Source organism: Streptomyces sp. WY228 (genome assembly GCF_019287315.1).
GTDB classification, from domain to species: domain Bacteria; phylum Actinomycetota; class Actinomycetes; order Streptomycetales; family Streptomycetaceae; genus Streptomyces; species Streptomyces caviscabies.
The window spans coordinates 7866669-8091193 of record NZ_CP079114.1 but is presented as its reverse complement, the minus strand read 5'-3'; the positions used below and the strand labels follow the sequence as shown (position 1 = coordinate 8091193).

The window sequence follows — 224525 nt, the reverse complement described above, 5'->3', positions numbered from 1 at the left end:
GGCAGGGTCGCGCCTCCCGCCATGAGCGCTTCCAGAACGCTCTGATGGGCCATGACATCGCGTCGCTTGGCGCGAAGCCCGTCCGGCGCGTCGCTGACCACGGCGGCCAGCCGGTCGGTGCGCAGGGTGCGCAGGGCCGAGGGCGGATCGCCCACGCCGTGCAGGCCGTGCAGGCCGTGCAGGGGCAGCGGGTGGTCGGCGCCCGTAATGGCGTAGATGTAGGTGGGCACCGCTACTCCTCGCGTCGCTGGGTCTGACGGCTGGACGTCGACTTACGGGCCGGACGCTTACGGGGCTCCTCCTCGGGCTCCTCGCGCTTGCCCTGCAACGACTCGCTGAACGCCTCGACGGCGCCGGTGAGCGCGCCCTTGGACTTGCCCTTGGCGCCGTTCTCCGTCATGTCTCCGACCAGATCGGTGAGCTGACTCGGCGCCTTGCGGCCGGACTCCAGATCGAGCCGGTTGCAGGCCTCGGCGAATCGCAGATAGGTGTCGACACTGGCGACGACCACCCGGACATCGATTTTCAGAATTTCGATACCGACCAGGGAGACGCGGACGAACGCGTCGATGACGAGCCCGCGGTCGAGTATGAGTTCAAGAACGTCGTAGAGATTTCCCGAGCCGTTCCCACCGGACGTCGCATTGCTCTGCTGGACGAGTGTCATGGGGAACTCCTTTCGGTGATCTTCGAATACGTCTTACGAGTTACGTCGGACCCGTTACGTCCGACGACGAAACTCAGCGACGGTCGATCTGGCCCCTGGCATAGCGGCGCAGTCGCTCGTAGGACAACAGCGTTCCCTGTGGGTCGAGTTGAACCCGGTAGGAGGCCATCACGCTCATGGTGTCCGGCACTCTCTCCAGCTCGACCACTTCCACGTCCGCCGACCACCCACCATCGGTGGCCTTCACAGCGGAAACAGATCCCGGCTCACACTGGAGCAATTCCGTGAGCTGCGCGGAAGCCTTCCGCATGGCGGTAGGAACGTCGACGCGCTTTCCGTCGTGCTCTTCGTCGGTCTTCTTCTCGGTGCTCATCCATCACCTGTCGCCGGGGATAACCGCTTGCTGATCGGTCTCCGTCGTCCATGGCTGACATTCGCCTGCCCCTGCAATCCGGACGTATGCGCGAACGGAGCAGTCGATGGTGGCGATGCGCACGCCGGGGTACGCGAAGCGGACACGTCCGCCACGAACACGAAGGAGTCAGCCATGGAAATCTCCGGACTCGTCAGCGCTCTGGTCATCGGGGCGGCGGTCGGCCTGCTGGGGCGCCTCGTCCTGCCCGGCCGGCAGCACATCGGCGTCCTGTGGACGCTCGTCGTCGGCATGGCGGCAGCGCTTCTGGGCTCGCTGCTGGCATCCGTACTGGGAATGGGCGACACGGGGGGCGTCGACTGGTTCGAGTGGCTCATCCAGATCGTCCTGGCCGGGCTGGGTGTGGCCGCGCTGGACCGCGCCCTGGCCGGCACCGAACGGCGACCGCGGAGGCACACCTGACGGCCACCGCCACGTCGCGCGTTCAGTCGGTCCGCAGGTCGCCGGTGGGGCCCGTCCCACCCATGGTCCGACGGTCCTCGTCGGTCCATGAACGGGTGTCGCGAGGTTCGACGTAAGGCTCCTCGAACGGGGGGTGACCGCCCAGGATGGCGCGCTCGCGGGCCATCTCCGCATCGAACTCCAGCCCCAGCAGGATCGCCAGATTGGTGATCCACAGCCAGACCAGGAAGACGATGACGCCGGCCAGTGCCCCGTACGTCTTGTTGTACGAGCCGAAGTTGGCGACGTAGAACGCGAACCCGGCGGAAGCGGCCATCCAGATCAGCAGCGCCAGAACACTGCCCAGGGAGCCGAAGGCGAAGCCTCGCCCCTTCGCGTTCGGGGCCGCCCAGTACAGGACCGCAAGCAGCACGGCCACGCAGACGACGAGGGCGGGCCACTTCGCGATCGACCAGATCAGGAGCGCCGTGTCGCCGATGCCCAGCAGGGCGCCGAGCTCACGGGCGATCCCCCCGGTCAGCACCACCATCAGAGCGCAGGCGCAGGCCAGGATCATGAGCACCAGGGTGAGCCCGACGCGTACCGGCAGCACCTTCCACAGCGGACGGCCCTCCGGCAGGTCGTAGACCGAGTTCGCCGCACGCATGAAGGCCGCCACATAGCCCGAGGCGACCCACAGCGCCCCCAGCAGGCCGACGATCGCCAGTACCGAACCGGTGCCGCCGCTGCCCTCCAGCTGAGTGATGGCGCTGGTGATCACGTCCTTGGCGGCTCCCGGCGCCAGCTTCTCGACGTTGTCCAGCGCCTTCCGCGTGGTTGACTCCCCCGCGATCCCGAGGAGCGAGACCAGCACCAGAAGGGCCGGGAAGAGCGACAGGATTCCGTAGTACGTGAGCCCCGCGGCCCGGTCGCTCAGCTCGTCCCGCTGAAATTCCTTCGCCGTCCGCTTGAGGACCGCCCACCACGACGCGCGGCCCAGTTCGGTCGGCGCGTCCGGCGCGTCGCGCGCCACCTGCGCCTCGGGCCCGTTCGGCCCACTCCTGTCTCCTTCCTCCGTCCGCTCCGTTCCACCGCGGCTCCCCTGAACCGGCCCGTGCGGGGAGCCCTGCTCACTGCGCTGTTCGTCGGCCATGGGAGGCGGCTACCCCCGACAGCGTCGATATGCAGACCCGACCGGCCTTCTCAAGCAAGCGCCGCGGCACAGGTCGCGACCCCGGCCCGCCCAAGATGCGGCGCGCCCGAATCTGACGAGACTGGGCGCTATGGCAGACCAACGTTCGGCGCGGGCCACGAGCCCGACCAGGGCCCGGAAGAAGACCGCGCCCAAGAAGGGGCCCGAGCACGCCGCTCGCACCGCCTGCCAGAGCCTGGAGGGGCTGATCGGCCATCGCGCCGAAGGCGTCTCCGCGGTCCGGCGTTCGGACGACGACGGCTGGTGCGTGGTCGTGGACGTTCTCGAGGTGCCCCGGATCCCGGACACGACGAGCCTGCTCGCCTCCTACGAGGTGCAGCTGGACAAGGCCGGAGAGCTCCGGGAGTACCGCCGGGTCCGTCGCTACCGGCGCGGTGCCGCAGACGAGTGATCCGAGACCGTCCGAACAGCTGGAAGGACCCACCCCCATGGCAGCCACCACCACGACCTACGCCGACGAGATCGCTCCGTGCCCGCCCCGCGCCGGCACCTTGTACGACGTGCTGGAGCTCATTCTCGACCGGGGCATGGTGATCGACGTGTTCGTCCGGGTCTCCCTGGTCGGCATCGAGATCATCAAGATCGACGCCCGCATAGTCGTGGCCAGCGTGGACACCTACCTCCGCTTCGCCGAGGCGTGCAATCGCCTCGACCTCGAACGGGACTCCGGCAGCACGACCGTCCCCGAGCTGCTCAGCGGCGGTGCGGCGAAGTCCGTCGGCAAGCGCAAGGTGCGCAAGGCCGCGGAGTCGGTGGGTGATTCCCTGCGCAAGGCGGTGGGACACGACGACGATTCCGACGACGCGGACGAAGAGGACGAGCGCCCGAAGAAGCGTCGCGCCCCGGCCCGCAGCGGCAGCGGCAGCAGCTCAAGCCGGCGCCGCCGAGCGGAGGCCTGAGCCATGGACGGCGACGGACTGTACGTCTACGCGGTGGTCGGCGACGGAACCGCGCTCCCTGAAGGGGCGGGCGGCGTGGGCGATCCCCCCGCCGCCCTGCGCGTCATCGGTACGGGAAGGATCGCCGCGGTCGTCAGTGACGCCCCCGCCCGGCTGCGCGCACGGCGACGGGATCTGCTGGCGCACCAGGACCTGCTGATGGATCTGGCGGACGGCGGCCCCGTCCTGCCGATGCGTTTCGGCATGGTGGCACCGGATGAGGACACTCTCCTCGCCCAGCTGGCCCTGGCGGAGACGAGTCACCTCGCCACCCTGAAGAACCTCGACGGGCACGTCGAGGTGAACGTCAAGGCCCTGCCCGCGCAGGACTCCCTCGCCGAGGTGGTGGCAGAGGACCCCGCCGTACGGCGTCTGCGTGAAGCGGCGCGCAGACGACCCGGTTACGAGGCCAGCGTACGGCTGGGCGAGGCGGTGGCCTCCGCCCTGGCGCGGCGTGCGGCCGAAGCGGGCAAGTCGGTGCTGCGCGAGCTCGCTCCGCTGGCTCACGCGGTCGCCGCAGGGCCCGACGTGCACGGGTGCGCGCTGAACACGTCCTTCCTCGTCCCGCGCGGCCACAGCGAACGGTTCCGTACGACGGCCGAACGGCTCGCCGACGCACTCCGGAGCCATGTCGACCTCCGCATCGCGGGTCCGCTGCCCTGCTACAGCTTCGTCGGTGACGCGGGCGCCCCGCGTCGGCCGGCAGCGATGACCGAAGGCTGACGATGGGACTGGTCTCCGGACTCCTGCTCCTGCCGCTCGCTCCGGCGCGCGGCGTGGTGTGGATCGCGGAGAAGCTCCAGGAGACCGCCGAGCGCGAGTTGTACGACCCCGGCGTGATCCGTGCGCAGCTCGCCGAACTCAACCGCGATCTCGACGACGAACTCATCGATCTCAAAGAGTTCGAAGCGGAGGAGGAGAAGCTGCTCGACCGGCTCCACGCCGCTCAGAAGCGCTGCAACGTCGACAACAGAAGGTGACAGACATGGATGACCAGGCCAAGGTGGCGCTGGCAGCCGCCGTAGTGGGCGGGTACGTGCTGGGCCGGACGAAGAAGGGCCGGCTCGCGCTGAGCGTCGCGACCTATCTGGCGGGACGGCGATTCGGGCTCGAACCCCGTCAGCTTGCGGCCGAGGGGATGCGCCGGCTCGGAGAGGTACCCCAGTTCGCGGAGTTGCAGGAACAGCTGAGGGGCGAGGTCCTGGACGCCGGGCGCCAGGCCGTGACCGCTGCCGCCAACCGGGGCATGACCTCGCTGGCGGACGCCATCGGTGACCGCACGCTGCGCCTCGGTCAGGCCCCTGAGGAGGACGAGGCCGACGAGGACGAGTTCGACGAGGAGTACGAGGAGGAAGAGGGCGAGCCGGAGGACGAGGAGGAAGAAGAGTACGAGGACGAGGAGGAAGAACCCGAGGAGGAAGAGGAACAGGACGAGGACGAGGAAGCCCCGGAGGAGGAAGCCCCGGCTCCGCGAGCACGCCGCAAGAAGGCGCCTGCCGCCCCGGCGAAGAAGGCCCCGTCCCGGAAGTCCGCCCCGGCGAAGAAGGCCCCGTCCCGGAAGTCCGCCCCGGCGAAGAAGTCGACGGCCAAGAAGTCCGCCCCTGCCAAGAAGTCGAGCCCGGCGAAGAAGACGGCAGCGAAATCGACCGCCAAGAAGTCGACCGCGAAGAAGTCGACGGCGAAGAAGGGGTCCTCCAAGTCGGCCTCGTCGAAGCGGACAACATCCAAGCGCTCCGGTAGCGGGAGGTAGACGTCATGGTGAAGTCGGACAGGACCGAGCCGGAAGAGGCGCAGGAGTCGGGTGTCGACCGTCTGAAGGACGAGCTGTCGAAGTACGCGAGCGCCCAGGTGCAGAAGATCGCCGAGAAGGCCGGCGGCAAACTCACCGACCTCACCGGCCAGTTGAGCGATGTCGCGGAGAACGGCGGCTCACTGCCCGCGATCGGCTCCCGTGTGCTCCAGGGCGACTCCCCACTGAAGGCCTTCGTGTCGGAGAAGGCCAAGGGAGCGAAGGACACGGTCGTGGACAAGGCCAAGGAAGCCCTCGGCGGTGGGGGCAAGCGCAAGCGCAAGTCCAGCGGCAGCAAGGTCATGAACATCATCGAGGTCCTCGATGTGGGCGTGCCTCTGCGGACGGCCTACGACGCCTGGACGCAGTACGAGGAGTTCAGCAGCTTCGCGAAGGGCGTCCGCGATGTCTCGAAGAGCGACGAGACGGAGAGCGACTGGAAGGTGAAGGTCGGCCCCTCGTCCCGCAGCTTCAAGGCCACGGTTCTGGAGCAGGTGCCGGACGACAGGATCGTGTGGTCGTCGGAGGGCGCCAAGGGAACAACCAGCGGAGCGGTCAGCTTCCACGAGCTCGGGCCCACACTGACCCGGATCATCCTGGTCGTGGAGTACTACCCTTCCGGGTTCTTCGAGAAGACGGGCAACCTGTGGCGCGCCCAAGGGCGCCGTATGCGGCTCGACTTCAAGCACTTCCAACGCTACGTCACCCTCACCGAGGAGGAGCCGGAAGGCTGGCGCGGCGAGATCCGCGACGGTGAGGTCGTCGTCTCCCACGAGGAGGCCGTCGAACAGGAAGAGGCGGAGGAGCAGGAGCGGGAGGACGACGAGCCGGAGGACGAGGAGGACGAAGAGTACGAGGACGGCGCGGACGACGAGGACGAAGGAGAGCCGGAGGACGAATACGAGGAGGACGAGGACGAAGAGGAGCCGGAAGAGGACGACGAGGACGAGGACGAGCCGCCCGCTCCGAGGCGTCGCAGGCGTCGCGCGAAGGAGTCGCGGTGACCGACCTCGACTTCCGGCAGGGCGATCAGCCGATCCCCGGCCCTCAGACCAACAACCTCGCCGACATCCTCGAACGCGTCCTGGACAAGGGCATCGTCATCGCCGGCGACATCAAGATCGACCTTCTCGACATCGAGTTGCTCACCATCCGTCTCCGCCTGTTCGTCGCCTCGGTCGACACCGCGAAGAAGGCGGGCATCGACTGGTGGGAGACCGATCCCGCGCTGAGTTCCAAGGCATCGCGCAACGCCTTGGAGGACGAGAACCGTGAGCTGAGGGAGCGTCTCCGGGCGCTCGAACCGTCCGCCGGCACCGGCCGGGAGAAGGAGAGCGAGCAGCGATGACAGAGCCCTCGGACTCACGGGTGGCGTCCTCGTCCGCGGACGCGGCGGTCACGTATGTGTTCGCCGTATGCCGCAGCACACGTGCCACGAGCACGTTGGACGTCACGGGCGTGGCCGGCCTGCCGGGCGGTGAAGCGGTCCGGCTGCTTCCGTCGGGTCTGCTGACCGCGGTGGTGCAGACCGTCCCCGCCACCGACTTCACGGACGAGGTCTGGCAGCGCCGGCTGTCCGACCGGGAGGAAATCGAGCGGTACGCCCGGGCCCACCACGCGGTGGTGTCGGCCGTGGCCACGCACGGGCCCGTCGTCCCTCTGCCTCTCGCCACGCTGTACCACGACGACGACCGGGCCAGGAGCCGCCTGGCCGACGAGGCGGACCGCTTCCACACCGCGCTGAAACGCGTCGCGCACCACGCCGAATGGGGGGTGAAGGTGTACCGGCCCCTGGCACCCGAGCCGGACCCGGCGGCCGACGCACCGGACCCGGAGGCGACGGGTGGCCGCGCCCCCGGCGCGGGTCTCGCCTATCTGAACCGGAAACGGGGCGCCCAGGCGCGGCGGGAGAAGCTCCGGGAACAGGCGCTGGACGTCGCCGACTCCGTGGACGCCGAACTGCGCGGGCTCGCCGCGGCATCGCGCCGGTTGCGTACGCACGGTGCGGCGCTGTCGGGCGATCAGCGGGTGCACGTGCTCAATGCCACGTACCTCGTCGCCGACGAACGGGCGCACGAAGTCGGCCGGCTGGTGGCGGCGTTGGGCGAACGTACGGGCGCGCAGATCGAGCTGTCGGGCCCCTGGGTGCCGTATTCCTTCGTCGGAGAGGTGTGACCGTGGCGCACGACGTGGTGCCCTGGGACAGCCCGGAACCCTTGAGCGGTCCTCTCGGGGTGCCGCTCGTCGATCTGCTGGACCGTGTACTGGCGACCGGTGTGGTGGTGAGCGGCGACGTGGTCATCGCGATCGCCGACGTACCTCTCGTACGGCTGTCGCTGCACGCGCTGTTGTCGTCGGTCAACGAGCGGGTGCCCTCGCCGTGGAGCGACGGGGGACCGCTGTGACGGGCCCGCGTGTCGATCTGGACTCCGAGCAGATGGGGCGGGACCTGGTGGCCCTGGTCCTGACGGTGGTGGAACTGCTGCGGCAGCTGATGGAGAGACAGGCCGTCCGCCGGGTGGAACAGGGCGATCTGAGCGAGGAGCAGGTAGAGGAGATCGGTACCACGCTGATGCTGCTCGACCAGCGGATGAAGGAACTCTGCGAGCAGCACGGTGTACGGCCGGAGGACCTGAATCTCGACCTCGGCCCGCTGGGGACCCTGCTGCCCCGCGACTGAGATCCCTCGTCGCGTCTCCGGCCCCACTCGAATGGCGTATGCGGTCCAGCAGGCGCAGAGTGAGTGAGGGGGCCGCGCGGGCCGGGAGGGGGACAGGCTCGTGGCAATGACTCTCTGTGAGGCAGACATGGCCGACACCGAAAACCTGGGCACAGGCACCACGACCGACCGGCGCTCGGAAGGATCCCGTGACCGCGGCAGAACGACCATCGCCGACAACGTCGTCGCCTCCATCGCCGGCATCGCGATACGGGAGACCGACGGCGTCCATTCGATAGGCCGAGGAGCGTCGAAGGCCCTGGGGGCCGTCACCGGGCGTATGTCCGGCTCGTCCGGCTCCTCCGCCGCGGGTCGCGCCGTCAAGGTGGAAGTGGGCGAGAAGCAGGCCGCGATCGACGTCGACGTCAAGGTGGAGTACGGCACGACGATCCACGAACTCGCGGACCGGATCCGGACCAACGTCACCGACGCCGTGGAGTCGATGACGGGCCTGGAGGTAGTCGAGATCAACATCGTCGTCTTCGACATCCACGTCCCCGGCGACGATGACGACGACGATTCCGACGATCAGGGCGGGTCCCGCTCGGGCGGAGGCTCTCCTCGCGTCCGGTGAGGGGCGTTCACGGTTGACCGAAGGCAGGAGAGAATATGCCCGACAGTCCGGGAGGGCGCCGGATCCGCCGTGTTCCCACCCGCCCTCTGCACGGGCGGACCGCCGTCGTCACCGGCGCCGCTCGCGGCATCGGTGAAGCGCTCGCCCACAGCCTCTCCCATGCCGGGATGCGGGTCGCCCTGCTGGGCCGGGAGAAGGCGGCCCTGCAGAGGGAGGCCGATTCCCTGCCCGGTCCGAGCATCTGTGTCGAGTGCGACATCACCGACCGCACGGCGCTCGCGGAGGCCGCACGCCGCGTGGCGGCCGAACTCGGGCCCGCCGACGTAGTCGTGGCCAACGCCGGCATCGCGGTGAGCGGCCCGTTCGACCGTACCTCCGGCGAACTCTGGCAACGCGTCATCGACGTCAACCTCATCGGCTCCGCCAACACGGCCCGCGCCTTCCTGCCCCAGCTCACCGCCACTCGCGGGTACTTCCTCCAGATCGCCTCGACCGCCGCGTTCGGCGCGGCCCCCATGATGAGCGCCTACTGCGCCTCCAAGGCCGGAGCGGAGTCGTTCGCCCTCGCCCTGCGCGGCGAAGCCGAACCGAACGGGGTCCAGGTCGGTATCGCCTATCTGCACTGGACCGGCACCGACATGCTCACCGGCATCGACGACCACCCCGTCCTGGCAGCCCTGCGCCGCAACCAGCCCCGCCCCGCCCGCCGGGTCCACTCCCCCGCCCAGGTCGCCCGTTGGCTCACCCGGGGCATCACCCACCGCACGCCGAACATCTACGCCCCGCCCTGGCTCCGCTGGTGCCAGCCTCTGCGCCCCCTGTTCCCCGCGCTGATCGCACGGGCCACCCGCCGCGAACTACGAAACCTTCCCCGCGAGGACACGTCTTCGCCCGCCGAGGTCCTGGGCGGCGGAGGCCGTGCCGACTGGGACGCCTCCCGGGCGTCGCGCCCCGCTGCCCGGCCCGACCGGTAGACCGGACCGCCACGTTCCGGCGGACGGGCGGAGGGCGGGGGGCACGTTCCGGTGGAGCGGCGGAGGGCACGACGATCACGCCCCTTCACCTCGTACGCGGGTGGTTCCGCCGGTCCGGCCCCGGTGGGCCAGCAGTCGTTGGACGGCGGAGAGCGCGGCCGTGGTGGCGCGCGTGGAGCGGATGGCGGCGCGGGCGGCGTTGGCACCCGGAGCGCCGTGCACCCCGCCGCCGGGATGTGCGGACGCGGACGCCAGGTACAGCCCCTTCACGGGCGTTTCGGGGCGGCCCGTCCCCGGCACGGGCCGGAACACCAGCTGCTGGTGCATCGCGGCCGTACCTCCGTTGATGGCGCCGTTGTGCAGATTGGCGTCCGCGGCCTGCAGGAACGCCGGGGCGAGAATCCGCCGGGCCCGGATCCGGCTGCGGAACCCGGGGGCGTACCGCTCGACCCGCGCCTCCATCCGGTCGGCCATCCGCTGTTGTTCCCCGGCGCCCCACCGGCCGGTCAGCCCGTCCGGGCCCGCGTCCGCCTTCACCGTGTGGGGCACGTGGGTGTAGGCCCAGGCCGACTGGGTGTCCAGCGGGGACCGGGTGGGATCGGCCGTGGTCATCTGCCCCATCAGCAGGAACGGGCGGTCCGGGGCCAGGCCGCGGGCGATCTGGGACGCGCACCGGGTCAGCTCGTCGACGCCTTCCGCGAGGTGGACGGTGCCCGCCGAGGCGGCGGCCGCACTGCTCCACGGGACAGGACCGTTGAGCGCCCAGTCCACCTTGAAGGTGGCGAAGTCCCACTGGAACCGGCGCATGTCGTCCAGGAGCCGGCCCGGCAGGTGCTCGGCGGCGACCAGCGATCCGTAGAGGCTCGGGGCGGAGACGTCGGCCAGTACGGCCCTGCGGACGGGTACCGCCTCCCCTGACTCCGTACGGACACCCACGGCGCGGCCCCCGCGGACGACGACCTCGGTCACCCGCTGCCCGCACCGCACGTTTCCCCCACGGCTCCGCAACCGCCCGACCAGTGCCGCGGTGAGGGCACCGGCGCCACCGACGGGAGCGGGGAAGCCGTGGAACTGCCCCAGCATGGACATCAGCCAGCCGAAGCCGCCGCTGCCCGCCGCCTCGGGGGCCAGATCGGCGTGCAGGGCGTTCCCGGCCAGCAGCAGCCGCCCGCCCTCCCCGGCGAACTCCTCCTCGCCCAGCCTGCGGACGGGGAGCACCAGGCTGCGGGCCAGCCGCAGCCCGCCCGCCGCCCGGAGCCGGGCCGCCAGCACCGTGCCGGCCCGGACGGGAGGGAAGGGCGAGAAGAGGGCGCTGACGATGCCGTCGCCCACCCGGTCCCAGATGTCGCAGAGGCCGAGCCAGCCGTCCCCGTCGCCGGGTGCGAACCGGTCGAGGCCCGCGGCGGTCGCCGAGCGGTCGCGGTCCAGGACGGCGCACCGGCCGTCGAGCAGGGGATGCGCGAGCACCTGGGGTGCGTGACTCCAGCGGAGCCCCTGCCGGTGCAGTTCCAGCCGGGCCAGCACCGGGGAGGCAGCGGCCAGCGGGTAGAACGAGCTGAACAGATCGTTGACGTATTCGGGGTGGACCCCACGGTCGCTGCGGACCGCGCCGCCCGGCTCGTCCTGCGCCTCCAGCACCTCCACCGACCAGCCCGCGTCGGCGAGCAGATTGGCGGCGACCAGGCCGTTCGGTCCGCTGCCGATCACCACTGCGTCGACCATGGGAGTGTCACCCTCCGCTATTCCGTCGCCGGTCGCCCGGTGCGCCTCTGCGCGCCCCCACTCGTCGGATCTGGATCAGCGAGTCCAACAGGACGTTGTGGAGCGTGCCGCCCACGCCTCGCAGCGGGTGTTCGTCGACGGTCACGAGGGTCTTGTCGCCCCAGGGCCGGGTGTCCAGGGCGATGCGTGCCGACCCCAGCGGGCCGGCCTCGGCCTCCAGCTCCAGCGTCCGGGGCCTCTCGATGCGCCGCACCACCGTGCGGCCGGTGAACTCCTTGGGCCCGAGCCGCACGCTGTAGGTGATCGAGGAGCCCAGCTCGGGCCAGTCGCCCTGCTCGCGGCGGGACTCGGAGGTCCCGACCACCCAGGTGCCGTACAGACGTTCGTCCTCCAGGATCTTCCATACGGCGGGCGGAGCGCGGTCGATGAGATGGTGCCGGGCGGCCATGTTCTTCCTCGCTTCGTCGGTTTGTCGCTTCGTCGCTCGTGCGTTGCGGCGCCGGACGCCTTCAGGCCCGCGGACGGCTCGGTTCGAGCTGTCGGACACGTCCGTCGAGTTCGCGTCGGTAGAAGTCGATGAATCCGTCGGGGTCGGGGCCCGCGTTCTGCATGACCAGCCGGTCGAAGCCGGCGTCGACATACCGCTGGGCCACCTCGACGTACCGTCCGGGGTCGGCTCCGCAGGCGAACTTCTCCAGGATGTCCTCCTCGCGGACCGTGGCGGTCGCGGCGTCGAAATTGACCGGGTTGGGCAGCTCGCTCATCACCTTCCAGCCGGTCAACGCCCAGCGCGAGGTCTCAAGCGCTGCGCGTGCGGCGGTGTGCGCGTCGGGGGCCCAGGCCATCGGGACCTCCCCGTAGCACGGGCCGGTGCCGCCGGCGTCGCGGTAGTGCCGGACGATGCTCGGCTTGTCCTCCGTGGCGAACAGGCCGTCGCTCAGTTCGGCGGCGATCCGGGTCGATTCCGGGCCGCTGGCGGCCACTGCGATCAGCGGCAGCTCGTCGGGGAGGTCGAAGACCCGGGCGTCCTGGAGCCGCAGGTACGTGCCCTCGTAGGACTGGTAGCCCCCGCTCCACAGCAGCCGGATGATCTCCAGCGCTTCTCTGAGCAGGTCGTGCCGGGGCTTGACGGCGTCGGGGAAGCCCGGGCCGACGACGTGTTCGTTGAGCCGCTCCCCCGAGCCGACGCCGAGGACGAAGCGGCCTTCGGAGAGCAGGGCGAGGGTCGCGGCCGCCTGGGCGATGACGGCGGGGTGGTAACGCACGGTGGGGCATGTCACCCCGGTCGCCAGACCGATGCGCGAGGTCCGGGCCGCGATGGTTCCCAGCACCGTCCAGGCGAACGGCGAGTGCCCCTGGTTGTCGAGCCAGGGGTGATAGTGGTCGCTGATCTCCACGAAATCGAATCCCGCCTCCTCGGCGAGCACGGCCTGCCTGACGAGCTCCGCCGGGCCGAACGCCTCCGCCGCCAGCTTGTATCCCACCTGCATGTGATCCTCGTTTCGTGTGCGTCACGGTCACTTTGTCCGCTGTTGCATCCTTCGCATCGTTTCGTACGCACAGGGGTACCCCTCGACGCAGGCACGTAACGCCCCTCCGCCCCGCCATGGCGAAGGCGGCCGCTCTCGCACGGAGCGGGCGGACCGGCGGTGACTCCTTCGAACCGCCTCAAAAGCGCCCCCCGGGCCGGTATACGCTCACGCTGCATGATCGACGAATTCGCGAAGGACCCTGCACAGGAGACTGCGGCGGGACCGTGAGGCGCTGCTCTGAAAGCTCGACGGGGTGTCCGAGTACGACGCCCGGCGGCCGTTGACGGCGACGGGGACCCACCTCCTGGGCCTGGTCAAGCATGTGGCCACCGTCGAGGCCAGGTACTTCGGCGAGGTCTTCGGCCGCCCGTCCCGGAGCCGCTGTCCCGTTGGCAGGACTACGACGGCAGTGACCTGTGGGCGGCGGAGGACGAGACCCGCGACCGGATAACCGGGTTCTACCGGCGCACGTGGGAACACGCGGACGCGACGATCGACGCGCTCCCCCACGACGCCCCGGCCATGTGGCGTGGTGGCCCGAGCCCCACTCCGACACGAATCTGTTCGCCGTCATGGTCCACATCCTCGGCGAGACCGTCCGGCACACCGGGCACGCCGACATCCTGCGCGAGGGGCTCGACGGCCGGACCGGGCTGCGCCCCGAACACGAGGGGCCGATCGACGAGGAGGCCCGCGCGGCGTACCGCGCGAAGATCGAGCAGGCCGCCAGGTCGGCCACGTCCACTCCCCCGGTGAACTCCGGGAGCCGGCAAGACACCGCCTGGGATCTGCGGCACGGCAACACGACTCGTGCAGATCAACATGAAGGCCCAGGACGACGCCGCACTCGGCCGGTTCTGGGCGGAGGCGCTGGGTTGGGGTGTCGACAGCGAGGGCCCCGGGGCGACCAACCTCGAACCCGTGGGCTTCACCTACCCCGACCCCGCGGCCGTCTGCATCGACCTCATCGCCCGCCCGGAACGCAAAACGGTCAAGAACCGCGTACATCTCGACCTGGCCACCACCTCGACAGCCCATCAGGAGGAGCTGGTCGCACGCCTGAACAGCCTCGGCGCGACGCCCGTCGACGTGGGGCAGGGCGACGTCCCCTGGACGGTGATGGCCGACCCGGAGGGCAACGAGTTCTGCGTCCTGGAGCCACGCCCAGGCTACCGGGCCGATCGCCGCGGTGGTGGTCGACTGCACCGATCCACGGGAGATGGCCCGGTTCTGGGGCGAGGCGATGGACTGGACGCCGCACGAGGTCACCGACGACTGCGCGACCATGCGCTCCGCCAAAGAGGCCGGCCCCTACCTGGAGTTCATCCGCACTCCCGACACCACGAGCGTGTGGAACCGCGTCCACCTCGACGTCCGCCCCTACCCCGGTGACGACCCGGCCGCGGAGGCGGCCCGGCTGCGCTCCCTGGGCGCCACCGGCCCCGGTATCGACCAGTCCGCGATCCACTGGACCATCCTGGCCGACCCCGAAGGCAACGAGTTCTGCCTCCTCACGCCTGCCTGACCTCAAGCAACGGGCGCCGGGCGAGCAGCCGAGCACGTGGATCAGCGCGATCGGGACGACGTTCAGCACCATCGGATCTTGCGGGATGCCTGTTCGGGGTAGGGCAGAGTCTTCGACGGTGTCCAGGACGCGGGTGAGGTGCCCGCCGGGCCGGTGGGCGGGCCAGCCCGCGTCGCCGGTGGTGATGAAGCGGACCCATGCCTCCCGGAGTTCGCGGGAGAGCGCGACGGCCTCGGGAGGAGGCTTCTCGCCGATGAGCTGGGTGCCGGCCGGGCTGTCAGTGTGCCGAATGCCAGGGGCACGTCGAGGCTGTGGCAGGCGCCCAGGATGCCACCGAGGGCCGGGGCGACCCAGGACAGTTCGAACAGGTACGAGGTGCCGCCCGCTGCGGCGTTCGCCTCGGCCAGCTTCTGCGACGGCATGCGGAAGAGGGCGTCGGAGTACACCGTCTCCACCAGCTCCTCCGGGCCCGCCGGCGGGAACGCGGCACGGTAGGCCCGCGCGCCGCCCGGTTGCGGGGCGTGCAGTTCCGGGGCTGCGTGGGCGTCCTCCTCGGTGAAGGGTGCCGTACCGTCCGCTCACGACGCTGACGTACCGGAATTCGTCCCGGGTGGGGCCGACCAGCAGTTCGGTCCCGTTCGCACGCGCGTCGGCCAGCGCGGGCCAGGGCGTTTCCGGGAGGACTTCGCCGTCGACGACGGGGCACAGCGCGGTGCCGGTGTCCGTGAGGCGTCCCCAGCTCTCCCGGTGTGCGTGGCGGCCGGCGTTGAAGGAGGTGAGCTCGGCGGCCAGGCGCCACGGGTCGATGCCGCGCAGGGCCTCGGCGGTGGGGGCCGCCGAGCCGGTCCGCGAACGCGGCGGTGACCTGCCGTGCCAGCGCGGGCTCGCGGAAATGCTCCCCATGCACGCCGACACCTCGTAGAACAGTTGGCCCGTCGGCCGATCACCGACGGGCACATCGACTCCGGCCGCGACCCGGCGCCCGAGACCAACCTGCTCCTCGCCCTCACCGGCTTCACCCCCTGATCGAACTCGACGTGATCGAGCCCCAGGACGCGCTCGCCGCAATCGACGCGCATCTGGACCGGCTGTCCAGTAGTACGTGACCTGCCCCCCGGGCCTGGGGGCAGGCGAGGACAGGGTCAGGGGTCACCAGTAGTGCCGACGTCCTCCTACCGCGTGCCCCAAAGCTCCGAGAACCCAGAGCACCGCGCCGATGGCGACCAGGATGATTCCGATGGTCCACAGAGCGCCGATACCGGCGATCAAGCCGATGATGAGAAGAATGAGGCCGAGGACGATCATGATGCCTCCGATCAGGCGCACCCCCGCATATTCAGTCTGACGTCGTTGTGACCAGCCCACAACAGGGCCGGTTCGATCAGCCCCACAGTCTTGGTTCGCGGTGGGGCGTTACGGGCGGCGGGGTGTGGGCACTCGGGGGGCACATCCCCTCCACCGCGTCGGCCCCCACCCGCCGAGCGCCCCCGCAGAAGGGCAATGAGATGAGCAACCGCACCCGCCTTCCGCGTCGGACCAAGGGCCCAGGGGCCCTGGTCACCGGCGGCTCCCGGGGCCTCGGGCTGTTCATGGCCCGGCAGCTGGCGGAGCGTGGGTGCGTCGTGACCATCGCCGCCCGGGATGCCGGCGAACTGGAGCGAGCGGCGACACAGCTGAGGGAGGGCACCGGGGCGACCGTGCGTACCGCCGTGTGCGACGTGCGCGACCGCGCCGCTGTGCGCGTCCTGGTGCGTGAGGTCCATCAGCGTGACGGGCTCGACCTCGTCATCGCCAACGCCGGGGTCATCCAGGTCGCGCCCGTCGAGGCGGTGGGTGTGGCGGAGTTCGGTGACGCCATGGACACCATGTTCTACGGCGCTCTGCACACCTCGCTGGAAGCGCTGCCGTATCTGAAGGAGACCCGGGGCCGTCTCGGCCTCATCGGGTCGGTCGGCGGTCTCCTCGGCGTGCCGCATCTGCTGCCCTACTCGTGCGCCAAGGCCGCGGTCGGGGCGCTCGCCGAGGGGCTGCACGCCGAGGCGGCCGCCTCCGGCGTGAGCGTCACCGCGGTCCACCCGGGCCTTATGCGGACCGGATCGCACCTGCAGGCCGAGTTCGGCGGAGACACGGCTGCCGAGTTCGGCTGGTTCAGCACCGCGGCGGGCGCCCCGCTGCTGTCGATGGACGCCGAGCGGGCCGCCCGCAGGATCGTCGACGCGGTCATCCAGCGGCGTGCCCGCCTGGTGCTCACCGCGCCCGCCAAGGCGGCCCAGCTCGCGCACGGCGTGGCGCCCGGCCTGACGACCCGGCTCAGCGGCGTCGCCGCCCGGCTCCTGCCGTCCGCGTCGGATCCGGGCCCCCTGCGTCAGGGCGCCGAGGCAGGCGAGCCGCGCAACCCGATCGCGAAGCTCGTCCGGGCTTGCGGCAGCGCGCGCAACGACCGGGTGGTGCGCCGGGCCCATCAGCAAAAGCCCGGGCCGCGCACCAGCTCGTAGGCGGGCCTCCGACGGCCGACGGGTACAGCGCGGGGGCCGCTCCGCGTCCGGAACAACCCCCGCTCGTGCAGGTGAAGCAGTCAGCTCGCGCCGGCCGGTGTGCCGGCCTGGCTCGTCAGGAGGCAGACCGTGCGAGCGCCGCCCCGAAGCCGTTCTGCCAGAGCTGGTTCACGCGGGCTCGCTCTCTGGCGTCCGGCTGGGCGTTGGCGCAGGACGGGCCGGGGCCGCCGCCGGACATCAGCTGGCTGCACGGGCCGGAGTAGGTGTCCGGCAGGCCGAGCACGTGCCCGGTCTCGTGTGTGGTGACGCGGGTCGAGTTGTACTGCTGGTTCTGCCGGTAGTCCAGAAAGATGAAGCCCCGGCCGTGTCCGTCGGTCGAGGCGTACGAACCGCGCGGGTCATTGCCCTCGCGGTAGGTGAAGTCGGCTCTGGAGCCTTCCTGGAGCCGGACGTTGGATACCGAGCTGTTCCAGATCCGCGTGCTGTTGGCTATCTGGGTGCGGAAGCTGGGCGCGGAGGCCGCGCTGTAGGTGACGGTGACGGCCTGGGCCCCCGGGTTGGCGGCCCGCTTCTCGGCGACCGACTTCATCACGGCGTCGAAGAACGCCTGGTTCGCGGCGGCGTTCTCGCCCGACCCGTTGTACGCGACGATGCCGACGGAGGTCGAGGGGGCAGGAGCAGGAACGGCGGATACCGCGGGAGCCGCACCTAACGCGGCGACAAGGCCGAGGCCGGCAAGGGCGCGGGCGGCGGCCGTCGAGACGTGTTTCATGGGGGATTTCTCCTACTGTCCGGTGAACCCGCGCCCTGGGGTTTGTCCGCTCAGCGGACGGGGCGCGGGGCGGTACGGGGAGAGTGTGAGGGTGCGGGCGGCCGCCGGGGATGATGCCAACTCGCGATGACACCGCCCTATCACCCGCCCCGGCGGGAACGGACCGGCCGCGATACCGGCCTGACCGGCGCCTGGCCCGCGTCCGGCCTTGGCGGTGGCATCGACGACGAGGGGCGCAGCGACTTCCAGCGGCTACGGCCCAGAACGGGGCCGGCCGGGTCCCCGGACCCGAGCGGCTGGCGGCTTTGGCCGCGGGCCTGACGTCAGGGGCACTCCCCGGATGGAGCCCACCGTGCTGCATACCGGTCCGTACGACGTGCCCGTTGCCCGGGACCGCGGCAGCGGCCTCACCTACCGGCCGACGAGCCCGGCCAGGAGGCCGGCGTCGCGGCGGCGCCTATGGGGCCCGAAGAAGTCTGCCGAGTTCGGTGACCTGGCGGGCGACCTCCCGCAACTTGATGTTGCGTTCCTGGGAGAAGCGGCGCAGGACGTCGAACGCCTGGTCCTCGGTGAGCCGGCGGCCGGCCATCAGAATGCCCATGGCCTCACCGATGACATGCCGGGTGTCGACCGCCTGGACGAGCTGGTCGTGGATGCGCGCGCTGGACAGCGCTACGGCCGCGTGGGAGGCGAGGAGCCAGGCTGCCGTCTCGCTGGTCTCGTCGAACATTCCGGGCTTGCGGGAATAGAGGTTCAGCGCACCGAGGTCTTCGTCCTCCGTGTACAGGAGGAAGCCCATCATGCTGCCCACCCCCAGCTCCTTGGCCGGTGGAGCGTAGGCCGGCCAGCGCTGCTCAACGGTGGTCATATCGGTGATCCGGAAGACCTGTTCCCCCGTGCGACGGCGCGCGGCGTCGAAGCAGGGTCCCTCCCCCAACCGTTCCTGCAGCTGGTCGCTGTCGACGACCAGCTGGTCCGTGGCCGCGAGAGTCTGTACCCGCTCGCCGCGCAGGACGAGCACCCCCGCCGCGTCGCAGCCCTCCAGCAACTCGGTCGCCGCCCCGGTGATCCGCTCCAGCGTTCCCTGGACGGAGTCCTGGGCAAGGAGGCTGCGTGCCATCCCGGCCATCCGGTGCGAGACGTCGTGCCAGTCCATGGCCGTCCCGTCCGATTGATCGGTTTGCCGAGCCGACCGCTCCGACAGCCGGGGTTCCATGCAACCACAGCGGTCCCGGGAGCACCGGAGGCAGCGGTACCCGAGGCCGCCCTCGTAGCGTCCCGGAGGCGCGCCCCGTCCCCTCGCCCGGCCGCCGCGCAGAGGCGCGCGCTCGGCGGTTCTGCGTACGTCGCGAGCGGCGTGCATGATGGAAGGAGGTGCTTGTTCTCTCGCCCTCGGGCTGCACCCGGCCGGGGGTGATCCCCACCGGAAGGCGGTGAGCTGCGTGAAAGCGCTCGTCTACCAGGATCCGCGGAATGTCGCCGTTCTGGACGTCCCCGACGCCAGGATCGAACGTCCGACGGATGTGGTCGTCAAAGTGACCTCGACCAACATCTGCGGGTCCGACCTTCACATGTACGAAGGGCGCACCACGATGGAGGCCGGCCGGACGCTCGGCCACGAGAACCTGGGCGAGGTCGTCGAGGTCGGTGACGGAGTGGACCGGGTGAAGGTCGGCGACCGTGTCTGCCTCCCGTTCAACGTCGGCTGCGGATTCTGCGCCAACTGCGAGCGGGGACTCACCGGTTTCTGCCTCTCGGTCGATTCCGACACGCCTGGCGGGGCCTACGGGTTCGCCGCCATGGGCACGTACGCCGGCGGTCAGGCCGAGTACCTGCGCGTGCCGTGGGCCGACTTCAACTGCCTGGTCCTGCCCGAGGACGCCGAGGAGAAGGAGAACGACTACGTGATGCTGGCGGACATCTTCCCCACCGGCTACCACGCCACCGAACTGGCAGACGTCTCACCCGGGGAGTCGGTGGTCGTCTACGGCGGTGGACCGGTGGGGCTGATGGCCGCCTACTCGGCGAACCTGCGCGGAGCGAGCCAGGTTCTGGTCGTCGACCGCCAGACCGACCGTCTGCGACTGGCCGAGGAGGCTGGTGCCACAGCAGTCGACGACTCCCGAGGCGATCACGTCGAGCGGATCCTCGACCTCACCGACGGCGGGGCCGACAAGGGCTGCGAGTGCGTCGGCTACCAGGCCCACGACCCCCAGGGCGAAGAGCACCCCGAAGCGACCATGAACGATCTCGTCGCTTCCGTGAAGGCGACCGGCTCCATCGGTGTCGTGGGCGTTTTCCTCCCCCAGGACGACGGCGCCCCGACCGAACTGACCCAACAGGGGAAACTCCCCTTCGACTTTGGCCAGTTCTGGTTCAAGGGGCAGCGCATCGGAACAGGCCAGGCCAACGTGAAAGCGTACAACCGCCGCCTCGCCAACCTCATCCACCGCGGGAAAGCGGAACCGTCCTTCATCGTGTCGCACCAACTGCCGCTTTCCGAAGCGGCCGACGCCTACCGCCACTTCGACGACCGCGATCCCGGCTGGACCAAGGTGATCCTCAAGCCCTGACGGGCTACTTCTGGCAGTGCGGGCACCACACCGTGCGCCGTCCCGACATACGGGCCGCTTCCAGTCGCCGCCCGCAACGGGGGCACGTGGCGTCCGGCTCGTCCCGTCGCCCCGTCAGCCACGAATGGCGGGGCGGCACGCGCTCGGCGCGCATGGACGTACGCAAAGTGCGCCTCATCGCCCCGTGAAGCGTGCGGACGGCGTCGGCGTCCAGGTCGCGGGCCGGTGTGCGCGGGTCGATGCGTGCCCGCCAGAGAACTTCGTCGCTGAGGAGGTTTCCCAGGCCGGCGAGGACGGACTGGTTCATGAGCGCACTCTTGACCGCGCCCCGCCGACCGGCCAGGGCGTCCGCCAACTCCGCCCGCGTCACATCCGATGCGTCCGGGCCGAGCCCTTCCAGCAGACGCTCCTCCTCGCCCTCCCGCAACCACTGGGCGCCCTTCAGTTTGCGCTGGTCGCGGTAGTGCAGCCGTACGCCGTCGTCCAGAGTCAGCGGCAGCCGGTCGTGCCGGTGGGGCTCCTCGTGCTCCGTATCGCACAGGAGGGAGCCGGTCATGCCGAAATGCCAGCCGAGGGTCGGGCCGCCGTCCGTCGGAGCGAACAACCACTTGCCGTGGCGCCAGGGCGCGCCGAGCCGTTGCCCGGTCAGTTCCGAGGTCAGCCGTCGAGCCGGCACTCCCCGGAGAATCGCGCTGTCCAGCACATCGACGTCGGTGACACGGCGTCCACGGCCGCAGTCGTCCAGCCGACGGCGGAAGCCCTCCACGTCCGGGAGTTCGGACACGGCTCCTCCTCACGTGCGTATGCGCGGTGCCGCCAGGTCCTCGGTCAGCGTGCGTCGGCTTCGAGCGCCACGAGGCGGCGCGACGCGGCGCGTGCGGACCGGGGGCGGCTGAAGGTGTTCCTCCACGGGTCATCGGCGATCCGGTCGGGCATCGACGCGATCGTGAAGCTGCGGGCGTGGGTACGGCGGTCCTCGGCCTCGGACCAGCTGAGGGGCGCGGCTACCGGTGCGCCGGGGCGGGCGCGCACGGCGTACGGCGCCACTGCGGTCTGGGCATAGGCGTTGCGCTGAACGTCGAGGTAGAGGCGTCCGCCGCGGGCCTCCTTGCGAGGTGCGGTGGTGAGCGCGTCGGGGGCGCGAGAGGCCAGGAGGTCGGCGATCCGGCGTGCGAGGTCGCGTACCTCGTCGAAGTCCGCCCGGCGGTCCAGCGGTACGACGACGTGCAGGCCGCGCGATCCCGTGGTCATCACGGCCGAAGGCAGCTTCAGCTCGTCGAGCAGGTCGCGAAGGCTGAGGGCTGCCGTGCGGACGGCGCCGAAGTCGTCGTCCGACGGATCGAGGTCGAACACCATCCGGTCGGGGTGGTGCGGCCGGTCCGCCCGGGAGAGGAAGCGGTGCGGGGTGACGCACGCCTGTCCGGCGAGGTACACGAGCGCCGCGGGCTCGTCGCACACCGCGTAGGTGACCGTGCCGTCGGCCTTGGGCAGTTGGACCCGATGGAACCAGTCCGGGAAATGGTCGGGGACGTCCTTCTGCATGAAGGACTGCCCCTCGATGCCCTCGGGGTGCCGCTCCATCATGAGCGGCCGCCCACGCAGCTGGGGCACCATCGCGGCGGCGGCGAGGCGGTAGTACTCCGCCAGGTCCGATTTGGTGATCCCGTCGGCCGGGAACAACACCTTGTCGGGACGGGTGACGACCACCGTGCGACGGCCCACGCGGATACGCTCGTCCGCACTCATGCGGTTTCCACCCCCGGTTCACCGGTGACGTCCAGCTGCTCCAGGGGCCGGGTCGCCGGCCCCTGGAGCACCGCGCCGTCGGTGGCGAACCGGGATCCGTGGCACGGGCACTCCCAGGTCGTTTCCGCCTCGTTGAAGGACACCAGGCAGCCGAGGTGGGTGCAACGGGCGGACACAGCCCGCAGCGTCCCGTCCTGGCTCCGGTGGACGGCGCAGCGCCGCCCTTTGACCCGGACGACCGCCCCGGTACCCGGCGGAATCTCGTCGACCGAGTCGACGTGCGTCACGCGCATCCGGTCGCCCACGAAGTGCTTGGCCACGTCGGCCTGCTGCTGCAGGAGCGCGGGGGCCTCGCGCACAACGTCCGCGATACGCCTCGGGTCGTACAGCTCTGCCCATTCCGGACGCGCGCCGGAGTCGGTGATCAGGGAAGTGAGCAGGCGACCGGTGAGAACGCCGCCCGTCATCCCCCAGCCTCCGAAGCCGGTCGCCACATACGTATGCCGGGCCCCGACATGGAAGGGGCCGATGAGAGGCACCGTATCGCTGGGGTCGTTGTCCTGTGCCGCCCAGCGATACGCGGTGGGGCCCACCGGGAAGCATTCCCGCATCCAGGCGTCGAGACGCTCGAAGCCCTCCTGCGGATCGCCCGTTCCGGGCGTGAAGCTCTCCCCGGTGACGACCAGCAGGCGCTGGCCCTCGTCGAGCGGCGCGGTACGCACCGAACGCTTTCCCTCGTCCTCGGTGATGTACATGCCCCGCGGGGCCTCGTCGGCGGCGACCGGGGCGGCCACCACCAGCTCCCGCCGGGGCGACAGCCGAGCGAAGAGCATGGCGCGGTCGAAGACGGGGTAGTGCGTGGCGATGACCACGTCGCGGGCGACCACCTGTCGCCCGTCCTCCGTGGTCAGCCGGCACGGCTGCCCCTCGGAAAGGCCGGTGACCTGGGTGCGTTCGTGGATGAGGCCGCCCCGCTCCAGCAGGTCATCGGCCAGCGCCGAGAGGTATTTACGCGGGTGGAACTGGGCCTGTCCGTCGAGCCGGACCGCGCCGCCGGCCGGGAAGGGAAGCTCCGTCCGGGTGACGAACGAGACGTCCAGACCCGCATCGGCAGCCGCCCGGGCCTCTGCCTCCACGGCATCCCGCGAAGCGGGCCCGGCCGCGTAGGAGTAGGCGCTCACCCGTTCCAGGTCGCAGTCGATGTCCAGTTCGCCGGCGATCGCCACCAGTCGCTCCACCGCGTCCAGCTGCGACCTTGCGTAGAGCCGTGCCGCCTCGGCGCCCCGGGTCCGCCGCAGGCGAGCGTAGACGAGCGAGTGCAACGCCGACACCTTGGCCGTGGTGTAGCCGGTGACCCCGGAGGCGATGCGGTCGGCCTCCAGCACGGCGACGCTCCGGCCTGCCCGGGCCAGCTCCCATGCCGTGCTCAGGCCGGCGATGCCGCCGCCCACCACGGCGACGTCCACCTCGATGTCCTCGGTGAGGCGCGGGTGATCAGGAAAAGGCGCGGTCTCCATCCAGTAGGACTCTTCGAGCCCCGAGAAGGAACGGGGGACGGCCATGATGTGTTCTCCCCACGTAGGGTGCGCAAGCCGTTCTGCTGTCGCCGGGTACCACGGCGGCCGAGCACCAAACGCCACCCTGTCCGGGGCCGGGCGGCGATGGGGTCATGGCACCGGTGTTTGGTACGGAGCCTCCCGGGGACCCGGAGGGTGCACTGAATCACCGGTAGGGAGTGATCGCGATGTCGAACCCGCAGCAGCCGGAACAGCGGCGCAGCGACAAGGGCGGGGCAACGCCGCAGGACAGCGCCGAGATGAAGGCACGACAGCCGGAGACACCCCGAGGGCCCGGAGCCCGCGCGCACGGGACGGACAAGGACGGCAGCAAGGGCGGGGGCCCCGGTGGCGGAGTTCCGCCGGAGGAGCGTCCGGACCACCCGTAGCGGCTCAGGCGGGGTGCTGGTCTTCCGTACTGCGGTCGGCCGGGGGTACGGCGAAGCCGCTGACGACGAATCCGCTGCGCGGGGCCGTCGGGATGCGCTCCAGCGGAATCCGCAGGTCCTGCTCGGGAACCTCGTACGCCGACCGCGCCAGGAACCGGGCGACCGTGGCCAGCACGGAGACAGTCACGTCCTCCCCGGGGCAGCGGTGGCCGTCCACCGGGCCGCCGCCCTGCGGGACCAGCGCGTCGGCGGGGGCGGGGCCGGACAGGAAGCGCGACGGGTCGAAGCGATAGGGCTCGGGCCACAGGTCCGGGTCGTGATCGAGTCCGTACAGGTCCAGCAGCACCATCGTGCCGGGGGCGATGGTGCGCCCGGCCCACTCCAGCCGCTCGGCCGCCAGGCCCCCCACAAAGGGGGCGAACGGATAGAAGCGGCGCACTTCCTGGGCGAACGCCCACCCGTAGCCGGGCCCATCGGCCGCCAAGGCCGACCGGTGTCCGGGGTGGCGGTGCAGCGCGTGAGCGGCGAACACGGCGAACCAGGTGATCGCCACGGTCGGCCGCAGCACGTTCAGCACTTCGACCGCTGCGGTGTGCGGCGTGAGCAGGGCTCCGCCCGCGTCCTTGTGTGCCGCCACGGTCCGGAACACCGTGGAGCCTGGCCCGTCCTCCCCGGGGCCTGGCTCGGCGCGTACGGCCTCCACCAGCGGGGTCAGCCGCTCTTCCTGGCGTCGGCGCGCCCGGCGGGCTCGGAGGTGGCGGGGGCCGACGGTGGCGAATCCGTCGACCATGGCGATCAGGTCGCGCGCGGTGTACCGCAGCTCGTCCGCGGCCAGGGGGACGCCGGCCCAGGTGTGTACGGCGCGGGTGAGCACCTTAGCCAGCGCGTCGAAGAGCACGACACGCTGGTGGCCGGACCATTCCGCCCCCGCCCGTTCCAGTTCTCTGTCCACCTGATCGGCGAGTTCCCGCACCGCCGACGGGTCCTTGAGCAGCTCTGTGAACAGCGCCTTGCGTACCCGGTGGCGCTCGCCGTCCAACGTGTGCACGGCCCCCTGGCCGAAGAGTGTGTCGATCACCGGTTGCGGCAGGGCGTCCTGGCGGTGGATGTGCTGTTCGTCGTAGAAGAACCGCACGGCGGCCGGACCGTGCAGGGCGATGGCCTTCTTGCCAAGGAGGCGGGTGCGGACAGGCGCTCCGCCGCTGCGGCGCCTGCGGTCCGGCAGCCAGGCGTAGCCCTGGATAAGAAGCGGGAGCGTGCTGTCGACCATTGGGGATCCTCCTCGGGGTGGCGCTTCACGGTCGCGGGTACGGGTGTGGGCTCGGCCGGTCGCGAGGTCAGGGGCGACGCCAGGCGACCACGGAGGCGACTCCGCGGGCGTCGCCGGGACGCCCCGGTGGGTCAGGGGGGCGGGCCCACGCGGGCCGTGCTGCGGGTACCGCGGCCGCCCGGTGTCAAACGTGCTGTTCACCGGCTTGGGCATCGCCGTCGGGCGTGAGGTCCTCCAGCAGGGCGTGGCAGTCGGCGATCAGGCTGCCGAGAACGGCTCCGGCGTCGGGGCCTTGGCTGCGCAGGTGTTCCTTCACAGCGGCAAGGGCCTGCCGGGCGTCGGCCAGAGCGGAGTCCCGCCGGTCGCGCTGCTCCTGGTCCGCGCCGTCCGCCATGAGGGACTCGTACGCCTCGCACACCTCCGCCGCCGCCGACAGGAGACGGCCGTGTTCGTGCCGGGCACGGCCCCACGGGCGGGGCAGCCCCCGGTCCTCGGATGCGGTCTCCCAGAGCGTGAGGGTGAGGGCGAGCAGCCGGTTCGCCACTCGGGCCCAGACGATGTCCCAGTCGGTCGACGGAGCGGGCGTCCAGCGGCGGAGGCGGCGGCCGGGGTTGAGCCGGGAGCTTTCGGAGTCCCACCCCCGTCCGACGTACAGCTCCGACAGCGCGGCCAGCAGGTCCTTCGCGCTGCGGTGCCACTGTTCGGCCCGCGAAGCGTCATAGTCCTCCACGCCGTCGGCCAGGTCCCGCAGCAGGTGTGCGCTGTCGCGCGGCAGTGCGGACGCCAGCCTGCTGACGTGAAGGGAGTGGACCGGCGGCAGCACGAGGGCGTTCACGGCGATGCCCACGGCGGCCCCCACCAGGGTCTCCAGGAGCCGGTGCCCGACGGCCGGCCAGGAGTAGGAGCCGTACGCGAGGACGAAAAGCGCGGTGGTCGACGCGTACAGGCCCTGCCCGCCGACGGGGGCCAGATTGCCGAGCAACGTCGTGAGCGGGAGAGCGACGACCACGGCGATCATCGTGTTGCCGGTGGACGCGGCGGCACCGGCGGCGAGCAGCGTACCGGCCGCGATCATGAGGACGATCTGGACGGCGGTCCGCACGGACCTGTAGACGGTCCCCTGGACCAGCGCGACAGCCGCCCAGGGCGCCATCAGGGCCATGGGCGCCTCCAGCCACCACCCGGTCAGGGCCCAGGCGATGATGGCAGCGATGGCCGCCTTCAGGGACTGCACCACCTGATAGCGATCCGGACAGTGCAGACCAGGTGCGAGGCGGGCGAGTGCGGCCTTCATGAGCGGGGAGGGACGGGTGATGACGGGTGCGGCACGCTGTTCCCTCCGGCGGTTGACAGGGGGTGGTCCGGGCGGTGGCGTTCACGCTGCCTCGTGCAGGGCGTCCTGGCGCAGTCGCTCGCACGACTGGTGGAGCAGGCGTGAGACGTGCATCTGGGAGAGGCCCAGGCGCTCGGCGATGGATTGCTGAGACATGTCGCCGAAGAAGCGCAGGTAGAGGATCAGCCGTTCTCGCTCGGCAAGCTTGCGCAGGCCCGGCTTCACGGCCTCACGATCGACGGCGATGTCCAAGGCACTGTCACAGGCGCCGAGCCGTTCGGCCAGGGGCATTCCGCCCTCCATGCCCGCCGGTTCGGCGTCGAGGGAGAGCGCGCTGTAGCTCCCCAGCGCTTCCATTCCCAGCCGCACGTCTTCCTCGCTCAGTCCGGCCGCGGCGGCAATCTGGGCATGCGTGGGCGACTGAGGCCCGCCCTCCGCCTGGATCAGGTCGCGTCGGGTCGCCCGTACCCGGTTGCGCAGGTCCTGGATGCGGCGCGGTACATGTACGTCCCACGTGCAATCGCGGAAGTGCCGTTTCAGCTCACCGGTGACGGTCGGAACCGCGTACGTCTCGAACGCATCGGAGCGCTGGGGGTCGTAGCGCTCCACCGCCTTGACCAGGCCCATGGCGGCGACCTGCCGCAGATCGTCCATTGCCTCCCCCCGGTCGCGGAACCGTGAGGCGATCCGATGAGCCATCGGCAGCCACGCGCAGACCAGTTCACTGCGCAGCCTCTCCCGCTCGCGCCCCGGCGGCAGTTCCCGCAGCCTCCGGAATCCCTGCGTCGAGGGCGATTCGTCCTTGCACGAGCGCCGTCCGGGGCCGGATGCAGCCTGCATACGCGATCACTCCTCGTCGACGATGCGTTGGACCGCCGTCGGAGTGCAGGGCGCCGTCGCTCAGGGCCGCCCGCGACTCCCACGGGCGCGCCTCCTGTCCGAAGCACGTGGGCTCGCATGCCCGTGCGCACAGTGCGTAAACACCTCAGTCCCAGTAAACCTGGCAGGTGCGGCGTCGGCAGCCGGAGACGAGCGGGAGCGTGTCTCAGTCGAAATAGGACTCCAACCCACCGCCCCGTCTGATGTCGAGGGTCGCGCAGTGGAAGGAGCCCCCGAAGGGCGCGTAGTGCAGCAGATCGCAGGGGACCGGGTCGAATCCCCATTTCTCCAGTGCTCGCAGCATGGTGGTGTGGTGCCGCTCCGCGATGACACGTTTTTCGTCGATCATGAGAACGTTCATGCTGAGCCACTTTCCGCACAGGGAAGTGATGCGCAACAGGGGATCGCGGATGGGGTCCGGCGGGGGCGCGATCAGAATGTCCCACGTTCTCAGGATGTCGGGCAGACGGTCCACGTCGATGTATTCGGGGTTGACGAGAGCCTTTCCCGGGGCGAGGAGCATAAAAGTGGTGTCGATGTGCATGGGTGTACGGCATCGACTCTCGATCTCGTGAACGCGGTATTTCGGACCGAGGTGACGTCTCACCCATTCGATGCCCAGGCCATTGGTCACATTACTGCGCGTGACGAACAGATCGCGGCCTGCCCGGACGAAATCAGCGGCATCGAACACGGGCTCGAACTCGGTCAGGATGTAGCGCATGGGCTCGCCGGGCCGGGGGGTCCGGTAGTCGGGGTCGTACAGCGCGTCGGTGAGCTGGGGCCTCGGCGCGGCGGTCCAGCGGGCGCCCCTGCGGAAATAGCCCTTGAGCAGTGCGCGGTAGGAGTGGGTCTCGAAGTATCTGCACGGCCAGGCCATCGGGGTTTCGATGATCTCGTCGCCGATCACCAGCATGCTGTCCCGCGGGCAGGTGTTGCAGAATCCGCGGGACGACCAGTCGGGGGTCGAGAAGCGCCGCCGGTGGTCGACGGCATCGGGCCGGGTGACCGTGATGCCGAGGGACTGGAGAAGGGCGACGAATCGATCGAGTTCCTCCTGGGCCGGTCCGACCATGGCCCGCGGGTATCTCAGACCTGCGGCGAGCTGCTGAAACCGGGCGGCCCACGGCGGTACGTTGCAGGAGACGACCGGGTGCCGTGAGGGGGTGGTGGCACCGTCGAGCCGGCCGACGAGAACTTCCTCGAGCGGGTCCCATTCGTTGTGGGAACCGACCGGTGAGTGACGGCTTTCCGCGCTCCCGCGGGCGCTGTCCTCGTTCTCCGCTTCGGACGGATCACTCATGTGTCCACACCCATGCATCCGACGTGGCGCGGGGACGCCCCCAGGGATTCCTGGACCTGGGCACTCGTCCCGCCGCCGGTGGCACGGACGCTGTGCGGGCGAGCGGGCGCGGAAGCCGTGTTCGTCGGAGCGGGAGAGTGCTGCCCGTCGCTTCTCTCCACCAGTCTCACCGCCGCGGTGGCGGTCTTGAACAGCGGCTGCTTGGACACCGGGTCCCAGTCGGTGACCGTTGTCTCGTTCGCCGCCCGGCCCTCCACCGTGCTGTCGGGTCCGCAACCGGAGGCGGTGTCCCAGTAGCCGTAGTGGAACGGCATGAAGAGCATCCCCCGACGGATGTCGGTGACGCGCACGCGGGCCCTGACGGTGCCACGCGAGCTGGTGATCTCGACGAGGTCACCCTCGGACAGTTCGCGCTCCCCCGCGTCGTACGAGGACATCTCCACCCACACATCCGGTGCGGCGGCGTTCAGTTGGGGTGCCCGGCCCGTTTTGGTCCGGGTGTGGAAGTGATAGAGGGTGCGGCCGGTGCTCAGCTGAAACGGAAACTCGTGGCTCGGCATCTCGCGCGGCGGAAGGTACGGGGCTGCCTTGAGCATCGCCCGGCCGGCCGGATTGGCTGCCCGGTACTCCTCCTTCGACACCGGGGCGCCGGTGACGAGGTCCTTCCCGTACGACTCGCAGGTGTCGGGGGCGGCCCACGTCACTCCCTGGCCGTAGAGCCGGTCGGTGCCTTCGGGGGCATCGTCGTTGCAGGGCCACTGGATTCCGCTGCCGCCGCGCAGTTTCTCGTAGGTGAGTCCGGTGTAGTCGCACGGCCGCCCCGCGCTGCAGCGCTTCCACGCGTCGAACGCCGATTCCGAATCGTGCCAGGTGATCAGAGGGGCGTCGTCCTTGTCCCGGAAATTCATCCGCCGTGCGTAGTCGAGGAAGATCTGGAGGTCCGGCCTCGCCTCTCCGGGCGGGTCGACGGCCTTGTGGGACAGGTGCACGGTGCGGTCGGCGTTGGTGAGCGCCCCCGTTTTCTCGCCCCAGGTCGCGGCCGGCAGGACGACGTCGGCGAGCTGTGCGGTCTCGGTGAGGAAGAGGTCCTGGACCACGACGAACAGACGGTCCTGCGAGAGGATGGAACGGATGCGCGAAAGCTCGGGCAGCGAGACCGCCGGGTTCGTGCCGCTGATCCACAGCATGCGGATCGAGCCCTGCTCGGCGTAGCGGAACATCTGCATGGCGTGGGTGGGCGGTTCGTGGTGAGCGATGGTCTCAGGTTCGACGTTCCACACCCGCGCGAGGTCGGCCACGTGGTCGTCGTTCTGCCAGTTCCGGAAGCCCGGAAGGTCGCCGTTGGCGCCGCACTCGCGTGTGTTCTGGGCCGTCGGCTGCCCGTTCATCTGGAGGACGCCGGCCCCGGGCCGGCCGAGCATGCCCCGAATCAGGTGGAGGTTGTTGATCTGTACGGCCGCGCCGGTGGCCTGGTGGGACTGGTAGACGCCCTGGAGCACGGTGGACAGGAGTCGGTCGGCGGTGCCGAGCAGCTCGGCCGCCTCACCAATGCGCGAGGCGGGGATGTCACAGATGGCGGACGCCCACGCGGGGGTGCACGGCTCGACCGCTCCCGCCAACTCCGCGAAGCCGACCGTATGGGCTTCGATGAAGCGGTGGTCGACTCGGCCGGTACGGATGATCTCGCGCAACAGAGCGTTGAGCAGGGCGACGTTCGTACCGCCACGTGGAGCGAGGTGAACGGTCGCGCGCCGGGCGACGCGCGTCGGGCGGGGGTCGACGCACAGCAGACGCGGAGGGTCGGAGCCGTCGAGCCTGTCGAGGACCCGCATCCACTGCACGGGTTGCGTCTCGGCGAGGTTGTGACCGTACAGGGCGATGACGTCCGCGTGGTCGATGTCGTCGTAGCTGCCGGGCTGGCCGTCGCAGCCGAAGGACTCCTTGAGGGCTTCGGCCGCCGTGGAGGTGCACAGGCGTGTGTTGCCGTCCAGATGGTTGGTGCCGACGCCGGCACGGGCCAGCACCGAGAGGGTGTAGTACTCCTCCAGGAACAGCTGCCCCGATGTGTAGAAGCCCATCGAACCGGGACCGTGCTCGTCGAGGAGTCCCTGCGAACGCTCGACGATCGCCTCCATGGCGGTGTCCCAGTCGCACTCGGTCAACCGCCCGGCACGGCGTACGAGGGGCCGCGTCAGCCGGTCGCGTGAGGCGTTGGCCTGCCAACCGAACAGGTCCTTCGGACCGAGCCGCCCCCGGTTCACGCGGTCCGCAGCTCTGCCCCGTACGCCGACCATCGCGCCGTCCCTGACGGCCACGTCCATCGCGTCACCGTCGGAGTGCAGGATCGAGGCGGTCTGGACCCACTGTTCGACGTCCACCGGTGCCACACCCTCGGCGAGGAACGTATCGACCCGTACGGGCCAGGGCTCGTCACGTCCGTACGGGGTGCGGCTGCCCCACGGCTTCGCGATCCGGTCCACCGACGTGCTCATAGGTCGTCCTCACATTGCCTCAGCAGTGGCGTCCCGGCGGGTCGGGCCGGGGCCGAAGTGCGAAGAAGCGCCCTTCGGCGGGCACGGCGACCCGGGTGCCCACAACCGGCCGGTTCTAACACCGGGGCGCGGCGGGATTCTCTGGCGGTCGGTGTGCGTTTGATCCGAGCGTCCGGGGAACCCGGAGGCGCTCGCGCCGGAGCGTACGCCGAGCCCTTCACCCCACCGGTCCAGTCGACCGTCCCCGGGCCACCGAGTGGGGGAACGCGGATCGCCCCGACGTAGGCACCGCCGTACGGTGCGAGGCATGGCCCCCGCCGATCACGGACCAGGGGGATGTGGGCATGACCGAACAAGGAGCTCATCGTGGCCGAGCCACTGGCCCACCCCCGTCCGGGCGGAACGCCGCTCCGAACGCGCGGCACGCGCCGCGGCGTGGAAGCGGCCGAGCCCCAAGGGTCCGGCCCGGCGTCCGAGTCCGCGGACACCATTCGCGTCGCGTCGGTCCCGGCCAACCACGTCTATGTTCGTCATCTGTCCCCGCCCGAGGGCGGCCGGGTGACACGATTGGCCGATCCCCGCCCCTGCGGCGCTCCGAGCGGTTCCCAGCAGTGGTGGCCGCCGGTCATGCTCGACCCGGGGTGGGTGGACGAACACGCCAACACCTTCGACGTGTTCCACCTGCACTTCGGCTTCGACGCCCAGACTCCGGCGGCCTTGAGCGAACTCCTCGCGGCCCTGCGCAGGAACGGGAAGCCGCTGGTCTACACCGTCCATGACCTGGCCAACCCTCACCATCTCGACGAGGGCGAGCACCGGGCGCAGTTGGACGTGCTCGTCGCCGGTGCGGACCGGCTGATCACCCTCACCCCGGGCGCCGCACAGGAGATCGCCGCACGGTGGGGTCGCGCCGCGACCGTCCTTCCCCATCCGCATGTGGTCGAGCCCGAGGGGCTGCTCCGCCCCCGGCCCCGGCACGACGCGTTCACGGTCGGGCTCCACGCCAAGAGCATTCGCCCCAACATGGATCCTCTGCCGGTGGTCCGGGTGCTCGCGGACGTACTGCCCGAACTCCCCGGCGCGGTGCTCCGCGTCGACTGCCACCCGGATGTCGACGACCCCGAAAGCCACTGGTACGCGCCCGGAGTGCTCGACGAACTGCGCGGGATGAGCCTCGAGGGGCGGCTGGAGCTCAGCGTGCACGACTACTTCGACGACGACGCGCTGTGGGACTACCTGATCGGCCTTGACGTGTCCGTGCTGCCCTACCGGTTCGGGACCCATTCGGGCTGGCTGGAGGCGTGCCACGACCTGGGCACCACCGTCGTCGCGCCATCCTGCGGGTTCTACGCCCAGCAGCGCCCGTGCCTCATCTACGGACACGACCGGCAGGGCTTGGACCCGGCGTCCCTGCGCGATGCCGTGCGAACGGCCTACCAGGAGCGTCCCGCCTGGCGGGCGGACCCGGTGGAGCGAGGTGCCGAGCGCTTCCGGATCGCCCGGGCCCACGAGACGCTCTACCAAGAACTCCTGTGACCGGCGGCCGGCACACCCCCTTGCCGCCATCGGGGGCGCCGCTGCGCATCGCCCTGATCGCCTCCGCTCGGCACCCGATCACCGAGCCGTTCGCCGGCGGTCTGGAAGCGCACACCTGGACGCTCTCCACGGCCCTGCGGGCGCGCGGCCACGAGGTCACCGTCTTCGCGGGGCCCGGCTCCGATCCCGGGCTGGGGGTGGTCGAGTTGCCTCTGCGTCCGGCTCAGTTCAGTGAGAGCGCCTGCCGGGACACGAGCATGGTGGCCGCGCCGTGGCTGGAGGAGCATCACGCCTATCTCCAGCTGATGCTCGAACTGGCGCGTGGGCCTTCGCGGTACGACCTCGTGCACAACAACAGCCTGAACTACCTGCCCGTGGCGATGGCCCCCGGGCTCCCTGTCCCGGTCGTCACCACGCTGCACACTCCGCCCACCCCCTGGATCGAATCGGCCATCCAGATCGCGCCCCACTGCCCGGTGCGCTTCAGCGCGGTCAGCGCCCACACCGCCGTTGCCTGGCGGCACGTCGTCCCCGCGGCCACCGTCGTACACAACGGTATCGACACCCGGCGCTGGAAGCCCGGCCCCGGCGGCGACGACCTGGTCTGGTCTGGTCGGGGCGGATCGTCCCGGAGAAGGGCACGCACCTGGCGATCGAGGCCGCGGAGCTGTCCGGCCGGAGGCTGCGGATCGCGGGGCCGGTGGGCGACGCCGACTACTTCGAGGCGTACGTCCGGCCCCGGCTCGGCCGCACCATCACGTACGAGGGCCATCTCCACCAACCGGATCTGTGCGCGCTGGTCGGTTCCTCGGCGGCCGCCGTCGTCACCCCGTGCTGGGACGAACCGTACGGGCTGGTGGTGGCGGAGGCGCTGGCCTGCGGTACACCGGTCTGCGGTTTCGCCCGGGGCGCTCTGCCGGAGATCGTCACGCCCGCGTGCGGCCGCCTCGTGGAGCCCGGCGACAGTACAGCGCTCGCGAAGGCCGTAGAGCCCACGATCGGCCTCTCCCGTCACGACGCCCGCCGGCACGCGGAAGCCTCCTGCTCCATGGACGTCATGACGGCCCGTTACGAACGGTTCTACCGGTCGGTGTCGGCATGATCGGCTACTACGTACACCATCAGGGCAACGGCCATCTCCACCGCGCCCGGTCCATCGCGGCGCATTGCCCCCTCACGGTGACCGGGCTCTCCTCGCTCCCCGCGCCCGCCGACTGGCCCGGCGCCTGGGTACGCCTGCCGAGGGACGACAACGGCGACCCGACCGTGTTCGGAGACGTGACCGCGGGCGGGCGTCTGCACTGGGCGCCGGTCCTGCACGCCGGGCTCCGGGGGCGCATGGCACGGATCGCCGAGTGGATCGCGGCGACGTCACCGGCGCTCCTGGTGTCCGACGTCTCCGTCGAAGTCGCCCTGCTGGCCAGGCTTCTGGGAACCCCGACCGCGGTCGTGGCCATGCGCGGCGAGCGCACGGACGCGCCGCACCGCACGGCCTACGACCTGGCGAAACTGCTCCTCGCCCCGTGGCCGTCGACGCTGCCGGAGCCCGGCTGGCCGAGGCACTGGCGGGCCAAGACGGTGCACACAGGAGCGTTCTCCCGGTTCGACGGCCGCTCCCCCGCACCGGCGGACGAGCCGACGGACGGGACGCGGCGGGTCCTCCTGCTCATGGGCTCGGGCGGCCGCGACATCTCCGCCGCCGAGGTCGCCGCGGCACGGACCGCCAGCCCCGGCTGGCGGTGGGCCACCCTGGGCGGGCCTGACGGGCGATGGTCGGCGGATCCCTGGCCCGCACTGTGCGCGGCGGACGTCGTGGTCACCCATGCCGGCCAGAACGCCCTCGCCGAATGCGCCGCGGCACGGCGCCCCACGGTGGTAGTGCCGCAGGAGCGTCCCTTCGGCGAGCAGGCGGCCACGGGACGCGCCCTCACGCGTGGCCGACTGGCCGTCGTCGCGCCCCGGTGGCCGGACGCCGACGACTGGGCCGGTCTCCTCGAACAGGCTCACGCCCACGGCGGAGACCGCTGGTCGCACTGGGCACCCGGTGACGGCGCAACCCAGGCGGCCCGCGCCCTGGCCGACGCCGCGTACGAGCGAAGGACTCTGTGATGCACACTGCCGTGATCACCCCGGCCGCCGGGCGACACCAGCACCTGACGCTCCAGCACCGCGGCCTCGCGGCCGGCTCGCGCGCCCCTGATCAGTACGTGGTCGTCGCGATGGACGACCCGGAACTCCGTGCGGTCGTGGGCGGTCGCGAGCCTGTCGCGACGGTCGTCGACTGCCCCGTGACGAACGGGAACCTGCCCCTGGCCCGCGCCCGCAACCTCGGCGCGGCCCGGGCAGTGGAGTACGGCGCCGACCTGCTGGTCTTCCTGGACGTCGACTGCGTACCCGGCGAACATCTGCTGGAACGCTACCGGCAGGCCGCCCTCGACAGCGAGTACCGGCGCTCCCTGCTCTGCGGCACCGTCTCCTACCTGCCGCCCCCGGCCCCGTACGGCTACCGGCTCAACGAGCTGGGCGGGCTCGCCGAGCCCCACCCCGGTCGGCCCGCTCCGGCGCCCGGGGAGCTCCGCCGAAGCGGGGACCACAGGCTGTTCTGGTCCCTGTCCTTCGCCGTGACGGCGGAGACCTGGCACGCCGTCGGCGGCTTCTGCGAGGAGTACGAGGGGTACGGCGGCGAGGACACCGACTACGGCCAACGGGCCCGCGTCGCCGACGTTCCGCTCACCTGGGTAGGCGGCGCCCCGGCCTTCCATCAGTACCACCCCGTCTCCGAACCTCCGGTGGCGCATCTGCATGACATTTTGCGCAACGCCGAGACCTTCCACCGCCGTTGGGGCTGGTGGCCGATGACCGACTGGCTGGAGGCGTTCGCCGAGCGCGGACTCGCCCACCGGGACCCGGCCACCGGCCGCTGGTCCCTCGGCCCGGAACCCGAACACCCGCACGACAACGCCGGGTGACACCCGCAACGCATTGAGGAGAGAACGTTTCATGAGCGAGAAGAAGAACCCCGTGAAGGCCACGGCCGACAAGGTGGTCGAGGCGGTCCAGGACACCGTCGCCCCCGGGAACGAGATCCCTGGCGCGCCGGGACCGGTGCCGCCGCCGGTGGACGAGCCGATCGATCCTACCGGCCCCCTGCCGCCCAAGTCGGACCAGCGTGGCCCGGACACGTACAGCCCGACCGGCCAGGAAACCGGGATCCCCCAGAAGGAAGTCGCGCAGGACGGCGAGTATCTGACCACTGCCCAAGGGGCCCGGCTGTACGACACCGACCATTCGCTGAAGGCGGGACCGCGAGGCCCGGTGCTGCTGCAGGATCACCACCTGCGAGAGAAGATCACCCACTTCGACCACGAGCGGATCCCGGAGCGCGTCGTTCACGCCCGGGGCGCGGCCGCACACGGGGTGTTCCGTGCCTACGGCACAGCGGCCTCCGTGTCCAAGGCCGCGTTCCTGGCGAAGGACGTGGAAACCCCGGTGTTCGTCCGCTTCTCCACCGTTCTCGGTTCCCGCGGTTCTGCGGACACCGTGCGCGACACCCGGGGCTTCGCAACGAAGTTCTACACCGAGGAGGGCGTCTTCGACCTGGTCGGAAACAACATCCCGGTGTTCTTCATCCAGGACGCGATCAAGTTCCCCGACGTCATCCACGCCGGCAAGCCGCACCCCGACCGGGAGATCCCGCAGGCGCAGAGTGCCCATGACACGTTCTGGGACTTCGTCACCCTCCACACCGAGGCCACGCACCACACGCTGTGGAACATGTCCGACCGGGGCATCCCGCGTTCCTACCGGATGATGGAGGGCTTCGGCGTCCACACCTTCCGCCTCGTCGACGCGGAGGGCGCGAGCACGCTGGTGAAGTTCCACTGGAAGCCCAAGCTGGGCGTCCACTCCCTGGTCTGGGAAGAAGCGCAGATCGCCGCCGGAGTCGACCCCGACTTCCACCGCCGGGACCTGGCGGACGCGATCGAGGCGGGGGCCTTTCCGCAATGGGAGCTGGGCATCCAGACGTTTCCGGACACCCCGGAGCAGAATTTCGCTGGGATCGACCTGCTCGACCCGACGAAGATCGTGCCCGAGGAGATGGCGCCGGTCCAGCCGATCGGTCTGCTCACCCTGAACGCGAACCCGTCGAACTACTTCGCCGAGACCGAACAGGTCGCGTTCCACCTCGGCCACCTCGTCCCCGGCATTGATGTCACCGACGACCCACTGCTCCAGGGGCGCCTGTTCTCGTACCTCGATACCCAGCTCACCCGGCTCGGCGGCCCCAACTTCGGCCAGCTGCCGATCAACCGCACCCATGCGCCGGTCAACGACATGCTGCGCGACGGCATGCACCAGACCGCAGTCCACCGCGGCGTCGGCCCCTACCGGCCCAACTCCCTCGACGGCGGCTGCCCCTTCGCCGCCGGTGAAGACGCCGGCGCGTTCGTCGAAGTGCCCGCCAAGGTGGCCGCGAGCGTCAAGGAACGCAAGGCGCCCGCGTCCTTCGACGACCACTTCAGCCAGCCGCGCTTGTTCTGGCTCAGCATGACTCCCCCCGAGCGCGAACATATTATCGCCGCCTACACCTTCGAGCTCGGCAAGTGCTACGAGCAGGCGATCAAGGAACGGGCACTGACCGTACTGGCCAACGTCGACAGCGAGCTCTGCGCCCAGGTCGCCGCCGGTCTCGGCCTTCCGACCCCGGCCGGCGAGGCCCGGCTCACCGACCCTGCACCCAGCGCCGCGCTCTCCCAACTCGGGCAGACCTGGCCACTGGACGGTCGGATCGTCGGCATCGTCGCCGACGCGAACGCGGACCTGGACGGCGTCAGGACCGTACAGCGAGCACTCCTGGACGCCGGGATGGTCCCCCTCGTCATCGCCCCGGCGGGTGGCACCATCGGACCGGACGACGACCCCGTCACCGTTCAGCGCACCTTCACCACCGCGCGCTCGATCGAATTCGACGCCCTCGTCCTCGCCGGCGCCCCGGCTCCCGGCGGGGACGGCTACGGAGCCCGTGATGCCAAGGCGGGCGACGCCCAGCCCTCCAGCACCGACCCCAGGCTGCTGTTGCTCCTCAACGAAGCGTTCCGCCACGGCAAGGCCATCGGTCACTGGGAGGACGCGGACGCAGTCCTGACCCAGGCCGCCATCCCCAACGACGCACCCGGCGTGGTAAGTGCCGGCTCCGCGACCGGCGTCCTCGACCAAGTCCTGCAGCTGCTGGAATCTCACCGCGTCTGGGACCGCTTCCCCACCACGGTCTGAACCACAGCGCCCGAGCTGGCATGTCCATGCGCGACTCCGGTTACCCGCATTCGCCCCACCCAAGCAGCAGACCACAGAGCTCTCCCGGAGAGCGCACCCCAGGTCTCCGCAGGACGATGAAACGTGCGGTACCGGCGATCACTCCTCGCCGGTACCGCGCGGCGGCAGCGGTCGAAATTTGGGCACTGTCCGGCGGATCATGAGCGGAGCCACAAGAGGACTGGCTGAGGGCGCGCCACATTCTGCTGTGCCACTGCGTGGAGACGTCCAGGTGCAGCGCTGCGGTCCAGAAGGCCGCTGCGCGGGCAACGTCTGTGCCACCCAGGACAGGAAATCCGATTCTCAGCATGGCTCCAGGTCCTGGCAGTCGGTGCCCTGCATCGCTTTGCCGACCCAGTGCGTGTCCGCTCCGGGCACCAGCGAGAAACCGACGTCACTTCAGGCCCTGGAACACGTCCGCGCTCACCTTGTGCGCACTGTCCTCGTTGAGACGACAGCCATGGCCGTGACCTTGCCGTACGTGTGCGGGCGGCCCTCGTCGTCGGGATCGGAGGACTCGGCATTGAGGCGCTCCAGGACCCGCTGGCAGACGCTGGACGGGTGGCCGAGCCAGATGGGCGTTGCGATCAGCAGGATGTCGGCGGCCAGGGCCTTGTACCGCAGTGTCGGCCAGGCGTCGCCGTCGCCCATGTCCACACCGCTCCACGGGCGGACATCATGGTCGGCGCCCCGGACGGTTTCTCCCTCTACGTCATGGCCGGCGAACTCAGCCATGTCCCGCTCGGTGGGTACTTCTTGTTGGCCTGAGGGAGCGAAGGTTTGGCCCATCACGGGTGTTCCCCCGGTACGGCGTTGGTCGGGATTGGAGCTGACGGGGCGGTTGTCGGGGTCCTCGGTGCAGACGCGGATGGTTTGGAGGGAGCGGTCGGGCGTGGTCGGGTACGTTCATGCCGACTTCGACGCCGGTCAGGGGACGAGCAGGGTCTTGATCATGCCGTCGGCCTTCTTCTGGAACGTCTCGTAAGCCTTTGGGCCCTCTTCCAGTGGCAGGTGGTGGGTGGCAAAGGAGTCCACGCCCAGCGGGTCGTCGTCGGTGAGCAGGGGCAGCAGGTCATCCACCCATCGCTTGACGTTGGCCTGCCCCATGCGGAGCTGGATCTGCTTGTCGAACATGGTGAGCAGGGGCATGGGGTCAGCGCTGCCGCCGTACACGCCGGAGACGGAGATCGTGCCGCCGCGGCGCACCAAGTCGATCGCCGTGTGCAGCGCGGCGAGACGGTCGATGCCCGCGGTTTCCATCATGCGCTGGGCCATCGCGTCGGGGAGAAGTCCGACCGCCGTGTGCGCCGCCTTGGCCACGGGGGAGCCGTGGGCCTCCATGCCCACGGCGTCGATCACCGCGTCCGTGCCGCGTCCGTCGGTGAGGTCGCGGACGGCTTCCCCGAGGTTCTTGTCGTAGCGGCGCAGGTCGAGGCAGGTCGCCCCGTACCTGCTCGCCCGGTCGAGGCGTTCGGGGACCAGGTCCACGCCGATGACGAGGTCGGCGCCCCGATGGCGGGCGATCCGGGCGGCCATGGCCCCGATCGGGCCGAGGCCCAGGACAGTCACGCTGCCGCCGGGCGGGATGTCCGCGTACTCCACGGCCTGCCAGGCGGTGGGCAGCACGTCGGAGAGATACACGAATCGGTCATCCGAGGGCCCGTGTGGGACCTTGATGGGCAAGTCGTTGCCGAAGGGGACCCGCAGGTACTCCGCCTGCCCTCCGGGCACCTGCCCGTAGAGCTTGGTGTACCCGAACAGGGATGCACCGGTGCCTCGCTCGCGTACCTGGGTGGTCTCGCACTGCGAGTGCAGTCCCTGCCCGCACATGTAGCAGTGACCGCAGGACACGTTGAAGGGGATCACGACCCGGTCCCCCGGAGCGACGGCGGTCACCTCGCGGCCGACCTCCTCGACGACGCCCATGGGTTCGTGGCCCAGAATGTCGCCCGGATCGAGGTAGGGCCCGAGGACCTCGTAGAGATGCAGATCGGAGCCACAGATCCCGGTGGACGTGATCTTGACGATGATGTCCGTCGAATCCTGGATCCGCGGATCCGGGACCGTCTCCACCCGGACATCCCGCCTTCCCTGGTAGGTCAGTGCGCGCACGGTCCCGCTCCCTTCGTCGCCGGAATTCGTGGACGAGTGTGCCGGGTTCCCATCAGCCGCCCCATGAAACACGCAGGCGGGTCTGGAGGCGAAGCAAGAACGGCCCATTTGCAACGATTCCGGTCGGCAAGAGGAACCCGCGCGTCAGCCGGGGCCCGGACCGAAAGGACTGCCGTCTAGGCGGTCGAGCAGCTCGGCGACATCCCCGTAGACCGCCTCCGCTCCTGCCCGCTCCAGGTCTGCACGAGGAATACCGCCCGACAGGAGAGCAACTGCAGTCACCCCGGCCCGGTCCGCCGCCTCCATGTCCCACACCGTGTCACCCACGAACACTGCCTGCCCCGCACTGACTCCGGCCAGCCGGCATGCCAGCTCGACAGGCTCCGGTGAGGGTTTGCCCCGGTCGACGTCGTCCGAGCTCGCAGTGGCCCGGACCGCGTCGTCAGCGCCCACCGCCCGCCGCAGAGCTGCGAGCTCCGTACCGCTCGCCGAGGTGGCGAGGACAACCCGCCAACCACGTCCGGCCAGAGTCCGCAGCAGGTCGCCCGCGCCACGGAACGCGGGAAGGCGGTCGAAGTACGTCGCGTAGAGCACGGTGTGGGCGGAGCTGATGGCCGCGTCCTGCTCGGGGTCCCTGTCGGACCCCAGCAGCCGCTCGATCAGATCACCGGAGCCGAGCCCGACCGCCCGGTGGATGTCCGGCATAGCCACGGTGTGCCCGGCCTGCCGGAACGCCTCCCACCACGCCACCACGTGGAGGTGATTGGTATCGGTGAGCGTTCCGTCCACATCGAAGATCGCCGCGCCAGTCATGTCTCCCGCTTTCACCGGCCGTCAGGCCTCGCGCCCCTGGATGTCCGCCTCGTCGGTGACACCGACGGCCGCTTCCTCCGCCGACGCCGCGCCGCCGTCGGTGCCCACGTCCTCGGCGAATACGTCGTTCTCCCGCCCGGCCGCGTCGGCCGACGCTCTGAGCCGTCCTGCCCGGGGCTCGCGCTCGGATCCCTCCAAGAGCTCGCCCTCGCCCCCGGTGAGGTCGCCGATGCCGTCACCATCGGGTGCTTCGACGTCGTCGGCCTCCTGGGCGAGCCGCTGGTCCAGGGACTCACCGTCGCGCGCCTCGGCCCCGGTCGTGCCGAACTTGTTCACGGCCAAGGGGCGTTCGGGAGGGGAGTACCCCTCTTCCAACCGGTCGTCCAGATTCCGTTCTTCGAGCGTGTTCTCCAGATCGAGCTCGTCGTTCGGCGGATCGCCGCCATCGTCGTCCTGCGGCTGGTACACATCGTCGCCGCGTGCGTCTGCAGGCATGTCCCGATTCCTCCGTCGTACGGCGGCCGGTTCCCGGACCGCCGGTGGGCGTCAGCGGCCGAGGGCTTTGCGAAGCTGTTCCTTATTCATGGAGGAACGCCCGTCGATGTTCTTGTTGCTGGCGTCCGTGTAGAGCTGGTCCTTCGTGGGGCCGTGCACGCCCTTGTGGGAGCGTCCGTCGCCGCGCGCTGCGAAGACTCTCGGCCATATCTACTTCTCGCCTTCTCAGCGGGACGGCTGTCCGCCTCTCGTCCAGAATGTGTTGCTTGCAGGAGGGCCGCCACTCAGGCAGTTACGGAATGTATGCAAAGCTCACGCCTCAAGGCAGGAAGCGTCCGCTGGAACACGGTCATCCCACAGCGCACTTCCCGCCCCAGGGCGCTGTCACCGACCAAGATCAGGCCGGAACAATGCGTGCTCTCAGACCCAGGTGTATTGACCTGGAGCGTTGTTTACGCGGCTGATGGGTGGCTGGCCTTCACGTGCGGTATGGCATCGGTGGCAGTTGTAGATGTGGCGGAAATCCGCCAGGGCGTCGGTGCGTTCAGTGTTGCTGGAGTACGGGCGGCCGGGATCGGGAGCAGGAGCCGTTGTCCGTGAGGACGCGTTCGACGGTGATGCTGTGAGCGGTGAAGAAGGCGTTCGCTCGCCGCCAGAACGCGGCGGCGGTCTCCTTGCGCTCGCTGGTCAGGACCTCGCTGTGGGCGAGCCGGGAGTGGTCATCCATGGCGGAGTGGACGAAGCCGTAGCCGATCACGGTGCTACCGCCCTTGCGCGCGTCGGTGGCGGCCTGCCGGTTGGCGAGGGCTTGCTGGCGGGGCATGATCCGATGTCCGCCGCCGTCGGGGATGTTGCCGAGTTCCTTGAGACGCGTGGAGGTGAGGAACGGCCCCATCTCCTCGCCCCTGCGTGGGGATTACGGTCCTCGCCGCGCGCTACGGCGTAGGGGCCGGTCGTCAGCGCGTCCTGGGCTACTGGGGCTGAGGGTAGAGCTGCTCGATCCGGTCTCGTTTGGTGTACATGTCCCAGTACTGCTCGGCGAGGTCGTCGGGGTCGACGAGGGGGAACTCCGCAGTCGATCCAGTGGAGGTTCCGGCTTTGGCGATGAGGGCGCTCAACTCGCTGCGGTCGATCGTCGCACCGACGGAGAGGGTGCCGGCATAGATTCCCGCCTCAGCGAGCTCACCGTGGAGAGAGTGCAGGTAGTTACGGGCGGCGGCGCCTACGGGGGCCAGTCCGCTGAGCCGGGGCATGGGGCGGACGGCCGTGACGCCGGTGGTCAGGAGGAAGGCTCCATCGCCCCGCTCTGTCCACTCCGGCAGAACCGCACGTACCACTTCCACAGGCGTCAGCAAGAACATCGGAATGCCCTCTTCCAGGGCGGCAGCATCCATCTCGGCGGCTGGAATCAGGCTCTGCTCGCTGCTGAACGGCCCGTACTCGACCACGTCGACGCGGCCAAAACGGTCGCGGATCCTCGCCACCAAGGCCGGCACTTCAGCGGGCCTGGACAGATCGGCGGTGAACCCGGCCGCCTCGATGCCGGCCACCGCCAGCTGCTCGACGAGGGCATCAAGGCGCTGTCTGCGGCGCGCCACCAGGGCGACACGGAAACCTTCGCGGCCGAAGCGGCGGGCGACAGAGGCGCCGAGACCGGTGCCGGCCCCGAAGACGGCGATCACTTTGGACATGCGGTGGACTCCTTGCTCCGGTCATCTTGACCCGCTGGTCAACTTACGGTTCGACGGTAACATGCAAGTTGACCCGGTGGTCACGTTCTGTCGACCGGCAGCACGCGGCAAGGGATACGCCAGGCCAGGGGACCAGGAGGAATCACCACATGCGGGCCGACGCACAACGGAACGCGGAGAAGCTGCGAGCAGCCGCTGCCGAGCTCTTCCAAGAACGCGGTCTGCAGGTGCCGCTCAAGGAGATCGCCCGACGGGCGGGCGTGAGCCACGGCACCCTCTACAACCTCTTCGGCACGCGTGAGGCACTCATCGACGAGGTGGTGACCGATCGCGCCGCACACATCCTGGACCAGGTCAGCCAGCAGGCCCTGTCTATGGAAGACGCCTGGGAGGGCTTCACGTATTACGTCGAGAAGCTCTGCGAACTCCAGGCCACCGATCCAGCCGTCGCCGACGTGGTCAGCGGGCGTTACCCGGACGCGAAACGCCTCATGGCCGCCTGCGCCCGGAGCATGGGCGCCGCACGGCAGATCGTTGAGCGGGCCCACGAAGCCCGCGTACTCCGTCCCGATTTCACCAACGCCGATCTGGTGTTCGCCTTTGCCGCCAATGCCCTGCTGGCCCGAGCCACCGGCGAGGCCGCACCAACCGGGTGGCGCCGCCAGGCCGCCTTCCTCCTGGACGGCCTGCGCACCGAGTCCTCCCGCCACCCTCTGCCCGCGAGCCAGCCGACCCCACAACAAGTCCACGACGCTATGGCAAGCCTCGGCGACAAGACATAGAACGATCAAGGGTGGCACGCACGCCCCGGCGGCACATCCATTGCCCGCAGGCCGCTCGTCCGGCGAACGCTGACCGTCACGGCGAGGCTGCCCACGGCGCCACCTCGACCCGAGAAATGCCCGACACCACCGCGGTGCCGCCTGGGGGTGAACGTGTCTCAAGCGCCTTCACGAGGGCCAGGCGCTGCACCACCGTCAACAACTCTCGTGGTCTAAACACCCAGTCGGCCCATCTCCGTCTGTCCGGGTGCTGGCCCCCTGCCCACTTCCGGTCGCCGAGGCCGGTGTTCCCGGGGGCGCTCCAGAAGCTGGGCGCGTGAGGCTGTGCGAGATTGAAGCCCTGACATTCGGCACGGGCCCCTCTGGCCCAGGTGACCGGCAGCATCGACCCCGAGGGCTGAGCCAGACATGCAGACGTTCTTGCCCTATCCCGACTTCGTCGCCTCCGCCGCAGTGCTCGACTCCCGGCGCTTGGGCAAGCAGCGCGTCGAAGCACTTCAGGTGTTGCGCGGCCTGACAGTCCCAGGTTACGGATGGCGGCACCACCCGGCCGTTCGCATGTGGACGGGCTATCAGGAGGCGCTGGTGCGGTATGGGCTCGAGGTCTGCCGGGTGTGGACGGCTACTGGGCGTGCGGACACGTGCGCCGCTTCGCTCGTGGCCGGTTTGTCGCCCCGCGGAACGGCGCCGAGTGTGCGGTCGCAGGCTGAACTCTCAGCGGTGCACGAGGTGCCGCCGTGGTTGGGGGACCCCGCATTCCACCGTAGTCACCGGTCCGCGCTTCGGAGTAAGGACCCGGCGATCTACGTCCCTCTCTTCCCGGACGACCCCGACGGCCTGCCCTACGTCTGGCCGGCCTCGGACCGCTCCGGATAGCTGAAGAACTCCGCGGCTCCGAGCCTCGCGGGCTTCGGCACGACGTGGTGATCCGCGGGTGCGCTCCGGGTCACTCCGCTGCCCCGGGTCGGCACTCGCTGCCTGGACCCAGAGCCAGGCGTCCGGTGTGATGGTTCCCAGGGGCGAGTCCGCGATCGGCCAACACCTGGAGCCGGTCGGTCATCGGCCGCAGCCCCAGCGACGGTAGAAGGCGCGTTGCGCAGGATGTCGTGCAGATGCGCCACCGGCGGATCGGAGACCGGGTGGTACTGGTGGAAGGCTCGGGCGCTACTGACCCACGCGAGCGGGATCCCGGCTGCGCAAGCCCGTTGGCCGAAGTCGGAGTCCTCGCCGCCGTACCCCTCGTGATCGGCTTCTTGATCAACCAACACCGCATACACCTGGAGAATCGCCAATGACCGACCACGAGCGACTCCTGAGCGGTCGCACGGCCGTCGTGACCGGTGGCGCACGTGGGCTCGGCAAGGCCATCGCCGAGGAACTGGCTGCCCGTGGCGTCAACGTGGCCCTCCTCGGCCTGGAAGGGGACGTCCTCGCCCAGGTGGCCATCGAACTCCCGACAGCGTCGCGGTCCTGGCCCGTGGACATTACCGACGACGTCGCAATGGCCCACGCCGCCGAGGACGTGCGACGTCTCATGGGCCCCGTTTCGATCGTCGTCGCCAACGCAGGAGTGGCCGAAGCCGGCCCTTTCGTCGACTCGGATCCGGACAGCTGGCGACGCGTGATCGAGATCAATCTGATCGGGAGCGCTGTCACCGCTCGCTCATTCCTGCCGCACCTGCTGGACACCCGCGGCCACTACCTGCAGATCGCCTCGCTCGCGTCCATCGGAGCGGTGCCGATGATGAGTGCCTACTGCGCGTCCAAAGCCGGCGTGGAATCCTTCACCCATTCCCTGCGTGCCGAAACGGCCTCCTGCGGTGTCAGCGTCGGGATTGCGTACCTGAACTGGATTGACACCGACATGATTCGCGACGCCGACCGTTACACGGTGATGAGGAAACTCCGAAGGCATATGCCGCGGCCCGCCCGCGCCGTCGGTTCCGCCGAGGATATGGCCCGCCGCGTGGTCACCTCGGTAGAGCGACGCGCGTCCTCCGTATACGTACCGGGGTGGCTTCGGAGCGGCCAGTTGGTGCGCGGCGTTCTACCAGGAGTCATCACTCAAATGTCCCGTAGGAAGCTGACGCACTCCCGGTATGCAGCGACGGGGCTGCTGGGAGTCGGACGACGAGCAGCACGACGCGCGACCGTTCGGGACGGTGGGAGCACAGCAGATCCGCGCTGAGGGGCCGAAGCAGAGGTCTGTCAGCAGCGCCAAGCCGTCACGTGGTGGACTTCCCCGCCCGGGCGGCCCAGGGCAGCGTAGGCGTGTGCAGACGGTGGACACTTCTGGCGCGCAGCGCGGCACGGGCCGCGTTCGCGCCGGGGGCCCCGTGCACGCCGCCACCGGGATGTGCGGATGCCGAGGCGAGGTAGAGATTTTTTACCGGTGTCTCGGGCCTTCCCGTGCCCGGGGTCGGGCGGAACACCAGCTGCTGGTGCGCGGCGGCGGTACCGCCGTTGATCGCGCCTCCGAGCAGGTTGGCATCCATGGACTCGATGGTCGGGGGAGCGAGAACCCGGCGGGAGATGACACGCGATCGGAACCCCGGCGCCCAGCGCTCGATCTCGTGCTCCATCCTGTCGGCCATGGCCTCCTGTTCGCGCCGGTCCCACCGTCCCGTGAGGCCGCCCTCGCCGGCGTCGCCCTTGATGCGGTGCGGAACGTGGGTGTAGGCCCAGGCCGACTCCGTCCCGGCGGGTGAGCGTGTAGCGTCCGCCGTGGTCATCTGCCCGAAGAGGAGGAAGGGGCGGTCGGGTACATGCCCGGTCGCGATCTGCGCGGCGAACCGGGTGAGACCGTCGACCCCGTCTGCCAGATGAACAGTCCCCGCGGTGGACGCCTCACCGGCGATCCACGGCACCGGCCCGTTCAGCGCCCAGTCGACCTTGAAGGTCGCGAAGTCCCACTGGAAGCGACGCAGATCGCTCAGCAGCTGATCAGGGAGAAACCGGGGGTCGACCATTCCGCCGTAGAGCGCCGGTGCGGAGACATCGGCGAGCACCGCTCGGGAGGCCGGAACGGATTCACCGCTCACGGTGCGTACGCCAACAGCACGGCCTGCGCGTACGACGATCTCGTCCACGCGCTCGCCACACCGGACGACACCGCCGTGCCGCTCCAGTCGCCGCACCAGAGCCGCAGTGAGCGCCCCGGCGCCCCCGACCGGCACGGGAAAGCCATAGGTCTGGCCGAGCATGGACATCAGCCAGCCGAAACCTCCGCTGCCTGCCGCCTCGGGGCCGAGGTCGGCGTGCAGCGCGTTCCCCGCAAGGAGGAGCCTCGCCGCTTCGCCGCGGAACCCCTCCTCACCGAGGCGACGCACGGGCAGGACCATCGTCCGCGCCAGACGAAGTCCCCCTGCCGCCCGGAGCTTGGCAGCCAGCCGGACGGTGGCCCGTACGGGTGGGAAGGGGGTGAAGAGAGCGCGCAGGATGTCAGGGCCCAGACGGGCCCAGGTGCCGAACAGATCGAGCCAAGCAGCCCCGTCACCCACCGCGAACGTATCCAGCCCGGCTGCCGTCTCACGCACCCCCGGTTCCAGCACGGCGCACCGGCCGTCCCGCAGCGGGTGGGCCAGCACCCGGGGAGCACGACTCCATTCGAGCCCCTCATCCTGGAGCTCCAGCCCGCCGAGGACAGGGGATGCGGCGGCCAGCGGGTAGAAGGCGCTGAAGAGGTCGCTCACATAGCCGGGATGGACTCCACGGTCGTGGCGGACCGCGCCGCCCGGTTCGGGCTGCTCCTCCAGCACCTCCACACTCCACCCCGCGGCGGCGAGAAGATTCGCCGCGACGAGCCCGTTGGGTCCCGCGCCGATGACCACCGCATCCGGCATCGTTGCCTCCTCATGTTCGCCGAGCCACCACTGCGCAGCCGCTCTGTCGTCGTACGGGCGGCAGGAGTCATGCGACCATGTGTTCGCCCCTTGGGGCGCTCTCGACCACGTCCGCCAGACGGGCGAGCATGGTGCGGTGACGCACCTGGACAAACGCGTCGATGGCGGTGTTGTGGAGCTTCGCGGCGGGCCCTCGCAAGGGGTGTTCATCGATGATCACCAGCGTGTTTTGTCCCCAGTGTCGTACCTTCAGCGCGATCCGGGCGGTGCCCAGCCAACCGCTATCGGCTTCCAGCTCCAGCACGTGCGGGGCCTCACAGCGTCGGACGACGGTGCGTCCCTGGGCGGACCACCAGCCCAGCTGGACCGTGTACGTGATGTCGGCGCCGACCTCGGGCCAGGTACCTTCACCAGGCGTCGTCTCAGACGTTCCCACCACCCAGTCGCCGTAGCGGGTGGGATCTGCGAGAACCGCCCAGACGTCCTCGACGGAACGTTCGATCAATCGGTGTCGTACAGCCATCGGTTCTCCAGTTCTCGTCGAATCCGCAGGCCCTCCGGTACCCGACCTCTTCTGACCTACGCATTCACTTTCGCAGGCATACGAGGGGTTCGCCGTCTGCTGGGCGACGAGCCGGGTACGTGCTGCCACGTGAAACCACTTTCCACGACTCCCCCGGCCACGGATTCTTCGACACCTCTCAAGAAGGCTCTGACCACCTCACTGCTGTACTTCTTCATCCTCGGGGACGTCCTCGGGGCGGGCGTGTACGTCCTGGTGGGCCAGGTCGCCGCCAAGTCCGGCGGTGCCGTGTGGGCTCCCCTGCTCGTGGCTCTCTGTCTGGCTCTCCTGACAGCCGCCTCGTACGCGGAGCTGGTGACCAAATATCCGCGTGCGGGCGGCGCTTCGCACTACGCAACCCTGGCCTACGGGCCGTTCCTCGGCTTCCTCGCCGGTTTCTGCATGCTGGCGGCCGGCATCGTGTCGGTGGCTGCCCTCGCCCGCGGATTCGGCGGTGACTATCTGTCCGAGTTCATCACGCTCCCCGTGGTGCTGGTGACGATCGTCTTTCTCATCGCGTTGGCGCTGTTGAACGCGCGGGGCATCCGTGAGTCGACCCGGGCCAACGTCGTCGCCACGGTCATCGAGGTCAGCGGGTTGCTCTTGGTGATCGGGCTCGGCGCCTGGATCGTGCTGCGCGGCGACGGTGACACAGGAAGGCTCACAGACCTGGGCACGTCACGTGAAGGGCCCGTGGGCGCCGTTCTCAGCGGCGCGGTGCTCGCCTACTACTCGTTCGTCGGGTTCGAGACGTCCGTCAACGTGGCCGAGGAGACGCGTGATCCCCGACGCTCGTACCCCCGAGCGCTCTTCGGCGCACTGCTTACTGCAGGCGCTGTGTACGCCTTGGTCGGCGTTGCGGCAGCCGTGGCCGTGCCGACCGAGAAGCTGACGGAATCCAGCGGGCCGCTCCTGGAAGTCGTCCGAAGGGCGGGAGGGATTCCCACCGAACTCTTCAGCGCCATCGCCTTGGTGGCCGTCGCGAACGGAGCACTGCTGACGGGCATCATGTCCTCGCGCCTGACCTACGGCATGGCGCGGGACGGCCTCCTGCCCCGTTTCCTGACAAAGGTCCTTCCCAGCCGACGCACCCCCTGGGCTGCTATCGCCACGACCACCGCGCTCTCGCTGGTCCTCGCGCTGACCGGGGATGTATCCACGCTCGCCTCCACCCTGGTCCTGCTGCTCCTGGTGGTCTTCTTCCTCGTCAACACCTCGCTCCTCGTCCTGCGCCGCGACCTGGTGTCGCAGGACCATTTTCGTGCACCGACCCTCGTCCCGGTCCTCGGAGCCCTGTCCTGCGTCCTGCTCGCCACCCGGATCGAACACGATGTGTGGTTGAGGGGGCTTCTTGTGCTGGCTGTCGGCGCGGGCCTCGGCATCATCGCCGCAGTGAAGTCACGGCGATCCTCCTGACGGGGTCTTCAGCATCCTGCGTGTTCCGTCGCACCGCCGGGATCGCGCCGAAGGTACGTCGCTGCGGCCGCCCACATACCCCACCAGCCGAGTGCGTCGACCGCTTTCGGCTCCGCGAGCAGGACTTGGTGCAGGTCGAAGACTCCGGGTCTTCGACCACCTGTCAGGCGACGGCGGCAGTAGCGGTTCGTTCGCGGCGGGCCGAGAAGTCCGCGCGCAGGAGACGCGGGAGGAAGGGCCGGGGCGTCGGTCGTGTCGAACCTGGCGAACCACATGGGGAAGATCGAGCGGCAACGGTACGGCTCCGTCCCGCTACTGCTTCCCGGCCCGCAGCCCGGTCCGTGCGCCCGCATGGCACTCACGTGCTGTCTGCCGATCAGGGCACTTCTGGAATATTCCCGTGTCTTATCTGACTTTTACGACGATTCATGGCATCTCTTAGGCGATCAGATGATCAGTACGACAATCATCTCGGCTTGAAGGAGCCTTCATGCGTATCTCCAGTTCCGTCCGATCCCGCAATGTCCGCACGGGCACCAAGGTGGCCGTCGCAGTCGCAGTCGCCGGTGCCACACTGGCCGGAGCTCCCGCCGCCTACGCCGCCCCTGGCGACAGCGGTGACATCGACATCCGCTCGGTCAGCTGGCACTCGAGCGGCGACCGCGAAGGGGTCGAGGTCTGCAAGTTCGTACTGGCGGCGAGCAACTTCGAGTCGTTCCCCTCGGTCCCCTGGACGATCACCGAGCAGCCCCCGACCGTGCCGCCGGGTACCACCCTGCTGGACACCCTTCCGCTCATCAACGGCAGTGCGCGCAGTGAGACGTACCGGCTCCCGGAGGGCACATACCAGCTGGTGTGGGTCGTCCCCGCGGGCCCGAAGCAGAAGAGCTTCAAGGTCGAGTGCCCCGACCGCGGTCACGGCGGCGGCAAGCCTCACAAGCCGCAGCGGCCCATCGGCGGGGTCCCCGCTGGCGGCGGCGGCGTCCCGGACATGGAGCCCATCAGCTCCGAGAGCGACTCGAATGCCGGCACCGCCGCCGCGCTGGTCGCCGGTGCCGCAGGAGCCGCGGGCCTGATCATGATGCGCCGGTCGGCTCGTCGCCGCGCCCGTGGCGAGGCGTGACGTCCGCTGCCGACGGCGACGAGGACCGACACGCGCGTGCCGCCTCACCATGACGCTGTGCGTGTCGTTCTCTCTGGTGGCCGGCATCGTCTGGGTGTCCTCGGACTCCTCCGAGGACACCCAGACGGTCACCGCCGCCCGGGGCAGCGACGCCGCGGGCGGCGGGCCGGAGCCGTTCCGACGGGCACCTCATACACCGGAGAAGCACGTGCCCGCCTCACACGCGCCCCTGGTGCCCTCCCGCCCCCTGAAGGTCGCCATTCCCGCCATCTTCATCGAGGCGCCGGTCACCGGGCTCGGCCTCGACAAGAAGGGCCGGCTAGAGGCCCCGCCCTTGAGCAAACCGAAGTTGACGGGCTGGTACGAGAAGGGGCCATCGCCCGGTGAGAACGGTACGTCCCTGCTCGTAGGTCACCGGGACACCAGGACCGGCCCGGCCATCTTCCTCAACCTCAACGCGCTGCGCCGGGGCGACAAGGTCAACGTGGTGCGCGCGGACCGCAAAACAGCGGTGTTCACGGTCGACACGGTGAAGACGTACACAAAGGACAAGTTCCCCGACGACAAGGTGTACGGGGACACCGGACGGCCCGAACTCCGGCTGCTGACCTGCGGCGGGCGCTTCGACGACAAGGCGGGCTACTCGGCGAACGTGGTCGTCTTCGCCCACCTCACGTCATTGAAGAAGGCGACCTGAACGCCGTGCGCAGATCGGCCGGTACCTCGGGACGAGGTACCGGCCGATCCTCATGACCGAGTCGAGCGCCTGCGCTCGTGGTGCGCCGCCGCGGGGACGCCGCACCACGTGGGGTGAAGATCGTTTAGGCGGTGCCCCGCCACGTGCCGGTCGCGGTGCCGCGGGACTCGATGAACTCCTTGAAATTCATCAGGTCGCTCTTGGCCTGCCGACGGACGAAGCCGAGCTTGTCGCCGACGGTGTCCGCGATCCCCTGCGGGTCGTGGTCAAGCTGAAGCATGACCTTGGTGTGAGTATCGTCCAGGCGGTGGAAGGTGACGACACCGGCTTGACGGACCTCGCCCGCCACCGTGGCCCAGGCCACTCGTTCGCCGGGGATCTGCTCGGTGATCTCAGCATCGAACTCCCGCTCCACACCATCCACCTTGGTCACCCAACGCGTCAGTGTGGACGTGCGCTGCTCGATGCGCTGCACCCCCTCCATGAACTGCGGGAACTCCTCGAACTGCGTCCACTGGTCGTAGGCCGTGCGCAACGGAACGGCGACCTTGACGGACTCCTCGATCTTCGACATACCCACTCCCTATGACAGCTGGGGCTCGGATGGCTACGCAGCGCCGCGTACCCGAAGCACTCGGTCGGAAACCGGCCAGGACGACACGCTCTGCCAGCGCGGTACCCCGGCTACTGCTGTTGTGCGCCGGGCACCACAGCGCGACGATGGGGGCAGAGTGAGTCCGGGATCGGAGGCACCATGATCGCCTCGGCGTTATCTTGCTGATCATCGACCTGGCGGCTGGCATCGGGGTGCTGTGGACCATCGGGATCACCCTGGTGGCCATCGGCCTCGCGCTGTGGGCCCTCGGAGCCCTGGGGCATGCAGTGGGAGGGCGACGGCACTATTGGTAGCCGACTGATCCTGACAGCCCCAGCGACCTCTCTCCATTGATTGACGCCATGGTTCTCTCACGAGCCCATAGATGGCTCAGCCGGAGCGGTCGGTCCCCCTTCCGAACCGGAACATACCCAGCGGGTTGGCAGGCAGGAGACGCGATGGCCTGCACAGGCCATGTCCGCAGGCCGGGTGCTCGTACGGGTACCGACTCGCCGAACCGCAAGAGATGTTAGAGGGCGCCACCGCACGGTCGCCGACCGGCAACTCAGCGACCTTTCTGCCAACCTCCTCGACGATTCCCATCGCTCGTGCCCCAGGATGTCGCCGGGATCGAGGTAAGGCTCCAGGACCTCATACAGACGCACCGGATCCACAGACACCCGTGGACGTCACGCGCACGATCACGTCGGCCGGACACTTGCCCGCGGAGTCGGGGACTGCCTTCACGCGGACATCACGCTTGCCGTGCCCTGCCGGGTGAGGTCACGCATCGGATCTCCGCCTTTGCCGAGCAAATGCCGATGGACTCGGAGGCAACTTCGCGTGTTGGTGCAGGCCGGCGGGTGGCAGGCCGTGTTCACAGACTCGTGAGAATTTGTGGGGCCATGTTCTTGAGCATGGTGTTGGTCCAGTGAATCTGTGCGAACCTCAGGTGCCGACGGCGTCCTTGGCGAACCAGCGCCGCGGCTGGTATGCGATGAGCGGGACGAGCTGGTCGATGCTGCGGTTGGCCGCCGACTTCGAGATGAGAGCCTCCCCTACCGCTTCCTCCAAGGCGGCGGCACCCGCCACCTCCTGGAATGCCAAGGCTGCCTGGAACAGCGGACCCTGCCGACCCGGTTCGCCTGGACGTCGTCCGCGCCCACCTGGAGGAGACCGAGCGGAACGAGCGCTGCCGTGCGCATCCGTTCGCCGAACTCAAGCAGCCGTCCGCGAACGGTGGCGGCCAGTTCCAGATGACGTGCCACTCGCACTCGTCCAGCCGATGGACCAAGGACGTCACGGCAGCCGAGACGGCCGGACTCGTGCGGGCGTACGTCGATATGCAGCTCTGGCCGCGGGGGAAGGCCGACTTTCCGGCGTGGCCTCCGACACGAGGTGCGTGTCGGGCTCTGAGGTTCTTCGGCAGGGCGGAACCGAGGGGAATGGACAGGTCAGCACCGCGACGCGATGAGCCGGTTGGCGAGCTCGACCGTTCCGAGGTACCACCAGAAGATCCAGTCCAGGAACGCTTCGTCGTAGTCGCCGCGCTGGTCTGCTTTCCGGTGGCGCAGGTCGTAGCGGTTGGCGATCTCGAAGAGGGCCCCTTCGTCCTTGCCGAGCTGGTCCTTGAGGAGGGCCCGGCGTTCCTCAAGGATGCCCGCAAGGGTCACGATCGCCGATCGCTTGCTTTCCGCCGCCGCGTCCCTGCCGCGGAAGAGGGCGATGGCATGACGGACCCGGACTGTGATGTCCGGGCCGCTGCTGACCAGCGCTTGGTGCACCAGCGCGCTGCGGGCGTCGTCGGTGATGGCGACCAGGCGACCGAGGTCCTCGCCTTCGGAGGCCAGCTCGTACTCGATGCCGGCCTCGCGGAACAGCTCGTTGACCTTGCCCCGGTAGAGGATGCGGGCGGGCCCGTTGTGGAACTCCGAGTAGTGCCAGCCGCACCCGTTATAAGAGTGGAGCTGCCGGGTGCGGGGGCGGCTGACGAGGTCGTGGAAGACCTCGATCAGTCCGAAGAAGATGTCCTCGTCCCACGTAGCCGGGGTCAAGGGCCACAGGGCGGGGATGCCCAGGCGGTGCTCGATCACCCGCGAGGCGTCCGGCAGCACGGTGGAGTCATCCACACATTCCTTGCCGAAGACCTCCACCAGGTAGCCGCTGTCGGCGAAGTCGCTGATGATCCGTTCGAAGCCACGCCGGGAATCCCGTGGGGCACTGCCGTCGTGCGAGAGGCCGCGCCCTTGCCGCTGCGGCCAGTACGGCCGGGGCTCGACGGCACGGCGCAGCTCGGAGGCACGGCCGACCAGCTCGGTAAGCCAGTCCCGCTTGCCCATCCCCTGCTGCTCCCCCCAACCAGGGGTTGTACTTGCCCACGGATCATCCGAAGGCGCGGGGCGGGTGGGCAACTCCTCGAAGTCGGCCACCACCGTAGTACCGGCGAAGGCCTCCGTCAGAAGCCAGACCGCCTGGTCTCCCCACCATCTGTTCGGGACCCGCAAGACCCGCTCGCCCTCGGACGCGAACAGTGGCGCAGGCCAGAGAAGCTCGTAATTGCTCAGATCTAAACTCACCGGCCCATCATCGCCCACCCGGGCAAGCATCAACTGGCCAACGGGGCATGCCGATATGCACTCCGGATACGTGACCGAGCCCTCGGACCAGTAGTGGTCCGAGGGCTCGCGGGCTGCCCAGATGGCATGGCTGCTACAGGTCGAACTCGAGGTGTTCGATGTCGGTGAAGCGGACTTCGTCCAGGGAGCCGGCGCGGCGGCCGCCGTCCTGGAAGTAGACCTCCTTGAGGGCTTCGGCGGCGATCTCCTGGAGACGGTCGTCGGACGCGCCCTGCTCCTGGGCCTCGAAGAGCCGGGCGGCGTGGACCGGCGGGAGAGCGACGGTGAGGTGGCGGATGCGGTCCTGGTCGGTGGAGCCGATCGGGGCGGTGTAGCCGAGGCGGGCGCGGGTGTCGATGATGATGCCGCCCGTGGACGCCGCCTTCGCCTTGGCCTTGGCCCGGACCTGAGGCTGCCACCGCTGCTTCACTTCCCGGTCCAAGCGTCCGGCGAGGTCAGTACGGGGCTTCTTGATCTGGTCCTTCACGTACCGGTCGACGGTGCGCTGGGAGACCCGCAGCATCTGCGCGCCGGCGCTCTTCGGTGCCGGGCGGGTGAACGCCTTCTGCACCGCCTTGTTCAGTCCGTCCCCGATCAGGCTCATCGTCTTCTACTCTCCGTTGTCGGCGTCGGTGACGGTGCCGTCCTTGATGAACCGGGCGAAGTTCAGCTGCGGGGCGTCGAACTGCTCGCGGACCCCTTCGCCCCACAGCACGGTCTGGGTGCCCTCGTGCTTGACCAGGCCGGGGTTGATGCCCAGCTTGAACCCGCCGGGGAGCGGCTTGCCGTCCCGGTAGGGCACGACGTCCAGCGGCGAGGGCCCGTTCGCGGCGTAGACGACGCAGTCGGACAGGACCGCGATCGGGTACTGCCCGGTGAACGCCGCGTGCTTGACGATCTTGCGGTGCAGGTTGATCCGGGTGCGGGAGATGACCGCCGCCCGGATGTCCGGCCGCCACGTCGGGCGCTCCAGGGCCCGCCACCGCTCGCCCGGCCGCCAGCCCTCCCCGCGCGGGCGCTCGCGGAGCTTGCCGACGCCGCCCTTAACCGTCGCCTTGATCGCCGTGATGACGATGCCCAGCTCCGGGTCACGGTCCTTGTAGCCGTCCATCGCCGTCAGGAAGTCCTCGGGTGAGAGGTCGGTGGTGACGCCGAGGTCGGCCATGGTGGCGAGGTAGGCGTCGCGCAGCCGCTGGTACCAGCCGTCCAGGTAGCGGCCGTTGTCGTACCGGACGTACGCCTCGGTCGGCCGGACGTCGTACCCGAGTTCCTGGGCGTACGCGACGGTCGGCGTCGCATACCAGGCTGGGCCGGTCGGCCGGTCGCCCTTCGGCGTGAACGGGGAAGGCAGCAGGCTGCCGTCCAGGTCCACCCACTCCTTGCCGGCCTTCACATGGGACAGGTCGACGTGGGAGAGGTCGACCAGCCACGAGCCGGGCAGCTTCGGGTCGAACGCCGGGTTCTTGATGTGGGTGGGCTCGCCGAGGCCGACGGTCAGGCCGTTGGCGCCGGCGGCGAACGCCATGTTGACGTCGATGCCGACGAGGTAGTGCAGGGTGCACTCCGCGTCGGTCATCGGCCGCGCCCAGTCGTACGCCTCCTCGAACAGCTTCTCGGAGGGGCCGCGGACGTGGAAGCGCGGCAGGTCCAGGGCGTTGAGGACCGGGTGCCCGTCGGGGGCCTCGGGCGGTGCGCAGTCCACCGGGTCCGAACCGAGCGAGCCGGGTGTCTTGGTGTCGGCCTGCCGCAGGGCGCCGGTCTCCTCGTCCCGTACGGCGTGGGTCGGCGGGTGCAGCGCGGTCATCAGTTCCAGGCCTGTCACGGCGGTGGAACCGCGCGGCGTCATCACCCGCATCGCGAAGGTGCCCAGAACCCGGGCGAGCTCCGCCGGCGGCAGCTGCGCGGCGGCGCCCCAGAAGCGGGGGTCCAGCGCGTTCCACGACGGGATACACAGCTGGACGCACTGGCGCTCCGAGCCCTTGGCCGGGCGGTAGATCCTCGCCCACGGCCCGAGGCCCCTCTTCGTCAGCTTCCAGTCGGCCCGGGTCAGCTGCTTAATGACCTTGTGGCCCTCCGGGATCCGCCCGGCATCCTTCTCCTGCGCCGTGAACGTGACGGGCAGCCCGTACCGCTCCAGCGCGGCCTCGGTGAGGACGAGCAGCGGGTCGGCCGGCCTTCCCGGACCGGACAGCTTCGGCTGCCCGAGCTTCGCCTCCTTGAGCGTCCAGTCCACCAGGGAGGGCAGGGACTTGGCGGGCACGTCCAGGACCAGGCCGCCGACGCCGTACGCCACCACCTTCCCGTCCTCGACGTCGACGACCGCCAACGGCCCGTTCTCGAACCGCGGATCCGTACCGCCCGCGGGGGTGTTGGCCGCGGCTGCCTTCCGTGCGCCGGGGCGGCGCGACGTCGACGGCCTGGTGGTGCTCGCCGGACGCGGCGCGGCCGCCGGAGCGTCCACGAGATCCGAAGCGGGAACCTGCGGCTTCACCGGCTCACTCACGACTCCGGCGCTGGAGATCGGCTCGGTGGGCTGCGGCCCAGCCGGAGCGGGCACGCCGGTGAACGTGGCGGGCACCGGGATGTCCGACGCGGTCGCCTCCTCTGCGGCCGGAGCCGGGGTGGCGGGGTAGAGCTCCGCGAGCTTGTCGAGCAGCCGGGCGTACGCGTCCCGCTCCGGGGGGCGGGGCTCGGTCTTCCCGGACTCCCACCCGGACACCGTGGCCCGGCGGACCTTCAGCGCCCCGGCGACCTCGTCGATCGTCAGGCCGTGCGCGGCGCGCAGCCGCTTGCGTTCCGCCGGGGGCGGCAGGGTGGCGCGGGACGCGAGCAGGGCGTCGACCGCGTCGAACAACTCGGACATGGAACACCTCCTGACCAACACCCTACACCATGAACCGTACGATGCGCGTACGTTTCGCGTACGTATCCCGTACGAACACCGTGCAGGTGTGCTCAGGTGTCAGTGAAAGGGGAACGGTGCCATCTGTTGTCAGGACGCCAGCGAGGCCAGCAGGCCGTCTCCGCCCAGCGAGCGCTCAAACGGTGCGGTGAGGGCTTGCTGGGCCTCCTGGACTGAGCCGGAGACCGCTGCGAGGTCCGGGAACTGCGCGGCCAGCTCAGCACGGAGACGGGCGGTCGCCTCGTCGACGGCCTGCTTGCGGGCAGCGCGGTCCAACTCCTCCTCGTCGGGTTCGAGCGCAAGCGCGGCAGCCCGGACCCGGTCGGCCTGCCGTTCTGCGGCCTCATGCTCCAGCCGCTCGGCAAGGCGCCGGCCCGCGACTTCGGCTTCTCTGCGGCATTCGGCGCACTCGCCGTTCACAGGGGGTGCGCCGACGCCCGGGGCGTCACAGGCCGTGCAGGTCCACCAGCCCGGCCGGTGAGCTGCCGGACGGGCGGCGGGGACACCTCGTCCAGTTCCAGCCCCAGCCTTCCGTGCGGTGCGCCGCGCCTCGCACGCCCGGCACTCCTGCCCGGTGTCGATGTCCGTCCCGTCCTCGCATCGGGCGTACTCGCACTGGCCCGGCTCGATCAGCGCGAGGGCCACACCCACCGGACTGCCGATGCCCCTGCCGCCGGCCGAGTGATGTGCGTCGGCGTACCCGTGCCGCACCCATCGGCGGGCCGCACGCTCGATCACCTGCTCCGCCGTACGCCCGGCCATGGCCTCCAGCACCTTCGCCCGGTGCTGTTTCGGCAGGCCCCCGTAAGGCAGCAACGATGTCGATCAGCGCCTGGAGCCACACCGCCGGGGCCGGCCCCGCCGCCGCCTGCTCGGAGACCCGGGCAAAAAACTGGCGCTGGCGGGCGAGAACCGCGTCGCCCACCTCCTGCTTCGAGGCGAAGTGGTGGTAGAAACCCCCGCGGGAGACGCCGGCGACGTCCTGGATCTCCGGGATGCTCGCCGCCGCGTACCCCTTGCGGATGAGATCGGCAAGGGCTACGAGATCGCGAAGGACCAGACGGTCCCGGTGACGGACGAGGAACTGGAGCAGATGCCGTTGCCGACGGCGAAGGCGATCGAGATCGCCGCGTTCGTCGACGCGGACACGATCGACCCGGTCCGCATCAGCGACTCCTACTACCTGGCCGCCGACGGGCAGGTCGCCGCCAAGCCCTACACCCTCCTATGGATCCTCCCTCTCGGTCGGCGACCGACAAGTCTGTCGGCCAGATCCAGAGTCCGCCCGCCCTGTTGCGAGCGGAAGGGCCAGGCCAGGCCCCGGGACGGTCAAGGGGCCCGTCGACCATGTGGTGGTCAACAGCAGACGCTTCCTGCAGTGATCGGAGAGAGAGCCGCGAGAGCTCCGATCACTGCAGCTTCAGGAGCCCTTGTCCTTCTTCCGCAGAGACTGCGGCTAATCATCGTCGGTCGCGTCCGCACCCCGCGCCTCGTCATACTCGGCGAAGACCTCGCGCGCCACGGAGTAGCTGTCGAACGCGCGGGCGACGCCCGCGTAGACGGCCATCTGGATGAAGGCTTCGACGATCTCCTCCTTGGTCACGCCGTTGTACAGGGCGATCCGCAGCTGGCCGCGGAGCGGCTCCAAGATGCCCAGGCTCGCCGTGATGGTGACGGAGACCAGCGCGCGGGTACGCAGGTCGAGGTGATCGGTGCGGGGCCAGACGTCGTTGAAGGCGTGCTCGGTCGCGATCCGGGTGAAGTCGTAGGCGTTGGCCGGCTCAGACGGCTGGGGGTCGACGAACGGCGCCAGGCTGAAGCCGAGGATCCGCTCGGCGTTGTTTAGTGAGCGGATGTAGTCAGGGCTGCGCTCGGTCATTCCGTGATTCTCTATCAGCACGGCGTTTGACGGTGCATCGCAACCCCGGAAGCGCAGCCACCCCGCCGTCGCACGATCGAAAGGGGCTGTGCCGAGAGGGAACACAGCCCCGATCCGGTGGGCAGAGTCCCCATCGGGTGTATGCGGAGCGGGCACCTGTCACGTGGGCCATACGGGCGTGGTGGCCGCCGTCCTGTCGTGTCCGGGGTGTTTCTCCTCCGGGAGTGGGCAGCTGGCGTGATCGTCTCTGATCAGTGCCTGCTTCCGCGCGGTGCGAACTCCTGATCGGCAGTCTGCACGAACGCATGCGAACGGGGTACGCGCAGCGGGGTATCGAGTCGTTCGTCATCACCACTGATCTCGGAAAGGCGTGAGATGGGCCGTCCCCAGCCTACGGAGCACTCGCTCGGCGAGCCTTCGCAACCGGCCGGCAAGTCGAAGGAGCACCGCCAGCCCGGCCCGTCGTCCGAGGACGCGCGGGTCGTCGACGCGGATGTGGTCCATGCTGTCCTGCGTACCGCACAGGCAGTGCTGAGTGAACGGGTCGCCGAGGCAGGTGAGCACGACGTCTTGTTCTCCGAGGAGTTGGCGCGGCGGGTCGCCGACTTCACGCTCGACGGCGGCAAGCGCATGCGGCCTCGCCTTCTGTGGTGGGGAATGCGCGCGTGCGGTGCGGCGGAGACCGCGGCCGCTCTGAGGCTCGGGGTGGCGCTGGAGCTGATCCAGACCTGCGCACTGATCCACGACGATGTGATGGACCGCTCGCGACTGCGCCGGGGGCAGCCTGCCGTACACGTCGGTTTGGCAGAGCATGTGGGGCTCTCGCCGCATTCCGAGCGGGGTTCCGCGTTCGGCTCCTCTGCGGCCGTGCTGGCAGGGGATCTTGCACTGGTCTGGGCCGATGACACGGTGGCGGAAACCGTGCTGTCCGCCACCCAGCGTCGAAGGATCGGCACCCTCTGGCGGGCCATGCGAACCGAGATGGTCGCCGGGCAGTACCTAGATCTGCACGGCCAGGTCAGCGGTGGGTCCTCAGTGGTGCAAGCCTTGCGGACTGCCTCGCTCAAGAGCGCCTCGTACTCCGTCGAGCGGCCACTAGCGCTCGGCGCCGCCCTCGCGGGAGCCGATGAGCGGACCACCGAAGCCCTGAGTGCCGCCGGTCGGTGCGCCGGTCTCGCCTTCCAGCTGCGGGACGATCTTCTCGGGGTCTTCGGTGATCCGGGGGTGACCGGGAAGCCGTCCGGCGACGACATCCGGGAGGGGAAGCCGACCTACCTGCTGGCTGTCGCTCGGACGTGGGCTGAAGCTGCGGGCGACGAAGAAGCGCTGGCCGTCCTCAGCCGCGTCACGGGCAACGCCGACCTGACGGAGGACGATCTCGCTGACGTGCTGGGCGTCTTTGAGGTGACGGGGGCGCGCGCCCATGTGGAGCAGGAGGCGGAGCGGCTTCACGACCACGCCGTTCATCGTCTGGGACAGGCCGTTGACGTGGCGGCGCACGGCGGCCATCAGCTGCTCGGTCTGCTGCGCACGGTCTCCGGAGACCGGTCCGGCCACTCCGCGCTCCACACCGGCGAAACGGACGGGGCGGCAGCCGCCGCCCGGCTCCTGACTGCGGCCGAAGGGGGGAGCCCCAGGTGATTACGGTCAAGGGGCCCGTCGACCATGTGGTGGTGGTCGGTGCCGGTTTGGCAGGTCTGGCCGCTGCGCTCCACCTGCTCGGCGCGGGCCGCAGCGTCACGGTCGTTGAGCAGGAAGGAGTCCCAGGCGGCCGGGCTGGGCTGCTGGAGACGGACGGCTTCCGGGTCGACACCGGGCCGACCGTACTGACGATGCCCGATCTGGTGGAGGAGGCCTTCGCCGCGGTCGGGGAGCCGATGGCCGACCGGCTGGAGCTGATCCGGCTGGATCCCGCCTACCGGGCCCGGTTCGCCGATGGATCGCAGCTCGACGTGCACACCGACGGTGCGGCGATGGAGGCCGCTGTCGAGCAGTTCGCGGGTGCCCGGCAGGCAGTCGGATACCGGCGCCTGCGGATCTGGCTGGAGCGCCTGTACCGGGTGCAGATGCGTCGTTTCATCGATGCCAACTTCGACTCGCCGTTCCAGCTTGTCCACCCGGACCTCGCCCGGCTCGCCGCTCTCGGCGGTTTCGGCCGGCTTGATGCGCGGATCGGGCACTTCGTCTCGGACGAACGGCTGCGCAGGGTGTTCTCCTTCCAGGCGCTGTACGCGGGTGTGCCTCCGGCACGGGCGCTGGCCGCGTACGCGGTCATCGCTTACATGGACACGGTGGCCGGGGTGTACTTCCCTCGGGGTGGCATGCACGCGCTGCCCCGTGCGATGGCGGACGCGGCAGCCGACGCAGGAGCGTCCTTCCGCTACGGGCAGAGCGTGACCCGCCTGGAGCGCTCGGGCGACCGTGTCACCGCGGTCGTCACCGACCAGGAACGCATTGCCTGCGACGCGGTGGTCCTGACCCCTGACCTGCCCGTCAGCTACAGGCTGCTCGGGCGCAGCCCGCACCGGCCGCTCCCTCTGCGGCACGCGCCGTCCGCGGTGATCCTGCACGCGGGCACGGACCGCACCTGGCCGAACCTGGCACACCACACCATCTCGTTCGGCGCGGCCTGGAAGAGCACCTTCCACGAACTCACCCGCACCGGCGAGCTGATGTCGGACCCCTCGCTCCTCATCACCCGTCCCACCGCGAGTGACCCCTCGCTCGCACCTCCAAGCAAGCACCTCCACTACGTGCTGGCTCCCTGCCCGAACACCGAGGTCGGGCCCGGCGTACGGGAATGGCGCGAGCTGGGCCCCCGCTACCGGGACGAGCTGCTGGCCGAGCTGGAGCGCCGCGAGATGCCCGGACTCGGGTCGGCGATCGAGGTGGAGGGGCTGGTCACTCCGGTCGACTGGACCGCCCAGGGCCATGCGGCTGGCACCCCTTTCTCCGTGGCCCATACCTTCCCGCAGACCGGCCCCTTCCGGCCGGGCAACCTGGTGCGGGGCACGGTCAACGCCGTCCTTGCCGGCTGCGGCACCACGCCCGGCGTCGGCGTGCCGACCGTCCTGATCTCCGGGAAACTGGCGGCGCAGAGGATCACCGGCCCGCCCCCCGTTCCGCGACCCCGCCCGAGAGGTACTGTCGCATGACCGCCCGTGAACTGGATGCCGCGGGCATCCGCGACTCCGCCCTCCGAGCCGCGTACACCCGCTGCCGCGGCCTCAACGCCCGTCACGGCAAGACGTACTTCCTCGCCACACGGCTCCTTCCCGTCGACCGTCGGCCCGCTGTCCACGCCCTGTACGGCTTCGCCCGCTGGGCCGACGACATCGTCGACGATCTCGATAGCAAGGCCACCCCCGGGGAGCGCGCCCGGGCCCTGGTCGCGCTGGAGGCCCAGCTGGCCGCGGGGCTGCGGCACGGGCGGGCAACCGAGCCGGTGATCCGCGCGCTCGCCGACACGGCGGGGCGGTACGGCATCGATCACCAGCACTTCACCGACTTCCTGTCCTCCATGCGCAGCGATCTGACGGTCGGCGAATATGCCTCGTACGAGGAGCTCGGCCGGTACATGCACGGCTCGGCGGCGGTGATCGGTCTTCAGATGCTGCCGGTGCTCGGGACGGTGGGGCCGAGCGAGGAGGCGGCGGTGCACGCGGCCGCGCTCGGTGTCGCCTTCCAGCTGACCAACTTCCTGCGCGACGTAGGCGAGGATCTGGACCGGGGACGGCTCTACCTGCCGGCCGAGCTGCTGGCGGCGTACGGGGTGGACCGGGAACGCTTCGAGTGGAGCCGGAGTACGGGGACGCGGGACGGCCGGATCACCGATGTTCTGCGGGCCGCCGCAGCCCACAACCGGGCCGTCTACCGGGCTGCCCTGCCCGGCATCGCGATGCTCGCCCCGGTCTCGCGGCCCTGCATCCGTACGGCGTTCGTGCTCTACAGCGGCATCCTCGACGCGATCGAGGCGGACGGGTACGCGGTCCTGCACCGCCGGGCGGTCGTTCCACGGCGGAGACGGGCCGCCGTGGCGCTGGACGGACTGGCCCGGGCGGTCGCCGTGCGAACCCTGGGGCGGCACCGGGAGAGGCCGGTCGCGGGTGCGCTCTTTTTCACAGCCTCCCGTCCACGGGTGGCTGAGACCGCGAGCGCGGTGCGGAAGGAGACCGTATGAGCCCCGCGACAGGGCGTCCCAGGGGCATACCGCTACGGCTGCGGTCCGCACCCGTGCCGTGGGAGCGGCAGGCGCCGACATGGCGGGACGCAAAACCGGCGCTGATCGCACAGGCCCTGAAGCGTGCGCAGAGCCGGCCTTCCGGCAACTGGTATGTCATCGGCGCCTCGCGCGGTCTTCCTCCCGGCCGGACGCTCGGGGTCACGATCGGCTCCACCGAAGTGGTGGCCTGGCGCGACGGCGAGGGCAAGCTCCGGGCGGGCCCCGGGGCATGCCCGCATCTGGGGGCGCCCCTACGCGACAGCCCGGTCCGCTGCGGCACGCTGGTCTGCCACTGGCACGGACTGGCCTTGGATGGCGGGCCGTTCGCCGGGTGGGAGCCCTACCCGGCCTTTGACGACGGGGTGCTCCTCTGGGTGCGGCTCGACGGCCTGGGGCAGGAGCCCCCTTCGGAACGGCCGTACGTACCGGCTCGGCCCAGGGTCCGGGAGGCTGTGGAAACGGTCTACTCGGGCGTCGGCCGCTGCGAGCCGGAGGACGTGGTGGCCAACCGCCTCGACCCGTGGCACGGAGCATGGTTCCACCCGTATTCCTTCGTGGACCTGACGGTCACCGGAACGCCCGCCGACCGCCCGGCGGACGACGACGGGTTCACCGTCGACGTGTCGTTCAAGGTGGCCGGACGCCTGGTCGTGCCGGTGCGGGCCCGGTTCACGGCGCCCGAGCCCCGTACGGTCGTCATGCACATCGTCGAAGGCGAGGGCGCGGGGTCCGTGGTGGAGACGCATGCCACGCCCCTTGCTCCGGACGCGCAGGGGCGTCCCCGCACCGTCGTGACGGAAGCGCTGGTCGCGGCGTCGGACCGGCGCGGGTTCGCCGTAGCCCGGGCTGCTGCGCCGCTGCTGCGCCCCCTGATGCGTGCCTCGGCCGGCCGGTTGTGGCGGGATGACCTGGCGTACGCGGAGCGGCGCTGGCAGCTCCGCGACAGCGGACAGTTCCCGGGCTGACGAGCGGGCGGTGCCTTTCGTGAGGCCCTGCACCGCCCCTCCGTCAGGAGGGCCCCAGTGCCGCGAGCCGGCGCAGGAGGGCCGACCGTCCCGTGCGCGGTACGGTCCACAGCGTCTGCCCGCGTACGCCCCACGCTTCCAGCAGGGCGTTGGCGGCGAGGAACCCGCTCGTTGCCGCGCGTTCCATCAGAGCCACCGGCAGATCGGTGCGGACCATGTCTCCCGCCACGGTGACGGCGGGGTCGGGGCTGCGCACGCCCGGCCGATCCCGGTAGCCGCCCACGGGGAACATCGGGCAGTCCGCCCGCCACTCGTGGCGCTCATCGATGATGCGGGCGCTGCGGGTCTCCGGGTAGACCTGGTGCAGTTGCCGCAGCGCGGCTTGCTGTACGGCGGACCGGTCAGCGTCCGGTGGGACGGCGTAGGCGTGGAGTTCGAGGACCGAGCCCCTGGTGCGACTGGCCCAGCGGGCGGCCTCCCCCTCCCAGCGGTTCAGGATGCTCACGTTGTCCAGCGGCCCGTAGCCGCTGGTGCCCAGGAAGCCCGGCCGGTTCCGCGCGACGGGGCGGTCGAGCCAGAGCCGTGAGACGAGGAACGGCGGTGCGGTGCGCAGCCGGGCAATGCGTGAGCGCCAGTCGGCGTCGCCCAGGTCCGGGGAGGCGGCGACGACGCGGCGCAGGCCGCCGCTGTCCAGGGCCAGGACGAGGGCGTCGTGGCGGTCTGTGCCGTCGTCGGTGGTGATGTCGAGGCCGTTGCCGGGCAGGGGGCGCACCTCGCGGACGAGGCAGCGGGTCCGGACTCGGACGCGGTGGCTTTCGAGGTGGCGGTGCAGCGGATCCCACATGGCGGTGGGGAACGGTTCGTCGGGGACGTCGAAGAGCAGGCCCTCGCTGGAGCCGAGGAAGTAGATGTGGAACATCAGCACCAGTTCGGCGGCAGACAGTTCGCGCGGGTCGGCGAAGAAGCTGCGGGAGAACACCTCGAACGCCAGGTGGTGGGCGGCCTCGGGGAAGCGGATGCGGTTGAGGAAGTCGGTGGCGCTGATGGAGTCAATCCGGTCGTAGACCTCGGGCACCCGCACGTCCAGCAGCGGCAGAGCCGCCCTCGGGTTCATCCGGATCAGGTCCCGCAGGCCGAAGGTGGGGCTGAGGGCGACGAATCCCATCGCGCTGAGCGGGGGCGTGCGCGGGATCCGGGCGAAGCTGTCGTGCAGGCCGGAGCTGTGCCGCAGCGGGTAGTCGGGCAGCCGGGTCAGCGAGCCGAGGTCCGGGTCGACCCGGCGCAGCAGGCCGCGGAGGTTGTAGTACTGCCGGAAGAAGGCGTGGAACCCGCGGCTCATCGTCACGGTGGTGCCGTCGACGAGCTCGGTGGGCCACCCCGCCAGCCGTCCGCCCAGGCCCGGTCCGCGCTCGTACAGCGTGACGCGCGCGCCGCGTTCGGCCAGCAAGGTGGCCGCCGCGATCCCGGCGATTCCGCCGCCGACAACGGCCACCGAGGGGGCCTCTCCCGTGAACCGGGGGCGGCCGACGGGAGCCGGCACGAGCGCAGCCTGCCGGTCCCGGCCGCGCCGGCCGTCCCTGCCGCCACCCCTCAGAAGGATCACGGCCCCTCCCCCGCGCCCGCGGTGGTACGGGCGGTGAAGGTGTGGGTGATCCCGGTCTGCCAGCCGGGCAGCGGCGACACGCGTACGTCGGCGAAGCCAGCCCGGCGAAGCCGCTGGGCGAAGGCGGGCGCGGTGTCGAACCGGGTGACGCTGTCCCGGAGGTGGCGGTAGAGCTCGGCGTCCCCGGCGAGCCGTCCGGCGGGCTGGATGATGACCGTGCAGACCGCGTTCCAGACGGCACGGTGGACGGGTGATCCGCTGAGTGTGTAGTCGTGGACGGCAATGCGGCCGCCGGGGACGAGCAGGTTACGTACCAGGTCGAGGGTCTTGTCGGGGTCGCCGAGGTTGCGGAAGAGGTATCCGGCGAACACCGCGTCGAAGGAGCCGGGCCGCAGCCGGTCGGCCAACTCCTCCACCGGCGCGTGCACAAAGTCGACGCCGCCCAGCCCGCTCTTGGCCTTCGCCCGGTCCAACATGCCGCCGGAGGCGTCGACGCCGGTGATCCGGGCGTGCGGGGCAGTGGTGAGAAGGGCTGCTGTGGAGGCGCCCGTGCCGCATCCCAGGTCGAGCACGCGCAGTCCGCGTCCTTCCTCCGCCAGTCCCAGCCGTCGTGCCGATCGGCGCAGATGCGCGTGGTAGCCAGGGCTGGCCGCGACAAGGCGGTCGTAGGCGGCGGATCCGCGGTCGAAGGCCGCGGACAGTGCGTCACCGCGCAACAGGGTCATGGGGTGCTCTCTTCGGTTTCGGTAGGGGAGATAGGTGAGGGGGACGCCAAGGTGGCAGGTCGTTCACGCCGCGTTCGGAAGGGGAGTTCGACGACGGTGCGCAGCATGGGAACCACCGGTGTCCGCAGGCCGATCAGCAGGTCCTCATGCGGCCGCGAACTGCCGTCCATGAATCGCAGCAGCCGCTCGGCGGGAACGCCGCGGAAGAGTCGGCTGAAGAAGTCAGCGCCTTCCACCCGTCCTGCGTCCAGCGCCCGCAGCATTACCGCGTCCATCGCTCGCGCCCGTCGCCCGTACGGCAGAGGCATGCGCAGTGGCCGTCCGGCGCGCAGCTGGGCGGCGATGGCTCGGCTCTGCCGGTGCACGGCGGCGAAGGTGTAGCCGGTGGAGGGCCGGGTCGCGCCTCCGGCCGTGCCGATGCGGAACACTGAACGCCCCTGCCGGTACGAGAAGTGACCGTCCGTCATCGGGATGACGCCGTGCTCCTGCGCCGTGACGCGGAGTTGTCCCAGTTTCATGATTTCGCCGGTGTAGTTGTACAAGGCTCGCCGGTAGCCGTCGGCGTTCAGCGGGGCGGCGGAGAACTCGGTGTACTCGACCAGCGCCGTGTGCGGATCCAGAGGCAGGACATAGCCGAACGAGAGCCCATGGGCGGGCTGTGGCGTACGGAAGTCCATCAGGTCCGCGGTCGCCGGATCGAACAGGGGGCGCTCGGTGCGGACGAACCAGCCGGTGAAGTGCTGGAGGAGGGTGGTGCGAGCAGGGGGCAGGCGAGGGGGTGGGCGGGAGTCGAAGACGAGGCGGCCGCGCACGAGGACGCTTTCGCCGTGCGCGTCCTGCGTCAGGACCTCTCCACCGTCGGACGGGACGTCGCGTACGGCGCTCACGTCCGCCTCGATCCGGCACAAGGCCGCCGTGCGGGACAACCGCTGCTCGACCAGCGCTTCGAAAGCGTCCGACCGCAGCATCTTGTAGCGCAGCTGTCCGAGCCGGGACACGGTGCAGGACCCGTCGGCCGCCCGGACTCGCAGCTGCCGCCAGGAGGCAGCCAGACACGAGTCATAGTCGCCTCCCGGCGGCTCCCAGAAGCACCAGGTCCGGGGTGGCGCCCGAAGCGGCCCCGGCGGGGCATCGACAAGGGCGACCGACAACGGCGTGGCCCTGCCAGGGGCGCTCAGGTGGTACGCCAGACTCAGCCCGGCCGCTCCGGCCCCCACGATGACGACATCGAAGTCAGCAGGCACGGCTCCCTCTCAGTCGGACGAACCCCCGCTGATGTGCGAACCCACCAGCAAGCCGGGCGAGATGCTTGCTCTCCGACCGTATCCCGCTAGCCGATACCGGACCCGGCCTGAGCTGCGGCCTCCACCTGAGTGGCGGAAGGGCCCGTCGAGGTCGGGAGCCTCCTCCCGCCTGACCGATGCCTTGCCGCTCAAACCTGCCACTCGTAAGCCGAGCCCGGAGAACGGTCAACCTTCGCTATCGAAGTTCAACCGTGCCTCGGAGGCTGGGACGCCGAGACTACGGGTGTCGCCCGTTTTGATCATCACGGGCCGACCGTACGGGACGGCGTCAACGGGCTCCATCGAGTACTGAGCGTGTATCCGGCCGGACGGGCCAACTACGACGCTCAGTCACACAAGGGCTGCTGGCTGAAATTGGAGTGACTCGAACTCGCGTGTTCGAATTAATGTTCGATACAGTCGAGTGTGGCTAGGTCGTTTGATCACGATTTGGGGGTTTCTAGGCGGAGGTTGTCATGCGAGGAAGCGTTCCTCACTTGCATGTCAGCAGTGGCTTTTCGGCCCGCTACGGTGCCTCGCATCCGCATGACCTCGTCGCGCGGGCGTCCGAGCGCGGGATCGGGGCGCTGGCGCTGACCGACCGCGACATGGTCACCGGCACGGTGCGTTTCGCGAAGGCCGCCACGGCCGCCGGCGTGAAGCCGTTGTTTGGCGTCGATCTCGGCATCGCCCCCCATGCGCCGTCAGCCGCAAAGGTCCGCCGCCGAACCCCAGTGCGCGGCGGTGCGCACGTAGCGGAGGCGGCGTTCCGGGCGACGTTCCTGGCCCGGGACGCGGCCGGGTGGGCGCGGCTGTGCCGGATGGTGTCCGCCGTGCATGCCGAGGCCTTCGCCGCCGATGCACCACCGGCGGCTTCGTGGGAGGTGCTCGGCCGGTACGCCGGCGAAGGGCTGATGGTGCTGCTCGGCCCGGTCTCGGAGCCGCTGCGGGCGCTCGCCGGTGGCCGCCCGGACATCGCCGAGCAGCTCCTCGCACCGTGGCGGGAGGCCGTCGGTGGCGGGCTGCGGCTGGAGATCGTGTGCTGGGGCCTGTCCGGCACAGGCCCGGGGTCGGTCCGCCTGGCCGCGCACACCCTGGCGCTCGCCGACCGCCTCGGGATCACCGCGGTGCTGACCAACGCCGTACGGTACGCGGACCGGTCCCAGCACCGGGTCGCGGACGTCCTGGACGCGGCCCGGTTGCTACGGCCGGTGGACCGGCGGCGGCTGGACTGCGGAGAGCGCTGGGTCAAGGACGGGGCGACGATGAGCGAGATCGCCGAGCGGGTGGCGGCCGCCGCCGGAAGCGACCGGGCGCGGGCTGTGCGGCTGATCGCCGACACCGCGGCCGTCGCGGAGGCGTGCGAGGTCGACCCGGTGAGGGACCTGGGGCTCGGTGTCCCGCACTTCCCCGAGCCGTCCGTGGTCGGCGCGGAGGCGGGCCCGGGTGGGGCGATGCGGCTGCTGCGGCAGCGGTGCGAGAGCGGCATGGCCGCCCGCGGCCTCGACCGGGACCGCCGTTCGATGGACCAGCTCGACTACGAGCTCGGCGTCATCGGCCGGCTCCACTACGAGCCGTACTTCCTCGCCGTGGCCCAGGTCGTCGCCGACGTACGGGACATGGGCATCCGGGTCGCCGCCCGCGGCTCCGGCGCCGGCTCCATGGTCAACCACTCGCTTTTCGTGGCCACGGCGAACCCGCTGGAGCACAACCTGCTCTTCGAGCGGTTTCTGTCCGAGCGGCGCTCGTCGCTGCCGGACATCGACATCGACGTGGAGTCCGCGCGCCGACTGGAGGTGTACGACCGGATCATCGACCGGTTCGGGCGGGAGCGGGTCGCGGTCACGGGGATGCCCGAGACCTACCGGGCCCGGCACGCCCTGCGGGACACCGGCCTCGCGCTCGGGATCGCCCCGGCCGCGGTGGACCGGATCGCGAAGTCGTTCCCGCACATCCGGGCGTGCGACATCCGTTCCGCCCTCTCCGAGCTGCCGGAGCTGCGGGAGCTCGCGGCGGAGGCCGGCCGGTACGGGCCCTTGTGGGAGCTAGCCGAGAGCCTGGACGCGCTGCCGCGCGGGATCGCGATGCATCCGTGCGGCGTGATCCTCTCCAACACCAGCCTCCTGGACCGGCTGCCCGTCCAGCCCACCCCCGGTGGCGAGTACCCGATGCTCCAGGCCGACAAGGAGGACGTCGAGGACCTGGGCCTGCTCAAGCTCGATGTCCTGGGGGTGCGGATGCAGTCGGCGATGGCGCACGCCGTCACCGAGATCCGCCGCACCACCGGCCGGGCGATCGACCTCGACAACCCCGACCACGTGCCCCTGGACGACAGGTTCGCGTTCGCGCTCATCCAGGCCTCGGACACGGTGGGGATGTTCCAGCTGGAGTCGCCCGGCCAGCAGGACCTGGTCGGCCGGCTCCAGCCCCGCGGCCCACAGGACGTCATCGCGGACATCTCGCTCTTCCGCCCAGGGCCGGTCCAGGGCGGGATGCCCGCCCTATACATCGCCGCCCGGCACGGCGCCGCACCCGCATACCCGCACCCGGACCTGGAGCCGGTCCTGCGCGACACCTACGGGGTGACGATCTGGCACGAGCAGATCATCGACATCCTCGCCGTCATGACCGGCTGCGACCGCGCCCTCGGCGAAGTCGCCCGCCGCGCCCTCAGCGACAAGGAGCGGCTGCCGAAGGTCGAGGCGTGGTTCCGGCGGCAGGCCGGAGCCCGCGGGTACAGCCCAGCGGTGCTGGACGAGGTCTGGGACGTCGTCGCCTCGTTCGGCGCGTACGGGTTCTGCCGCGCGCACGCCGTCGCGTTCGCCGTGCCCGCGCTCCAGTCCGCCTGGCTCAAGGCCCACCACCCCGCCGCCCTGTACGCGGGGCTGCTGGAGCACGACCCTGGCATGTGGCCGGCCCGCGTCATCGTCGCCGACGCCCGCCGCCACGACGTCCCCGTGCTGCCCGTCGACATCAACGCCTCGAAGGCGCAGTACGCGGTCGAGCGGACCGGATCGGGGTGGGGTGTGCGGATCTCCCTGTCCACGGTCCACGGCATCTCCGACGACGAAGTCGCCCGGATCGCCGAGGGCCGGCCCTACACCTCTCTGCAGGACTTCTACGCCCGCGCCCACCCCAAGCTCCCCACCGTCGAGCGCCTCATCAGCATCGGCGCCCTCGACCAGCTCAAGGGCGAGGCATCCCGGCGAGACCTGATGCTGCAGGCGACCGAACTCCACCGCCAGACCCGCACCCGCCCAGGGGCCGGGCAGCTGCCGCTCACCACCACGCCGCAAGCCGCCGGATCGTCCGGGCTGCGGGAAATGACCGCCCGCGAACGCCTCGACGCCGAACTCGGCGTCCTCAAGATCGACGTCTCCCGGCACCTCATGGAGGACCACCACCGGCTGCTCCGCGAGATCGGCGCGACGGACGCGAAGCACCTGCGGGCGATGCACCCCGGTCAGCGCGTCCTGGTCGCCGGCGTCCGCGCATCCACCCAGACCCCGCCCATCGCCTCGGGCAAGCGCATCATCTTCGTCACTCTCGAAGACGGCAGCGGACTCGTCGACCTCGCCTTCTTCGAGGACTCCCACGAACGGTGCGCGCACACCGTCTTCCACCACGGGCTGCTCCTGGTCCGCGGCACCGTCGAAGCCCGCGGCCCCCGACGCACCGTCGTCGGCGAAATGGCCTGGGACCTCGACGAACTCGCCGCCGCCCGCGCGACCCACGGACCGCAGGCCGTCCTCGACCTCCTCGGCCAGGCCCCCTCCCCGACACCCGCCCAGCCCGCACCCGCGCCCGGGCGGACGATCCCCGACGGCACCGCGGGCGCCCGCCTCCACCCGTGGAGCGACCTCCAGCCCGCCGGAACCCGGTCGGCCGACCTCACCCGCTTCGGGCACAAGAGCCCAGGGAGCGCCGGATGACCGCGAAACCCGCTCCCCCACGACGGTCGCGCGCGATCCTGCGGATCCACTTCCACCCCGCCGAACGGAACGAGGAGCTGTACGGGCAGCTGCTCACGGTCGTCGACGGCATCAGCTCCCGCGTCGAACCCCTGCCCGCCGACTGGTCCGCCTACGCCGACCTCACCGGCGCCCTGACGTACTGGGACCGCGACGCCGAGGGCCTGGTCGCCGTGCTGCGCCTACGCCTGCTCGCTCTCCACGGCGTGCAGTGCTCGGCCGGTGCCGGGCCCACCCGCTCCATCGCGGCCATGGCCGCCGACGCCACCCCGCCCGGCGCGGCCACCGTGGTCCGCGACGACCCGTACGAGGTCAGCGCGTTCCTCCGCACCAGACCGGCATCCGCGCTGCCCGGCATCGGGCCGAAGACTGCCCGGACCCTCGCCCGCTACGGCATCACCACCGTCGGCGACATCGCCGACACCCAGCTCCCCACCCTTCAGCGCATCCTCGGAACCACGGCGGCCCGCCAGGCCCACGACCGGGCGCACGGCATCGACGAGCGGCCGGTCGTCCCCGGCGCCGCCCCCAGGACCGTGAGCACCAGCCACCGCTTCGAACGCGACGAACTCGACCCCGACCGGCACCACCGCGCGGTCCTCGGACTCGTCCAGGAGCTCGGCCGGAAACTGCGTACGAGCGCCGAGATCGCCCAGGCGCTCACGCTCACCGTCACCTACGCCGACCGCACCCAGACCACCCGCACCCGAACCCTCACCGAACCCACCGCACATACCCCCGCGCTGGCCACCACCGCCCTCGAACTCCTTACCGGGCTCGGCCTCCAGCGCGCCCGCGTCCGCGCCCTCGCCGTACGAGCCGAACGCCTCCGGCCCGCCGAGGACACGGTCCGCCAGCTCGCCCTCGACGGCCACGACGACAAACTTCACCGGCTCGAAACAGCACTGGACAAGGCCGCAAATCGCTACGGCCCCGGCATCACCGGGGCCGCGTCAACCTTCTCCTGGACTACGTAGGGCGACCGTTACGCCAAAGGCCCGCACCATGCCCCTCCAGCTGCGTGTCGGCCAACCGGATGCGGACGACCTGCGGCACTGGGTCTGCTGCTCTTCACCAGCAGGAAGCCCGTCGGCCGGGCGTGCGTACAACGCGGCGCGCATTCGTCCCAGCAGCAGCGGCGGCGCCTGCCGGCCGCATCCCGGACACGGCGCGCGGTGGAGATGCGAGCTGTCCGGCGCGGCGCGAGGATCGAAGGTGCGGGCTGCGGCCCGGGGCACGCTCCGCCCCGGCGCTCCGGTTCACTCCGTCGCTCGACACCGCTGAGGGGGAAGTGGAGGTAGGTATGCCGAGGCCGCTGTGGGCCGGTGCGATCAGCTTCGGGCTGGTCACGATTCCCGTCAAGATCGTCTCCGCGACTGAGGACCACGACGTCCATTTTCACCGGGTGCACCTGGCGGACATGGGCCGAGTCCGGACGCGGAAGGTCTGCGAGATCGACGGCGAGGTCGTGTCCCAGGATGAGATCGGCAAGGGCTACGAGATCGCGAAGGACCAGACGGTCCCGGTGACGGACGAGGAACTGGAGCAGATGCCGCTGCCGACGGCGAAAGCGATCGAGATCGCCGCGTTCGTCGACGCGGACACGATCGACCCGGTCCGCATCAGCGACTCCTACTACCTGGCCGCCGACGGGCAGGTCGCCGCCAAGCCCTACACCCTCCTGCGCACCAACTTGCGGAAGGCGCGCGGGCCCTCTTCGACTCCCTGGTTGACAAGCCGGCAACCATCCACGAGCTGATGCGCGAGGCCTTTGGGACCTTGGAGGGTTGACGTAACACGATCAGAGGCCAGCGTGGACCTGCCGGACTGTCCCGAAAGCCGGCGCGAGGTTCAGCTCGGTGCCGAGCGTCCCCGAGGCGGTTGGTAAGTGTCCCCGATGCGCTTTCGTACCCTGACCTTCGTGGGATCAGGCTGTGGGATCGGGTTCAACTCGCAGGAATTGTCCGCCGACCAGGCTGCTTACCGCCTCTGCAGGCTGGAGGGTCGTTGCCCCGGAGAGCCGGAGCGAGCTGGTGGTCAGCGTTGCGATGACGCGTTCGGCCAGGGCCTGGCGCTCGGGCTCTCCCGGGAGAACCCCAGGGGTGAAGGAGAGCCAAACCCGGCCGTCGTCGCCGGCTGAGACGCGCACGGCCTCTTCCCGGCCGCAGGGAATCCGAGCGGCGGTGAGAGCTTGGGCGACCGTGGCGCGCATCCGGGCGGTGTTCCGCTTGTCGACCTCATGTGCGGCCAGGTAGATCGCGAACGCCAGTTCGCCAGCGGCTTCCTCGACTGCGCCGACGTCGATCCGGTAGGGGCCCATGGTGACGGTGTCGGCCCGGGGGTCGTAGGCGAAGCTCCAGAAGTGCCGGGCCACGTCACGGGCCGTGCCGCCAGCCTTGATCCGCTTCTGCTGCGGGCCGATGCCCTTCCCTCGGGACCAGTCCTCGAAGTGGATGAGGCCATCGCGCATGTGCTTGATGCCGGGCAGGGCGGCTTCGAACCGCTCGCGCGCCTCACCCAGGGCCTGCCCTACCGCCGGATCGATGCCGAGATCGGCCAGGGCGATCTGCTCCAACTTCTCCGCCATCAGCAACTGCCGCAGAGCAACGCACAGCTGCCGCGCGTCAATCTGCCGGGAGTCGAAGAAGGGGTCACCGTTGTCATCGTCGTCGGCGCGGATCCGCCGGACCGCCAGGGTGGCCGTGCGCTGCCACCACTGCGCCTCAGAAACGGCTATGGCATAAGGATTGTCGGCTGGTGACCATTCGTCAGCCACAGTCTCGCTCATGCCCGACATCATGACCGCCCCGGCAGTCTCGTGCACAGGCATTACCACCAGGCCGCGGCGGAACGGGGGTCCGAGCGGCTGGCCGACGCCGCCGCCCAGGCCCGCCAGGGCGCCCGCTGGGAGGGTCCTGGCCTCCGGATGCGCTGCATGACGAATGGCCGGAGGGCGCTCCCTACGAAGGCGGGACGACGGTCACTCCGGATGGATACGGCCGTGGTGTTGTCAGCAGATGGCTATCCGAGCCAGACGATGTTCAGCACCGTCAGCGGGGCAGCGGCCGGTTAATCCACTAGGTAAGTGAGAACTGGCCGACGGACGCGTAGCGGACGTCCTCGCCCTCGAGGGTCCTCCGTATTCCACTGCCGGAAGCCCCACGGGTCTGCGGCGACGGTTTCCAGGATGAGGGCGTTTCCCCTGAGATCGTCGCCGATCTGCACGAAGCCCGGACGTTGGGCAATTGGAGCCCGCACGACGGGCTCTCCTTCTCTGCTGGAGAGGTGGCGGACGTAGCGCTGCTGATCGAGGAAGCGGTGATGGTGGTCTACGTCCAGCCGCAGGAACGTGCCGCGCTCCGCGCAGCACGCAAGGAACGACGTGACCAGTACCGCACTAAGCACAAGAGCTGAGCTCTTCCTCGCCGTGTTCACGGCACAGCAGGACACCTGGCAGGCCTGGGCGCTGGAGGGCCATTCCGAAGGAGGGCGATGCCCGGCAGTTGCGAGGCCGGAGACCTGCCCCCTCCGGGGTGTCGTTGCGGTCGGGCATGCCAGGGTGCGGGCCAGGATGTAGTGATGCCGGTGGCCGGAAGACCTGCTGAACTGGTGCATGGGCCGGTCGAAGCAGCATGGTTGTCACAAACGAGGCATCCGACTTGTCACAGGCGCTCGCTCAGCAGTCCTCCTGCCACCAGAAACGAAGATCGGCATGAGGTTCTCCGCAGCGCTTCCAGGAGGTCATGGCTGCTACACGTGCCGTGTTGGCGGGTTCCGCGACGCGATGAGTTGGTTGGTCAGCTCTACGGTGGCGAGGTACCACCAGAAGATCCAGTCGAGGAAGGCTTCATCGTACTCACCGCGCTGATCGGCCCGGCAGTGGCGCAGGTCAAAGCGGTTTGCGATCTCGAACAGTGCGCCTTCGTCTTTCCCGAGGCGTTCCTTGATCAGAGCACGACGCTCCTCAAGGATGCGGGCGAGGTTGAAGATCGCCGATCTCTTGCTCTCGGCCGATGCGTCGCGTCCTCGGAAAAGCGCGATTGCGTGGCGAACGCCAGCGGTGGTGTTGGGTGGACTGTCGTTGAGGGCGCGCTGCACCAGATGGCTTCGGGCGTCGTCGGTGACGGCGACCAGGCGTCCGAGGTCCTCGCCGTCGGCAGCAAGTTCGTACTCGATGCCAGCTTCGCGCAGCAGCTGGTTGACCTTCCACCGGTACAGGACGCGTGCCGGACCATGGTGGAACTCCGAGTGATGCCATCCGCAGCCGCCGAAGGAGTGGGGGTGCCGTACGCGGGGGCGGCTCACCAGGTCATGGAACACCTCGATCAGCCCGTAGAAGGTGTCTTCGTCCCACGTTTCCGGCGCCAGCGGCCACAGATCGGAGATGCCCAGGCGCCTGTCGATCACCTCGGAAGCGTCGGGTAGCTCGCCGTGATCGTCGACGCATTCCTCGCCGAACACCTCCACCAGGTAGCCCTTGCCTTCGAACTCACCGACGATCCGTACGAAGTCACGCCGTGTGTCCCGTGGAGTCCTGCCGTCATGCGATAGCCCGTTGCTGCGGCGCTGCGGCCAGTAGGGCCGGGGGGCTGCCGCATGACGGAGCTCGCCCGCCCGGTTGATTAGTCCGGTGAACCACTCCCGTTTGCCCATCCCGGCCCGGCTGACCCAGCCAGGAGGGGTGGACGACCAGGGGTCGTCCGTAGTCGCATCGAGGTCTGGTAGCTCCTCGAAGTCCGCGACTGCAGTAGTGCCAGCCAGGGCCTCGGTGATGAGCCAGGTAGCTCGGTCGACCCATGAGGAGCCCGAGGTCCGATCCGAGGCACGAAGGATGCGCTCGCCTTCGGACGCGAGCAGCTCTGCGGGCCAGAGGAGTTCGTAGTTGCTCAGGTCCAGACTCACTGAGCTCTTTCAGCGTGGCCACCGATCGGGTGACGGCGGCGAGCCCGAGGTGAGGGCCGCAGCGCACAAGGCTCCCGTGCCGTTGGGGGAGGTGTTCGAAGTCTCAACCCACCGGCACAGGAGCCTCGTTGGTTCCCCATCCTGCCGCACTCGACCTCCCGCATACCCTGGTCGAGTGGGTCACCATGCTCATCGTCACCCGCGAGGGTGACCGCAGGTGCAAGCTCCCGCCCCACCAGCGTGCGCTCGTCGCTCTGGTGTACCTGCGCCGCCACGACACACTCACCCGGATCGCGGCCGGCTTCGGGATATCCGTCGGCACCGCCCACGCATACGTCACCGCCGTCACCGGCCTGCTCGCCGACCGGGCGCCGGGCCTGCTCAAGACTCTGCGCGAGCACGACCCGGACTTCGTCCTCCTGGACGGGACCCTCGCCGAGTGCGACCGCGTCGGCGACAGCCGGGCCGACTACTCGGCCAAGCACCGCCGGCACGGCGTGAACGTCCAGGTCGTCACCGACCCCGCCGGCGAGATCCTGTGGATCTCGCCCGCGCTGCCCGGCCGCACCCACGATCTGACCGCGGCCCGCACCCATCGCATCATCCAGACCTGCGAGCGTCAGGGCGTCCCGGTCCTCGCCGACCGCGCATACCAGGGCGCCGGCCCCTGGGTCACCACCGGACTCAAACGACCACCCCACGGCGAACTGACCCTCACCCAGCGCACCGTTAACCGGGCTCTGGCCGCAGCCCGGGCACCAGTTGAACGCGGCATGGCACGGCTGAAGTCCTGGCAGATCTTCCGCAGATCCCGCATCAGCCCCAACCGCATGACCGTCATCACCAAAGCCGTCCTCACCCTGGAGAGGCAACGCTGAAAACGCTCACTGCACCATCATCACCCATCGGGGACGGGCTCTGGCTTGGGTGATGAACTTTCCGTCTCGGTCCGGATGAGCTCCTGGAATTGCGAGCCTCCGATGGCACGCCACTCCCTGATGAGGACTTCGCCGGCAACCATCACGACCTCTGCGGGCCACGGCAGACAGTCATGGCACGCACGGATCTCGTACGAGTTGCCTGCGTCGTCGAACGGGTCTGCTGCACCAGCTCGGTGCCTCCGTCAGCGAGGTCGTCGACGAGGGCTGCGGCTTCTGCGTCCGCGTCGATGCGGAAGGTCAGCATCGGGTTGAGGTGCGGGCGTCCTGGACCAAGGAGGTGCCGGTGGGGAGCCTCGCACAGCGCAGCCTTGACCAGCATCGTTCCGGAGACGCCGGCCCGGTCCCGGGCATGAGCGGCCAAGAGCTCCAGCATGTTCTGCAGCTCGTCGACCACGACGTTGATATCAGCGTAGTTGAACTCGGTCCCTTCGGACATCACCGTTTGTACGGGGATTCCGGAGATCCAGGCACCGGACCCATCCCGGTGCAGCTCGCAGTGCTGATAGTTCATGGTCCGCTCGTACGACGTCGCGATGAGGCGACGGGACCCGATCCGGACGCGCTCGAAGAGGAGTCCCTGGATGATGTCGCGCCGGGGCCGTTCGAAGGACTTGTGGTTAATGGGCATGTCGCCGGGGACTTCGGGCGTCATGGTGACCAGGAGTTTCGGCATGTTGCTCGCCGGGAGCCCGGCGAGAGCTTCCTTCTCTACGTCGAGCAGACACTGTCCGCGGTCCGCGACCTCGGTGAAGCGGCGACGGTAGGCAGTAGCGACGTCGGTCTCGGTCAGCCAGTCCGTTCGGCTCCCCGTGCGACGGGGGTAGTGCAGGGCCTTCTCGGAGGCCTTAACCTGCGGCGTGGTGACGGCGTGCGGGCCGTGCGGGCTCCGGGGCACCGCGGGGGGCATAAGGAGCACAACTCGCGGTTCATCGTGGCCATAAGGAGGCGGGGCTGAGCGGCTGACGTCCTTCGGTGCGAAGGTTCTGCATGGCGGTCGCTTTTCGGGGCTAGGGACGAGGCTGGCCAAGATCCGGGCCATATGCGGACCAGCCACCTGCCGCTTGGCCGGATCATGACCGTTTCCGCTGGCATGCGGCCACGCGAGGCGTGTACCACCAGCAGACGAAGAATCTTCTGGTGTCGTACGCGCCGAAGAAGCTGGGCTTCTTCTAGGAGCACGCGGAAGGCGCCTGGCCCGGGCTTCTGCCGGTCAGGCGCCTTCCGTTCAGGGTCGGAAGCCCGGTGGGTCAGAAGCCGGTCAGGGTGATCTTGCCGATCGCCTTGCCCGACTCCAGGACACGGTGAGCCTCGCGCAGGTTCTCCGCGTTGATCGTGCCGAGGTCGACCGTGGCCGTGGTGGTGAGGACACCGGCGTCGACCAGGCGGGCGATCTGGCTCAGGATGTGCTGCTGAACGGCCTGATCCGGGGTCTGGTGCAGCGAACGCGTGAACATGAGCTCCCAGTGGAAGGAGATGCTCTTGGACTTCAGCAGCCCGATCTCGATGGGGCCGAAGTCGTCGATCGCGACGATCTGCCCCATGGGCTTGAGCACGTCCGCATAGGCGGGCAGGTTCACGTCGGTACCCGCGGTGCTGAAGACGAAGTCCACACCGTCAGGGGCGACCGCTGCCACCTGAGGGCTCAGGGGCTTGTGGTGATCGACCACGTGCGCCACTCCCATACGGCGGGCGAACCGGGCCGTCTCCGGACGCGAGGCGGTGCCGATCACCGTGAGGCTGGTCAGTGCTCGCGCCAGCTGGGCGACCATCGCTCCCACGCCGCCCGCGGCCGCGGTCACCAGCAGCGTGCCGGAGTTCTTCAGGGCGCCGTCATGCAGCCCGAGGCGCTCGAACAGCCCTTCCCAGGCCGTGAGCGATGTCAAGGGAAGGGCCGCCGCCTCCGTGAAGGAGAGAGTCGTGGGCTTGCGGGCGACGATGCGCTCGTCCACGGCGTGGAAGCGGGCGTTGGCGCCGGGCCTGTCGATGGCTCCGGCGTAGAAGACCTCGTCACCCGTCTCGAACTCCGTCACCGCGTCACCGACGGCGACAACGACGCCGGCGGCGTCCCAGCCCAGGACCTTGGGCTCGCCACCCGGGTCGCTGTTCGTCCTCACCTTGTGGTCCACCGGGTTGACCGCGATCGCCTCGACCCGCACCAGCAGGTCGCGGGGGCCGGGCCGCGGCACCGGCAGCGTGACATCCACGAGGCTCTCCGCATCGCCCACGGGCAGGCTCTTGCGGTAGGCGACGGCAGGCATGGTGCTGGGGATCTCGGCCATGGGTCGTACTCCTCACTCGGTACCAGCGGATTCCCGCCACCCCGGCAACGTAACTCCGAGGAGGTAGTAACCTTCAAGGGAGCCTACTTCCCAAAGGGAAGTAACCTGGTGAGCGGCGGAAGGAACCCCAGCCACATGGTGACGACCTGCGCAACCGAACGCCACGACCATCACGACGTCTATGCGGCCCAGTGCCCGTGCCGTGACGTGCTCGACCTGCTGGCCAACAAGTGGTCGGCCCTCGCGATCGGCGCGATGGAGGAGGGTCCGCAGCGGTTCGGCGCCCTGCAGCGCCGACTGGAAGGCATCAGCTCCAAGGTCCTCACCGCCACGCTCCGCCGACTGGAGGAGAGGGGCTTTGTCGACAGGACCATCTATCCGGCCGTGCCGCTCCATGTCGAGTACGAGCTCACCGACCTGGGCCGCAGCGTGGCACAGCCGCTGGGGCAACTGCGGATCTGGGTGGAAGACCATATCGACGAGATCGCTTAGTCCGCGCGCCTTCCACCACAGGACCTCCGACGCGGCGGCAGCGGCGGGACGCCGGCGTTAATACGCATTAATCTCCGCCCCTTCCCTTGACAGGACTCTCCGTCGACGGAACCGTTGAGAGCGCTCTCATTCATGTCATGCACACGAGGAGATCTGATGCGCTCTGCCCGTTGGCTCACCGGCGCCGTCCCGCTGGGGCTCGTCGGCCTCCTCGCGCTCGGGCAGGCCGCCACCGCCGCCCAGCCTGACGACCGGGCCACCGCCCGGCGCGCCCAGGAGACGGACAAGGACTCGGCGAAGACGGCGGCGGCGACCGTGGCTGATCAGCCTTCCACGCTGGGCCGTTCCCTGGTGGGCGGGGCGGACCCGACCGTCATCAAGGTGGGTGACCTGTACGTCTCGGCCAAGGCCGTGGACGGCGGGATCGCCGTGCGCACAGCCGCCACCCCGGAGGCCGTGGCCACCGCCCCCAAGCACCAGGTGTGGCGGGACAGCGCCGGTCTGGGCGAGGTATGGGCGCCGGAGATCGTGCACCACGACGGCCAGTACCGGATCTACTTCGCCGCAGGCCGCGGCGCGGCCCACCGGATGTACCACATCGGCTCCGCCGATCCGACGTCCGGATACTCGGCGGCCGTCAAGGTGTCCCTGCCCGGTGACAAGTGGGCCATCGACGGGGCGCCCTTCACCTACAACGGGCAGCGCTGGTTCGTGTGGTCGGGCTGGTCCGGCGACACCAACGTCGAGCAGAACCTCTACATCGCCCGGATGAGCGGCCCCACCGCGGCCACCGGCGGCCGGTACGTCATCTCGCAGCCGCGCGAGCCCTGGGAGCGGGTCGTGGGCAACCCGTACATCAACGAGGCGCCCCAGCCGGTCGTCGACCCTTCCGGGCGACTGCACGTCGTCTACTCCGCGAACGGCAGCTGGAGCGACAAGTACTGCATCGCCGACCTGCGGCTGCGGGCGGGCGGCGACCCCACGTACGTCTGGGACTGGTACAAGAGCAACGGCTGCCTCTTCGGCTCGCACGCGCCGTCCATGATGTCCGGCTGGACCCCGACCGTGAACGTCAACGGACCGGGCCACCACTCGTTCATCCTGCCCCGGGGCGACGTCAACGCCGCTCCGCCGTCCGGAAACCGCTTCCCCACCCTCTACCACGCGGTCGCCAAGGGCACCCCGTACTCCTGGTCCAACCGCTACTGGTACTCCGGCACGGCGGTCTGGTGGAGCAACACCACCTACCGGCGCGCCAACGTTCCCGGGAGCACGACCGACGTGGGCCACAGCCTGAAGTTCTTCGAGTAGAGGAGCGGGGCGGCGTCGGACCACCGTCACCGAGCGGCGTCCGACCAGCGTCACGAAGGTGAGCTCACCAGGGCACGGGGCCGTCGTCGTCGAAGAGGCCCCCGGTCGGCCCGTCGTCGGGGAGGGTCGCGAGCCTGATCGCGACCCGTGCCCCTTCCTCGGCGGTGCGGGTCCCGCTGAAGCCGTTCAGGTCGGTGGCCACATAGCCGGGGCAGGCGTTGTTCACCAGGATCGGGGTGGAGCGCAGCTCTGCGGCGTACTGGACGGTGACCGCGTTCAGGAAGGTCTTCGTCGGCGCGTAGCCCCCGCTGATCCCTCCGAGATCGGTCTCGGGGTCGGTCTGCAGGGTCAGGGAGCCGACGTGGCTGGACTGGTTGACGATCCGCGGATGCGCGGAGCGGTGCAGCAGGGGCAGCATCGCGTTGGTGACCCGGATGACCCCGACGACGTTGGTGTCGATCAGTCGCAGGAGTGCGGCGGGGTCGAGCGACGTCGGCTCGTCGGGCCAACCGCCCGCCGCGCCGGCGTTGTTGACGAGTACGTCGAGCCGGCCCGCGCGCTCCTCCATGAGCCGGGCGGCGGCGCTCACGCCGGCGTCGTCGGTGACGTCCAGCGGGACAGCGAAGGCGTCGATCCCTCTCGCGCACAGCGCCGCGACGGCCTGCGCGCCGCGCTCCCGGTCCCTGGCGCCGATGCCGACGCTCCAGCCGAGCGCGCCGAGGCCCGCCGCGATCTCGTATCCGATTCCCTTGTTCGCGCCGGTGACCAGCGCGATCGTCTGTTCGCTCATGTCCGCCAGCATCGGCGGCCGGGCGCCGGGGACCAACACCGTACGAGCCTGGCAGCGATGCCTTCGCGGCATCGGTCGTGGTCCGGGCGGGTTACGGTGCCGCCATGGAGATGCGTGAGCTGCGGTACTTCGTCGCGGTCGCGGAGGAACTGCACTTCGGCAGAGCGGCCGAGCGGCTGGGGATCGCCCAGCCGGCGCTGTCCCGTGCGCTCGCCGGCCTGGAGAGACGGCTCGGGGTGGTGCTGCTGGAGCGGTCCAGCCGCGTGGTCCGGCTCACCGATGCGGGAGCGGTGCTCCTGACGGAGGCGCGTGCGATCCTCGCGGCGGCGGAGGCCGCCGAACGCCGTACCCGGGAAGCGGCCGAACGGCAGCCGCGTATTGCCCTCGCCGTCAAGACCGGTACGGCGGGTGAGCTGCTGGCCAAGGTGCTCGACGCGTACGCCGCGCACCCCGGCGCGTGCGCGGTCGATCTGCTGCTGTGCGAGGCGCACGAGCAGCGGACGCTGTTGTGCTCGGGGCGTGCGGACGTGGCACTGCTGCACCTGCCGTTCGACGCCGTCACCGGACTCGACACGGAGGCGCTGCTCACCGAAGGGCAGGTCGCGGTCCTGCCCGGCGACCACCCGTTGGCCGACCGGACGGCGGTGCGGCAGGCCGAGGTGACGGCCACGCCCGGCCCTCCCCCGGCCCGCTGGCCCGGCCCGGACGGCAGCTGCCCCGAAGGCCCCGGAGTCGCGGTGCGGAACCTGACCCAGCTCTTCCAGCTGATCGCCCTCGGCCGGGCCACCGTGGTGCTGCCCGCATCGGCCGCCGTCGACCTGCGGCAGGACCTGGTCGCCGTGCCGGTGACGGACGCGCCGCCCGTGACGACCGTGCTCGCCTGGCTGCCGGAGAGCCGGTCGCGGCCGGTGGCCGATCTCGTCCGGGTGGCGGCCTCACCCTGATCCCTCCGTGTTCCGTCGCGGAAGGAGCTGCCGCCACCCGAGCAGAGGCTGTCGCATCCCGACCGTGAACTCCCGTACCTCCAGCCGGTGCTGTGCGATGCGGACTTCGTACGGGAGGGGCCTCGGCGCCGAATCTGAACATGCCCAGCCGGGCCCGATCCGGGAGGCCTCTACTCGGCGCCCCCGTACAGTGCCGCGTCCACCGCCGCCAGGGCGTGCAGCCGGGCCGTGGGGAAGACCGGCACCGGGCTGTCCTCGGGGCCGATGAGCAGTTCGATCTCCGTGCAGCCGAGGATCACGCCCTCCGCCCCGTCCGCCACCAGAGCCCGGATGATCTTCCGGTACGCCTCGCGGGACTCGGCACGCACCTCGCCCAGGCACAGTTCGCCGTAGATCACCTCGTGCACGAGGGCCCGGCCCGCCGCGTCCGGGACGCGTACGTCCAGCCCCCGGTCCCGCAGCCGGCCCCGGTAGAAGTCCTGCTCCATCGTGAACGCCGTGCCGAGCAGACCCACCTTCCGCACCCCCGCCGCGTGGACCGCGTCCGCCGTGGCGTCGGCGAGGTGGACCAGCGGCACCGAGACGGCCGACGCCACCGCGTCGGCCACCTTGTGCATGGTGTTGGTGCAGATCAGCACCATGTCGGCCCCGGCGCTCTGCACCGCGCGGGCCGCGTCGGCCAGAACCTCGCCGGCCTCCTCCCAGCGCCCCTCCGTCTGGAGCCGCTCGATCTCGGCGAAGTCGACCGAGTAGAGCACGCACCGCGCCGAGTGCAGCCCGCCCAGCCGGTCCCGGGTGTACTCGTTGATCAGCCGGTAGTACTCCGCCGTCGACTCCCAGCTCATGCCTCCGATGAGCCCGATCGTCCTCACTGCCGCGTCTCTCCTCGGTCCGTCGTTCCGTCATCGTCACGTTCAATCGTGCGTTTTCCCTTGACGGAACATACCGGGGCGACCAAGGGTGGCCCTCAACCCTTTGACAACGTTGTCCATCGCGGATGCGTCGTCCGGCTGTCCTGCTCAGCCGTCCGACGACCGCCGCGAGCACCCCAGAGGAGAACCACCGTGGGCCCGACCTCCCTTCCCCTCGGCCGCCGTCGGCTGCTCCAGATCCTCGGCGCGTCCGGAGCCGTGACCGCACTGCAGTTGGGCGCGGGTTCGCCGTCGGCTGCCGCGTCCCCGCTCGCCGGGACCGGCGGGAGCGGCGCGGAGGACGATGTCGCCGCCACGTACTACCGGGTGCTGCTGCGCCACACCCGCTGGTCCGAGACGCAGTGGGACGAGGCCCGGGGCATCTATACGGACAAGTTCTTCGGGTTCGCGGTGGTCCTCGGCCACGCCGTGCTGCTGACACGTGGCAGCTACGACGCCGAGCTGGCGGGGGTGGACCGGGACACGCTCAAGCGGCGGACGCTGGCGACGCTGCGGCACTTCGCCGCCTCCAACCGGCTGACCGGCGGCACCCAGTGGGGCCGCACGCTGTTCTTCGACACCACGTTCCAGTCGTACTTCGTGCTGGCCGCCCGGCTGCTCTGGGACGAACTGGACGCGCGGACCCGCTCCCTGGTGGACACCATCGTCCGGGAGCAGGCCGCGTACACGCATGCCCTGGGCACCGGCGACGACCCTGCCTCCGGGTCCTGGACGCCGAACGGGCTGACGGGCGGCCACGTCGGTGACACCAAGCTGGAGGAGATGGGCATCTACGCCCAGGCACTGGCCCCCGCACTGGCCTGGGCCCCGGACGACCGCCGCCGGCCCGCGTGGGCGGCCGACTACGGCGCCTGGTCGCGCAACGAGGCCGGGCTGCCGGAGGCCGACCTGGCCAACCCGGCCCGCGTGGACGGTGTTCCGGTGGCCCGGAACACCGCACGGAACGTCTACGACACGTTCGTCGTCGAGAACCACGGCTCCTTCGGCCCGCACTACCAGGCGGAGCTGTGGCGGACCTCGGGGCGCAACGCGGCGCACTTCCTGGCCGCCGGTGAGCAGCTGCCGGAGGTCCTGACCCGGCAGCCGAACGCCGGGCCGCTGTGGCGGACCCTGCTGGGGGTGATGTCGGACGCGGGTGAGCCGCTGATGCCGATGGTGAACGACCGCGAGCACCTCTACGGCCGGGATGTCATCCCGCTGGCGTTCCTGTCCCGCGTGATGGGCGACCGGGCGGCGGCCCGCGCCGAGGTCGAGCTCGCGGCGCGGCTGGAGGCGTACCAGGCGTATCCGCCGGAGCACCGGCTGGCGAAGTTCTCCGGTGAGCCGAAGTACGAGCCGGAGGCCCGCGCCGAACTGGCCATCAGCTACCTGCTGCACGTGTGGCCCGGGGCGGGCCGGCCCGTCGTGCCGCTGTCGCAGCGGGAGCTGTTCGCGTACGCCTCCGGGGTGACGGACTTCGGGGAGGGGCCCGGGCTGGTCTCGCACCAGTCCCCCGCCGCCTGGGCGGGCGCGGTGTCCAAGCCGAAGTTCGTGAAGTTCGCGTGGCAGCCGGGCCACGACGACTGGTTGTTCCGGATCAGCGGCGCCACGCCGATGTTCCTGCCCTCGACCGCCGTGGAGGTCACCGGCCGCTCGGTGCGCACGCACACCCGGCTGCGCGACGGCTTCGACGGGAGCGCGACGCTGCTGCGGCTGAAGGACGGCTTCGCGGGCTTCACCACGCTGCCCACCGGCGCGGTCGTCCACGCGGCCGAAGGACCGGACACCGCGGGCGGCCGGCTGGAGGTGCACAACCTCACCATGCCGGGCGTGGCGGGGCTGGACGGCAGGCGGACCTACCGCTTCGCCGAGGGGTCGGCCACGGTCCCGTCCCGGGACTCCTCCGGCGGCTCGACGGGCCGGGTCGACGAGCTGTCCTTCGACCGTACGACGGTCCGGCACCTGCGGGTCCAGGGCGTGACACCCGATCCGGCGTACGGCTACTCGCTGTTCGCCGTGGAGGCCCGAAACGGGTCGGACGGGCCCGACCTCGCACGCGGCGGGCGGGCCACCGCGTCCTCGTACACGCCGGGCAGGGGGCCGGAGCTGGCCGTGGACGGGGACGGCACGACCCGCTGGGCGGTCTCCACCGCGGACCGGCCGCGCCGCGACAGCTGGCTCGCCGTGGACCTCGGGGAGCCCCGCGCCCTGGACCGGGTCACCCTGCGCTGGGAGAGCGCGGCGGGCCGGAGCTATCTGGTGCAGGGCTCGGACGACGGCGAGCGGTGGACGGACCTGGCGAGCGGGCCCGTGCCGGCGCTGCGCAGCGAGGGCGGCTGGCTGGACGTGGACGGCCGCGCGGGTCTGGTCGTACGCGGCGGGCGGGGTCCGCTGGTGGTGTACGGGGACACGGTCGTCCTGGCGGAGGGCGGCGGTACGGGCCCGCTGCTCGTGGAGGGCCACTGCGGGGTGTCCGCCGCCGGCCTGCGCGAACTCGCCCGCCGGCCGGTGCCCGCGGCCGGGGACGAGAAGGTGCGGGCGGCGGTGACGGACGGGCACCTGAGCCTGTTCAACCTGTCGGACCTGGCGGTGCGCACCCCGGTCGCCCTGGTGCAGGAGGGCCGCCGCCGGGAGGTCTACGAGGGCGAGCAGCTGGTGACCCGGGACGGGCTGCGGTACGAGGCGCGGCTGGAGGCGGCCTCGGCGCTGCTGCTGCCGCCCCGGTTCACGCTGGTCCCGCTGTCGGGGCGGTCGCTGCCGAACGGGCTGCGGGTGGAGGTCGTGGACGCCGCGACGGTGCGCCTGACCGGGCCGGTCTGCCGGGTGCGGGTCGAGGCACAGGGGCACAGCACGGTGGCGGTGGTGCGGCCGGGCCGGGGTACGGAGGTCACGGTGCGCGGGGCGCAGCCGTATCCGACGACGGACCTCGCACTGGGCCGGGCCGTCTTCCCGAACGCGCCGCTGCCGACGGGGATGTCGGAGCCGTCGGCGGCCGTCGACGGTGACCCGGACACGGTGTGGCGGCCGGGACGCGACGGCCGCCTGGTGGTGGACCTCGGGGCGCGGCGCGCGGTGGGCCGGGTGGAGGCCGAGTGGTCGGCCGGGCGGGTTCCGGGCCTGTCCGTGGAGTTCAGCGACGACGGGATCCGCTACCGTCGGGCGGGCTCACCGACCGGTCGCGGCCCGGTCCGGAGTCTGCGGGCGTCGGGCTCCCCGCGTTATGTGGCGCTGCGGGTGTCGGGCACCCCGGAGGGGCGCGGTGGTCTCGTGCGGCTGTCGGTCCGCTGACGGACCGGGCCCACCGGCACGCTGATCGCGTGGGCGGACCGGCGCCGCCCGCACGTCGCCCCGCGTGGCGGTGAGGGTGGGCCGGGTCGCTGCGCAGCCCCGGGCCCTCACCCTCGTCCTCATGTACTGGGCGTACTCGGGTCTTTGCCCGCCAGGTCCGCGCACGGCGGACCTGGCGGGGCGGCCGAGCCCTCGCGGCCGCCGTCACCGTGGATCGTGCCGGATGGCCTGGGGGTCTCCGGAACGAAGACTGTCCCCGCCGGCGAACCGGGCGGGGACAGTCGACAGGGCCGATGGCTCATGACCCTGGTGGGCGCGGGATCAGATGATGCTCACACCGTAGGCGCTCAGTGCCTCGGTGACGGGCTGGAAGAACGTGGTGCCGCCGGAGGAGCAGTTGCCGCTGCCGCCGGAGGTGAGGCCGAGAGCGGTGCTCCCGGAGAAGAGCGCGCCGCCGCTGTCGCCGGGCTCGGCGCAGACATTGGTCTGGATCAGACCGGAGACGATGCCGTCGGCACCGTAGTTGACGGTGGCGTTGAGTCCGGTGACCGAACCACCGTGCAGGCCGGTGGTGCTGCCGCTGCGCTGGACGGACTGGCCGACCGAGGGGTTCCCGGCGCTGGTGATCTCCTGGTAGCCGCCGTTGTAGAGGTAGACACGGCCGTCGGCCGCGCCGGGGTTGGAGTGCCGGATGATGCCGTAGTCGTTGCCGGGGAAGCTGGACCCGGTGGTGGTGCCGATCGACCACGAGCTGCCGATGTTGGTGCAGTGGCCGGCGGTCAGGGCGAACTTGGTGCCCGCGCCGTCCTGCACGTTGAAGCCCAGGGAGCACCGGGCTCCGCCGGTGGTGATGGCCTCGCCGCCCGCGATGAGCTTGGAGAACTTACCGGGGGTGTGCTTGACCACGAGGGCGTCGGCGTTCACACCGGCCTCGTTCTCGATCTTGGCGATCTCGGCCTTGCTGACCGTGCTGTCGACGGTGACGACGACCTTGCCCGACGCGGAATCGACGTACCAAGCGGTGCCGCCGACGTCGGCGGTACGCACGGAGTCAGCCGTCCGGCTGAGCTCGGTGGCGCTGAACGTCTTCGGGGCCGGCTGGGCGGATGCGGTGGCGGCGGGGATGGCGAGCGCCGCGGCGGCGGCGAGGCCGGTCGCCCCGGCGATGAGTCGTGCTCGTCTCGAGAGGCCGTGGGGGTGAGAGAGTCGCACTGTAGTCCTCCAGATCGTGGGGGGAACTCGGGGCGTTGGGTGGACGCCCATGACACGTCACCAGGAAGGCGACGGAGCCGCCATGTCCCTGACAACGTTGTTTCCATGCTGGTGAGACCTGCACCCCGGCACAAGACCCCCGAGGGTGGGGCTGGCTGACAATCGGCCATCCGGCGAGATCCAGACACCGTCAAATGGGCGCATTGGAGCCCTGCCACGGCAGCGGGATGACGGAAAACGATCGGCGAGGCATCTTCCAGCCCCCGAGGCGCGGCGTCCGGCCAAGCGCTCCTCCGGTCAGGCGTCCCGCCCGGCTTCCGACGCCGGAAGCGCGTACAGGCCCGGGAGGTTCACGACGATCGCCTCCTGGGTCGACCGGGCGATGACGACCACGGCCTCCTCGGACGGGTCGGGGTTCTCCTCGCGGTGCGGCACGAAGGGCGGCACGAAGATGTAGTCACCGGGGCCGGTGCGCAGCCGTACCTCTTCGGGCTCGTCGCCCGAGTCGTCCAGGAACACGAACTCCGGGTGGCCGCTGACGACATGGATGGCCGTCTCGGACGCGCCGTGGTGGTGGTCCGATGAGGAGGTCGAGGGCGCCACATGGGTCTGCCCCATCCACAGCTTCTCGGAGCCCGTGGTCTTCCCGCTGATCGCCGCGAACCGGCGCATGCCCCCGGTCTGGGCCGTGTCGCCGTCCAGCGCGTCCGCGCGGATGTGGTGCAGGCGGGTGTGCAGCGGTGCTGCCGGACGGTCTTCCCCGGTGGTGTGCAGATGCGGGTGGAAGCCTTCTCCGGCGGTGGTCAGGGGCTCGCTCATGGCCGGGACGCTAGAGGGGCGCCGAAAAGGATGTCAAGAGGTGTCCTTTGCGGTTCATCTGCGGCAATGTTGCTGACACATGCGCCGCCGCACAAAGCGGGAACCGGCGGAGTCCGAGCCTCCGCGCGCCCCTTCGTGCATGATGAGCGGCATGCATATCTCCGCGAAAGCGGACTACGCCACGCGGGCCCTCCTGGAGCTCGCCCGTGAACCTGGCCGTCCGCTCACCTGCGAAGCCATCGCCTCCTCGCAGGAGATTCCCTTCCGGTTCCTGAAGTCCGTGGTAGGCGAGTTGCGCAGGGCCGGGCTCGTCCGAAGTCAGCGCGGCTGCGAGGGCGGCTACTGGCTCGGCAGACCCGCCGACGAGGTCACCCTGCTCGACGTGGTGCGCGCGATCGACGGCGACGTGCTCACCTTGCGCGGCGAGCCGCTCGACGCGCTCGGCTACCCGGGCCCCGCCGCGCCCCTGCCCGACGTGTGGAGGCAGATCGAGGCGGGCGCGGCCGCGGTCCTGGGCGGTCTCACGCTCGCCACGCTGCTGCCCGCGGCCACCCCACAGGACCAGCACTCCAAGGCCGGCGCCGCATGACGGACGCACCGGAGCGGACGCCCGCGGCAGCGGGAGGCGCGACGTCCCGGCCGCCGTCCGCGCGGAGGACCGCGCCCGGAGAGGATCCGCCGCCGCTGCTGGAGGTCGTGGAGTACACCGATCCGCTCTGCCCGTGGGCCTGGGGCTCCGAGCCCGTCTTCCGCAGGCTCCGCGCCTCGCTCGCCGGACGGGTCCACTGGCGGCGGGCGTACGCCATCCTCTTCGACGACGACGATGACCCGCCGCCCGACCCGGCTGCCGAAACCGCTTGGTACGCACGGCACTTGGCGGACATCGGCACCCACACCCTGGCTCCGCGCGCGCACACCCTGAGCCGGGTCGCGGCCAGCTCCTGGCCCTCCTCGCTCGCGGCCAAGGCCGCCGAACTCCAGGGTCCGGAGGTCGCCGACGGCGTGCTCCGCCGTCTGCGGGAGAGCGTCTTCGTGCTCGGCGAACCGGCGGACACCCCAGCCCTCGCGCTCCGGTGCGTCCAGGGGGTGCCGGGCCTGGACGCCGACCGGCTCGCCCGGGACGCCGCCTCCTCCGGCGTACGGCAACAGGTGCGCGCCGACCGGGCGGAGGCACGCCGCCCCGTCCCCGAGGTGCTCTCCGTCCGCTCGGAGTCGCCGCATCCGGGCACCGCCAAGGAGACCCCCGGCGGCGAAATCCGTTACGCCCTGCCGACCCTGCTGTTCCGCACCCCGGCCGGCCATCGCGCGGTGCCCGGCTGGCGGCCCTTCGAGGCGTACGCCGGCGCTGTCGACGCGCTCGCCCCGGGGCTGCTCCGCACGGCCCCACCGCTCGACCCGGCCGGGGCGCTGGAGCGCTACCGAAGCCTGACCGACCCGGAGCGGCTGGTGCTCGCCGAGGGCGTCTGGCCGCCGCCGGGCGCGGTGCGCGTGGACACCGGGCAGGGGCCGCTGTGGCTGCACCCCCACGAGGCCCAACTGCACCCCGCCGTAGGCCCGGACGGCTCCGCACCGCGCTGAGCTGCGGCCCAGCACCGTTCCACCGAATGAGACACCAAAAGGTGTCCATTGACATCCGGTGCCGGCTGCCGCCAGGATGTGCCGCATGCTCACGACGCACCCCGGCGTGATGTGCCGCTACGTGGACCTGCGGCGCACCTCCAGCGCCCTCTGTCGCTGACCGACCGCCACCGGCGGCCCGCAGCCGTTCCCCGACCGCCGACCGCAGCACCATCGCTGCGCGTCGCCGCGCCGAACGGTCCGACCGCCCTCCTGGCACCCTCCCGTCGCGCACCCTCGACGACCTTCCCCGCCGCATCCGTGCGTCCCCCCGTGTCCCCGTCGACGCCGGCGGTCCCGAACACCGGCCGCCCTCAGCCGCGTCGGGGCTCCCCTCGCCCTGCCCGGACGCCGTCGCACGGAACCGGCGTGGGCGTCGGCCGCCCCCGGTCCCGCTCCCCTCCGCCCTGCCCCGGGCCGGGGCCCATCACAGAGAGAACACCCAGATGTCCGCACGCCCGACGAACCTCCGTCCCGAGCTCCGCCTCCGGCCCACCCGAAGGGCCCGGGGCCTGCGGGCCACGGCGCTCGGCACCGTCCTCACCGCCCTCCTCGTCCCCACGCTCACCGCGTGCGGCGGGGGTACCTCCTCGGCCGCGGGCAACGCCACACTGAAGTGGGCGTCCTCCTACTTCCCGGCCCACTGGGACCCGGTGGTCTCAGGCAGTGGCGCCCAGTTCCGCCAACTCTCGCTCGTGTACGCCTCCTTGACCCGCACCGACGAGGAGGGCAAGCCCGTTCCCGACCTCGCCGAGAGCTGGGAGTACAACGACAAGGGCGACCGCATCACGTTCAAGCTGCGCCCCGGTCAGAAGTTCAGCGACGGCGAGCCGGTCGACGCCACCGCGGTGAAGGCCGCCATCGAACGCGCCCAGAAGCAGAAGAACTCCGCCCTCTTCGGCGATCTCACCTCGATCGGCACGGTGGAGGCGAACGGACTCGAAGCGACCCTGAGCCTCACTCAGGTCGACTACCAGATACCGCAGTTGCTCGGACAGCGCGTGCTCCAGATAGCCAGCCCCAAGGCGGCCGGCAACCCCACCCGGCTCGACCAGAACCCGGTGGGCGCGGGGCCCTTCGTGGTCGAGCAGCTGATCCCGGGGACCAAGGCGGTCCTGAAGAAGAACCCGGACTACTGGGACGCGGAGAACATCCACATCGACAACGTCGAACTGGTCTCCGCCCCCGACGCCTCGACGGTCGTCTCCGGTCTGCGGACCGGTGTCTACAACTTCGCCGACATCGACCCCAGCCAGGCCGACGCCGCGAAGAAGGCCGGCCTCGACGTCTTCGTCCAGCCCGGCTTCAACGCCGCCAACCTCAGTCTCAACGTCAACAAGGCACCCTTCGACGACGACCGGGTCGTCGACGCCGTCCGGCACGCGGTCAACCGCGAGGAGTTCGTCCGCAAGCTGACCTTCGGCCACGGCGAGGCGACCGACCAGCCCTTCCCGAAGGGGTACGTGGCGTACGACCCGAAGTCCGAGGACGCCTACCCCTACGACCCGGCGAAGGCGAAGAAGCTCCTCGCCGAGGCGGGCCACCGGCCCGGTGACCTCAAGCTGAACCTCGTCATCACCTCCGAGGACCCCCAGGCCGAGATCGTCCAGTCGCAGCTCGCCGCCGTCGGCATCAAGGTCACCATCAAGATCGACAAGAACTGGGCCACCCCGTTCTTCGCCAAGGACCTCGCCTTCTCGCTGTACTCGACCACCGGGCGCGACTCCGCCGTGCAGACCCTCACCGCGCACTTCGGCCCCGACGGACCGCTCAACCTCTCCACCCCCTACGAGCCGGACGGCTTCGAGGAGGCGGTGGCCAAGGTCCGCCGGACCCCGCTCGACTCGCCCGACTACGCCGAGACCCTGCAGGCCGCGACCCGGGCGGGGCTCGGAAGCAAGGCGCTGGTGTTCACCTTCTCCTCGCCGAACCTCTTCGCCAAGACGACGGCGGTGTCCGCGCTCCCGAAGAACCCCGGGCACATCGACTGGACCGGTGTGAAGGTCTCCGGCGCCAACTGATCCACCCGCGCCACCGCTCACCACCCACCCACCCATGTATCAGCCCAACGCACAGAGAGGGGCAGCCCCATGACGACGACCGCGCCACCGATCGTCCCTGCCCGCCGTCGCGGGGCCGCCGTGGCCAGGACCCGGCACGCGGCGGGCCGAGTCCTGGCCGTCCTCGCCCGGTCGGTCGCCATCTTCGTCCCCGTGTTCCTCGTCGCGACCTTCGTGACGTTCGCCCTCCGCTCGCTGAGCGGACTCAGCCCCGCCCGCATCCAGCTGGGCGAGGAGGCCACCCCCGAGGCCATCGCCCGGATCGAGTCCCAATGGGGGCTCGACAAGCCCTTCCTCGCCCAGTACGGGGACTGGTTCACCGGAGTCCTGCACGGTGAACTCGGCACCAGCTGGGTCAACGGGGCCGACATCTCCACCCTCATCGGCCTCGGCCTCGGCGTGAGTCTCTCGGTCGCCACGTTCGCCCTGATCATCGGGGTCCTCGTCGGATTCGCCCTCGGTACGGTCGCGGCGCTCCGACGCACCACGGCCGTCGACCGGGTGATCACCGGCTTCGTCACCGTGATCTCGGTGATGCCCGCCTTCGTCGTCGGCATCGTGCTGGTGTCGGTCCTCGCCGTCGGGTTCGGTCTCTTCCCCTCCGCCGGCTACGTCCCGGCGGAGCAGGGCGTCGGCCCCTGGCTCGCCCACATCACCCTGCCCGCCCTCGCGCTGAGCTTCGACGTCATCGCGGACGTCGCACGCCAGCTCCGCTCCAGCCTCATCGGCGCCTACCAGGAGAACTACGTGACCGGAGCGGTCGTCCGCGGACTGAGCCCGCGGCGCGTCTTCTTCGGACACGTCCTGCGCAACGGCCTCGGACCGACGCTCGCCACCCTGGGGCAGAAGTTCCCCGCCCTGGTCGGCGCGTCCGTCGTGACCGAGTGGATCTTCGGCCTCCAGGGCTTCGGCCGGTTCGCCAACGACTCCGCGCAGGCCGGCGACGTACCGGCGGTGCAGGGCGTCCTGGTGGTCTCGATCGCGCTGGTCGTCTCCTTCAACCTCATCATCAACCTGGTGCTGGCCCGCGTGATGCCGGCCTCCCAGCGGGGGGTGTGACCATGGTGCGCCGCGTGCTCGCCCTCACGTCCGGACGGATCGCCGTCGTCATCCTCGCCGTGATCGCGCTCCTCGCGCTGCTGGGCCCCTGGCTCGCACCGCAGAACCCGCTGGCCACCAGCGACAACGCGCTCGCCGCCTACTCCGGCAGCCACTGGCTGGGCACGGACTATCTGGGACGCGACGTCCTGAGCCGGCTGCTGGACGGCTCCCGCATCAGCGTCCTCGGCTCACTGGAGGTCGCCCTGGTGGCCCTCGTCGTCGGCGCGGTCCCCGGGATCCTGTCGGTCTACCTGGGCCGCGCCTTCGAGTGGTTCACCCTCCGTATCGCCGACACCCTGGTCGCCCTGCCGTTCCTGCTGTTCGCCATCGCGGTGATCGCCCTGCTCGGCAACGGCATCACCCAGGCGATGCTGGTCACCGGGGCGCTGGTCTCCCCGTTGTTCTACCGGGTCTCCCGCGCCGCGACGCTGGCCGTCGCCCGGTCCCCGTACGTCGAAGCGGCCATCGTCTCCGGCGCCTCCATCGGCTGGATCGTGCGCCGCCACGTGCTCGCCAAGGTGCTCCCGCCGATCGCCGTCGCGCTCGCCCAGACCATCGGCGTCGGCTTCGTGATCGTCTCCAGCCTCACCTTCCTCGGCATCGGCGTCCAGCCGCCCGAGCCCACCTGGGGCGGACTGCTCGCCTCCGACCTGGGCTACCTCAGCCACCGGCCCTGGGCGCCGGTGGCACCCGCTCTGCTGATCATGATCACCGTCTGGGCCTGCAACCTCCTCGCCGACGCCATCCGCGACGTCTCCGGAGAAGCGGGCCGGGCGCTGGCCAACGACCGCAAGGCCCGCGCCAACCGCCGTGCGGCGGCCGGACCCCTTCCCGCCGGAGGTTCCCGATGAGCCCGCTGTCCCCCGACACCCTCACCTCCCGCCCCGCCGACACGGACCGGCCGGCCGCGGACGCCCCCGGCGCACCGCCCGCCGAACCCGTCCTCGCCCTCCACGACGTACGCATCACCGACCGCGTCACCGACCGGGAGATCGTCCACGGGGTCACCTTCGACCTGACCCCGGGCAAGGCGGTCGGCATCGTCGGGGAGTCCGGCAGCGGCAAGACCCTCACCTGCCGTGCCGCCCTCGGCATCCTGCCCCCGCACTTCGAGGTCTCCGGCGGCCGCATCGACCTCGCGGGCAGCGACATCGCGACCCTGACACCCCGTCGGTGGACGGAGTTGCGCGGGGCCACCATCAGCGCCGTCTTCCAGGACCCCGCCTCCTATCTCAACCCGGCGATCAGGGTCGGGGCCCAGATCGCCGAGGTCGTCCGCGTCAAGCAGGGGCTGAAGCGGCGCGCGGCCCGCCGCCGGGCCGTGGAACTCCTCGCAGCCGTACGGCTGCGCGACCCGGAACTCGTCTACGGGCAGTACCCCTACGAGCTCTCCGGCGGCATGCTCCAACGCGTCCTGATCGCCGCCGCCATCGCCGTCGAACCCCGGGCCCTCATCGCCGACGAGGCCACCACCGCCCTCGACGTCACTGTCCAGGCCGAGATCCTCGATCTCCTCGCCGAACTGCGGACCCGCACCGGCCTGGCCCTCGTCGTGGTCTCGCACGACCTGGCCGTCGTCGCCCAGCTCTGCGACGAGGTCCTGGTGCTGCGGCAGGGCGAGGTGGTGGAGCAGGGGCCGACCCGGGCGGTGCTGCACGACCCCCAGCACGACTACACCCGCCTGCTCATCGCCGAGCACGACAGCTACGGCCTCGACAAGTTCCTCGCACCCCAGGGGGCGTCATGACCACCGCGGCACCACAGGCCGAGGAGGCCGTGTCCGATGACGGGACCGGTCCGGTGCTGGAGGTCTCCGGCCTCGGTGTGCACTACGGCCGGGGACGCAAGCGGCGACGGGCCCTGCACGACGTCACCCTGAGCATCGCGCCCGGCGAGGCCGTCGGCGTGATCGGCGAGACCGGCTCCGGCAAGTCCACCCTGGCCCGCGCCGTCCTCGGGCTGGTCCCCGCGTCGGCCGGCTCGGTCCGTATCGCCGGGGAGGAAGTGAGCGCGTACGGCTCCCGCCGCTGGCGCGAACTGCGACGGCGCGGCGTGATCCAGTACGTCTTCCAGGACCCGCTCCGCAGCCTCGACCCGGACCTCACCATCGAGGACTCGCTCGTCGAACCCCTGCTCATCCAGGGCGTCCCCCGCAAGGAGGCCGTCCCGCGGGCCCGCACCTTCCTCGACCGCGTCCAGCTCGCCCCCGATCTCCTCGAACGGCTGCCCGGCGAGCTGTCGGGCGGTCAGCGCCAGCGGATCGCCGTGGCCCGCGCCCTGGTCACCGAGCCCCGGCTCGTCATCCTCGACGAACCGGTCAGCGCCCTCGACTCCGCCAACCGCGTCCAGATCCTGGAGATCCTCAAGGAGCTGCGCGCCTCCGGCGTCGCCCTCGTCCTCATCTCCCACGACCTCGGATCCGTGGCCGGGACCGCCGACCGCATCGCCGTCCTGTACCGGGGCGAACTCGTGGAGGCCGGCACCGCCCACGACGTGGTGCGCCGGCCCCGGCACCCGTACACCCGGCTGCTGCTCGGCTCCGCGCCCACCCTGCGGGGCCGGCCCGCCGACCGCGCCGAACGCGAAGCCCTCCGGGCGCTGCTGGACGCCTGAACCCACCCCCGTACCCCACCACTCCCCCTGCCGAGAGGAACAGCCATGTCTCGCAGAATCCACCTCGCCCTGCACCCCTACGGTGTCGGAGGCCCCGGTCAGCACGGCCTCTGGAAGGACCCGCGCGTCGCGAAGAACGCCAGCATCGACGTCAACTACTACATCCAGCAGGCGAAGGCGGCCGAGCATGCGCTCTTCGACGCCCTGTTCGTCGTCGACAGCCAGTTCATCAACTCCACCTACCCCTCGCACTACCTCAACCGCCTGGAACCGCTGACCCTCCTGTCGGCCGTCGCCACCCACACCCGGCACATCGGCCTGGTCGGCACCGCCAGCTCCACCTACAACTCCCCCTTCAATCTGGCCCGCCGGTTCGCCTCGCTCGACCTCATCAGCGGCGGCCGGGCCGGCTGGAACGTGGTGACCAGCTTCGACACCGGCACCTCGAAGAACTTCGGCCTCGACGAGCACCTGGACTACGCCACCCGCTACGGCCGCGCTCTGGAGTTCGTGCAGGTCGCCCGGGGTCTGTGGGACTCCTACGAGGACGACGCGTTCCCCGCCGACGTGGAGCGGGGCGTCTTCCTCGACCCGGAGCGGCTGCACGCCCTCGACCACGAGGGGGAGCACTTCAAGGTCGCAGGACCGCTCAACATCTCCCGCTCGGCGCAGGGCCAGCCCGTCATCTTCCAGGCCGGGGTCTCCGCGGAGGGCCGCGATCTGGCGGCGAGAGTCGCCGAGGGCATCTACGCACCCGGCGGCACCCTGGAGCAGGCCCAGGAGTACTACGCGGACATCAAGAAGCGCACCGCGGCCCACGGCCGCGACCCCGAGCACATCAAGGTCTTCATCCACGGCGGGCCGATCGTCGCCGCCACGGACGAGGCGGCCCGGCGGCGCGAGCGGGAGATCTTCGAGGAGGACAACGACTTCGAGCGCAACCTCGCCCTCCTCGGCCGCTCGTTCGGCGCGTACGACTTCAGCGTCCACGACCTGGACGCCCCCTTCCCCGACGTCGCCCACCTCGCCGAGAAGGGCGGCCGCACCGGAGCCGCGAAGATCATCGAGCGGGCCCGCGAGGAGAAGCTGACGCTGCGCCAGGTGGCCGAGGGCGCGAACGCGTTCCGGCGGTCCCCGTTCGTCGGAGCGCCCGAGACCGTCGCCGACACCATCGAGCAGTGGTACGACGCCGGCACGCTCGACGGCATCAACCTCGCCTTCCGGAACAACGACGACCTCGAACTCTTCGTCGACGGCGTGGTGCCGCTGCTCCAGAAGCGGGGCCTGTTCCGCACCGCGTACGAGGCCGACACCCTGCGGGGCAACCTCGGCCTCCCGATCCCCGCCAACCGCCACACCCGCGAGCGCGAACTCGCGGGCGGCTGAGCGGCCCCGACGCCGAACGAGGAGACCCTCATGACCGAACGGAACACCCAGCAGGACCTTCGGCACACCGACCACTTCGGACCCCGGGGGCCGGCCGTGCGCGGCACCGTCCTCGTGGTGCCGGGCCGGGGAGAGACCCATGACACCTACGCCCGCTTCGGAAAGCGGCTCGCCGCCGACGCCTACCGGGTGCGCGTCGTGGACGCGGCGCGGCTCGACGCGGAGGACCCCGACGGATCGCTGACCCGCCTCGGCGGACGGATCGCCGACGCCGTCGCGGGCACGGCGGATCCGGACGGGGCCGTCGTCCATCCCGTGATCCTGGTGGGCGCCGACACGGGGGCCGTCGCGGTGGCGGCGCTGCTCGGCCGGGAGGACGGTGCGGGGGCGGCCGGTCTCCGCCCGGACGCCGTCGTCCTCGCCGGGCTCCCGGCGCACACGTCCGCCTCGCCTACGGGCAGTTGGGACGACGAGCTCGACGTGCGCACCTTCTGTCCAGCCCACCGCTCCACCCTCACCGACGATGCCGCCTTCGGCCGGGGAGCGCTCGACGAGGTGGTGCCCGAGCCCCTTCTCGCGGCGGCTTACGCGAGCGAAGCGGACGTCCCGGTGCTGATCCTGGCCGGGGACGCCGATCCGCTCGCGGACCGCGACGCTCTCACCCGTACCGCCAAGTCCCTGCCCCGGGCCCGCCTTTCCGTCGTCAGGGACGCCCACCACGACGTCCTCAACGACATGCAGCACCGCTCGGTCGCCGCCGAGATCGTCACCTTCCTCGAAACCCTGCGCAACGAACTCGTCCCGCTCGTCACCGTGGAGTCCAGCGCCTGGTGAGCGAGCCCGGCGGCCCGGGCACCCCGCCCCGCCCCCGCCGGCGAGCCACCCCGCGCACACCGCACCCCGAAAGGTCGCCCATGGCCACCATCCTGTCCGTCTCCGGAAGCCCTTCCGCCACCTCCCGCACCGCGCGGCTCCTGCTCCACCTGGACGACCGGCTCCGGGACCACGGCCACGACGTGGTCTCCCTCGACGTCCGCACCCTGCCCGCCGAAGCCCTGCTGGGAGCCGACTTCGGGCATCCGGCGATCGTCCGGGCCACCGCCCTGTTCGAGCGGGTGGACGGGGTGGTGATCGGCACCCCGATCTACAAGGCCGCCTACTCGGGGCTGCTCAAGTCGCTGCTCGACCTGCTGCCGCAGTACGCGCTGACCGGCAAGACCGTGCTGCCGCTCGCCACCGGCGGCAGCGTGGCCCATGTGCTGGCCATCGACTACGCGTTGCGCCCGGTGCTCACCTCGATGGGCGCGGCCCACGTCGTACCGGGCTGGTTCACGCTCGACAAGGACATCACCGTCGGCGAGGACGGGGCCGTGAGCCTCGCGGCAGGCGCGGCGGAGGCGCTCGCCGAGGTCACCGACCGGTTCTCCGCCGCTCTCCGGGACCGTACGGCGGTACTGGCGCCGAGCGTCTGAACCGCGGCGGACGGGCGGGGCCCACGGCGCGCACCGGGCCGGAGCGGGTGGTCAGCGCAGTCCGGCGAAGAGATCGCTCTCGGGTACGGGCGCGCCGGTGGTGTCCCTGACCCGGACGAAGGTCTCCATGCCCATGAGCACGCCGAACCTCTCCTTGCCCATCTTGAGGAAGAAGATGTTCTCGCCCTGGCTGGCGTGCGCGGCCAGCGCGTCGAACTTCTGGCCGCTGAAAGCGGTGGTGTCCACCCAGGTCGTGATCTCGTCGTCCGGGAGCCCGATCTCGGCCGACGCGGCGGCCTCGGCGGGGTCCGGCTCCGGCATGTCCTCGCCGAACTCGCGCATGACCTCGCCGAAGCGCTCCATCATCGAGCGCGGCGCCGTCGTCCAGTACACCTTCGGTGTCAGTCCGGTCAGCTCCAGTGCCGCCATCGTGATGCGGTTGGCCTGGATGTGGTCGGGGTGACCGTAGAAGCCGTTCTCGTCATAGGTGACGACGACATCGGGCCGGTAGTGGCGCATGAGTTCGGCGAGGCGCGCGGCGCCCTCCTCCACGGGGGTCCGCCAGAAGGAGCCGGGGGCGTCGTTGCCGGGCCAGCCCATCATCCCCGAGTCGGCGTAGTCCAGCGTCTCCAGGTCGCTGATCTTCAGGACCTCGCAGCTCGCCTCCAGCTCCTTGCGCCGCATGCGGGCGACGGCCGCCGGATCGTGCCCGGGCTCGCCCGGCTTCACACCTCCCGGGCCGTCACCGCAACCGCCGTCGGTACAGGTCACCAGCACCGTGCGGATGCCTTCCGCCGCGTACTGCGCCAGGATCCCTCCGGTGCCGGTGGCCTCGTCGTCCGGGTGGGCGTGCACTGCCATGAGGGTCAACGGCCGGTCAGTCATGACACAGTCCTCCGTGAAGATACGTCGTGGTCCGAGTGCGCCGCGGCCCTGCCGCGAGCGCGGGCCGGGACGGCGGCGGGTCGAAGGCACGGTCGGCAGGGAGCGGCGTCATGCCTGTGACCCTAAGTCGTCGCGCGGCGGGCCCTTCACGCCGGTCGGGTCAGGGAGACCCTTCGCCGGGCCGGCGCACGGGACGGGAGGGGCCTTCTCGGACGTGGACGGACACCCGCGCGCCGTTCACCTCGGCCGTTCCCTGTACGCGGAAGTGTCGCCGCAGGGTGGTTTCTTTCGCTTCCTCCTGGGAGTCGCCCGGTGCGTGCACGCCCACCGCCCGCACCACGATGATCCGGTCGAACTCCCTCATGCGTGCCGCGATCTCGGGGGCGGCGAGCTCGACGCCCGCGAGCGTGTTCGATGCCACGGGGTCCTGTGCCAGGGCGAGATCCACCAGGAGGCGGGTGTCCTCGGGGTCGGCCGCGGTCAGCATCCGTTGTCGGCCGGAGAGATAGAGCAGGCCGTCGCCGGGCCTGCCTGCTTCGCGGACGGCGGCGCCGACGGCGGTGGCGTCGTTGCTCCGGCTCTGGGGGGTCCTCAGCGAAAGGCTCAGCGGCACGAGCGCGATCAGGGCCGCGACCGTCGCGACGTACACGGCCGGGGACCAGCGCGGCAGTCGGCGGACGTGGTCCAGGCAGGCGCCCAGCAACAGGGCGATCCCGATGTTGCTGAACAGGACGTACCGGTCGACGAAGAGCGGCTTGACCAGCGAGGCGGTCAACAGCAGGGCCCCCGGAAGCACGAGCATCGGCACAGCCAGCGCGGCGAGGCTCACGGGGCCCTGGCCGCGCGGAGCCGCTCGCGCGCACGCCACCCCGACGACCATCGCGACCAGCAGGTGGTCGGGGCGCACCGGTCCGCCGATCCAGGACACCTGCTCCGACTGCCCCGCGCTGACGACCGCCAGCGGCAGCAGTCCGATCACCACACCGGCAGCAGTGACACTCCACGCCCTCAGCACCCCTTTCGGAGGGCGGGAGACGATCAGGGTGACGCCGTGCGCGGCCAGGGCCAGGACCGCGAACTCATGGAGCAGGCACGCCAGGAGCATGGTGCATCCGTACACCGCCCACCGCCGCCGGGAGCGCCGCGGAACGTTGTCCACCAGGACATAGGTCGCCCAGGCGATCAGTGCGCACACCATCGCGTAGGACCGGCCCTCCTGCGCGTACTTCTGCACCTGGGGAAGGAGCGGGAACACCAGCCCGACCGGCAGGCCGACGCGGGGTCCCGCCAGGCGCAGCCCGAGAAGTCCGACGGCGCCCGCCGCGGCGGACATGGCCAGCACGGACGGCAGCCGCAAGGACAGCAGGCCGGCGCCGAACAGATCGAAGATCACCCGCATCACGGCGTAGTACAGCGCATGGACCAGGTCGACGTGCTGGGCCGTGTTCCAGATCTGGGACAGTTCGCGGTGCGCGAGCTGGTAGGTGACGGCCTCGTCGCCCCACATCGTGTTCTGTCTGCGGACGCCCCATACGCCGAGGGCGGCGGTGAGTGCCGCGGGCGCGATGACGGCCAGGGCCCTGGCCGGGGTGGAGGGTGTCCGGGCCGCGGACGGACGGGACGGAACCGTCCTGGTGGTGGCGACGGCGGGGGCACGTACGTCGAGGGACATCGTCGGCGGGACCTTTCGGCGGCGTGGACTCGTCGCCAGCGTGCCCGGGCCCGGTTGACCGGTTGCTGACCCGACCTGACCGGCCGATCAGGAACCGCCGCCGGCACTGTGCGAGGCTGCACGGCATGCGCATCCTGGTGGTCGAAGACGAGGTGGACCTCGCCCGGACCCTGCACACCGGTCTGACCGCCGAGGGCTACAGCGTCGATCTCGCCCATGACGGCCGGCACGGGCTGTGGATGGCCAGGAGCGGTGAGTACGCCGTGGTCGTCCTGGACCTGATGCTGCCCGGCCTCAACGGCTACAAGGTCTGCTCCGAGCTGCGCCGCGAGGGCAACGCGACCCCGATCCTGGTGCTCACCGCCAAGGACGGGGAGTGGGACCAGGCGGAGGCCCTGGACACGGGTGCCGACGACTACCTGGCCAAGCCCTTCTCCTACCCGGTGCTGGTCGCACGGCTGCGGGCCCTGGTCAGACGGGCCGCCGCCGTCGCCCCGCCCGTCCTCGCCGTGGGCGACCTCTCGCTGGACGTCGCCGCCCGGGTCTGCCGCCGGGCCGGGGCGCGGGTGGACCTCACCCCCAGGGAGTTCTCGGTGCTGGAGCTGCTGGCGCGCCGGGCGGGCCAGGCGGTCTCCAAGGCGGATCTGCTGTACCACGCGTGGCCCGATGACGCCCTGGACCCGAATCTGGTGGAGGCGCGCGTCAGCGTTCTGCGCAAGAAGGTGGACGCGGCGTTCGGACGGCAGTCCGTGCAGACCGTGCGAGGCGTCGGTTACCGTCTGGTCGACGACCGTGAACACGGCTGAGCCGCGACGCCGTTGGTGGCCCCGGTCCGTACGCGCCCGTACCGCCCTGGCCGTCGCCTCGACCGCCGCCGTCATCCTGGTCGCTATCGGCTGGTGGCTGCACCACGACGTCTACCGGCAGAGCGCCCGGATCGCCGAGGACCAGGCCCGGGACCCTCTGCTCGCGCTCGCCGACCAACTGCGTGAAGGCGTGATTCCCAGCAGGAGAAGCGCGGTGCCGTACGAGGTCGTCGCGACCGGCCGCGGCACGCCTGTCGCCTCCGGCGGAGGAATGGACGTCTTCGCCCCGGGCGCCCGCCCTGTGCTGCCCGCCCCGCCCGCTCGCTCCGAACCCGTCGACACCGGTTCGGGCTGGTACTACACGACCATCGACATGCGTATTCCGGAGCGCACCGCCGACGACCCCGCGGGCGGCTTCGACCTGGCCGGCCGGACCTACCCGGTCCTCTACACCGACATCTGGGCCGGTGAGCTGAGCAGTGCCGAAGCCGCCGCCCTGGGAGTCGACGAGGATGCCACCCTGCGAGTCCATGTGGTGGTGCTCCCCCACACCGCCGAGGCGATCACCCACAACATGGACCTCCTGCTGCTGCGGGCCGGACTCGTGAGCCTCGTGCTGATCTCCGCGGTCACCTACTTCACCGTGCGCAACGCGCTGAGGCCGGTCGAAGCGATCCGCGTGATCACCGCCTCGGTCACCGCGAACGACCCGAGAGAGCGGGTCACCGTGCCCGCCACAGGACACGAGATCGCCGCCCTGGCCACCACCATCAACACCACCCTGCAACGTCTCGACGAGGCGGCCGCCCGGCAACGACGCTTCGTCGCGGACGCCGCACACGAACTGCGCAGCCCTCTCACCACCCTGCTGGCCAGCCTGGAAGTGGCGCTCGCCTATCCGGAACGCACCGACTGGCCCCGAGCGGTCGCCACCGCCGCACGGCAGACCGGACGCCTTCAGGCCCTCGCCGAGGATCTGCTGCTCCTCGCCCGCCTCGACTCGCACGCACCGACGACCGCCGGCGGGTCCGTCGACCTGGCGGCCCTCGTCCTCCGGCTCGTCGAGGAGTACGAGCAGCCGGGCCGGCCGGTGGCACTCACCGCGGACGCCTCCGGACCCGCATATGTGCCCGGCAGCCCCCGCGACTACGAGCGGCTGCTGCGCAACCTCGTCGACAACGCCGCTCGCCACGCCGCGAACCGCGTCCGGGTCACCGTCCGGAACCAGGACGAGCAGGTCGTCCTGTCCGTGCACGACGACGGGCCGGGTGTACCCGCCGAGGACGCCGAGCGCATCTTCGAACGCTTCGTCCGTCGTGACGACGCCCGCTCCCGTGATCATGGCGGCACCGGTCTGGGCCTCGCCATCGCCCGCGAACTCGCCCATCGCCACCGTGGCACCCTCGACCTCGTCCCCTCCGACCGCGGAGCGTGCTTCCGACTACACCTTCCGGCCCAACGGCAGCCCGGCTCCCCCGTGGACGGCGGTCCTGAGGCGACCGGATACAGTGCGCCGGACGTCAGCCCGGCCGACGAAGGGACAGGCGAACGGTGACCGACACGAGCGACACTCAGCCCACCGAGGGGGAAGCGGAAGCGTCGCGGCAGAACCGACTGCGCCGCCTGATGCGCTACCTCCCGCTGATCGCCCCCGTCCTGCTCTGGACCGTGCCCTGCTGGGTGCTCCTGTACGGCGGCCAGCACTGGCCGCCGTACGTCGCCCTGGCCGGCACCGCCCTGTTCGTCCTCGGTCTTGTCGGTATGCCGCTCGCGATGGTGCGCGGCCACGGCCGTCGTCAGCAGGACGCGGCGGCGATCATCGGTGACACCCTGCTGGGCGCCTGTTGGGTGCTGTTCACCTGGTCCGTGTTGTTCGGGGTCCTCCTGCGGCTCGTCCTGACCGTGGCCGGAGTCGGCGAGAGCCAGGACCGGGCCCGCATCGTCACCTGGGCCGTTCTCGGCGTGTCCGCCGCCCTGCTCGCCTGGGGGTACGCCGAGGCCCGTCGTGTACCACGAGTGCGCCGACTCGATGTGCGACTCCCGCGCCTGGGCGCGGGGTTGGACGGTCTCCGCGTCGTCCTGATCACCGACACCCACTACGGCCCACTCGATCGGGCTCGCTGGTCGGCGCGGGTGTGCGAGACGGTGAACACGCTGGAGGCCGACCTGGTCTGCCACACCGGCGACATCGCGGACGGCACGGCCGAACGCCGCCGCGCCCAGGCCGTCCCGCTCGGTACCGTGCAGGCCACCCGGGCCCGTGTGTACGTCACCGGCAACCACGAGTACTACAGCGAGGCCCAGGGCTGGGTCGATCTGATGGGCGAGCTGGGCTGGGAACCGCTGCGCAACCGGCATCTGCTGCTCGAACGCGGCGGCGACACCCTGGTGGTCGCCGGCGTCGACGACGTCACCGCCGAGTCCTCCGGTCTGGCAGGCCATGGTGCCCACCTCGCCGGAGCCTTGAGCGGCGCCGACCCCGACCTGCCCGTCCTGCTCCTGGCGCACCAGCCCACGTTCGTCGACCGGGCGGCAGCCGACGGCATCGACCTCCAGCTCTCCGGTCATACCCACGGCGGCCAGATCTGGCCGTTCCACCACCTGGTCCGCATCGACCAGCCGGCCCTTGCCGGCCTCAGCCGCCACGGCGCCCGCACCCTCCTCTACACCAGTCGCGGCACCGGCTTCTGGGGCCCGCCGTTCCGTGTCTTCGCCCCCAGCGAGATCACCCTGCTCGTGCTCCGCTCGTCCCGTCAGGCCGACGGGGAAGCGCAGACGGGACGGGTGCGGGCGGAGTAGGAGCGGGCGGCCGCTATGAGGCCGAAGCCCAGGCCGGCGAAGGCGAGTCCGCCGAAGGCGACCATCCAGGTGACCCCGGAACCGGTGGTGAACACCCCCGACGGTTTCAGCCTCGGCAGGCCTCCGGCGGCGCTGAGCGGGGCGTAGATCAGCAGGCAGACTCCGTACGCCGACAGGCCGACGGAGCTCAGCCACGCCGGCAGCAGGGGCAGTAGGCGTGGGACGCGACGTCCGGAGAGGACCGGGGTCCATCGGGGGAACACCTGCCCCCACCGGTACAGCAGTCCCAGCGACAGGAAGATGGCGGCCAGCGCGGCCAGCACGGTGACATCGATGCCCAACGTCGCGAGGGCCTTCACCACTTCCGACTCGCGCGCGTTCGCCTCCCGCCACCCTTGGGCCGTGACGCCGATCGCATCGCCGCCGAGGGTCCAGACGGTCTTGACACCGGCCCACGGGAGAAGCCCGCACAGGAGGAGGTGGACCGTGACTCGGGTGCGCTTCGACGCGACGGAGGGTGCGGGGCGGGCGAGCGGGCCGTCGAAACCTCCCGTGTGCTCCTGTCCGCACCGGGGGCATCCTCCTCGCAGCCGCCGGCGGTACGACAGCCCGACGAGGATGAGAAGCGCGGCGCCCGCCGCGCTCAACAGGTCGTGCGCCAGGCCGGTGGCGCTGTCCAGCCCGGAGAACGACACCAGCGTCACGAAGTACGCCGGCAGACTGGCCATCCCCATCACAGCGGCCGGGACCGCCAGGGTCAGCGCCGCCGCCACCAGCGCTCGGCCACGCCCGGCAGGCGTCCGGGTGGTGGCCAGGCAGGCCACGGCGGCGAGCACGGCGATGGCCGCCAGCAGGAGCTGGACCGCCGGCGCGTACGCGACGTCCGGCGACCAGAGAACGGTGGCGCCCGACACGGCCCATACGACCTGGACCGCGGCGAACACCACGCCCCACACCGCGGCGGCGTGCGGCGCCCACGCGGGCCAGCGCCGCGACCACACCGCCCACCCCGTGTCCCGTAACGGCGGGCCGAAGCCCGCACAGGTCCGCCATGTCGTGGGAACAGCCACCGTGACCTCCGGTTCCGTGTGTCGGAACTCAAGGTTCCCGCCGCCTCCGCACCGGCCACATCCCCCGCGAAGACCATCCGCCTCCCTCGCGTGGGGGAGGTACGACGGTGTCGTCGGTTGCGAACCTCGTACAGCGAACCCGTACGTCGAGGAGGGCCGACCCGGTTGCGTCCGGCGTGGGGATCAGGGAGGCTCGCGCGCATGATCTCGGTACTGCAGAACGTGGCCATCGACTGCGCGAACGCCTACGAGCTGGCGCGGTTCTGGAGCGGTGTGACAGGTCGTCCGCTGCATCCGGAGGACGGGCCGGGCAGCCGGGAGACCCAGGTGCTGCTGGCGGAGGGACCGGTCCTGCACTTCAACCAGGTGCCCGAGGCCAAGACGGTCAAGAACCGGATCCATCTGTGCCTGCGCCCCGACACCACGCGCGACCGGGAGGTGGAGAGGCTGCTGGAGCTCGGTGCGACGTTCGTCGCCGATCACCGAAACCCCGATGGCTCGGGCTGGGCGATCCTCGCCGACCCCGAAGGAAACGAATTCTGCGTTCTGCGCAGCGAGTCCGACCGTGCGGCCATGGATTCCTGATGCGGATGTGCCGCCCTGTCGACCGCGAACGAAAGCGAACCGGAGGAGAGGTAAGCCGGCGTACAGGTAACGCGGAGTACAGGTAAGGCGGACGGCCCGGCCCTTTAGGGTCGAGGCATGACATCACCCCTTACCGGCACCGCCTTCGACGACCTCCTCCTCGACGCCGTGTCCGACCAGGAGACACTGCGACGCGCCTACGAGCTGCCCAGAGACGCGGCATGGCGCAAGCAGACCACCGAGCTCACCGATCAGACTCGGCAGTTGATCGGATGCTCGTCGCTGGTCCTGGTCGCGAGCGCGGACGCCGAGGGCAACTGCGACGTCTCCCCGCGTGGCGGCCCCGCCGGGTTCGTCGCCGTCCTGGACGCACGGACGGTGGCGATACCGGACGCGACCGGCAACAAGCGGCTGGACACCCTGCGGAACGTCATCGCCACCGGGCGCGCCGGGCTGCTGTTCATCGTCCCGGGACGCACCACGACGCTCAGGGTGAACGGCCGGGCCTGTGTCTCCACCAGGCCGGAGCTGCTGTCCCAGCTGACCGCCGTGGGCAAGCCGCCGGCCAGCGCGCTGGTGCTGGGCATCGAGGAGGTCTACCCGCACTGCCCCAAGTCGCTTCTGCGCAGCGCGGCCTGGAAGCCGGAGCAGTGGCTGCCGGCGGATGCCCAGCCGACCTCGGCCGAGGTGACGCTGACTCAGCTGCGGAACCCGGAGCTGACGATCGCCGACATCGAGCAGGCGGAGGCGGACTCGCTGAAGTACCGGTACGAGTAGCGGGCCGGCCGTTGATCGCCCCGGCGCCGTCGCGAGGTGCGACCGCGCCCTGGCGCCAGGCGTCGCGGTTCAGTTCCCTGAGCCGACGACGGCGGTGACGCGGATCTCCACGCGCATGGCGGCGAGGCCGAGGACCGTCACTCCGGTCTCGGTCCAGATCGGCGCGCGGCCGTCCAGGCGGCGGCGGAACTGCTCCGCCATGACCGCGTTGTGGTCGTCGCCGATGACGTCGTCCCCCGGTGCGACCTTGTGGTACGAGTTGACGTGGATGACGTCCTTCCAGGTCGCGCCGACCGTGGCGAGCGTGCGCTCCACGTTGTCGAAGGCCTGGATGATCTCGCCCTCCAGCGAGTCGGGGATGTTCAGGTCGTCGTCCACGCCGGCCTGTCCGGAGATCTCGACCCGGTCGTCGACGCGGACGGCTCCGCTGTAGCCGAGGGCCGCGTGCAGCTTCTCGCCGAAGCCCGGAACGATGCCGAAGGTGACGGTGCTCATGATGCTCCCTCTTCCTGACCTTGGGGGCGCGATTCCCCTCATATGACTTCACGCGTAAAGTGATACTAGCAAGCGATGACTTCAAGCGCAAAGTGATGGCGAGTTTCGCCGAAGGGATGGAAAGTTCCATGAGCGGCACGGAAGGACCCATGAGCGGCACGGGCGGGCACGAGGACGACGAGGAGCTGCGGTGGCTCGACGAGCAGGAGAAGGCGGCCTGGACAGGACTGATCTCCCTGGTCCTGCTGCTGCCCGGCAAGCTGGAGTCCCCGCTGCGACAGGAGCACGGTCTCACCCTGTTCGAGTACCTCGTGCTCAGCCACCTCTCCGAGGCGCCGGGGCGCAAGCTGCGGATGGGCGAGCTCGCCTTTCTCGCCAGCGGGTCGCTCTCCCGGCTGTCCAACGTCATCAAGCGCTGCGAACAGCGCGGCTGGGTCGTACGGAGCCCGGACCCCGCCGACGGCCGGTACACCCTCGCCGAGCTCACGGACGCCGGCTTCGACATCGTGCGCCTGGCAGCACCCACCCACCTGCGCTCCGTACGCCGCACCGTCCTCGACTCGCTCAACACGACCGACCAGAAGGCCCTCGTCCGCATCGCCGAGAAGCTGCGCATCGTCCCGGACGACTTCGGCTGAAGCGGGCATGGCGGGAAGCTCTGAATAGTGGTTCACTTCTTTCATGGCCTACCGCAAGACACCGGCCGAGGTGCGTCGCCTCGAAGCCGCCCGGGACCATCTCGTCGTCCGCGCCACCGAGGTCGTGGCGGACATCGGCTGGGCGCAGGCCTCCGTGACGGCTGTCGCCGACGCCGCCGGGATCGCCGCCGGCTCCGTCTACCAGCACTTCGCGTCCAAGTCCGCGCTCGCCGTGGAGGTGTTCCGGCGCGCGGCGCAGCGCGAGGTGGATGTGCTGGGTGAGGTGCTGGAGGGCGACGGCGACCCGGTCGGGCGGCTGCGCCTGGGGGTGGAGGTGTTCACCCGCCGCGCCCTGGAGAACCCCGGCCTGGCGTACGCGCTGCTCGCGGCGCCCGCCGAACCGGCGGTCGGCGCGGAGCGTCTCGCCTTCCGGCGGCGCTACCGTGCGCTGTTCGCCGCGGTGATCGACGAGGGGATCTCCGCGGAGCTGCTGCCCGGCCAGGATGCGGAGATCACCGCCGCCGCGCTCACCGGCGCCGTCGGCGAGGTCCTCGTGTACCCCCTGAGCACCTCGGCCGCGCAGGACACCGACCGGCTCATCGACCGCCTCACCGCTCTGGCCCTGCGCTGCGCGGGCGCCGGCCCCTGACCCGGCCGCCGCCGTCCTTCCCCGCCCGACCCGCCGCCCGCCTCCCGGAGGAGATCCGATGCCCACGTCCGACGCACCGCGCAGCAACCCGACCGCCGTGACGCACGAGGTGACGAACCAGCCGCCGCCGCTCACCGGTCACGACGCCGCCGCCGACGCGGTGCTGCTCGAAGGGGTACGCCGCGAGGGCGCCGAGTGGCACATCGACGAGCTGCACCGTTTCGGCCGCTACGTCGGCAGCGAGGAGGCCCAGCGCTGGGCCGACCAGGCCAACCGCCACGAGCCGGAGCTGCGCACCCACGACCGCTTCGGCCACCGGGTCGACGAGGTCGAGTTCCACCCCGCCTATCACTCCCTGATGAGCGCGTCGGTGGGCGCCGGTCTCGCGGGCTCCGCCTGGGCCGACGCGCGCCCCGGGGCCCATGTCGCCCGCGCCGGCGGCTTCATGCTGGCCACGATGCTGGAGCAGGGACACCTGTGCCCGGTCTCGATGACGTACGCCGTGGTCCCGGCACTGCGCCGCTCCCCCGGCCTCGCCAAGGTGTACGAACCGCTGCTGACCAGCCGGGTGTACGAGCCCGGGCTGCGTACCCCCACCGCCAAGCAGGGCCTGCTCGCCGGTATGGGCATGACGGAGAAGCAGGGCGGCACCGATGTGCGGGCCAACACCACGACCGCCGTCGAGCAGGCCGACGGCACCTGGCGGCTGCGCGGGCACAAGTGGTTCACCAGCGCCCCGATGAACGACCTCTTCCTGGTGCTCGCGCAGTCGCCCGGCGGCCTGTCGTGCTTCCTGGTGCCGCGCGTGCTGCCGGACGGCAGCCGTAACACCTTCCGCATCCAGCGGCTCAAGGACAAGCTCGGAAACCGCTCGAACGCCTCCAGCGAGCCCGAGTTCGACGACACCGTCGCCTGGCTCGTCGGTGACGAGGGCAAGGGGGTGCGGACCATCATCGACATGGTGACGATGACCCGGCTGGACTGCGTCCTCGGTTCCGCCGCGGGCATCCGTGCGGCGCTGGCGCAGGCGGCCCATCACGCGCGCCACCGCTCGGTGTTCGGAGCCACGCTGATCGACCAGCCTCTGATGCGCAACGTTCTGGCGGACCTGGCCCTGGAGTCCGAGGCCGCCACGACCCTGGCCCTCCGGCTGGCGGGCGCCGCCGACCGTGCGCACCGGGGCGACGGCCAGGAACGCGCCTTCCTGCGCCTGGCCACCGCCGTCGGCAAGTACTGGGTGTGCAAGCGGCAGCCCGTCGCGGTCGCCGAGGCCCTGGAGTGCCTCGGCGGCAATGGGTACGACGAGGCGTCCGGCATGCCTCGGCTGTACCGCGAGGCCCCGCTCAACGGCATCTGGGAGGGCTCGGGCAATGTCAACGCCCTGGACATGCTGCGGGCGTTGACGCGTGAGCCCGAGTCCGTCGCGGCCTTCCACGCCGAGATCGAGGCGGCGGCCGGGGCGGACGCGCGTCTGGACGCTGCCTGGCGGGAGCTGCGGGACGAGTTGGCACACCCTCGGGACGCGCAGCTCCGGGCCCGCCGGGTCGTCGAACGGGCCGCTCTCGTACTCCAGGGCTCGCTTCTGGTGCGCCACGCACCGGGGGCGGTGGCCGACGCGTTCTGCGCCTCCCGGCTCGCCGGGGATCAGGGGCTCGCCTTCGGCACGCTTCCCTCGGGCACGGACTTCGCGGGACTGCTGGGGCGGCTGCCCGCCTGACGGCGGAGGTAGGCGTCCAGCTCGGCGGCCCCGGCCAGCATCGCGCGCCCTCGGGCGGCCAGCCGGGCGTGCCAGTCGCCCAGGGCGGCCGCCAGCGGTTCCAGGCCGCCGGCCGCCCGGACCTGGGCGATCAGCGGGGCGATCTGCTCCAGCCGGTAGCCGCCCCGCCTGAGTTGGTGGGCCAGGCCCGCGTCCCGTACGTCGGTCGCGTCGTACACCCGGTAGCCGGTCCGCGGATCGCGGCGCGGGCTCACCAGTCCGGCGCGCTCCCACTTGCGGAGGGTGGCGGGCCTGATCCCCAGCTTCACCGCCAGCGGACCCACGAACAGGTCGCCGGCGCCCGCCGCCTCGTCGGGTGCGGGCACGGCGCCCGGTGCCAGGTCGCTGAGCGCCTTCTCGACGGCGTGCAGCGTCCGCCGGTCCTCCAGGAGCTGGGCGTGGCTCTCGTCGACGATACGGAACGCCTCTTCCGGCTCGTCGCGGTTCACCGCCCTCATGATCGACGTCGCGCCCGCGTGCCCATGTCCGGGGATCAGCGCGAGGAACGCGTCAAGGGCGTGCGCGTGCAGCGGTGTGTAGGTGCGGTAGCCGTGGGGCGTACGTCCGGCGACCGGGAGGATGCCCGCCTCCTCGTAGTTCCTGACGGCCTGCGTCGACAATCCGTGCCGACGGGCCAGGTCGACGGGCCTGAGGCGTTCCGTGGTTTGAGGGTTCTGACGCATGGCCCTGAAGCTATCGCGGAAAAGTTTCAACCGAGGGTTCAACGATACGGTTGAAGCCATGGCCAACGACATCAAGGACATCGCTCACGCCGTCGAGGCGGCCGCCGTCATGGGGCTGTTCGCCTCCCCGCCCCGGATGCTGACCCTGGGCGAGCCCACCCACGGGGTGGACGCCCCGCTCCGCCTGCGCAACGCGCTCTTCCGGCAGCTCGTCGAGCGGGAGGGCTACCGCACCATCGCCGTCGAGAGCGACTGCGTCGCGGGACTGCTGGTGGACGATCATGTGACGACGGGCGCGGGTGCGCTCGACGAGGTGCTGGAGCAGGGCTTCAGCCACGGTCTCGGGGCATCCGCGGCCAATCGTGAACTGGTGCGCTGGATGCGCGCGTTCAACGACGGCCGGCCCTCCCGCGACCGGCTTCGCTTCGCCGGCTTCGACGGCCCGCTGGAGATGGCGTACGCCGCGAGCCCCCGGCAGCCCCTCACCCGGCTGCACCGCTGTCTCGCGGACCATGTGGATCCCGGCCTGCTCCCCTGCACCGCCGAGACGCTCGACCGCCTGCTCGGCGCCGACGACCGGTGGACCGAACCGGCGGCGATGCTGGATCCGTCCGCGTCCTTCGGGCGGTCGGCCGAGGCCCGGGAACTGCGGCTGCTCGCCGATGATCTGGGCGCGCTGCTCGACGCGTGGACACCGCGTCTGATCGCGGAGACCTCGCGGGACGCGTTCGACCGGGCGCGCCTGTACGCACGGACCGCCTCGGGTCTGCTGCGCTACCACTTCTGGATGGCCGACACCTCGCCGAGCCGCCTGTCACGGCTGACGGGCCTGCGGGATCGGATGATGGCCGACAATCTCCTCGCGCTCGCCGAGCGGGGGCCGGTCCTCGTGCACGCCCACAACAGCCACCTCCAGCGGGACATGAGCTCGATGCGGATGGGCGGCCGGCGACTGGAGTGGTGGAGCGCGGGCTCCATCGTCGAGGCACGCCTGGGCGAGGAGTACGGCTTTCTGGCCACCGCCTTCGGCACGATGCGGCACCAGGGGGTCGACGTTCCGCCGCCGGACACCCTCGAAGGGGCCCTGTACGCGCTCCCCGAAGAAGCAGGTCTGCTGGACGCATCCCGGCTGGCCGCCGCCCTCGACGCCACGGGCCCCGTACGGCGCACCTCCCCGTACTTCGGCTACGCACCGCTCGACCCGGCGCATCTGGCCCGCATCGACGGCGTGGTGTTCATGAAGGACGTCCCGGAGAACTGAGAAGCGCGCGGGCCCCGCACACCCGGCCGGGTGAATCCCGGCCGGGCAGGAATACCCGGCCCGGGCTGTTGTTGATCACACCATGACTTCTGAGACTTCCGTTACGGGCAGGCCTTTCGGACGCGTGGGGATCTGGAGCGGCGCCCTGCACCCTTCGCGGGTGGACGACGCGGGCAAGGGCGCGATCACCGAGGCGCTGGCCGAGCTCGACGGACTGGGGTACGGCACCGTCTGGATCGGCGGCAGCCCGACGCCCGGGGACGCCGCCGCCGTCGTGTCCGCCACCCGTACGCTCACGGTGGCCACCGGCATCCTGAGCATCTGGAACCACACGGCCGAGGAGGTGGCGGCCGGGGTCGCGGCGATCGATCCGGAGGCACGTCGCCGGTTCGTCCTCGGTCTGGGTGTCAGCCACGGGCCGATGGTTCCGCAGTACGCGAAGCCGTACAGCGCGATGGTGGCCTACCTCGACGCGCTCGACGCCGCCGAAGCGTCCGTGGGCTCCGGACACCGGGTCCTGGCGGCTCTCGGGCCGAAGATGCTGAAGCTCGCGGCAGGCCGGTCGCTGGGGGCGCACCCCTATCTCGTCACCACCGAGCACACCGCGGAGGCCCGCGAGGCGCTCGGCCCCGACGCGCTGCTCGCCCCGGAGCTGACCGTGGTGCTGGACACCGATCCCGACCGGGCCCGCACCACGGCGCGGACGATGCTGGGGATGTATCTCCAACTGCCCAACTACACCGACAACCTGTTGCGCCTGGGGTTCACGGAAGGCGACTTCGACGGCGGCGGCAGCGTCCGTCTGCTCGACGCCCTCTTCGCGCTGGGCGACGCGGAACAGGTGAGGCGCCGGACCCAGGAGTACCTCGACGCCGGCGCGGACCATGTCGCGTTGCAGGTGCTCACCGCCGAGGAGGGCGGGGCGGGGCTGCCGCGGGCCGCTTGGCGTGAGCTGGCCGAGGCGTTCGGCGACCAGCTCTGACCCGCCCGAACCCCGCCCGTCAACACGTCGCACCCATGATCCCGTTCGGGTGAGGTGCGGCGTGTCGGGAGGATTTCGGCGCGGCTCCGGGCAGCCTCCGTGCGAGCGATCGTGGAGGGGGAGCCATGGGATTGTCACGCGCGTACGGGCGCACCATCAGCGAGGGTCCGACGGCGGCCGACGCGGCGGGGGTGCCTGCCCTGCCCTACCCGAGCGGCTGGTCCGCGCTGGCCTTCGCGCACGAGTTACGGCCGGGCGCCGTGCTCACGCGGCCGCTGGCGGGGCAGGACGTCGTCCTGTATCGCACGGCCACCGGAGTTCTCCGCGCCGTCCGCCCGTACTGCCCGCATCTGGGGGCCCATCTCGGTCTGGCGAAGGTCGAGGGGGAGGATCTCACCTGCCCGTTCCACTTCTTCTCGTTCGGCCCCGACGGTACGTGTGTGCGCACGGGGTACGGCACGCCGCCGCCTCGGTCCCCGCTGACGCAGTTGCCCGTCCGGGAGGTGAACGGGGGCGTCTTCGTCTGGCGGCACCACGACGGCCGGGATCCGGACTGGTCCGTCCCGCAGTGGCACGAGATCGGGCACCGGCCCGCGCGTACGGCCGCCTGGGAGTTGGCCGGCAACGTCCAGGAGGTCATCGAGAACTCGGTCGACCTCGGGCACTTCGCCACGCTGCACGGCTGGACCAAGGCTGAGATCGACGGCCCGGTGGCGTACGACGGCGCGACGTTCCGTGTCTCCATGCGGGCTCACGAGTCCGCGCCGCTCGTGGGTGACTTCACCGTCGATGTGAAGGTGCACGGCTATGGGCTCGGCTGTCTGCACGCCGATGTGCACACGCCTCGCTTCGGACTGCGGATGTGCACGATGGTGATGCCGACGGCCATCGGACCCAACCGGATGCAGTTCCGGCAGCTGAACCGCATCGCCTTCGACGAGCCGAGCCGGCTGCCGCCCCGGTCGGCCCGGCTCGTCAGCCGTGTCGCGGCCCGGCTGCTGGACCGCCCCGTCTTCCGGTCGAGTTGTGAGTTCACCGCCGCCGATTTCCCGATCTGGCATCACAAGCAGTATCAGCAGCCACCCCGGCTGGCTTCCGGCGACGGGCCGATCGGGCCGTTCCGCCGCTGGGCCAGGCGGTTCTACCCGGAGGCACCCGGCCGGAGTTCGGTGACCCGGCCGCACCGCGGCGAGGGCGAGGACAGCACCGTGCGCTCCTGATCCGCCGTGCCCCGCGCCCCGCCGCGGAGGCCGCGCCTCCGCGCTTCGGGCGCCATTCGGGCAACGATCACGGGAAAGCGGGCGTTCCGAGCGACCGGATCATCGACCGCACCTGCCCTGACCAGCACGGTCACCTCCAGGGAAACGGGCATGAACGGACCGAGCGGATCTGGTGAAGCAGCTGTTCGTGGCCCCGGTACTGCTTGTACAAACGACACATGAGCCCGAACGGACAAGCGGGCCCTGCCCGTAACGGGCCCAGCAGCGACCAGGGAAGTGCGCCGTGGACACCGAGGAACGCCGGCGGGGAATTCTGGACACGGCCCGGCGGGAGGGGTCGGTCGGGGTGAACGCCCTCGCGGACCTGTTCAAGGTGGCCAAGGAGACCGTCCGCCGCGATCTGCACGTGCTGGAGGAGCACGGGCTCGTCCGGCGGACCCACGGCGGCGCCTACCCGGTGGAGTCGGCCGGTTTCGAGACCACGCTCGCCGTCCGCACCACCCGTAACGTTCCGCAGAAGTCGCGGATCGCGGCCGCCGCCGCCGATCTGCTCGGCGACGCCGAGACGGTCTTCGTCGACGAGGGCTTCACCCCGCAGCTGGTGGCCGAGGCGCTCCCCCAGAACCGGCCGCTGACCGTGGTCACCGCCTCCCTGGCCGTCGCCACCTCCCTCGCCGGGGCGGAGAAGACCTCGGTGCTGCTGCTGGGCGGCCGGGTGCGCGGCTCGACGATGGCGACCGTCGACCACTGGGCGTCCCGGATGCTCGCGGACTTCGTCATCGACCTGGCGTATCTCGGGGCCAACGGCATCTCCCGCGAGTACGGCCTCACCACCCCGGACCCCGCCGTCGCCGAGGTGAAGGCGCAGGCGCTGCGGAGTTCGCGGCGGCGGATCTTCGCCGGGATCCACAGCAAGTTCGGGGCGGTGAGCTTCTGCCGGTTCGCCGGGGTCGGTGACTTCGAAGCGATCGTCACCGACGCCGGGCTCCCCTCGGCCGAGGCCCAGCGCTACTCCCTCCTGGGCCCGCAGGTCATCCGCGTCTGACCGGGGCGCCGCCCGCACCGCCGACCGCACGGCTCCCGCAGCCGCTCCCCCACCACCGCTCCACCCCACCCGCCGGGGCCTGGCTCGCCATGCCCTCAACGACCCGATCACCGAGCCGCTACGACTGATCAGGAGCCCCCATGCCTCATCCAGGACGCCGCCGACCACGTATGCGCGGTCGGGCCTGTGCCGTGACCGCCGCCCTGGCCCTGCTCGCCACCGGCTGTGCCGGAGCGGGCGGGACCTCCTTCGGCGGCGGTGACGCGCTGAACGTACTGATGGTGAACAACCCGCAGATGGTCGAACTGCAGAAGCTGACCGCGAAGCACTTCACGAAGGAGACCGGCATCAAGGTCCACTTCACGGTGCTGCCCGAGAACGACGTACGGGACAAGATCAGCCAGGACTTCTCCAACCAGGCCGGTCAGTACGACATCGCCACCATCAGCAACTTCGAGCTGCCCTTCTTCGCGAAGAACGGCTGGCTCCACCCCCTCGACGACTACGCGAAGGCCGACACCGCCTTCGACCAGGAGGACATTCTCCAACCGCTCCAGGACTCGCTCACCGCCGAGGACGGCAAGCTCTACGCCCAGCCGTTCTACGGGGAGTCGTCCTTCCTGATGTACCGCAAGGACGTCTTCGAGGAGCAGGGCCTCACGATGCCCGAGAAGCCGACCTGGGAGCAGGTGGCCGAGCTCGCCGAGCAGACGGACGGGGCGGAGCGCGGGATGAAGGGCATCTGCCTGCGCGGGCTGCCGGGCTGGGGCGAGGTGATCGCCCCGCTGACCACCGTCGTCAACACGATGGGCGGCACCTGGTTCACCGAGGACTGGGAACCGCGGCTGACCGCACCGGAGTTCAAGAAGGCGACGAAGTTCTATGTCGACCTGGTGCGCAAGCACGGCGAGCTCGGCGCTCCGCAGTCCGGGTACGCCGAGTGCCTGAACAACATGACGCAGGGCAAGACCGCCATGTGGTACGACGCCACCGCGGGCGCCGGCTCCCTGGAGGCGAAGGGCTCCCCGGTGAAGGGGAAGATCGGTTACGTCCCCGCTCCCGTCGAGCGGACCGACAGCTCCGGCTGGCTCTACACCTGGGCCTGGGGGCTGCAGAAGGCGTCCAAGAAGTCCGACGACGCCTGGAAGTTCGTCTCCTGGGCCTCCAGCAAGGAGTACGAGGAGCTCGTCGGCGCCACCAGCGGCTGGTCCAACGTGCCCGCCGGCAAACGGGCCTCCACCTACGCCAACCCGGACTACCGGGCGGAGGCCGGCGCATTCGCCGACGTCACCGAGCGGGCCATCTCCGAGGCCGATCCGAAGAACCCGGGCACCCAGCCCCGCCCGACGGCGGGCATCCAGTTCGTCGGCGTACCGGAGTTCACCGATCTGGGCACCCGGGTGGCGCAGGAGATCAGCGCCGCCATCGCCGGCCGCCAGTCGGTGGACGCCGCGCTCGCCGCCTCCCAGAAGCTGGCCGAGAAGGTCGCGGAGGAGTACCGATGACCGTCACCGCAACCAGAGAGACCACGGCCTCACCGCAAGCCCCGGCGAAGAAGCCGGGCGCCGGGAGCCGCCGGCGCGCCTGGGCGACCCGCGCTCCCCTGCTGCCCGCGCTGATCTTCCTGATCGCCGTCACCCAGCTGCCCTTCGTGGCGACCCTGGTGATCTCGCTCTTCGACTGGAACTCGCTCAAGCCGGAGAAGCGCCACTTCACCGGGTTGTCCAACTACGCATCGGTCTTCACCGACGAGGCGTTGCGCGAATCGGTCGTGACGACCGTCGTCCTGACCGCGTCCGTCGTGATCGTCAGCGTCGTGCTGGGGCTCGTCTTCGCCCTGCTGCTGGATCGCACCTTCTTCGGCCGGGGGTTCGTGCGGACCCTGCTGATCACCCCGTTCCTGCTGGTGCCGGTCTCCGCCGCGCTCCTGTGGAAGCACGCGCTCTACAACCCGGAGTACGGGCTGTTCAACGGGGCGCTCACCTGGTTCGGCGAGCTGTTCGGCATCGAGTCCATGGTGCAGCCCGAGTGGACCACCGAGATGCCGCTGATCGCCATCGAGGCGTCGCTGGTGTGGCAGTGGACGCCGTTCATGATGCTGATCCTGCTGGCCGGGCTGCAGAGCCGGCCGGCCGAGATCATGGAGGCGGCGCGGCTGGACGGGGCCGGGCCCTGGCAGATATTCCGCTATCTGACCCTGCCGCATCTGCGCCGCTACCTCGAACTGGGCATCCTGCTCGGGTCGGTGTACATCGTGCAGAACTTCGACGCGGTGTTCACGATCACCTCCGGCGGTCTCGGCACCGCCAACCTCCCGTACACCGTCTACGAGACCTTCTACCGGGCCCACGAGTACGGACTGGCGTCCGCCGCGGGTGTGGTCGTGGTGATCGGCACGATCATCATCGCCACCTTCGCGCTCCGGGTGGTCTCCTCCCTCTTCCGTGAGGAGGCGAGCCGCGCATGAGCGTCTCGACCGCGACATCCGTATCCGCATCCGCCGCTTCCGCCAGTGCCGCCACGCGCAAGGCCCGTCGGCGCTCGGCCGCCCTGGGCGTGGTCGCCTGGGTGGTGGGGATCGGTTTCTGTCTGCCCGCGCTGTGGATGGTGCTGACGTCCTTCCACGCGGAGGCCGACGCGGCGACCAATCCGCCCTCGCTCGCCGCCGCGCTGACGCTGGACGGCTACCGCACGTTCTTCGGGGGCGGAGGCGGCCCGACGCCGTGGCCCCCGCTGGTCAACTCGCTGGCGGCGTCGTTCTTCTCGACGGTGCTGGTGCTGCTGCTCGCGCTGCCGGCCGCGTACGCGCTGTCCATCCGGCGGGTGCGCAAGTGGACGGACGTGATGTTCTTCTTCCTGTCCACCAAGATGCTCCCGGTGGTCGCCGGGCTGCTGCCGGTGTACCTGTTCGCGAAGAACACCGGTCTGCTGGACAACATCTGGCTGCTGGTCCTGCTCTACACCTCGATGAACCTGCCGATCGCGGTGTGGATGATGCAGTCCTTCCTCGCCGACGTCCCCGTCTCCATCATCGAGGCGGCGCAGGTCGACGGGGCCCGGCTGCCGACGGTGCTGCGCCGGGTGGTCGCCCCGGTCGCCGGACCCGGGATCGCCGCGACCGCCCTGATCTGCTTCATCTTCAGCTGGAACGAGCTGCTGTTCGCACGGGTGCTGACCGGCGTGGTCGCCGGGACCGCACCCGTCCATCTGACCACCTTCGTCACCAGCCAGGGTCTCTTCCTCGCCCAGCTGTGCGCGGCGTCCGTGGTCGTGTCCCTGCCGGTGCTCGTCGCCGGCTACGCCGCCCAGGACAAACTCGTCCAGGGCCTCTCGCTGGGAGCAGTCAAATGAGGGCAGCCATCGTCGAATCCGTCGGCAAGGTCTCCGTGACCACCGTTCCGGATCCCACGCCCGGCCCCCGCGACGTGGTCGTCAAGGTCGCCTCGTGCGGCCTGTGCGGCACCGATCTCCACATCCTCCAGGGCGAGTTCGCGCCGACCCTGCCGATCGTCCCGGGGCACGAGTTCGCCGGGGAGATCGTGGGCCTGGGCACGGACGTCACCGAGCTGTCCATCGGCGACAAGGTGGCCGTGGACCCCTCGCTGCACTGTCATGAGTGCCGCTACTGCCGTTCGGGCCGGGGCAACCTCTGTGACAACTGGGCGGCGATCGGTGTCACGGTGCCCGGTGGCGCGGCGGAGTTCGCGGTGGCGCCGGTCGCCAACTGCGTACGCCTGCCGGAGCACATCGACGTCCGGGACGCGGCGCTGATCGAGCCGCTGTCCTGCGCGGTGCGCGGCTACGACGTCCTCAACGGCAATCTCGGGGCCCAGGTGCTGATCTACGGGTCCGGGACCATGGGGCTGATGATGCTGGAGCTGGCCAAGCGCACCGGCGCCGCGTCGGTGGACGTGCTGGACGTCAACGCCCAGCGGCTGGCCACCGCGACGACGCTCGGCTGCACCGGTGCGGCGGCCCGTGCCGAGGAGCTGGACCGTCCGGGCGGCTGGGACGTGGTCATCGACGCCACGGGCAACGCGGGGGCGATCCAGGACGGTCTGGGGAGGGTCGCCAAGGGCGGTACGTTCCTCCAGTTCGGGGTCTCCGACTACGCCACGACGGCGGTGATCGAGCCGTACAAGATCTACAACCAGGAGATCACCATCACCGGTTCGATGGCGGTCCTGCACAGTTACGAGCGGGCCGCCGCGCTCTTCGCGAGCGGGGTGCTGGACGCGTCGGTGTTCATCAGCGACCGGCTGCCGCTGGAGCAGTACCCGCAGGCGATCGAGCGCTTCCAGGCGGGCATCGGCCGCAAGATCGTGGTGGAGCCGTGACGGAGTCCACCGTGCCGGGCGCGGCTCCGGACCCCGGCGCCGTCCTCGTGCTGGGCGAGGCGCTGGTGGATCTGGTCCCGGCCGACGGTGACTCCGGGGTCCTGACGGCCCAGCCGGGCGGCGCGCCCGCGAACGTCGCGGTGGGCCTGGCCCGGCTCGGCGGGCGGCCGTCCTTCGTGGGCGGGCTCGGCGACGACGCCTTCGGGGGCCGGATCGAGGCGTGGCTGACCGGTGCGGGCGTCGACCTCTCGCTCAGCGCCCGCTCCGCGCTGCCCACCGCGCTCGCGGTGGCCGACCTGGGCGATCACGGGAACACGTACCACTTCCATCTCCAGGACACGGCGACCTTCCGGCTGCCGGACCGGGCGCCGGAGGCGGCGCGCTTCGGCGCGGTGTACGTGGGCGGGCTCGCCGCGGTGGTGGAGCCGGCGGCCGGCGTCGTGGCCGCGACCGCGCGGGCGACCTCCCGCGCGGGGCTGCTCGTGGTGGACCCGAATGTGCGCGAGGACCGGACGCTCGATCCGGTGCGGAGCCTGGACCGGCTGCGCGAGCTGTGCTCGCTCGCGCAGGTCGTGAAGGCGAGCGACGAGGACCTGGTGCGGCTGTGGCCGGACGCGGCCCCGGAGGAGAGCTGCCGGAGGCTGGCCGGGCAGGGGCGGCTGGTCGTGATGACACGCGGGGCGCGGGGCGCGACAGCGTACGTCCATGACGCCCCGGCGGTCTCCGTTCCCGCTCTGCCGGTGCGGGTGGTGAACACCATCGGCGCGGGCGACGCGTTCATGGCGGGGATGCTGACCTGGCTCGGAGCGGAGGCCGGGTGGGATCCTGCGCTGTCCGCCGGGCGGACGAAGGCGATGCTGGAGTACGCGGTCGGGACGGCGGCTTCGGTCTGCGCCAGGGCCGGAACGGAACCCACGGCACCGCTCGGGGTGTGAACCCGGCGCTCGTCGGGCATCACCTTCGGGACCCGAGTTCCGCACGGCCCTCCCCCGGCCCACGGAAACGCAGCGGCCCCACCGGGCTCCTCCGCCCGGTGGGGCCGCTGCGTCGTCTCAGCTCTGCGGACGCTTGCCGTGGTTCGCGCCGTTCTTGCGGCGGGCCTTCTTCTTACGACGTCGCTTCGAGGACATCGACCCCTCCTTCTCTCTGCGGTGTACATCCGTTGCGGGCGGTCACCGGGCGGCACGGCCCGGGGATCACCGGGACGCCTGCCCAGGGACACCGTGGCAAACACCTGGTGCGCATGCAACCGGCGGTGCGCGGCGGGCGGGTGTGGACAGGTGTGCGGAGGCCGCCGGTCAGGCGTCCGGCGCGCCGGCTCCGATGACCTGGGCGGTGTACCGCGCCAGGTGGGCGCGGATCTCCTCGTGCGTCATGCCCTGTTGAGCGACCAGATGCTCGACGAGATCCGCGCGGGTGGCCGCCAGCAGGGCGTGGGCGGCGAACGCGCTGTCGGCGAGGCCGTCGATCCGGTCCAGCATCTCCCGCAGGACCTGGTGCCAGCGTTCGTAGTGCTCGGCCCGGTAAGGGCCCGCGTCGCCGGTGTCCTCCAGGGCGAGGGCTAGGTGCCGGTTGTCGAGCTTGAGGCACAGGACGGCATCGAGCAGGGCGGGGATCCGCCGGTGCGGCGGGGTGCCGGGGCCGAGCGGCGGGGGGCCGTCCTCGACGGCGGTCCTGATCGGTTCGAGGCGGGTGGCGAACAGCTCCCGGATCAGCCCGGTGCGGTCGCCGAAACCGCGGAAGAGGGTGGCCTTGCCGACGCCGGCCGCCGCCGCGATGTCGGCCATCGTGATGGTCGCGGGGCTCTCGCTGCGGGCGAAGAGCTCATCGGCCGCGGCGAGGACGGCCGCACGGTTGCGGACGGCGTCCTTGCGGGGTGTGCGGGCGGTCATGGCGCTCCTCGATTGCAAAACGGACCAGCGGTCCGTATCGTCGAGCACGAAACGGACCCAGGGTCCATATTCTAGGTGACGGAGCCTTCATGAACCCCGACGCAGCCCCCGCGACCCTGGTCATCGGCGCGACCGGCACCACCGGAAGCCGTGTGGCGGCCCGGCTCTCCGCCGCGGGCCACCGGGTGCGCGCCGCCTCCCGGACCGCCCGCGCGGTCCCCGGCGCCGAGGCGGTCCGCTTCGACTGGGAGGACACCACGAGCCACGGCCCGGCGCTGACCGGCGTCGACCGGGTCTATCTGGTGCCGCCGGTCGGCCACCCCGAGCCCGCCGGGCCGATGCTGCCGTTCCTGGAGCGGGCCCGCGACGCCGGGGTGGGCCGCGCGGTGCTGCTCAGTTCCTCCGCGATCCCCCTGGGCGGGCCCGCGACCGGCCTCGTCCACCAGGCCCTGCCGGACCTCTTCGACGCCTGGGCGGTACTCCGGCCGTCCTGGTTCATGCAGAACGTCACCGGCGCCCATGTGCACGCGCAGAGCATCCGCGGCGCCGGGGTCATCAGGACGGCCACGGGCGACGGTCGGGTCGGGTTCGTCGACGCGGAGGACATCGCCGCCGTCGCCGTACACGCCCTCACCGACGAGCGGTCCCCCGACACCGACCTGGTCATCACCGGGCCCCGGGCGCTGAGTTACGACGAGGTCGCGGCGGCCGTCGGCCGGGGCACCGGACGCCCGGTGGTCCATGAGCGCCTGGGGCACGAGGCGATGCGCGACCGGATCGCCGCCTCCGGTGTGCCCGTCCCGTTCGCGGAACTGCTCGCCGGGCTGGACCGCGCCATCGCCGAGGGGGCCGAGGACCGGGTCACCGACACCGTGCTGCGCGTCACCGGGCGGCCGCCGGGCGACTTCGACACGTTCGTGGGGCGGGAGTTGCGGCCGTTGACGGACGGGGCCGCCGCTCAGGGCCGGTAGCGGAGCGGATGGTCGTCCGGCACCTCGACGACGGCGATCCGCACCCCGTCGGGATCCTCGATCCACATCTCGACCAGCCCCCAGGGCTCACGCTTCGGTGGCCGCAGGATGCTCACGCCCTTCGCCCGCAGTTCGTCGTGGGCGGCCTCGGCGTCGTCGACCTGGAGCCAGATCCGCACGGCCGGGGAGGGCGGCTCCTCGCTCCGGCCGGAGACCTCCAGGAACCCGCCGCCGAGGAAATAGACCGTGCCGCGCTCGGGGCCGGTGCCGAACTCCCGGTAGACGGCGAGGCCCAGTGCCTCGCCGTAGAAGGCACGGGAACGCTCGGGGTCGGTGGGGTGCAGCAGAATCCTGCTGCCCAGTACGTGCACCATGGGCCGAGCGTACGCCGTCGGGCCCGGCCCGCGGGGCGGGTTCCCGGGTCCGTCAGTTGCTCAGCTCGTCGATGAAGTCGTCCGTGCACCGGTTCTCGGCCGCCTGGCCACTGGCCCGGTCCATGCAGTCCTCGTAGTTCTTGAACTCCTCGGAGTCGAAGACGGAGATGGCCACCACGAGGACGATCGCGGACCCGATGAGCCCGAGCGCCCCGAACACGGCCCCGACTATCGCCATCGTCCGGCGCGGCGCACGGCCCTGGCGGGTGCGGAGCGCGGCGACGATGCCGAAGACGATGGCGAGCAGGCCGAGGAGCAGCCCGCCCAGCACGGTCCAGAAGAGCAGGCAGGCCACGAGGCCCAGGACGAGTGCGGCGACCGCGAAGCCGTTCGTCGGTGCGGGCTGCCGGCTGCCGTAGGGGTCCTGACCGGCCGCGGGCTGCCCCGGGTACGAGGGATCCGGGTACGAGGGAAGGGACATCGGGATGGTGCTCCTGTTCTCCTGGCTTCCCGTGCACCTGCCCCGCGGCGCAGCCGCCAATCGCCGCTTTGGTCACGCTCCGACAACTAAATGCGCTGGCCAGGGGCTTCCCGGTGGAGCTCGGCCGAGAGGTGGTGCTGCAGCGGCAGGCCGATCGCGGCGAGATCGTGGACGAAGGCGAGCGTGTCGCGGTCCGTCAGGGTGTAGCGGCGGCGGGTGGCCTCGACCTCCTTGGCGGTGGGGGCGAGCGACACCTGCTCGGTGGTGAGATCGACGGCGCCGTCGCGAGCGTGGCCTGACGAGATCTCCGCGATGCCGGTGGGCTGGGTGATCAGGGCCTCCACCCGGCCGTCCGGCTGCAGCCGCCACCAGCCGCTCTCCCGGGCGGACGGCCGCAGGGGCTGCCCGTCGGCGTCGAGCAGCCAGGCCCGCGCCTCGTACGCGAGGAAAGGCCGTCCGTCGTGGCTGAAGGTGACCTCCTGCGCATACGTGAACTCCGCCTCCAGCGTCGGATACCCGCCGCGGCCCGTGCCCCGCCAGGTGCCGAGGTATGCGGTCACCGGCGCGAGCAGCGGATGCGGTGCGGGTGACACGTCCGGGCGGAGGGCGTCGGGGAAGGGGAGTTGGCGGGCGGGGTCGTGCATGAGGGTGTGCGCTCCTGGGTCGGGCCGGCTCGGAGTCGCAGCCTAGGGCCTGCGCACGCGTCGGGCCCGATGCGTCGCTGGACAGAGCAGCGGTTCGCCTCCTGCGGCAGTCGGGCGCACCGACGCCCCGGCGAGGTGCCGTAGTCGTCGTTGTTCGCCCGCCCGGAACTACGGGACGAAGCCCGCGCCCCCGGTGGCCGGGCCGGACCGGCGGTCCGGGGTGCGGTCCGCCGGTCCGACCGCACCGGGGTTCACGCGGGATCGGCCGCCATGCTGTCCCTCAGGCTCTTGGGCCGTAGATCCGTCCAGTTCCGCTCGACGTAGTCCAGGCAGGCCCGGCGAGTGCTCGCCGGCTGGACCACGGTCCACCCGGTGGGCACTTCGGCGAAGGCGGGCCACAAGGAATGCTGTCCCTCCTCGTTGACGAGCACCAGGTAGGTGCCGTCCTCGTCCTCGAACGGATTGGTCACCGCATCCTCCATTCACTTAGGCAAGGCTGCCTTCACTTGTCTGCCGGCGAACCCTACCCACTCACCCCACGGTTGACTCTCCGTCACGCGGCACCGGTGCGCCACACGCCGTCACCCGAGAAGCCGCCCCCGGCCCGGTCAGAGCCCGAGGTCGCTCAGCCGGGCCTCGTAGCGGATGGTGAGGTCCTCGGAGTCGCCGGCCGGGTTGTCCCAGAGGGCCTCCAGCTCGGAGCGCACCGCGTCGGGCAGCGCCTCGTACCGCTCGGACCAGGTGTCGGAGTTCGGTATCCAGTAGCCGACGACCTTGAAGCGCTCCGCCGGGAGCCCCAGCTCGCGGCGGAGGTAACGGCGTACCGTACGCAGGGCGTTGGTCTCCCCCGCGACCCACACGTACCCGCCCGCGAGATCCGTGCCGGGCGGGACCGCGGCGGTCACCAGGTCGGCCAGTCGGCTCGGTCCGTGGCCGTTTCCGCCGTAGGTCCAGGTCACCTTGGAGTCGGACAGCTCCCGCAGGGGCAGTACGGCCGAGGGGTCGGGCGCCTCCAGGACCACCCGGGTCCTGACGTGGTCCGGGGTGTTCTCCAGCAGGCGGGCGGCGGCGGGCAGACCGGTCTGGTCGGCGACCAGCACCTGCCAGGTGAGATCGGCCGGGGGGTTGTAGAGCCCGGTGGGGTCGTTGACGCCGACCACGTCGCCGGGCCGCGCCTCGGCGGCCCAGCCGGACGCGACACCGCCCTCGTGGAGCACGAAGTCGATGTCGACCTCGCCCTCCTCCGGGCGCACCGCGCGGATCGTGTACGTGCGCATGGGCGCGACGGGCTGCCCCTCGGGGGTCTCCCACCCGCCCTGCTCGGTCGTCCGGGGCAGCGAGACGTCGGTGCGGTCCGGGCCGTGCGGAAGGAAGATCCGCACGTACTCGTCGCCGACCCCGGTGGACCCGAAGCCTGCCAGGCCCTCGCCGTGGAAGGTGACGCGGGTCATGGTCGCGGAGAGCGGCCGCACTCGGGCGACGACGGCTCGATGGATCGTCATGGACACTGCCCTTTCGTACGCGTGGTCGGCCTGAACGCCTCGCCCGCCGGACGAGAGAACCGAATTGACTTAGGTCAGCCTAACCTTCTATGGGTGCAGGTTCGAGACGGCCTCGTCCATCGCCTCCGGGAACCGTGCCAGAATCCGGCGCATGCCTGTTCGCTACCCCAGCCCCCTACGTCCCGGTGACCGCATCGGTATCACCGCTCCGTCCAGCGGAGTGCCCGAGGAGTTGCGCGAGCGGCTCGCCGTGGCGGTGCGCGAGGTCGAGGCGCGTGGGTACGCGGTCGTGACGGGCCGCTGCATGGACGGCTCCGGGCATGCCAGCGCGTCCGCCGCCGACCGGGCCGCCGAGCTGACGGCGATGCTGACGGACCCCGGGATCAGGGCCGTGGTGCCGCCGTGGGGCGGGGAGACCGCGATCGACCTGCTGCCGCTGCTCGACTGGGACCGGCTGCGGGAGGCCGAGCCGACCTGGGTGGTGGGCTATTCGGACCTGTCGACCGTCATGACCCCGCTGACGCTCCTCACCGGGGCGGCGACCGTGCACGGGAACAACCTCATGGACACGCCCTACCGGGTGCCGGAGGGGCTGGTGTCCTGGCTCGACATCGTCGCCGCGCCGCCGGGTCACCGGTTCACCCAGATCCCGCCCGAGCGGCACCGGGCCACGGGCCGGGACGACTACGCGAAGCAGCCGGACGTCCGAGCCTTCACCCTCGACACCCCGGGCCGGTGGACCCGGCTGGACGGCGGCGGCGACGTGGACGTCGAGGGCCGGCTCATCGGGGGCTGCGTCGAGATGCTGGCCAACATCGCGGGCACGCCGTATCTCGACACCTCCGCCTTCGCCCGGGCGCACGCCCCGGAGGGGCTCCTCGTGTACGTGGAGGCCGGCGGCCACGACGCGTTCACCATCTGCCGCAATCTGCACGGCATGCGGCTGGCCGGATTCTTCGACGCGGCCGACGCCGTTCTCGTCGGCCGGACCTCGGCCCCGGACATGGCCTCGCTCACGCAGCACCAGGCCGTGCTGGACGCGCTCGGACCGCTGAAGGTGCCGATCGTCGCCGACGTCGAGTGCGGTCATGTGCAGCCGTTCCTGCCGCTGGTCAACGGGGCGCGCGCCCGGGTCGTGCACACAGCGACGCGCAGCGAGCTGACCCAGACTCTGGACTGACCGGCGTGACGGGCGGCTCAGGCCTCCGCGAGCACGGCGTCGATCTCGCCGAGGAAGTCGTCCAGGTCGCCGGGGTCACGTGAGGTGATCAGCGACCACCCCTCGGCGTCGTCGCGGACCACCGGCTTGTCGAGCCAGGTGCCGCCGGCGTTGGTGATGTCGGTGCGCAGCGAGGCGTACGAGGTCAGCGTCTTGCCCCGGACGTAGCCGCCCTCGATCAGCGCCCACGGCCCGTGACAGATGGCGGCCACCGGCCGGCCGGACGCGGCGAACGAGCTGACGATCCGGGTGGTGGCCTCCTCCAGGCGCAGCGAGTCGGCGTTCAGCGTGCCGCCCGGGACCAGCAGGAGGTCGTACGCGGCGGGGTCGACGTCGTCCAGCGTGAGGTCGGGCCGCAGGGTTTCGCCGGGGTCGCGGTCGCCGACGAGGGTGCGGATCTCGTCGGTGTCGACCGCGGCCACGCTGACCTGCGCCCCGTGTCCGCGCAGGTGCTCCACGGGGACGACGAGTTCGTCCTGCTCGACCCCGTAGTTGGTGACGATGGCCAGAATCCGGCGGTCGTCGAGAGCGGTGGTGGACATGGACTGCTCCGTTCCTCGAATGCTCTGGATCTTCTGTTCTCCGGCTCCGTTCAGCCGGCCGTGATGCGGACGCACGCGGCGACGGTGTCGCGCAGGCTCCCGGTCCGCGCCAGGATCTCGCGCTGCACCCGTGCCCCGTTGCCGCGCCGGTGCACCGCGGCCAGGGCGCTCTCCGCCGATTCCCGGTCGCCGTTGTCCTCCAGGGCGTCCCGCACGTGGTCCAGCAGGGCCCGCAGGACGTCGGGGGCGGGCTCCGGGCGCAGGGTGCGGGGGTGGACCAGCCGGCCCTCCAGCCCTGAGCGGCCCGCCCGCCAGGTCGCCACCCGCAGCAGCGACGTGTCGATGTCCGGGGGCGGCTCTCCGGCGCGCCATTCCCGGGCGGCCGTGTCCACCAGACCTCGCACCAGGGTGGCCAGCAGCACGGTGTCGGCCGGGTCCAGGCAGACGTCCGCGATCCTCACCTCCACGGTGGGGTAGCGGTGCGAGAGGCGCGCGTCGAAGTAGATCATCCCCTCGTCCCGGAGCGCTCCGGTGCCCACCAGGGACCGCACACGGTCGTGGTACGCCTCGGCCGAGCCGTGGACGTCCACCGGGCCGGCCGACGGCCACCGGCCCCACACCTGGCTGCGGTAGCTGCTGTACCCGCTGTCCCGGCCCTGCCAGAACGGAGAATTGGCGCTCAGGGCGAGCAGGACGGGCAGCCAGCGGCGCATCCGGTCGAGCACGGCGACGCCCTCCTCGTCCGAGGCCACCGAGACGTGGACGTGGCAGCCGCAGGTCAGCTGCTCCTGCGCGGTCAGCCCGTAGTGCTCCGCCATCCACCGGTACCGCTCGCCCGTGCCGATCGTCGGGCTGACCGGCAGCGGTGAGGTCGCCATGGCCACGACCGAGGTCCCGGCGTCGGCGGCGTGCCGTACGGCTTCGGCCCGCCACCGGTGGACCGCGTCGGCGAGTTCACCCATGTCCGCACACGGATGCGTGGCGAACTCCAGCTGCTGGCGGTGCAGCTCGGGCTCGAAGGCCGACGCACCGGCCGCGTCCTTCTCGGCGAGCGCCAGCACCGCCGAGGACAGCGCCCTGGCCTCTCCGCTCACCGCGTCGACCAGCAGCAGTTCTTCCTCGACACCCACCGTGCGGGCCACAGCGCCTCCCCTTCGACGATCGGCGGCGGTCCAGGCGGGTACCCGCCGATGGGCGGGTCACACGCCACGGGCGGCGATCCACCGCTCCGCGCCGCGCGGCGCACTCCGGCCGGTGGCCCGGAGCTCCCAATATGGCCGGGCATCGCGGGACCCGCATCTTCTCCCGTAGCGTGGTTCGGGAGGCCGGGCCCTGTGCTCCGGGCCGCACCGGACGAGGACTGCTCCGCCCGGCAGCGGGTACCCACCAGGGCGCGTCATTCGTCCCCCGGGTCGCACCCGGGGCCGTACGGAAGGAAGCTCTCATGACCGACCGCAGGCCGGAAGGCACCGCCTACACCGGGGCTTCCGGCAGCCCGCCCCCCGTACCGGCGGATCTGCCGGACCAGCAGAGCCAGGAGGGCGAGGACGCTCTCGACATACCGGTGCCGGACCGGGTGGCCCGCCAGGAGGAACATCCCGAGCTGGACGAGGCGGGCGCCGGCCGGAACGTGCCGCGCAACGCGGGCGCGCACCCCGAGGAGCATCCGGCGCCGGACGAGTCGACGGGCTAGCCGGTGTCCGGTGCCCGAACGCCCAGGAGCCCCGGAACGCGGCGCGTTCCGGGGCTCCTGGCCGGTCGACCCGGATCAGGCGGTGGTGATGTTCTCCGCCTGCGGGCCCTTCTGGCCCTGGGTGATGTCGAAGGTCACCGCCTGGCCTTCCTGGAGCTCACGGAAGCCGGTGGAGTTGATGTTGGAGTAGTGCGCGAAGACGTCGGGGCCGCCGCCGTCCTGCGCGATGAAGCCGAAGCCCTTTTCCGAGTTGAACCACTTGACGGTTCCGCTGGCCATGCCTGTACCTCTCAGCAGTAAACGGATCCGCACCGCGCGGACCCGGAGGTGATCGCCCTGGTTCTCAGGCACTGCACAGCAAAACGCCCGCGCCAGGCGCGGGCAGGTACTGCGAACCACGACATCTTCCGGCGACGCTACACGGCGGGATCACTCCTCACCAGAGAGCAACGCCATTTTGCTGTGGATCACCTTCACCGTCACCGGCCCGTACCACACCGACTACGGTCCGTTCAGGGCCTGTCGGCGCCCCGGGCGAGGCCCCCTCAGGGCGCCAGCAGCCGCCAGAGCAGCAGCGACCCCACCCCGCAGACGAGCAGCCCGGCGACCAGAGCCAGCGTTCCCCGGCGTACGTTGTCGGGCTGGAAGCCGCCGAGCACGCTGAAGCAGAGCCGGATCCCGTGGGCCACGGCCAGCGCCCCGCACACGGTGACGGCGAACCCGGCCGCGATGGCGTCCCACTGGTCCTCGAACGCCCGTTGATACGGCCCGGGCTCCCGGGTGGCCAGTACGTATCCGGCCGAGGTGAACAGGGCGGCGGGGAAGGCCACCAGGCCGAAGAAGAGGGTCAGGCGTCGGATCACCGGAACGCCCCGCTCTCCACCGGGAAGCGGGAGAGGCGTTCACGGACCGACCGCTTCAGCCGTTCCTCCCACCGGTCGCGCTCGGCGACATGGGTGAACAGCTCCCGCATCCGGTTCACCTCTTCGATCATGGCGCGTTCCTCCTCGGCGAACCGCCGGTTCAGGGGCCGTTCGATCCTCAGCAGAAGGGCGACACAGGCCGCGAGCGAGAGCGCCGCCACGGTCAGGCCGACCACCACGAGCACTCCCCCGGGACCGTCGCCGGTGGCGGCGGCGAGCGCCAGCACCACCGGGATCAGCACCGCGAGCGCGGCCGAGGCGATCCGGGGCCGCCGGACCCGTCGCAGCCGGGCGCTCAGGGCCTGGACGCCGGACAGCCGTCGTTCCGCGGCCGTCAGGGTCCGCAGGAACGCCGCTCCGCCGTCGATCGCGGCCATGTCAGCCCCCGTTCCGCTGGGTGATGAACGACTGGAGTTCCTGGCCGAAATGGGAGCGCAGCGCGCCGATCTGCGCGTCGTCGAGCTGGGAGGTCCGCACGGGCAGCCCCGGCAGGAACTGGTGGCGGATCAGCCGGGAGGCCATCGGGAGGACGGACAGCCGCAGCGACGTCTCGTTCTCCAGGTCCCGCATGAGCGCGGCGAACGGGGACTCGCGGCGGGCCCGCCCGGGGATGTAGTGGTCGCGGGCCTCATCCAGCCGGTCCCAGTACAGATCGCTCTTGGACACCGCCACGATCAGCCAGCGCAGCCGCTTGGCCAGCTGTCCGTCGATGATCGCGTCGACCAGCAGCCGGAAGTCGGCCGCCTCCTTGCGGCGGTGCCAGTTCCGTACGGCTTCCTGGTCCACGTCGCCGTCGGCGGCGAGCGCCTCGTGGACGTCGCGCTGGGAGGCGCGCTGCCAGATCCTGTTGTGCCCCCAGCAGACGACGTGCACGATGCCGTGCGGGGAGGCGTCGCCCTGCATCGTGTCGTGCAGCGCCCGTTGCCGCTGGGTGGACAGCTGCCCCGGGATGACGGTGATGGCGGCCCGGGTGCGGCGGTTGCCGGAGCGCAGGACCGTGGCGTGCTTCTCGATGTCGGGGCTGCGGGTGCTGTCGCTGTCGCCGGTGCGGATCGACTGGGTCAGCGCGTCGTACAGGACGGTCTTGCCCGCGCCCGCCTCGCCGGTGACGGCGATGGGGTTGACAGAGAGGCCGAGCCGTCCGTTCAGGGTGGCCACGCCGGGCCCGGGCCCCTGGCCGCCGCCGTCCACCGCGTGCCGGACGCTCTCCCACCGTGATCGGGTGTTCTCCCAGACGTCGGGCACGCGCGCAGCTCCCCCGGGTAGGCCGATGGGGAGATGCTATCGATCAACAGGGCGCGGTGCACCGGCACTTGCGGGATTCACTGGATGAACCGGGGCAGCCAGCGCGCCTGGTAGTCGGGGTGGCTCGCGTACTCCGCGGCGAGCTGCCGTACGGCGAAGCCCAGGCCGACCGCACGGCCGGAACGGAAGTCCTCGGCCGGGCGGTCGGTGTCCAGGCCGGCCACCTCGACGTACTCGCCGAGCATCACGCGGTTGGTCTCGATGCGCTCCAGGGTCCGCGCGGGGTTCTGGAGGGCGATGTGCTGGTCGAAGCCCCGGCCCCGCACCGTGAACGCCACGCCGCCGGTGCGGTCGTGGACCTCGCCCGGCACGTCGGCCGGGCACCGCCATCGGTCCCCGCCGGCGGCCAGGGCGACCTGTTCCTCGTCGGCGAGCCGTGCCTTGACGAAGGCCACCATGTCTGCGTTGCCGGCCATTGGATGCCGCTCCCTTGCGCTGAAAGATCTCTGCACTCGATACGGGGAGCATTCTGGTGGACCGGACGCGGCACGATCCACCTCCGCATCCGGTTCACCCCACCGTGTCCCCCGCACCGCCCGCGGCCAGGTCGGCGAGAACCTTGTGCAGGGGCTCGGTCTCGCGGCGGCGGTACTCCTGCACGGCCCAGCCGTTGCCGTCCGGATCGGTGAAGTACATGAAGGTCGCGCCGTCGTCGGGGGCGTACCGCTGCGGCTCGGAGACCTCGACGCCCCGGCCGACCAGCTCGGCGTGCGCGGCCTCGATGTCGGTGACGCAGAGCTGGAGGCCGTGGTACGTGCCCGGCCGCGGGTCTCCGGTCGGGTTGGGCAGTCCATCGGTGAGGGCGATCGAACACCCGGACCCGGGCGGCGTGAGCTGGACGACGCGGGCGCCCGGCATCACCTCGCCGTCGATGTCGACGTGGAAACCGATCTTGTCCCGGTAGAAGTCCCGGGCCCGGTCGACGTCGGTCACGGGAAGCACGATCACTTCGAGGGTCCAGTCCATGGGTCAGTGCCCTTTCGCGGGTCGGTCGGTGTCCGGGTCGGCCCCCGGTTCGTCCGGGGCGGATCGTGATGTGCCGGATGTTCGCGGAGTGTCCGCGTCGCCGTCCGCCGCTGCCGTTTCCGTGTCCCCGCCGAGCGGTGTCGCGCCGCCCTGGAGGCGGGCCAGATCGGCGGGCCGGACCTGGATGATGAACAGGGCGACCAGGGCGGCGAACACGGCGAAGCACGCGGCGACGACGAAGGCGCTGGAGACACCGGAGGTGAGGACCTCGTCGCCCCAGGGCGGCGGCAGCTCGCCGGTCCTGCGGAACTCCAGGAGCTGGGCGGGGGTTCCCTCCCGGAGGAACTCCGGCACCTGGTCGGTCGCCGCGTTGCGGCTGGCCGTGCCGAACGTCGTGACCAGGATCGACAGCCCCAGCGAGCCGCCGACCTGCTGGGTGGCGTTGAGGATACCGGAGGCGGCGCCCGCCTCCTTCGGGGCGACGCCCGAGACCGCCATCAGGGTCAGCGACACGAACTGCATGCCCATGCCGAAGCCGAACACCAGCATCGGGCCGAGGATCGAGCCGAGGTAGGAGCTGTGGACGTCGGTCAGCGTCAGCCAGCCGAGCCCGGCGGCGGCCAGGAGCGCGCCCACCACCATGAAGGGTTTGGGTCCCCAGCGGGGCAGCAGCTGCGAGGCCAGTCCCGCGCTCACCGCGATGACGGCGCTCACCGGCAGGAAGGCGAGGCCGGCCCGCAGCGGGCTGAAGTCGAGGACGTTCTGCACGAACAGGGTGAGGAAGAAGAACATCCCGAACATCGCCGCGGCGAGGCTGAGCATCATCGCGTAGGACCCGGCGCGGTTGCGGTCGCGGAACATCCACAGCGGCGTGATGGGCTGCTTCGAGCCGCGTTCGACCATGATGAACACCGCGAGGAGCACCACGGCGGCCGCGAACGAGCCGAGGGTGAGCGGGTCGGTCCAGCCGTCCTCGGAGGCACGGATGAAGCCGTAGACGAGCAGCACCATGCCGACCGTCGACGTGAGCGCGCCGGTGACGTCGAAGTGGCCGGGGCGGCGTTCGGACTCGGGGATGAAGCGCGGGGTCGCGAAGGCGATCAGCAGACCGATCGGGACGTTGACGAACAGGACCCAGCGCCAGTCCAGCCACTCCACCAGCACTCCGCCGGCGAGCAGCCCGATCGCGCTGCCGCCCGCCGAGACGGCGGCGAACACCCCGAACGCGCGGTTGCGTTCCGGGCCCTCGCGGAAGGTGGTGGTGATCAGCGACAGGGCGGTGGGCGAGGCGATGGCGCCGCCGACACCCTGGAGGGAGCGGGCGGCCAGCAACTGCCAGCCCTCCTGGGAGAGTCCGCCGAGCAGCGAGGCGAAGACGAAGAGGAGCACGCCGAAGATGAAGACCCGGCGGCGGCCGAGGATGTCGCCGAGGCGTCCGCCGAGCAGCAGCAGTCCGCCGAAGGTCAGGGTGTAGGCGTTGACCACCCAGGAAAGGTTCTCGGTGGAGAACCCCAGGTCCTTCTGCATGTGCGGCAGCGCGATGTTGACGATGGTGACGTCGAGCACCACCATCAGCTGGCACGAGGCGATGACCAGCAGTGCCAGTCCGCCCCGGTGTCGGTCAGAGGTCTTTGCCGTGTCTGCGGGGGTCGCGTGGGAGCCCGTCATAGTGCGGTTCGTCTCTCGTGCCGAGGGCGTTTCGCCCCGTGGGAGCGGCCGGTCTCCGCGTCGGTCGGGTGAACGCGGACGTTCGCCCGACCGACGCTATGACGGAACCCGGGGCCTCGCCAATCGAACCGTCGGCGGGTCCGCGCGGGCCTCTCGGCTCACTGCAGCGCGTGGACCGCGGCACGGAAGACGGCGGGCGCCCGGTGGGCCGCGGCGACGATCAGCCGCCCCGAGGACGGGTGGCCGGCGGCGCCCAGCAGGGCCGCGGTGAGCAGGCGGTAGCGTCGGGTGGCCCGGGCCCAGCGGCGGGGGTAGTCCTCGGGCCGCCCGGCGGTCAGGCAGTCGACGGCGGCCGTGGCGGTGGCCACCGCGAGGGCGATGCCCTCCCCGGTCAGGGCGTCCACATAGCCCGCGGCGTCGCCGACCAGCAGGACCCGCCCGGCCCGCGGTTCCAGCGCCCGCTGCCGCAGCGGACCGGCCCCGCGTACGGGGGTGGCCCCGGGTCCGTCCGCGAGGCGGGCCGCTAGGGCGGGGAAGGCGGCCAGGTGCTGGTCGTAGGGGCGGCGGTCGCGGCTGAGGACGGCCACTCCCACCAGGCGTTCGCCGACCGGGGTCACGTACGCCTCGCCGTGCCGCGACCAGTGCACCTCGACGTGGTCGGTCCACGGGGCGAGCGGGTAGTGGCGGCGCAGCCCGTAGCGTCCGGGCCCGGCGACGGGCCGGTCGAGGCCCAGGGTGCGGCGCAGCGGCGAGTGGAGGCCGTCGGCGGCGATGAGCCAGCGCGCGGTGAGTCCGGCGGCGGTGACGGTGCGCTCGTCCTGGCGGATCTCCCCCGCCTTTCCGGCGACGACGCGTACGCCGAGGGCGGCGGCCCGCGCGTGCAGGGCGGTGTGGAGTTCGGTGCGGCGGACGCCCGCGCCGGGGCCGCCCCGGAAGGCGGCCTCCGCGCTGCGCCGGCCGTCGGTGTAGCGGATGCCGCGCAGCTCGTGGCCCGTCACCCGGACGCCGAGGTCGCGCAGGGCGGCGACGCCGCCCGGCATGATGCCCTCGCCGCACGCCTTGTCCACGGGGGTGGTGCGCGGTTCGATTACCACCGCCTCCAGGCCCGCCTGTGCGGCCCGGATCGCGGCGGCCAGTCCGGCCGGTCCGCCGCCGGCCACCAGGATGTCGATCACGCCGGTGCGTCCACGGCCGACAGGCGGGCCAGGGCCCGGTCCTCGCACCGGATCCGTACGGCCATGAGCGCGGCGTTGAGGGCGGTGAACACCAGTGCGGTCGCCCACGCCCCGTGGACCAGGGGCAGTGCGAGGCCTTCGGCGGCGACGGCGACGTAGTTGGGGTGACTCAGCCACCGGTAGGGGCCGCCGGTGACGCGGGGCAGGCCGGGGACGACGATGACGCGGGTGTTCCAGCGGGGGCCGAGCGTGCGGATGCACCACCAGCGCAGCGCCTGCGCGGCCACGACGACGGCGACCAGGGCCCAGCCGAGGACGGGCGGGAAGGGACGGTCGGCGAACCGGACCTCCGCCAGGCAGCCGGCCAGCAGGGCGGTGTGCAGGGCGACCATGGCCGGATAGTGCCCGCGGCCCGATTCGGTGCCGCCGCGGGCGAGGCTCCAGGCGGTGTTGCGGCGGGCCACGACGAGTTCGGCGAGGCGCTCGGCGGCGACGGCCAGCACCAGGAGGGTGTACCAGGTCATACGGGGCTCCCGTTCACGGGCGGGCGCGGGTGGCGGGCCATCGGGTCTCTCCGTCCTACCAGCGCAGGAGCACCAGTTCGCAGCAGAATCCGGGGCCCATGGCCAGCAGCAGCCCGGGGGTGCCCGGTTCCGGGCGGCGCTGCTCGATCGTGTCGCGCAGGACGTGCAGGACCGAGGAGGAGGACAGGTTGCCGACGTCGGCCAACGAGCGCCAGGTGACGTCGAGCGCGCCGTCGGGCAGATCGAGGACCTCGGTGACGGTCTCCAGCACCTTGGGGCCGCCCGGGTGGCTCACCCAGTGGGCGACGTCCTTCGGTTTGAGGCCGTGTTCGTCGAGGAACTCCCGTACGTCGTCGGCGAGATAGCGGCGGACGACGTCGGGCACCGCCGGGTCGAGGACCACGGTGAAGCCGGTGGCGCCGATGTCCCAGCCCATGACGTGCTCGGTGTCCGGGTACATCCGGCTGCGGGTGGCCACGATCTCGGGTCCGGCGACGGCCCGGCGGCCGCCGAGGGCGACCAGGGCGGCGGCGCCGTCGCCGAACAGCGCGGTCGCCACCAGGTTGGCGGGCGAGCTGTCGTGGCGCTGGAAGGTGAGGGAGCAGAGCTCGACCGACAGGAGCACGGCCACCTCGTCGGGGTGGCCGAGGAGGTAGTCGTGCAGCCGGGCCGTCCCGGCGGCCCCGGCGACGCAGCCGAGGCCGAAGACGGGCAGCCGTTTGACGTCCGGCCGCATGCCGAGGCGGGTCACCAGCCGGGCGTCGACGGAGGGGGCGGCGATGCCGGTGACGGAGGTGAACATCAGCAGGTCCACATCGGTGGGCCGCAGCCCCGCCGCCCGGAGCGCACCGCGTACGGCCTGGGCGCCGAGGTCGACGGCGGACCGGATGAACACGTCGTTGGAGGCGCCGAAGCCGTCGAGTTCGCGGTAGGCGTCCAGCGGCAGCGCGGTGTGCCGGGTGCGGACCCGGGCGTTCTCGTGCAGCCGGTCCAGGACCCGGCGGTCGGCGCCGGGCGGCAGACAGGTCCGGGCCACCATGTCGGTGACCTCGCGCTGGGTGTGGCGGTGGGGCGGCAGGGCCCCGTGCACCGCGGCGATGCGGGTCATCCTGCCTCCTGCTTCGGTGGCGTCATGCCCCCATCCTTCCCACAAAAGGTGATGAATCGTGGCAAAGGACCCGCCCGGTCGCCGCATTGACGGAGCGACAGGCCCCTACGATCGCCCGATGGACGCCACGGACGGGGTGAGCCCGGCGGATGCGGTTACGGCCGGAGCGGATGCGGCGGGCGCGGATCCGGCCGGCACGGTTCCGGCGAACGCCGCCGCGGCCCGCGCGATGCCGGCGGACGCGGTTCCGGTCGGTTCCCTGCGGCGGGGCCCGGTCGTGGGGCTCGCGCTCGCGTGTCACCCGGGGCCGGCGCTCGCGGTGACCGCGCTCGCCTGCGCCCTCGCCCTCGGCTCCGGTCTCGGCGTGCCACGCTCCGCGCTGGTCGCGGCGGCAGTACTGACCGGCCAGCTCTCGGTGGGCTGGTGCAACGACGCGTACGACGCCCGGCGTGACGCCCGCGCCGGCCGCCGGGGGAAGCCCGCGGCCGACGGCACGGTGGCGCCGGACACCGTATGGGTGGCGGCCGGCGTGGCGCTCGCCCTGTGCCTACCGCTCTCACTGGCCTGCGGGATCCTCGCCGGTACGGTGCACCTCGCCGCGGTCGCGGCCGCCTGGCTCTACAACCTGCGGCTCAAGGCGACCGCCCTGTCCTGGCTGCCGTACGTCACCGGATTCGCCGCCCTGCCCGCCGCCGTCGCCCTCTCCGGGCCGGGCGGAGGGTGGCCCCGGTGGTGGACGGTGGCGGCCGGGGCCCTGCTCGGGTTCGCGGCGCATCTGGCCGACACGCTCCCGGACATCGCGGCGGACCGGGCCGACGGAATCCGGGGGCTGCCGCACCGGCTGGGCGACGCGGGGACCCGACTGCTGCTGCCGCTGCCGCTCCTCGGCGCCACGGCGGTGCTGGCGTTCGGGCCGCCCGGACCGGTGGACGCCTTGGGCGTGGCGGCGCTGATCCTGGCCGGTGGAGCGGCACTCGTGGGACCGGCGTTCGGCCACCGGTGGCGCAAGGCCGCGCTGGCCGGAGCGGTGGCGGTGGCGGCGGTGGATCTGGCGCTGCTGCTGGCCCGGGGCGCGACCGGATCCTGAACGGGCCCACCCAACCTTGGATTTGACGCCTCATCAGTTTCTGCGCCCGCATGACATGCCCATGCGAGGACCGTTGACAAATCCGAAACAGCGCAGAAATCTATGAACCTCCGACCGCAAAAGATTGACTTGCCGCCTCAAATATTGTGGAAGCAGAGGACATCATGAGATGGAAACGACTCACCGGACGGTCGATCACCGGGCTTCTGATAGCCGGAATGGTCTCCGTCGGACTCCTGCCCGTCACCGCGAGCGCGGCTGAGGCCACCGATCTGGCCCGCGGCAAGACCGTCACCGCCAGCGGGTCGCACGGCGAGTTCCCGGCCGCCAACGCCAACGACGGCAAGGTCGACAGCTACTGGGAGTCGAACGGGCTCCCCGCCGACCTCACGGTGAAGCTCGGGGCAGACGCGGACCTGGAGTCCGTGGTGGTCAAGCTGAACCCGGACCCGATCTGGGCGAGCCGGACGCAGGACATCCAGGTGCTCGGCCGGGCCCAGGACGGCACCGCGTTCACCTCGCTGCGGGCCCGCGCCGGCTATGCGTTCGACCCGAGCGGCAACAGCAACACCGTGACCATCCCGGTGGACGGACGCGTCGCCGACCTCCAGCTCAGGTTCTTCTCCAACACCGGGGCGCCGGGCGCCCAAGTGGCCGAGATCCAGGTCCTGGGGACGGCCGCGCCCAACCCCGACCTCACCGTGAGCGCGCTTTCCTGGAGCCCGTCCGCCCCGTCCGAGACGGATGACATCACGGTCGAGGGGACCGTACGCAACATCGGTTCGGCCGCCTCCCCCGCGACGACCGTCAACGTGAGCCTGGGCGGCGTGGTCGTGGGCAGCGCCCCGGTCGGCCCGCTCGCCGCGGGAGCGTCGGCCGGGATCTCGGTCGAGGTCGGCAAGCGGCCGGAGGGCTCGTACACCGTCTCGGCGCTGGTGGACCCGACCGACACGGTCGTCGAGTCGGACAACGCCAACAACAGCCGTACCACCGCCTCGCCGCTGGTGGTCGGGCAGAGCCCGGGCCCGGACCTGGAGGTCCGCTCCATCACCTCCAGCCCGGCCAACCCGGCGGTCGGCGCGGCGGTGACCTTCACCGTGGCGGTGCACAACCGCGGCACCAGCGCGGTGAGCGCGGGCACCGTCACCCGGCTGACCGTCGGCTCCACCACGCTCAACGGCACCACCCCGGCCATCGCGGCGGGCGCCACCGCGAACGTCACGCTCGGCGGCAGCTGGACGGCGGCGAGCGGCGGCGCGACGCTGACCGCCACCGCGGACGCCACGGACCTGGTCGCGGAGACCAGCGAGACCAACAACGTCTTCGCCCGCTCCATCGTCGTCGGACGCGGCGCGGCCGTGCCGTACACCGAACTGGAGGCGGAGGACGCCGAGTACGACGGCACCCTGCTGCAGTCCGACGCCGTGCGCACCTTCGGGCACACCAACTACGCCACCGAGTCCTCCGGCCGCGAGTCGGTGCGGCTCGACTCCACCGGTGAGTTCGTGGAGTTCACCTCGACCGCCCCGTCGAACTCCGTCGTCGTCCGCAACTCCATCCCGGACGCGCCGGGCGGTGGTGGCCGTGAGGCGACCATCAGCCTGTACGCCGACGGCGAGTTCGTCCGCAAGCTCGACCTCTCCTCGAAGCACAGCTGGCTGTACGGGAACACCGACAGCCCCGAAGGACTCACCAACACCCCCGGCGGCGACGCCCGGCGGCTGTTCGACGAGTCCCACGCCCTGCTCACCCAGACCTACCCGGCGGGCACCAAGTTCCGGCTCCAGCGGGACGCGAGCGACAACGCCTCCTTCTACGTCATCGACCTGATCGACCTGGAGCAGGTGGCGGCGCCGTCGTCGCAGCCGTCGGGCTGTGTGTCCATCACGACGTACGGCGCGGTGGCGAACGACGGGATCGACGACACGGACGCGATCCAGCGTGCGGTGACGGCGAACCAGAACGGTGAGATCGACTGTGTGTGGATCCCGGCGGGCCAGTGGCGCCAGGAGCAGAAGATCCTCACCGACGACCCGCTGGACCGGGGCCAGTGGAACCAGGTCGGCATCCGGGACGTGACGATCCGGGGCGCGGGCATGTGGCACTCCCAGCTCTACACGCTGACCCCGCCGCACGAGGCGGGCGGCATCAACCACCCGCACGAGGGCAACTTCGGCTTCGACATCGACGAGAACACGCGCATCTCCGACATCGCCATCTTCGGCTCCGGCACCATCCGCGGCGGCGACGGCAACCACGAGGGCGGCGTCGCGCTCAACGGCCGGTTCGGCAAGGACACGAAGATCAGCAACGTCTGGATCGAGCACGCCAACGTGGGCGTCTGGGCCGGCCGTGACTTCGACAACATCCAGGAGCTGTGGAACCCGGGCGACGGCGTCGAGTTCACCGGCATGCGGATCCGCAACACCTACGCCGACGGCATCAACTTCGCCAACGGCACCCGCAATTCCACGGTCTACAACTCCTCGTTCCGCAACACCGGCGACGACGCGCTCGCCGTCTGGTCCAGCAAGTACGTCAAGGACCAGTCCGTCGACATCGGCCACGACAACAGCTTCCGCAACAACACCATCCAGCTGCCGTGGCGCGCCAACGGCATCGCGATCTACGGGGGTTACGGCAACAAGATCGAGAGCAACATCATCTCCGACACCATGAACTACCCGGCCATCATGCTGGCGACCGACCACGACCCGCTGCCCTTCTCCGGGCAGACACTGATCGCCAACAACGCCCTGTACCGCACCGGCGGAGCCTTCTGGAACGAGGACCAGGAGTTCGGCGCGATCACCCTCTTCCCGCAGAATCTGCCGATCCCCGGAGTCACGATCCGCGACACGGACATCATCGACTCCACCTATGACGGCATCCAGTTCAAGACGGGCGGCGGGCTGATGCCGGACGTCACGATCGAGAACGTCCGGATCGACACGTCCAACAACGGATCCGGCATCCTCGCGATGGGCGGCGCCCGCGGCAACGCGACGCTCACCGATGTGACGATCACCGACTCGCGCGACGGCGATGTACTGATCGAGCCCGGCTCGCAGTTCACCATCACCGGCACCCCGAGCGGCGCCCGCGCGAAGCGCTGAACCCTCTGAGCTGTTCCCGGGCCGGCGGCTCCCCCGCAGACCCGGGAACACCCTCTTCTCCCGGTGGATTCGGCCGTGTTCTCGTACAGCTGCCGCCACCCGTCGTGGAGCGGACCGTGATGGAGCTGCGGTCCTGGAGCGGATGGGGCAGAGCCGTCTCGCCGGTAACGGTGTCGGGGGCGTGGTTCAGCTCGGAGTCCGTCAAAGGGAGCCGCTTGACGAAGACGCGCAATCCGTTGATGTCCAGCTCTGCCGACCTGCCGCCGATGCCCGACCCGAGCGAGTAGCGGCTGCCACGACTTCCCCGAGCCGGTGATCGCTCAACAAGGAGAGCTGTGTGCTCTCCGTCCCGTAACCAGCCAGGCGCGCGGCGCGCAGCACATCCCGGTCCAGCATCGACGGCTCCTCGGTGCCCGAACCGGGGCTTCGGCAATCCCGCGTAGGGCACCGAACTTACGCCGCACCGCCGAACTCAGCGCTGCATGACGGGTGGCGGCAGCTGTGCGAGAACCCGGCCGATTTGGTGGAGTCACGGCTCTGGGAAGTACAAGGCCCCGGAGCTACCCTCCGCGCATGATTCCCACGGTTGTCTGGGGTACCGGCAATGTCGGCCGCGCGGCGATCCGCGCCGTCGCGGCCCATCCGGCACTGACACTCGCCGCCGTCCTCGTGCACGATCCCGCCAAGGTCGGCCGCGACGCCGGCGAGCTCGGCGGTCTCGGGCGCACGCTCGGGGTCGCGGCCACCGACGACATCGCCGCCGTCCTGGCCAGCCGCCCCCGCGCGGTGGTCTACGCGGCGTCCGGCGATATCCGTCCCGACGACGCCCTCACCGACATCGGCCGGGCGATCCGGGCCGGCGCGGTGGTCGTCACGCCCTCCCTCTATCCGCTCTACGACCAGCGCAACGCCCCGCCGGAGCTGCGGGACCCGGTCCTGGCCGCCGTCGCCGAGGGCGGCGGTTCCCTCTTCGTCTCCGGCGTCGACCCGGGCTGGGGCAATGACGTCCTGCCGCTGCTGGTCAGCGGTCTCGGCACCGAGGTGGACGTCATCCGCTGCCAGGAGATCTTCGACTACTCCACGTACGAGCAGGAGGAGTCGGTGCGCCATCTGATCGGGATGGGGCACCCGATGGAGTACGAGCCGCTGATGCTGGCGGAGAGCGTTCCGACGATGGTGTGGGGCGGTCAGATACGGCTCATGGCGCGGGCGCTGGGCGTCGAGCTCGACGAGATCCGCGAGACGCTGGACCGCCGGGCGCTGGAGACGGCGGTGACCACGCGCACGATGGGCGCGTTCGCGGCGGGCACCCAGGGCGCGGTGCGCTTCGAGGTGCAGGGCATCGTGGACGGCGAGCCCCGCATCGTCATCGAGCACATCACCCGTATCCACCCCTCGTGCGCCCCGGACTGGCCGTCGCCGCCCGACGGGGTGGGCGCGCACCGGGTGGTGATCGAGGGCCGTCCCCGTATCGAGGTGACGGTGGAGGCGTCCGACGAGGGCGAGAACCGGTCGGCGGGCGGGAACGCCACCGCGGTCGGGCGGCTCGTCTCGGCGATCGACTGGCTGGTGGACGCGAAGCCGGGCCTGTACGACGCGCTCGACGTTCCGCTGCGGCCTGCGGTCGGCAGGCTGGGAAGGAGACCGGCATGATCATCGATGTTCCGGAGGGCCAGGAGCCCATCGGCTATGTATGGGGGGAGATGGTGCCCGGCATCGGGATGGCCGCCGCCACGTTCTCCATGTCGGTGTACGAGCACACGACGCTGGGGCTGCGGGAGTTCGAGGCGGCGAGGCTGCGGGTGGCGCAGATCAACGGGTGCCTGTTCTGCCTGGACTGGCGGACCGAGCGGGACGGGGCGAAGGTCGAGGAGGAGTTCGCCGGGGCGGTGACCGAGTGGCGGACGACCGACGCCTTCGACGAGCGGACCCGGCTCGCGGCGGAGTACGCCGAGCGGTACACGCTCGACCATCACGGTCTGGACGACGCCTTCTGGGAGCGGATGACCGCGCACTACAGCCAGGCGGAGATCGTGGAGCTGACGATGAGCATCGGCTCGTGGCTGGCGTTCGGGCGGCTCAACCATGTGCTGGGGATCGACGCGGTGTGCGTGCTGCCCGGTCACGGGTGAGGGGCGGGGCCCCCACGGACGGAGTCCGGGGCCGCCGGGTTGGCACTCCCGGCCCCGGGCTCTTTCGTGGTTCGCCTACAGATCGGTCGCGATGATCCGTTCGATGTTGCGTTCGGCGAGCGCGGTGATGGTGACGAACGGGTTCACGCTGGTGTTGCCGGGGATCAGCGCGCCGTCGATGACGTACAGGCCGGGGTAGCCGTGCAGCCGGCCGTAGTTGTCGGTGGCCTTGTCCAGAACCGCACCGCCCAGCGGGTGGTAGGTGAGGTGGTCGCCCCAGATCTTGTAGACGCCGAAGAGGTCCGTGCGGTAGATCGTCCCCTCCTTCTGGTTGATCTTGTCGAAGATGGTCTTCGCGGCGTCGATGGACGGCTGCTTCCACGCCGTCTGCCAGTTCAGTTCGGCCTTGCCTGCCGCCGCGTTCCAGGTGAACTGCGCCCGGTTGGGGTTCTTGGTGATCGAGAGGTAGAAGGAGGCCCAGGTCTCGATGCCGGTGGGCAGCGGAGCGACTTCGGCGAACGCTCCGCCGGCGTCCCAGTTGTCGATGCCGCCGGTCGGGATGGACGACTGCACCTTCCCCGTCGGATCCCAGAGGTGGTTGGCCCGCCCGCACATGACGTTGCCGTTGTCGCCCCAGCCCTTGCCGATCTCGTTGTTGAGGAGGGGCAGGGCTCCGGTGGCCTTGAGGCCGACGAGCAGCTTGCTGGTGCCGACGCTGCCCGCGGCGAAGAACACCTTGTCCGCCGTGACGGTCTTGGTGACGGTGGTCCGGCCGCCGGTGTCCAGCTGGTCGATGAGTACGGTGTAGCCGCCGCCGGGGGCCGGGGTGACGGTGGTGACCTTGTGGAGCGGGGAGATGGTGACCCGGCCGGTGGCCCTGATCCGGTCGATGTAGGTCTTCTGGAGCGACTTCTTGCCGTGGTTGTTGCCGTAGAGGATCTCCGCGTCCAGCGCCGACCTGGGTACGGTTCCGGCCGCCTCCTGCTTCATGTAGTCCCAGTCGTACACGGCGGGCACGAAGAGGAACGGGAAGCCGGAGCGCTGCGCGTGTTTTCGGCCGACCCGGGCGTACTGGTAGCAGTCGACGGTGTCGAACCAGGCGGGATCGATGGTGGTGACGCCCAGCCCGCTGTTGGCGCGCGGGTAGTAGGTGCGGTACATCTCCTCGGCGTTCACCGTCGGGAGGATCGCGCCGAAGTTCTCCCGGCGCGGGGTGACGGCCATGCCGCCGTTGACCAGGGATCCGCCCCCGACGCCGCGGCCCTGGTAGACCGTGATGCCGCCGAACTCCTCGGCGTCCAGGATGCCGGTGTAGCGGTTGACGTCCTTGTCGAGGGGAAAGCCGAGGAAGTTGCTCAGCGGCTGCTTGGTCCGGGTCCGCAGCCAGTAGGAGCGGTCGTCCGGCTTGGTGGTATTGGCGAAGATCTTGCCGTCCGCGCCCGGGGTGTCCCACGCCATGCCCATCTCGACCATGTGGACGTCCGTACCGGCCTGGGCGAGCCGGAGGGCGGCGACGGAGCCGCCGTATCCGGTGCCGACGACCAGGACCGGCACATGGGCCCCGGAGCCGATCGGCGCTGCTGCCGCCCGGGCGCTCGCCCACACCGGGGCGGCGGTCCCGGCCAGCGCCGCGACTCCCAGAAGAGAACCTGTTCCAGTGATGAATCTTCGACGCGAGACACCCGTCGCCCCGCTGTCCTGCACGGTAGTGTCACTCATGTGACATCCCTCACTCTCGACAGAGTGCAACAGGTTCTACTGTCGATCGCGTGGTAAGTCACTAGAAACTTGGGGGTAACTTCCCGGTGCCGCCCGGCAGGAGATCCGGCGGGACGGACCGGCATGCCGAAGAGGCCCCGGACCGTGTGGTCCGGGGCCTCTTCGGGCCGGGCGCGAAGGATCAGTAGGCGCCGAAGACGTTGTCGATCGAGCCGTAGCGGTCCGCGGCGTAGTTGCACGCGGCCGTGATGTTGGCGACCGGGTCGTAGCTGTCGGTCGAGGTGCCGGGCACGTGGTAGGCCTGGAAGGTCGGGTCGATGACCTGGAGCAGGCCCTTGGACGGGGTGCCCTTGACCGCGTTGGAGTCCCAGTTGTTGATCGCGGCCGGGTTGCCCGAGGACTCGCGCATGATGTTGCGGTGAATGCCCTCGTAGGTGCCGGGGATGCCGTGCTGGGCCATGACCGCGAGCGATTCCTTGATCCAGCCGTCGAGGTCGTTGGTGTAGGTGACGGCCTTCGCGGCGGCCGGAGCGGCCTTCGCCACCGGGGCGGTGCCCGTACGCTCCGAACGGTCGGCGCGGTCCGCCGACGCACCACGTGCGGTGGCGTCGGAAGCCTTGGCGGACTTGGCGTCCGACGGGGCGGCGGCCTTGTTTCCGAGCGTCAGCTTGATACCCGGGTGAATAAGATCGGGATTCCCTCCGACGATCTTCCGGTTGCCTTCGTACAGCTTCTTCCATCCGCCGCTCACGGAATGCTCGCGGGCGATCCTGGAAAGAGTTTCGCCGGCCACCACGGAATGCTGGGCGGGCGCGGCCTGTACGGCGGAATTCGCCTGGGGGGCCACTGCGGCGGGGGCCACGGCCTGCGGCGCGGCGGTGGGAGCGGGGGCCGCGAAGGCGCTGGTGGCGCCGATCACGGGGAGCGCGAGAACGGCTCCGCCGGTGGTCACGGCGGCGAGGCCACGACGCAGCGAGGTGGACTGGGTACGGCGGTGCTTACCCTTTGCGGGCATGGGGGATTTCCTCTCTCCGGCGCCTGCGAGGTGAGCTGTCGGGTTCAGACGGGAGATGCCTGGCCGCACGGTCGTGCGACTTCACCCCAAGCCGTTCCGGTTACGGTTCGGCGACTTACCTGGGTCCCCCGCTCCTGCCGTACGTGAGTGGGTTTCGGATTCCCGGACGGCGGCAGGATTCGGCGTTCCATCCGGATTGACGGTGACCGTAGGCGAGAAACGCGGGACAGAACAAGCCCCGCATTCCGGATTCCCTTTTCCCCGCATGATCGAATGCTGGAATTCCCGGATCGGGCCGCACCGTCACGGCGTCAACTTTCTTCGCACAGAAGGGAACCGATGCCTCCGCTTCTGCGTCCACCCCCTCGGACGTGACGCTCACCACTCGCTCACGGCGATGGCGAAAACACGCCCAGGCAAATGCATCAAACAGCTCGGAAACACCTTTACGGATATACAGAGTAAAAGAAGCAAATCGACCATATAGGCATAACGAAACGGGCTAATCGGACACTCTGGGTGGGGGCGGTCGAAGGGCCCGCGGGACGATCGCTTACGGTGTGGGGCGGAGACTAGTAAGCCCACCCTTACCTCCGACGTACGCTGTACCTGCCCGCGTTCGCCCGCCCCGAAGGATCACCACGCCATGACACGCCCCGTCCGCGTCGCCATTGTCGGAGCCGGCCCCGCCGGTATCTACGCTGCGGACGCGCTGCTCAAATCCGAGGTCTGCCAGGACCCGGGGGTCTCGATCGACCTCTTCGAGCGCATGCCCGCGCCCTTCGGCCTGATCCGTTACGGCGTGGCACCCGACCACCCGCGCATCAAGGGCATCGTCAAGGCCCTGCACCAGGTGCTGGACAAGCCCCAGATCCGGCTCTTCGGCAACGTCAGCTACCCGCACGACATCGGCCTGGACGACCTGCGGTCCTTCTACGACGCGGTGATCTTCTCCACCGGCGCCGAGGCCGACCGGGCGCTCGACATCCCCGGCATCCAGCTGGACGGCTCCTACGGCGCCGCCGAGTTCGTCTCCTGGTACGACGGGCACCCCGAGGTCCCGCGCACCTGGCCGCTCACCGCGGAGAAGGTCGCCGTGCTCGGCGTCGGGAACGTGGCCCTGGACGTGGCCCGTGTCCTGGCCAAGACGGCGGACGAGCTGCTGCCCACCGAGATCCCGGACAACGTGTACCAGGGCCTCAAGGAGAACAAGGCGCTGGAGGTGCATGTGTTCGGGCGGCGTGGCCCGGCGCAGGCCAAGTTCAGCCCGATGGAGCTGCGGGAGCTGGACCATTCCCCCAACATCGAGGTCATCGTCAACCCCGAGGACATCGAGTACGACGAGGGCTCCATCGCCACCCGCCGGGAGAACAAGCAGGCCAACATGGTCGCGCAGACCCTGGAGAACTGGGCGATCCGCGACGTCGGCGACCGCCCGCACAAGCTGTTCCTGCACTTCTTCGAGTCCCCGGTCGAGATCCTCGGCGAGGACGGCAAGGTCACCGCGCTGCGCACCGAGCGCACCGAGCTGGACGGCACCGGCAATGTCCGGGGCACCGGCAAGTTCACCGACTGGGACATGCAGAGCGTCTACCGCGCCGTCGGCTACTACTCCGAGGAGCTGCCCAAGCTCCCCTTCGACGTGGCCTCCGGCACCGTCCCGCACGAGGCGGGCCGGGTCATCGCCGGTGAGGAGCACATGGCCTCGGTCTACGTCACGGGCTGGATCAAGCGCGGTCCGATCGGTCTGATCGGGCACACCAAGGGCGACGCCAACGAGACGGTCGCCTGCGTCCTGGAGGACCGCGCCGCCGGCCGCCTGCCCGAGCCGGCCACGCCCGCCCCGGAGGCCGTCGAGGCCTTCCTGGAGGGCCGCGGCGTCCGCTACACGACCTGGGAGGGCTGGCACAAGCTGGACGCCCACGAGCAGGCACTGGGCGCGGCCCAGGGCCGTGAGCGGATCAAGGTCGTGGAGCGCGAGGGCATGCTGGAGGCCTCCGAGGCCTTCGTGCCGGCCGAGCGCCCGGCAGACGCCTGACAGGCCCTAGGCGGTGTCTTCAAATGATCATCGTTGGTGGATCATGGTGTCGTGATACGTCGTCATGAACTGTCTGATGCTGAGTGGGAGTTCGTCCGGCCGTTGCTGCCCGTGTCGTTGCGGGGGCGGAAGCGGCTGGATGACCGCAGGGTCCTGAACGGGATCGTGTGGAAGTTCCGGACCGGGACGGCCTGGCGGGATGTGCCCGAGCGCTACGGGCCGTGGGCCACGCTGCATACGCGTTTTCGCAGGTGGGCGGCGGACGGGACGTTCGAACGGATGCTGCGGGCCGCGCAGGCGAGGCCGACGCGGCGGGCGACATCGAGTGGCTGGTGTCGGTCGATTCCACGGTCGTCCGGGCCCACCAGCATGCTGCCGGGGCTCGAGGGGCTCTGCGACCCGGCCCTCGGCCGGTCCAGGGCGGTCTGACCAGCAAGGTGCACCTGGCCTGCGACGGCCGGGGCCGTCCGCTCGGCTTCGTCGTGACGGGCGGCAACACCAACGACTGCACCCAGTTCACCGCCGTGATGGACGCGATCAGGGTGCCCCGGATCGGCCCCGGCCGTCCCCGCGTCCGGCCCGATCACGTCCTGGGCGACAAGGGCTACAGCTCAAGGCGATCCGCACCTGGCTCCGCCGCCGCGGCATCCCCACACGATTCCCGAGCGGGCCGACCAGATCGGCAACCGGGCCCGGCGGGGCAGCCGCGGTGGCCGCCCGCCGGCCTTCGACCGCGAGGCCTACAAGCACCGCAACGTCGTGGAGCGGTGCTTCAACCGTCTGAAGCAATGGCGCGGCATCGCCACACGCTACGACAAGACCGTCCAGTCCTACGAAGCAGCCGTCACCCTCGCCTCACTCCTGATGTGGGCGTGACATTTGACGACAGAACCTAGGGGGCCGGGTCCGGGGCTGCGGAGTGCCCCGGACCCGGACCCCGGAACGTGCGCCACAGGTCCGGTCCGAAGGTCCGCGCCGGCGGGGGTCGCCGTACCGCCGGAGCCTCGGCCCACCGGGCGGCGAGCAGGATCGCGATGTCGTCGGGGCGATCGACGGCTGCCCTGGCCTCGCCGATGACCTGGTCGGCCGTCTCGGACAGCGGGACCGCGCCGATGCGTTCGACGGTGGCGCGCAGCCGCTCGATGCCCTCGTCGATGTCCGTGCCGGGGCGCTCGATCAGCCCGTCCGTGAAGAGGGCGAGCATCGCTCCCGGGTCGAGCCGCATCTCCGTGACCGGGTAGGTCGCGTTCCCGTCGACCCCGAGCACGATGCCGCCGGGCAGGTCCAGTACCTCCGTCCGGCCGTCGGGCCGCCGCAGCACGGGCTGCGGATGCCCCGCCCGTACGGCGCGGGCCACACCGGTCGCCGGGTCGAGGGCGATGTAGCAGCAGCTGGCGAACTGCCCCGGGTCCAGGTCGATGAGCAGCCGGTTGGTGCCGCTCATCACTTCCTGCGGATCGTGGTTGCTCAGCGCGAACGCCCTTACCGCGCTGCGCAGTTGCCCCATCGTCGCGGCGGCGGAGACACCGTGGCCCTGTACGTCGCCGATGATCAGGGCCAGTTCGTTGCCGGTCTCGATGACGTCGTACCAGTCGCCGCCCACGTCCATGCCCTGGGTGCCGGAGAGATAGCGGCCCAGGGTGTCGACGCCGTCGACCTCCGGCAGCCGGTGCGGCAGAAGGGCGTCCTGGAGTCCGCGGGCGAGCGCCGCCTCGCTGTCGTAGCGCTGGGCCCGTTGCAGGGCCTGGGCGATGAGACCGGCCAGGGCCGTCAGGACCGTACGCTCCTCCGGGCTGAAGCCGCGCGGCCGGTCGAAGCCGAGGATGCAGGAACCGACGGGCCGCCCCGAGGCGATCAGGGGCAGGAACGCCCGCGCCCCGACGTCCGCGTCGATGGGGATGCCCGGATAGGCCTCGGCCAGGCGCTGCATGGACTCGAAGAAGATCGGACGGCCCGTGGTCAGGGTCTCCACACCGGGAATGCTGACGTCGAGCCCGACCCCGTCGAAGCGGTCGAGGAACCCCTTCGGGAACCCCGTCTCCCAGGCCAGATGGAGATGACGTTCGTTCAGCAGGTAGATGGCGAGCTGTCGGCCGCCGAACGCGGGCAGCAGCTCCTCGGTGACCACCGCGGAGACCTGCCGGGCCGTGACCGCCTCGGTCAGCGCGATGGCGAGGGCCACCGGGCGGTACAGCGCGGAGGAACGGTCCGCGGTCGAGCCGATGCCCAGCCCCGGCGCGGTCACGGAGCCGGGGGTGTAGGCCGGCTGGTCCGTCGCCTGGAGGACGACGCTCACCCCGTCGTGGCCCGGGTACAGGGACACCGACAGCCAGCGCGAGGGCGGGCGCTGGGCGAGGAAGTGGACGGGCTCGTCGGCGATCAGAGCGGCCCGGTAGTGGTCCTCGTAGGCCTCGTGCCCGAACCACGGCAGGGCCCGCCACACCACATGGCCGATCAGCTCCGCCCGGGAGTGTCCGAGCAGTTCCTCGGCGAGACCGTTGGCGTACGTGATCCGCCCCAGCCGGTCCAGGGAGAGGATGCCCCGGGGCAGCCGGTCGGCGGCCTCCGGCACGACGGGGCCCGCGCCCAGGTCGACCAGGAAACCGGTCAGATGGCTGGAGGACGCGTCGCCGTGCGGGTGGGTCCAGCGGCCGGACAGCTCCAGCAGATGGGACCGGCCGTCGGGGCCGCGCAGCCGCATCCGGCGGACGACCGGTTCGGCCGACTCGACCGTCTGCCGGGCCAGGGCCCACAGCCCGTAGACGTCCTCCGGGACCAGCTGTTCGGCGAGCGCGTCGACGGTGCCCGGGAAGGCGTCGGGCGCGAAGCCGAGGATCCCGCACAGGTCGTCGTCGGCGGTGACCCGCCCGGAGTGCAGGTCCCAGTCGAAGCGGCCGGCCCGCACCGGGGGCGCGGTCGCGGCGGGCAGTTGCACGGGGACCGGTTCCGTGTCCCATACGCAGCCGATGCCCCGCCGCTCCAGATCGGTGAGCGCGTCCCCGAGCCGGTGGCCGAGGCGGTGCAGCCGGTCGCCGTCGGCGGGCGCGACGGACTTGCCGGGGGTGGAGGCGCGCAGGACGGCCAGCACGCCCAGGCTTCCCCGGGGCCCGGTGATCGGCACCCACAGCGAACCGAACGGGAACGGCAGCCCGGCCATCAGCTGCGGGAACCGGCGCATCGCCTCCTCCGCGTCGCCGAGCAGCACGGGCCGCCCGGAGCGATAGGCCTCGGACACCGGGAACGGGCGGTTCACGTGCATCCGCCACCAGGGGCGGAAGAGCGGGCCCGGCAGTCCGGCGAGCACCGCGAGCCGCAGCAGCCCGGGGGTCCCGCTGCGCAGGTAGACGCCGCCCGCGTAGCCGCCGCTCGACTCGACGGCGCTGACGAGGGCCTGCGCGAGGACGAGCGACAGCTCGTCGGGCGCTCGGTCACCGTCGTATCCCCCGGCCGCGGTCCCGTTTCCGGTGGGCGGGGGATGCCGGGGCGTCTCGTGCCGGGTCACACAGCCAGCATGCTCCCGATCCGGGGTACCCCGCACCTCCGGCGACCGGCCACTCCCCTGTGGCGGCCGGTCGCGGAGGCGGGATCAGTACAGCTTGGCGACGGCGGTGCGGGTCGTCTTCTTGAACCCCTCCAGCGGTGCGCCGTCCAGCTCGCCCAGCTGCCCCCATTCGACGACGGTCACCGTGCGGCCGTCGCGTCCCACGGAGTAGAGCCCGATGTCGGTGAAGCCGACCTCCGGGTAGGACGTGTCGATGCTGTAGACGTGCGCGCCCTCCTCGACCTTGATCCGGCCCTGGTAGAGCGCCTCCCCCTCCAGGCCGGGGTTCTGCTCCTTCAGCCGGTCGAGGCAGGTCTCCAGGGCGCTGCGCAGCTCGGCGGCGAGCGTCTTGGCCCGGGCGGTGGTGGCGGCGACCGTGATGGTCTGGCGGGCGTTGGTGTCCAGCTCGGTGCGGAAGTCCCGGTGGCGGGTGCCGGCCGCCGGGGCGATTCCGGCCGTGCACACCGACCCCTCCTCGGGCAGCCCCTGGCGTACCGGGTCGGCCGTCCAGGGGGTGTGGGAGGCGGGCAGCTGGCCGGCGCCGAGGAACTTCGGCAGCGCGGGAGCGGGGGCCGGGGCCGCGGCGGCGGGCAGCTGGGCCAGAGCGGTGACGGCCAGGCTCGCGGCAGCGGCGGCCACGAGTGCGGTACGGAGGGTGCGCATGGTCGGGTTCCCCGTTTCGGGTGGTGCGGTCGGGTGGTTCGTACGGCCCCGTACGGCGTCGTTCCGCTTCGTACGGGGCCCGGTGAGGAGCCGTACGGCGGTGGTACGGGAACGGGCTCCAGCCTGGGCCGCCGCCCGGGATCCGGACAAGCACGACACGGCTTCCCGCCGGGCTGGAACCGTCCCACCCCCGGTGACGTGGGTGTTCTCGAAGGGCTGGAACGCCTGGGACGGCGGGCGGGGGAGGTCGAGCGGGATGGATGACGCCGAGGGGGCCGCGCGGGCGGCGTTGGCGGAGCGGCTGAACGCGCTGCGGGAGGGTTCGGGCCGGACGTACGCGTCGCTGGCCCGCCGCATCGGGGTCAGCGGCTCGACGCTGCACCGGTACTGCACGGGGCGGACGGTGCCCGCGGAGTTCGCGCCCGTGGAGCGGCTGGCCCGCTGGTGCGGCGCGCCGGCCGAGGACCGGGAGGCGCTGCACCGGCTGTGGCTCCTGGCGAACGGAGAACGCCTCGACCGGCAGGAGGCTGCGGGGGTGCCGGCGGGGGCGGAGCCGACCGGCGGGGCCGTGTCCGGGGCTTCCGGGCCGTCCGGCGAGGCAGAGCCGTCCGAGGCTTCCGAGTCGTCCGCCGCAACCGCATCCGGGGCGGAGCCGTCCGGGGCACCCGAACCGGCCTCGGCTACCGGTCCGTCCGGGGCACCCGGCCTGTCCCCCGTCTCCGGGGAGGCTTCCGCGAAGGTGAGCGGGCCGGTCGTCCGGTGGCCGGGGCTCCGGTCGCGGCGGGTGCGTCGGTACGGGCAGGGCGTCGGTGTCCTCGCCGCCGCGGTCCTCGTCCTCGCCCTGGTCGCGGCCTTCGGCGGTACCGGGCTCCCGGGGCAGGACCGGAGGCCGTCGGTGGCCCAGCATCCGGGCGGGCCCCCGGCGGACACTCCGGCGCCCTCTCCGTCCGGCTCCCGTACGCCCGGAAAGCCGCGGGCCACACCGAGCGTGACACCGGGCGGAACGCCGTCCAACAGCCCCCGGCCCAGCGTGCCGCCCGGTATCGGGCCGCGTAACGAGGCGCTCCCCGGACCGTCCGCTGCCTCGCCGGGTCCGGGCGCCGGGCGGGTGCCGTTCACCTGGACCGGTGAGGACCACGTCTGGAAGAACGGCTGCGACCACGCCTACCTCCTCGACCGTGCGCCCGCCGCCGTACCGCCGCCCCCGGTGCAGGCCGACGCGGCGTCCTGGGCGGGGGCGCTCGGCGCGGTGCACGCGGGTGAGACCGGAGTCCGGATCACCCTGCAGGGCCGGGACGAGCGGACCGTGGTGCTCGAATCCCTGCGGATCCGGGTCGTGGAGCGCCGCGCGGTGGCGAAGGGCCGGGTCTACCGGATGAGTTCCGGCTGCGGCGGGTCCCTCACCCCGAGGATGTTCGACGTGGATCTCGACGTGCCCCGCCCCGTCGCCCGCTCGGTCGCGGGCAACGACTCGGGCGAGCCCATCGAGGCGGTCGCCTTCCCGTACAGCGTCTCGGCCACCGACCCCGAGGTCTTCCTGATCACCGGACGTACGGTCGGCTGCGACTGCGCCTGGGTCGCGGAGCTGACCTGGAGCAGCGGCGGCCGGTCCGGCACGGTGCGCATCGACGACGACGGGCGGCCGTTCCGTACGAGCGGGGTGCGGGGGCGGCCCGTCCTGGACTACGACACGGCGACCGGCCGCTGGGTGTCGGCGGAGGTCGCCGAGGAGGAGGACGCCTCCTGAAAGGCGTACGGGGGCGGTTGCGCCCATGCTGGTGGGACGGGCGGCGCGCCCGGCGGACCGGAGCCGGCCACGGACGCCCCCGGTGGAGGTGCCGATGGATCCCGTCACCGCCCTGCGGCGGATCGCCTTCCTGCTGGAACGTTCGCAGGCCGCCACCTATCGGGTGAAGGCCTTCCGTACGGCCGCCGCCGCCGTGGACGCGATGGCCCCGGGCGAGGCGGCCGAGCGAGTGGCCGCGAAGACCCTGGAGCGAGTCGCCGGGATCGGGCCCCGCACGGCCGAGGTGATCCGCGAGGCGCTGGCCGGGCGGACGCCCGGATATCTGGACCGGCTGGAGAAGGAAGCCGCGGCGCGGCCTCCCGTCGAGGGCGGCCAGGAGCTCTACGAGCTGCTGACGGGCGACTGCCATCTGCACTCGGACTGGTCGGACGGGGGCAGCCCGATCGAGGAGATGGGCCGGACCGCCGCGGAGCTGGGGCACGCGTGGGCCGTCCTCACCGACCACTCGCCCCGGCTGACCGTGGCCCGCGGCCTGTCGCCGGAACGGCTGCGGGAACAGCTCGCGGTGGTGGCCCGGCTCAACGCGGAGTGGGCGCCGTTCCGGCTGCTGACCGGGATCGAGTGCGACATCCTGCCGGACGGTTCGCTCGACCAGGAGGACGAGCTGCTGGCCCGCCTCGACGTCGTGGTGGTCTCCGTCCACTCCAAGCTGCGGATGGACCCGGCGCCGATGACCCGGCGGCTGGAGGCGGCGGTGCGCCATCCACGGGCGAACGTGCTCGGCCACTGCACGGGCCGGCTGCTGGCCGGGCGGGGCAGGCCGGAGTCACGGTTCGACGCGGACCGGGTATTCGCGGCCTGCGCCGAAGCGGGCACGGCGGTGGAGATCAACTGCCGTCCGGAGCGGCAGGACCCGCCCCTGCGGCTGCTGCGTACGGCCGTGGCGGCGGGGACGCTCTTCGCGATCGACACGGACGCGCACGCCCCGGGGCAGCTGGACTGGCAGCGGTCGGGGTGCGCCCGCGCCGAGGAGTGCGGGGTGCCGGCGGACCGGGTGGTGACGACCTGGAGCGCGGAACGGCTCCTGGAGTGGACCGCCTGACGCGCGGCCCGTGAGCCGAGGCACCGCACACGCCCGCCCGTCCGGAGGTTCCGCGTTCCTCCGAAAACGGGCGGGCGGGGCAGACCGACGGGCAGGGAGCAGGCGAGCAGTCGGCCGGGGGGCCTTCGGCGGGGCTACTTCTCGGGGTAGATGTCCCCGGCCGCCATGGCGCTCTGCTGCTCGCTCCGGTCCCGGATCGTGCGGGACTTCTTCTCCAGCCGCTCCCGCTCGTGCGGATCGCTCGCGCGCTCCGCGGCCTCGGCGAGCTGCTGGGCCTTCTCACGCATCTGCCGAGCCAGGTCGGCGGGTTCGTCCGAACCGCTCATCACCACATCACTCCTTGGTCGCTGGAGACCTCCAGGGCGTGTCCCCAGCGAACCAGCGACCGGCCGCCCGCGCATCCCCGCGCGGGCGGCATCCCCGCACGGGCGGTCAGTCCGGCTGTCGGCCGAGCCGCCGCTGGAGCGCCCGCAGCCGGGGGTGGCGCGCGTGCGCCTCGCCCGAGCGGCGGTCCAGCTCCTCACCGAGGCGCTTGGTGCGCTCCTCGATGTCGAGTTCGGCCAGCACCCGGTCGATCTCGGCGAGGAGCGCACCGTGCAGCTGCCACTGACGCGGGTGCTCCTGGACGTCCTCCAGCAGCAGGTCGGCCACCTGGTCGCGGGTGGCGCGGCTGCGGGCGAGCGCGTCGGCGAGCCGTTCCTCCGCCGCCTCCGCGTCGGCGGCCAGCTGGGTCGTGACCAGGACGGCGAAGCTCTCGATCGCCTCGGCGAGCCGGCCGAAGAGCTCCCGGAGCAGTTCCGTCACATCGGCCGGGAACAGCGACTCCTCGGTGCGGGCCTTCGCCAGGTCGGTGAGGGTGCGGGACAGGACGCGCAGGACGACGGCGCAGATCTCCAGCGTGTCGAGTCCGGTGCGCAGGACGACCCGGTGGAGCAGCCCTTGTCTCACCCTGGGGTTGAGGGTGAGACTTTCCTCGGCCTGTCGCAGCGAGGCGTCGACCTCCACGATGTCGTGGTCGAGCCTGCGGGCCTCGTGGAGCCGCGCGGCGGCCCGGGACACGGGGTGGTTGCCCACCACCTCCTCGCCCATGCTGCGCAGCATGGTGCCCATCCGGGCGGCCAGCGACTCGATGGAGGAGCCGGCCGAGCCGACCCAGACGGGCGGGGCCAGCAGCAGGTTGAACAGGAGCCCCACGACGGCGCCGATCAGCGTCTCCCACACCCGGTCCCAGGCGGTGTCGGCGACCTGCGAGACGCCGAGGACCAGCATCGCGCTGATCGCCACCTCGGGCACGAACTCGTTGACCCGCACCAGCCGCCCGATCAGCAGCGAGGTGAAGATCGTGAGGCCGAGGCTCCACCAGCTCAGGCCCACCAGCGAACTGAAGCCGATGGCGATGAGGACGCCGACGATGACCGAGTTCACCCTGCGGATGCCGGTGGTGAGGGTCGCGTAGAGCGTCACCTGGACGACCAGCAGCGCGGTGAGAGGTGCGGTCAGCGGGGCCGGTTCGGGCAGGAACCAGACGGCCACGGAGTAGGCGATGACGGCGGCCGCCGTCGAGCGCAGCGTCTGCACCCCGGCGGGTTCGGTGGTGCGCTGCACGAGTTTGACGACGGGGGCGGAGACTCGGGGCATGCCCTGACGGTGCCCCGAATCGCCTCGCCGCAGCGCTCGCCCGGCCCGGGCTCCGCCGTACGGCCCTGTCGGTCCGCCCCGCCGCGGCGGCCGGGGCCGTGCCGGGACGGCGTGCGCGGGGGCACGGACGGAGAGACCCTGGAGGCATGGCTGTTCTGCTGAACCCCCCAGGAGAGACACCGCCGGCCGAAGGCTCCATCAGCGAGGCGCACGAGGAACGCGCGGACGGAGGGCTGTGGGAGCACCCTGGCGTCTGGACCGCCCTGATCGTGATCGGTGCGCTCGTGGTCGCCGGATTCTTCCTCGCCCGGATCTTCGGTTACGGATGAGCCGCGAGGTCTCCGCTTCGGCGCGCCGGATCACCGACGCGCTGCTGGAGGGGTACGGGCGGACGTACGCGGCGGAAGCGGGTGTCCGGCTGCGCGACACCCCTCAGCCGCTCTACCAGCTGCTGGTGCTGAGCGACCTGCTGAGCGCCCGGATCCGTGCCTCGGTCGCCGTGGCCGCCGCGCGGGCGCTGTTCGCTCACGGGATGCGCACTCCGCGCCGGATGGCGGACGCGACCTGGCAGCAGCGTGTGGACGCGCTGGGAGAGGGCGGCTACCGCCGCTACGACGAGCGGACCTCGACCCAGCTCGGCGAGGGCGCGGAGCTTGTCCTCGACGTCTGGAAGGGTGACCTGCGGCGGCTGCGCGCGGAGGCGGACGGCGACGGCGAGGCGTTGCGGGCGGGGCTGCGGCGGGTCCCGGGCATCGGTCCGGCCGGGGCCGACATCTTCGTACGCGAGGTACAGGATCTCTGGCCGGAGTTCGGGCCCTGGTTCGGCGCGAAGGGTGTTCGGGGAGCGGAGCGGCTCGGTCTGCCCGCCTCCGCCGGGAGGCTGGCCGGGGTGGCGCGCGGCCGGGACCGGGCGGCGTTCGCCGCGGCGCTGGTCAGGGCGGCCCTGGACCCGGGGATCGCCGGGACGGTCCGGGAGACCGCCCGGGCGCGGAAATGAGCCCCGTACCTCGTACGCGACGGTGGCCGGCAGGGCCCGCCACCCGAAAGCGGCCCGCCGGAGCCGCGAGCTTCCGGGGCGGCCGGACCCGCGAAAGCGCCCGTGCCGTACGGGACGGCACGGGCGCCTCGCTTCTCTCAGCGGTGGGAGGCTGCCCGCGACGCTCGCGCCAGGGCCTCCTCGCGGCGGGCCTCGGCCTGTTCCTTCCTGCCCTCGGCCTTCATCCGCTCGTTCTCGAGGGCGATGCCGTCCGATTCCTTGATCATGCCTTTGAGCCTCCGCGCCTTGGCACGGGCTATCTCGGTGCTCTTTCCCACAGCTGCCTCCATGCCGCGAGGGAGATTCGCGCTTCTCCCTCCACTATGCATACCCGCGCGGCGGAACGCAGGCGGCTACAGCAGCGGATCCTCGTCCTCGTCCGGTCCGCCGCCCTCGACCCGCAGCGCGAGGTCCTGGAGGACGTCGGCCGACGACACATCGGTCTGCCCGGAGTCGTGGACCTGGGCCAGCATCGTGAACGCGAGGGTGAACGCGCTCACGAGCTGTTCGACCGCACCGCCGACCTCACGTCCGACGACGGTGACCACCTCCTCGACGGAGAAGTCGTCGGGGATGGCGATGTGGGGCATCGTCTCGTTCAGCAGGGCGGTGACGGCGCCCGCTCCCGCGTCCAGATCTTCCCGTTCGAGGTCCGCCTCCAGCAGACGCTGCATTTCGCGCGCCTCTGTGAGGATGCCGATCACGCGCTTCACGACTTCCCGTTGCTCCATGGGCGCGAGCATAGGGCGTGCAACCCGGTCGCAACGTCCGGTCGAGTTGACTTGCGTCCGGTTGTCGCAGCGTCGCCTCGGCCGAGAAGGGGCAGGTCCATGGAGTGTGACCCGAAATCTCCCGCCGTCGAGCTGACTCCCGCCGCGGCCGGTCTGCTGCGGCGGCTGCGGGCGGACCACGGTCCGTTGATGTTCCATCAGTCGGGCGGCTGCTGCGACGGCAGCGCGCCGATGTGCTATCCGGCCGGTGAGTTCCGCACCGGGAACGCCGATGTGCTGCTCGCGTCGCTCGCCGTCGAGGGGGTGCCCGAGGCCGTGCCGTTCTGGATGTCGCGGAGCCAGCACGAGGTGTGGGCCCACACCCGGCTGATCGTGGACGTGGTGGAGGGCCGTGGCAGCGGGTTCTCGCTGGAGGCCCCGGAAGGGGTGCGCTTCCTCATCCGCTCGCGGGTGGTGGACGGATGAGGAGGCGCGCGGATCGTCAGGTGGTGTCGTATCCGCGCGGCGGGGGCTTACGGTGCGAGCGGTTCTCCAGCATCGCCCGGCGGATCCGGGCCGCCGCGGCCTGAGCGTGCTCCGGGGTCGCGGTGTGGTCGGCGACCGAGGTGACGAAGCGGTGCAGCGGCTGCCGGCAGCGGGTGCACGGGGTGTCGGTGGTGACGCGGTGGCCGTCCTCGCACTGCGGGTCGGAGCAGGAGCCGGGCATCAGCAACTGCTCGGCGATCTCCTGGGCGCTCCAGCGGCGGCGGCCGTCCTCGTCCTTCTCGTTGAGGGCGTGGGCCCAGCGCAGATTCCAGCGGCGTTCGATGCGCTCGCGGAGGAGGCCCGCGCTCCGGTTGGCCAGCTCCTGATGGATCAGGTCGTGGACGGTGCTCGGCACCCGGCCTCCGAGCGCCTGGAGGAGCTGCTGCGGCAACGCCTGGAGGACGTAACCGCGCGGATTGCTCTTGGCGCTCTCGCGCCAGCGGTCGCAGGCACAGGTTCCGTCGGGCCGCTTCGGGGCGTGGCAGCGGCCGCACAGGCCGCGGCACTCGGCGCACAGCCCGCCGTCGAGCCCGTCCAGATGGGGTGCGGGCGCCCGGCCGCAGGACTGGCAGCAGGCCGCGCACGGCCCGCAGAGCCGTTCGTTGCCCGCCTTCGTCGTCCAGGTACGCATCTGGCACCGGCAGCAGAGACCGGTGTTGCAGTACTCGTGGTGGGCGGCGCCCGAGTGCCGTCCGGGGGGCGGGAAAGACATCTGCCCATTGTGCGGGATCGCGGGGCGCCGCGCGGACAGCGGGACGGCCCGGTCAGGCGTCGGGGGCGGACGTCAGGGGTGCAGGCTGCTGACCAGGTTGGCGGTGGCGCCGATTCCGTCGTGGATGGTCGGCGCCATGCTCGTACTGGCCATGAGGAACCCCAGCAGGGCGCAGACCAGCGCGTGCGAGACCTTCAGGCCTCCGTTGCGCAGGAAGATCACAGCCAGGATCGTCAGAAGCAGTACCAGTGAGATCGAAATGGCCATGGCCAACCTCCTCCGCCGCGCCGGATTTGCGGCTTTCGGCCGCCAGTGTGGCGCAGCGGAGAGGCTGTTCGGCGCACTGGCGTGTCCGCCGAACGGGTACTTCCGGGCCGATGGGCGTTACGGGGTCGGAGCGCCGTTCCCACGGGCTCGGAGGAAGCGTTCGAGTCCGGCCAGATCGTCGGTGTTGAGGTGGTCGACCCCGGCGGCGAGCAGTTCGGACCAGACGGCCTCGCGTGCGGGGCCCGGCAGGTCGGGCGTGGCCCAGAAGCGGATGCGACGGCCCTCGCGGTGGGCGGCGGTGACGAGGGCGTGCAGCCGGTCGCGCTCGGCCCGGGGGAAGGGGCCCGCGCCGAGCCAGCCGAAGCTCTGGGTCCAGTTGGCGCTGACGAGCGGGGCGAAGGCGGCGGGGGCCGCGGTGCCGAGGTCGTCGAGGCGGCCGTCGTAGAACGCGTACCGGGTGAGCTGCGCCTCCATGGGGGCGCGGGCGGCGCGGTCGCCGGAGATCACCGGGGTGACCGCGCCGGGGTGGACGCGGCCGTGGCGGTAGCGGGTGAGGATGCGGTGGTGGCGGCGCAGTTGCCGGTCCAGCTCGGCGTAGGCGGCGACGCCGTCGGCCTTGATGTCGATGAGGAGCTGCAGCGGGGTGCGGTGGTGCGGATGGACGCTGCCGTGGCCGGCCCGGACCAGGGCGGCCAGCGGGTCCAGATAGAGCGAGGCGAGGGTGCGGGTGGGGTCGAGTCCGGCGGGCTCGTGGGCGACGAGCAGTTCGCCGTCGACGAGGAAGACGTCCGCCTCGACGCTGGTGAAGCCGTGCGCGAGCGCGTCGTGCAGCGGCCGGGGGTGCAGGTAGTCGTTGTGCGCGTGGGCCTGGCGTAACGGACGCGGGCCGCGCGGGCGGGCCGGTGCGGCGGCCGCCGTCGCGGTGGGGACGGCGACGCCCGCGGCAGCGGTGGCGAGGGCGACGGTGAGCGCGCGGCGACGGGTGAGGTGGGCCATCGGGACTCCCTGAGCGGGGGACGGGGTCGCGACGAGTATGGGGGCGCGCCCGGCGCATCCGTCAGGTACCTGACAGCTGTTCGGCGATGTTTCACGCCGTGGCCACCTCGGGGGAGGATTTCTACAGCTGTCTGAGATGGTCGCGCAGCCGCCGGGCGGCTTCGGCCATCAGCGCGTCGACGCCCGGCTGTGCGCCGGCCGGGACCGACGACTCGGTCAGGACGGCGATGGCGAAGCGCTGTCCGTCGGCGTGCTCCACGACGCCGATCTCATGTCTGAGGTTCAGCAGCGTGCCCGTCTTGGAGGACCATCTGCTCGCGTCGGAACTGAAGTCCGGGGTCAGTCGATGGCGCAGCACGTTGTGGGCCAGGAGATCGCGGAGCCGTGCGGCCACTTCCGGATGGATCTTCGACGGGGTCCACACGGCCTGGAGGAAGTCGACGAAGGAGCGTGCGCTGCCGGTGTTGGCGCGGGTCGTGTCGAGTTGGGGCACCCGGTGGCCGCGGCCGCTGGTGCCCGCGTCGATGGCCAGCGCGTGGGCGAGGTGCGCCTGGTCGGCGTCGAGACGCTCCATGGGCGTGTCGAACAGTTCTTCCGTACGGTGCCGGACCGTGATCCCGCGCAGGTCGGACTCCCGGAGGAGGTCGGCGACCCGGGCGGGCGGAGTGAGGTCGAACAGCGCGTCGGCGGCCGTGCCGTCGCTCAGGCAGGTGCTGAGGTAGAGCAGGTCGTCGATGGCGATCCGGGCGGGGTGCCGGAAGCGGCTGAGGCCGGTCGGGCCCGGTGTGGTGACACGGCCGGGCGCCACGTCCAGCGAGGTCGCGCCGTCCAGCTCACCGCGCCGGATGCGTTCGAGCGTGGCGAGCGCGAGCGGAACCTTCACCAGGGAGGCCGACGGCAGGTCCGTGTCCGGCTCGATGCCCAGCTCCTCCCCCGTGTCCAGGTCCCGCACCAGCAGACACGCGCGCAGGCCGCCTTCGGACAGCCGGGCGCGCACGCCCCGCAGCAGAGCCTCGGTGTTCATGCCGCCTTCCCTCCCCCGGCGGCCGCCGGATCGTCCGCGCCCAGGCAGCGGGCGATGGCCTCGCCCAGCCGCGCTTCCATGGGCAGGGGGTTGCCGTCCGCCACGACCGCGAGGGCGTAGCCCCGGCGCAGCGTCATCTCGCCGATGAGATGCCAGGCCAGGGCGAGTTCCGCCGCCTGTGCGCGGGAGCACAGCAACAGATCGTCGGAGCAGAGGACTTCGGCCGCCGCGGCCGTCACGTCCGGTGCGGCGAGCACCTGCGCGGGCCGCAGCCCCACCGCGTCCCGCAGCCGCGTCAGCGGATCGCGGATGTGCGGTACGTCGTCCTCCGGCTGGATCCAGACCCGGCGCGCCGGGCCCTGTGCGGCCCGCCCGAGCCGCAGCGTCTCGACGTAGATCCGCCGTACCCCGCCATCCCGCGCCCCGGCCAGCCCCAGCGGCACCGACCAGGGCGCCCCTTCGGCGGGTACGGCGAGCAGACCGGCGCGCACCTGCTGGGCCTGGACGAGTTCCCTGCGCCGCGCCGGCCCGGCGGTCCTCAGGTCGAGCCGGACCCCGTGCCCCCGCGCGTCGGCGACCAGGCGGGCCAGGGCGGACGCGGAGCAGACGGCGGGGACGGCCAGTCGCCAGGGCTTGTGCTTGACGGCTTCGGCCTCCTCCAGCAGCACGTCGGCGGCCTGGACGAGCTGTCCGGCGGCGGCCAGCATGTCGCGCCCGAAGGGGGTGAGCACCGCCCGCCGCGAGGTGCGCTCGAACAGCTGCTCGCCGAAGCGTTCCTCCAGCGCCGCCACCCGACGGCTCGCCACCGACTGGGACATCCCCGCGGCGGCGGCCCCGTCGGTGAAGCCGCCGTACTCGCTGACACTGACGAACGCCCGACATGCTCCGACCAGATCCACGCCCCCGAGCCTATGCGGTTTCGGCATGGAAACGCGCATGAGCGTATTGGACCGCATGACCGGCGGGGACGAAGGTGGCTTCGGCAGGCATGATCACGTACCGGTACGGGGCCGTGCGGCCCCGTACCCGATGCGCTCCGGTCGCGAGCGCCAGGAGGTTTCGCCCATGCATCACCCCCGTGTCAGGACCGCCGTCGCCGGTCTGGTCGCCGCGCTCTCCCTCGTACCGCTGGTGGCCTGCGGGCAGAGCGACTCCGCCGCGCGGGACTCCTCCGCCAAGCCCGTCGCGAGCACGTCGGCCTCCGCCACCGCGAAGCCGTACGCCGAGGGCTTCGAGAAGCTGGAGCGCGAGTTCGGCGCACGGCTGGGCGTGTACGCCGTCGACACCGGCACCGGACGCGAGGTGACCCACAACGACCGGGCGCGGTTCGCCTACAACTCGACCTTCAAGGCGCTCCAGGCCGCGGTCGTGCTCGACACCTACTCCCTGGACGGCCTCGACAAACGGGTGACCTACACCCGCGAGGACCTGGTCGCCAACTCCCCGGTCACCGAGAAGCACGTGGACACCGGCATGACGCTCAAGGAACTGTGCGACGCCTCCGTGCGCTACAGCGACAACACCGCGGCCAACCTCCTCTTCGACCACGTCGGCGGACCGAAGGGCCTGGACGCCTCGCTGGAGAAGCTGGGCGACGACGTCACGCGGATGGACCGGGAGGAGCCGGAGCTGAGCCGTTGGGTCCCGGGCGAGCAGAGGGACACCTCCACGCCCCGGGCGCTGGCCGAGGATCTGCGCGCGTTCGTCCTGGGCAAGGCCCTGCGCGCACCCGAGCGGGCGCAGCTGACGGCCTGGCTGCGGACCAACACCACCGGGGACGCGGTGATCAGGGCGGGCGTGCCCAAGGGCTGGGTCGTCGGCGACAAGACCGGAACCGGCAGCTACTACGGGGCCCGCAACGACATCGCCGTGGTCTGGCCCCCGGACTCCGCTCCCATCGTGATCGCCGTCCTGTCGCACCGCGGTACGAAGGACGCGGAGCCGGACGACCGGCTCATCGCCGAGGCGGCCTCCGTGGTCGTCGACTCGCTGTCCTCCTAGCTGTTCACCTGGCGGCCCCGGCCGGTGTCTGCTCGGTCTCGCGCTCGCCCCACCGGACCGTACGGTCGCACCAGCGCTCCAGCAGCACCCGGTCGTGGCCGACGGCCAGCAGGGAGGCCCCGGACTCGGCGCGGTAGCGCTCGACGACGGCGACCAGGGCCGCCGTGGTGGACGCGTCGAGCATCGCGGTCATCTCGTCGCAGATCAGCAGCCGGGGCTCCAGCACCAGGGCCCGGGCCAGACAGGCCCGCTGGAGCTGGCCGTCGCTCACCGCGTGCGGGCGGCGCTCCAGCAGCTCGTCGGAGAGGCCGACCAGCGGGGCCAGTTCCGCCACCCGCCCGGGAACGTCCCGGCGGCGCCCGGTGGACCGCAGCGGCTGGGCGATCAGTTCGCGCAGGCTGAGCCGGGGGTCGGCGGAGAGCCGGGGCTGCTGGAAGACGACGCCGACGGCGGTGCGCTGCGCGCGCGGGGCGCGGTGCCGCCAGCCGCGTATCACCGTGCCGTCCAGGGTCATGGTTCCGGCGTCCGGGCGGTGCAGCAGGGCGGCGACCTTGGCCAGGGTGGACTTGCCGCAGCCGCTGGGGCCCAGCAGCCCGACCGCCTCGCCCGCCGCCACGTGCAACGACACCTCGCGGACGACCGGGTCGCGGCGGTCGTAACCGGCGGTGATCCGGGTCAGCTCAAGCATCGGCGGCCTCCTTGAGGGGGTGCGTCCGGCCGGTCAGCGCGTGGTGGCAGGCCAGATCCGCATCGAAGACCGGCTGCTCTTCGGTGCAGCGGGCGTCGGCGTACGCACAGCGGGCCGCGAAGGCGCAGCCCTCGGGCAGCGCCCCCAGCTCCGGCGGCATGCCGGGGATCGGGGCGAAGTCCCGCTCGGGCAGGGCGTCCAGCAGGCCCTTGGCGTACGGGTGCCGGGGGCCGGGCGCGCCGAAGAAGCACGGGGCGTCCGCGATCTCGACGATCCGGCCGGCGTACATGACGGCGACCCGGTCGGCGATGCGTTCGGCGGCGGCCAGGTCGTGGGTGATGATCAGCAGCGCCCGGCCCTCGTCGGTGTGGCGGCGCAGTTCGTCCACGGTCCGCTCGACGAGGTCCCGGTCGAGTCCGGTGGTCGGTTCGTCGGCGAGCAGCAGCGGGGCGTCGCCGATCAGGGCGAGGGCGGTCGCGGCGCGCTGGGCGAGGCCGCCGGAGAGCTCGTGCGGGTAGCGGTCGAGGTGGCCGTCGGGGAACGAGGCGCGGTCCGCCGCCGCCACGGCCGCCTTGCGCAGTTCGCTCCCCCGCACTCCGGTCAGCTCGCGCAGGCTCTCCTCCAGTTGGGCGCGGACGGTGCGCACGGGGGTGAGGTGGGCGGCGGGGCTCTGCGGTACGAGGCCGATGCGCCGTCCCCGTACCGTGCGGGCGAGGGTGCGCTCGTCGGCGGTGAGCAGGTCCGTGTCGCCGCCGAGCACCGCGCTTCCGGTGGTGGCCGCGTTGGCGGGCAGCAGTCCGAGCAGCGCGGAGGCCAGGACGGACTTGCCGCAGCCGCTCTCGCCGACCAGGGCCAGGCACTCCCCCGGTGCGACGGAGAAGCGGGCGTCGGTGACGGCGGCGATGTCCCGGCCGCCGCGCATCCGGAAGCGGACGGAGAGGTCCCGGACGTCGAGGGCGGGCGCGACGGTGTTCTCGCGGGCGTCGGTCACAGCATCAGCTCCGATTTCCGGCGCGGGTTGATCCGGTCGCGCCAGGCTCCGGCGAGTCCCGCGAGCGCGAGGGTCGGGATGATCAGGAAGAGGCCGGGGAAGAGGGTGGGCCACCAGTCCCCCGCGAGCAGCGAACCGCGCGCGGACTGGACGAGGTTGCCGAGGCTCGCCTGATGGGCCGGGAGGCCGAGGCCGAGGAAGGACAACGCGGACTCGTGCCACATCGCGTGCGGCACCATCAGCACCGCCGCCAGTCCGGCCTGCGGGAGCACGCCCGGCAGCAGGTGGCGCACGATGACGCGGGTGCGCGACGCGCCGCCGGAGACGGCCGCGTCGATGAAGGGGCGCGAGCGCAGCGAGAGGACCTCGGAGCGGACGATCCGGGCGGTGGAGATCCAGTGCGTCAGGGCGACCGAGATGACCACCGGCCAGACGCCGGGCCGGAACATCGCGACGATGAAGATGCCGAGCAGCAGATGCGGGATGGAGGACAGGGCGTCGACGACGCGCATCACCACCCGGTCGGTCCAGCCGCCGAACGCCCCGGCGAGCGCGCCGATCGCGGTGCCGATGACGGTGGCGGTGAGGGCCGCGACGAGACCGACGAGCAGCGAGACGCGGAGCCCGTAGACGCAGCGCAGCAGGAGGTCGCGGCCGACGTCGTCGGTGCCGAACGGGTGGGCGAGGGACGGCGGGACGAGCTTGTTGGCCAGATCGACGGCCTGCTGGTCGAGCTGGGTCAGCGGCGGCACGACGAGGACGGCGAGCGCGACGGCGATGACGATCGTGGCCGAGGTGACGACGCGGACGCGGCGGGTGGTGCGGCCGGGAAGGGCGAGCGTGGTCTCAGCCATCGAAGGCCACCCGGGGGTCGGCGAGTCCGTAGAGGAGGTCGGAGAGGAGGTTGCCGAGGAGTACGGCGGCGGTGGCGAGCACCGTGAGCGCGGCGAGCAGCGAGAAGTCCACCGAGGTGGCGGCCTCGACCGTGGCGGCGGCGATGCCGGGCCAGCTGAAGACCGTCTCGACGAGCAGGGCGCCGGTGATGAGTTCGGGGACGCGGGAGCCGATCAGGGTGAGCATCGGCAGCATTCCGGAGCGCAGGGCGTGACCGAGGAGCACGGTCCGCTCGCTCAGGCCCCGGGCGCGGGCGCCGCGGACCGGGTCCTCGGCCAGGGCGTCGGCGACCCCTTGGCGTACGTACAGGAAGAACCACGGCAGCTGCGAGACGCCGAGGACGGCGGCGGGCAGCACGAGGTGCGAGGCGACCTGGCCGAAGGTGACGACCTCGCTGGCGGCGTCGGTGAGCCCGCCGGCCGGGAGGACGTCGAGCTTCAGGGCGAAGAACCAGATGGCGAGCAGCCCGAGCCAGAAGGCGGGGGCGGCTTCCAGGGTGTACGCGACGGAGCTGACGCACCGGTCGAGCCAGCCGCCGGGCCTGCGCGCGGCGAGGACGCCGAGGCCGGTGCCGAGCAGGATCGCGACGAGGAAGGCGGTGGCGGCGAGCAGGACGGACCAGCCCATGCGCTCGGCGATGACGTCGGCGACCGGCTGGCGCATCACGCTGGAGTCGCCGAGGTCGCCCCGGAACGCCGAGGTCAGCCAGTCCCACCAGCGGGCGACGAGCGGCTGGTCGACGCCGAGGTTGGCCCGCAGCTGGTCGAGGTTCTCCTGTGACGCGGTGAGCCCGGCGGTGCCGGCGTAGGCCTTGACCGGGTCGAAGGGGGACGCCGCGGCGACGGCGAAGACACCGAAGGTGACGGCGCCGAGGACGGGGACGGCGAACAGGGCCCGCCGTCCCGCCATCCGCGCCATCGGCCCCCAGGGGAGGCGGCGGCTCACTTCTTCGAGCCCCCGGCGCCGTCGGTGGACCACTTCTCCACGTTCCACCAGGGGCCGGAGGCCAGCCCGTGGTCGTGCGGCTCGATCTGGGTGGTGAGCGATCCGAAGCGGTCGTCGACGACGTAGAGGTGGTCGATGTGGGTGAGGAAGGTGTAGCCCGGGTTCTTCACCAGCTCGCGCTGGACGGTGTCGTAGGCCTTCTTCCGCTCGGCCTTGTCCCCGCTCCTGCGGCCCGCCTCGATCGCGGCGTCGACGGCCTTGTTGTCGTACCAGGCCATGTTGTTGAAGCCGTCGCCCGCGAGGGAGGACTTCAGCAGGGTGTACTGGTCGAAGTCGGGGTCGGCCGGAGAGCCGCCGCCCGCGAGCACGGCGTCGTGCTTCATCCGGGGCTCGATGACCTCCCAGGTGCCGGCCTCGGCGGTGATGGCGATGCCCGCCTTCTTGGCGTCGGAGGCGTAGGCGAGGGCGTGCTCCTGGCGGAGCTTGTCACCGGTCAGGTACCAGAGCGGGAAGGCGGCGCGCACACCGTCCTTGACCCGGACGCCGTCCTTGCCGGGCTTCCAGCCGGCCTCGTCGAGGATCTTCTTCGCGGCGGCGAGGTCGTGCTTCCGCTCGGTGCCCTTGGTGAACCACTCGCTGTCGGTGGGGACGGGCCCGTAGGCGGGCTTGCCCGCGCCGTTGAGGATGGCCTGCACCATGGTCTCGCGGTCGACGGCGACGTCGAGGGCACGGCGTACGGCGGTGTCGCCGGCGACCTTGTTGTGCGTCGGGAGGGTCACCGTGCGGTAGTCGTAGCTGTTCGCGGCGTAGGTCTTCCTGCCCTGGTCGTCGGCGAAGCCCTTGGCGAGGTTGGGCGGCAGGATCGCGCCGTCGAGGTCGCCGGAGCGCAGCCGGGTGGCGCGCACGTCGTCGTCCTTGATGATCGCCATGGTGAACTTCTTCACCTCCGGCTCGCCGCCCCAGTAGTGGGGGTTGGCGGTGAAGCTGAGCTTCTCGCCCTTGGACCACTTGGTGAGGACGTAGGGCCCGGTGCCGACCGGCTTGGTGGTGAAGGCCCCGGTGTTGACGTCCTGCTTGCCCGCGATGTGCTCGGGGGCGATGGGCAGGACGGTGCGCTGGGCGAACGGCGCGTAGGGGTACTTGAGCGTGAAGACGACCGTGTCCTCGCCCTTCGCGGTGACGTCCTTGACGGCGTCCAGCTCGGTGCGCGAGGCGTTGTTGGTCTTCTCGTCGAGGATGGTGCGGTAGGTGAAGACGACGTCCTTGGCGCCGAACGCCTTGCCGTCGCTGAACTTCACGCCCTGCCGCAGCTTGTACGTGTACGTCAGACCGTCGGCGCTGACCTCGGGGAGTTCGGCGGCGAGGGCGGGCTTCAGCTTCAGGTCGGCGTCGAGCGCGAGCAGTCCGTCGAAGATCTTGGAGTTGCCGTCCTTGCCGTAGCCGAGCAGCGGGCTCAGGCTGTCGGGCTCGTAGGCGATGCCGACGACGGCCGAGGTGGACCCCGATCCGGATCCGCCCTTGGCGCTGTCCGGGTTCGAGCAGGCCGCCGCGGTCAGGGACAGGGCGGTCACCAGCGTGGCGGCGACCGCCACCCGTATCGATCGGGCCGTCATACTCTGCACATCCCTGTTGAAGATCGACTGTTGTTGCGAACAGCACGCAATTAAACAGCACGTAAAAGGCCCTGGTACACCCCGCCTCGACAGGCGGGACGGGGTGCACCAGGGCCGGTGTGACCGAGCATGAACGCTCGGGGGCGGCCGCGGCCGCCTACAGCGGAGCGTCGGCCAGGTCGACGGTGAGTACGTCCTCGTCCCGCGTCCGGTGGTCGATCGTGATCGAGCCGGCCGCGCCGGAGTAGGCGCCCGTCCCTCCGGTGACGGCGAAGACGTGGGACCACGGCTGGAAGTTCACCGGGGACTCGGTGACGGCGGGAAGCGGCCGCTGGAAGGCCGTGGCCGCCGTGATCAGGCCGTCGTCGAGACTCAGGGCCAGCGTCGCCATGACGAACGAGCCGTCCAGCCCGACGGTGACGGGCAGGCAGTGGGCGTTCTCGGTGCCGACGCTGTCGCCCTGCGCGTCCGACAGCTCGTACCGGACGAAGTACGGGACGCCGGCCGTCAGGACGTCCGGGATGTTCGCACCCGTACGCCTGCCGGTCAGGACGATCCGGCGGTCCGCCCTGCGCGCCGCGTGGGCGGCCCCGCCCGCCCCGACGACCAGTCCCCCGGCGGCGGTCGCCGCCGAGGTCAGCCGCAGAACCCTTCTGCGATCCATGTCCGTCATCGCCTGCCTCACACCCTTGTCGGTCGTCTGCCCGGGCGCACTCGCGCCCCTCGGACAAACGCCCACCGGGCCGGAACGGATCGCCCCGCACTCGCACACCACCGCAATGGACGAGCCGGCCGACGCGTCCGTAGCGATCGAACGCTACGGAGCGGGCAGCTCCGCAAGCTCCGCGACCGCCTGACGGTGGCTGCCCGCCGTGCCGTACGCGATCGAGTCGGCCTTGGCCCGCTTCAGGTACAGGTGCGCGGGGTGTTCCCAGGTCATGCCGATCCCGCCGTGCAACTGGACGCACTCCTCGGCGGCGTGGACCGCGACGCCCGAGCAGTACGCCTGGGCCACCGCGACGGCGAGCGGGGCGTCGGGGCTGTGGGTGGCCAGCGCGTCGGCGGCGTTGCGGGCGGCGGCACGGGCCGAGACGACCTCCAGCCAGAGCTGCGCCATCCGGTGCTTGAGCGACTGGAACGAGCCCACGGGCCGGTTGAACTGGTGGCGTTCGCGGGTGTACCGCACGGTCTCGGTCAGGCACCATTCGGCGATCCCGAGCTGCTCGGAGGCGAGCAGTCCGGCTCCGGCGAGCAGTCCGCGCCGTACGGCGGCGGCGCTCGTGTCCGCGTCGGCGAGCAGGGTTCCGGCCGCCCCGGTCAGGGTGACGGCGGACAGGGGCCTCGTCAGGTCCAGCGGGACGAGCGGGCTCACGGCGACACCCGGGTCCGAGACCTCGACGGCGTACAAGCCCTCGGCGGTCGGCACCAGCAGGACGTCGGCGGCGGCCGCGTCGGCGACGCCGCGTACCGTCCCGTCCGGAGCGGCGAGCGCCGTGTCCGCCCCGGCGGGCGGAGTCGCGAAGGGCACGGCGAGCACGGCCGTACGGGCGCCGGAGGCCAGCTCGCCCAGGAGCGCGGCGGCCGGTCCGTCCTCGGCGCCCAGGGCGAGCAGGGTCTCGGTGGCCACGACGGAGCTGGTCAGGTACGGGGCGGGGGCGACGCTCCGGCCCAGCTCCTCCAGGACGACGGCGGCCTCGCGGTGGGAGGCGCCCTGGCCGCCGAGCTTCTCCGGCACGAGGAGTCCGGCCGCGCCGATGCCGCCCGCGAGCGATGCCCACAGCTGCGGGTCGTACGGCGTGTCGGACTCGGTGGCGGCGATCACCGTCGGCGCGTCGGCCCGGTCGGCGAGGAGGGCGCGCACGGCGGAGCGCAGGTCCTCCTCGTCCTGCGAGTAGAGCAGGTCGGGGGTGGCGGGGGGCTGGGCGGGCGTGGTCATCGGCTCAGGTCCTTCCAGGCGACGTCCTTGTCGTTGCGGGGTTCGGCGGGCAGGCCGAGGACGCGTTCGGCCACGATGTTCAGCAGGACCTCGCTGGTGCCGCCCTCGATGGAGTTGCCCTTGGAGCGCAGATAGCGGTAGCCGGCGTCCCGTCCGGTGAAGTCGACCAGTTCCGGGCGGACCATGGTCCAGTCGCCGTACAACAGGCCCTCGTCGCCGAGCAGTTCGACTTCCAGACCGCTGATCTCCTGGTTGAGCCGGGCGAAGGCGAGCTTCATGCCCGAGCCCTCGGGGCCGGGCTGTCCGGCGACGAGTTGCTGGCGCAGCCGCTCGCCGGTGAGCCGGGCGACCTCGGCCTCGACCCAGAGGGTCAGCAGGCGCTGGTGGGTGTCGGGGGTCCGCAGTCCGGGGCGTTCGCGCCAGGTCTTCGCGACCGGGCCGATCATGCCGCCCTCGCGCGGGATGCGGGAGCCGCCGATGGAGACGCGCTCGTTCATCAGGGTGGTCTGGGCGACCTTCCAGCCCTCGCCGACGGGGCCGAGGCGGTGGCTGTCGGGGATCCGTACGCCGGTGAGGAAGACCTCGTTGAACTCGGCCTCGCCGGTGATCTGGCGCAGCGGCCGGACCTCGACGCCGGGGTCGGTCATGTCGCAGATGAAGTAGCTGATGCCCCGGTGCTTGGGCAGGTCCGGGTCGGTGCGGGCGATGAGGATCGCCCAGCGGGCCAGATGGGCGCTGGACGTCCAGACCTTCTGCCCGTCGACGATCCAGTCGCCGGTCTCGTCCCTCACGGCCCGGGTGGCGAGCGCCGCGAGGTCGGATCCGGCGCCGGGTTCGCTGAAGAGCTGGCACCAGACCTCCTCGCCGACCCACAACGGGCGCAGGAAGCGCCGCTTCTGCTCGTCGGTGCCGAAGCCGAGGACGGTGGGCGCGGCCATGCCGAGGCCGATGCCGATGCGTCGCGGATCGTTGTCGGGCGCGTCGGCGGCGGCGAGTTCGGCGTCGACGACCTGCTGGAGGGAGCGGGGCGCGTCGAGCCCGCCGAGGCCCACCGGGTAGTGGACCCAGGCGAGGCCGGCGTCGAAGCGGGCCTTGAGGAAGTCGGTGCGCTCGGTGGTGGCGGGCGGGTGCGCGGCGAGCAGCTCGCGGGTGCGGCGGCGGACCTCGGCGGCGTCGACGGCGGGGCTCATCGGGCGCCTCCGGGCAGGACGACGATGCGGCCGGTGCTGGTGCCGTCGGCCACGCGCTGGACCGCTTCGGCCGCTCCGGCCATCGCGACACGCTCACTGATCAGGGGTTTGACGATGCCCTGCTCGGCCAGCTCGGTCAGCTCGTCGTGGCAGGCCCGGACGGCGGCCGGGTCCTTGGTGTTGTAGAGGCCCCAGTGCAGGCCGACGACCGAGTAGTTCTTCACCAGGGCGTGGTTGAGGGCCGGGGTGGGGATGACGCCGCTGGCGAAGCCGACGACGAGGATGCGGCCCTCGAAGGCGACGCACTTGGTGGACTTGGCGTACGCGTCGCCGCCGACCGGGTCGTAGACGACGTCCGCGCCGCGCCCGCCGGTGGCCTCCTTCACCACGGCGACGATGTCCTCGCTCCGCCGGTCGATGACCAGGTCGCAGCCGAGCTCGCGGGCGACGGCGGCCTTCTCCGGACCGCCGACGACGCCGATGACCTTCGCACCGGCCGCCTTGCCGAGCTGGACGGCCGCGCTGCCGACGCCGCCGGCCGCCGCGTGGACGAGGAGGGTTTCGCCCGCCCGGAGGTTCGCGCGGCGGTGCAGGCCGAACCAGCCGGTCTGATAGCCGATGTGCAGGGCGGCCGCTTCGGCGTCGTCCAGCGCTTCGGGGGCGGGCAGCAGCGCCGCCTCGTCCGCGACGACGTACTCGGCGAAGCCGCCGTGCGGGAGGGCGGGGGTGGCGAGGACCCGGCGCCCGTCCTCGGTGGTGCCGCACACCTCGACGCCCGGGGTGAACGGCAGCGGCGGCCGCACCTGGTACTGGCCCCGGCAGAGCAGGGCGTCGGGGAAGTTGACGTTCGCGGCGCGGACCTCGACGAGCACCTGCCCGTCGCCGGGCGTCGGCCGGTCCGTCTCCTCCAGGCTCATCACCTCGCCCGGCTCGCCGTTCCGGTGCACTCGCCATGCCTGCATGAGGGGCCTCCACAACACTGTCGGCATTACCACTGCTCCGGCGCATACTAAGCGGTCGCTTGCCGATCTGGGAACACCTTCGCCCGGCCGGTGGCGGGGTCCCTCAGCCCCGCTTCGGCTTCGCCCTCACATGCATGCGTTCGCCCTGCGGGCCGAAGAGACTCAGGAACTCCACCGTCTCGTCCTCGGCCGGGCCGAACCAGTGCGGCAGCCGGGTGTCGAACTCGGCGGCCTCCCCCGGCCCCAGCACCAGATCGTGTTCGGCCAGCAGCAGCCGCAGCTTCCCGGAGAGCACGAACAGCCACTCGTACCCCTCGTGGGTGCGCTGTTCCGGCGGGCCGCCGCTGCCCGGCTCCTGGATCAGCTTGTACGCCTGGAGGCCGCCGGGCCGGGCGGTCAGCGGCAGCATCGTGCGGCCGTGCTGCACGATCGGCTTGGCCCGCACCCGGGGGTCGCCGACCGGAGTGGCGCCCACCAGGTCGTCGAGCGGCACCTCGTGGGCGCGGGCGATCGGCAGCATCAGTTCGAGGCTGGGGCGACGGCCGCCGGACTCCAGCCGGGAGAGCGTGGAGACGGATATGCCGGTGGCGGCGGAGAGCGCGGCGAGGGTGACCCCACGGTCCTTGCGCAGTCGGCGCAGCCGGGGGCCGACCCCGGTGAGGACGGCCTCCAGTTCCGGGTCGTCCCGGTCGTTTTCCTTCATGCCGCCATTGCAGAATCGGCAAGCCGGTTTGTCAATACGGTCAGGTCACCGCGGTCAGTGGGCGAAGACCTCGAAGGTGACCGCGGGCCGGCCGCCGAACCGCTCGGCGGCGGCCTCCACCATGCCCGTCAGAAAGGTCCGGCAGTACCGCTCCGGATCCTCCCGGGTCAGCGCCTCGATGTACGTACGGTGCTCCAGCAGCGACCGGACCGAGCGTTCGAGACCGGCCGTCGCGTCGACCGCGTGGGTGGGCCGGTCGCTGCCCGCCACGGCGGTCCAGCGCACCCCGTCCCACGGCCGCAGCCCCTGCTCGCCGAGTTCCGGGAAGATCCAGCGGTTGCCCGCGTCGCCGACCGCGTCCAGCGCGGCGCGCCCGACCGCGCGGTGGTCGGGGGTGTTCCAGGCGACGCCGCCCCAGGTGTCGCGGTGGTTGAGGGTGACGACGAGTTCGGGGCGGTGGCGGCGGATGGCCGCGGCGATGTCGCGGCGCAGCCCGGTGCCGTACTCGATCACCCCGTCACGGTGGTCCAGGAACTCCACGGTCCGTACGCCGACGACGGCGGCGCTCGCCCGCTGCTCCCGCTCGCGCACCGGAGCGCACTCCTCGGGCGGCAGGGTGTCGATCCCGGCCTCGCCGCGGGTGGCGAGGAGGTAGACGACCTCACGGCCGCCGTCGGTCCACTCGGCCACGGCCGCGGCCGCCCCGTACTCCAGGTCGTCGGGGTGGGCGACCACGGCCAGGGCACGCTGCCAGTCGACGGGCATGGGTTCGAGTCGCTGCGGCGTCATGACCGCAGGCTACCCACGTCCCGTCGCACCGGCAGGCCGTCCGGGTGCGGCAGCGGTGCGCCACAGGCGCTCGCGGCCCTCCGGGCGTCGGGCCGGGCGAGGAACCCGACCGGCCGGGGCCCGGCCGCGGGGCCGGGCGTGCGAGGCTGGACCCCGGTGGCGACCACCGCGACCCCGGCCCGGCCCGTCCGGACCGGTGGGAGGGCACCCTCCCGACCCGCCGCCCCGGCGAACGAAAGGAACCCGCCCGTGCCCAGCCCCGCATCCCTCTCCCCCGCCCAGGCCGCAGCCCGCCTGGAGGAGTTCACCGTCGTCGACGTGCGGGCTCCCGGCGAGTACGCCTCCGGCCATGTCCCCGGTGCGCTGAACATCCCGCTCGACAAGCTGCCGGACGCGCTGCCTGCCCTCAAGTCCGCCTCCGCGCGCGGTTCGCTGCTGGTGGTGTGCGCCTCCGGGGTCCGGTCCACGCGGGCCTGCGAGATCCTCGCGGGCGCGGACATCGAGGCCGTGACGCTGACCGGCGGCACCTCGGCGTGGGAGGGCGACGGCCGCGGCCTCGACCGCCCCGAGGGCGCGCGCACCACCTGGCCCATGGAGCGCCAGGTGCGGCTCGCGGCGGGCTCGCTGGTGGTGGCCGGGCTGGTGGCGGGCATCCGCTTCCCGGCGGCGCGCTGGCTCTCCGCCGGCATCGGCACGGGCCTGGTGTACTCGGCGGTCAGCAACACCTGCGGCATGGCCGTCGTCCTCTCGAAGCTGCCGTACAACCGGGCCCCGCGTGCCGCCGGTGACCTGGACACCACGCTGGAGCAGCTCCAGCGCTGACCCGGCGGGGCCTGGCCGGCCGACGACCGGCCGGGCCCCGGGGCGGGCGCTCCGGCGGCTGCCGGTCAGGCCTCGTCGCGCACCAGCGCCAGCAGCCGGTCCAGGACCCGGGGCCCGCCCGCGCGCACCCCGTCGTGCTCGTACTCGTTCGTCACCCAGGTCCGCAGCCCCCGGATCGCCGCCGCTGTGCACAGCGAGTCCGCGGTGTCGACGTACATGTCGTCGTGGTAGACGGCCGCCGCGACCGGGACCTCGTTGGCGGCGAGCCGCTCGGGGTCGTACAGCACTGGCCAGTCGGTGCGCCGGGCGAGCAGTTCGGCGGTCTCGCGGAGCGGGCGCAGCGCCGGGTCGACGTCGAAGTGCCAGGGGTGGATGGTCTCGCCGGTGAAGAGGACCGGCCCGTCGCCCGCGAGCGCGGTGGCCGCGTCGAACTGCGGGAACTCGGCCCGTACGCGTTCCGCCGCCCAGTCCGTGGCGCGCTCGCCCTGCCCGTAGATGGCCTCGTGCAGCAGGGCGTACAGCGGGTGCCCGGCGAAGGAGGCGGCGGTGCGCATCGCCTCCTGGAAGGCGTCGGAGAGTTCGGTGGCGCCCGGGGTGCGGACGAAGGCGTTCTCCAGCAGGTAGTGGAGCTGGTGGCTGCCGCTGCCGGAGCCGAGCATGATGCCGAGCGACTGGAAGCCCTCGGGGGTGAGCCGGTGTCCGGCGCTCTCGGGCCGGTGCTCGGCGAGGTGTGCGGCGATGGCGCGGGCGCGCTCGACGTCCTGCGGGTAGCGGGCGTAGTGGGCGGCGACCTTCCGTTCGATCCGCGGGTACGCGGCCCGGTAGACGTCGTCCGCGTGCGCGTCCAGCGAGGGCAGCCCGCCGGTGATGAGGACCGCCGCGAGGCCCTCGGGCGCCGAGGAGAGATAGCGGACGGCGCAGAAGCCGCCGAAGGACTGGCCGAGGACCGTCCAGGGCGCTCCGCCGGTGAGCTGCGGCCGGATCAGCTCGCAGTCGCGGACGATGGAGTCGGAGCGGAAGTGGGCGAGGTAGTCGGCCTGTTCGCGCGGGCCGCCGCGCAGCGGGAGGGTCTGCCGGTTGGCCGGGGTGGACAGCCCGGTGCCCCGCTGGTCGAGGAGGAGGACGCGGAACTCCCGCAGGGCGCGGCCGAGCCAGGCCTCCGTGCCGACGAAACGGCGTGCGCCGAAGCCGGGGCCGCCCTCCAGGTAGACCAGCCAGGGCAGTTCCTCGCCGGCCCGGGAGGCGGCGACCGCTTCGCGGCCGTAGACCTCGATCTGCTCACCGCCGGGGTCGCTGTGGTCGAGGGGCACGGTGAAGCGCCGGTCGGTGAGGACGACACCGGGCTGCCGGTAACTGCTCACGGGGAACTCCTGAATCCGGGGTGCGGACTGATCCGGGCGAAAGGGCCAGTTCAGCACATGCCCTCCCGGTGGAGGACGAAGGGGCCGTGCCCCGGACGGTCCCGGCCCGTGTGCGGCGCGGCCCGGACGCTCCTACCGTGCAGACATGATCCGGTTCGAAGAGGTCGGCAAGGTCTATCCGGACGGGACGACGGCGGTCGACGGGCTGTCCTTCGAGGTGGCGGAGGGTGAGCTGGTGACCCTGGTGGGTCCGTCCGGCTGCGGCAAGACGACCACGATGATGATGGTGAACCGGCTGATCGAGCCGACCTCGGGCCGGATCCTGGTGGACGGCGAGGACATCGCCGGGATCGACCCGGTGAAGCTGCGCCGGCGGATCGGCTATGTGATCCAGCAGGTGGGCCTCTTCCCGCACCGGACGGTCCTGGACAACACCGCGACCGTACCGGCGCTGGTCGGCTGGAAGCGGGCACGGGCCCGGGAGCGGGCGGCGGAGCTGCTGGACCTGGTGGGCCTGGACCCGAAGACGTACGGCTCGCGCTATCCGGCGCAGCTCTCGGGCGGCCAGCGGCAGCGGGTGGGTGTCGCGCGGGCGCTCGCGGCGGATCCGCCGGTGCTGCTGATGGACGAGCCGTTCGGAGCGGTGGACCCGGTGGTGCGGGAGCGGCTGCAGAACGAGTTCCTGGCGCTCCAGCAGCGGGTGCGCAAGACGGTGCTCCTGGTGACGCACGACATCGAGGAGGCGGTGCGGATGGGCGACCGGATCGCGGTGTACGGGGAGGGCCGCATCGAGCAGTTCGACACCCCGGCCGCCGTGCTCGGCACCCCGGCGACGCCGTACGTGGCCCGCTTCGTGGGTTCCGACCGGGGCCTGAAGCGGTTGTCGGTCACCGCGATCGAGCCGGAGGACCTGGAGGAGCCGCCGGTGGCCCTGCTGGAGGAGCCGGCCCGGGAGGCCGCGGCCCGGCTGGGGGCGACGGGGGCCCGGTGGGCGGTGGTGCTGAACGGCGGGGGCGAGCTGCACGGCTGGGTGTCGGCGGACGCGCTGCGGCCGGCCGGCGAAGGGGCGACGGTGGGTTCACTGGCCCGCCGGATGGACGCGTGGGTGCCGGTGGGCGCGCCGCTGAAGCAGGCGTTCAGCGAGATGCTCCAGCACGACGCGGGGTGGGTGGCGGTGCTGGACGGGGCCCGGTTCCTCGGCGTTCTCACCCCGGCGAAGCTGCACGAGGCGCTGCGCCGGTCGGTGGACGCCGATGCGCAGGGGGTGGGCCGTGAGGAGGTGGAGTTCGACTCGGTGGCGGACGCGTAGGGGCGGGGGTGATCCGATCCACCTTGCCCGCGTTTGCAGATAACCCGCGTATGCAATTATTGTTGACGCCAGTAAACGTCGTACGCCAGAGATGGCGGCGTGCGACGCGCACGAGGCACACCGCTGCACCGCTCTACCGGAAGGCCGTCACATGTCCACCGTCCCCACCGTCACGCTGAACAACGGCGTGGCCATCCCCCAGCTCGGCTTCGGCGTCTTCCAGGTGCCCGACGACGAGACCACCGCCGCCGTCTCCGCCGCGCTGGAAGCCGGCTACCGGTCCATCGACACCGCGGCGATCTACGGCAACGAGGTCGGCGTGGGCCGTGCGCTGGCCGCCTCCGGGATCCCCCGCGAGGAGCTGTTCATCACCACGAAGGTGTGGAACGCCGACCAGGGCTACGACGCGACGCTCGCCGCCTTCGACGCGAGCCTGGCCAAGCTCGGCCTCGACCACGTCGACCTCTACCTGATCCACTGGCCGACGCCCGCCCACGACCTGTACCCGGAGAGCTGGCGCGCCCTGGAGAAGCTGGTCGCCGACGGCCGGATCCGCGCGGCCGGGGTCTCCAACTTCCAGCCCGCGCATCTGAGCCGGCTGCTGGAGACGGGCACGCTCGTCCCCGCCGTCAACCAGGTCGAGCTGCACCCGGGCCTTCAGCAGGCCGAACTGCGCGCCTTCCACGCCGAGCACGGCATCGCCACCGAGGCCTGGAGCCCGCTGGCCCAGGGCGCGCTGCTCAAGGAGGAAACGCTGGTCTCCATCGCCGAGCGGCACGGCAAGTCCCCGGCCCAGGTGGTGCTGCGCTGGCACCTCCAGCTCGGCAACATCGTGATCCCCAAGTCGGTCACGCCCGAGCGGATCCGGCAGAACATCGACGTCTTCGACTTCGAGCTGTCGGACGCGGAGATGGACGCCGTCGCCGCGCTGGACCGGGGCATGCGCACCGGACCGGACCCCGACACGCTCAACTGACCCGGTTCACGGGTCAGCGTCCGCGGCGGTAGCTGCTGCCGTCCCGGGGCCGCACCAGCAGCCCCGCCACGACGAGATAGCGGCGCAGCGCGGAACAGTCCTCGTGGACGGTGAGCAGCACCTCGTTCACCTCGCGCTCGGTGTACGAACGCTCCCGCTCGAACAGCGTGCCGGCGAGGTGCACGAGCAGCTGCTCCCGACGGGCCTCCTTGCGCGGGATCGCCACCAGGCGGCCGTGCGAGAAGAGCGCCTCGACCCGGTGTGCACGAGGGGTCGTCGACAGGGGCGCAAGGGTCTCTTGTTCGGCGGGCATGGCCGGAAGCGTCGCAGGCTTCCTCAGAACGGGCAACGCGTTTTCCTCGCGTTGCCCGTCCTCGCGTTGCCCGTCCTCGCCCGCCCGTGCCCGCGTCGCCCGTCCGCGCGTTGACAGACCCGCACCGGCCGGGTTGTGATGGGAGGCGTGCAGCGTGACGCCGGCCAAAGAGATCTGGGCCGGCCGGCGGTCAAGCCGGCACCTTCTTCCCAGGGATGACGCCATGAGTCGATTCATCGCCCCCTGCCTCTGAGCAGCCGCGCCCCGAGCCACTGCGCTCCGAGCGCCTTCACGTCCGAACCACCTCACCGCGGACACTCCGCGCCGGGCCCTCGCCTGCCCGCATTCCTCACGGGAGACCCAGAACCTCCATGCCCCATGCCTTCCAGCAGTCCGTCATCGCCGAGTTCCGCGCCAACGCGGGGAAGGTCGGCGGCCCCTTCGAGGGCGCCGATCTGCTTCTGCTGACCACCACCGGCGCCCACTCCGGGAAGCCGCACACCACACCGCTCGGCTACGTACGCGACGGCCGCCGGCTGCTCGTCGTCGGCTCCAACCTCGGCGCACCGCTGCATCCGGACTGGTACCGCAATCTCCTCGCCCACCCCTCCGTTCAGGTGGAGTTGGGGGACGAGGAGTTCCCGTCCCTCGCCGTGCCGGCCGAAGGGGCCCGGCGCGACGAGCTGTTCGCCCGGGTGGTGGCCGAAGCGCCCGGCTACGCGGAGTACCAGGCCGCGACCGACCGGGTGCTGCCGGTCGTGGTCCTGGAGCTGCCGGACCCCGACGACACGCCTCGCCCGATCACCTCGCTCGCCGGCAAGCTGATGGAGGTGCACACCTGGCTGCGCGCCCAACTCCTGCACGTGCACGCGGAGACGGAGGCACACTTCGCCGCACGGGCCGACCACGGAGGTGCGGGCGAACCGCCCGCGCCCGGTCTCGGGCTGCAGATCCGGCAGCGCTGCCTGGCGTTCTGCCAGGCGCTGGAGTTCCACCACACGGCCGAGGACGGCCATATGTTCCCCACGATGGAGGGCTACCACCCCCAGCTGGCCGACGTCTTCGAGCGGCTGCGGGAGGAGCACCGCGGCATCGGGGAGCTCCAGTCGGCGCTCGCCGCCCTGCTGGCCGATGCCGCCATCACCGAGCCGGACCGCTTCCGTGCCGAACTGACGCGGATGACAGAGGAGTTGACGGCCCACCTCGACTACGAGGAGGAGCAGATCCTGCCACTGCTGACGGATGTGCCCTGGCCACCGGCCCCGCCCGCCTCCTGAGCCGTCGGCCGGCTCAGCCCTTCGGGAGGAGCTTCTTCGACTCCAGGTAGGTGCGCGCGACGTCCTCGGGCAGCCGGCGCCAGCTGTCGACCTGCTCGTTCATGGACGCCAGGTCGGCGGTGGTCAGTACGGTGTTGAGCCGGCCGAGGGCGTCGCGCACCCCGGTACTCCCGGCGCGGGCGCGGTTGACGACGGGGACCACGTAGTCCGCGTTCTGGAGGTTCTTGTCGTCCCCCAGCAGGACCAGGCCGAACTGGTCCAGGGTGGCGTCGGTCGTGGTGGTGAGCACCATCTGGTCCTGGCCGTTCTGCACCGCCTGTTTCGCCTGGGTGGTGCCGACGCCCTTCGGGTCGACGGCGACGACGTCGATGCCGTACGTCTTGCGCAGCCCGGGGGCGCAGTAGGGCCGCTGGACGCATTCGTCGCCCGCCGCCAGCCGTACGGGCAGCTTCGCCGCGCCGACGTCGCTGAGGGTCGTGAGCCCGTGCTTCCTCGCGTACGCGGCGGAGACCGCGAAGGCGTTCTGGTCGACGGCCCGGCCGGGGTCGAGCACGGTCAGCCCGCGCGGGGCGGCCAGCGCGCGGAGCGCCTTCATGGTGGTGGCGAGGTCGGGCGATCCGACGGGGGGCGCGTCGGCGCCGTTGGCCTTGGCGTTGAGCCAGTCGGCGAAGGTCGCCGCGTACTCCGCGACGACGTCGATCTGCCCGTTCTCCAGGGCGGGTTCGTAGATCTCCCGGTTGGTGACGGCGATGATGTCGGCGGAGTATCCGGCGTTCTCCAGGAGCAGGGCGTACATCTGGGCGAGCAGGTCGCTCTCGGTGAATCCGGCCGAGCCGACGGTGAGTTCCCTGCTGTCGCCGGGCGGTGCGGTGACCTCGCCCTGGTTCTCCAGGCTGGGCCCGGTGGTACAGGCGGTGGCGGCGAGGAGGGCCAGCGCGGCCAGGGCCCGGCGGGCGCGGTTCACACGGCCTCCCGTCCGCGCCGGGGCACGAGGCGCTGCCCCGCCTCGAAGAGGCCTTCGACGAGGAGGGCGAAGACGGCCACGAGGATCGCTCCGGCCACCACCTGCGGGGTGGCGGCGAGGTTGAAGCCGGCGGTGATGATCCGGCCCAGTCCCCCGCCGCCGGCCAGTGCGGCGAGGGTGGCGGTGGCGACCAGCTGCACGGCGGCGATCCGTACACCGGTGAGGATCAGCGGGAGGGCGAGCGGCAGTTCCACGCCCAGCAGCATCTGACGGCCGGTCATGCCCATGCCCCGGGCGGCCCGGACGACGTCCCGGTCGACCTCGCGCATGCCGACGTAGGCGTTGGTGAGGAGCGGCGGCACGGCGAACAGCACCAGCGCGATGATCGTCGACCACTGGCCGTACGTGCCGACGGGGGTGAGCAGCAGCAGGACCAGCACGGCGAAGGTGGGCACGGCCCGGCCGATGTTGGAGAGGTTGACGGCGAGCGCGCCGCCCTTGCCGAGGTGGCCCAGGACCAGGGCGACGGGCAGGGCGATCAGGCAGCTGATGAGCAGGCAGACGACGGTGAGGAAGAGATGTTCGCCGAGCCGGTTCCAGACGCCGTCCGGCCCGGACCAGTGCGCGGCGGTGGTGAGCCAGGACCAGGTGTCCGCCAGGGTGTTCACGCCCGCCTCCCGTCCCGGTGCGTGCTCACGCCCGCCTCCGGGTCCAGGGCGTCAGCAGTCGGCCCGCTCCCAGGAGCAGCAGGTCGGCGGCGACGGCGATGACGACGCACAGGACGGAGGCGGTGAGCACCTGGGCCTTGAAGTAGGTGTTCATGCCGGAGTAGATGAGGTTGCCGAGTCCGCCGTGGCCGACGATCGCCCCGACGGTGACCAGGGAGACAGCGGAGACGGTCGCGATGCGCAGCCCGGCCATCGCGGCGGGCAGCGCGAGCGGGAGCTCCACGGCGAGCAGCAGGCGCAGCGGCCCGTAGCCCATGCCGCGGGCGGCCTGCCGGGTCTCCTCGGGGACGGCGCGGAGCCCGGCCAGGATGTTGCGGACGAGCAGCGTCAGCGAGTAGAGGACCAGACCCGCGACGACGAGCGCGGCGGAGAGTCCGTACAGGGGCAGCAGCAGCGAGAACATCGCCAGCGACGGGATCGTGTACAGGATCGTCGTCAGGCCGAGCACCGGCCCGGCCGCCCAGCGCCACCGGCGGGCCGCCAGGGCCAGCGGGACGGCGAGCACCAGGGCGACGGCCACCGCGGCGGCCGTCAGCTGGAGGTGTTGCAGCACCGCGTCCACGAGGATCTCGCGACGGCTGGAGAGATAGGCGCCGCAGATCCACTCATTGCGGGCGAGGCAGTCGTCCGGGGGCGCCATCACCTGTTCATTCGAGCGCGGCGGCGGTGCCGTCGCAGGTCAGGAGCGGCCGTTCGGGGGGGCGGGCCACAGCGCGAACAGGAGCTTTCGGCACACTTTCGGGCACGGGAACGGGATCGTGAGCGAAAGCGGAACGAGCTGGGCCGTACGAGCAACCCTCCTCGGCCCGCTGCCGTCTTGATCAATGACAGGACGGTTCGCCGCGTGTGACGAGCGGCGTCCAACCCCCACATGATCCGGGCCTGCACGACCGGCCGACTATACCCCCCATGTATACGCAGAGGGTATAGCCGCCCCGATGCGGGCCCGGCACCGCGCGGAAGGCACCCATGCAGACCAAGGCACTGGCGCCCGAGTACCAGGGAGCTCTCACCAAGATGTCGGTGAACGCCTCCCTCACCGACGTACTGGCCGAGGGAGTACGCCATCTGAGGCAGGCCGAGCTCTCCGGATCGCAGGAGGAGGTGGCCCGCTCCGGCCTCGCCGTGGCCGAGGCCCACCGCAGGCTCGGGCACGTGGCGGAGGCCGACCGGGCCTGGAAGGCCAGCTACCGGGCCGCGCGGGCGGCCGGGAACACCGGGGCGATGGCCTGGGCGCTGTGGAGCGGCGGCACGCTGGCACGGCAGCGCGGGGCGCTGCGGCTCGCGTTCCGGCTGCTCGGCCTCGCCGCGGAGCTGGGCAAGCGGGGCGGCGATGTGGTCGCCCGCGGCTACTCCCTGGCCGGTCTCGCCGAGACCGGGCGGATCCAGGGCGACTACGCCACCGTCGCGACGCTGCACGAACAGTTGCTGGCCGAGGCGCGCGCCCGGGGCGAGGCCCGGCACACCGTGTGGGCACTGGAGGGCATCGCGCAGATCCACCGCAACACCGGCTCGCTGGACACGGCGCTGGAGATGTTCGAGGAGGCGGCGGTCCTGGCGGGCGACGCGGACGACCGGCGGGGCCGGGCCTGGGCGCTGCGCGGCATCGCCGACATCGTTTCCCTCCGGGACGGGGCGACCGGGCGGGCCCTCGATCTGCTCTCCGAGGCCGAGGTCACCTGCCGCGAGATGAAGCTGTCCAGCGCCCTGGCGTACAACCACAAGATGCGGGCCAACGTGCTGTTCCGGGCCGGGCGGTACGAGGAGGCCCGAGAGGTCTACGAGCAGGCGCTCGGCGAGTTCCGCGCGATGGACGAACCGCGCGGCGAGGCGCTGTCCTCCCTCGGCCTGGTCAAGGCGCGGGCCAGGCTCGGCCGGGACCGCGCGGCCACCGCCGCCGACCTGGACGAACTGCGGGGCAGGCTCAGCCGGATCGGGCTGCTGAACGCCCGGGAGATGGTCGAGAAGGCGTACGCCGAGCTCGGCGTGGAACAGCCCGTGGCGGACGGGAGGGGCGACCGCGCATGACGCTCTCCACGACCCGCCGGGCGAGTGCCCCGCAGATACTGGACCGGTGCCGCGAGCTGGTGCGCCCGGCCCTGGTGGAGTCGGTGGGCCGGCTTCACCCCTGGCACGCGGAGACGGCGGCGTTCTCGCTGGGCTGGAGCGGGACGGGCGGCGAGCCGGTGCCCGGATCGCAGGGCAAGGGGGTGCGCCAGGCACTCGCGGTGCTCGGCGCGGAGGCCGCGGGCGGCTGCGGTTCGGACGCGGTGCTCGGTGCGGTCGCCGTCGAGCTGATCCACACCTTCTCCCTGATCCACGACGACATCATGGACGGCGACGAGACCCGTCGCCGCCGGCCGACGCTCTGGAAGGCGTACGGCACGGGCCCGGCGGTCCTCGCGGGGGACGCCCTGTTCGCGCTGGCCGTCGCCACGCTGGCGGAGGCGCCGGGCCCTGGCGGTCCGGCCGCGGTGCGGCACCTGGCCGGCGCGCTGGGCGATCTGGTGCGCGGTCAGGCGCAGGACCTGCTCTTCGAGTCCCGGCCGTGGACCGGGCCCGGGGCGGTCCTGCCGCACGAGTACCGCTCGATGGCCACCCTCAAGACGGGTTCCCTGCTCGGCTGCGCGGCCGCCCTGGGCGCGGCGCTGGCCGGCGCCCCGGCGTCCACCTCGGAGGCGCTGGACCAGGCGGGGCGGCATGTGGGGGTGGCGTTCCAGGCGGTGGACGATCTGCTCGGCATCTGGGGCGATCCGCAGGTGACCGGCAAGCCGGTGCACAGCGATCTGCGGCGGCTGAAGAAGACCTACCCGGTGCTCGCGGCCCTGTCCGCCGACCACCCGGCGGCCCGGCGCCTCGATGCGCTGCTCGCCTCCGCCGGACCGCTCGACGACCGGGCGGCGCGCCGTGCGGCCGAGCTGATCGACGAGGCAGGCGGACGGCGGGCCACGCTCGCCGAGGCCCGGGAGCATCTGGCGGCGGCCCGCGACTGTCTGGACCGGGTGCCGCTGGCCGAGGAGGCCCGTGCGGATCTGCTGACGCTGATCCCGTATCTCGTGGACCGCACCGGCTGACTTCGTGGACCGCGCCACCCCGGCCCGTGGCCGCCCGCCGGAAATCGGTGGGCGGCCACGGGCCGTCGTCCGGCACGATGGGCGTTGCCGGGGCTTCGCCCGCGGAGCCGCCGCCGTGACGACGTAAGGACTCCTCCGGTATGACCGCCGCCCCGCTCCCGTCCAGGCGCTGCTCGTCGTCGATGTCCAGGAGGCATTCGTCGCGGGGGACGCCGCCGTGCCCGACGCGCCCCGGCTGCTGGACCGGGTGACGGATCTGGTCGAGCGGGCCCGCCGGGCCGGGGCGCTCGTCGTGCATCTGCAGAACGACGGCCCGGCCGGGGCGCCCGACGAGCCCGGGACGCCCGGGTGGGAGCTGCGTCTGCCGGTGCGCACCGGACCGGGCGAGAGCGTGATCCGCAAGAGCGAGGACGACGGCTTCGAGGACACCTCGCTGGCGGCCGAGCTGACGGCGGCGGGCGTCCGGTCGCTCGCCGTGTGCGGGGTGATGTCGGAGATGTGTGTGCTCGCCACCGCCCGCCGGGCCCTGGAGCTGGACTACCGGGTCGTCCTGCCGCACGACGCCCACGCCACGTACGACATTCCGGCCGCGCCGGACATCAGCGACGTGGTTCCGGCGGCGATGGCCTCGCGGGTCGCGGAATGGGCGCTGGGCGACGAGGTGGAGATCGTGGCGCGCGCCACGGACGTCGCTTTCGGCACCGCGGACCGCACCACGAGAACGGCGTAATCGGCCGATGGATGGTGATGCCATCCGATGCGGCGATCGGCGGTGTGCGGTAAGGCGGAAAAAGGTGACGGTATAACCGGCGCCATGCGTACGGAGCACTGCCGCCATTCCGTGCGACAGCCCCGCGCGAGCCCTTTCGCGACCTGCCCGAAAAGGGGTTTCGGCCATGCTCCGGTCTCTCTCACTGCCACTCGAACGGCCCTCCGGAACGCGTCATCCCCGTGTGGTCGTATGAGCGAGTCACGCGCACGATTTCGCCACATCTCTGCGAAAGTGCAGTTCGGCTTTGGGCCCGGTGGGCCTTACTGACCGGATTGAGCGAAGAGAGCCGTGCGTGCTGCACATGCGTCGTGAAGAAAGACAATTGACGGTCCTTCATTTGGTTCAGCCCGTGGACGGCGGAGTGGCCCGGGTCGTCACCGATCTCGTCAGGGCCCAGGCCGGGTCGGGACTGCGCCCCGTGGTGGCCTGTCCGCCCGGGAGCCCGCTGGCCCTCGGGGCGGCGTCGGCGGGCGCCGAGGTCCACGACTGGTCCGCCACCCGCGCCCCCGGCCCCCGGCTGGCCGGTGAGGTCGCCGCCGCGCGCCGTATCGTCCGCGCGAGCCGCCCGCACGTGGTGCACGCCCACAGCGCCAAGGCGGGACTGGCGGGCCGGATCGCGGTGCGCGGCCGGGTTCCCACGGTGTTCCAGCCGCACGCCTGGTCGTTCGAGGCCGTCGGCGGGCGCACCGCCGAACTCGCCCTCGGCTGGGAGCGGTTCGGGGCACGCTGGGCCGATCACATCCTGTGCGTCAGCGAGTCGGAGCGCCGCACCGGCCAGGAGGCGGGCATCGCGGCCCGCTGGTCGGTCATCCACAACGGCATCGACCTCGACCGCTTCCGCCCCGGCGGCCGCGCGGAGGCCCGCGCGTCGCTGCCCTTAGGGGACGGTGTCGACCGCGACGCCCCGCTGGTCGTCTGCGTCGGCCGGCTGACCCGGCAGAAGGGGCAGGACGTCCTGCTGCGGGCCTGGCGCCGGATGCCGGTGGCCGGGGCCCGGCTGGTCCTGGTGGGCGACGGTCCCGACCGGGGCGCCCTGGAGGCATCGGCCCCGCCGGGCGTGCTGTTCACCGGAGCCTGCGCGGACGTACGGCCGTGGATCCACGCGGCGGACGTCCTCGTCCTGCCCTCCCGCTGGGAAGGCATGGCCCTGGCCCCGCTGGAGGCGATGGCCTGCGGCCGCCCCGTCGTGATGACCGACGTGAACGGGGCGCGGGAGAGCCTGCCGCCCGGCCACGAGGACCACTGTCTGGTGCCTCCGGAGGATCCGGAGGCACTGGCCGCGGCGCTGACCGCGCTGCTCGCCGACCCGGAACTGCGCGAGGCGGTGTCCCACCGGGCCCTGCGCCACACCCGGGCGGCCTTCGACGTCCGACGGACCGCGGGGGCGGTTGCCGGTCTCTACCAGGAACTTGTCGGCATGTCCGGCCCCACGACGAGGAAGCGCACCGAGCGATGACGATGGAGAGTGCACCGGTTCCCGGATCCGGCCAGGCGACAGCCGTACAGGCTCACACGGTTCATCCGCCGCGAAGAAGCGGCGGCGGTGCGCAGGTGCGGCCCGGTGAGCGCCGGGCCGTCCGGTACGGCCGTTCCGTGCCGCTGCTGGGTGTGGACGCCCTGGCCCCGGCCGTGACGTTCGCCCTGGTCGTCCCGGTCTCCTGGCCGTGGCTGCTGGTGGCCGCGCAGGCGGTGGTGCAGGTGCTGCTCTTCGCCCAACGCGGCCTGTACCGGATGCGCTTGTCCTTCTCGGTCCTCTCCGAACTGCCCGCGCTCACCGGTCTCACCCTCCTCCAGTGGTACGTGACCATGGAGGTGCTGGACGTCTGGGCCCCGCAGCACGCGATCGGCTGGGCGGTGCTCGCGTACGGGGCCGGTACGCAGACCGCGCTGACCTGCGCGGGGCGTGCGGCCGCGTACCGGGCCCGGCGCCGGGCCGCCGTCCGCCGCCCGCTGTCCACGCTGGTCGTGGGCCAGGGCCCGCTGGCCCGTCAGGTGACGGCCGCCCTGTACGACCACCCCGCGTACGGGCTGCGGCCGGTCGGGCTGGTCGCCGCCCCGGCGGCCGGGGACGAGAAGCAGCCGGCGGGTTCCGACACCGTGCCGCTGCCGGTGCTCGGTTCGCCCCAGGAGGTGGGGCGGGCGGTCGTGCAGAACAGCGTGCGGCACGCGGTGTTCACCGCGCCGCCCGAGGCCACCCCGGACGGCGCCGCGCTCTTCACCCTGCTCACCGGGCACGGCTGCCGGGTGTGGCTGGTCACCGGCCCGGGCGCGGTCGCGGGTCCTCCGGCGGGAGGCCGCCCGGACCATCTGTGGGGCTTCACCGCCCAGCCCCTGCACGACGGGACCGACCGTCCCCTCGGTCATGGGGTGAAGCGGGCGATGGACGCCGTCCTGGCCGCGGTCGGACTGCTGCTGGCGGCCCCGGTGATGGCGGCCTGCGCCCTGGCCGTGCGGCTTTCCGACGGGCCGGGCGTGATCTTCCGGCAGGAGCGCGTCGGCCGGCACGGTCGTCCCTTCGTCCTGCTGAAGTTCCGTACGCTGCGGCCCGCCGACGTCCAGGAGTCCGCGACCCGCTGGAACGTCGCGTCCGACGGACGGATGAGCCGGGTCGGCCGGGTGCTGCGCCGGACCTCCCTCGATGAGCTGCCGCAGCTGTGGAACGTTCTGCGCGGCGATATGAGCATGGTCGGCCCGCGCCCCGAACGCCCCTTCTTCGTGGCGCAGTTCAGCCGTGCCCACCCCGGCTACCAGGCCCGTCACCGGATGCCGGTCGGCATCACGGGGCTGGCCCAGGTGAACGGGTTGCGGGGGGACACCTCGATCGAGGAGCGGGCCCGCTTCGACAACCGCTACATCGAGACCTGGTCGCTGTGGCAGGACGCGTGCGTGCTGGCGCGGACCGCCGGTTCCCTGTTCCGGCTCGGAGGCAGCTGACCATGGCCGCAGTCCTCACCCGGCCCGCTCCGGCGCCGTCGTCCGCGCCCCGTGCCGTCTCCCGCCCCCGGCGGGGCGGTTGGCGGAGCCGGTGGCCGCTGCTGCCGCTGGTCGCGACCGTTCTGCTGCCCGCCCTGCCCTACGGGGTCGCCGGCGGGGGCGGCGGCCCGGCGGTCGGACCGGCCGATCTGGCCTCGGGGATGGCGGTGCTCCTGTGCGTGGGCCGGCTGCTGTATCTGCGCCGACGCCCGCTGAGCGCCGCCGCCGCACTGGTCCTGGGCCTGCCGGTGGTGGGCTTCGCGGTGGCCACGGTCACGGCGGCGGACCCGGCGGCCGCCCTGCCGGGGCTCGTCCGCTATCTCCAGGTCTTCGTCCTCGTACCGGTCGCGGTGTTCCTGCTGGTCGAGGACGCGTACGGGTTCCGGGTCGTCGCCGGTGCGCTGGTGCTGCTGGCGGTCGTCCAGGGTGTCACGGGCGTCCATCAGTACGTCACCGGGACCGGCGCGTCCTACATGGGCGAGGACATCCGGGCGGTCGGCACCTTCGGCCCCAGCGACATCATGGGCATGGCGACCGTCGTCGCCTACGGGCTGCTCGCCGCCACCGCCTGCGCCCTGCGCACGCCCGGCGCCGCCCCGTCCTGGCTGCGGCCGGCGGCCGCCGTCCTCGCCGTCGCGCTGATCGTGCCGCTGACGCTGTCGTTCAGCCGGGGCGTGTGGATCGCCACGGCCGCCGCGGTCCTCGCCGCGCTGGCGCTGGCCGGGCGGCGGCAGGCTCTCACGTCGCTGGCGGTGCTGGGCGCGGCCGGGGTGGTGGTGGTCGGCGGGTTCGGCATCGGCTCCGAGATGATCGCGGACCGGGCCGCCAGCGTCACCCGGGTGACGAGCACCCCGGACCGTTCGGTCAGCGACCGCTACGCCATGTGGAGCGCGGCGGGCGCGATGTGGCGCGAGCGGCCCGCCGCCGGGGTCGGCCTCAAGGGCTTCCCCGACCACCGCGACGGACACGCCTCCATCGGGCTCTCCTCCGGCAGCGACACCGCCGGGGCGGGCCAGGAGTTCCGCCGGCAGGCCCTCCTGTCCCCGCACAACATGTATCTCCTGGTCCTCGGCGAACAGGGCCTGATCGGACTGACCGCGCTCGTCGGCAGCTGGGCGGCGATCCTGGTAGGCGCGGTCCGCCGGCTGCGCCTGGCCCGCTCGCGCGGACACGCGGCCATGGACTGCGGTCTGGTGGCGGTCGCGCTGATGACCTGGCAGAGCGTCAACTTCCTGTACGCGGACATCGGCGGGCCCACCACGGTGCTGAGCGGGGTCGTGCTGGGGCTGGCGGCCTGGTGGGCGCTGGCCGAGCCGGACCGGGTGAGCGCCGCATGAGCGAGAGCGGTACGGGCACGGAGACGGGAGCGCGCCCGGCGGACCCAGCGGCGGTACCGCCGCCGCTCCCTGCCTCCGCCCCGGCCCCGCCGCTGCTCCCGGCCCCGGGGGCGGGCCCGGAGGGGCCCCTCTCCCCCGGCGCCGCGCCGGGTACGGAGAGCGGCGAGGCGCCGCGGCTCGGGTCCTTCCTCGCCCGTGCGGCGGCGGCCACGGCGGTGCTGACCGTGCTGGGGGCCGTGCTCGGGCTGGTGCGGGACCAGGCCATCGCCCGGTACTTCGGGGCGAGCGACGCGAGCGACGCGTTCCTGATCGCCTGGACCGTGCCCGAGATGGCGGCGACGCTCCTGATCGAGGACGGGATGGCGCTCCTCCTCGTCCCGGCCTTCAGCCTGGCCCTGACCCGACGGGCCGAGGCCGGCAAAACTCCCGGATCCGACCCCGTACGGGATCTCGTGGCGGCCACGCTCCCGCGTCTCTTCCTCCTGCTCTCCGGCGGCGCGGCCCTGCTGATCGCGGGCGCCCCGTGGGTCGTGGGCGTCCTGGCCCCGGGGCTCGCCGATCCGCGGCTCGCGGTGGACTGCACCCGGCTGACCGCGGTCACCGTCCTCACGTTCGGGATCACCGGCTACTTCAGCGCCGCGCTGCGCGCGCACCGCAGCTTCCTGCCGCCCGCCGGGGTCTATGTCGCGTACAACCTCGGCATCATCGGGATGACGCTGGCTCTGCACTCCGTGTGGGGGGTGCGGGCCGCTGCGGTGGGGGTCGCGGTCGGCAGCGCGCTGATGATCCTGACCCAACTGCCCATGTTCCTGCGGCTGGTACCGCTCGCGCGGCCCCGGCTGCCGCGGCTCGGGCGGCCGGGGCGGCGGGCCGCGCGGACCGCTCCGCTGCTGGGGTTCGCGGTGCTGGCGCCGGTGGTCCTGTTCGTGGTCAGCCGTCAGTCCCAGGTGCTGGTGGAACGGTTCCTGGCCTCCACGCTCCCGGCGGGCGCGATCTCGCATCTGAACTACGCGCAGAAGGTCGCGCAGATGCCGATGGTGCTGTCGCTGATGATCTGCACGGTGACCTTCCCGGTGGTCGCGCAGGCCATGGCCGCCGGAGACCGGGAGAAGGCCCGGCTGCGGGTGGAGCGGGATCTGGCACTGGCCGGGATGGTGGTGCTGCTCGGCACGGCGGTGGTCCTCGGCTACGCGCCCCAGATCATCGAAGTGCTCTTCCAGCGCGGCGCGTTCGACGTCGCCGACACCGACTCCACCGCGCAGGTGATGCGGGTGTACGCACTGGGGCTGCTGGGGCACTGCCTGGTCGGCGCGCTGAGCCGGCCGTTCTTCTCGTCCGGGCGGCCCACCTGGTTCCCGGCGTTCGCGATGGGCACCGGGCTGCTGGTCACCATGGGGGCCGGGTACGCGCTGACGTACCGCTTCGGGGTGGACGGCATCGCGACCGCCAACGCCATCGGCATCAGCACGACGGCGCTGCTGCTCCTCATGGGCCTCGGCACCCGGGTGGTGCCGATCCGGACGCCGGCCGTGGCGCTCTCGCTGGGCCGGCTCACCGGGGCGTCGCTGGCGGCGGGCGCGGCGGGCTGGGCCTGCGCGCCGCTCGTTCCCGACCCGGTGCTGAGCCTGGCCGCCGGGTGTCTCCTCGTCCCCGCCGTGTTCTTCCTGTCCGGGCTGGCCCTGCGCTCGCCCGAGGTCGTTTCCCTGCTGGCACTCACCCGACGGAGGTTCCTTGATGGCCGCTGAATCCTCGGCACATTGCGCCGACGCTCCCTCGTCCCGGCTCCGCCCGCACACCCGCCGTCAGCCGTGGATCCTCACGTACCACTCGGTGACGGATCCGAGCGACGATCCGTACGGCATCACCGTCTCCCCCGAGCGCCTCGACGAGCAGCTGTCCTGGCTGCGCAGCCGGCGGCTGACCGGGGTGGGGGTGTCGGAGCTGCTGCGCGCGGGGGCGTCCGGGCGGCGCGGGCTGGTCGGGCTGACCTTCGACGACGGGTACGCGGACTTCCTCGGCGAGGCGCTGCCGGTGCTGCGCAAGCACGGCTGCCGGGCAACGGTGTTCGTGCTGCCGGGCCGGCCGGGAGGGGTCAACGCGTGGGATCCGCTGGGCCCGCGCAAGCCGCTGCTCACCCACGAGGACGTCCGGCGGGTGGCCGCCGCGGGCATGGAGGTCGGCTCGCACGGCCTGTACCACCAGGACCTGACGGCGCTGTCGGACGAGGAGCTGCGCCGCGAGACGGCCGACAGCCGGGAGCTGATCGGCGAGCTGACCGGCTCGCTCCCGGAGGGCTTCTGCTACCCGTACGGCATCCTCGACCGCCGGGTCACCGAGGCCGCGCGCACGGCGGGCTACGGCTATGCGTGCGCGCTGGCCCCGGGCCCGCTGCTCAGCCGGTTCGCCCTGCCCCGCACCCACATCAGCCAGGCGGACCGGGGGGTGCGGCTGTGGGCGAAGGATCTGCGGCACGGGCTGCGGCAGGTGGCGGTGCCCGGTGCGGGCTCCCGGAACGCCACGCCCGCGCGGGCGGGCGGTCCGCGGTGAGGGCGCTGCACGTCATCACCGGACTCGGGGTCGGTGGCGCCGAGCGGCAGTTGCGGCTGCTGCTGCGCCATCTGCCGGTGGAGTGCGACGTCGTGACGCTCACCAACCCGGGGGCGGTGGCCGAGGAGCTGCGGTCCGACGGGATCCGGGTGACCCACCTGGGGATGCGCGGCAACCGGGATCTCTCGGCCGTCGGCAGGCTGGCCCGGCTGATCCGGGACGGCCGCTACGACCTGGTCCACACGCATCTCTACCGGGCCTGTGTGTACGGCAGGATCGCGGCCCGGCTCGCCGGGACCCGGGCCACCGTCGCGACCGAACACTCCCTGGGGCGTGCTGAGATCGAGGGCCGCCCGCTCACCCGGTCCATCCGCGCCCTCTACCTCTCCACCGAACGGCTCGGCGCGGCGACGGTCGCCGTCTCCTCCACCGTGGCCGGCCGGCTGCGGGACTGGGGAGTGCCCGCCGACCGGATCCGGCTGGTGCCCAACGGCATCGACGCGGACCGGTTCCGCTTCGACGGGGCGCGGCGGACCTCCGTACGGGCGGCGCTGGGCATCCCCGAGGAGGCGTTCGTCGTCGGCGGGGTCGGCCGGCTGGTGCCGGGCAAGCGGTTCGACGTGCTGATCCGCGCGGTCGCCGCGCTGCCGGATGCCCGACTGCTGCTGGCCGGGGACGGTCCGGAGGCGGGGGCGCTGCGCGCGCTGGCCCTGCGGCTGGGGGCCGTGGACCGGATCCGGTTCCTCGGGGAGTGCGACGAGGACGGGGACGGTCCGGTTCCGGGGGTGCCGGCGCTGCTGAGCGCCCTGGACGTCTTCGTCTCCACGTCCCGCGAGGAGTCCTTCGGGCTGGCCGCCGTGGAGGCGCTCGCCGCCGGGCTGCCCGTCCTCCACGACGCCTGCCCCGCCATCGACGACCTGCCCGCCGCCCACGCCCCGGGCGCCACCCGGATCGCCGGGAGCCCCGAGGAGCTGACGGCCCGGCTGCGGCAGCTGATACAGGCCCGCACGGACCGGCGGCCGCCGCCCCGGGCCGTCGGCCACTACGACATCAGACGCAGCAGCGAGCGCCTGATGGACGTGTACGCGTACGCCCTCGACACCGCCCCACCGAACCGGAGAGCCCTTTCATGACCGAGTCACCCGAGCAGCAGCGACCCGCCGTCGCCCGTCGGCTGCGCACCGCCCTCACCCGGCTTCCGCACTGGTGGCCGCTGCCCGTCTGCGTACTGATCGGCACCGCGTCCGGGCTCTCGTACGGTGCGTTCGCCGCGCCGCAGTACGAGGCCACCAGCTATGCGATGGCGGTCGCCGAAGGGGAGACGGACCCCTCGGCGGCGCTGGGGTACGCCCAGTCGTACGGGCGGCTGACCACGAGCGACGCGACGCTCTCGTACGCCCAGGGCGCGGCGGGTGAGCCGGTGCGCGAACTGCGGTCCCACGTGACGTCGGAGACCTCGCCCGACTCGCCGATGATCGCGGTGACGGGCACCTCCGAGGACCGGCACAAGGCGGCCGACATCGCGAACGCGGTCATCGAGGCCGTCATCGTGAGCAGCGGCCATGTCTCCAAGGACACCGGGGTGAAGCTGATCAAGTTCACCCATGCGATGACGCCGGACCGGCCGGTCTCGCCGTCGATGCCGCTGGGCACCGCCGTGGGGGCCGCGGCGGGCGGTCTGCTGGGCGGGCTCGTGCTGCTGGTCCGGCCACGCCGGGCGGGCTGGAGCGTCTCGGCGCAGGTGCCGGGGCCGACGGCCGAGGGCGGCAACGTCGCCCAGGACGAACGGGAGCTCGTCCGATGACGGGCCTCCGGGCGGGCGGCCTCGCCGTGACGCTGTGCCGGGACTTCCGGGAGTTCGGCGCGCTCGCCGGGGAGTGGGACGCCCTGCACCGCCGGTGCGCCACCGCCACCCCGTTCCAGAGCCACGCCTGGCTCCACTCGTGGTGGATCTCCTACGGCCAGGAGGGCCGGCTGCGGGTGCTGCTGGTGCGCCGGGCGGGGCGGCTGATCGGGGCGGCGCCGCTGATGCTGGTGCACCGTCCGATGCCGCTGCTCGTCCCGATGGGCGGGGCCATCTCCGACTTCTTCGACATCCTGCTGGACGAGGAGGAGGCCGGGTACGCGGTGGGGGCGCTGGGGCGCGGTCTGGACCGGGCCGCCCGGCACACCGTGGTGGACCTGCGGGAGGTCCGGCCGGACGCGTCGGCGCAGTTGCTGTTCGGGCGGTGGCCGGGGGCCCGGAGCCGGCTCACGGACTCGACGTGCATGGAGCTTCCGGCCGAGCCGCTGGGCGATCTCGTGGCGCGGCTGACGGGTTCGCGGGGGCAGCGGCTGCGCTCGAAGCTGCGCAAGGTCGAGGCGCTGGGCGTCGAGGCGCACCGGATCCCGCAGGACGGGGTGCCGGCGGCGGTCGGCACGCTGTTGCGGCTGCACGAGAGGCAGTGGGAGGGCCGGGGCGTCAATCCCGAGCATCTGCGGGCCCGGTTCTCGGACCATCTGGTCCGGTCGGTGGGGCGGATGGTGGCGGACGGCACGGCGGCGATGACCGAGTTCCGGCTGAACGGCGAGGTGGTGGCGTCCAACCTGTCGTTGCAGTCCGGGCATCTGACGGGCGGCTATCTGTACGGCGCGGATCCGGCGCTGCGCGAACGGAAGGTCGATGTGTCGACGATGCTGCTGCGCGAGGTGGCCCAGCAGGCCTCGGACGCCGGGCGCGAGGTGCTGAGTCTGCTGCGCGGCGCGGAGAGCTACAAGAACCACTGGGGGCCGGTGCCGGTGGTCAACCAGCGGCTGCTGCTGGCCCGTCCGGGGCTGGAGCCGCTGCTGCGGCTGCGCGAGTCGCAGGTGGCGGTGCGGGAGCGGGCGGTGGAGACGGTGAAGGCCCGTTTCCCATCGGCGCGGGACTGGCACGAGCGGCTGACGGGGCTTCCGGTGATCGGCCGCTGACGCGCCGGGCGTACGCCGGACAGGGGCGTCGGAGATATCACCTATGCGCTGATCCGTTACCGTCCGGCGTCTTTCGCGTTGTCAGGGGGTGCGGGCCTCGTGTCCGCAGCACACCCCCTTCTTTACAAGGAGTTCTCAATGTCTCGCATGACGAAGGTTGCCGCTGTCATGGCCGGCACCGGCGCGCTGATCGCCGGCGGCGCCGGCATGGCGTCCGCGGACGCCGGCGCGCAGAGCCTCGCCGCCGCCTCCCCCGGCGTCGGTTCGGGCAACAGCGTCCAGGTCCCGGTGCACGTGCCGGTGAACCTCTGCGGCAACACGATCAACGTGATCGGCCTGCTGAACCCGGCCTTCGGCAACACCTGCGTCAACGCCTCCGGGGGCCACGACAACGGCGGCGACGGGGACTACGGCTACGGCCGCTGATCACCGGCAGCACCGGAACGGCCGGCTCCCTCCGCACGGAGGGGGCCGGCCGTTCCTTCGTGCGGGCTCAGGCGTAGCGGTAGACCTTGCCGTGGTCGAGGAGCTTCCTCGGGGTGACGCCCCAGGGGGGCATCGCCTCGTCCAGTCCGAAGACGTACCGACGGTCCTGGCTGGGCGAGGCGGGCTTGCGGCCCGGGAGGTAGGCGGACTTCGGGTGCGCCTTGCGCCACCGGTCCCACAGCAGGTCGACGAAGGAGTGGTGGAACCAGAACACCGGGTCCTCGGGGGAGGCCGCGCCCGCCATCGGGCCGCCGACCCACTGGTGGACCTGGTTGTGGAGGCCCACCGGCCGAACGTTCCGGATCCCCCACCCCTCGATGCGGTTGCGGAAGCCCTCGGTGCTGATGCTGTTCCAGGGCTCGGTGTCGTAGACCGGGTCCTTCAGCGCCCGCGCCACGTCGTCCTTGGTGGGGAGGGAGACGGGGTTGCCGCCGGGCCTGCCGAAGTTGCGGGTGAGGTAGTTCTCGTCGGTGACTCCCTTTCCGACGCTCCAGTTGCCCGCCTCGTAGGCGAAGGCTCCGGTGGTGACCCGGCGGTCGCCGGGCCTGCCGTTGCCGCCGAGGAAGTCCTCCGCCCACAGCGACGAGGTCGGCTTGTTGTCCTGGGTCCAGTCCCAGTAGGGGACGCTGACGCCCGCGTCGACGCCCTGGAGGGCCTTCTCGAACTCCAGCAGGTACTGGCGGTGCCAGGGGAAGAACGAGGACGTCATGTGCGCCGGGCGCGGCCTGCGCTCGGTGTCCATCACGTAGTACTCGCGGTGCATGACGACGAAGTCGTCGTAGCGGCCCGTGCGCTTGAGTTTCAGGATCGCGTCGACGAGCCGGCGCTTCTCGGTGCGCGTGAGGTCGCGCTGGTTCTTGCGGGTGTACACCGGTGCTGGTCCTCCTGGTTCACATGCGGTGCGCGGCGGGGGGCGAGAGCCTGGCGGCGCCGAGTTCGTCGACTGCGGCGCGGGCCGTCTCCAGCAGCGTCGGGTACGACTCGTAGTGCCGGACGTCGCTCAGATAGGTGCCGTCCGCCCGCCTCATGACGTGCAGCGGTCTGCCGTCGATGCGGATCTCGGTGACCGGTTCGACGGCGACCGCCACCCGGTCGTCGTCCGGGACGCCCGCGGGGACGACGACGGTCGCCGTCCCCCGGATCTCCCGGCCCCGGTACATCTCGGCGAACTCCTCCGTCGTGGATTCCTTCGCCGTCGTCGCTCCGGCGCCGCTTCCGGACGCCTCGGGGCCCGCTGCGGGCCGGGCCGCTTCGGCCTGCTCACGGTCGAGCAGCGGGAGCAGGGCGCCTGCGGTGCCCGTGACCACTGCGGCGGTGAAGGCTCCGCGCAGGACGATCCGCCGGGAGGGGACGCGGGTGCCGCCCGGTTTCGCGGGGGTGGGGCTCATGGGATGACTGCCTGCCTCTCGTTGACTCGCCTCGTTAACTCGTCCGAGGTGCTGCTGATGGCGATGTTGACAACGAGGCGGTCGCGAAACAGTTCTCGTGCGTGCGGCGTACGGCGCACACGCGACGGTCACGTTCCGTCAAACGCGTGAGGACGGGGGGCCATCGGGCGCGGCGGGCCGCGTCGCGGGGCCCCGCACGGCCGGCGGACCGGAACATGGCCTGGCGAACCGTGGAGGTGATGGACATGACCGTTCCGTACCAGTTGTCCGGGGACCGTGTGCCGAGCGCGGCGGACGTCGATCTGGCCGACCCCGCCTTCTGGCGGTTGCCGCGCCCCGACCGGCTCCGGGCGTTCGCCCTGCTGCGGGAGCTGGACGCGCCGGTGCTGTTCACTCCGCGGCCGGGTACCGCGCGTACCTCCGGCAAACCGTTCCACGCCCTGGTGCGCCACGCCGACGTGCGGACCGCGAGCCGCACACCGCAGGTGTTCGCGAGCGCCCCGGGGGTCACCACCCCGGAGCCGGCCGGCTGGGCGAAGGCGCTGTTCGGGAACTCGATGGTCAACATGGACGGGGCCGAGCACGCGGCGCTGCGCCGGATCATCTCGCGGCGGTTCACCCCGCGGCTGCTGGCGGACGCCGAGGAGAACGTCGGCCGGCTCGCCGGGCGGCTGGTCGACGAGCTGATCGCCGAGCGCCCCGGGGACTTCATGCCGTCGGCGGCCTCGCGGCTGCCGCTGGAGGTGATCTGCGACCTGATGGGCATCCCGCAGGCGTACCGGGCGCGGATCGCGGAGCAGATCGACCACGCGTCGGAGCATGTCGGCGTCGAGCGCCGGGGCCGGGCCCGGCTGCGGATCCCCGGCCGGGGTCTCGCGTCGCTGGCCCGGATGCAGTGGGCCATGGGGCGGCTCGCCCGGGAGCGCCGTCTGCGCCCCGAGGACGACCTCGTCTCGGCGCTCGTCCGTGCGGACATCGACGGCGAGGCGCTGTCCGGTCGGCAGCTGGGGGCCTTCTTCTCGCTGCTGCTGGTGGCCGGGGTGGAGACGACCCGCAACGCCATCGCGCACGGGCTGTTCCTGCTCGACCGGCATCCGGAGCAGCGGGAGCTGCTGCGGTCCGACTTCGACCGGTACATCGGCGGCGCCGTGGACGAGATCGTCCGGCATTCGACACCGATCATCCAGTTCCGCAGGACCGTCACCACAGTATGCGAACTCGGCGGCCGTACGTTCCTTCCGGGGGAGAAAGTCGCCCTCATCTATGCGTCGGCCAATCGTGACGAGGCGGTATTCACCCATCCGGATCGCTTCGACATCACCCGGTCGCCGAATCCTCATCTCGGATACGGCGGCGGGGGTCCGCACCACTGCCTGGGGGCGCATCTGGCCCGGCTCGAAATGACGGCCCTGTTCCGGGAACTGATCGACCGACGGCCCGTCATGCGGAATCTGGGAGATCCGGAGCTGGTCGATTCGAATTTCGACAACCGCGTCGGCTCGCTGCCGTTCTCGTTCGGCCCCACATTCACCTGAACGGCACGATCACAACGCCGAATACGATAAATGGACTCCTGCAACATGCCGCCGGTGCATGAAGATGAAACTCTCTCCCCATCAGGCCGAACAGGCCGGAATTCACCGCAGCCAGGAGGAGCAATGCCGGCCAAGCGCCGTCTCATCGTTTCGTGTATCGCGGCGGCTGCTCTCAGCCTCCTGGCAGGTGGCGGCATCGCGGGCCAGTCGCCGCCGGGCACCGATTCCGTCGACAGTGCCGCCCCCGGCCCACCGGGGTCCGGGAGCGGCACGGCGCACGGCGCGTATCTGGACTACGGGCCCGCCGGGGTCAGCAGGATGGCCGAGCTGTCGCGCTGGCTCGGCGGGGCGGAGCTACGGGTGGGGCACACGTACCTGCCGGGCGATCTCTGGGTGAACATCGAGGGCACCCCCGACTTCCTCGACGCCTGGGCGGACTGGAAGCGGGCGGACGAGGACCGGATGTTCGTCCTGAACGTACCGATGCTGGAGCGCAACGAGGAGCGGGTGCCGGACCGCGAGGTCCGCGGCCTGCTCCGGGCGGGCGCGTCCGGGGAGTACGACCAGCACTTCACGAAGCTCGCCGAGCGCCTGGTGGAACTGGGCGTTCCGGACACCGTGATCGTGCTCGGCTGGGAGATGAACGGCACCACGTACACCCATCGGTGCGGCCCCGACCCCACGTCCTGGAAGGCGTACTGGGAGCGGATCGTCACGGCGATGCGCGCGGTGCCCGGTCAGGAGTTCCGCTTCGACTTCACGCCGAGCCGGGGGCGGGACGCGGTGCCGTGGACCGAGTGCTACCCGGGCGACGACGTCGTCGACATCATCGGGATGGACTCCTACGACCAGCCTCCAGGCGAGACCTTCGACGACCAGGTCAACGACCCGTACGGGCTCCAGAAGCACGTCGACTTCGCCGCGGAGCACGGCAAGCCCATCTCGTTCCCGGAGTGGGGGCTCTTCCGCAACGGCGACAACCCCGAGTACATGCGGCGGATGCTGGAATGGATCGACCGGCACGAGCCGCTCTACCAGACGGTCACGGACTACTGCCCGCACGGCGTCTGGCAGTGCCGGAGCAATCCGCGGTCCTCGAAGGTGTTCCGGACGATGATGACCGAGATGGCCGCGCCCGCCGCCCCCGCACCGAGCCCCACTCCGACGCCCACGCCGACGCCGACGGATCCGGCCCCGTCCCCGACGGTCCCGCCGGCCGTGCAGCCGTCCCCGCCGGTGACGCCCACGCCCACGCCGCCGGGGACCGGGACGCCGCCCACCCGCAGATGGTGCGTCACCGTGCCGTTCGGCGACTGGCTGGGCCAGTGGCTCAAGGAGCGCAAGATCTGCTTCCGCTACTGAGCCCGGGCATGGAAACGGCTCCGGCCCTCCTGTCGGGGGCCGGAGCCGTCCACCCACACGGGTCCAGCGCGGGGCAGATGGACGAGCAACCGCTTGTCACCCCCACCAACGCGGGCACCGCCCGCCGCGTCCCGCCGCCGAACGAGGGACAGCCCGCGCCCGGGCCGTACGTCCGGCGCGCCGGGCGCGGTCCGGGGCTACGCGCGACCATGGAAACCTACAGAGGGTGGTGAGGTGCAATGGCATCCGCCGATGAGGGCTCCCCGGCGGAGCCCGGCCCGCTGCCCTCCGGGGACGGGCGGGGACCGGCGTCGACGGCCGCCGACGCGGCGGCGGTGATCGCCGGGGACGGCACGGTCATCGGCTGGACCCGCGGGGCCGAGGCGCTGCTCGGGTATCCGGCGGCCGAGGTGGTCGGCCGGTCCGCCGCCCGGCTGCTGACGGGCCCCCCGGACCCCCGGCGCACGGCCGCGGTGGCCGCTCGCTGCCGGGCCGGTTCGGGCTGGAGCGGACTGGTCCCGCTGCGGAACCGGGACGGCCGGTCGCTGGACATCGACGTACGGGCGACCGCCTCGTTCCCGATCGCCGGACAGGAGGGCTTCCTGGTGTCCGGGCGGGAACTCACCCCGCACTGGACGATGAGCGGGTCCGTGCTCGACGACTTCCTCACCCGTTCGCCGGTCGGGATGGCGGTGCTCGACCCCGAGCTGCGCTATCTCTGGCTCAACGACACCCTGGAACGGTTCGGCGGCGTCCCCCGGGAGCAGCGGCTGGGACGCCGTCCGGGCGAGGTGCTGCCCGGGGCGCTGGCGGCGCCCATCGAGCGGCTGATGCGGCAGGTCCTGTCGACCGGCGAGGCGGTCACGGACTACGAGTATCTGGGCTGGAGCTGGGCCGATCCGCACCGCCGCCGGGCGTACGCCAGCTCGTTCTTCCCGCTGGCCGACGCCCAGGACCGGCGGATCGGCATCGGCTACGTGGTCCTCGACGTCACCGACCGCTGGAACGCGCGCCGGCTGCTGGCGCTGGTGAACGAGGCCGGAGCGGCTATCGGCTCCACCCTGGACGTACACCGTACGGCGCAGGAGCTGGCCGATTTCGCGGTGCCCCGGTTCGCGGACTTCGTCTTCGTCGACCTGCTGGAGACCCCGTTCGGCGGCGACCGGCCGGGGGCGGCCGCGCCGGCCGAGGGCGAGCGGCCCGCCATGCGCCGGGCGGGCCTGAGCTCGGTGCGGGAGGGCTGTCCGGAGGCGGTCGTACGTGTCGGGGAGGCGGTGGACTTCGTGCCGCCGCCGCACGACGCGCACTTCCTCCTCGACGGCGCCCCGGTGCTGCTGCCGGTGCTCGACCCGGACAGCCACGGGTGGACGGTGGAGCAGCCCGCGCGGGCCGCCCGGCTCCGGGAGTTCGGGCTGCACTCGCTGATCTCCGTACCGATGCGGGCGCGCGACACCGTACTGGGGCTGACCACCTTCATGCGGTCGCAGAACCCGGTGCCGTTCGACGAGGACGATGTGGCGCCCGCCCGGGAGCTGGTGGCCCGGGCCGCGGTGTGCGTGGACAACGCCCGCCGCTACACCCGGGAGCACACCGCGGCGCTGGTGCTCCAGCGGAGCCTGCTGCCGCACACGCTGCGCGGCGGGACGGCCCTGGACGTGGCGTCCTCGTACCTTCCGGCGGACGCGAAGGACGGGGTGGGCGGCGACTGGTTCGATGTGATCCCGCTGTCCGGCGCCCGGGTCGGGCTGGTCATCGGCGATGTCGTCGGCCACGGCATCGGGGCCGCCGCGACCATGGGCCGGCTGCGCACCGCCGTCCAGACGCTGGCTGACATGGACCTTCCCCCGGACGAGCTGCTGGCCCGCCTGGACGATCTGGTCCTGCGGCTCAGTGAGGAGGAGCCCGCGACGGGGCCGGTGGAGCGGGGCGGTACGACGGTGGTGGGCGCCACCTGTCTGTACGCCGTCTACGATCCGGCGAGCGGCTGCTGCACGATGGCGCGGGCCGGGCACCCGCCGCCGGTGATCGTCACTCCGGACGGGGCGGTCAGCTTCCCCGACCTGCCCTCCGGACCACCGCTGGGGCTCGGCGGGCTGCCCTTCGAGTCCCAGGAGATCGAGCTGCCCGAAGGGAGCCTCCTCGGCCTCTACACGGACGGGCTCATCGAGGGGACCGACAAGGACATGGAGAGCGGCATGGGCCGGCTCGGCCGGGCGGTGTCCCGGGGCGGGCTGCCGTTGGAGGACCTGTGTCCGGCGGTGGTCAAGGAGCTGCTGCCGGTGCCTCAGCCGGACGACATCGCCCTGCTCCTCGCCCGGACGCACATCCTGAGCCCCGAGCATCTGGTCTCCTGGGAGGTGCCCGTGGACCCGGCGGCGGTCGGCGAGACCCGGGCCAAGGTCTCGCGCCAGCTGGAGGCGTGGGGGCTCACGGAACTGTCGATGACGACGGAGCTGATCGTCAGCGAGCTGGTGACCAACGCGATCCGGTACGCCTCGGGGCCGGTACGGCTGCGGCTGCTGTTCCAGTCGGCGCTGACCTGCGAGGTGTCCGACGCCAGCAACACCTCGCCGCGGCTGCGGCACGCCAGGACGACGGACGAGGGAGGGCGCGGGCTGTTCCTCGTCGCGCAGCTCGCCCATCGGTGGGGCACGCGCTACACACCCCGGGGGAAGATCATCTGGGCGGAGCAGCCCCTGCCCTGAGCGCCGGCCCCGGGGCGGAGCTGCTTCGTCTCCCGGCCGCTGGGCCGCTCGGCCGCTCAGGAAAGTGCTGTCGCCTCCTCGCGGGCGAAGAGGCGGGTCAGCGGTCCGCCGGCCCGGATCAGCTCGTCCCAGGTGCCCTCCTCGACGATGCGTCCGCCCTCCAGGACCGCGATCCGGTCGGCCCTGCGGACGGTGGCCGGGCGGTGGGCGATCACCAGGGTCGTCCGGGTGGCGGAGTCGGCCGCGAGCGCCCGGGCAAGTTCCGCGTCGCCCCGGTGGTCAAGATGCGCCGTCGTCTCGTCCAGGACGAGCACGCGCGGTCCGCTCAGCAGCCCGCGGGCCAGCGCCACCCGGGCGCGCTGGCCTCCGGACAGGGTCGCGCCGCGCTCGCCCACGGCGGTGTCCAGCCCGTCGGGCAGGGCGTCGGCGATGACGTCGACGCCGCAGATCCGGGCGACCGCGCCGATCTCCTGGGCCGTGGCGTCCGGAGCGCCCAAGCGGAGGTTCTCGGCGAGGGTGCCGTGGAAGAGCGGGGCCTCCTGACCGACGACGGAAACGGTGGCGCGCAGGTCCTCCTCGGTGAGGTCCCGCAGGTCGACGGGGTGCGCGGGGGCCCGGGGCACCAGCTCCACGGCGCCTTCGGCCGGGTCCCAGTACCGCGCCAGGAGGTGGGCGCAGGTCGACTTGCCCGCCCCGGACGCCCCGACGAGGGCCACGGTCTCGCCCGGCCGGACGGTGAGGTCGACGCCGTCCAGGACCGCCGCTCCCCCGTATCCGAACCGCAGGCCGCGCAGCCGCAGACCCAGCGGTCCCGGCGGTACGGGGCGGGGCGCGGCCGGGGCGGGCGCTCCGGCGGGGGCGTGTACGGCGGCCCGGACCCGGGCGGCGGCGGCGCGCAGGCCACCCGCACGGCCGAGCGCGGCGGCCGACTCGGCGACCGGGGCCAGGGCGCCCAGGGCGAGGGCCATCACGGCCGGGGCCCAGGCCCCGTCCAGGCGTCCGGCGGACGCGGCGTGGGCGGCGGCCGCCACGACCGCGATGACGGCGGCGACGACCAGCAGATCGCGGGCCGCGCCCGCGCCGGTCTCCCAGGACTGTTCGGCGCGCTGGGCGCGGGCGAGCCGACGCCCGGCGGACCGGAGCCGGGCCCGCCTGCGGTTCAGGGCCCCTGCCATCAGGAGCTCGCGCAGCCCGTCGACGCTCTCCACGGTCTCGGACGAGACCTCGGCGAGCGCGCTCCGGGTCCGGGCCCCGCGTTCGGCCCGCCCGCGCGCTTCGAAGAGCGGCGACCAGATCAGGAGCAGCGCGGCGGGCACGACGGCGAGCAGCAGCCAGGGCCCGAGGGCCGCCAGCACGGCGGCCGACACCGCGAAGACCACGCCGGACGCGAGCAGTTGGGCGATGGCATGGGCGTAGAAGAACTCCAGCGCCTCGACGTCCCCGAGCGCGGTGGCCGCGAGGTCGCCGCTGCGCCGGCCGGCGATCCGGGCGGGCGCGCTGCGGGCCAGCCCGTCGAAGACCCGGACGCGCAGTTCGGCGAGGACCCGGTAGGCGAGGTCGTGCGAGAGGTCCATCTCGCGCCAGGTGGCGAGGGCCCGGAGCAGGACGAGCCCGGCCAGGAGGGCGATGGTCCCGGGGGCGGGCGGCCGGTGCTCGGTGACGGCGGTGCCCACGGTGTACGCGGCGAGCGTGACGAGGGCGACCAGGGCCGCCTGGTCGACGAGGGCGGCCAGGCAGGTGCGCAGCACGGTGGCGCGGTGCGCACCGAGGGCGGGGAGGAGCGAGCGGAGGGCGCCGGTTTCGGGGGTGGGGGCCTGGGGCGGGGCGGGGGCCTGGGGCGGAGTCGAGGTGGAGTCCGGGGCTGGGGTCGGGGTCGGGGTCGGAATCGGGTTTGACGCCGGGGCCAGTGTCGGTGTCGGTGTCGGTGTCGGTGTCGGTGTCGGTGTCGGTGTCGGAGTCGGGTTTGACGCCGGGGCTGGGGCCGGTGTCGGAGTCCGTGTCGGATCCGGTGTCGGGTTCATGCGGCGCGCTCTTCCTGTGCGGTGCGCCCGGCGGCGACGAGCGATGCGTAGACGCCGCCGCCCGCGAGCAGGGTGGTGTGGTCGCCCGCCGCCGCGACACGGCCCGCGTCGAGGACGACGATGTGGTCGGCGTGGCGTACGGCGTCGAGCCGGTGGGCGACGACGACGCAGGTGCGGCCGCGGCCGGCCGCCGTCAGTTCCCGGACGATGCGCGCCTGGCCGCGTTCGTCGACCGCGCTGGTGGCCTCGTCCAGGATCAGGACGGGCGCGTCGGCCAGCAACGCCCGCGCGAGGGCGAGCCGTTGGCGCTGTCCACCGGAGAGCGTGGCGCCGCGTTCGCCGACGAGGGTGGCGTAACCGTCCGGCAGCCGGGCGATCTCCTGGTCGATCCCGGCGGTACGGGCGGCGGCGCGCAGTTGTTCGTCCGTGGCGGCCGGGCGGGCGATGCGCAGGTTCTCCGCGATCGTGGCATGGAAGAGGTAGGTCTCCTGCGAGACGACGGCGATGCCCCGGCGCAGCGAGGCGAGGGTGTACGCGGCGGTGTCCGTCCCGGCGACGGTGAGGCGGCCCCGGTCCGGGTCCCGTTGCCGCAGCAGCAGGCTCACCAGGGTCGACTTGCCGGCCCCGGAGGGCCCGACGACGGCCGTGGTGCGCCCGGGGGCGGCGGTGAAGCTGACACCGTCGAGGGCGGGGCGGGTGCTGCCCGGGTGGGTGAAGTGCACGTCCTCGAACCGGATTTCGGGTGCGTTCTTCCAGACGGCGGCCCTGGTGCCCCGGTCCGGCACGGCCGCTTCGGCGGTGCGCAGGGCGGCGATGCCGTCGGCCGCCGACACCCCGAGGTAGCCCGCGTGCCATTCGCGGGAGAGGTCGCGCACGGGGCGGAAGCATTCGGAGGCGAGGAGGAGCAGGAGGTAGGTACCGGTGGCGGCGGTACGGCCGGTGGCGGCCGAGGAGCACGCCACGAGGACCGCGGCGACCGTGCCGCCCTGGACGGCGAGGTCGGTGAGGCCGGTGTCGACCAGCGAGACCCGGAGTTTGGCGACGGTGGTCCGGTGCAGGGCGGCCGACCGCCGCTCCAGCCGTTCCCGTACCCGGCCCACGGCGCCGGCGGTGCGCAGGGTCGGCATCCCCTGGAGGGCCTCCAGGTAGTCGGCGGCGAGGGCTTCGTACGAGTCCCAGTGCTCCTTGCCGCGCCGGGCGAGCAGCCGGTCCCACCAGCGCGGCCCGAAGAGGGCCAGCAGCAGGGCGGGGCCGAGGGCGAGGGCGGCGTACGGCTCGACGAGCGCGACGGCGACGAGCAGCAGCGGCGGAACGGCGCAGGTGATGAGGGATTGGGGCAGATAGCGCGAGATGTACGCGTCGACGCCCTCGACCCCGTCCACCAGCGTGGCGCGCACGGCTCCGGCCCGCGCCCCGGTGATCGCGGTGGGGCCGAGCGCCCCGAGCCGTCGCAGCAGGGTGTCGCGGAGCCCGACCCGTACGGTGGCTCCCGCCGTGACGGCGGCCAGGCGCTGGGCGCGGCCGAGGCCGGCGCGGACCAGGACGATGGCGATGACGGCCGTGAGCAGCGGGGCCAGGGCTGCGGTCTGTCCTTGCGCGATCCGGGAGAGCACGAGGGCGAGCAGGACGGCCTGGGCGAGGTGGGTGGCGGTGACCGCCGCGAGCAGTGCGGTGGCGAGGCCGAGCGGGCGGCGCGCGGTGTTCGCGGCGCGCAGGAGTTCGGGGTGGAGCATCATGGGCGTTCTTCCTCGCCTGGCGGGGCCGTCGGGTGACGGGTCGGAGGTTGGTTTTCGGCCGTGTGACCAGAGCTGCGGACTACGGAGGTGAGGCGGGCTGCGGTGTACTCGGAGGTGCCGAGCCGCCACCACCCAGGGCCAGACCGTGCACGATCCAGTCGCGTCCGGGGGTGTCGCCGAGCGCCGCGCCCAGGTCGGCCTGCTGCCAGGAGCCGATGGGGCGTGAGCGCAGGCCCAGTGCGGTGGCGTGGGCCTGGGCCGCGCCGACCGCGTATCCGGCGATGAGGTGGCTGCTGCGCACCGCGGCCGGTGGCGCGTCCTCGGGGCAGCCGTGGGCGAGCAGTACCGCGCCCGCTGTGCCGACCCACTGCTGGCGCGCGGCCCAGTGCGCGAGGGTGGGGCGCGCGTCGCCGGAGGCGCGGACGCCGAGACCGTGGCGGCCGGGCACCGACGCGTACAGGGCCGGGGCGGGGCCTCCGGCCGCCGCGGTCCAGGCGGGTCCGGCGGGGTGTGCCGTCCGCGCGGTGGCCAGGATCCGGGCGAGCAGGTCGTTTCCGGGCGGGTGGTTCAGGTCGCCGGGCGGGGCGCTTCGGCGCGCTTCCAGGACGTCGTCGGTCACCGGCTTCGGGCGCGCGGCCGGGTGCCACGTACCGCCGGTCGGCTCGGGGGCACGGGCGATGTGGTCCAGCAGGTGCCGTGCGGCGGCGAGTTCGCGGGGCGGGGCCGTGTCCGCACCGGGTAGCGGCGCAGGGGCCGCACCGTGAGGCAGGGCCGCCCAGGCACTCAACGCCCCTCCGCGGTCCGCCGACCGGCCGCCCCGGCGCACCAACCGGACTACCGCCAGGGGCAGTTCCGGCTCGGTGCCGGGCCAGGCGTCCTGCCAGTCCGGGGCACGGGGCAGTCCGGCGGCGGCGGACAGCAGGGCGGCGTCCGCGTCGAGGCAGACCCGGACGTCGAGGGCCGGGGACGCGGCCAGCGCCAGCGCGGCGGCGGCGTGTCCCGTGTCCAGGAGCAGCAGCGGCCAGGCCCGGTGACCGTAGTGGGCGACGGTACGGGACGCAGCCACGGTGAGGACGACGAGCGCGCCCCGGGGCACGTCGGCGGAGGCCGGGCCGCGCGGGTGGGCGCGGTGCGTGCGCGGGTCGTAGGCGTAACGCCCGGGCGGCAGCGAGCAGCCCGGACCGAGCAACAGGTGGGCGCGCACCGGGTGGAGGGCGCCCGCCGAGGGAACGGATCGCAGTCTGCCGGGTGTTCCGGTGGGCGCGGCAAGGGACAGCCGCAGCACGCGGTCGAGGTCGATCGAGCCCTCGGCCGTGGCTCCGGTCCCGGCCACGGGCAGCCCCTGGCCGTTCCACGGGAACGGACGCTCCGGAACGTACGGGGAGAGGGCGGGGACACGCGATGAGCGGGCGTCCGCAAGCGCCTGGCGCAGGAAGCCCGGTGCGGCGGGCCGGGCCCCGGTGGCGACGTCGCTACCGGAAGCCGGCCTCTTGGCCCGGGCCGGGTGAGGGGCGTCGGGCGGCGTGGCGGTCGGGCCGGTCACGCGGGCAGCAGATGGCACGGCGGGCTCCCCTGGAACGTGGGCGGTGGTCCGTGCGGCATGCACTCCGGGGCCGCCCGTATCGGGCCGCGCGGAACGTGTTCCGGGTGCGGGCGGCACAGCGCGCACGCCGGAGGGAGGCAGGCCGCGCGGCGCGGCAGATGTTCCGGAGGCAGATGCGACAGGACACGCGGGAACCGGTCCGACGGCAGGGGCGACAGGCGAAACGGCGGGCGCCCCCGGAGCCGGCAGGCCCGGCGGCGTGACCCGCACCCCGGCAGCCCGCACGTCGGGCGGCGCGACCCGCACCCCGGGAGCGGGCACGGCGGGCGGCATGGCACGCGCCCCGAGGGCGTGCGCGGTCGGCCGTGCCGACTCGGGTCCGGCCACGGGAGCGCCAGGCAACGCACCGAGCGTCCCGGGAACGGACCCCGTCGGCCCGACCGCGCACGCCCCGGCGGCGGGAGCGACGGGCGACACACCGGGCGTCCTCGGAACGGACCCCGCCGCCCCTGCCCCGCACGCCTCCGCCGCGGGCGCGTCCGGCAGCTCGGCGCCCGCCCCGGGAGCAGGCGGGTCAGGCTGCACGGCAGGCGTCGCCGAGGCAGGTGCGGTGGGCTGCGCGACGCCTGCCCCGGAAGCAGGCGCGGCGGTTCGGTCCGGTGTGTCGGGCATGGGCCACGCTCCTTCACATGTGCGGTGGTGGGGCGAGGGTGAAGTCCTCGGGGCCGGCCGGGGGCCGGGATCGCCACCCCCGGGCGAGCGCCGCGTCCGCGAAGCGCGGGCAGCCGAAGTAGCCGAAGGCCGCAGGTGCGTTGGGGATCAGGCCGGAGACCAGGACGCGGGCGACGCGCAGTGTGGTCTCGGCGACGTCCTCCGTGGTGAGGTCCGCGGTGATCACCCGGTGCCCTCCGGTGGCGAGCGCGGCGTCCAGCGCCGTGCGGCTGCCGGGAGCGATCCCGGTGACGGGGACGACGCCGAGCGCGGGCTCGGTGAACCGGCGGGCGAGCGGGGCCATCCGGTCGTCCAGCCAGACCTGGACATGGGCGCCGAGGTCCCGGACGGCCGCGAACTCGGGCCCGCAGTCGTCGAGATAGCGCCGGTCGGCGCGGTGATCGAGGTAGAGGCCGCGGGCCAGCATGCCGGCTTCCACCGCCCGGTACACCCAGCCGTCGGCGTCCACCGCGCCCTGCGTGAACACCCACGTGTGCACGGCCTCCAGCACGGCCTTGCGGGCCGCCTCCGCCGGGCCGTACCGGCAGGCGAACCCGGCCGCGTGGATGCCGCGCCCGGGATCGTGCACGAGAGCCGCCACGCACGGGGCGAACTCCGAGGGCATCTCCACGATGTGCACGTCCAGACCGCAGCCGGCCAGGTCCTCGGTGAGTCCGGGAACGCTCGCCGGGTCGATGCCCCGGGTGGGTCCGTCCAGGTGCCACCACAGCTCCAGCGCGTCCCGCTCGACGACTTCGAGGAGCCCGCGCTCGACGGCGTCGTCCAGGCCCTGTCCGGTGGCGATACCCGCGTAGTTGAGATGGTGGGTGCGGGTCAGCGAACGCAGGTCGCCCTGACGCCAGTTGAGGTGGGTCAGGGCGACGGGCGCCCAGCACGGCTCCCCGTCCTCGACAGCCCTGGTCCACAGCACCGGTGTGTCGTCGGTGAGTTCGGCGTACGGGAATCCCTGCCGGCCGTACTGCCAGGGGGCGTACGCCGGCAGCGCGCCCGGCCCGTAGAGGCGGTGGCCCTCGGCGGCGAGTTCGGCGGCGGTGGCCCGCCGGGGCTCCTGCGGGTGGCCCGGTGGCGGGAGGCGGTTGCCGCAGTAGCGCTCGACGGCCTCGGCCACCGCGGCGATCCACGCGCCCCGGGGGTCGCCGAACGTCGTGCCGAGCGAGACCCGGTCGGCGGGCCACGCGCCCAGACGGCGGGCGTCGGCGACGTCCGCGGTCATCGCGGTGTAGCGGGGCGGCGCGCCCGTGGGGTGTTCGACGGGTGCGACGTCCCGGATGATCCCGGTGACGGGATCGACGAGGGTTTCGATGGGCAGGGCGCTGGTCAACGGCATATCTCCGGTACGGGCTCGACGTAGCGGCGTCGGGCGACGACGGGCAGGTGGAGGGCGCTGCCCCGGGGGTTCACGGTGCGGTGGGAAGTGACGAGCCGGGTGGCCGTGACCGGGTCCTCGCCGGTGTGCGGGTTACGGGCGTGGGCGGGGAAGTGGTGTCCGGCGATCTCGGCCCGCAACCGGGTTCCGGCGGGCAGTCGACGGCCCAGCGTGCCGAGCGGCACGGTGATGTCCGCGGCTTCACCGGGCGGGCCGGTATGCCGGACGATGCCGAAGGCGAGCGGATCCGCGCGGCCGGACGGGTCGAGTGCGGTGAGGCGTACGGCCCAGTCGGCACAGGGGGCGTCGGCCGTGGCGTTGACCCGGGCGACGGCGGCTCCCACCAGGTCGAGCGGGCGCGGCAGCGGCGGCGAGAGAAGCAGACAGCGGTCGGCGCGGTCACCGCCGGCCGGGACGGCGAGGTCGTCGGAGCGCACGGGGCGGTCCGGGTCGGCGCTGAACTCGGCGCCGTGGAGCAGTCGCAGGCCGGTGGGCGAGTCGAAGGGCCAGGCGACGGTGCGGACCGGGGCGGCGTCCGGGGAGGGGGCGGGCGCAGCGGGTGGGACGCGTACGGGGACTGCGGCTTCGGCCGTGGCGCGGGACGCGGCAACGGTGGCGACCGTGCGGCGGTCGCGGTGGCCGTCCGGCGACGGAGGCCGGGGAGCGCTGCGCGCCCGCGTGCTGTGCCAGCGCCCGCTGTCGCCGAGGGCGATGACCCCGTGCCGCGTCGGCTCCAGCTGTCCGGCGAGTGCGGCGCGGGCCCACCGTACGTACAGCGCACCGAGGTTGACGCGGGCGCGGGCCGGGACGGCCGGGTCGGCGGCGAGGCGGTGACCCCAGGGACCGAGCAGCAGCCGGGACGGGCCGCCCCAGGCGTGCCACAGGGCCACGGTGTCCTCGGCGAAGGGGTCACGGGTGCCGCCGACGGCGAGCAGCGGAAGACGGGCCGCGGAACCCTGTGCGACGATCCGGCCCCGGCTCCGGTCGGCCCAGAGCCGTGGCCAGGAGGGCAGTTGGCGCCCCAGGTCCTCGGCCAGCCGATCCGCCAGGCGGGCGATCGGAAGGTGTTCGAGCAGCCGGGGGTCGTCCGCCAGGGCACGGGCCAGCGCGTCCGGGTCGGAGTCGCGGCGGTCGCCGTGGGCCGCCCACCAGCCTGCCCGGGCCCACAGCCGCTCCGGGCCGCCAGGCTCGCGCGCCGTCTCGGTGAGCCCGAGCGCGGGGACGGCGGCGATGACGGCATCGGGGACTCCGCCGAGAAGGGCTCCGTCGGCCGTGGCCAAGGCGGTGACGAGTGCGCAGTGCGCCGCGTAGGAAGCGCCCGCGGCGACCACCTCACCGCTGCTCCAGGCCTGCGCGCGCACCCACGCGACGGTGGCGGCGCCGTCGGCCATCTCGTGGCCTCGGTACGGGTGCCACTCCCCCGGTGATCCGTGGCGGCCGCGTACGTCCTGGGCCAGGGCGGCGAATCCGTGGGCCGCCCAGCCGCGCAGCTCGGCTCGGTGGGCGTCACGCCCGTAGGGGGTTCTGATCACGACGGCGGGCCGGGGGCGCGTCCCGTCCGGGAGGCATACATCGGTGGCGAGCGCGATGCCGTCGGGCGTGGGGACGTACACGGTACGGGTGTTCACCGGCGTGCCTTCGCGGTCCCGGCCTCGGCGTGGGCCGTCACCCGTGTGGGGGCGGGCAGCGGTGCGACGTCCGGGACGGGGAAAACGGGGTGCTCGGTGACGGTGAGATCCCGCAGGTCGATCCGGCGCAGCCGACGGCGGGGCGGGAGACGGGTGGACCCGCCCGGCCCTACCGAGGCTCCGGCACCGGCACCGGCACCAGTTCCGAGTGGGGCACCGGCACCGGCTTCGGCTTCGGCTTCGGCTTCGGCTTCGGCTTCGGCTTCGGCCCAGGCGAGCAGATCGGCGGTGAGGAGCCCGGCGATCAGGGCGGCGGAGGCCTCGGTCGGGTGCGGTCCGGTGTCCGGGGTGCGGTGTCCAGCCCAGTACGCGGCGAGTTCGCGATGGGCGGCGGTGGCCGCGAGTCTGCGGAGACGGACGTGCCGGGCGGTGACGTCACCCGGGGCCGAGGCCAACGGCTCGGTCCAGACGTGAGCCCCCTCGCGGTGGCACCGCAGCCAGGCGATGCCTTGCCCGGGCAACCGGTCCGCCGTGTCCCAAAGCCCCTCGGGTACGGGCGAGTCGAGGCACCACACCACGGCCACGCGTCCATCGGCGCTCCGGCCCGAGGTCGCCCCGGCCAGTTCCGCCACCCGGTCCGGGGTGGTCTCGTGGACCTCGGCCCCTTCCGCCCCGGCGCAGCGCGCCACCGGAACGGTGAGCACGGGGTCGCCCAGGACGTGGACGGTACGACCGGCGAGCGGGGCCCGGGGCGGTGCGGCCACCGCGTGTCCGCCCTCCTCGAACGCCTCTATGAGCCGGGTGAGTTCAGCGGTGTGCGCACCCTCTTCCGGCGCCTCCTCCCCCACCAGCCGGCGCACCAGGGTCCCGGCGTCGACACCGCCGGTGTCGATGCGCAGGAACTCCCCTCCGGAGGTCCGGAGCACGGGGCCGGCTCCGGGGGCGGTGACGATCCCGGTGCCGGGAGCGAGTCGACTGCGGGTCACGGGATCCTCCGGTGCGGCGGGACGGGATACGGAATGCGGGCGGGTACGGGGTGCCTCGGAGAGACGGGGAACGAGGCAGCGGGGTGAAGGGCGGGCCCGCCCGGGAGTCACCGGGCGGGCCCGCCCCCGCGCTACGCGGGGAAACCTGCCGTCAGCGGCAGGCTTCGCTCACTTCTCGCCCGCGGTGTCGGCCTCGACGGCGTCGTCGAAGGGGTTCTCGACGAGGGCGTTCGAGTGGGTGGCGGACAGGTGGGCGAGCTGACCCTGGTCGGCGATCGGGCTGAACACCTTGTTGTTCTCCATGAGTTGGAGTCTCCATTCGGTCGGATCGGATGGGTGTGAAGCACGGCGTTGGTGCGTTGGTGCGTGCCGCAGCACAGACACTAATGAATATGATTTTCATTCCGCAATACCTGGAGCGGTTCGAGAGGGTGATCTGGGTAACAGACGGGCCAGCCACCCTCGCTGTCGATCCCCACCCGGCCGTCCACGCCCAGGACTTCGGCCAGCAGCTGCCGGGTGACCACCTCGGCCGGGGGCCCGTCGGCGGCGACGCGGCCCTCGCGCAGCGCGACGATCCGGTCGGCGAACCGGGCGGCGTGGTTCAGGTCGTGCAGCACCATCACCACCGTCAACCGGCGCTCCGCGCGCAGCCGTACGACCGTCTGGAGCACCTCCAACTGGTGCCGCAGATCGAGATAGGTGGTCGGCTCGTCGAGGAAGAGCACGCGGGCGTCCTGGGCCAGCGCCATGGCCAGCCGCACCCGTTGGCGTTCGCCACCGGACAGCGCGTCCACCGGCCGGTCGGCCCAGGCGGTGACGCCGACGTCCGCGAGCGCCCGGGACGTCACCTCGTCGTCGCCCTCCCGCAGCATCCCCAGCGGCCCCCGGGCCGCATAGCGCCCTTGCCGCACCAACTGACGTACGGTCAGCCCCGGTACGGCCGGAGCCGATTGATGGAGCAGGGCGACGCGTCGGGCCGCGGTGCGGCGGGGCAGCCGGGCCACGTCGTCGCCTTCGAGCAGGACACGGCCGCCGCTCGGGGTCAGGAGTCCTGCGGCGAGTTTGAGGAAAGTGCTCTTGCCGCATCCGTTCAGCCCGATCAGGGCGACCAGTTCGCCGGCCCGGATGCTCAGGTCCACCCCGCGCAGCACCCTGCGCCCCGGGTAGCCGAAGGTCAGCCCTTCCGCCCGCACGACATCCGGACCGGGCTCCGCACCGGACTCCGCCCGGGATTCGACACCCGGGCCGGGCTCCTTCGCCGGGCTCGTGTCCACTTGTTCCGTCAGGCCTTCCGGCATGCCGCTCTCCTCATCGCTGTACCCCTGTTGTTCCGTCCGCGCCCACGTCCATGGCGCCCTGCCGGACCGTCGTCATCGCTCGTCCGCCCTCCGCCGCGCCACGACCATCAGCAGCGCCGCCCCCACAAAGGTGGTCAGGGCGCCGACCGGAAGGGTCAGCCGGTCCGCCTCCAACGCCGTGGCCAGCAGCCGGGACAGCAGCTGGGCGGCGGCGTCCGCCCCGCACACCACCGCCGCACCGAACAGCGCGGCGCCCGGGAGCGTGATGCGCAGGTCCGCGCCGAACACCGCCAGCGCCAGATGCGGCACCAGCAGCCCCACGAAGCCGAGCGCGCCCACCGCCGAGACCGCTCCGGCCGTCAGCGCCACCGCGCACACGAGCGCCGCGCCCCGTCCCCGGCCGGTGGCCAGACCCGCCGCCGCGGCCTGTTCGTCGCCGCAGCGCAGCAGGGTCAGCGGTCCGGCGAGCAGCCAGGCGGCCGCACCCCAGAAGGCGGCCCACGGCCAGAGCAGATTCCAGTGCTGCCACACACGGCCTTCCGTGGAGCCGATCAACCACTGGACGACGCTGCCGAGTTCACCGGGAGCCACCAGGAGGACGACGGCGGTGAGTCCGGCGAGCACCGCGGACACCAGGACCCCGTAGACAGCGGTCTGTTCCGGGTCGCCCCGGTCCCGCCCGGCGAGCAGCCACAGCAGTCCCGCTCCGGCGAAGCCGCCGACGCAGGCCGCCACGACCACGGCCGTCGGGGACTCCCAGCCCGCGAGGCCCAGGCCGGTCGCGGCCACCGCGCCGAGCACCGCACCGGGGGTGACGCCGGTGACCTCGGGTCCGGCCAGCGGGTTGCGCAGGGCCGACTGGAGCACGAGCCCGGCCACTCCGAGGCAGGCCCCGGCGACCAGCGCCACCAGCAGGCGGGGCAACCGCAGTTGGAGCACGATGTGCTCGGCGGTGGGGTCGTCGCCGGCCCCGAGCAGCACGGCCCGGACGCCTTCGGGGGTGACGCCCCGACCGGCGAAGAGATCCGCGCAGGCGACCACCGCGACGAGCACCACCAGGCCGCCCATCCGGACGCCCGGCGCACGCAGGGCGCGGCGGGCCGGTCCGGGCACGGCATCCACGGCATCCACGGCATCGAGAAGAGTCATCGTTCCGCCTTCCGCAGGACGGCGCCGGGGACGTCCTGCGGACCCCTCGGCGCGGACGGGATCCCCGGCGCGGACGGACCTCCCGGAACGGGCGAACTCCCCGATACGGACCGGCCCACCGGCACGGCCGCGGTCCCCGGTTCGGGCGAACTCCCGGCCGCGGACAGGGCCTCGGGCCCCGGGTCCCCGGCCGGCCGCCTCCCCCGTTTCAGCAGCACCACTCCGACCGGCACCCCGACCAGGGCGGTCCACGCGCCGACGGGCGTTTCGACCGGAGCCAGGGCCAGCCGGGCCGGCTGGTCGGCGCAGAGCACGACGATCGCGCCGCACACCGCCGACCGCACGAGCCACCCGGCCGCGCCACCGTCCGGGCGGAGACGGCGGGCCAGGTGCGGGGCGAGGAAGCCGACCCAGGCCACCGGACCGCAGACCGCGACGACGGGGGCGATGAGGACGACGGCGATGCCGAGCGCGGCCACCCGCGCCCTCTCCACCCGTACGCCCAGCGCACGGGCGTCGTCGTCGCCCAGCCGCAGCACCCCGAGCACCGGCACGCACAGCACCAGCGCCGGGACGGCCACGGCGAGCCAGGGCAGCAGACCGGTGACGTCGTCCCAGGTGCGGGCGGACAGACTGCCCAGCAGGTAGCGGTAGATGAGCTGGAGGTCGAGCTGGTCGGCCATGACCATCAGCACCAGCAGTCCCGCCTGGAGCGCGGCCGCGACGGCGGCTCCGGTCAGCAGGACGGCTGACGGACTCCGTCCGAATCCGGCGGCGACCAGCGTGAGCAGACCGCCGATCGCCGCCCCGGCCAGGGCGAGGAACGGCTGCAGCCCCAGCGGGACGGACAGGGCCAGGACCAGCGGGGCCGCGACGCCCAGGGCGGCGCCGGAGGAGACTCCCAGCATCTCCGGCACGGCCAGCGGGTTGCGCAGGGCCTCCTGGAGGACGAGGCCCGCCGCGCCCAGACAGGCGCCGGCGAGCAGGGCCAGGACCATGCGGGGCAGCCGCAGTTCGGTGACGACGAGCCCCGCGAGCCCGTCGGACCCCAGTGTCGCCGGGAGCCTGGCGGGTGGGACGTACGGCGTGCCGAGGCTGAGCGCGCAGACGGCGCTCGCCAGGGCCACCGCGCCCAGGCAGAGCAGCGCGACGGGCGGACGCCTCACCGCAGTGCGGCCGTCGCCTCGTCGAGGACGACGCCCAGGGACCGGGTGCCGCGCCCCTTGGCCCACACCTCGGAGTCGACCTCGATGACCTTGCCGTTCTTCACGGCGGGGATACGTGACCAGAGGGGGTTCTTCGCCAGCTTGTCGGAGAGCTTGCCGTCCGGGGCTCCGAAGGACAGGGTCTCCACGAACAGGACGTCGACGTCCCGGGCGAGGATCTCCTCCAGGCTGTAACTCCCGTCCACGCCACGGCTCTTCCACGGGTACTGGGAGATCTTCGGGAACAGCCCGGCCGCCACGTCGGTCTCCGGGGTGGCCACGCCGAAGTTCTCGTCGCTGCCGTAGACGATCAGCGCGGTCTTGTCGCTCTTGCGCTTCTCCGCCTCCGCCAGGCGGGTGCGGAAGGTCTTCTCGGCCTTCTCGCCCTGTTCGGTGCGGCCGGTGAGCGCGGCGAGGTCCCGCAGATAGCCGACGCTGTCCTGCCAGGATCCGGGCTGGACCGGCCAGAAGGTGGTCGCGCCCTTCAGCGCGGGGGCCAGCTTGCCGTGCGTGTCCTCCAGGCCGATCACCAGGTCGGGCTTGTGGGAGAGGATCGCCTCGACCTCGGGGCTGAGGAAGCCGCCGGGCACGACCGGCACCTCCGCCGCCTTCGCCTCGCCCAGGAACTCCGGGTGCGCCAGCACCTGGGAGTTGGTGGCGGTCGGGGTCATGCCCAGCTCGACGAGGATGTCGTCGCAGAGGGCGACCAAGCAGACGATCTTCTCCGGCGGCTTCGGCAGGGAGACCGTGACGCCCTTGACGTCGGTGATCCGGGTGGCGGCCTCGATGGGCCGCACCTCCGTGCTCGTACGGGCTCCGGCACCGGCCGCCGCGGCCGGCTTCCCGGTGTCGGCGTTCTCCGTCCCGCAGCCGGCCAGCAGGCCGCCCAGTACGGCGATCGCTGCCCAGCGTCGGACTCTCAGCGCGGTTCGTGGCATCGGCGGTCCCTCAACGTTCCTCTGTGGTCCCGGGGATGCGGCAGTGGCGGTGGAGCCCCGGGAGCATCCCCGCCACAAGCCGAAACCTTACACATGATTATCATTTCCAATAAAGTCAGCGCGTTCCCGCCAATGCCAGGAGTTCGCCATGCCGCATCCCCACCCCCGCCCCCGCACCCCCCGGCCCTCGCCGCGGACGCCGCCGCGTCTCCTGGTCTCCGACCATGTCGCCGGGCGGATCAGCCTGTTGGACCTTCCGGACGGCACCGAGCGGGCGGTACTGAACCACCGGCACCTCGCCGAGCACGCGGGCTTCCTCGCCCTGCCGGACGACCTGATCGCCTGCGTGGACGACCGGGCGGGTGAGCTGCTGGTCCTCGACCCCTACGGCCCCGGCGCGGACCGGCCGCTGGTCCGGCGGCGGATACCGGTCGCCATCCCCGCCGAGCATCTGGCGGCGGCCCCGGGCGGCCGGCAGCTCGCGGTGACCACCGGCCTCGGCCGCAACGAGGAGGCCTGGACGGGACTTCTGACCGCCGTCGACCTCGACGCACCGGACGGCGCCGTCGCCGTACGCGTACGGGGGCGGACCGGCGAGCCGGGCGTCACGGTCCTCGGCGGACCGTCCCCGCTCGTGGTGCTGCGCCACCGGGAGCCGGGCGAACTGCTGGTCCACCGGCACCGCGACCTGATGCGCTCGGCCTCCGCCTGCCCGCCGGCGACCCCGGTCCGGCGGATCGCCCTGCCCGACGACGACGGACACGGCGATGCCCACGACCCGCTCACCGGGCGGATGTTCGCCGCCGCCGGCTCGGGGGTGCATCGCGCGCGGCGGAAGGGGGACGACCTCGCGCCCGAGGCTCCGCTGTCCTGGTCCGCCGACGGCCGGTCCGGCGGGCGCGGCTACTACCTGCGGCTCGACCCCGTACGCCGCATGCTCTGGTCGTGCGTGCGCGGCGGTCCGGGTGACCCCGGGCAGTGGCCCGACTGGTCCAACGACGCCTGGTGGCACCACCTCGACACCGGCGTCACGGGGAGGCTGGACCTGGGTCCGGGGCTGGTCTTCCGGCTCGCGGTGACCGCCCGCCACATCGCGTACACCCGGGTCCACCCGGACGGCGACGAACTCATCCTGCTCACCGCACCCCCGGTCGCCGGATCCCGCCCGGCGGTGAGCGCGCGGCTGCCCCTGCCCGCCATGTCCGGTGCGCCCCGGCCCGGCGGCACCCCCTGGGACGGAGTGCAGCGGCGGGCCGTCGCCGCCTCCCCCGGCGGCGGCCTGGTCGCGGTCAGCCGCGGTGGCCACGGCGAGGTCCACCTCTTCGACGCGGACCGGGCGGCGCGGGTCACCACCCTGACCGTCCCGACCCCCCTGGACGACGGCGGCCACCTCGCCCTGCTCACCCCCGGGGACGGAGCGCACGCCGATCCGGTCGGCCGCTGAGCACGACGCCCCGGGTGACAGCGCGGGGAGAACGGGTGGTGGCGCGGCGGACACCGTCGCGCCACCACCCGCCGCGCCCGACTCGCTCAGCCCCGCGTCACCGGGAAGGCGGCCGGCGTCACCAGGAGGACTTGGTCACCCCTGGCAGGAATCCCGCGTGGGCCTGTTCGCGCATCGAGACGCGGGAGAGGCCGAACTTACGCAGATACCCTCGGGGCCTGCCGTCGACGCCGTCCCGGTTGCGGACCCGGGTGGCACTGGCATCGCGCGGCTGACGCCGCAACTCCTCGACGGCTGCGGCCCGTTCCCGCTCCGGCGTGCCGGACCGGCGGATGATCTCCTTGAGCTCCGCCCTGCGCGCCGCGTACCGCTCGACGGTCGCCCGACGGCTGTCGTTCCGTGCGATCTTGCTCTTCTTCGCCATCAGACCTTCCCTCCCCGCGCACGGATGCGCGCGACCGCGGCTTCGATGCCGATGCTGTCGATCGTCTTGATCGCCCGGGCGCTCAGCGTGAGGCGCACATAGCGCCCCTCACCGGGCAGCCAGTACCGCTTGCGCTGGACATTCGGGTCGAACCGGCGGGATGTCCGGTGGTGCGAGTGGGAGATGTTGTTGCCGAATCCCGGCTTCGAGCCGGTCAGTTGGCAGTGGGCGGACATGAACGTTACCTACCTCTCCTTCGACGCATCCATTATTGAAAATGGAAACCATTGCCATATAGTAGCGCCCATGGCTCGCAACGAAGTACGCCCGGTCATCAAGCTCCGCTCCACCGCGGGGACCGGCTACACCTACGTCACCCGCAAGAACCGGCGGAACGACCCCGACCGGATGGTGCTGCGCAAGTACGACCCGGTCGCCCGCCGCCATGTCGACTTCCGCGAGGAGCGCTGAAGCTCCCGCTCCCCCGACGCCCGACCCAGAAGCACACCCCCGAGGACACCGCCATGAAGCCCGGAATCCACCCCTCGTACGGCCCCGTCGTCTTCCGCGACAAGGCCGCCGACTTCGCGTTCCTGACCCGTTCGACGATGACCAGCGACCGCACCGTCGTATGGGAGGACGGCAACACCTACCCGGTGGTCGACGTGGAGATCTCCTCCGCGAGCCACCCCTTCTACACCGGGACCGCCCGCGTCCTGGACACCGCCGGACGCGTGGAGCGCTTCGAGCGCCGTTACGGACGCGGTGCGGCCCGGTGAGCGGGCACCGCGCGAAGCTGCCCGTCGTCATCGTCTGCGGTCTGCACTCCGAGGCGCGCCGCGATGTGGTGGAGGGGCTGCTGCGGGAGGTTCCGCACAGCGTCGCGCTCCATCACGATCTGGCGACGGCCACCGGCGGAACGGTCCGCCGCTCGCTGCGGGACGCCGGGGGCGAGTTGGCTTCCGGCGAAACGCCGCTGGTCAACGAATGCGCCTGCTGCGCGCTGCGCGAGGACCTCGTGCCCGAACTCGAACGGCTCGCGGAGGACGGGGTGACCCGCCTCGCCATCGTGGAGCTCTGGGACTCCGTCGAGCCGAAGTCCATGGCCGAGGTGATCGCCGCGCACACCACCGCCGCCGAGGTGACCAACGTGTTCGCGGCGGTCGACCCCACCCTCGTCCTGCCCTGCCTCTCCAACGGCGACGATCTCGCCGAGGCCGGGCTCGCGGCGGCGCCCGGCGACCGGCGGACCGTCGGCGACACCTGGGCCCGGCAGGTGGAGTACGCCCCCGTCCTCGCCGTGGCGCCGAGCCCGGCGGCCGACGACGAGGACCGTGCGCTGATCCGGCAGCTCCATCCGACGGCACGTCAGGCAGCGGCCGGTTCGGCGGAGTTGGCCCGTCTCGCGTTCGCCGGTTTCGATGTGGAGGCGGCGGACGCGGGGCAGCACCCGGCCTGCGCCCTGCTGCCGCAGGAGGCGGAGGAGGCCGGGGTGGGCACGCTCGTCTGGCGGCGGCACCGGCCCTTCCACCCCGAACGCCTCCTCGACGCCCTGGAGGACCTGAGCTGCGCCGCGGCCCGCAGCCGGGGCCGGTTCTGGCTCGCGGACCGGCCCGACACGCTCCTCTCCTGGGAAGCCGCGGGCGGCGCGCTCTGCGTGGAGAACACCGGACCCTGGCTCGCCTCGCTCCCGGACGCCGCCTGGTCCATGGTGCCGCCCTACCGGCGGGCCGCCGCCGCGCTGGACTGGCACCCCGAGCACGGCGACTGCTGCCAGCACCTGGTCTTCGTCTCCCCCGGCCTCGACCGCGACGGTCTGACCGGGCTGCTGGACTCCTGCCTGCTCACGGACGAGGAATACGGCTCCGGGCGGGAGGCGTGGAAGAGCCTGCCCGCCGCGTTCGACGCGCTCCTCGACCCGGTCCACTGAGCCGGACCGTATCGCCCGCGCAGCGAAACCACCGAAGCAACCCGGGCAACCGAACACGCCGCCCCGCCGGACACCCCGAACATCCCGAACACATCGAGCACGAGGAAGACTCATGGCCCGTCAGCAGGACCCCCGCAAGCCGCTCAAGAACCGGCCGAACCCCCTGGACGCCGCCAGGATCACGTACATCGACTACAAGGACACCGATCTGCTGCGGCGGTTCATCTCCGACCGGGGAAAG

Annotated in this window: 216 protein-coding genes, 11 pseudogenes and 1 riboswitch (2 of these 228 cut by a window edge); of the genes and pseudogenes, 112 read left to right on the top strand and 115 right to left on the bottom strand. The window is 71.9% G+C overall.

Features of this window, described 5'->3' with window-relative positions; translation table 11 throughout:
* The 3 genes from KV381_RS35365 to KV381_RS35355 form a co-directional block, all read right to left on the bottom strand.
* Positions 1 to 230 carry the 5' portion of a GvpL/GvpF family gas vesicle protein gene (locus tag KV381_RS35365; RefSeq protein WP_218787084.1) on the bottom strand. Its footprint begins 490 nt before the window's first position, so 230 of the gene's 720 nt are visible here — the first part of the coding sequence; the start codon lies at positions 228 to 230; its stop codon lies off the left edge, out of view.
* Positions 231 to 232: 2 nt separating this feature from the next.
* Entirely contained in the window at positions 233 to 667 is a 435-nt protein-coding gene (locus KV381_RS35360) for a gas vesicle structural protein GvpA (RefSeq protein ID WP_030627923.1), read from the bottom strand.
* 73 nt (positions 668 to 740) lie between these two features.
* Complete coding sequence (locus tag KV381_RS35355; protein ID WP_050495725.1) at positions 741 to 1040, bottom strand: gas vesicle protein; 300 nt, start codon at positions 1038 to 1040, stop codon at positions 741 to 743.
* A 174-nt stretch (positions 1041 to 1214) separates the two neighbouring features.
* Between KV381_RS35355 and KV381_RS35350 the strand changes: the two genes are divergently transcribed.
* Positions 1215 to 1502: a GlsB/YeaQ/YmgE family stress response membrane protein gene (locus KV381_RS35350; RefSeq protein ID WP_030084750.1), complete on the top strand. Its 288-nt coding sequence runs from the start codon at positions 1215 to 1217 to the stop codon at positions 1500 to 1502.
* A gap of 22 nt (positions 1503 to 1524) precedes the next feature.
* Here KV381_RS35350 and KV381_RS35345 read toward each other — a convergent pair whose 3' ends face one another.
* Positions 1525 to 2634 (bottom strand): YihY/virulence factor BrkB family protein, encoded by a 1110-nt coding sequence (locus KV381_RS35345; RefSeq protein ID WP_078611227.1) that lies wholly within the window; start codon positions 2632 to 2634, stop codon positions 1525 to 1527.
* Positions 2635 to 2764: 130 nt separating this feature from the next.
* Between KV381_RS35345 and KV381_RS35340 the strand changes: the two genes are divergently transcribed.
* The 12 genes from KV381_RS35340 (at position 2765) to KV381_RS35285 (ending at position 9688) form a co-directional block, all read left to right on the top strand.
* Entirely contained in the window at positions 2765 to 3085 is a 321-nt protein-coding gene (locus tag KV381_RS35340; protein ID WP_030084753.1) for a gas vesicle protein, read from the top strand.
* A gap of 37 nt (positions 3086 to 3122) precedes the next feature.
* Positions 3123 to 3593, top strand: coding sequence for a gas vesicle protein GvpJ (gvpJ, locus tag KV381_RS35335; RefSeq protein WP_030084754.1), 471 nt, complete (start codon positions 3123 to 3125; stop codon positions 3591 to 3593).
* Between the two features lie 3 nt (positions 3594 to 3596).
* Positions 3597 to 4355, top strand: coding sequence for a GvpL/GvpF family gas vesicle protein (locus KV381_RS35330; RefSeq protein WP_218787083.1), 759 nt, complete (start codon positions 3597 to 3599; stop codon positions 4353 to 4355).
* Positions 4356 to 4357: 2 nt separating this feature from the next.
* Positions 4358 to 4612, top strand: a complete 255-nt coding sequence (locus KV381_RS35325) for a gas vesicle protein GvpG (protein WP_218787082.1) — start codon at positions 4358 to 4360, stop codon at positions 4610 to 4612.
* 5 nt (positions 4613 to 4617) lie between these two features.
* Positions 4618 to 5382 (top strand): histone protein, encoded by a 765-nt coding sequence (locus tag KV381_RS35320; protein ID WP_218787081.1) that lies wholly within the window; start codon positions 4618 to 4620, stop codon positions 5380 to 5382.
* A gap of 5 nt (positions 5383 to 5387) precedes the next feature.
* Positions 5388 to 6425 carry an SRPBCC family protein gene (locus KV381_RS35315; protein WP_218787080.1) on the top strand — a complete coding sequence of 346 codons (1038 nt, stop codon included), beginning with the start codon at positions 5388 to 5390 and terminating at the stop codon, positions 6423 to 6425.
* Positions 6422 to 6769, top strand: coding sequence for a gas vesicle protein (locus KV381_RS35310; RefSeq protein ID WP_030084764.1), 348 nt, complete (start codon positions 6422 to 6424; stop codon positions 6767 to 6769). The genes KV381_RS35315 and KV381_RS35310 overlap by 4 nt, the downstream gene beginning before the upstream one ends.
* Positions 6766 to 7596, top strand: a complete 831-nt coding sequence (locus KV381_RS35305) for a GvpL/GvpF family gas vesicle protein (protein ID WP_030084766.1) — start codon at positions 6766 to 6768, stop codon at positions 7594 to 7596. The genes KV381_RS35310 and KV381_RS35305 overlap by 4 nt, the downstream gene beginning before the upstream one ends.
* Before the next feature lie 2 nt (positions 7597 to 7598).
* Complete coding sequence (locus KV381_RS35300) at positions 7599 to 7826, top strand: gas vesicle protein (protein WP_030084767.1); 228 nt, start codon at positions 7599 to 7601, stop codon at positions 7824 to 7826.
* Positions 7823 to 8101, top strand: a complete 279-nt coding sequence (locus KV381_RS35295; RefSeq protein ID WP_030627936.1) for a gas vesicle protein K — start codon at positions 7823 to 7825, stop codon at positions 8099 to 8101. The genes KV381_RS35300 and KV381_RS35295 overlap by 4 nt, the downstream gene beginning before the upstream one ends.
* A 127-nt stretch (positions 8102 to 8228) precedes the next feature.
* Positions 8229 to 8714: an Asp23/Gls24 family envelope stress response protein gene (locus tag KV381_RS35290; RefSeq protein WP_218787079.1), complete on the top strand. Its 486-nt coding sequence runs from the start codon at positions 8229 to 8231 to the stop codon at positions 8712 to 8714.
* A gap of 35 nt (positions 8715 to 8749) precedes the next feature.
* Entirely contained in the window at positions 8750 to 9688 is a 939-nt protein-coding gene (locus KV381_RS35285; RefSeq protein ID WP_030627942.1) for an SDR family oxidoreductase, read from the top strand.
* Positions 9689 to 9763: 75 nt separating this feature from the next.
* Here KV381_RS35285 and KV381_RS35280 read toward each other — a convergent pair whose 3' ends face one another.
* From KV381_RS35280 to KV381_RS35270, 3 genes are all read right to left on the bottom strand, one after another.
* Entirely contained in the window at positions 9764 to 11410 is a 1647-nt protein-coding gene (locus KV381_RS35280; RefSeq protein WP_030627945.1) for an NAD(P)/FAD-dependent oxidoreductase, read from the bottom strand.
* A 7-nt stretch (positions 11411 to 11417) separates the two neighbouring features.
* Positions 11418 to 11858 carry an SRPBCC domain-containing protein gene (locus KV381_RS35275; protein ID WP_050495727.1) on the bottom strand — a complete coding sequence of 147 codons (441 nt, stop codon included), beginning with the start codon at positions 11856 to 11858 and terminating at the stop codon, positions 11418 to 11420.
* 61 nt (positions 11859 to 11919) lie between these two features.
* Positions 11920 to 12900, bottom strand: a complete 981-nt coding sequence (locus KV381_RS35270) for a TIGR03557 family F420-dependent LLM class oxidoreductase (RefSeq protein ID WP_218787078.1) — start codon at positions 12898 to 12900, stop codon at positions 11920 to 11922.
* A 216-nt stretch (positions 12901 to 13116) separates the two neighbouring features.
* Between KV381_RS35270 and KV381_RS35265 the strand changes: the two are divergent.
* Positions 13117 to 13685: pseudogene (locus tag KV381_RS35265) on the top strand (DinB family protein); the annotation flags it as partial.
* Positions 13686 to 13764: 79 nt separating this feature from the next.
* Positions 13765 to 14467: pseudogene (locus KV381_RS35260) on the top strand (VOC family protein).
* Positions 14468 to 15616: 1149 nt separating this feature from the next.
* Here KV381_RS35260 and KV381_RS35250 read toward each other — a convergent pair.
* Positions 15617 to 15772: a DUF6131 family protein gene (locus KV381_RS35250; protein ID WP_093445601.1), complete on the bottom strand. Its 156-nt coding sequence runs from the start codon at positions 15770 to 15772 to the stop codon at positions 15617 to 15619.
* Between the two features lie 200 nt (positions 15773 to 15972).
* Here KV381_RS35250 and KV381_RS35245 point away from each other — a divergent pair, with 200 nt between their 5' ends.
* Positions 15973 to 16962: an SDR family oxidoreductase gene (locus KV381_RS35245; protein WP_218787077.1), complete on the top strand. Its 990-nt coding sequence runs from the start codon at positions 15973 to 15975 to the stop codon at positions 16960 to 16962.
* 115 nt (positions 16963 to 17077) lie between these two features.
* Here KV381_RS35245 and snpA read toward each other — a convergent pair whose 3' ends face one another.
* Together snpA and KV381_RS35235 are read right to left on the bottom strand one after the other, a co-directional pair.
* Entirely contained in the window at positions 17078 to 17734 is a 657-nt protein-coding gene (gene snpA / locus KV381_RS35240) for a snapalysin (protein WP_218787076.1), read from the bottom strand.
* A gap of 457 nt (positions 17735 to 18191) precedes the next feature.
* Positions 18192 to 18890 (bottom strand): GAF and ANTAR domain-containing protein, encoded by a 699-nt coding sequence (locus tag KV381_RS35235; RefSeq protein ID WP_030627953.1) that lies wholly within the window; start codon positions 18888 to 18890, stop codon positions 18192 to 18194.
* A 286-nt stretch (positions 18891 to 19176) separates the two neighbouring features.
* On the opposite strand from KV381_RS35235, the gene KV381_RS35230 reads away from it, so the two are divergent.
* The gene (locus tag KV381_RS35230) at positions 19177 to 20307 is read left to right on the top strand and encodes a glutathione-independent formaldehyde dehydrogenase (RefSeq protein ID WP_030084789.1); all 1131 of its coding nucleotides are present in this window, start codon (positions 19177 to 19179) and stop codon (positions 20305 to 20307) included.
* A 4-nt stretch (positions 20308 to 20311) separates the two neighbouring features.
* Here KV381_RS35230 and KV381_RS35225 read toward each other — a convergent pair whose 3' ends face one another.
* Genes KV381_RS35225 through KV381_RS35215 form a run of 3 tightly spaced genes read right to left on the bottom strand, consistent with a single transcriptional unit; the run spans position 20312 to position 23615 of the window.
* Positions 20312 to 21091 (bottom strand): Fpg/Nei family DNA glycosylase, encoded by a 780-nt coding sequence (locus KV381_RS35225; RefSeq protein WP_030084790.1) that lies wholly within the window; start codon positions 21089 to 21091, stop codon positions 20312 to 20314.
* A 44-nt stretch (positions 21092 to 21135) separates the two neighbouring features.
* Positions 21136 to 22053 (bottom strand): non-homologous end-joining DNA ligase, encoded by a 918-nt coding sequence (gene ligD / locus KV381_RS35220; RefSeq protein ID WP_030627956.1) that lies wholly within the window; start codon positions 22051 to 22053, stop codon positions 21136 to 21138.
* Positions 22050 to 23615, bottom strand: a complete 1566-nt coding sequence (locus tag KV381_RS35215) for an FAD-dependent oxidoreductase (protein ID WP_218787075.1) — start codon at positions 23613 to 23615, stop codon at positions 22050 to 22052. Before KV381_RS35215 ends, ligD begins: the two co-directional genes overlap by 4 nt.
* Before the next feature lie 182 nt (positions 23616 to 23797).
* On the opposite strand from KV381_RS35215, the gene KV381_RS35210 reads away from it, so the two are divergent.
* Positions 23798 to 23998: a hypothetical protein gene (locus KV381_RS35210; RefSeq protein ID WP_078611228.1), complete on the top strand. Its 201-nt coding sequence runs from the start codon at positions 23798 to 23800 to the stop codon at positions 23996 to 23998.
* Between the two features lie 4 nt (positions 23999 to 24002).
* On the opposite strand, the gene KV381_RS35205 is transcribed toward KV381_RS35210, so the two are convergent.
* From KV381_RS35205 to KV381_RS35185, 5 genes are all read right to left on the bottom strand, one after another.
* On the bottom strand, positions 24003 to 25268 hold the full coding sequence (locus KV381_RS35205) for a cytochrome P450 (RefSeq protein WP_218787074.1): 1266 nt from the start codon (positions 25266 to 25268) through the stop codon (positions 24003 to 24005).
* Positions 25269 to 25452: 184 nt separating this feature from the next.
* Entirely contained in the window at positions 25453 to 26562 is a 1110-nt protein-coding gene (locus KV381_RS35200; RefSeq protein ID WP_032786706.1) for an aromatic acid exporter family protein, read from the bottom strand.
* A gap of 81 nt (positions 26563 to 26643) precedes the next feature.
* Complete coding sequence (locus KV381_RS35195) at positions 26644 to 27441, bottom strand: SigB/SigF/SigG family RNA polymerase sigma factor (RefSeq protein ID WP_030627967.1); 798 nt, start codon at positions 27439 to 27441, stop codon at positions 26644 to 26646.
* Positions 27442 to 27646: 205 nt separating this feature from the next.
* Positions 27647 to 28783, bottom strand: a complete 1137-nt coding sequence (locus KV381_RS35190) for an amidinotransferase (RefSeq protein WP_030627970.1) — start codon at positions 28781 to 28783, stop codon at positions 27647 to 27649.
* Positions 28780 to 31275 carry a molybdopterin oxidoreductase family protein gene (locus KV381_RS35185; protein WP_030627973.1) on the bottom strand — a complete coding sequence of 832 codons (2496 nt, stop codon included), beginning with the start codon at positions 31273 to 31275 and terminating at the stop codon, positions 28780 to 28782. The genes KV381_RS35190 and KV381_RS35185 overlap by 4 nt, the downstream gene beginning before the upstream one ends.
* 366 nt (positions 31276 to 31641) lie before the next feature.
* On the opposite strand from KV381_RS35185, the gene KV381_RS35180 reads away from it, so the two are divergent.
* The 6 genes and pseudogenes from KV381_RS35180 (at position 31642) to KV381_RS35160 (ending at position 38085) form a co-directional block, all read left to right on the top strand.
* A complete protein-coding gene (locus KV381_RS35180; protein WP_247595019.1) occupies positions 31642 to 32811 on the top strand; it encodes a glycosyltransferase in 1170 nt (389 codons plus the stop codon).
* A pseudogene (locus KV381_RS37165) lies at positions 32808 to 33323 on the top strand (glycosyltransferase); the annotation flags it as partial. The gene KV381_RS35180 and the pseudogene KV381_RS37165, both read left to right, overlap by 4 nt.
* Positions 33248 to 33913, top strand: a complete 666-nt coding sequence (locus KV381_RS35175; protein WP_373461224.1) for a glycosyltransferase — start codon at positions 33248 to 33250, stop codon at positions 33911 to 33913. The pseudogene KV381_RS37165 and the gene KV381_RS35175, both read left to right, overlap by 76 nt.
* Positions 33910 to 34920, top strand: coding sequence for a glycosyltransferase (locus KV381_RS35170; protein WP_030627980.1), 1011 nt, complete (start codon positions 33910 to 33912; stop codon positions 34918 to 34920). Before KV381_RS35175 ends, KV381_RS35170 begins: the two co-directional genes overlap by 4 nt.
* Complete coding sequence (locus KV381_RS35165) at positions 34920 to 35780, top strand: glycosyltransferase family 2 protein (protein ID WP_030084805.1); 861 nt, start codon at positions 34920 to 34922, stop codon at positions 35778 to 35780. The genes KV381_RS35170 and KV381_RS35165 overlap by 1 nt, the downstream gene beginning before the upstream one ends.
* 31 nt (positions 35781 to 35811) lie before the next feature.
* A complete protein-coding gene (locus KV381_RS35160; protein ID WP_030627983.1) occupies positions 35812 to 38085 on the top strand; it encodes a catalase in 2274 nt (757 codons plus the stop codon).
* Positions 38086 to 38436: 351 nt separating this feature from the next.
* Here the strand turns inward: KV381_RS35160 and KV381_RS35155 are convergent.
* The 7 genes and pseudogenes from KV381_RS35155 to KV381_RS35130 form a co-directional block, all read right to left on the bottom strand.
* Positions 38437 to 38913 (bottom strand): annotated as a pseudogene (locus KV381_RS35155) (flavodoxin family protein); the annotation flags it as partial.
* 138 nt (positions 38914 to 39051) lie between these two features.
* Positions 39052 to 40236, bottom strand: coding sequence for an alcohol dehydrogenase catalytic domain-containing protein (locus KV381_RS35150; protein WP_030627985.1), 1185 nt, complete (start codon positions 40234 to 40236; stop codon positions 39052 to 39054).
* A gap of 144 nt (positions 40237 to 40380) precedes the next feature.
* Positions 40381 to 41049 (bottom strand): HAD family hydrolase, encoded by a 669-nt coding sequence (locus KV381_RS35145; protein WP_030084811.1) that lies wholly within the window; start codon positions 41047 to 41049, stop codon positions 40381 to 40383.
* Positions 41050 to 41070: 21 nt separating this feature from the next.
* A complete protein-coding gene (locus tag KV381_RS35140) occupies positions 41071 to 41544 on the bottom strand; it encodes a DUF5709 domain-containing protein (protein WP_030627988.1) in 474 nt (157 codons plus the stop codon).
* Between the two features lie 51 nt (positions 41545 to 41595).
* Positions 41596 to 41730 (bottom strand): annotated as a pseudogene (locus KV381_RS36855) (plasmid stabilization protein); the annotation flags it as partial.
* Positions 41731 to 41964: 234 nt separating this feature from the next.
* A pseudogene (locus KV381_RS35135) lies at positions 41965 to 42454 on the bottom strand (IS481 family transposase); the annotation flags it as partial.
* A 61-nt stretch (positions 42455 to 42515) separates the two neighbouring features.
* On the bottom strand, positions 42516 to 43235 hold the full coding sequence (locus KV381_RS35130; protein WP_030627991.1) for an SDR family oxidoreductase: 720 nt from the start codon (positions 43233 to 43235) through the stop codon (positions 42516 to 42518).
* Between the two features lie 149 nt (positions 43236 to 43384).
* Here KV381_RS35130 and KV381_RS35125 point away from each other — a divergent pair, with 149 nt between their 5' ends.
* From KV381_RS35125 to KV381_RS35115, 3 genes are all read left to right on the top strand, one after another.
* On the top strand, positions 43385 to 44017 hold the full coding sequence (locus KV381_RS35125; RefSeq protein WP_030084817.1) for a TetR/AcrR family transcriptional regulator: 633 nt from the start codon (positions 43385 to 43387) through the stop codon (positions 44015 to 44017).
* 408 nt (positions 44018 to 44425) lie between these two features.
* Positions 44426 to 44893 carry an MSMEG_6728 family protein gene (locus KV381_RS35120; RefSeq protein ID WP_030627993.1) on the top strand — a complete coding sequence of 156 codons (468 nt, stop codon included), beginning with the start codon at positions 44426 to 44428 and terminating at the stop codon, positions 44891 to 44893.
* Between the two features lie 415 nt (positions 44894 to 45308).
* Positions 45309 to 46205: an SDR family oxidoreductase gene (locus KV381_RS35115; RefSeq protein WP_218787073.1), complete on the top strand. Its 897-nt coding sequence runs from the start codon at positions 45309 to 45311 to the stop codon at positions 46203 to 46205.
* Between the two features lie 37 nt (positions 46206 to 46242).
* Here the strand turns inward: KV381_RS35115 and KV381_RS35110 are convergent, their stop codons facing one another.
* Together KV381_RS35110 and KV381_RS35105 are read right to left on the bottom strand one after the other, a co-directional pair.
* Positions 46243 to 47859, bottom strand: coding sequence for an NAD(P)/FAD-dependent oxidoreductase (locus KV381_RS35110; protein WP_030084821.1), 1617 nt, complete (start codon positions 47857 to 47859; stop codon positions 46243 to 46245).
* Between the two features lie 67 nt (positions 47860 to 47926).
* Positions 47927 to 48382, bottom strand: a complete 456-nt coding sequence (locus tag KV381_RS35105; RefSeq protein WP_030084823.1) for an SRPBCC family protein — start codon at positions 48380 to 48382, stop codon at positions 47927 to 47929.
* A 129-nt stretch (positions 48383 to 48511) separates the two neighbouring features.
* On the opposite strand from KV381_RS35105, the gene KV381_RS35100 reads away from it, so the two are divergent.
* The 3 genes from KV381_RS35100 to KV381_RS35090 all read left to right on the top strand — a co-directional run bounded on the left by KV381_RS35100 (position 48512) and on the right by KV381_RS35090 (position 51657).
* Positions 48512 to 49837 (top strand): APC family permease, encoded by a 1326-nt coding sequence (locus KV381_RS35100; RefSeq protein ID WP_218787072.1) that lies wholly within the window; start codon positions 48512 to 48514, stop codon positions 49835 to 49837.
* A gap of 490 nt (positions 49838 to 50327) precedes the next feature.
* Positions 50328 to 50960 carry a hypothetical protein gene (locus tag KV381_RS35095; protein ID WP_030084827.1) on the top strand — a complete coding sequence of 211 codons (633 nt, stop codon included), beginning with the start codon at positions 50328 to 50330 and terminating at the stop codon, positions 50958 to 50960.
* Positions 50961 to 51009: 49 nt separating this feature from the next.
* Positions 51010 to 51657: a class F sortase gene (locus tag KV381_RS35090; protein ID WP_030084829.1), complete on the top strand. Its 648-nt coding sequence runs from the start codon at positions 51010 to 51012 to the stop codon at positions 51655 to 51657.
* Positions 51658 to 51781: 124 nt separating this feature from the next.
* Here KV381_RS35090 and KV381_RS35085 read toward each other — a convergent pair whose 3' ends face one another.
* On the bottom strand, positions 51782 to 52231 hold the full coding sequence (locus KV381_RS35085; RefSeq protein ID WP_030628003.1) for an SRPBCC family protein: 450 nt from the start codon (positions 52229 to 52231) through the stop codon (positions 51782 to 51784).
* Positions 52232 to 52428: 197 nt separating this feature from the next.
* Between KV381_RS35085 and KV381_RS36850 the strand changes: the two genes are divergently transcribed.
* Entirely contained in the window at positions 52429 to 52566 is a 138-nt protein-coding gene (locus KV381_RS36850) for a DUF6131 family protein (RefSeq protein WP_234024653.1), read from the top strand.
* A gap of 199 nt (positions 52567 to 52765) precedes the next feature.
* On the opposite strand, the pseudogene KV381_RS35080 reads toward KV381_RS36850, so the two are convergent.
* From KV381_RS35080 to KV381_RS36840, 6 genes and pseudogenes are all read right to left on the bottom strand, one after another.
* Positions 52766 to 52999, bottom strand: a pseudogene (locus KV381_RS35080) (alcohol dehydrogenase catalytic domain-containing protein); the annotation flags it as partial.
* 201 nt (positions 53000 to 53200) lie between these two features.
* The gene (locus tag KV381_RS36845; RefSeq protein ID WP_256995217.1) at positions 53201 to 53326 is read right to left on the bottom strand and encodes a hypothetical protein; all 126 of its coding nucleotides are present in this window, start codon (positions 53324 to 53326) and stop codon (positions 53201 to 53203) included.
* A gap of 380 nt (positions 53327 to 53706) precedes the next feature.
* Positions 53707 to 54828, bottom strand: a complete 1122-nt coding sequence (locus tag KV381_RS35075; protein WP_306438628.1) for a hypothetical protein — start codon at positions 54826 to 54828, stop codon at positions 53707 to 53709.
* Positions 54829 to 54961: 133 nt separating this feature from the next.
* Positions 54962 to 55471 carry an XRE family transcriptional regulator gene (locus KV381_RS35070; protein WP_218787070.1) on the bottom strand — a complete coding sequence of 170 codons (510 nt, stop codon included), beginning with the start codon at positions 55469 to 55471 and terminating at the stop codon, positions 54962 to 54964.
* 6 nt (positions 55472 to 55477) lie between these two features.
* Positions 55478 to 57730, bottom strand: coding sequence for a helix-turn-helix transcriptional regulator (locus tag KV381_RS35065; protein WP_030628008.1), 2253 nt, complete (start codon positions 57728 to 57730; stop codon positions 55478 to 55480).
* A 129-nt stretch (positions 57731 to 57859) separates the two neighbouring features.
* On the bottom strand, positions 57860 to 58531 hold the full coding sequence (locus KV381_RS36840; RefSeq protein ID WP_030084835.1) for a hypothetical protein: 672 nt from the start codon (positions 58529 to 58531) through the stop codon (positions 57860 to 57862).
* Positions 58532 to 58587: 56 nt separating this feature from the next.
* Here KV381_RS36840 and KV381_RS36835 point away from each other — a divergent pair, with 56 nt between their 5' ends.
* Both KV381_RS36835 and KV381_RS35055 read left to right on the top strand, forming a co-directional pair.
* Complete coding sequence (locus KV381_RS36835) at positions 58588 to 58722, top strand: hypothetical protein (RefSeq protein WP_256995215.1); 135 nt, start codon at positions 58588 to 58590, stop codon at positions 58720 to 58722.
* Between the two features lie 68 nt (positions 58723 to 58790).
* A pseudogene (locus KV381_RS35055) lies at positions 58791 to 58997 on the top strand (Ku protein); the annotation flags it as partial.
* A 228-nt stretch (positions 58998 to 59225) separates the two neighbouring features.
* Here KV381_RS35055 and KV381_RS35050 read toward each other — a convergent pair.
* A complete protein-coding gene (locus KV381_RS35050; protein WP_030628014.1) occupies positions 59226 to 59648 on the bottom strand; it encodes a carboxymuconolactone decarboxylase family protein in 423 nt (140 codons plus the stop codon).
* Between the two features lie 375 nt (positions 59649 to 60023).
* Here KV381_RS35050 and KV381_RS35045 point away from each other — a divergent pair, with 375 nt between their 5' ends.
* Genes KV381_RS35045 through KV381_RS35030 form a run of 4 tightly spaced genes read left to right on the top strand, consistent with a single transcriptional unit; the run spans position 60024 to position 64835 of the window.
* A complete protein-coding gene (locus tag KV381_RS35045; RefSeq protein WP_098023682.1) occupies positions 60024 to 61289 on the top strand; it encodes a polyprenyl synthetase family protein in 1266 nt (421 codons plus the stop codon).
* Positions 61286 to 62803 carry a phytoene desaturase gene (locus KV381_RS35040; RefSeq protein ID WP_030628018.1) on the top strand — a complete coding sequence of 506 codons (1518 nt, stop codon included), beginning with the start codon at positions 61286 to 61288 and terminating at the stop codon, positions 62801 to 62803. Before KV381_RS35045 ends, KV381_RS35040 begins: the two co-directional genes overlap by 4 nt.
* Positions 62800 to 63828 (top strand): phytoene/squalene synthase family protein, encoded by a 1029-nt coding sequence (locus tag KV381_RS35035; RefSeq protein WP_218787069.1) that lies wholly within the window; start codon positions 62800 to 62802, stop codon positions 63826 to 63828. The genes KV381_RS35040 and KV381_RS35035 overlap by 4 nt, the downstream gene beginning before the upstream one ends.
* Positions 63825 to 64835, top strand: a complete 1011-nt coding sequence (locus tag KV381_RS35030) for a DUF5914 domain-containing protein (RefSeq protein WP_030628022.1) — start codon at positions 63825 to 63827, stop codon at positions 64833 to 64835. Before KV381_RS35035 ends, KV381_RS35030 begins: the two co-directional genes overlap by 4 nt.
* Positions 64836 to 64878: 43 nt before the next feature.
* Here the strand turns inward: KV381_RS35030 and KV381_RS35025 are convergent, their stop codons facing one another.
* From KV381_RS35025 to KV381_RS35015, 3 genes are read right to left on the bottom strand one after another with little or no spacing between them, the layout of a single operon-like run.
* Entirely contained in the window at positions 64879 to 66375 is a 1497-nt protein-coding gene (locus KV381_RS35025; protein ID WP_230544019.1) for an NAD(P)/FAD-dependent oxidoreductase, read from the bottom strand.
* A gap of 59 nt (positions 66376 to 66434) precedes the next feature.
* The gene (locus KV381_RS35020; RefSeq protein ID WP_030628025.1) at positions 66435 to 67163 is read right to left on the bottom strand and encodes a class I SAM-dependent methyltransferase; all 729 of its coding nucleotides are present in this window, start codon (positions 67161 to 67163) and stop codon (positions 66435 to 66437) included.
* On the bottom strand, positions 67160 to 68407 hold the full coding sequence (locus KV381_RS35015) for an FAD-dependent oxidoreductase (RefSeq protein WP_218787068.1): 1248 nt from the start codon (positions 68405 to 68407) through the stop codon (positions 67160 to 67162). The genes KV381_RS35020 and KV381_RS35015 overlap by 4 nt, the downstream gene beginning before the upstream one ends.
* A gap of 515 nt (positions 68408 to 68922) precedes the next feature.
* Here KV381_RS35015 and KV381_RS35010 point away from each other — a divergent pair.
* From KV381_RS35010 to KV381_RS35000, 3 genes and pseudogenes are all read left to right on the top strand, one after another.
* A complete protein-coding gene (locus KV381_RS35010) occupies positions 68923 to 72378 on the top strand; it encodes a DNA polymerase III subunit alpha (protein WP_218787067.1) in 3456 nt (1151 codons plus the stop codon).
* A complete protein-coding gene (locus KV381_RS35005) occupies positions 72375 to 73394 on the top strand; it encodes a helix-hairpin-helix domain-containing protein (protein ID WP_218787066.1) in 1020 nt (339 codons plus the stop codon). Before KV381_RS35010 ends, KV381_RS35005 begins: the two co-directional genes overlap by 4 nt.
* A gap of 326 nt (positions 73395 to 73720) precedes the next feature.
* Positions 73721 to 74122 (top strand): annotated as a pseudogene (locus tag KV381_RS35000) (Ku protein); the annotation flags it as partial.
* A gap of 222 nt (positions 74123 to 74344) precedes the next feature.
* Here KV381_RS35000 and KV381_RS34995 read toward each other — a convergent pair.
* A complete protein-coding gene (locus tag KV381_RS34995; RefSeq protein ID WP_158688314.1) occupies positions 74345 to 75205 on the bottom strand; it encodes a hypothetical protein in 861 nt (286 codons plus the stop codon).
* 449 nt (positions 75206 to 75654) lie between these two features.
* On the opposite strand from KV381_RS34995, the gene KV381_RS34990 reads away from it, so the two are divergent.
* Positions 75655 to 75831 carry a hypothetical protein gene (locus tag KV381_RS34990; protein WP_218787065.1) on the top strand — a complete coding sequence of 59 codons (177 nt, stop codon included), beginning with the start codon at positions 75655 to 75657 and terminating at the stop codon, positions 75829 to 75831.
* Between the two features lie 336 nt (positions 75832 to 76167).
* On the opposite strand, the gene KV381_RS34985 is transcribed toward KV381_RS34990, so the two are convergent.
* Positions 76168 to 77319, bottom strand: a complete 1152-nt coding sequence (locus KV381_RS34985; protein WP_030084843.1) for a hypothetical protein — start codon at positions 77317 to 77319, stop codon at positions 76168 to 76170.
* Between the two features lie 128 nt (positions 77320 to 77447).
* Between KV381_RS34985 and KV381_RS34980 the strand changes: the two genes are divergently transcribed.
* Entirely contained in the window at positions 77448 to 78197 is a 750-nt protein-coding gene (locus KV381_RS34980; protein WP_030084845.1) for an IS5/IS1182 family transposase, read from the top strand.
* A 142-nt stretch (positions 78198 to 78339) separates the two neighbouring features.
* Here the strand turns inward: KV381_RS34980 and KV381_RS34975 are convergent, their stop codons facing one another.
* Positions 78340 to 79155: a hypothetical protein gene (locus tag KV381_RS34975; RefSeq protein ID WP_218787064.1), complete on the bottom strand. Its 816-nt coding sequence runs from the start codon at positions 79153 to 79155 to the stop codon at positions 78340 to 78342.
* 352 nt (positions 79156 to 79507) lie between these two features.
* On the bottom strand, positions 79508 to 80539 hold the full coding sequence (locus KV381_RS34970) for a zinc-binding alcohol dehydrogenase family protein (RefSeq protein WP_030632405.1): 1032 nt from the start codon (positions 80537 to 80539) through the stop codon (positions 79508 to 79510).
* A 135-nt stretch (positions 80540 to 80674) separates the two neighbouring features.
* Here KV381_RS34970 and KV381_RS34965 point away from each other — a divergent pair, with 135 nt between their 5' ends.
* Both KV381_RS34965 and KV381_RS34960 read left to right on the top strand, forming a co-directional pair.
* Positions 80675 to 81031, top strand: a complete 357-nt coding sequence (locus KV381_RS34965) for a helix-turn-helix domain-containing protein (RefSeq protein ID WP_030632408.1) — start codon at positions 80675 to 80677, stop codon at positions 81029 to 81031.
* A gap of 351 nt (positions 81032 to 81382) precedes the next feature.
* On the top strand, positions 81383 to 82342 hold the full coding sequence (locus KV381_RS34960) for a glycoside hydrolase family 43 protein (protein WP_030632411.1): 960 nt from the start codon (positions 81383 to 81385) through the stop codon (positions 82340 to 82342).
* 64 nt (positions 82343 to 82406) lie between these two features.
* On the opposite strand, the gene KV381_RS34955 is transcribed toward KV381_RS34960, so the two are convergent.
* Complete coding sequence (locus tag KV381_RS34955) at positions 82407 to 83144, bottom strand: SDR family oxidoreductase (RefSeq protein WP_193463587.1); 738 nt, start codon at positions 83142 to 83144, stop codon at positions 82407 to 82409.
* 92 nt (positions 83145 to 83236) lie between these two features.
* On the opposite strand from KV381_RS34955, the gene KV381_RS34950 reads away from it, so the two are divergent.
* A complete protein-coding gene (locus KV381_RS34950) occupies positions 83237 to 84076 on the top strand; it encodes a LysR family transcriptional regulator (protein WP_218787063.1) in 840 nt (279 codons plus the stop codon).
* A gap of 170 nt (positions 84077 to 84246) precedes the next feature.
* Here KV381_RS34950 and KV381_RS34945 read toward each other — a convergent pair whose 3' ends face one another.
* Positions 84247 to 84948 carry an aspartate/glutamate racemase family protein gene (locus tag KV381_RS34945; RefSeq protein ID WP_218787062.1) on the bottom strand — a complete coding sequence of 234 codons (702 nt, stop codon included), beginning with the start codon at positions 84946 to 84948 and terminating at the stop codon, positions 84247 to 84249.
* A 192-nt stretch (positions 84949 to 85140) separates the two neighbouring features.
* Here KV381_RS34945 and KV381_RS34940 point away from each other — a divergent pair, with 192 nt between their 5' ends.
* Complete coding sequence (locus KV381_RS34940) at positions 85141 to 88275, top strand: discoidin domain-containing protein (protein ID WP_218787061.1); 3135 nt, start codon at positions 85141 to 85143, stop codon at positions 88273 to 88275.
* A 321-nt stretch (positions 88276 to 88596) separates the two neighbouring features.
* On the opposite strand, the gene KV381_RS34935 is transcribed toward KV381_RS34940, so the two are convergent.
* Together KV381_RS34935 and KV381_RS34930 are read right to left on the bottom strand one after the other, a co-directional pair.
* Entirely contained in the window at positions 88597 to 89487 is an 891-nt protein-coding gene (locus tag KV381_RS34935) for a S1 family peptidase (RefSeq protein ID WP_086778482.1), read from the bottom strand.
* A gap of 297 nt (positions 89488 to 89784) precedes the next feature.
* Complete coding sequence (locus KV381_RS34930; protein ID WP_030084865.1) at positions 89785 to 90306, bottom strand: cupin domain-containing protein; 522 nt, start codon at positions 90304 to 90306, stop codon at positions 89785 to 89787.
* Positions 90307 to 90457: 151 nt separating this feature from the next.
* Between KV381_RS34930 and KV381_RS34925 the strand changes: the two genes are divergently transcribed.
* The 10 genes from KV381_RS34925 to ssuE all read left to right on the top strand — a co-directional run bounded on the left by KV381_RS34925 (position 90458) and on the right by ssuE (position 100555).
* Entirely contained in the window at positions 90458 to 90895 is a 438-nt protein-coding gene (locus KV381_RS34925; protein ID WP_103537828.1) for an Rrf2 family transcriptional regulator, read from the top strand.
* Positions 90892 to 91884, top strand: a complete 993-nt coding sequence (locus KV381_RS34920; RefSeq protein WP_103537821.1) for a DsbA family protein — start codon at positions 90892 to 90894, stop codon at positions 91882 to 91884. The genes KV381_RS34925 and KV381_RS34920 overlap by 4 nt, the downstream gene beginning before the upstream one ends.
* Positions 91885 to 92369: 485 nt before the next feature.
* Positions 92370 to 93944, top strand: a complete 1575-nt coding sequence (locus tag KV381_RS34915) for an ABC transporter substrate-binding protein (protein ID WP_218787060.1) — start codon at positions 92370 to 92372, stop codon at positions 93942 to 93944.
* Between the two features lie 69 nt (positions 93945 to 94013).
* A complete protein-coding gene (locus KV381_RS34910) occupies positions 94014 to 95042 on the top strand; it encodes an ABC transporter permease (protein WP_030632437.1) in 1029 nt (342 codons plus the stop codon).
* A gap of 2 nt (positions 95043 to 95044) precedes the next feature.
* Positions 95045 to 95935 (top strand): ABC transporter permease, encoded by an 891-nt coding sequence (locus KV381_RS34905; RefSeq protein WP_030084875.1) that lies wholly within the window; start codon positions 95045 to 95047, stop codon positions 95933 to 95935.
* Positions 95932 to 96831, top strand: a complete 900-nt coding sequence (locus KV381_RS34900) for an ABC transporter ATP-binding protein (protein WP_030632440.1) — start codon at positions 95932 to 95934, stop codon at positions 96829 to 96831. Before KV381_RS34905 ends, KV381_RS34900 begins: the two co-directional genes overlap by 4 nt.
* Entirely contained in the window at positions 96828 to 97697 is an 870-nt protein-coding gene (locus KV381_RS34895; RefSeq protein WP_030632443.1) for an ABC transporter ATP-binding protein, read from the top strand. Before KV381_RS34900 ends, KV381_RS34895 begins: the two co-directional genes overlap by 4 nt.
* 45 nt (positions 97698 to 97742) lie before the next feature.
* Positions 97743 to 99083 (top strand): NtaA/DmoA family FMN-dependent monooxygenase, encoded by a 1341-nt coding sequence (locus KV381_RS34890; RefSeq protein WP_030084881.1) that lies wholly within the window; start codon positions 97743 to 97745, stop codon positions 99081 to 99083.
* Between the two features lie 30 nt (positions 99084 to 99113).
* Positions 99114 to 99917 (top strand): alpha/beta hydrolase, encoded by an 804-nt coding sequence (locus KV381_RS34885; RefSeq protein WP_218787059.1) that lies wholly within the window; start codon positions 99114 to 99116, stop codon positions 99915 to 99917.
* Positions 99918 to 99997: 80 nt separating this feature from the next.
* Positions 99998 to 100555 carry an NADPH-dependent FMN reductase gene (ssuE, locus tag KV381_RS34880; RefSeq protein WP_218787058.1) on the top strand — a complete coding sequence of 186 codons (558 nt, stop codon included), beginning with the start codon at positions 99998 to 100000 and terminating at the stop codon, positions 100553 to 100555.
* Positions 100556 to 100606: 51 nt separating this feature from the next.
* On the opposite strand, the gene KV381_RS34875 is transcribed toward ssuE, so the two are convergent.
* Both KV381_RS34875 and KV381_RS34870 read right to left on the bottom strand, forming a co-directional pair.
* Positions 100607 to 101440: a PIG-L family deacetylase gene (locus KV381_RS34875; RefSeq protein WP_218787057.1), complete on the bottom strand. Its 834-nt coding sequence runs from the start codon at positions 101438 to 101440 to the stop codon at positions 100607 to 100609.
* Positions 101441 to 101600: 160 nt separating this feature from the next.
* On the bottom strand, positions 101601 to 103112 hold the full coding sequence (locus tag KV381_RS34870; RefSeq protein WP_218787056.1) for a glycosyltransferase family 39 protein: 1512 nt from the start codon (positions 103110 to 103112) through the stop codon (positions 101601 to 101603).
* A gap of 125 nt (positions 103113 to 103237) precedes the next feature.
* Between KV381_RS34870 and KV381_RS34865 the strand changes: the two genes are divergently transcribed.
* Genes KV381_RS34865 through KV381_RS34855 form a run of 3 tightly spaced genes read left to right on the top strand, consistent with a single transcriptional unit; the run spans position 103238 to position 106717 of the window.
* Complete coding sequence (locus tag KV381_RS34865) at positions 103238 to 103918, top strand: response regulator transcription factor (RefSeq protein ID WP_218787055.1); 681 nt, start codon at positions 103238 to 103240, stop codon at positions 103916 to 103918.
* On the top strand, positions 103905 to 105473 hold the full coding sequence (locus tag KV381_RS34860; protein ID WP_218787054.1) for a cell wall metabolism sensor histidine kinase WalK: 1569 nt from the start codon (positions 103905 to 103907) through the stop codon (positions 105471 to 105473). The genes KV381_RS34865 and KV381_RS34860 overlap by 14 nt, the downstream gene beginning before the upstream one ends.
* A complete protein-coding gene (locus KV381_RS34855; protein ID WP_218787053.1) occupies positions 105470 to 106717 on the top strand; it encodes a metallophosphoesterase in 1248 nt (415 codons plus the stop codon). Before KV381_RS34860 ends, KV381_RS34855 begins: the two co-directional genes overlap by 4 nt.
* Here KV381_RS34855 and KV381_RS34850 read toward each other — a convergent pair.
* Positions 106672 to 107787: a hypothetical protein gene (locus KV381_RS34850; RefSeq protein ID WP_256995213.1), complete on the bottom strand. Its 1116-nt coding sequence runs from the start codon at positions 107785 to 107787 to the stop codon at positions 106672 to 106674. The two genes, KV381_RS34855 and KV381_RS34850, sit on opposite strands and share 46 nt — an antisense overlap.
* A gap of 201 nt (positions 107788 to 107988) precedes the next feature.
* On the opposite strand from KV381_RS34850, the gene KV381_RS34845 reads away from it, so the two are divergent.
* Positions 107989 to 108372, top strand: coding sequence for a VOC family protein (locus KV381_RS34845; protein WP_030084896.1), 384 nt, complete (start codon positions 107989 to 107991; stop codon positions 108370 to 108372).
* Between the two features lie 117 nt (positions 108373 to 108489).
* Complete coding sequence (locus KV381_RS34840; RefSeq protein WP_030084898.1) at positions 108490 to 109149, top strand: MSMEG_1061 family FMN-dependent PPOX-type flavoprotein; 660 nt, start codon at positions 108490 to 108492, stop codon at positions 109147 to 109149.
* A 69-nt stretch (positions 109150 to 109218) separates the two neighbouring features.
* On the opposite strand, the gene KV381_RS34835 is transcribed toward KV381_RS34840, so the two are convergent.
* Complete coding sequence (locus KV381_RS34835; protein ID WP_218787052.1) at positions 109219 to 109644, bottom strand: Rid family hydrolase; 426 nt, start codon at positions 109642 to 109644, stop codon at positions 109219 to 109221.
* Positions 109645 to 109772: 128 nt separating this feature from the next.
* Between KV381_RS34835 and KV381_RS34830 the strand changes: the two genes are divergently transcribed.
* From KV381_RS34830 to KV381_RS34820, 3 genes are read left to right on the top strand one after another with little or no spacing between them, the layout of a single operon-like run.
* Positions 109773 to 110282 carry a MarR family winged helix-turn-helix transcriptional regulator gene (locus KV381_RS34830; RefSeq protein ID WP_030084901.1) on the top strand — a complete coding sequence of 170 codons (510 nt, stop codon included), beginning with the start codon at positions 109773 to 109775 and terminating at the stop codon, positions 110280 to 110282.
* Positions 110283 to 110325: 43 nt separating this feature from the next.
* A complete protein-coding gene (locus tag KV381_RS34825) occupies positions 110326 to 110931 on the top strand; it encodes a TetR/AcrR family transcriptional regulator (protein WP_218787051.1) in 606 nt (201 codons plus the stop codon).
* A 58-nt stretch (positions 110932 to 110989) separates the two neighbouring features.
* A complete protein-coding gene (locus KV381_RS34820) occupies positions 110990 to 112648 on the top strand; it encodes an acyl-CoA dehydrogenase family protein (RefSeq protein WP_103537810.1) in 1659 nt (552 codons plus the stop codon).
* Here KV381_RS34820 and KV381_RS34815 read toward each other — a convergent pair.
* Positions 112576 to 113370: a TioE family transcriptional regulator gene (locus tag KV381_RS34815; protein ID WP_030084914.1), complete on the bottom strand. Its 795-nt coding sequence runs from the start codon at positions 113368 to 113370 to the stop codon at positions 112576 to 112578. The genes KV381_RS34820 and KV381_RS34815 overlap by 73 nt on opposite strands.
* Before the next feature lie 58 nt (positions 113371 to 113428).
* Between KV381_RS34815 and KV381_RS34810 the strand changes: the two genes are divergently transcribed.
* From KV381_RS34810 to KV381_RS34770, 9 genes are all read left to right on the top strand, one after another.
* The gene (locus tag KV381_RS34810; RefSeq protein ID WP_103537809.1) at positions 113429 to 114631 is read left to right on the top strand and encodes an erythromycin esterase family protein; all 1203 of its coding nucleotides are present in this window, start codon (positions 113429 to 113431) and stop codon (positions 114629 to 114631) included.
* 82 nt (positions 114632 to 114713) lie between these two features.
* Positions 114714 to 115613, top strand: coding sequence for an LLM class F420-dependent oxidoreductase (locus KV381_RS34805; RefSeq protein ID WP_103537808.1), 900 nt, complete (start codon positions 114714 to 114716; stop codon positions 115611 to 115613).
* Between the two features lie 125 nt (positions 115614 to 115738).
* Positions 115739 to 116833, top strand: a complete 1095-nt coding sequence (locus tag KV381_RS34800; RefSeq protein WP_030632472.1) for a Rieske 2Fe-2S domain-containing protein — start codon at positions 115739 to 115741, stop codon at positions 116831 to 116833.
* A 283-nt stretch (positions 116834 to 117116) separates the two neighbouring features.
* The gene (locus tag KV381_RS34795) at positions 117117 to 117878 is read left to right on the top strand and encodes a DeoR/GlpR family DNA-binding transcription regulator (RefSeq protein WP_030632474.1); all 762 of its coding nucleotides are present in this window, start codon (positions 117117 to 117119) and stop codon (positions 117876 to 117878) included.
* A gap of 140 nt (positions 117879 to 118018) precedes the next feature.
* Complete coding sequence (locus tag KV381_RS34790) at positions 118019 to 119383, top strand: sugar ABC transporter substrate-binding protein (RefSeq protein WP_030632475.1); 1365 nt, start codon at positions 118019 to 118021, stop codon at positions 119381 to 119383.
* Entirely contained in the window at positions 119380 to 120345 is a 966-nt protein-coding gene (locus tag KV381_RS34785; protein WP_030084921.1) for a carbohydrate ABC transporter permease, read from the top strand. The genes KV381_RS34790 and KV381_RS34785 overlap by 4 nt, the downstream gene beginning before the upstream one ends.
* On the top strand, positions 120342 to 121229 hold the full coding sequence (locus KV381_RS34780; RefSeq protein WP_030632477.1) for a carbohydrate ABC transporter permease: 888 nt from the start codon (positions 120342 to 120344) through the stop codon (positions 121227 to 121229). The genes KV381_RS34785 and KV381_RS34780 overlap by 4 nt, the downstream gene beginning before the upstream one ends.
* Complete coding sequence (locus KV381_RS34775; RefSeq protein ID WP_030084925.1) at positions 121226 to 122215, top strand: zinc-dependent alcohol dehydrogenase family protein; 990 nt, start codon at positions 121226 to 121228, stop codon at positions 122213 to 122215. Before KV381_RS34780 ends, KV381_RS34775 begins: the two co-directional genes overlap by 4 nt.
* Positions 122212 to 123150 (top strand): carbohydrate kinase, encoded by a 939-nt coding sequence (locus KV381_RS34770; RefSeq protein WP_030632480.1) that lies wholly within the window; start codon positions 122212 to 122214, stop codon positions 123148 to 123150. The genes KV381_RS34775 and KV381_RS34770 overlap by 4 nt, the downstream gene beginning before the upstream one ends.
* Positions 123151 to 123267: 117 nt before the next feature.
* Here KV381_RS34770 and KV381_RS37160 read toward each other — a convergent pair whose 3' ends face one another.
* Together KV381_RS37160 and KV381_RS34765 are read right to left on the bottom strand one after the other, a co-directional pair.
* On the bottom strand, positions 123268 to 123345 hold the full coding sequence (locus tag KV381_RS37160; protein WP_370454205.1) for a 50S ribosomal protein bL37: 78 nt from the start codon (positions 123343 to 123345) through the stop codon (positions 123268 to 123270).
* A 168-nt stretch (positions 123346 to 123513) separates the two neighbouring features.
* Positions 123514 to 124107, bottom strand: coding sequence for a TetR/AcrR family transcriptional regulator (locus KV381_RS34765; protein WP_030632482.1), 594 nt, complete (start codon positions 124105 to 124107; stop codon positions 123514 to 123516).
* Positions 124108 to 124196: 89 nt separating this feature from the next.
* Here KV381_RS34765 and KV381_RS34760 point away from each other — a divergent pair, with 89 nt between their 5' ends.
* Positions 124197 to 125078, top strand: a complete 882-nt coding sequence (locus KV381_RS34760; protein ID WP_032787575.1) for an NAD(P)H-binding protein — start codon at positions 124197 to 124199, stop codon at positions 125076 to 125078.
* Here KV381_RS34760 and KV381_RS34755 read toward each other — a convergent pair.
* The 5 genes from KV381_RS34755 to KV381_RS34735 form a co-directional block, all read right to left on the bottom strand.
* The gene (locus KV381_RS34755) at positions 125066 to 125452 is read right to left on the bottom strand and encodes a VOC family protein (RefSeq protein ID WP_030084933.1); all 387 of its coding nucleotides are present in this window, start codon (positions 125450 to 125452) and stop codon (positions 125066 to 125068) included. The genes KV381_RS34760 and KV381_RS34755 overlap by 13 nt on opposite strands.
* 52 nt (positions 125453 to 125504) lie before the next feature.
* Positions 125505 to 125933, bottom strand: coding sequence for a DUF4190 domain-containing protein (locus KV381_RS34750; RefSeq protein WP_030084934.1), 429 nt, complete (start codon positions 125931 to 125933; stop codon positions 125505 to 125507).
* An 86-nt stretch (positions 125934 to 126019) separates the two neighbouring features.
* Complete coding sequence (locus KV381_RS34745; protein ID WP_030632487.1) at positions 126020 to 126577, bottom strand: FABP family protein; 558 nt, start codon at positions 126575 to 126577, stop codon at positions 126020 to 126022.
* 251 nt (positions 126578 to 126828) lie between these two features.
* Positions 126829 to 127047 carry an MbtH family protein gene (locus tag KV381_RS34740; RefSeq protein ID WP_030632490.1) on the bottom strand — a complete coding sequence of 73 codons (219 nt, stop codon included), beginning with the start codon at positions 127045 to 127047 and terminating at the stop codon, positions 126829 to 126831.
* A gap of 138 nt (positions 127048 to 127185) precedes the next feature.
* Positions 127186 to 128079: a siderophore-interacting protein gene (locus KV381_RS34735; RefSeq protein WP_030084939.1), complete on the bottom strand. Its 894-nt coding sequence runs from the start codon at positions 128077 to 128079 to the stop codon at positions 127186 to 127188.
* Positions 128080 to 128230: 151 nt separating this feature from the next.
* Between KV381_RS34735 and KV381_RS34730 the strand changes: the two genes are divergently transcribed.
* Positions 128231 to 129259 carry a S66 peptidase family protein gene (locus tag KV381_RS34730; RefSeq protein WP_032787578.1) on the top strand — a complete coding sequence of 343 codons (1029 nt, stop codon included), beginning with the start codon at positions 128231 to 128233 and terminating at the stop codon, positions 129257 to 129259.
* Positions 129260 to 129276: 17 nt separating this feature from the next.
* Here the strand turns inward: KV381_RS34730 and KV381_RS34725 are convergent, their stop codons facing one another.
* On the bottom strand, positions 129277 to 129840 hold the full coding sequence (locus KV381_RS34725) for a DJ-1/PfpI/YhbO family deglycase/protease (RefSeq protein WP_030084943.1): 564 nt from the start codon (positions 129838 to 129840) through the stop codon (positions 129277 to 129279).
* Positions 129841 to 129890: 50 nt separating this feature from the next.
* A complete protein-coding gene (locus tag KV381_RS34720; RefSeq protein WP_030084945.1) occupies positions 129891 to 130982 on the bottom strand; it encodes a glutamate--cysteine ligase in 1092 nt (363 codons plus the stop codon).
* Positions 130983 to 131284: 302 nt separating this feature from the next.
* Between KV381_RS34720 and KV381_RS34715 the strand changes: the two genes are divergently transcribed.
* The gene (locus tag KV381_RS34715) at positions 131285 to 131533 is read left to right on the top strand and encodes a hypothetical protein (protein WP_030084947.1); all 249 of its coding nucleotides are present in this window, start codon (positions 131285 to 131287) and stop codon (positions 131531 to 131533) included.
* 75 nt (positions 131534 to 131608) lie between these two features.
* On the opposite strand, the gene KV381_RS34710 is transcribed toward KV381_RS34715, so the two are convergent.
* The 10 genes from KV381_RS34710 to KV381_RS34665 all read right to left on the bottom strand — a co-directional run bounded on the left by KV381_RS34710 (position 131609) and on the right by KV381_RS34665 (position 139202).
* On the bottom strand, positions 131609 to 131812 hold the full coding sequence (locus tag KV381_RS34710) for a cold-shock protein (RefSeq protein ID WP_003964323.1): 204 nt from the start codon (positions 131810 to 131812) through the stop codon (positions 131609 to 131611).
* Positions 131813 to 132078: 266 nt separating this feature from the next.
* Entirely contained in the window at positions 132079 to 132396 is a 318-nt protein-coding gene (locus tag KV381_RS34705) for a hypothetical protein (protein ID WP_030084949.1), read from the bottom strand.
* A complete protein-coding gene (locus KV381_RS34700) occupies positions 132393 to 132833 on the bottom strand; it encodes a hypothetical protein (RefSeq protein ID WP_030084950.1) in 441 nt (146 codons plus the stop codon). Before KV381_RS34700 ends, KV381_RS34705 begins: the two co-directional genes overlap by 4 nt.
* Position 132834: 1 nt before the next feature.
* Entirely contained in the window at positions 132835 to 133701 is an 867-nt protein-coding gene (locus KV381_RS34695) for a hypothetical protein (protein ID WP_030632495.1), read from the bottom strand.
* 77 nt (positions 133702 to 133778) lie between these two features.
* A complete protein-coding gene (locus KV381_RS34690) occupies positions 133779 to 134177 on the bottom strand; it encodes a DUF6221 family protein (RefSeq protein ID WP_030084952.1) in 399 nt (132 codons plus the stop codon).
* A 94-nt stretch (positions 134178 to 134271) separates the two neighbouring features.
* Complete coding sequence (locus tag KV381_RS34685) at positions 134272 to 134727, bottom strand: VOC family protein (protein WP_030632498.1); 456 nt, start codon at positions 134725 to 134727, stop codon at positions 134272 to 134274.
* A 3-nt stretch (positions 134728 to 134730) separates the two neighbouring features.
* On the bottom strand, positions 134731 to 136395 hold the full coding sequence (locus KV381_RS34680) for an MFS transporter (protein WP_218787050.1): 1665 nt from the start codon (positions 136393 to 136395) through the stop codon (positions 134731 to 134733).
* A gap of 158 nt (positions 136396 to 136553) precedes the next feature.
* The gene (locus tag KV381_RS34675) at positions 136554 to 137570 is read right to left on the bottom strand and encodes an NAD(P)/FAD-dependent oxidoreductase (protein ID WP_193463532.1); all 1017 of its coding nucleotides are present in this window, start codon (positions 137568 to 137570) and stop codon (positions 136554 to 136556) included.
* Entirely contained in the window at positions 137567 to 138094 is a 528-nt protein-coding gene (locus tag KV381_RS34670) for an isoprenylcysteine carboxyl methyltransferase family protein (RefSeq protein WP_086778130.1), read from the bottom strand. The genes KV381_RS34675 and KV381_RS34670 overlap by 4 nt, the downstream gene beginning before the upstream one ends.
* Before the next feature lie 55 nt (positions 138095 to 138149).
* Positions 138150 to 139202, bottom strand: a complete 1053-nt coding sequence (locus KV381_RS34665) for a type III polyketide synthase (protein WP_218787049.1) — start codon at positions 139200 to 139202, stop codon at positions 138150 to 138152.
* 118 nt (positions 139203 to 139320) lie between these two features.
* Between KV381_RS34665 and KV381_RS34660 the strand changes: the two genes are divergently transcribed.
* Complete coding sequence (locus KV381_RS34660; RefSeq protein WP_218787048.1) at positions 139321 to 140289, top strand: UbiA family prenyltransferase; 969 nt, start codon at positions 139321 to 139323, stop codon at positions 140287 to 140289.
* A 164-nt stretch (positions 140290 to 140453) separates the two neighbouring features.
* Positions 140454 to 143405 carry a CARDB domain-containing protein gene (locus KV381_RS34655; protein WP_103538517.1) on the top strand — a complete coding sequence of 984 codons (2952 nt, stop codon included), beginning with the start codon at positions 140454 to 140456 and terminating at the stop codon, positions 143403 to 143405.
* A 187-nt stretch (positions 143406 to 143592) separates the two neighbouring features.
* Here the strand turns inward: KV381_RS34655 and KV381_RS36830 are convergent.
* Positions 143593 to 143801, bottom strand: a pseudogene (locus tag KV381_RS36830) (protein kinase family protein); the annotation flags it as partial.
* 177 nt (positions 143802 to 143978) lie between these two features.
* On the opposite strand from KV381_RS36830, the gene KV381_RS34650 reads away from it, so the two are divergent.
* Positions 143979 to 145058 carry a dihydrodipicolinate reductase gene (locus tag KV381_RS34650; protein WP_030084965.1) on the top strand — a complete coding sequence of 360 codons (1080 nt, stop codon included), beginning with the start codon at positions 143979 to 143981 and terminating at the stop codon, positions 145056 to 145058.
* Entirely contained in the window at positions 145055 to 145537 is a 483-nt protein-coding gene (locus KV381_RS34645; protein WP_030084966.1) for a carboxymuconolactone decarboxylase family protein, read from the top strand. Before KV381_RS34650 ends, KV381_RS34645 begins: the two co-directional genes overlap by 4 nt.
* A gap of 75 nt (positions 145538 to 145612) precedes the next feature.
* Here the strand turns inward: KV381_RS34645 and KV381_RS34640 are convergent, their stop codons facing one another.
* Positions 145613 to 147256: a GMC oxidoreductase gene (locus KV381_RS34640; protein ID WP_181007995.1), complete on the bottom strand. Its 1644-nt coding sequence runs from the start codon at positions 147254 to 147256 to the stop codon at positions 145613 to 145615.
* 181 nt (positions 147257 to 147437) lie between these two features.
* The gene (locus KV381_RS34635; RefSeq protein ID WP_218787047.1) at positions 147438 to 148271 is read right to left on the bottom strand and encodes a transglycosylase SLT domain-containing protein; all 834 of its coding nucleotides are present in this window, start codon (positions 148269 to 148271) and stop codon (positions 147438 to 147440) included.
* A 5-nt stretch (positions 148272 to 148276) separates the two neighbouring features.
* Positions 148277 to 148466, bottom strand: a riboswitch (cyclic di-AMP (ydaO/yuaA leader).
* 451 nt (positions 148467 to 148917) lie between these two features.
* On the opposite strand from KV381_RS34635, the gene KV381_RS34630 reads away from it, so the two are divergent.
* Positions 148918 to 150309, top strand: coding sequence for an FAD-dependent oxidoreductase (locus tag KV381_RS34630; protein ID WP_030632522.1), 1392 nt, complete (start codon positions 148918 to 148920; stop codon positions 150307 to 150309).
* Positions 150310 to 150363: 54 nt separating this feature from the next.
* A pseudogene (locus KV381_RS34625) lies at positions 150364 to 151185 on the top strand (IS5 family transposase).
* 16 nt (positions 151186 to 151201) lie between these two features.
* Here KV381_RS34625 and KV381_RS34620 read toward each other — a convergent pair.
* Complete coding sequence (locus KV381_RS34620; RefSeq protein WP_218787046.1) at positions 151202 to 153811, bottom strand: SpoIIE family protein phosphatase; 2610 nt, start codon at positions 153809 to 153811, stop codon at positions 151202 to 151204.
* Between the two features lie 84 nt (positions 153812 to 153895).
* Positions 153896 to 154513, bottom strand: coding sequence for a hypothetical protein (locus KV381_RS34615; protein WP_218787045.1), 618 nt, complete (start codon positions 154511 to 154513; stop codon positions 153896 to 153898).
* Positions 154514 to 154769: 256 nt separating this feature from the next.
* Here KV381_RS34615 and KV381_RS34610 point away from each other — a divergent pair, with 256 nt between their 5' ends.
* Entirely contained in the window at positions 154770 to 156260 is a 1491-nt protein-coding gene (locus tag KV381_RS34610) for a helix-turn-helix transcriptional regulator (RefSeq protein WP_218787044.1), read from the top strand.
* Between the two features lie 94 nt (positions 156261 to 156354).
* Positions 156355 to 157362, top strand: a complete 1008-nt coding sequence (locus KV381_RS34605) for a PHP domain-containing protein (protein ID WP_193463540.1) — start codon at positions 156355 to 156357, stop codon at positions 157360 to 157362.
* Between the two features lie 134 nt (positions 157363 to 157496).
* On the opposite strand, the gene KV381_RS34600 is transcribed toward KV381_RS34605, so the two are convergent.
* Both KV381_RS34600 and KV381_RS34595 read right to left on the bottom strand, forming a co-directional pair.
* A complete protein-coding gene (locus KV381_RS34600; RefSeq protein ID WP_030081958.1) occupies positions 157497 to 157688 on the bottom strand; it encodes a DUF6381 family protein in 192 nt (63 codons plus the stop codon).
* A 106-nt stretch (positions 157689 to 157794) separates the two neighbouring features.
* Positions 157795 to 159000: an aromatic acid exporter family protein gene (locus KV381_RS34595; RefSeq protein WP_030632532.1), complete on the bottom strand. Its 1206-nt coding sequence runs from the start codon at positions 158998 to 159000 to the stop codon at positions 157795 to 157797.
* Positions 159001 to 159146: 146 nt separating this feature from the next.
* Here KV381_RS34595 and KV381_RS34590 point away from each other — a divergent pair, with 146 nt between their 5' ends.
* Together KV381_RS34590 and KV381_RS34585 are read left to right on the top strand one after the other, a co-directional pair.
* Positions 159147 to 159329 carry a DUF6480 family protein gene (locus tag KV381_RS34590; RefSeq protein ID WP_006129330.1) on the top strand — a complete coding sequence of 61 codons (183 nt, stop codon included), beginning with the start codon at positions 159147 to 159149 and terminating at the stop codon, positions 159327 to 159329.
* Complete coding sequence (locus tag KV381_RS34585; RefSeq protein WP_193463541.1) at positions 159326 to 159997, top strand: endonuclease; 672 nt, start codon at positions 159326 to 159328, stop codon at positions 159995 to 159997. The genes KV381_RS34590 and KV381_RS34585 overlap by 4 nt, the downstream gene beginning before the upstream one ends.
* A gap of 137 nt (positions 159998 to 160134) precedes the next feature.
* On the opposite strand, the gene KV381_RS34580 is transcribed toward KV381_RS34585, so the two are convergent.
* Both KV381_RS34580 and KV381_RS34575 read right to left on the bottom strand, forming a co-directional pair.
* Positions 160135 to 160314, bottom strand: a complete 180-nt coding sequence (locus KV381_RS34580; protein WP_030081950.1) for a hypothetical protein — start codon at positions 160312 to 160314, stop codon at positions 160135 to 160137.
* A gap of 75 nt (positions 160315 to 160389) precedes the next feature.
* Entirely contained in the window at positions 160390 to 160779 is a 390-nt protein-coding gene (locus tag KV381_RS34575) for a hypothetical protein (RefSeq protein ID WP_030081948.1), read from the bottom strand.
* Positions 160780 to 160866: 87 nt separating this feature from the next.
* Here KV381_RS34575 and KV381_RS34570 point away from each other — a divergent pair, with 87 nt between their 5' ends.
* Positions 160867 to 161232, top strand: coding sequence for a DUF779 domain-containing protein (locus tag KV381_RS34570; RefSeq protein WP_030632539.1), 366 nt, complete (start codon positions 160867 to 160869; stop codon positions 161230 to 161232).
* A gap of 16 nt (positions 161233 to 161248) precedes the next feature.
* On the opposite strand, the gene KV381_RS34565 is transcribed toward KV381_RS34570, so the two are convergent.
* From KV381_RS34565 to KV381_RS34545, 5 genes are all read right to left on the bottom strand, one after another.
* Positions 161249 to 162004, bottom strand: coding sequence for a hypothetical protein (locus KV381_RS34565; RefSeq protein ID WP_030081944.1), 756 nt, complete (start codon positions 162002 to 162004; stop codon positions 161249 to 161251).
* A 72-nt stretch (positions 162005 to 162076) separates the two neighbouring features.
* The gene (locus tag KV381_RS34560) at positions 162077 to 162271 is read right to left on the bottom strand and encodes a hypothetical protein (protein WP_030081942.1); all 195 of its coding nucleotides are present in this window, start codon (positions 162269 to 162271) and stop codon (positions 162077 to 162079) included.
* A 117-nt stretch (positions 162272 to 162388) separates the two neighbouring features.
* Positions 162389 to 163267: a phosphatidylinositol-specific phospholipase C/glycerophosphodiester phosphodiesterase family protein gene (locus KV381_RS34555; protein WP_030081940.1), complete on the bottom strand. Its 879-nt coding sequence runs from the start codon at positions 163265 to 163267 to the stop codon at positions 162389 to 162391.
* 121 nt (positions 163268 to 163388) lie between these two features.
* Positions 163389 to 164291: a serine hydrolase gene (locus KV381_RS34550; protein WP_193463542.1), complete on the bottom strand. Its 903-nt coding sequence runs from the start codon at positions 164289 to 164291 to the stop codon at positions 163389 to 163391.
* Positions 164288 to 165190, bottom strand: a complete 903-nt coding sequence (locus tag KV381_RS34545) for a LysR family transcriptional regulator (protein WP_256995212.1) — start codon at positions 165188 to 165190, stop codon at positions 164288 to 164290. Before KV381_RS34545 ends, KV381_RS34550 begins: the two co-directional genes overlap by 4 nt.
* A gap of 166 nt (positions 165191 to 165356) precedes the next feature.
* Here KV381_RS34545 and bla point away from each other — a divergent pair, with 166 nt between their 5' ends.
* Positions 165357 to 166292, top strand: coding sequence for a class A beta-lactamase (gene bla, locus KV381_RS34540; protein WP_086779020.1), 936 nt, complete (start codon positions 165357 to 165359; stop codon positions 166290 to 166292).
* Positions 166293 to 166296: 4 nt separating this feature from the next.
* On the opposite strand, the gene KV381_RS34535 is transcribed toward bla, so the two are convergent.
* From KV381_RS34535 to KV381_RS34485, 11 genes are all read right to left on the bottom strand, one after another.
* Positions 166297 to 166980 carry an ABC transporter ATP-binding protein gene (locus KV381_RS34535; RefSeq protein ID WP_193463543.1) on the bottom strand — a complete coding sequence of 228 codons (684 nt, stop codon included), beginning with the start codon at positions 166978 to 166980 and terminating at the stop codon, positions 166297 to 166299.
* Positions 166973 to 167971, bottom strand: a complete 999-nt coding sequence (locus KV381_RS34530; RefSeq protein ID WP_030632565.1) for an ABC transporter ATP-binding protein — start codon at positions 167969 to 167971, stop codon at positions 166973 to 166975. The genes KV381_RS34535 and KV381_RS34530 overlap by 8 nt, the downstream gene beginning before the upstream one ends.
* A complete protein-coding gene (locus KV381_RS34525; protein WP_086779023.1) occupies positions 167968 to 168825 on the bottom strand; it encodes an ABC transporter permease in 858 nt (285 codons plus the stop codon). The genes KV381_RS34530 and KV381_RS34525 overlap by 4 nt, the downstream gene beginning before the upstream one ends.
* Positions 168818 to 169783 (bottom strand): ABC transporter permease, encoded by a 966-nt coding sequence (locus KV381_RS34520; RefSeq protein ID WP_179889484.1) that lies wholly within the window; start codon positions 169781 to 169783, stop codon positions 168818 to 168820. The genes KV381_RS34525 and KV381_RS34520 overlap by 8 nt, the downstream gene beginning before the upstream one ends.
* A 23-nt stretch (positions 169784 to 169806) precedes the next feature.
* Positions 169807 to 171423 carry an ABC transporter substrate-binding protein gene (locus KV381_RS34515; protein ID WP_218787042.1) on the bottom strand — a complete coding sequence of 539 codons (1617 nt, stop codon included), beginning with the start codon at positions 171421 to 171423 and terminating at the stop codon, positions 169807 to 169809.
* Positions 171424 to 171580: 157 nt separating this feature from the next.
* Complete coding sequence (locus KV381_RS34510) at positions 171581 to 172096, bottom strand: hypothetical protein (RefSeq protein ID WP_030081922.1); 516 nt, start codon at positions 172094 to 172096, stop codon at positions 171581 to 171583.
* A gap of 144 nt (positions 172097 to 172240) precedes the next feature.
* Positions 172241 to 173359: an acyl-CoA dehydrogenase family protein gene (locus KV381_RS34505; RefSeq protein ID WP_218787041.1), complete on the bottom strand. Its 1119-nt coding sequence runs from the start codon at positions 173357 to 173359 to the stop codon at positions 172241 to 172243.
* Positions 173356 to 174549, bottom strand: a complete 1194-nt coding sequence (locus KV381_RS34500) for an acyl-CoA dehydrogenase family protein (RefSeq protein WP_030632576.1) — start codon at positions 174547 to 174549, stop codon at positions 173356 to 173358. The genes KV381_RS34505 and KV381_RS34500 overlap by 4 nt, the downstream gene beginning before the upstream one ends.
* Positions 174546 to 175511 (bottom strand): NADPH:quinone oxidoreductase family protein, encoded by a 966-nt coding sequence (locus KV381_RS34495; protein WP_030081916.1) that lies wholly within the window; start codon positions 175509 to 175511, stop codon positions 174546 to 174548. The genes KV381_RS34500 and KV381_RS34495 overlap by 4 nt, the downstream gene beginning before the upstream one ends.
* Positions 175512 to 175614: 103 nt before the next feature.
* Positions 175615 to 176214 (bottom strand): helix-turn-helix domain-containing protein, encoded by a 600-nt coding sequence (locus tag KV381_RS34490; protein WP_030081914.1) that lies wholly within the window; start codon positions 176212 to 176214, stop codon positions 175615 to 175617.
* A gap of 54 nt (positions 176215 to 176268) precedes the next feature.
* A complete protein-coding gene (locus tag KV381_RS34485) occupies positions 176269 to 177003 on the bottom strand; it encodes a PIG-L deacetylase family protein (protein WP_193463547.1) in 735 nt (244 codons plus the stop codon).
* Positions 177004 to 177252: 249 nt separating this feature from the next.
* Between KV381_RS34485 and KV381_RS34480 the strand changes: the two genes are divergently transcribed.
* Positions 177253 to 177825: a rhodanese-like domain-containing protein gene (locus KV381_RS34480; protein ID WP_030081910.1), complete on the top strand. Its 573-nt coding sequence runs from the start codon at positions 177253 to 177255 to the stop codon at positions 177823 to 177825.
* Between the two features lie 65 nt (positions 177826 to 177890).
* Here KV381_RS34480 and KV381_RS34475 read toward each other — a convergent pair whose 3' ends face one another.
* Entirely contained in the window at positions 177891 to 179186 is a 1296-nt protein-coding gene (locus KV381_RS34475; RefSeq protein ID WP_218787040.1) for an alpha/beta fold hydrolase, read from the bottom strand.
* A 145-nt stretch (positions 179187 to 179331) separates the two neighbouring features.
* On the opposite strand from KV381_RS34475, the gene KV381_RS34470 reads away from it, so the two are divergent.
* Entirely contained in the window at positions 179332 to 180495 is a 1164-nt protein-coding gene (locus KV381_RS34470) for a betaine/proline/choline family ABC transporter ATP-binding protein (RefSeq protein WP_086778544.1), read from the top strand.
* A gap of 151 nt (positions 180496 to 180646) precedes the next feature.
* A complete protein-coding gene (locus KV381_RS34465; RefSeq protein ID WP_030081904.1) occupies positions 180647 to 181471 on the top strand; it encodes an aldo/keto reductase in 825 nt (274 codons plus the stop codon).
* Positions 181472 to 181484: 13 nt separating this feature from the next.
* Here the strand turns inward: KV381_RS34465 and KV381_RS34460 are convergent, their stop codons facing one another.
* On the bottom strand, positions 181485 to 181784 hold the full coding sequence (locus tag KV381_RS34460; RefSeq protein ID WP_218787039.1) for a DUF2087 domain-containing protein: 300 nt from the start codon (positions 181782 to 181784) through the stop codon (positions 181485 to 181487).
* Between the two features lie 371 nt (positions 181785 to 182155).
* On the opposite strand from KV381_RS34460, the gene KV381_RS34455 reads away from it, so the two are divergent.
* Complete coding sequence (locus tag KV381_RS34455; RefSeq protein ID WP_030081900.1) at positions 182156 to 183061, top strand: nitroreductase/quinone reductase family protein; 906 nt, start codon at positions 182156 to 182158, stop codon at positions 183059 to 183061.
* A gap of 13 nt (positions 183062 to 183074) precedes the next feature.
* On the opposite strand, the gene KV381_RS34450 is transcribed toward KV381_RS34455, so the two are convergent.
* From KV381_RS34450 to KV381_RS34440, 3 genes are read right to left on the bottom strand one after another with little or no spacing between them, the layout of a single operon-like run.
* Positions 183075 to 184025, bottom strand: a complete 951-nt coding sequence (locus tag KV381_RS34450; RefSeq protein ID WP_218787038.1) for an ABC transporter substrate-binding protein — start codon at positions 184023 to 184025, stop codon at positions 183075 to 183077.
* Positions 184022 to 184693, bottom strand: coding sequence for an ABC transporter permease (locus KV381_RS34445; RefSeq protein WP_030081896.1), 672 nt, complete (start codon positions 184691 to 184693; stop codon positions 184022 to 184024). The genes KV381_RS34450 and KV381_RS34445 overlap by 4 nt, the downstream gene beginning before the upstream one ends.
* A 25-nt stretch (positions 184694 to 184718) precedes the next feature.
* Positions 184719 to 185396 carry an ABC transporter permease gene (locus tag KV381_RS34440; protein WP_030081895.1) on the bottom strand — a complete coding sequence of 226 codons (678 nt, stop codon included), beginning with the start codon at positions 185394 to 185396 and terminating at the stop codon, positions 184719 to 184721.
* A 326-nt stretch (positions 185397 to 185722) separates the two neighbouring features.
* On the opposite strand from KV381_RS34440, the gene KV381_RS34435 reads away from it, so the two are divergent.
* The 12 genes from KV381_RS34435 to KV381_RS34380 all read left to right on the top strand — a co-directional run bounded on the left by KV381_RS34435 (position 185723) and on the right by KV381_RS34380 (position 198831).
* The gene (locus tag KV381_RS34435; protein WP_030081893.1) at positions 185723 to 186781 is read left to right on the top strand and encodes a tetratricopeptide repeat protein; all 1059 of its coding nucleotides are present in this window, start codon (positions 185723 to 185725) and stop codon (positions 186779 to 186781) included.
* Entirely contained in the window at positions 186778 to 187827 is a 1050-nt protein-coding gene (locus KV381_RS34430; RefSeq protein ID WP_030081888.1) for a polyprenyl synthetase family protein, read from the top strand. Before KV381_RS34435 ends, KV381_RS34430 begins: the two co-directional genes overlap by 4 nt.
* 169 nt (positions 187828 to 187996) lie before the next feature.
* Positions 187997 to 188557, top strand: a complete 561-nt coding sequence (locus tag KV381_RS34425) for an isochorismatase family protein (RefSeq protein WP_218787356.1) — start codon at positions 187997 to 187999, stop codon at positions 188555 to 188557.
* 343 nt (positions 188558 to 188900) lie between these two features.
* On the top strand, positions 188901 to 190055 hold the full coding sequence (locus KV381_RS34420) for a glycosyltransferase (protein ID WP_032787599.1): 1155 nt from the start codon (positions 188901 to 188903) through the stop codon (positions 190053 to 190055).
* Positions 190052 to 191533 carry a sugar transferase gene (locus KV381_RS34415; RefSeq protein ID WP_373461184.1) on the top strand — a complete coding sequence of 494 codons (1482 nt, stop codon included), beginning with the start codon at positions 190052 to 190054 and terminating at the stop codon, positions 191531 to 191533. Before KV381_RS34420 ends, KV381_RS34415 begins: the two co-directional genes overlap by 4 nt.
* Before the next feature lie 2 nt (positions 191534 to 191535).
* A complete protein-coding gene (locus KV381_RS34410; RefSeq protein ID WP_218787037.1) occupies positions 191536 to 192909 on the top strand; it encodes an O-antigen ligase in 1374 nt (457 codons plus the stop codon).
* A complete protein-coding gene (murJ, locus tag KV381_RS34405; protein WP_193463557.1) occupies positions 192906 to 194654 on the top strand; it encodes a murein biosynthesis integral membrane protein MurJ in 1749 nt (582 codons plus the stop codon). Before KV381_RS34410 ends, murJ begins: the two co-directional genes overlap by 4 nt.
* On the top strand, positions 194644 to 195456 hold the full coding sequence (locus tag KV381_RS34400) for a polysaccharide deacetylase family protein (RefSeq protein ID WP_098026877.1): 813 nt from the start codon (positions 194644 to 194646) through the stop codon (positions 195454 to 195456). The genes murJ and KV381_RS34400 overlap by 11 nt, the downstream gene beginning before the upstream one ends.
* On the top strand, positions 195453 to 196589 hold the full coding sequence (locus tag KV381_RS34395) for a glycosyltransferase (RefSeq protein ID WP_218787036.1): 1137 nt from the start codon (positions 195453 to 195455) through the stop codon (positions 196587 to 196589). Before KV381_RS34400 ends, KV381_RS34395 begins: the two co-directional genes overlap by 4 nt.
* Positions 196586 to 197260: a lipopolysaccharide biosynthesis protein gene (locus KV381_RS34390; RefSeq protein WP_098026875.1), complete on the top strand. Its 675-nt coding sequence runs from the start codon at positions 196586 to 196588 to the stop codon at positions 197258 to 197260. The genes KV381_RS34395 and KV381_RS34390 overlap by 4 nt, the downstream gene beginning before the upstream one ends.
* Complete coding sequence (locus KV381_RS34385) at positions 197257 to 198405, top strand: GNAT family N-acetyltransferase (RefSeq protein WP_098026874.1); 1149 nt, start codon at positions 197257 to 197259, stop codon at positions 198403 to 198405. Before KV381_RS34390 ends, KV381_RS34385 begins: the two co-directional genes overlap by 4 nt.
* 138 nt (positions 198406 to 198543) lie before the next feature.
* On the top strand, positions 198544 to 198831 hold the full coding sequence (locus KV381_RS34380; protein ID WP_030081868.1) for a chaplin: 288 nt from the start codon (positions 198544 to 198546) through the stop codon (positions 198829 to 198831).
* A 67-nt stretch (positions 198832 to 198898) separates the two neighbouring features.
* On the opposite strand, the gene KV381_RS34375 is transcribed toward KV381_RS34380, so the two are convergent.
* Positions 198899 to 199762 carry a tyrosinase family protein gene (locus tag KV381_RS34375; RefSeq protein ID WP_030081866.1) on the bottom strand — a complete coding sequence of 288 codons (864 nt, stop codon included), beginning with the start codon at positions 199760 to 199762 and terminating at the stop codon, positions 198899 to 198901.
* Positions 199763 to 199781: 19 nt separating this feature from the next.
* Complete coding sequence (locus tag KV381_RS34370; protein WP_098026873.1) at positions 199782 to 200279, bottom strand: tyrosinase family oxidase copper chaperone; 498 nt, start codon at positions 200277 to 200279, stop codon at positions 199782 to 199784.
* A 245-nt stretch (positions 200280 to 200524) separates the two neighbouring features.
* Between KV381_RS34370 and KV381_RS34365 the strand changes: the two genes are divergently transcribed.
* The 3 genes from KV381_RS34365 to KV381_RS34355 all read left to right on the top strand — a co-directional run bounded on the left by KV381_RS34365 (position 200525) and on the right by KV381_RS34355 (position 205881).
* Positions 200525 to 201814, top strand: coding sequence for a cytochrome P450 (locus tag KV381_RS34365; protein ID WP_218787355.1), 1290 nt, complete (start codon positions 200525 to 200527; stop codon positions 201812 to 201814).
* A 123-nt stretch (positions 201815 to 201937) separates the two neighbouring features.
* On the top strand, positions 201938 to 203176 hold the full coding sequence (locus tag KV381_RS34360) for a glycoside hydrolase family 26 protein (protein WP_193463559.1): 1239 nt from the start codon (positions 201938 to 201940) through the stop codon (positions 203174 to 203176).
* Between the two features lie 239 nt (positions 203177 to 203415).
* Positions 203416 to 205881 carry a SpoIIE family protein phosphatase gene (locus KV381_RS34355; protein WP_030632616.1) on the top strand — a complete coding sequence of 822 codons (2466 nt, stop codon included), beginning with the start codon at positions 203416 to 203418 and terminating at the stop codon, positions 205879 to 205881.
* Between the two features lie 56 nt (positions 205882 to 205937).
* Here the strand turns inward: KV381_RS34355 and KV381_RS34350 are convergent, their stop codons facing one another.
* The 11 genes from KV381_RS34350 to KV381_RS34305 form a co-directional block, all read right to left on the bottom strand.
* Complete coding sequence (locus KV381_RS34350) at positions 205938 to 207767, bottom strand: ABC transporter ATP-binding protein (RefSeq protein ID WP_218787354.1); 1830 nt, start codon at positions 207765 to 207767, stop codon at positions 205938 to 205940.
* Positions 207768 to 207898: 131 nt separating this feature from the next.
* Positions 207899 to 209638 carry an ABC transporter ATP-binding protein/permease gene (locus KV381_RS34345; protein WP_030081854.1) on the bottom strand — a complete coding sequence of 580 codons (1740 nt, stop codon included), beginning with the start codon at positions 209636 to 209638 and terminating at the stop codon, positions 207899 to 207901.
* A gap of 79 nt (positions 209639 to 209717) precedes the next feature.
* A complete protein-coding gene (locus KV381_RS34340; protein WP_373461183.1) occupies positions 209718 to 211181 on the bottom strand; it encodes a nitroreductase in 1464 nt (487 codons plus the stop codon).
* 685 nt (positions 211182 to 211866) lie between these two features.
* Positions 211867 to 213234 (bottom strand): YcaO-like family protein, encoded by a 1368-nt coding sequence (locus tag KV381_RS34335; RefSeq protein WP_218787353.1) that lies wholly within the window; start codon positions 213232 to 213234, stop codon positions 211867 to 211869.
* Positions 213231 to 214907, bottom strand: coding sequence for a CocE/NonD family hydrolase (locus KV381_RS34330; RefSeq protein ID WP_218787035.1), 1677 nt, complete (start codon positions 214905 to 214907; stop codon positions 213231 to 213233). Before KV381_RS34330 ends, KV381_RS34335 begins: the two co-directional genes overlap by 4 nt.
* Positions 214904 to 215893, bottom strand: coding sequence for a hypothetical protein (locus KV381_RS34325; protein ID WP_218787034.1), 990 nt, complete (start codon positions 215891 to 215893; stop codon positions 214904 to 214906). The genes KV381_RS34330 and KV381_RS34325 overlap by 4 nt, the downstream gene beginning before the upstream one ends.
* Positions 215894 to 216061: 168 nt before the next feature.
* Positions 216062 to 216196 carry a streptamidine family RiPP gene (gene amiA / locus KV381_RS36820; RefSeq protein WP_240805756.1) on the bottom strand — a complete coding sequence of 45 codons (135 nt, stop codon included), beginning with the start codon at positions 216194 to 216196 and terminating at the stop codon, positions 216062 to 216064.
* A gap of 80 nt (positions 216197 to 216276) precedes the next feature.
* Entirely contained in the window at positions 216277 to 217194 is a 918-nt protein-coding gene (locus KV381_RS34320; RefSeq protein WP_218787033.1) for an ABC transporter ATP-binding protein, read from the bottom strand.
* Between the two features lie 72 nt (positions 217195 to 217266).
* Complete coding sequence (locus KV381_RS34315) at positions 217267 to 218262, bottom strand: FecCD family ABC transporter permease (RefSeq protein WP_373461223.1); 996 nt, start codon at positions 218260 to 218262, stop codon at positions 217267 to 217269.
* A 77-nt stretch (positions 218263 to 218339) separates the two neighbouring features.
* The gene (locus KV381_RS34310) at positions 218340 to 219509 is read right to left on the bottom strand and encodes an iron ABC transporter permease (RefSeq protein WP_218787032.1); all 1170 of its coding nucleotides are present in this window, start codon (positions 219507 to 219509) and stop codon (positions 218340 to 218342) included.
* Complete coding sequence (locus tag KV381_RS34305) at positions 219506 to 220486, bottom strand: ABC transporter substrate-binding protein (protein WP_098027170.1); 981 nt, start codon at positions 220484 to 220486, stop codon at positions 219506 to 219508. The genes KV381_RS34310 and KV381_RS34305 overlap by 4 nt, the downstream gene beginning before the upstream one ends.
* Positions 220487 to 220634: 148 nt before the next feature.
* On the opposite strand from KV381_RS34305, the gene KV381_RS34300 reads away from it, so the two are divergent.
* Positions 220635 to 221930 carry a hypothetical protein gene (locus KV381_RS34300; protein WP_218787031.1) on the top strand — a complete coding sequence of 432 codons (1296 nt, stop codon included), beginning with the start codon at positions 220635 to 220637 and terminating at the stop codon, positions 221928 to 221930.
* A 118-nt stretch (positions 221931 to 222048) separates the two neighbouring features.
* Here KV381_RS34300 and rpsN read toward each other — a convergent pair whose 3' ends face one another.
* Both rpsN and rpmB read right to left on the bottom strand, forming a co-directional pair.
* Entirely contained in the window at positions 222049 to 222354 is a 306-nt protein-coding gene (gene rpsN / locus KV381_RS34295) for a 30S ribosomal protein S14 (RefSeq protein ID WP_218787030.1), read from the bottom strand.
* Positions 222354 to 222590, bottom strand: a complete 237-nt coding sequence (rpmB, locus tag KV381_RS34290; RefSeq protein WP_030633778.1) for a 50S ribosomal protein L28 — start codon at positions 222588 to 222590, stop codon at positions 222354 to 222356. Before rpmB ends, rpsN begins: the two co-directional genes overlap by 1 nt.
* 70 nt (positions 222591 to 222660) lie before the next feature.
* Between rpmB and rpmG the strand changes: the two genes are divergently transcribed.
* The 4 genes from rpmG to rpsR form a co-directional block, all read left to right on the top strand.
* Positions 222661 to 222825 (top strand): 50S ribosomal protein L33, encoded by a 165-nt coding sequence (gene rpmG, locus KV381_RS34285; protein WP_003964410.1) that lies wholly within the window; start codon positions 222661 to 222663, stop codon positions 222823 to 222825.
* Between the two features lie 53 nt (positions 222826 to 222878).
* Positions 222879 to 223133, top strand: a complete 255-nt coding sequence (locus KV381_RS34280) for a type B 50S ribosomal protein L31 (protein WP_030081831.1) — start codon at positions 222879 to 222881, stop codon at positions 223131 to 223133.
* On the top strand, positions 223130 to 224284 hold the full coding sequence (locus KV381_RS34275; protein ID WP_218787029.1) for a GTP-binding protein: 1155 nt from the start codon (positions 223130 to 223132) through the stop codon (positions 224282 to 224284). Before KV381_RS34280 ends, KV381_RS34275 begins: the two co-directional genes overlap by 4 nt.
* A gap of 112 nt (positions 224285 to 224396) precedes the next feature.
* A protein-coding gene (rpsR, locus tag KV381_RS34270) for a 30S ribosomal protein S18 (RefSeq protein WP_030633775.1) crosses the window boundary here: on the top strand, positions 224397 to 224525 show its 5' portion. 120 nt of this gene lie beyond the right edge of the window; the window shows 129 of its 249 coding nt (coding positions 1-129); its start codon is at positions 224397 to 224399; its stop codon lies off the right edge, out of view.

Coding starts and splice junctions, on each gene's coding strand:
- KV381_RS34640 (WP_181007995.1), bottom strand. CDS start 147,256: ATGAGTGACACTACCGTGCAGGACAGCGGGGCGACGGGTGTCTCGCGT.
- KV381_RS35185 (WP_030627973.1), bottom strand. CDS start 31,275: ATGAGCACGTCGGTGGACCGGATCGCGAAGCCGTGGGGCAGCCGCACC.
- KV381_RS35270 (WP_218787078.1), bottom strand. CDS start 12,900: ATGCAGGTGGGATACAAGCTGGCGGCGGAGGCGTTCGGCCCGGCGGAG.
- KV381_RS35105 (WP_030084823.1), bottom strand. CDS start 48,382: ATGGCTGTACGACACCGATTGATCGAACGTTCCGTCGAGGACGTCTGG.
- KV381_RS34730 (WP_032787578.1), top strand. CDS start 128,231: ATGCCTGTTCGCTACCCCAGCCCCCTACGTCCCGGTGACCGCATCGGT.
- KV381_RS34680 (WP_218787050.1), bottom strand. CDS start 136,395: ATGACGGGCTCCCACGCGACCCCCGCAGACACGGCAAAGACCTCTGAC.
- KV381_RS34560 (WP_030081942.1), bottom strand. CDS start 162,271: ATGGCCATTTCGATCTCACTGGTACTGCTTCTGACGATCCTGGCTGTG.
- KV381_RS34920 (WP_103537821.1), top strand. CDS start 90,892: ATGACGGACGCACCGGAGCGGACGCCCGCGGCAGCGGGAGGCGCGACG.
- KV381_RS34930 (WP_030084865.1), bottom strand. CDS start 90,306: ATGAGCGAGCCCCTGACCACCGCCGGAGAAGGCTTCCACCCGCATCTG.
- KV381_RS35005 (WP_218787066.1), top strand. CDS start 72,375: ATGACCGCGAAACCCGCTCCCCCACGACGGTCGCGCGCGATCCTGCGG.
- KV381_RS34380 (WP_030081868.1), top strand. CDS start 198,544: ATGTCTCGCATGACGAAGGTTGCCGCTGTCATGGCCGGCACCGGCGCG.
- KV381_RS34790 (WP_030632475.1), top strand. CDS start 118,019: ATGCCTCATCCAGGACGCCGCCGACCACGTATGCGCGGTCGGGCCTGT.
- KV381_RS35315 (WP_218787080.1), top strand. CDS start 5,388: ATGGTGAAGTCGGACAGGACCGAGCCGGAAGAGGCGCAGGAGTCGGGT.
- KV381_RS34780 (WP_030632477.1), top strand. CDS start 120,342: ATGAGCGTCTCGACCGCGACATCCGTATCCGCATCCGCCGCTTCCGCC.
- KV381_RS34355 (WP_030632616.1), top strand. CDS start 203,416: ATGGCATCCGCCGATGAGGGCTCCCCGGCGGAGCCCGGCCCGCTGCCC.
- rpsN (WP_218787030.1), bottom strand. CDS start 222,354: ATGGCGAAGAAGAGCAAGATCGCACGGAACGACAGCCGTCGGGCGACC.
- KV381_RS34995 (WP_158688314.1), bottom strand. CDS start 75,205: ATGAGCGAGACTGTGGCTGACGAATGGTCACCAGCCGACAATCCTTAT.
- KV381_RS34895 (WP_030632443.1), top strand. CDS start 96,828: ATGACCACCGCGGCACCACAGGCCGAGGAGGCCGTGTCCGATGACGGG.
- KV381_RS34700 (WP_030084950.1), bottom strand. CDS start 132,833: ATGGCCGCGATCGACGGCGGAGCGGCGTTCCTGCGGACCCTGACGGCC.
- KV381_RS34655 (WP_103538517.1), top strand. CDS start 140,454: ATGAGATGGAAACGACTCACCGGACGGTCGATCACCGGGCTTCTGATA.
- snpA (WP_218787076.1), bottom strand. CDS start 17,734: ATGAAACACGTCTCGACGGCCGCCGCCCGCGCCCTTGCCGGCCTCGGC.
- KV381_RS35050 (WP_030628014.1), bottom strand. CDS start 59,648: ATGACCGAGCGCAGCCCTGACTACATCCGCTCACTAAACAACGCCGAG.
- KV381_RS34725 (WP_030084943.1), bottom strand. CDS start 129,840: ATGTCCACCACCGCTCTCGACGACCGCCGGATTCTGGCCATCGTCACC.
- KV381_RS34750 (WP_030084934.1), bottom strand. CDS start 125,933: ATGTCCCTTCCCTCGTACCCGGATCCCTCGTACCCGGGGCAGCCCGCG.
- KV381_RS34605 (WP_193463540.1), top strand. CDS start 156,355: ATGGATCCCGTCACCGCCCTGCGGCGGATCGCCTTCCTGCTGGAACGT.
- KV381_RS34535 (WP_193463543.1), bottom strand. CDS start 166,980: ATGCTTGAGCTGACCCGGATCACCGCCGGTTACGACCGCCGCGACCCG.
- KV381_RS35195 (WP_030627967.1), bottom strand. CDS start 27,441: ATGCAGGCTGCATCCGGCCCCGGACGGCGCTCGTGCAAGGACGAATCG.
- KV381_RS34370 (WP_098026873.1), bottom strand. CDS start 200,279: ATGAGCCCCACCCCCGCGAAACCGGGCGGCACCCGCGTCCCCTCCCGG.
- KV381_RS34900 (WP_030632440.1), top strand. CDS start 95,932: ATGAGCCCGCTGTCCCCCGACACCCTCACCTCCCGCCCCGCCGACACG.
- gvpJ (WP_030084754.1), top strand. CDS start 3,123: ATGGCAGCCACCACCACGACCTACGCCGACGAGATCGCTCCGTGCCCG.
- KV381_RS34905 (WP_030084875.1), top strand. CDS start 95,045: ATGGTGCGCCGCGTGCTCGCCCTCACGTCCGGACGGATCGCCGTCGTC.
- KV381_RS35065 (WP_030628008.1), bottom strand. CDS start 57,730: ATGTCCGAGTTGTTCGACGCGGTCGACGCCCTGCTCGCGTCCCGCGCC.
- KV381_RS36835 (WP_256995215.1), top strand. CDS start 58,588: ATGTCGATCAGCGCCTGGAGCCACACCGCCGGGGCCGGCCCCGCCGCC.
- KV381_RS35210 (WP_078611228.1), top strand. CDS start 23,798: ATGTCGAACCCGCAGCAGCCGGAACAGCGGCGCAGCGACAAGGGCGGG.
- KV381_RS35010 (WP_218787067.1), top strand. CDS start 68,923: ATGCGAGGAAGCGTTCCTCACTTGCATGTCAGCAGTGGCTTTTCGGCC.
- KV381_RS34520 (WP_179889484.1), bottom strand. CDS start 169,783: ATGGCGCGGATGGCGGGACGGCGGGCCCTGTTCGCCGTCCCCGTCCTC.
- KV381_RS34415 (WP_373461184.1), top strand. CDS start 190,052: ATGACGATGGAGAGTGCACCGGTTCCCGGATCCGGCCAGGCGACAGCC.
- KV381_RS35355 (WP_050495725.1), bottom strand. CDS start 1,040: ATGAGCACCGAGAAGAAGACCGACGAAGAGCACGACGGAAAGCGCGTC.
- KV381_RS35325 (WP_218787082.1), top strand. CDS start 4,358: ATGGGACTGGTCTCCGGACTCCTGCTCCTGCCGCTCGCTCCGGCGCGC.
- KV381_RS35145 (WP_030084811.1), bottom strand. CDS start 41,049: ATGACTGGCGCGGCGATCTTCGATGTGGACGGAACGCTCACCGATACC.
- KV381_RS34420 (WP_032787599.1), top strand. CDS start 188,901: ATGCGTCGTGAAGAAAGACAATTGACGGTCCTTCATTTGGTTCAGCCC.
- KV381_RS34950 (WP_218787063.1), top strand. CDS start 83,237: ATGGAGATGCGTGAGCTGCGGTACTTCGTCGCGGTCGCGGAGGAACTG.
- KV381_RS34470 (WP_086778544.1), top strand. CDS start 179,332: ATGATCCGGTTCGAAGAGGTCGGCAAGGTCTATCCGGACGGGACGACG.
- KV381_RS34775 (WP_030084925.1), top strand. CDS start 121,226: ATGAGGGCAGCCATCGTCGAATCCGTCGGCAAGGTCTCCGTGACCACC.
- KV381_RS34500 (WP_030632576.1), bottom strand. CDS start 174,549: ATGAGCCCCGCCGTCGACGCCGCCGAGGTCCGCCGCCGCACCCGCGAG.
- KV381_RS34875 (WP_218787057.1), bottom strand. CDS start 101,440: ATGACTGACCGGCCGTTGACCCTCATGGCAGTGCACGCCCACCCGGAC.
- KV381_RS35290 (WP_218787079.1), top strand. CDS start 8,229: ATGGCCGACACCGAAAACCTGGGCACAGGCACCACGACCGACCGGCGC.
- KV381_RS35140 (WP_030627988.1), bottom strand. CDS start 41,544: ATGCCTGCAGACGCACGCGGCGACGATGTGTACCAGCCGCAGGACGAC.
- KV381_RS35090 (WP_030084829.1), top strand. CDS start 51,010: ATGACGCTGTGCGTGTCGTTCTCTCTGGTGGCCGGCATCGTCTGGGTG.
- KV381_RS34840 (WP_030084898.1), top strand. CDS start 108,490: ATGACATCACCCCTTACCGGCACCGCCTTCGACGACCTCCTCCTCGAC.
- KV381_RS34690 (WP_030084952.1), bottom strand. CDS start 134,177: ATGGCCGGCAACGCAGACATGGTGGCCTTCGTCAAGGCACGGCTCGCC.
- bla (WP_086779020.1), top strand. CDS start 165,357: ATGCATCACCCCCGTGTCAGGACCGCCGTCGCCGGTCTGGTCGCCGCG.
- KV381_RS34670 (WP_086778130.1), bottom strand. CDS start 138,094: ATGACCTGGTACACCCTCCTGGTGCTGGCCGTCGCCGCCGAGCGCCTC.
- KV381_RS34345 (WP_030081854.1), bottom strand. CDS start 209,638: ATGATGCTCCACCCCGAACTCCTGCGCGCCGCGAACACCGCGCGCCGC.
- KV381_RS34615 (WP_218787045.1), bottom strand. CDS start 154,513: ATGCGCACCCTCCGTACCGCACTCGTGGCCGCCGCTGCCGCGAGCCTG.
- KV381_RS34460 (WP_218787039.1), bottom strand. CDS start 181,784: ATGCCCGCCGAACAAGAGACCCTTGCGCCCCTGTCGACGACCCCTCGT.
- KV381_RS34505 (WP_218787041.1), bottom strand. CDS start 173,359: ATGACCACGCCCGCCCAGCCCCCCGCCACCCCCGACCTGCTCTACTCG.
- KV381_RS34525 (WP_086779023.1), bottom strand. CDS start 168,825: ATGGCTGAGACCACGCTCGCCCTTCCCGGCCGCACCACCCGCCGCGTC.
- KV381_RS34965 (WP_030632408.1), top strand. CDS start 80,675: ATGGTGACGACCTGCGCAACCGAACGCCACGACCATCACGACGTCTAT.
- KV381_RS34735 (WP_030084939.1), bottom strand. CDS start 128,079: ATGACGATCCATCGAGCCGTCGTCGCCCGAGTGCGGCCGCTCTCCGCG.
- KV381_RS34595 (WP_030632532.1), bottom strand. CDS start 159,000: ATGCCCCGAGTCTCCGCCCCCGTCGTCAAACTCGTGCAGCGCACCACC.
- KV381_RS35285 (WP_030627942.1), top strand. CDS start 8,750: ATGCCCGACAGTCCGGGAGGGCGCCGGATCCGCCGTGTTCCCACCCGC.
- KV381_RS35190 (WP_030627970.1), bottom strand. CDS start 28,783: ATGAGTGATCCGTCCGAAGCGGAGAACGAGGACAGCGCCCGCGGGAGC.
- KV381_RS35035 (WP_218787069.1), top strand. CDS start 62,800: ATGACCGCCCGTGAACTGGATGCCGCGGGCATCCGCGACTCCGCCCTC.
- murJ (WP_193463557.1), top strand. CDS start 192,906: ATGAGCGAGAGCGGTACGGGCACGGAGACGGGAGCGCGCCCGGCGGAC.
- KV381_RS34510 (WP_030081922.1), bottom strand. CDS start 172,096: ATGACGGACATGGATCGCAGAAGGGTTCTGCGGCTGACCTCGGCGGCG.
- KV381_RS35045 (WP_098023682.1), top strand. CDS start 60,024: ATGGGCCGTCCCCAGCCTACGGAGCACTCGCTCGGCGAGCCTTCGCAA.
- KV381_RS34915 (WP_218787060.1), top strand. CDS start 92,370: ATGTCCGCACGCCCGACGAACCTCCGTCCCGAGCTCCGCCTCCGGCCC.
- KV381_RS34280 (WP_030081831.1), top strand. CDS start 222,879: ATGAAGCCCGGAATCCACCCCTCGTACGGCCCCGTCGTCTTCCGCGAC.
- KV381_RS34600 (WP_030081958.1), bottom strand. CDS start 157,688: ATGAGCGGTTCGGACGAACCCGCCGACCTGGCTCGGCAGATGCGTGAG.
- KV381_RS35360 (WP_030627923.1), bottom strand. CDS start 667: ATGACACTCGTCCAGCAGAGCAATGCGACGTCCGGTGGGAACGGCTCG.
- KV381_RS36840 (WP_030084835.1), bottom strand. CDS start 58,531: ATGGCCGGGCGTACGGCGGAGCAGGTGATCGAGCGTGCGGCCCGCCGA.
- KV381_RS34305 (WP_098027170.1), bottom strand. CDS start 220,486: ATGCCACGAACCGCGCTGAGAGTCCGACGCTGGGCAGCGATCGCCGTA.
- KV381_RS34645 (WP_030084966.1), top strand. CDS start 145,055: ATGATCATCGATGTTCCGGAGGGCCAGGAGCCCATCGGCTATGTATGG.
- amiA (WP_240805756.1), bottom strand. CDS start 216,196: ATGGAGAACAACAAGGTGTTCAGCCCGATCGCCGACCAGGGTCAGCTC.
- KV381_RS35130 (WP_030627991.1), bottom strand. CDS start 43,235: ATGTCCAAAGTGATCGCCGTCTTCGGGGCCGGCACCGGTCTCGGCGCC.
- ssuE (WP_218787058.1), top strand. CDS start 99,998: ATGGCCACCATCCTGTCCGTCTCCGGAAGCCCTTCCGCCACCTCCCGC.
- KV381_RS34435 (WP_030081893.1), top strand. CDS start 185,723: ATGCAGACCAAGGCACTGGCGCCCGAGTACCAGGGAGCTCTCACCAAG.
- KV381_RS34385 (WP_098026874.1), top strand. CDS start 197,257: ATGACGGGCCTCCGGGCGGGCGGCCTCGCCGTGACGCTGTGCCGGGAC.
- KV381_RS34630 (WP_030632522.1), top strand. CDS start 148,918: ATGACACGCCCCGTCCGCGTCGCCATTGTCGGAGCCGGCCCCGCCGGT.
- KV381_RS35125 (WP_030084817.1), top strand. CDS start 43,385: ATGCGGGCCGACGCACAACGGAACGCGGAGAAGCTGCGAGCAGCCGCT.
- KV381_RS35070 (WP_218787070.1), bottom strand. CDS start 55,471: ATGAGCCTGATCGGGGACGGACTGAACAAGGCGGTGCAGAAGGCGTTC.
- KV381_RS35115 (WP_218787073.1), top strand. CDS start 45,309: ATGACCGACCACGAGCGACTCCTGAGCGGTCGCACGGCCGTCGTGACC.
- KV381_RS35345 (WP_078611227.1), bottom strand. CDS start 2,634: ATGGCCGACGAACAGCGCAGTGAGCAGGGCTCCCCGCACGGGCCGGTT.
- KV381_RS34465 (WP_030081904.1), top strand. CDS start 180,647: ATGTCCACCGTCCCCACCGTCACGCTGAACAACGGCGTGGCCATCCCC.
- KV381_RS34585 (WP_193463541.1), top strand. CDS start 159,326: ATGAGCCGCGAGGTCTCCGCTTCGGCGCGCCGGATCACCGACGCGCTG.
- KV381_RS34830 (WP_030084901.1), top strand. CDS start 109,773: ATGAGCGGCACGGAAGGACCCATGAGCGGCACGGGCGGGCACGAGGAC.
- KV381_RS34365 (WP_218787355.1), top strand. CDS start 200,525: ATGACCGTTCCGTACCAGTTGTCCGGGGACCGTGTGCCGAGCGCGGCG.
- KV381_RS34845 (WP_030084896.1), top strand. CDS start 107,989: ATGATCTCGGTACTGCAGAACGTGGCCATCGACTGCGCGAACGCCTAC.
- KV381_RS34575 (WP_030081948.1), bottom strand. CDS start 160,779: ATGCTCGCGCCCATGGAGCAACGGGAAGTCGTGAAGCGCGTGATCGGC.
- KV381_RS35165 (WP_030084805.1), top strand. CDS start 34,920: ATGCACACTGCCGTGATCACCCCGGCCGCCGGGCGACACCAGCACCTG.
- KV381_RS34660 (WP_218787048.1), top strand. CDS start 139,321: ATGGACGCCACGGACGGGGTGAGCCCGGCGGATGCGGTTACGGCCGGA.
- KV381_RS34430 (WP_030081888.1), top strand. CDS start 186,778: ATGACGCTCTCCACGACCCGCCGGGCGAGTGCCCCGCAGATACTGGAC.
- KV381_RS34665 (WP_218787049.1), bottom strand. CDS start 139,202: ATGACCCGCATCGCCGCGGTGCACGGGGCCCTGCCGCCCCACCGCCAC.
- KV381_RS34715 (WP_030084947.1), top strand. CDS start 131,285: ATGACCGACCGCAGGCCGGAAGGCACCGCCTACACCGGGGCTTCCGGC.
- KV381_RS34910 (WP_030632437.1), top strand. CDS start 94,014: ATGACGACGACCGCGCCACCGATCGTCCCTGCCCGCCGTCGCGGGGCC.
- KV381_RS34390 (WP_098026875.1), top strand. CDS start 196,586: ATGACCGAGTCACCCGAGCAGCAGCGACCCGCCGTCGCCCGTCGGCTG.
- KV381_RS34555 (WP_030081940.1), bottom strand. CDS start 163,267: ATGGCCCACCTCACCCGTCGCCGCGCGCTCACCGTCGCCCTCGCCACC.
- KV381_RS34650 (WP_030084965.1), top strand. CDS start 143,979: ATGATTCCCACGGTTGTCTGGGGTACCGGCAATGTCGGCCGCGCGGCG.
- KV381_RS34515 (WP_218787042.1), bottom strand. CDS start 171,423: ATGACGGCCCGATCGATACGGGTGGCGGTCGCCGCCACGCTGGTGACC.
- KV381_RS35170 (WP_030627980.1), top strand. CDS start 33,910: ATGATCGGCTACTACGTACACCATCAGGGCAACGGCCATCTCCACCGC.
- KV381_RS35110 (WP_030084821.1), bottom strand. CDS start 47,859: ATGCCGGATGCGGTGGTCATCGGCGCGGGACCCAACGGGCTCGTCGCG.
- KV381_RS34785 (WP_030084921.1), top strand. CDS start 119,380: ATGACCGTCACCGCAACCAGAGAGACCACGGCCTCACCGCAAGCCCCG.
- KV381_RS34565 (WP_030081944.1), bottom strand. CDS start 162,004: ATGTCTTTCCCGCCCCCCGGACGGCACTCGGGCGCCGCCCACCACGAG.
- KV381_RS35095 (WP_030084827.1), top strand. CDS start 50,328: ATGCGTATCTCCAGTTCCGTCCGATCCCGCAATGTCCGCACGGGCACC.
- KV381_RS34455 (WP_030081900.1), top strand. CDS start 182,156: ATGCCCCATGCCTTCCAGCAGTCCGTCATCGCCGAGTTCCGCGCCAAC.
- KV381_RS35280 (WP_030627945.1), bottom strand. CDS start 11,410: ATGGTCGACGCAGTGGTGATCGGCAGCGGACCGAACGGCCTGGTCGCC.
- KV381_RS34300 (WP_218787031.1), top strand. CDS start 220,635: ATGCCGCATCCCCACCCCCGCCCCCGCACCCCCCGGCCCTCGCCGCGG.
- KV381_RS34820 (WP_103537810.1), top strand. CDS start 110,990: ATGCCCACGTCCGACGCACCGCGCAGCAACCCGACCGCCGTGACGCAC.
- KV381_RS34925 (WP_103537828.1), top strand. CDS start 90,458: ATGCATATCTCCGCGAAAGCGGACTACGCCACGCGGGCCCTCCTGGAG.
- KV381_RS35030 (WP_030628022.1), top strand. CDS start 63,825: ATGAGCCCCGCGACAGGGCGTCCCAGGGGCATACCGCTACGGCTGCGG.
- KV381_RS34810 (WP_103537809.1), top strand. CDS start 113,429: ATGGCCAACGACATCAAGGACATCGCTCACGCCGTCGAGGCGGCCGCC.
- KV381_RS34550 (WP_193463542.1), bottom strand. CDS start 164,291: ATGAACACCGAGGCTCTGCTGCGGGGCGTGCGCGCCCGGCTGTCCGAA.
- KV381_RS35320 (WP_218787081.1), top strand. CDS start 4,618: ATGGATGACCAGGCCAAGGTGGCGCTGGCAGCCGCCGTAGTGGGCGGG.
- KV381_RS34755 (WP_030084933.1), bottom strand. CDS start 125,452: ATGGTGCACGTACTGGGCAGCAGGATTCTGCTGCACCCCACCGACCCC.
- KV381_RS35340 (WP_030084753.1), top strand. CDS start 2,765: ATGGCAGACCAACGTTCGGCGCGGGCCACGAGCCCGACCAGGGCCCGG.
- KV381_RS35350 (WP_030084750.1), top strand. CDS start 1,215: ATGGAAATCTCCGGACTCGTCAGCGCTCTGGTCATCGGGGCGGCGGTC.
- KV381_RS34890 (WP_030084881.1), top strand. CDS start 97,743: ATGTCTCGCAGAATCCACCTCGCCCTGCACCCCTACGGTGTCGGAGGC.
- rpmG (WP_003964410.1), top strand. CDS start 222,661: ATGGCTCGCAACGAAGTACGCCCGGTCATCAAGCTCCGCTCCACCGCG.
- KV381_RS34765 (WP_030632482.1), bottom strand. CDS start 124,107: ATGACCGCCCGCACACCCCGCAAGGACGCCGTCCGCAACCGTGCGGCC.
- KV381_RS34970 (WP_030632405.1), bottom strand. CDS start 80,539: ATGGCCGAGATCCCCAGCACCATGCCTGCCGTCGCCTACCGCAAGAGC.
- KV381_RS34685 (WP_030632498.1), bottom strand. CDS start 134,727: ATGGACTGGACCCTCGAAGTGATCGTGCTTCCCGTGACCGACGTCGAC.
- KV381_RS35305 (WP_030084766.1), top strand. CDS start 6,766: ATGACAGAGCCCTCGGACTCACGGGTGGCGTCCTCGTCCGCGGACGCG.
- KV381_RS34865 (WP_218787055.1), top strand. CDS start 103,238: ATGCGCATCCTGGTGGTCGAAGACGAGGTGGACCTCGCCCGGACCCTG.
- KV381_RS35330 (WP_218787083.1), top strand. CDS start 3,597: ATGGACGGCGACGGACTGTACGTCTACGCGGTGGTCGGCGACGGAACC.
- KV381_RS34815 (WP_030084914.1), bottom strand. CDS start 113,370: ATGCGTCAGAACCCTCAAACCACGGAACGCCTCAGGCCCGTCGACCTG.
- KV381_RS34490 (WP_030081914.1), bottom strand. CDS start 176,214: ATGAAGGAAAACGACCGGGACGACCCGGAACTGGAGGCCGTCCTCACC.
- KV381_RS35120 (WP_030627993.1), top strand. CDS start 44,426: ATGCAGACGTTCTTGCCCTATCCCGACTTCGTCGCCTCCGCCGCAGTG.
- KV381_RS34590 (WP_006129330.1), top strand. CDS start 159,147: ATGGCTGTTCTGCTGAACCCCCCAGGAGAGACACCGCCGGCCGAAGGC.
- KV381_RS35250 (WP_093445601.1), bottom strand. CDS start 15,772: ATGATCGTCCTCGGCCTCATTCTTCTCATCATCGGCTTGATCGCCGGT.
- KV381_RS35235 (WP_030627953.1), bottom strand. CDS start 18,890: ATGGACTGGCACGACGTCTCGCACCGGATGGCCGGGATGGCACGCAGC.
- rpmB (WP_030633778.1), bottom strand. CDS start 222,590: ATGTCCGCCCACTGCCAACTGACCGGCTCGAAGCCGGGATTCGGCAAC.
- KV381_RS34320 (WP_218787033.1), bottom strand. CDS start 217,194: ATGCCGGAAGGCCTGACGGAACAAGTGGACACGAGCCCGGCGAAGGAG.
- KV381_RS34835 (WP_218787052.1), bottom strand. CDS start 109,644: ATGAGCACCGTCACCTTCGGCATCGTTCCGGGCTTCGGCGAGAAGCTG.
- KV381_RS34760 (WP_032787575.1), top strand. CDS start 124,197: ATGAACCCCGACGCAGCCCCCGCGACCCTGGTCATCGGCGCGACCGGC.
- KV381_RS34885 (WP_218787059.1), top strand. CDS start 99,114: ATGACCGAACGGAACACCCAGCAGGACCTTCGGCACACCGACCACTTC.
- KV381_RS35215 (WP_218787075.1), bottom strand. CDS start 23,615: ATGGCCGTCCCCCGTTCCTTCTCGGGGCTCGAAGAGTCCTACTGGATG.
- KV381_RS34610 (WP_218787044.1), top strand. CDS start 154,770: ATGGATGACGCCGAGGGGGCCGCGCGGGCGGCGTTGGCGGAGCGGCTG.
- KV381_RS34825 (WP_218787051.1), top strand. CDS start 110,326: ATGGCCTACCGCAAGACACCGGCCGAGGTGCGTCGCCTCGAAGCCGCC.
- KV381_RS37160 (WP_370454205.1), bottom strand. CDS start 123,345: ATGTCCTCGAAGCGACGTCGTAAGAAGAAGGCCCGCCGCAAGAACGGC.
- KV381_RS35205 (WP_218787074.1), bottom strand. CDS start 25,268: ATGGTCGACAGCACGCTCCCGCTTCTTATCCAGGGCTACGCCTGGCTG.
- KV381_RS34485 (WP_193463547.1), bottom strand. CDS start 177,003: ATGACGCCGCAGCGACTCGAACCCATGCCCGTCGACTGGCAGCGTGCC.
- KV381_RS34315 (WP_373461223.1), bottom strand. CDS start 218,262: ATGGGCGGCCTGGTGGTGCTCGTCGCGGTGGTCGCCTGCGCGGATCTC.
- KV381_RS35160 (WP_030627983.1), top strand. CDS start 35,812: ATGAGCGAGAAGAAGAACCCCGTGAAGGCCACGGCCGACAAGGTGGTC.
- KV381_RS34800 (WP_030632472.1), top strand. CDS start 115,739: ATGGGATTGTCACGCGCGTACGGGCGCACCATCAGCGAGGGTCCGACG.
- KV381_RS35200 (WP_032786706.1), bottom strand. CDS start 26,562: ATGAAGGCCGCACTCGCCCGCCTCGCACCTGGTCTGCACTGTCCGGAT.
- KV381_RS34570 (WP_030632539.1), top strand. CDS start 160,867: ATGGAGTGTGACCCGAAATCTCCCGCCGTCGAGCTGACTCCCGCCGCG.
- KV381_RS34635 (WP_218787047.1), bottom strand. CDS start 148,271: ATGCCCGCAAAGGGTAAGCACCGCCGTACCCAGTCCACCTCGCTGCGT.
- KV381_RS34955 (WP_193463587.1), bottom strand. CDS start 83,144: ATGCTGGCGGACATGAGCGAACAGACGATCGCGCTGGTCACCGGCGCG.
- KV381_RS34400 (WP_098026877.1), top strand. CDS start 194,644: ATGGCCGCTGAATCCTCGGCACATTGCGCCGACGCTCCCTCGTCCCGG.
- KV381_RS34360 (WP_193463559.1), top strand. CDS start 201,938: ATGCCGGCCAAGCGCCGTCTCATCGTTTCGTGTATCGCGGCGGCTGCT.
- KV381_RS34495 (WP_030081916.1), bottom strand. CDS start 175,511: ATGCAGGCATGGCGAGTGCACCGGAACGGCGAGCCGGGCGAGGTGATG.
- KV381_RS34745 (WP_030632487.1), bottom strand. CDS start 126,577: ATGCACGACCCCGCCCGCCAACTCCCCTTCCCCGACGCCCTCCGCCCG.
- KV381_RS35245 (WP_218787077.1), top strand. CDS start 15,973: ATGAGCAACCGCACCCGCCTTCCGCGTCGGACCAAGGGCCCAGGGGCC.
- ligD (WP_030627956.1), bottom strand. CDS start 22,053: ATGAGTGCGGACGAGCGTATCCGCGTGGGCCGTCGCACGGTGGTCGTC.
- KV381_RS34710 (WP_003964323.1), bottom strand. CDS start 131,812: ATGGCCAGCGGAACCGTCAAGTGGTTCAACTCGGAAAAGGGCTTCGGC.
- KV381_RS34805 (WP_103537808.1), top strand. CDS start 114,714: ATGACTTCTGAGACTTCCGTTACGGGCAGGCCTTTCGGACGCGTGGGG.
- KV381_RS35020 (WP_030628025.1), bottom strand. CDS start 67,163: ATGACCCTGTTGCGCGGTGACGCACTGTCCGCGGCCTTCGACCGCGGA.
- KV381_RS34870 (WP_218787056.1), bottom strand. CDS start 103,112: ATGTCCCTCGACGTACGTGCCCCCGCCGTCGCCACCACCAGGACGGTT.
- KV381_RS34410 (WP_218787037.1), top strand. CDS start 191,536: ATGGCCGCAGTCCTCACCCGGCCCGCTCCGGCGCCGTCGTCCGCGCCC.
- KV381_RS35275 (WP_050495727.1), bottom strand. CDS start 11,858: ATGGCCGCCCGGCACCATCTCATCGACCGCGCTCCGCCCGCCGTATGG.
- KV381_RS35085 (WP_030628003.1), bottom strand. CDS start 52,231: ATGTCGAAGATCGAGGAGTCCGTCAAGGTCGCCGTTCCGTTGCGCACG.